This is a genomic window from Celeribacter baekdonensis (assembly GCF_900102315.1).
In the GTDB taxonomy this organism is placed as follows: Bacteria; Pseudomonadota; Alphaproteobacteria; order Rhodobacterales; family Rhodobacteraceae; genus Celeribacter; species Celeribacter baekdonensis.
Genome location: NZ_FNBL01000001.1, coordinates 1 through 225,543, shown reverse-complemented (window position 1 = coordinate 225,543; position 225,543 = coordinate 1). Strand labels below are relative to the sequence as shown.

Below are 225,543 nucleotides of genomic sequence, written 5' to 3'. Positions count from 1 at the left end.
ATCATCCCCCCCCAAGCCCGTTGCGCGGCATCAGCACCTTTGGCATGGTTGGCTGGTCGATTGCCGTGCCGACGGTGGGCGGGGCGTTTTTGGGCTTGTGGTTGGACCGGGCCGCGCCGCAGGCGTTTTCATGGACCATCGCTTTGATCCTGGGCGGTGTGGTGCTTGGGGCGTTCATCGCCGGGGCATGGATCAGCAAAGAAGGAGGCGAGCGATGATGACTGTGGACGCGATGAGCGTGGACGTGATGAGCGTGGATTGGATGGCTCTGCTGATCGGGCTTGCCAGTGGCGCGGTGATGAGTGCGATATTTTTTGCGGGTCTGGCCTATGGCATGCAACGCGCGTTGCAGGCCGCGCATCCGGTCTTTGTCCTGATCCTGAGTGCGGTGTTGCGCATGGTGCTTTTGCTTGGCGTCGGCTGGGTCGTGGTGACCTTGGCCGGGGGGTGGGCCTTTGCGGGCTTTGCCCTGGCCTTTGTGATCCTGCGGTTTCTGGTCCTGCGTTTGGACCTGTTTCCCCCCCGATCAGGAGCCACATCATGACCCTGTCCCCCGACCAAACCATTCTGTTCGACCTATGGGGTCTCTCGCTGAATGCCACGGTGTTTTTCACTTGGATCGTCATGCTGGTGCTGACGTTGGGCTCTATTTTGGTCACCCGAAATCTGCGCCCCGATGTGCCGCCAAATCGCTGGCGTACCACGTTGGAGGTGATCGTTCAGGGCATCGAAAGCCAGATCAAAGAGATCGCCGGGCGCTCGGATCGCCCGCTGCTCTACTATGCCGGCACATTGTTTTTATTCGTCGCCGTCTCCAACCTGTTGCTGGTCATTCCGGGGTTTCAACCGCCCACCGCATCGCTGTCCACCACCACAGCGCTGGCGCTCTCCGTCCTGATTGCCGTGCCGCTGTTTGGCATCACCAGCCGGGGTTTGGGCGGTTATCTCAAGACCTATCTCCAACCCTCTTTCATCATGCTGCCCTTCAACATCATCTCTGAATTTTCGCGTGGGGTCTCTTTGGCCGTACGCCTTTACGGCAACATCATGAGCGGGGCAGTGATCGCCACGATCCTGCTCGGGGTTGCGCCGTTTTTCTTTCCGGTGATCATGGATGTTCTGGGTCTGCTGACCGGCATGATCCAAGCCTATATTTTTGCCATTCTGGCCACGGTCTATATCTCAAGCGCCACCAAAACGGCCCCTGCACCTTCCCCCGCCTCCCCGACTGAAAAGGAAACATCATGACTGATCTCGGTCTCATTGCCGCCATCTCGATCTTTACCGCGGGCATGACCGTGGCTTTCGGTGCCATCGGTCCGGCGCTTGGCGAAGGGCGCGCGGCGTCAACGGCGCTCAGCGCCATCGCCCAACAGCCCGACGCCGCCTCAACCCTGTCGCGCACCCTGTTTGTCAGCCTTGCGATGATCGAATCCACGGCAATTTATTGTTTCGTCGTGGCGATGATCCTGCTCTTCGCCAATCCGTTCTGGAACGCGGCCGTTGCGGCGGCGCAGACGGCCGCGCCGGGTGTGGGCGGATAAATCATGTCGATCGACTGGATCACAGTTGCGGCCCAGATCGCCAATTTTCTGGTGCTGATCTGGCTTTTGAAACGGTTTTTATACCGGCCGATTTTAGATGGCATCGACGCGCGTGAGGCCGAGATCAAAGCCCGGATGCAAGAGGCCGCTGAGGCCGAAGCCGTCGCCAAAACGACGGAGGCCTCCTATCGCGCCCAGATCGAGGCGATGCATGCGGCGCAATCGGATGTTTCTGAGCGCCTGCGCCAAGAGGCCGAGGCAGAGCGTGACACGCTTTTGGCCGAGGCCCACGCCCGCATGGACCAAGAGCGCAAAAGCTGGCAGGCGCATTTGACGGAAGAGGGGCAAAAATACAGCATCAAATTGCACCGCGCAGGGGCGGGGGCTTTGTTGTCCTTGACCCGTAAGGCTTTGATGGATTTGGCAGATGACACATTGGAAGGGCGCATGGCCCATCACCTGATTGCCCAAATCAAACCGATGATCTCCGACATCGAACGGGCGTCAGGCCCTGCGACAGAGGCGGTTTTCACCAGTCACGCGGCCCTGCCAGAGGCGGCGCAAACGGCCCTCGGTGCGGAGTTTCAGGCCGCTTTCCCCAATGTCACACTGGCGTTTCTCACCGATCCAGACCAGGCACCGGGGCTGGTCCTGCGTATGGGCGGGGCACAGGTGGCCTGGACCGTGGACAGCTATTTGGACGGGTTGGACGCGGTGATGCAGGATCACCTGTCCACGGGGGCCGACCTCAAGGCGCATCCCAATGAAGCATAAGAGTGATGTGACTGTCTCTGAGTTGGACCCTGGTCCACTCGTCAACACATTGTTGACCCTCAAAGCCCCCAAACCGCATCTCAGCGAGATCGGCAAGGTCGCGGAGATCGCCGATGGTATTGTGATCGTCACCGGGTTGGAGCGCGCCCTCTCGGATGAGGTGTTGCTGTTTGAGGGTGGGGTGCAGGGCATCGTGTTGGACCTTGAACCGGACCGTTTGGGGGTGGTGTTGCTGGGCCCGTCTGCGCGCATTGCCGTGGGCGACACGGTGCTGCGCTCGCACCGGGTGGTCAGCACGGCGGTGGGGTTTGCGCTGTTGGGACGGGTTGTCAATGCGCTTGGCGCGCCCTTGGATGGCTTGGGCCCGATCAAGGCCCAGGCCCAGCACCCGGTCGAAGCGGAAGCACCGAAAATCCTCAACAGACAAGCCATCAAACGGCCCTTGGCCACGGGGATCAAAACGATTGATGCTGCCGTGCCCGTAGGGCTGGGCCAGCGCGAATTGATCATTGGAGATCGGCAAACCGGCAAGACCTCTTTGGCTGTGGATGCCATTCTCAACCAAAAAGACAGCGATCTGATCTGTATTTACTGCGCCATCGGTCAGCGCGGTGACGCGGTGGCCAAGGTCATCGGCGCGCTGCGCGAGGGGGCCATGTTGGCGCGCACGATTGTGATGGCGGCAGGGGACGAAGACGCCGCCGGGCTGGCCTATGTCGCGCCTTATGCGGCGATGAGCATGGCCGAGTTTTTTGCCGCTCAGGGCCGGGACGTTTTGGTGGTGATGGACGATCTGACCCACCACGCGCGCTCCTATCGCGAACTCTCGCTTTTGCTGCGCCGCCCACCGGGGCGCGAGGCCTTTCCGGGCGATATTTTCTACATCCACGCCCGGCTTTTGGAACGTGCCGGACAATTCACCGATGACGCGGGCGGCGGTTCGATCACCGTGCTGCCCGTGGTCGAAACTCAGGCCGAAAACCTGTCCGCCTATATTCCCACCAACCTGATTTCCATCACCGATGGCCAGATTTACCTGTCACCGCGTCTGGTGCGCAAAAATCAATTTCCGGCGGTGGATTTGGGCGTTTCGGTGTCGCGGGTCGGTGGCAAGGCGCAAAGCCAGGCGTTCAGGTCTGTGGCGGGCAACCTGCGGGTGATGCTGTCGCAATTCGAGGAGTTGGAAGAATTTGCCCGCTTTGGCACAAGGCTCGATGAGGCGACACGGGCGCGGTTGACGCGCGGGGCTGCGGTGCGCGGGGCCTTGCGACAGGCCGAGCGCGATCCGATGTCGGCGGTCGAACAGCTCACAGTTTTGGTCGCGGCGATGGAGGGGCAGTTTGACGGGCTGAGCGAGGCGGAGACCATGGCGGTGATGGGGCGGCTGCGCGCCCGTGCCCGCACCGATCTGCGCGATCTGGCCCAACGCATTTCAGAGAATGCCCCGCTCAGTGACGCGGATCGCGCCCGGATGGTCGAATTGGGTCAGCAGGTGCGGCAGGCGGGCGAGGGGCCAGACAAAGGCACAGGCAAGAAGACAGGCGAGGGGGCACAGGATGACCCAGTCGCTTGAACGCCTGACCCGGCGCACCGAGAGCATGAAAAGCATTCGTGGCATCGTGCATACGATGAAAACCCTCTCGGTCATCAACGCCGCGCCTTATGATCACGCTGCCCGCGCCATTGAGGCCTATCACGACACGGTTCTGACCGGGTTTCAGGCGTTTTTGCATCACTTTGGGCCATGGGACGCGCGGGAGGTTGCGATTGTGCGGCGGGTGTTGATTGTCTTTGGCTCAGATCACGGATTATGCGGCAATTACAACGAGGCACTGGCCGCCCATGTCGCCCAAGCCGTGCAAAATTGGCCGGAGGGGCCGGTCACGCTGCTATGCGTTGGTGCGCAGATGGAGGATGCGCTGACCGATCAGGGCATGACCCCGAAAGAGACGTTGTTTCCGCCCGCCTCGGTGGACGGGATCGGACGGTTGTCCAATCTCTTGACCCAGCGCCTTGATGACATCCGCCATGCGGCCCATCCGGGCGACATCTCTGTGTCTTTGGCCTATTTCACCCGCGACGGCGGGGCGGGGCAAGTGCCAGACATCACATCGCTTTTGCCGCTCGACACCGATCTGTTGCGGGATTTGTCGACCAAGCCCTGGGCCTCGCGCAGCTTGCCGTCTTTCACCTTGGCACCCGATGAGATGTTCAGCGCGCTGATCCGTGAACACCTGTTCGCCAGCATGTTCCGCGCCGCCGCCGAAGCCCTTGTCACCGAAAACGCCGCACGGATGTCACTGATGCAGCAGGCGGAACAGTCGATCGACGACCGTCTGGAGGGGCTGACCGGGCAAATACGCACGGTGCGCCAAGATGACATCACCACGGAATTGCTGGACGTGATTGTCGGCTTTGAAGCGCTCAAAAAGGGCAAAAAGCGCAAAAAACCAAGGCTGATTGACGTGAACAGGCCGTGATGTCCGACCCGCGGCGGTTTTTTATCCGTCATGTGGTTCGGGTCACCGAAGGGCAAAGCTTACCCCAAGCGGCTGTTTCTGCGGGCGCTGACCCTGAGGCGCCCCTTGTGGGCATCCCCGTGGCCGCGTTCTAACGATCTTCTCAAGGCCACTACGAAAGCCGCCTGACCCCGGTTCGCAGAAATGCGCCTAGTTTTTCTTTATTGCAGCGCGATCTTTATTTCTTCGCCGAGTTGAATGGCTTCAATCGCATTTGCTTGCGGGATCGCTTGTCCATGTATTGCGGCATTGCATATGTCTGTGACGTAACGCATTGCATCATCAAAATTCTTATGCTGAGAGTTTTCCTCTAAGAACAGACGCCAAAGTCGAGTTAACGACAAATATTTTACGTCGGGCTTTCCACCTAGGTTTACGCTTTTCCCAACCTTCGACCTAAGGGTTTGTTCTAATTCCATTCTCGTTCGAGCAAGTTCGACGTTGAGTTCACTGCCGCCAATGGCAAGGGCACGATCAATCCGCTCAGATATCTCTGGGGTTATTTTATGCACGCCGTTTTGCGAAATTTTTCTTTCCGCGTTTGCTGCGTCTGTTAGTGACGGAATATTGAAAACATTATGTGTTGTTTGCGTAGCCGTTACGCTCGATATGAGCGAATTTTGTATCCGAAGAAGATCGCGAGTTTCAGCTTTGAATTCGATAACTTCCTTTTTGACTTCTTCGACCTTGGCTTCGAAGCTGAACAGTCCTGTAATGGATATGCTCTTCGCAAAGGGAAATAAGAAAAATACGATTGCAACGATTAGCGCAATCCCTGCTGTTCCTGACCAATCAGGGGGGAAACCATACGACAGGTTGGCTAGTGTAAAAAAATATATCGAGACAGCCCAACAGATGATGTTAAATGCAATTTTCAAGGTTTAGCCTGCGTCAGGGAATAAGGTTTCGATTGATACAGGGAAACGATACCTACTAGAGGTGCGCAATGGCAAGAAGGATCATGGCGGGCCAGAAAGCATGTGTGCCTCCCAAAACCATCGCGTGAAATCTGTCACTAGATCGGCAATAGAAATCCCTGATAGGGAATTTTATCAATAATTTCAATGATGTATGGCGGAGAGACAGGGATTCGAACCCTGGGTCCCCGTAAAGGGACAACGGTTTTCGAGACCGCCCCGTTCGACCACTCCGGCACCTCTCCGCGGGGGTCTGGTGGCGGGTGATTTAGCGGGGCTGTGCGGGCGGCGCAAGCCCTTTCGTGACATTCTTTTTGGCAAAGCTGCGCCAAAGTCCGCCTTTGTGGTCAAAAACGCTTTGGTGACTTGGCAAAAACCTTTGTCTCTGCTTACCATTCGGTAACTGAATTGGCTGTATAGCAATGGGGCAAGACGGGTATGTCGCGCCTGAAAGGCGTGGCCATAGACCGTTTTGGAAAGGGTTTTGATGATCGAACATGCGCGCAGCTTTCGTGGGGCTTGGCTGACACGAGCGATGTCTGTTGTCGTGGTGACGGTGATGGCGGTCACAATGGCGCTGTCTGTGCCTTACGCGGCCAAGGCGGGGACTGGCGCGGTGCAGGGCGAGGAACTTGATGTGCTGTTGCAGGCGCTGTTGTTTCGCGATGTCACGGAAGTCTTGTCCGACGAAGGCCGCGCGATGGCCGATGATTTTGTGGAGGCGGGCTATGGTGTGCCAAAACCCGCGTGGCAAAACATGCTTGACCGTCTCTATGATCCGGAGGCGATGGCACATGCGTTTCGGTCGGAAATGGGGAAGGCGCTTGAGGATGCGGATGTTGCACCGATGGTGGCCTTTTTCACCACCGATTTGGGGCGACGCATCGCCCGGCTTGAACTCGACACGCGCAAAGCGATGACGGGCGAGGCGGCGCAGGCGGCAGCGGGCGAGGCTTGGGCAGCGCTCGATCCCGACACCCGGCGTGCCAAGTTGATCGAAGACTATGTGCAGGCCAATGACTTGGTTGAAATGAACGTGGTGGGCGCGATGAACAGCGACATTGCCTATTACCGCGGGCTTTGGACGGTTGCGGGCTCCGACGCGATGAGCGAAAGCGACCTGATGCGCGAGATTTGGTCCACGGAACCCGAGGTGCGCGCCGATGTGTCCGAATGGGTCTATGGGTTTTCGACGCTGGCCTATGAAACATTGAGCGACGAAGAATTCGCGCGGTATGTGGCGTTTTCGCGCAGCGAGGCCGGACGGCAGTTGAATTTTGCCCTGTTCGCCGCCTTTGATGCGGTCTATGCGGACCTGTCGCGCGGGCTTGGGGCAGGGACCTCGATGCTGATGCAAATGTATGATGGCGAACAACTTTAAGGTTCGGCGCGGGATATCCCCGTTTCGGCGGGGTGTCCCATAATCTGGCCTTGACTTTTCAGCCATGATTCCCGATACACGCGCCACCCGGCGGACCCCAAGGTGCGACCGGGTGATGTCTTTTGGGCCTCACGTCTTTTTCAAATGGTGTGAGACAGGTTCAAATTGGCAAAATGACAATCTCGACCCCAATAAGGGGCGCGCTGTTTGACGGCATGAACATCGGGGGTTTGCTCCGGGGCCACAAAACGCGGGTATATCGAAAGGATAACTGCATGTTTGCGGTTCTGAAGACTGGTGGCAAGCAATACAAAGTGCAAAGCGGTGACGTTTTGCGCGTTGAGAAACTTGCGGCCGCAGCTGGTGAAAAAATCCAGTTCAACGAGATTTTGATGGTCGGCTCCACCATCGGCGCGCCTCTCGTGGCCGGCGCCGGCGTGCAAGCCGAAGTCATCGACCAAATCAAGGGTGAGAAACTCATCCACTACGTCAAGCGTCGTCGTAAGCACTCGTCGCAGCGTAAAAAAGGCCACCGTCAGCAACTGACCCTGCTGCGCATCACCGACATTTTGGAAGCGGGTGCGGATGCAACCGGCGTCAAAGCTGCGATCGGCGCGGGCTCCGCTCCGAAGGCCGCTGTCGAAGATGCTGCACCGAAGAAAGCCGCAAAAGCTGCGGCTCCGGTTGCCGCCGCTGGCGCTGACGATCTGACCACCATCACCGGTGTCGGCCCCGCTGCTGCCAAGAAATTGGTCGAAGCAGGCATCACCACCTTCGCTCAGTTGGCTTCTGTTGACGTCGAAACCTTCGACGCCGTCAAAGTCAAACCCGAGTGGGTTGAACAAGCCAAAGAACTGGCGAAGTAAGCGTAGTTAAGGAGAGAACACCATGGCACATAAAAAAGCAGGCGGTTCGTCCCGTAACGGTCGCGACTCAGCTGGCCGCCGTCTCGGCGTCAAACTTTACGGTGGCCAAGAGGCCATTTCTGGTAACATCATCGTGCGTCAGCGCGGCACCAAATTCTGGCCGGGCGCTGGCGTGGGTCTTGGCAAAGATCACACCATCTTTGCAACCACCGATGGCAAAGTGACCTTTCACAAAGGCCTGAAAAAACGCACCTTTGTATCGGTTCTTCCAGTGGCAGAGGCCGCTGAATAAGCCGTCCGATACGGGTTTGAAAAAATCAAGGGGATCGGCGCAGCCGGTCCCCTTTTGCATGATGCCGCGCGATTTGGCGGAATTCAGTGCAAAAAGCGATGCAGGGACGGTTTGGCTAAGTCAGCGTTAACATTGCTGTCGTATGTGCTGTGTATCTTGTCGCTTCCCTGAGACGGGGTTTTTCAAAGGGGCCTTTTCGGGGAGGAAAAGGTGCTTATATCGGATTCAATAAGAATCCAGCTCTTTCAGGAGGAAGAGAGATGAATATGGAGATCGTGAAAAACGCGGTTGAGACGAACACACAGGCAGTGATCGAAACGGAACGGTTTGTATTGCGCCCACCGCGCCGCTCGGATGCGGGGCTGTTGTCGATGTATGCGGGCGATGTGCGCGTGGCGCGCAATTCCCGCTCATTGCCGCATCCCTTGCCACCCGGTGCGACCGAGGCTTTCGTGGCCCGCGCGCTCAAACCCGGCACTGAGGAAAAAGTGTGGGTGCTCGATGGCTCCAACCATGAGCTGTCCGAGGTTTTGGGGGTGATTTCCCTGAAACCGCTCGACCGCGATCAATCCGAAGTGGCCTTTTGGGTCGCGCCCTCGTTTTGGGGCACCGGATTGGCCCGCATGGCCTTGGGCGCAATGGTGGCGGCCAATCCGTTGGGTTCTAAAACCATGTTTGCAGAGATTTTTCAGGACAACCCAGCCTCGGCTCGGGTCGTGACCGCCGCAGGCTTTGAATATATCGGCGATGCGGAAACCTTTTCCGTCGCGCGCAACACCTTGGTCCCGACCTGGACCTACTTGCGCAAACTCGACTGACCCCACCGATCGGGGTCGCCCAAACCAGGACAGACCCCGATGACCATACACTCCCAAAGCCTCTCACTTGAAACAGACCGTTTGATCCTGCGTCCGCTGAGCCAAGCGGACGCGGCCCCTTTGACGCGGTTGTTGAATGATTTTGACGTGTCGAAATGGCTCAGCCGGATCAGATACCCCTATGGCGTCATTGAGATGCATTGGTTTATCGCGACGCTTAACAGCCCCTATCGCTTTGGTATTGTTCACAAAGACACGGGCCAAATCATGGGGGTGATCGGTATTGCCGAACATCTCGGCTACTGGCTTGGCCAGCCCTATTGGGGTCATGGCTATATGTTGGAGGCGGCGCAGGCGGTGGTGGATCATTGGTTTGCCGATGATGGTCTGAGCATCGCCTCCTACCATTTTGTTGAGAATGCCAGATCGCGCGCCATTCTCAAGCGGCTGGGATTTGAGGACACGGGGATGATGCAACAGGTCTGTTTGGCTCGTGGTGAAACGCTTGAGGCGCAGTCTGTGGTCTTGACGCGCGAGCTGTGGCAGGCGCGTAGGCGTGACACAGCCCCGCATAGCCCCGCATAACAACGCACATTGAGTTTGACCGCGAGCCGCGATACATCTGCCCAAAGCCTCACGATCATGGGGCACAGAAGGACAAAGACATGAAATTTCTCGATCTGACCAAAGTTTACATTCGATCGGGCTCCGGCGGGAACGGCTGTGTGTCGTTCCGGCGCGAAAAGTTTATCGAATACGGCGGCCCCAATGGCGGCGACGGTGGGCGCGGCGGCTCTGTGATCATCGAGACGGTGGACGGGCTCAACACGTTGATTGATTTCCGCTATCAACAGCACTTTTTTGCCCAAAACGGCCAGGGCGGCATGGGCAACAATCGCACCGGCAAGGATGGCGAGGACATCGTGTTGCGTGTGCCTGCCGGCACCGAGATTTTGGACGAAGACGAAGAGACGGTGATCGCCGATCTGACCGAGGTCGGGCAGCGTTTCGTTTTGGCCAAGGGCGGCAATGGCGGCTGGGGCAACCTGCGGTTCAAAAGTGCGACCAACCAAGCCCCGCGTTCGGCCAATCCGGGTCAACCGGGGATTGATCGCACGATTTGGCTGCGACTGAAACTGATCGCCGATGCCGGGCTTTTGGGCCTGCCCAATGCCGGGAAATCGACGTTTTTAAGCGTGACCTCGAATGCCCGGCCTAAGATTGCCGATTACCCGTTTACCACGCTTCATCCGAACCTTGGGGTGGTTGGCATTGATGGCTCTGAGTTTGTGGTCGCCGATATTCCCGGCCTGATCGAAGGCGCCTCCGAAGGTCGTGGTTTGGGCGATTTGTTCTTGGGCCATGTCGAACGTTGCGCTGTGTTGTTGCATCTGGTCGATGGCACCTCAGAGGACGTGGTGACGGATTATCAGACCATCATCACCGAGATCGAAAACTATTCCGATGTTCTGGGCGACAAGCCGCGGATCACCGTCCTCAACAAGGTCGACAGCCTGATGGACGAAGAGATCGAAGAGAAACTGGCGGCGCTGCAAGAGGCCTCAGGCGGGCGGGTTTACACCATGTCCGGCGCGACGAAAGCCGGGGTTGAGACCGTGCTGCGCGCGCTCAAGGCCGAGATTTCGATGGACCGTCTGCGGAGCAAACAGGCCGAGGCGTCGGACGAAGAGGAAGACCAGAATTGGCAACCCTAAGCGGCGCAAAACGTGTTGTGATCAAAATCGGCTCGGCGCTTTTGGTCGAGCGCGGGGAATTGCGCGCGGGCTGGCTCAAGGGGTTGGCCGAAGACGTGGCGATGCTCAAAGCGCGCGGGACGGCGGTGATTTTGGTCTCGTCGGGGTCTATCGCGCTGGGGCGGGGGATTTTGCACCTGCCCGCCGGTGAATTGCCGCTTGAACACTCGCAGGCGGCGGCCTCGGTCGGCCAAATTCGTCTGGCGCGCGCCTATCAAGAGGTGTTGGAACCGCTTGGCATCACCACGGCGCAAATCCTGTTGACGCTGGAAGACAGCGCCGATCGCCGCCGTTACCTCAATTCGCGCGCCACGTTGGATGCGCTGTTGAGCCTTGGCGCTGTGCCCATCGTCAATGAAAACGACACGGTGGCCACCGATGAGATCCGCTATGGCGACAACGACCGGCTGGCGGCGCAAATCGCGGTCACGGTGGGGGCGGATCGCTTGGTGTTGCTCTCCGATATTGACGGGCTGTACACGGCAAACCCCAATATCGACGCGTCCGCCAGCCATATCGCCACGGTCGGCCATATCACACCCGAGATCGAAGCCATGGCTGGTGATCCCGTGTCTGGCCTGTCCAAAGGCGGGATGAAAACCAAAATCATGGCCGCCAAAACCGCGATTGCGGGCGGATGCACGATGGCAATCACCGAAGGCTTTAAAGATCGCCCCATTCAGGCGTTGGAAGGTGGCGCACGCGCCACATGGTTTATCGCGCATGAAGACCCGGAACGCGCCCGCAAGCGCTGGATCGGGGCGATGAAGCCGAAAGGCGAGATCATCATTGATGCAGGCGCTGTGCGCGCGCTCTCAAACGGAAATTCCCTGTTGCCCGTCGGCGTCTCGGAGGTTGTTGGCCATTTTGGCCGCGGCGAACCAGTGGTGGTCCTTGGACCCAATGGTGCGCGCATTGGGTTGGGCCTGTCCCGCTATACCTCAGAGGAATCCGAGGCGATCAAAGGCGCGCATTCCGAAGACATACAGGCGATCCTCGGCTATTCCGGTCGGGCCGCTTTGATCCACAGAGATGATTTGGTGCTATGACAGAGTTAGACGTAAAAACGATGATGCAGGATTTGGGCGCACGCGCGAAAGCCGCGAGTGCCAAGCTGGCCGTGGCCACATCCGCGCAAAAACAGGCCGCATTGAACGCTGCCGCCGAGGCCATTTGGGCCCGGCGGGCGGAGATCATTGCGGCAAACGCGCAAGACATGGCCTTTGGCCGCGAAAAGGGTCTGACCGATGCGATGATGGACCGGCTGATGCTGGACGAGGCGCGCATTCAGGGCATGGTTGAGGGCTTGCGCGCGGTTGCCGCGCAAAAAGACCCGGTTGGCGATGTCATGGCCGAATGGGACCAACCTACCGGCCTGCATATCAAACGGGTGCGCACGCCTTTGGGCGTCATTGGCGTGATCTATGAGAGCCGCCCGAATGTGACCGCCGATGCCGGGGCTTTGTGCCTCAAGGCGGGCAATGCGGTGATCCTGCGCGGTGGTTCGGAGAGCTTTCACAGCTCCGGTGCGATCCATGCCTGTTTGGTCGATGGGCTCAAGGCCGCTGGCCTGCCCGAAGACGCGATCCAGCGTGTGCCGACGCGCGACCGGGCGGCGGTCTCTGAGATGTTGACCATGACCGATTATATCGACGTGATCGTGCCGCGCGGTGGCAAAGGTTTGGTCGGGCTGGTGCAACGCGAAGCGCGGGTGCCGGTCTTTGCTCATCTTGAAGGCATCGTACACATTTTCATCGACGCCTCCGCCGATCCGGTCAAAACCATGAATGTGGTGATCAACGCCAAAACCCGGCGCACCGGGATTTGTGGCTCGGTCGAATGCCTGTTGATTGAACGTCAGGTGGCCGACAGCTTGGGCGCGGAGGTGATTGCGGCGCTGATCGGCAAAGGTGTTGAGGTGCGTGGAGACGCGGCGGTTCAGGCGATGAACAGCGCGGTGATCCCGGCGACCGAAGACGATTGGGGCCATGAATATCTCGACAGCATCGTCGCCGCCAAGGTGGTGGACGGGATCGACGGTGCGATTGCGCATATTCATCAGTATTCATCGAACCACACCGATTGCATCCTCTCGGAGACGCCCGAACATGTGGCGCGGTTCTTTGCCGAGATCGACAGCGCGATTCTGATGCACAACAGTTCGACCCAGTTTGCCGATGGCGGCGAATTTGGCATGGGGGCCGAGATTGGCATCGCCACGGGCAAAATGCACGCGCGTGGGCCGGTGGGGGCGGAGCAACTGACCTCGTTCAAATATCTGGTGACGTCCGAGGGCGCTGTGCGCGCGTAACCGCGCGGATATTTGAGTATTTTGTCACGGTAAAGACGCGCGAAGGGCCGCCTTTCGCGCGTTTTGCGTTGAGGGGCTGGGAAGACAAAAGGAAGGCGCGGGTCAGAGGGGGCCCGCGCCTTCAAGGTGCCACCCCGAGGATCACATGGGGCGGCTGGGAGTGTGGTTAAGCGTTTAGGGTGATCACCCCATCGCCAGAGGAATGGGTGATGCGGCGGCCAAGAGCGGCGGCCTGCATCGGCGCCAAAAGGAATTGAACATCGGAGGGTTTAAGCCCCTCGGCCTTGGACAGCGCGCCCAGGCGGGCCCAAAGGTCGGGCGCGGGTTCAAGCCGATCGGCGCGGGCGCGCACGCTCCATTGCCCGCCGGAACAGGACAGGTGGATTTCGCCACCACGGGGCAGGGCGGTTTCCAGGCACATCATCATCAGGCAGGCGAGTTTGACCTCCTCGCGCGGCATGTCCTCTGTCGCGTCCCAATGATAGGTGAGGCGTGCGGTTGAAATGCCTTTGAGGATCGCGACCATTTCGGCGCGCGAGGACATTTGGCCGGCCGAGGCCACGCCAAAGGCCACGCGAAAAAACTTCACCCGCGCATTTGCATTTTCCACGCTTTCAGAGATAAGGCTGAGTTCAGGGCCTGCGCTCACGCCCGACATGTTCAAAAGTTCCACCCCGTTTGAGATCGCGCCTACCGGGCTGATCATATCGTGACAAATGCGGGAACCGATCATGGCGGCAATGTCGCGGGCGAGGTCTTGGGTCATGTTTTATCCTTTAGGGGCAGTCTGTGTGAGGAGCGCGTCAACGATGGAAGATCTCAATGCGATGTTGGAACCGGGTCAAATGGTGCGCCACCCGGGGCAAGCGGACTGGGGCATCGGTCAGGTGCAATCGAACATTGGTGGTAAGGTCACCGTGATGTTTCAACATGCGGGTAAGGTTGTGATCGACAGCCGACATGTGGCGCTTTTCCCTGTCTACGGGTGATAAGATGCGATTTGACCGTCTTTATTTGACGGCTTGTTCCCGCTATGGTCGCTGAGACTTGAGGTTTAATCAACCTTAGAGAGAGTGATTTTTAACCTGTTTCGCTCGTCTGTTGCATTGAAACCAACAAAACCCTAAAACCCGTCCACCGATGAGAGCAGGATCACCCCCCCGTATGAGCGCCCAAGAGCCGCGATTTCAATTGAGATTTGCCCAAGATGAGGCGGATCTACGCGCGGCGCAACGCCTGCGCTATCGCGTATTTATCGAAGAGCTTGGTTCAAACGGGCCGATGGTGGACCATGTGGCCATGCTTGAGGCCGACCGGTTTGATCCCGATTACGACCACTTGATGCTGATCGACGTGACCCGTTCTGATGACCCGTTGGAGCAATGCGTGGCGGTGTATCGACTGTTATCCGGGGAAAAGGCGGCTGTTTTGGGTCGGTTTTACTCCGAAGACGAATATGATCTGACCCCGCTGAAAGCCACGGGAAAGCGGCTTTTGGAACTGGGGCGCTCCTGTGTGGCCAAGGAATACCGCGGCGGCACGGCGCTGTTTCACATGTGGGCCGGCTTGGCGAAATATGTGATCGAAGAGGGATTTGATGTGCTGTTTGGCACGGCCTCTTTCTTTGATGCCGATGTGGCGCGCCATGCCGAATCTCTGTCTCTGTTGCATCACCGCCATCTGGCCCCGTCTGAGTTGCGCGCGCGTACGGTGGACGCCCATTTTCAGACGATGGATTTGGTACCCGAAGATCAGATTGAGCGCAAACGCGCGATGTTGGCGATCCCGCCGCTGATCAAAGCCTATCTGCGTATGGGCGGTAAAGTCGGCGAGGGCGCCTATGTCGATCTGGCCTTTGACACGGTGGATGTGTTGTTGATCCTGGATGTCGCCGAAATTTCACCACGCCAACGCGAGATGTACACCAAGGGCCTAAGCGGGTGAGCGCGCCGCTTTGGGAAAGCCGCATTCCGCCTGCGGAGCCGGCACCTGTGAAGGGGGGGGCTTTGGGCGGAACATGGCGGATGGTGCGCCGTGGCGCGCCGGTGATTGGCCTGATCACGATCTGTATGGTCCTGATGCTGGCCACACGCGGCGTGGAGCGCCTGATCAAGGGCAAACGCCGCCCGTGGTCCTCGCAATTCCCCCGTTTCGTGTCACGCACGGCGCTGCGCCTGATGGGCCTCTCCTTGACGGTGCGCGGCACGCCGATGCGCCACCATGGTGCTGTGGTTGCCAATCATTCCACTTGGCTTGATATTTTCGTGCTCAACGCGGTGCAGCGGATTTTCTTTGTCTCCAAGGCAGAAGTGGCCAATTGGCCGGGCATCGGCACCATGGCCAAGGCCACGGGCACGGTGTTTATCAACCGCGACCGCACAGAGGCGGCGCTGCAAAAGCAGATCTTCGAAGAGCGGCTGCATATGGGGCATAAGCTTTTGTTTTTCCCCGAGGGCACGTCGAGCGACAGCCTGCGGGTCTTGCCGTTCAAACCGACGCTGTTTGCGGCGTTTTTTACGCCTGAACTGCGTGATGAGGTTTGGATTCAGCCCGTCACCGCCCGCTATATTGCGCCCGAGGGCCAGGATGTGCGGTTTTATGGCTGGTGGGGCGATATGGAATTTGGCCCCTCGCTGGTGCAGGTGCTCAAAGCCTCGCCACAAGGCCGGGTCGAGGTCATTTTCCACGCGCCGATTGCGGTCAAAGACGTGAAAGACCGCAAAGAGATGGCGCGCCTGTGCGAAGAGGCGGTGCGTTCGGGGCTACCGCCTGTTCCTGCGGCCTATTTAGGCGCTTAGGCCCGCGTCCATTGCTGCAATGAAGCCACCCAAAGTTTGCGCCGGGTCTTCGGTGTTCCAAATCTCTTCGCCAATGGCAAAGAAATCGGTAATTTTGGCAAACTCCTTGACGATCTCAACCGTCAGCGCCCCTTCGGCCACCACCGGCACTTCGACCACTTCGGACCACCACTGGAACGTGTCTTTTTCGGCCTGTGTCCCGTCGCCCAGATCGGTGTCACCGACCGGACCAAAGGCGATGTAATCCGCGCCGCTTTCGCCCGCCGTCAAACCGTCATGGCGCGAGGCACCACAGAAGGCCCCGACAATGGCATCATCGCCCAAGAGCTTGCGCACCTTGCGCACGGAACGCGATCCGTCGGTCAAATGCACACCGTCCAAACCGTGACGTTCGGCCAAGGCGACATGCGCCTCGATCACAATCGCCACATCGCGGGCATGACACACTTCGCGGCAGGCATCCGCAGCCCGGCCCAACACGTCCTCGTCCTTAGACGCCAAAGCCAAGCGCACACAGGCCACCGCATGGGCATCCAACACTGCGGCCAAACGCGCCGGGAAAGTGTCGAGATCAAAGGCTGGCGGGGTCAACAGGTAGATTTGCGGGCGCTCTTGGACGGGGTCGGACATATTGGTCTCCGAAAATGGGTTTCGCCTCCTATAGCGCAAGCTTTGCGCGGGCGGAAGCCTTGCGAGCGGGGGCAAATGCGCTTATCACGCGCCAAACCCAAGATTTAGAGGTCTTCCATGCCAGACGCGCCCATGTCAGACGCGCCCATGTCCAACGCGCCCCAAGCCCCACACCGCGGGCCAACCCCCGCCTTTGTCCTTGTGCGCCCGCAGATGGGTGAAAACATTGGGGCGGCGGCGCGGGCGATGTGGAATTTCGGGTTGGACCGGATGCGCATCGTCGCCCCGCGCGATGGCTGGCCCAACCCCAATGCCGTCGCCATGGCTTCGGGCGCGGGGCGGCTTTTGGATGAGGCGGAGCTGTTTGGCACGGTGCGCGAGGCGCTGGCCGATTGCGATTATGTCTTTGCCACCACGGCGCGGATGCGCGGGATCACCAAACCCGTCATGACGCCCGAACGCGCCATGGAACATGCCCGCGCCATCACTGCATCGGGCGGCAAGGTTGGCGTGATGTTTGGGCCGGAGCGCGCGGGTTTGGAGAATGAGGATGTGGTGGAGGCCAATGCCATCATCACCGTGCCGGTGAACCCGGACTTCCCCTCGATCAACCTCGCACAGGCGGTGTTGCTCAACGCCTATGAATGGGGTCGCCAAACCACCGACGTCGCCCCCGAAGTGGTCGATTTGGCCAAAACCGTGTGGGCTGGCCATCTTGAGGTCGAAAAACTCGGGGATCACTATGAGGAAATTCTTGAGACCTCCGGGTTCTTTTTCCCCGAAGACAAGGCCCATAGCATGAAACTCAACCTGCGCAACCTCTGGTCGCGGATGCCGATGACGCGCGCCGATGTACAGATGTTGCACGGGGTGATGCGGCAAATGAAACGCTGGAAAGAGCGCGGCTGAACACCAAGGCATACCTAGCGAAGAGGCCCCCAAATTGGGGGCCTTTGCGGGTTTAGGGCGTGTGAGGCGGGGTTAACGGTTGGCACCCGGACCCATACCTGTTTGTGGACCTGTTTGTGGACCTGTTTGCATCCCAAGGTGCAACCCACATGTGCCATCACACATCAAATACCGGCTCGAGACCCAAGCCTTTTGACCTTGCGGCGTTTGGACCTCGGCCCAGCCGCCTTGTTGATTGAGCAGTTGAAGCTGTGTGCCAGACTTCAACGCCAGCAGTTTGTGATACTGTGTGCCCGGTCCGGCGCGCCCGTTCAGAGTCACGCCTTTGCGGACATAAACCTGATCTTGGATTTGAACCTTCAACTGTTGCTGTTGCTGCATCGGGCGCGGCGCACTTTGGGCCGCTGCGGCAAAGGGTGCTGCGGCCATGGCGGCGATCAGAAGCGTTGTGGAAAAAATATGGCGACCGTGTTTCATCGGAACCTCCTATGATGCCCGTCGGTCTGTCTCACCTCTTGGACATCTGATCATCATACGGGGCTCCTCGGTTTTTCCGTCGCGATCTCAGTAAAAAATCCCCAAACCGCGATGATTTTCCTCGCCAAGACCGCTTGCCCTTCGCCGCCCACGCTCCTAGGTTTCGTGCACGCAAAGATAAGGGAAAACCATGGCGCAAAAACGCAGCATTTTCGAAGAGGTGGCCTCTGATGACACATCCAGGGCCGCGCCGAAAACCGGGTTGATCGAAAAGCGGGGCCGGGGCGCGCGCAAGGGCATCCGGGCGTGGCTCATGGTGATTTTCGCGCTGGTGATGATGATGATCGCGGTCGGCGGTCTGACCCGGTTGACCGATTCCGGTCTCTCGATCACCGAATGGAAACCCGTCACTGGGGCCGTGCCGCCGATGGGGGATGCCGCGTGGACCGCCGAGTTCGAAAAATACCAACAAATCCCGGAGTATCAGTTGCAAAATGAGGGCATGAGCCTGTCCGAGTTCAAGAGCATCTATTGGTGGGAATGGGGCCACCGTCAACTTGGCCGGGTGATCGGCATGGTCTGGTTTCTGGGCTACGCGGGCTTTGCCTTGGCGCGCAAAGTGCCAACCGGTTGGCACAAACGCCTGATTTTCATCGGCGCTTTGGGCGGGCTTCAGGGCGCGATTGGCTGGTGGATGGTCTCCTCTGGCCTTGAGGGCACGCGGCTTGATGTTGCCTCTTATCGCCTCGCCACCCATCTGGGGCTGGCGTTCATCATCTTGGGCTTTATCGCATGGTATGTCTTTTTGTTGGGTCGGTCTGAGCCCGAATTGATGCAGGCCCGGCGCGCCACGGATAAAAAGCTTTATGGCATGTCCACCGGGATGCTGCATTTCGCCTTTCTTCAGATCATTCTGGGCGCTTTGGTGGCCGGGATTGACGCGGGGCGGGGCTATACCGATTGGCCGCTGATGGGCGGGCAGATCTTGCCGCCGGACCCGTTTTACATCACGCCGATCTGGCGCAATCTCTTTGAAAACCCGGCGCTGGTGCAGTTTATCCACCGCGTCATGGGCTATCTTTTGGTGATCTACGGCATCGTGTTGTGGTCCAAGGGCCGCAAATCCGCCAATCGCACCACGGCAGGGGCGTTTGACCTGATGGCGGCGGTGCTGTTTTTGCAATTGGTCCTGGGCATCGTGACGGTTCTCAACGGCGCGCCTTTGATCCTTGGCATCGCCCATCAGATCGGTGCGGTGGCGCTTTTCGTCGCCATTTCGCGCGCCCGGTTCCTGAGCTTTTATCCCAAACCTCAATCGGTCCGGGAGGGCCTGTAATCATGTCCGCATTTGATGATCTGATGGGTTTTACCCGTGAAACCCGTGCGCTTGGTGCCATCATGGGCCGGCTGAACTGGGATCAGGAAACCATGATGCCGCGTGGGGCCGCCGAGCAGCGCGGCGAAGAATTCGAAGCGTTGGAGAACGTGCTCCATACCCGCAAATCCGACCCCCGTTTGGGGGATTGGCTGTCCTCGATTGATCCAAGCTCTTTGGACGCGGAGTCTCAGGCGCAGTTGCGTCACATCCGCCGCTCCTATGAGCGCACGGTCAAAATTCCGGCGCGTTTGGCGGCGGAATTGGCCAAGGTCACCTCCATGGCCCAAGGGGTCTGGGCCGAGGCCCGCGCCCGCGATGATTTCGCCCATTTCGCCCCGATGTTTGAACAGGTCGTGGCGCTGCGCCGCGAAGAGGCCGCCGCTCTGCAACAGGGCACCGATCATGACCTGTGGGACGCGTTGCACCAAGATTACGAACCCGGCTCGTCGGGTGCGGAATTGGACGCCATGTTCGGCGCGCTGCGACCCCGATTGGTGGCGCTGCGCGATAAAATCATGGGGGCGGATCAGCCCAAAGGCCTCACCGGCACCTTTGATGAGGCCAAACAAATGGCGCTGACCACGGCGCTGGCCTCCGGCTTTGGCTATGACTTCGCGCGCGGGCGGATCGACAAGGCGGTGCATCCGTTCTCGTCTGGTTCGGGCCAAGACGTGCGCATCACCACCCGCACCAACCCTGAAGACCCGTTCAATTCGATCTATTCGACCATCCATGAGGTCGGCCACGCCTGCTATGAGCAAAACATCAATGGCGACTACCTTTTGACGCCTTTGGGCGAGGGCGTCTCTATGGGCGTGCACGAAAGCCAGTCGCGGATTTACGAGAACCAACTTGGCCGTTCGCGTGCCTTTACCGAATATCTTTATGGCCAGATGCGCGACAGCTTTGGCGACATCGGCATTGACAGCGCCGAAGGGTTCTATGCCGCCGTCAACCGTGTCATGCCGGGCTATATCCGCACGGAATCCGACGAGGTGCAATACAACCTGCATGTGCTTTTGCGCTTTGATCTTGAGCGTCAGATCATTGGCGGCGATTTGGAGATTGCCGATTTGCCAGAGGCCTGGGATGCGCGGTTTGAGGCAGATTTTGGCGTCAAAGTCGATAAAATATCAAACGGCTGTCTTCAGGACGTGCATTGGCCGGTGGGTCTTTTTGGCTATTTCCCGACCTATTCGCTGGGCAATGTCTACGCCGGGTGTTTGCATCAAGCCCTGCGCGCCGACGTGCCGGATTTGGACAGCGCTCTGGTCAAAGGCGACACCGCGCCCGCGACTGCGTGGTTGGCCGAGCATCTGCAACAGTTCGGCGGTCTGCGCGAGCCGCGCGACACCATCGTTCATGCCTGTGGCTTTGAACCTTCGGAAGCGCCGCTTTTGGAGTATCTTGAGGCAAAGTTTGCCGGGATTTACGGGTTCTGATGGCGAACGTGTTGGACAAACCCGCGCTGGAGGCCTTTCTGGCGCGGGATTTCACCGAAGTGGGCGATGTGTTGAGCGTCGAGACCGTCACGGACGACGCCGTGACCCTGCGCCTCACCCCCGACGCGCGCCATGTCCGGCCCGGCGGCACACTGTCCGGGCCGACGATGTTCCTCTTGGCTGATGTGGCGCTCTACTTTGCGATCCTCGCCAAAATCGGTCCGCTCGCCTTGGCCGTGACCACCAATGCCCACATCGACTTCATGCGCAAACCCGCCGCCGATCTGCCGCTTTTGGGCGAAGCGCGGCTGTTGAAACTCGGCAAAACCTTGGCCGTGGGACAGGTCGCGATCCGCAACCCCGGCTCGGACGCGGTCTTGGCGCAGGCCTCGCTGACCTATGCCATTCCGCCGAAGAGGGGGTGAGGTGTATTTGGCTGCGAGGGATTGGTTTCTGGAGGGCCTAACGTCCGGTTTGAGGCCAGAGTGACTGTCCCGTGTTTTGCACTTACGTTCTCTGTGCTAAGAACTTGAAGTAGTGTGGGAGACAGCGGGCTATGAAGACATTTGACGCGAACATTTTAGAAACGCTCAATAAAGAGTGTAATGGAGACGGCGTACATTATATCGGACTGGGTGCGTATGACTTTCAAATGTCCTTTGGTAATTTGGACCGTATCAGGACCATGGAAAAGGCCGTCTTTTCAATGAGTGGAAGACGTTATTCATGGATGAAAAGCCCGTCAAACATTCCCTTTGGTTTGCTCATTGAGCAAGTGCCTAACCATTTCGAACTTCCAAACTTGCTAGTTCTACGGATGTGCTTCAAGTCAGGGGATTTCGTGGAATTTCACACAGCAGAAAGTGCTTATGAATCTGTCGTAATCGACCTCGGCGTAAGGGACGGTGTCCATGTGATTGAAGTTTTTTGATAGTCACTTTATCCTAGGCATCCGCCAAGTCCCCCGCAGCACGAAATCCCCCAGTTATGCCCCTCAAAGCGCTCCCCGCGCCACGAACCAGGGTTCGCATTGGCTGCGGATGTAGGGCCAGAGTTTGGGGCAGCCTTTGGCGATTTTTACGCCGACGCGGGCATCGAGTTGGTGCAGTTTCACATCATAGGTGCGCCATGAGCCGCCGTCATCGGCCAGATTGTGCAGCACGGGCTGGACCCGGTCGATGGATTTGGCAAAGATCGCGGTGGCGGTTTGGGCGGCTTCGAAGTCTTCCCAAATGGCGCGAAACTCTGCGCCTTGCTCAGGTGGCAACAGGCCAAACAGGCGGTCTGCGGCTTTGATCTCGGCCTCTTCTTGTGCCTTTTGGGCCTCGGGTGTCACCGCGCCATGGATCGGCGTGTCACCGGCATCGACCTCGACAATATCGTGCAGCAACAACATCTTGAGCGCCAAAGCAATGTCCACGCCGTCCTGCGCCTGATCCGCAAGCGTCAGGGCGTAGAGCATGATATGCCATGAGTGTTCGCCGGTGTTTTCCTTGCGCGAGCCATCGGCAATGGGGGTGGCGCGATAGACCGATTTCAGCCGATCCGCCTCACACCAAAAGGCAAAGCGGGCGGCGAGCGCGGGGTCCACCGGCTCGTTATAAAACCCGGCGCGGGTGAATTCGAACACCTCCGGCAGGATGTCTTTGGTCTTGGTGGCGCGGCCTTGGGTCAGGTTGGTCGCGACGATGTGACGTTCGTCGTCTTGCTGTTCCGGCGCACCAATGCATTGCAGCGCGGGGGCGAGGAAATCAATCGCCTTGGCATAGCGCGCGGTCGGGCTTTGCATTACCTCGAACTCTTCCCAGGTGGCGCGAAAGCGGCGGCACAGATCGTCAGGCAGAAGGCCATAAATGCGATCCGCTGCGGCCTCTTCCAACGCGGCGACAGAGGCGGGGTTGTGGCTGATGTGGATCGGATGATCGCCCGCATCGACCTCAACAATGTCATGCAACATCAGCATTTCGATGACGCGGGAGATGTCCACGTCCGGCCCGGCCAAAGGCGCACACAGGAGCGCCAAAAGGGCGGCATGCCAGGAATGTTCGGCAGAGTTTTCAAACCGCGAACGATCCATCAATTGATTGGCGCGCAGCACGGTTTTAAGCCGATCCGCCTCCCGCAAAAACGCATATTGGGCATTCAGTCGGGCGGACTCTTGCCCCGTCAGATTGGGCAAAGCGGGCAGGGTGGCGTCAATATTCAATGTCATCCTCGGCACTGGGCGGGGGGGCTGAGGCGGACAGCCCTTTTTTCGCCTCTTCGATGCGCTTTTCAAGATAGGCGCGCGCCCGTTTTTCCGACAGGCGCACGCGGGCAGAGGTCAAAAACGCCTCCTGTGTGGTGACAGAGGAGGCGCCGATGACGCGGGCCACATCCTGAATAAGTTCATCCGTGCCAACAATGTCCAAGGCGTCGATCGTGTCCTTGGCCAAGGCGTCGGCCAGATCTTCCATGATGCTCATCGTGTGGCCCTCCCAACGCCTGTCGTTAGCGGCTGGTTTCGGTCAGACGGCGGCGGACATAGGTGTCGACCGAGCTGATCATATGTTCCATATGCGGATCTTCAAAGAAGTGACCCGCACCTTCGACCTCTTCATGGGTGATGGTGATGCCCTTTTGCTCATGCAACTTGGCGACCAAGGACTGGGTGTCTTTCGGCGGGGCGACGCGGTCGGCCGTGCCGTTGATCACCAGACCCGAGGCCGGGCAGGGTGCCAGGAAGGAGAAATCATACATATTGGCGGGCGGGGCGACCGAGATAAAGCCGGAGATTTCCGGGCGACGCATCAAAAGCTGCATCCCGATCCAGGCCCCAAAGCTAAAGCCCGCGACCCAGCAATGTTTGGCATTGGGGTTCATGGATTGCAGATAATCGAGCGCGGAGGCGGCATCTGACAACTCACCCACACCTTGATCATATTCGCCCTGCGAGCGACCCACACCACGGAAGTTGAACCGCAAAACGGTAAAGCCCATCTGGTGGAAGGCATAATGCAGGTTGTACACCACGCGATTGTTCATCGTGCCGCCGAATTGCGGATGGGGATGAAGAATGATGGCGATGGGGGCGTCTTTAGCGCGTTGCGGATGGTAGCGGCCTTCAAGCCGACCTTCTGGGCCGGGAAAAATCACTTCGGGCATTGGGTCCCTGTCTCCTGTTTCGTTCCGCGGGCCAGCTTACGTTGCACACACCGAATTATGTGGCGCGCAAGGAGGGCCCGAGCGGAACGAGCCCTGTCGGGCTGTCGCTTTTGCTCTCGTTTTTCCACCGCGCTGCCTTTATAGTTGACGAAATCTCTCGGGCAATTTAGAAACATTCTAAATCTGCGTGAGCGACCGCGCGGGAGTGGTATGGAGGTAAGGCTCCACGCCGCATACGTCAATGTATTTGCGCCGTTTTTCGCCTCATTACGAAGGGGAAACGCGCGGAAATGCGCCAAAACGGCCCCTGTGACCGCTCGTGTCGTCATTGATGCGGTGTTTGGAGCGTTTAAGAAGCGGATTACGCCGCGATGATCGGGCCAAAATGGTCTCGGATCGCATCAAGAGGGACTGTGACATGAAGCTGTCGACCAAAGGACGTTATGCAATGGTGGCGCTCGCGGATTTGGCGTTGCAGCCGGACAATGCGCTGTTGTCTCTGGCAGAGATTTCCAAACGCCAAGACATCTCGTTGCCGTATCTGGAGCAACTGTTCGTCAAACTGCGCCGGGCCAATTTGGTGATTTCAGTGCGCGGTCCGGGCGGCGGCTATAAATTGGCGCGACCGGCCTCTGAAATCCGTGTCTCTGACATCATGGGGGCGGTCGATGAAACCGTATCGGCGATGCACACCGGGGCCGGGGCCTCGGGCGGCGTGTCCGGGTCACGGGCGCAAAGCATGACCAATCGGTTGTGGGAGGGCCTGTCGGCGCATGTCTATGTGTTCTTGCACCAAACCCGGCTTTCGGACGTGATCCGCAACGAATTGCGCCCCTGTCCGGCGGTGCCGACCCTGTTTGCCGTTGTAGATGAGGACTAAGGCAATGCCACGTATCGCCATTCTTGATGCGCATCCGGGGGCGGGGCGGTTTTGTACTGCGCTGGCGGACAGCTATGCCACCGCGGCACAAGAGGCCGGGGCCGACATCAAACGGATTGTGCTGCGTGACATGGCATTCGACCCGATCTTGCACAATGGGTACGCTCAGGTGCAACCCCTTGAACCGGATCTTGAAACCGCGTTTGAGACGGTTGAATGGTGCGATCATTTTGCCCTGTTCTATCCCACATGGTGGGGCGGGCATCCCGCCCTTTTGCAAGGCTTTTTTGAACGCACATTCTTGCCCGGAAAGGCGTTTAAGTATCACGAAAACGATCCGTTTTGGGACAAGCTCCTCAAAGGCCGTACCGCTGAGGCGATCACCACGATGGACACGCCCGCGCTGTATTACCGCATTATGAACCGCAATGCCGGACCCAACCGGATGAAGCGCACGATCCTTGAATTTACCGGTATGAAGGCCAAGGTGCGCCTTGTTGGATCGCTGCGCAACACATCCGAAGATCAGCGCAAGGCGCTTCTCACGTGGGCGGGCAAACTTGGCGCGGCCAAGGGGGCGTCATGAGCCGCACATATCTTGATCACAACGCAACGGCACCGCTTGGCGTGGCGGCGCGAAAGGCGATGTTGGCGGCGATGGATGTGGTGGGCAATCCCTCCTCGGTGCATGCCGAGGGCCGGGCCGCCAAAGGTCTGATGGAGCGGGCGCGGGCGCAGGTGGCGGCGGCTTTCGGGGCCGATGGCGCGGATATTGTGTTCACCTCGGGGGCGACAGAGGCGGCGGCTCTGGCGATGTCTGGACGGGGTTTGCACTGTGCCGATGTGGAACATGAGGCGGTGTCCTCCTGGTCGGGTGGCGCGCTTCCGGTGACCTCAGACGGTGCGGTCATTTGTCTGAACCCTGCGATGTCGGCGCTGCAATTGGCGAATTCCGAGACGGGCATCGTACAGGAACTGCCGGACGGATTGGCGCTTTGCGATGCGACGCAGGGCTTTGGCAAACGGCCTGTGGCGTTCAACTGGATCGGCTGTGACATGGCGCTGATCTCAGGCCATAAGATTGGCGGGCCGAAAGGCGTTGGCGCTTTGGTGCTGCGTCAGGGATTGGACGTTGAGGCGCAGATTCGCGGTGGCGGCCAAGAGATGGGGCGGCGTTCGGGCACGGAAAACCTGATCGGTATCGCAGGCTTTGGCGCGGCGGCACAAGCGGCGGCCAAGGCTTTGGCAGATGGGGTCTGGGACGAGGTGGCGCAAAAGCGCGATCTGTTGGAAGACCTGTTGGCACAAGAGATCGACACGCCGATGTTTGTCGGCAAACCCCACGCGCGGCTGCCCAATACAATGTGCCTGATCACGCCCGGTTGGAAGGGCGAAACACAGGTGATGCAAATGGATTTGGCGGGCTTTGCGGTGAGTGCCGGATCGGCTTGTTCCAGTGGCAAGGTCAAGGCCTCAAAGGTGTTGCGCGCCATGGGCTATGATGAAAACGAGGCGATGAGCGCGCTGCGCGTGTCCATTGGGCCGCAGACGACAACACAAGAGATTGAGCGGTTTGCCACAGCTTGGTGTGCCGCCTATGGCCGTTGGAAAAAACGAGCGGCCTAAACCGATATAAGAGGGGCCGACACGAGAGCCCCATAAGACGCACACGCCATTACGGCGCAGACGAAGGAGTGATCCGATGACGGATGACGTTCAGGTTAAAGACGCGGTTCAAGTCAAGGACGGGGTGGAACAGGACACTGTTGATGCCGTTCAGGCGCTGGCTGGCACCTATAAATATGGCTGGGACACCGATATCGAAATGGACTATGCCCCCAAAGGCCTGTCCGAGGATATCGTGCGTTTGATTTCGGCCAAAAACGAAGAACCGAAGTGGATGTTGGACTGGCGGCTTGAGGCCTATCGCCGTTGGCTGACCATGGAAGAGCCGAATTGGGCCATGGTCGAGTATCCCGAAATCGACTTTCAGGATCAGTATTACTATGCTCGTCCGAAAAGCATGGAAGAGAAGCCGAAATCTTTGGACGACGTCGATCCGAAACTTTTGGCGACCTATGAAAAGCTCGGCATCTCTTTGAAAGAACAGATGATTTTGGCCGGCGTCGAAGGCGCGGGCGAGGTCCCTGCCGATGGGGCCAATTCCGAGCGTAAAGTGGCGGTGGACGCGGTGTTTGACTCGGTCTCTGTCGGCACGACCTTTAAAAAGGAGCTTGAAAAAGCCGGGGTGATTTTCTGTTCGATCTCGGAAGCGATCAAGGAACACCCGGAGTTGGTTCAGAAATATCTGGCCTCCGTTGTGCCGGTCTCGGACAACTATTACGCCACCTTGAACTCTGCGGTCTTCTCGGACGGGTCCTTTGTGTACATCCCGCCAAACACCCGTTGCCCGATGGAGCTCTCGACCTATTTCCGCATCAACGCCGAAAACACCGGCCAGTTTGAGCGCACGCTGATCATCGCGGACAAGGGATCTTATGTGTCCTATCTCGAAGGCTGCACAGCACCACAACGCGACGTGGCCCAACTTCACGCCGCCGTGGTCGAGATCGTGATCATGGACGATGCGGAGGTGAAATATTCCACCGTGCAAAACTGGTTTCCGGGCGATGAGAACGGCAAGGGCGGGATCTATAACTTTGTGACCAAACGCGCTGATTGCCGCGGCGATCGGGCGAAAGTGATGTGGACACAGGTCGAAACCGGCTCGGCGGTGACGTGGAAATACCCGTCCTGCATTCTGCGCGGGGACGACTCTCAGGGCGAGTTCTATTCCATCGCCATCACCAACAACATGCAGCAGGCCGACACCGGCACGAAAATGATCCACCTTGGCAAAAACACCAAGAGCCGGATCGTGTCGAAAGGCATTTCGGCGGGCAAGGCGCAAAACACCTATCGCGGTCAGGTCTCGATGCACCCGAAAGCGAAGAATTCGCGCAATTACACCCAATGCGACAGCTTGCTGATCGGCTCACAATGTGGGGCACACACCGTGCCTTACATCGAGGTCAAAAACAACTCGTCGCGGGTGGAACATGAGGCCACCACTTCGAAAGTCGATGATGATCAACTGTTCTACTGCCGTCAGCGCGGCATGGACGAAGAGGAGGCCGTGGCCTTGGTCGTCAACGGCTTTTGCAAAGACGTGTTGCAAGCCCTGCCGATGGAATTCGCCATGGAAGCGCAGCAATTGGTGGCGATTTCACTTGAGGGATCTGTGGGCTGATGACGACGCGCGGGCTTCTTATTCAAACGCTGATTGCCACGGTCCTTTGGGGCCTTGGCATGGTGTTGGTCTTTGATTGGCCGCGTGCCGAAATCCTTAAGCCGATGGTGTTTTTCGCCGCCGTATATTGGGGGATTGGGCGGATTATTGGCCTGATCCTTGCGAAACGGTCACAGAAATGACGCCGCGCCTCCCCGCTCACATCCTCCACGTTCTTTCGAATAGGGCCTGATATGCATCTTGAACTTCTTCCTCTCTTTGCCAAGCAAAGCCTCGGCGTGGCCGTGGGTGTCTTTATCGGCGCGATCATCGGCCTGTCCGTGCGCGCCAAACGTGCGGGCACCAAGGGGCTTTATAAAGACAGCGTCTATGCCACCGCCTTTCTCGCCTCGATGCTGGCCTTTGCCGCGATGACTCTGATCCGTTTGATCACGTTTAAGGGCTGAGATGAGCAACACGCCGACATATGTATTTGACCCGAAAGGGCCTGAACTGACCTTTCCATTGGAGGTCATGAGCTTTGTCTGTGGGCAATATGATCAGGCGGGCGTGATCCTTGAATACGGCTCAGGCGGCTCCACCGCCTATGCGGCGGCGCAGCCCGGCAAGGTGATCTATTCGGTCGAGGGGTCAAAGGACTGGCACGGCGCGATGCAAGCGCATTTTGCGGCGCACCCGCCCAAGGCCGAGGTGAATTTGATCTATGCCGACATCGGCCCCACCGGGGATTGGAGCTGGCCCAAAAACAACGCCAAATGGCACCGCTACCCGGATTATTGTTTCGGTGTGTGGCAGCGCGACGATTTGATTGCACCGGATTTGGTGCTGATCGACGGACGGTTCCGGGCCGGATGTTTCTTGGCCACGCTGAGTTCGATCCAAAAGCCGACCACCGTGCTTTTGGACGATTATGTCGGCCGCGAAGAGAAATACAGTGCCATTTTGGACTTTGCCACGATCACCGCGCTGCATGGCCGGATGGCGCAGTTTGATCTTGAGCCAATCGACACGCTGCCCGCAGACAAACTTTATACCCTGCTGAAAACCTTTCAGGTGAAACTGTGATGTATACGCGTGATCATAGCGATGTTTTTCGAAACACAGTGTTTCCGGCTTCGCAGGATATGCCCGAATTTTGCCATTTTAGCGTGGTAAACGGAACGCGTATGGGGCGTATCGAAGGGTTTGGTTATGACGTATCAGCATCAGGAGTTTCTCAATCGTTTGAACCGCGTCGCACGCGCGCCGCAAAACGGGGTGAGTATGATCGGGCCAGCGCAATCGCAAAGTATTGGCCGCAATCACCGTCTGACGCAGATGCTTCAGCGCCACAAAAGCCTCGGTGTTCATGGTCGTCCGATGGGCGAGCCACGGTTGAAGGTCACACAAATCATCTCCTATGTGATCGCCTTTGGCATGGGCGGGATGGCGGCGGTGATCGCGCGCGCGCTGCGCTATCAAATCTCCGGCCAAATCTCTGGCCAAATCTCTGGCACAATGACTCCCAACGCAGATTTCGATCTGGCGCTCGATGTGCTGTTCGCCATCGTGGTCGCCTTTGTTCTGCGCGAGGCGGTGTCTTTGTCGGCGGTCAAACGGATGGGCGCACAGTGTGCTGGGATTCTTTTGGCGATGGTGACGATGCACAATGTCGTCCATCACATGCCGGACACGTTTGCGCGTTTGTTCTCGACGCAATGGGTCGCGCATGTGATACAGACCACCGAACCCGGTACGCTCAATTTCCGTGGACAAAGTTACAAAATCTAGGCGAAGAGACCCGTCGCAGAGAAACCCGTCAAGATGACCCTGCGTCAGCCGCAAAAGGCGCAAGATTACCGCAGGATTGCCATGATCTGATCCAATTCCCGAACCAATCTGAGGCTTATAAAAAGCAGGCAGACAAAAAAGGGCAGGGATCAGATGCAGCATGCACAGCACGCGCAATTCGCCTCACGGATCAGTCGGATCGAACGGGGCGGACCCAATACGTTTTCGACGGTGTACACCGGGCTGCAAGACGCGGACACGCCCAAGGGCACAAAAGTCTCTGGCGTCACCCATATGACGCGGCAAGACCCAGATCGTCCCTCGGCGCGCATTTTGATGCGCGCGGGCCTCAAATCGGGGCTGATGCAAACCACGGCGCTCGGGCTGTGTTTGCTGCTCTATCTGCGCTATGTCGGCCTGTAAGCGCCGCCTCTCAATCCCGCCCCAAAGCATGCCCTTTTGCGCTGCGCTCGGGGGCTAAACCACAACAACGCACATATAAAACACCGATGCCTGCCGCGGATCTTCCGCGCGCGGGCCATTCCTCGTGAAAGGACAATAAAATGTTGGAAATCAAAAACCTCCACGTCAAACTTCAAGAAGAAGACAAACAAATTCTCAAAGGCGTCAACCTGACGGTTGGCGCGGGCGAAGTGCATGCCATCATGGGGCCGAACGGGTCGGGCAAATCGACCACCTCCTATGTGCTTTCGGGCCGCGATGGCTATGAGGTCACCGAAGGCGAGGCACTTTTGAACGGGCAAAACCTGTTGGACATGGAGCCGGAAGAACGCGCGGCTGCCGGTCTGTTTTTGGCCTTCCAATACCCGGTCGAAATTCCGGGCGTCGGCAACATGACCTTTCTGCGCACCGCCGTAAACGCCCAACGCAAAGCGCGCGGCGAAGACGAATTGTCTGCCACCGAGTTCCTGAAACTGGTGCGCGAAAAGGCCAAGTCGCTGAAAATCGACGCCGATATGTTGAAACGTCCGGTCAATGTCGGCTTTTCCGGCGGCGAGAAAAAGCGCAACGAAATCCTGCAAATGGCAATGCTTGAACCGCAACTCTGCATTTTGGACGAAACCGATTCCGGTCTTGATGTGGATGCGATGAAACTGGTCGCCGAGGGCGTCAATGCGCTGCGCGATAGCAAACGTTCCTTCGTCGTGATCACCCACTACCAGCGCCTTTTGGACCATATCAAACCCGATGTCGTTCACATCATGTCGAACGGCCGCATCATCAAATCCGGCGGGCCGGAGTTGGCACTTGAGGTCGAACACAATGGCTATGCCGATTTGTTGGCGGAGCAGGAGCAAGCCTGATGACACGCTTTGAGATGAAACAACGCAAACTCGACGCCACCGCCGAGCGGGTTTTGGGCATGGTGATGCCGCAGGGCGCGCCTTGGGCCAATGACCTGCGTCAGGACGCTTTGAACCGCTTGCTGTCCATGGGCTTGCCGCAAGGCCGCGATGAATATTGGCGCTGGACCAAACCCGACAGTTTGACGGCGGACAGGCCGGCCAAGGCGGCGGTGTTCCAGTCCGATGACACACCGCTTTTCACCGCGCTGGATCGGCTGAAACTGGTCTTTGTCGATGGGGTGTTTGACGCTACGGCCTCGGATGCGCTTGAGGGCGAGAATCTTGAGATCATGCGTTTGACCGATGCGCTCGGCAGCGACATCCATTGGGTCAAAGACGCTTACGGCGCGCTTGAAAAACGCGCCCAAGATCCGGTCGATCGGCCGCTGGCTACGCTCAACACTGCCTTTGCCACCGACGGTATCGTGATCCGCGCCACGGGGCCGGTGACTCGCCCGGTGTCGCTGATCTATCTGCACCGCGATGAGACCTCGGACGCGATCCTGCACCATGTGATCAAACTCGATGCGGGCGCGGAGCTGACGTTGTTGGAAAACGGCCCGGCGGCGGCGCGGTTTAACAAGGTGATGGAAATCGAGGTTGCCGATGGCGCGCGCTTCCATCATGTCCGTGCCCAAGGCCGCGATCATGAGCGTCGGGCTGTCACGCATTTGTTCGCCTCTGTCGGCTCGGATGCGGCGTTTAAATCCTTCACCATGACCGCCAACGGCGTCTTGACCCGCAACGAAGTCTTCATCGACATCGTGGGCGATGACTCAGTGGCCCATGTCGCGGGGGCTGCGATGGGGGACGGTGATTTCCTGCATGATGACACCGTGTTCATCACCCATGCGGGCCTGCGCTGTGAATCGCGTCAGGTGTTTAAAAAGGTGCTGCGCAACGGCGCCAAAGGCGTATTCCAAGGCAAGATTTTGGTCAAACAAGCGGCGCAGAAAACCGATGGCTATCAAATCTCTCAGGGGCTTTTGCTCGATGAGGACAGCCAGTTCCTTGCCAAGCCCGAGCTTGAGATTTACGCCGATGATGTGGCCTGTTCGCATGGTTCGACCGTGGGCGCGATCAATGAGGATGCGCTGTTTTACCTGCAATCGCGCGGCGTGCCTCATGCCGAGGCCACCGATCTTTTGACACTGGCGTTTTTGGCCGAAGCGATTGACGAGATCGAGGACGAGGCCATCAGCGCCGATATTCTCAACCGTCTTGAGGGCTGGCTTGCCCGGCGTCGGGGCTAACGATGGGTGTGGTCACCGATATGGTGCGCAGCTACCGCGCCCCTCGCGCGGTGCTGCGGCACAGGTTGGGCCAGGGTGAGAATGAGGGCGGGGCTTTGGTCACGCTCATGCTCGCCTGTGGCCTGATCTTTGTCGCCCAATGGCCGCGCCTGTCACGTGCGGCCTTTGAGACCGGGCAAGAGGTGCAAATGCTGATGGGGGCCACGCTGTTGGGCTGGCTCTTTATCATGCCGCTGGTGTTTTACGTTATCGCCGGTCTGATCCGCTTTGTCCTCTCGCTTTTGGGCGGCACTGCCACCGGGTATGAGATCCGTCTGGCGGTGTTTTGGGGCCTGCTCTGCGCCGCGCCTTTGTGGCTCCTTTGGGGGCTGACGGCGGGGTTCGTTGGACCGGGGGCGGCGACCAGTTTGGTCGGGGTGATTGCGCTGATGGCGTTGATGTATTTCTGGGGCATGGGCCTGTCTGAGGTCGCCTTTTCGAAAGAGACAAAAGATGTATGATGTAGAGGCGATCCGCCGCGACTTTCCGATCCTGTCCCGAACAGTCAATGGCGCGCCTTTGACCTATCTCGACAATGGCGCTTCGGCGCAGAAACCGCAGGTGGTGATCGACGCGATCACGCGCGCCTATTCTGAGGAATATTCCAACGTTCACAGAGGGTTGCACTTTTTGTCTAACCTGTCGACTGAACGCTATGAGAGCGTGCGCGGGGTTGTTCAGACCTTTTTGAACGCGGGCTCGGAGGATGAGATTGTCTTTACCTCCGGCACCACCGAGGGGATCAATCTGGTCTCCTACGCTTGGGGCGCTGAGAGGCTCAAACCCGGCGATGAAATCATCCTATCCGTACTCGAACATCACGCCAATATCGTGCCCTGGCATTTCCTGCGCGACCGTATGGGCGTGGTGATCAAATGGGTCGATTGCGCCATGGACGGCAGCCTTGATCCGCAGGCGGTGATTGACGCCATTGGCCCCAAAACCAAACTCATCGCCATCACCCAAATGTCCAATGTCACCGGCACCCGTGTCGATGTCAAAACCATCTGTCACGCCGCACGCGCGCGCGGGATCGCCACGCTGGTCGATGGCTCGCAAGGGGCCGTGCATGGTCCGGTGGATGTGCAAGACATCGGTTGTGATTTCTATCCGATCACCGGCCATAAACTTTACGGTCCCTCAGGCTCCGGCGCGATCTATATCCGTGCTGAACGTCAGGCCGAAATGCGCCCCTTCATGGGCGGCGGCGATATGATCGACACGGTGACGAAAGAGACGGTGACCTATGCCAAACCGCCGCTGAAATTCGAGGCGGGCACGCCCGGCATCGTGCAAACCATCGGCATGGGTGTGGCGTTGGAGTACCTGATGGCCATCGGCATGGACAAGATTGCCGCCCATGAGGCCAAACTGGGTGCTTATGCCGCCGAGCGGTTGCAGAATCTCAATTGGCTGACGGTGCAGGGCACGGCGCCGGGGAAGGGTGCGATCTTTTCCTTCACCATGGAAGGGGCGCATGCCCATGATCTGTCCACCGTGTTGGACAAAAAAGGCGTCGCCGTGCGCGCCGGGTCGCATTGTGCCATGCCTTTGATGGAGTATCTTGGCCAAACCGCCACCTGCCGCGCGTCTTTTGCGATGTACAACAGCTTTGAAGAGGTGGACCGACTGGTCGAGGCGCTGGAACTCTGTCACGAATTTTTCGCCTGATCTCAATTGCACAAGGCGGCGCGAAAACAGATTGCGCCGCCTTTTTTCATCGCCTATACGATCCCCCACAGGCACCCGTAGCTCAGCTGGATAGAGCGCTGCCCTCCGAAGGCAGAGGCCACAGGTTCGAATCCTGTCGGGTGCACCATTTTTGTTTGGCCTACCGCTTCGCTGCTTGAGGCCGAATTTTCCGATCTCCAAATTCAATAACAGTGCCAAGCGGCAGGTGTTTTTCTTTAAAACACCGAGAGCCACTGACCCTGTGCCAAACCTCACTTGCCAATCAACCCTCGCGGGCCGCCGGAAATCAACAAGGCGACATTCGCCATCGCGCGCATCGGCGCGTAGCCCGGCGGCACGGCGATGTAGCGCGGGCGCCAGTCGGGGCGGAATTTTTGTTTGAAACTGCGCAGACCTTCGAAATTGTAAAACGCGCCGCCATGTTCAAACATCATCCGGCCAAGGCTGTTCCACATCCGCGCGGTCGGGCGCGGTGACAGGCCGGACAAAGGCGCGACGCCGAGGCTGAATTCCTCCGCCCCCGCCTCGCGCATATGTTCAATGAGCGAGAGGAACAAAAATTCCATCATGCCGGAGGCCTCATCAGGCAGATAGCGCATCAAATCAATCGCCACGCGTTTGCCGTCGCCGGGGGCCAGGACATTGGCAAAGGCGACAATGCGCCCCTCGCGCCGGATCACGGCGAGGGGGAAATGGTCCAGATAGGCGCGATCAAACCGCCCGACAGAAAAACCCTTTTCCCGGCCAGTTTTGCCACCCAGCCACGCGGTGGAAATGGCCTCGATATCGGCAAAGACGGCGTCCGAATGCGGCGGCGCAAGCATCTCAAGCGCCAAGCCCTCGCGCTGCTTTTTGTTATAGGCGGCGCGCATGGTTTTGAATTTCGAGCCCGACAAGGAAAAGTCTTTCAACACCACCACAGCCTCTTCGCCGATTTTGTGCAAGGAGAGACCCATTTCGATCCACAAGGGCAAATAGGTCTCGCTGACCTCGTAAAACACCGGGCGGCCATTGGCGCGTTGGGCCCGTTCAAAAAATTCCCAAGCCAGATCATGCACTTCGGAGGCCGGGCCGACCGGATCGCCAAGCGCCACCCAGGCCGAGCGTTGCACACCATACATCAGATAGGCGCTGTTTTGGTCGGAAAACATCAATCGCTTGTCGCCCGAAAGCGCCAGACAGGCCTGCGGATCGGAGGTGTTGGCCAAAACAGCACTGGTGCGGGCAATGGAGCCATCGCGGTCCGCGTCCGCTTTGTGCGTATGCGCCGGGCGCAGCGCCTGGATCACCGTGAACACCAGCAACAGCGTTGAGGCCGCAACCCCCGCGCGCAGGGAGCGCGGGGTGTTGGCATTGGCGGAAAACTCTGTCCACAGGCTCAAGGAGTAGGGCGTGGCGCGGTGCAGGAAAAAGAAAAATGCCGCACTGGCCAGCAAGGAGGCCAGAACCAAAGCGATCCAGGCGGGGGTGAATACCCCATCGGTCAACTTGGCCTGACGGTAAAAGGCGCGGCGAAACGGCAGCATCGCCAAAAGGCCCACGGCCAAAATATCCATGCTCTCAAAGTCGAAATTGTTGAACATGGCGGCAAGGATGCCCATGCCCATGGCGAGGATCATCAGCCAAAACGCCGCCGACACCCGCCGCAACAGCGCATGCGACAAGATCAACAACACACCCCCCATCACGGCGGTGCCCAAAACCCCAATCTCAAGCAAAAGCGCAGCGCTCAGATCGCCTTCATGGAGCGCGCCAGCTTGAAACGAGGGCACAAAGGCCACGGCAAGCAGGAACACGCCATAGCCAAAGGCGGTGACGGCCACGAGTGACGGTACGATGCCCGAGAGCGCGTTATAGGCCGGGCGCAGATCGGCGCGGGGCGCAGAGAAGAGTTTTGACAAAGCGCCGCCCGCGATGCGCAATTCGTTGAGCGACACGATGAGAAAGGCCAGAGCGAAAGGCAAAAGGTAATAGATCGCGCGAAACAGAAGCAAGGCGGCGGCGATATGGCCAACCGGGGTGTCTCCGGGCAGGGCGGCGATGATTGCGGTTTCAAACACACCAATGCCGCCGGGCACATGGCTGATCACGCCCAACATCATTGCACCGGCAAAAATGGCGGTGAACGTGGTGAAATCGGGCCGACCTTCGGGCAGCAACAGCCACAGGCACAGGGCGGCGGCCAAAACGTCAATCAGGCTAAAGCCGAGCTGGCCAAGGATGGCCGCGGGCGGCGGCATGGTGACTTCAAACCGTCGGATTTTGAGGGTTTTGCGACCAATCGAAAGGGTCATCAGCGTCGCGAGCGCGAGACCCACCAGAGCGGTCGCCCCCCAGCGGATCACATCCGGCGACAAGACCGTGCCACCGATCACGCTGGGATGCAGCGCCAAGGCACCAAGGCCGATGAAGGTCAGCCCCATGCCAACGGAGACGGCGATATAGGTTGAGACGGTCGCCACCTCAAACGCGTCCAACCCCAAGGCGGCATAGATGCGATAGCGCACAGCACCGCCGGAGACGATACTGACGCCAACGGTGTTGCCAAAGGCCGAGCCCAAAAAGCTGCCCATGGCGACGGCGCGCAGCGGCAACCGGCGATCAATAAAACGCAAGGCCCACCAGTCATAGCCCGTCAACGCGCCGTAGCCGACAAAGGTAGACAGCACGGCCAGGAGCAAGGTGGACGGCGGGATCGAGCGGGCCTGTGCGATCACATCCTTGGGATGGACCGAATGCAACAGATGCGACAGCGCCGCGATGCCGAGGCCAAACAAGGCCAGTCCCAAAATCAGCGGCACGCTCCGGCGTAAAAGGGCGCGGGTTTTATCTGAGAGGCGGTGCATCCGGGGCCGTCCTTTTGTTTTGCGTCTTATGACGCCAGAGGGCGGGGACTGTCACGCGCTTCTCGCAAGAAATTTTGCGACGTCACAGAAAATGTGAAGAGATCGCGTCTCAAAAGGGACGGGGCTTTTCGGCAGAGGGTTCTGCGCGCCCTTACGTCAGACGTTCGCGCATGAAAAAAGCCGCCAAAGGGCGGCCTTTTCTATGACGTCACCGGATTGCGTCGCGGGTCAGATTGACCCGCCGGCATCAGGCCTGTTTAGCCGTTCCATGTGCGAACCGGGCCGCAATCCATATGGACAAAGTTGGAGCCGCGATAGGTGCCAACGCCGCCAGCCGAACAGGATTTCGCCGCCGCCGCCATTTGTTGGATCGAGCGCGATTTCAGGCGCAAATCCGCAGCTTGGGCTTGCAGATGCAGGGAATTTTTAGCCACGCCTCTGGAGCGGGAGCGCAACATGGCATTGGTTTCCGGCGAACGATAGCCGGACAAAAGCATGTAAGGTTCGTCCACATCCATCAAGCCATGCGATGCGGCGAGGATGTCAACGGTGCGGGCATCCACAGCTTTGATTTTAGAGTTGCGCCAGTCGCGGAAGAAATAGGTGATTTCTTTGAGGGCCTCAGGGATATATTCGCCTTCGATCCAATAAATCGTGTCGATGCTTTCGCCAGTCCGACCCGAATACATATTGATGCGGCGAATGTCGCCCGCGCCGCGTAGAAATCCTGCGGCATTGGCATACACCGGGGTGGCACTCAATGTGATGGCTGCGAAACCGCGCAAAAGTCCTCGGCGCGTTAATCCGCTTGATGCAGTGTTGGTCATTCTCTCAAAGCGTCCCGTCGCTGATCTGTTCCCGCCTCACGCGGCTTTCGTTGTCACGCGCCGCTTATTGCGGCATTCTTAACCATTTTTTTCGACGACACTTTGATCAAAATCAGACGAAGCCTAGCAACATTAGACTTAATCTCGCCCCTTTTCGCCATCGACCATGTGGTTGTAGTCACATTTTAGCGAGCGGAAGCACCGTTTGACCGTCTTTTCGGACGCCAAAAACACTCAAATCATCCCCTCATGAATGATCTGAAAACCTTATGGCACAATGTGATTCTTGGGCCAAGCCTTGGATTCGACCAGCCTGTCGAGAAAGGGTGAAATCGGCGGGTTTTTGCGCAAAATAGTAAGGAGAACCATACTTAATACGTCTTTTGCGGATTGAGGGAGGGGTCCATCACGCCCGCAAAGGTCTTGGACAGGGGCGCGAAACTTTTATGAAGGCGGCCGGATATCCACGTTAAAATCGGCCAAATAAGGGGAAAAATACGATCCATTCCCCTTTGGTGCCGACTGTTGTGCTTTGGGCACAGGAGGGCATTGGCGGTTCATTCCCCCCTCACACCGGTCAAAAAATACGCTATCTTCGTCCGACTGACTGCTGACAAAGTTCGAGGACAGACATGACGCGTTTCCCGTTTTCCCGGTTTTCCACCCCCATTGTGACGAGGGTGACGAGGGTCCACCTGCGCCGCAGAGCGCGGTCTTTGGCCATGGCCACCGCTTTGTCGCTGACCGCCGCGTCGGTGATCACGGTGGTGCCCGCGCCCTTGCACGCGCAACAGATCAGCGCCTTGATGCAATCCATCGCCGAGTCTGCATCCGCCTCGAAGGACCTGTCGGAATTCTACCGTTCGACCGGGTACAAACCTGTTTTTGCAGAGAATTCATCGCGCGCCAAAGCCCGACGTCAAGCGTTGTTGCGCGCTGTTCAGGCCGCTCCGAACCACGGACTTGCGCCCTATGACACCACAGTGTTGGAGGCCAATCTGCGCGCCATCACATCGGATCGCGATCTGGGCCGGGCCGAAGTGGCGATGGCGCAATTGTTCCTTGAATATGCCCGCGACATCCAAACGGGTCAGTTGGTTCCCTCGCGCATCGACAGTGGCATTGTCCGTCAGGTGCCGTATCGCGATGGCGTGTCGGTGTTGACCAATTTCGTCAAATCATCACCGCAAGGCTATTTGAAGAAACTCGAACCAACCTCGCCGGAATACGCGCGGCTTTTGAAAGAAAAAGCCAATTTGGAGCGCGTCTTGGGGCAAAGTGGCGGGCAGGGTGGTTGGGGCCAGACCGTGCCCGGATCGAAATATGAACCCGGTCAAACGGGCAATGGTGTGATCATTTTGCGCAATCGGTTGATGGCGATGGGCTATCTGCCGCGCTCGGCCGCAACCAGCTATGACGCCAGCCTGCAAAAAGCGGTTCAATTGTTTCAAATGCAACATGGGCTCAGCCCGGACGGTGTGGCCGGAGCCGCGACGATTGAAGAGATCAACGTTGCGCCCGAAAGCCGTCTGGCCTCCATCCTTGTGGCTTTGGAACGCGAACGCTGGACCAATTTTGACCGGGGCGATCGCCATATCTGGGTCAACCTGACCGATTTCACCGCCAAGATCATTGATCATGGCAAGGTGAGTTTTGAAACCCGCTCCGTGGTTGGTCAGAACACCGGCGACCGCCGTAGCCCGGAATTCTCCGACGAAATGGAGCATATGGTCATCAATCCAACGTGGAACGTGCCGCGGTCGATTGCGGTCAAAGAATACCTGCCGATGATGCAGCGCAACCCGAATGCGGCGGGCCATTTGAAACTGGTCGACAGCCGGGGCCGCACTGTAAGCCGCGCCAATGTCGATTTTAGCCAATACACGACCAAGACCTTCCCGTTTAACCTCAAACAACCGCCCTCGGATGGCAATGCGCTTGGGCTTGTGAAGTTCATGTTCCCGAACAAATACAACATCTACCTGCATGACACGCCCTCCAAGAGCCTGTTTGGCCGTGAGGTCCGCGCGTTTTCGCACGGTTGTATCCGCCTGCAACAGCCGTTTGACTTTGCCTATGCGCTTTTGTCCAAACAGACCTCCGATCCCGAAGGATTCTTCAAGGCCCGTTTGGCCACGGGGGCCGAGAACGTGGTGGAACTCGAACACCATGTTCCGGTGCATTTGGTCTACCGCACGGCTGTGACCCTGCCGAAAGGCGGGATGGAATACCGCCGCGACATCTATGGCCGTGATGCCAAAATCTGGGCCGCACTTCAGAAAAAAGGGGTGCAACTGCGCGCTGTTGGTGGCTGATCACGGCACAAGACCTTCATCGGTTTGGGGCGTCCTTGGTTTGATCTTTGGGCGCCCTTTGCTTTGCAAACCCGCGCAAAGCGCTTATGTCCATCAAAGCAATCTTTCGGAGGCCCCATGCGTAATCCCATCCCCGGCACCGCCATCACCATCGCCGATCTTGCCGCCCGCCTTGGCGCACCGTTTGAGGGGCAGGGCGATGTGATCGTGACCAAAGCCTCTGAGCCGCAGGATGCGGGTGAGGGCGATCTGGCACTGGCGATGAGCCCGAAATTTGCCCCCGCACTGGCACAGACCCGCGCCTTGGCCGCCGTATTGTGGCAGGGCGCGGATTGGCAGAGTTTCGGGCTAAAAGCCGCCATTTTGGTCACGCGTGGGCGGTTGGCCATGGCGGGGGTGACGGCAACCTTCGATCCCGGCCTTGGGCTGGCGGCGGGCATTCATCCCACGGCGGTGATTGATCCGAGTGTGCAGATCGGGATCGGCGCCGCCATCGGCCCGCTGACCGTGATCGGCGCGGGCGCACGCATCGGCAAAAACGCCCGGATCGCCGCCCAGGTGTCGATTGGCGCGGGGGTGACGATTGGCGATGATGCGTTGATCCATCCCGGCGTGAAAATCGGCGCGCGCGCGACCATTGGCGACCGCTTTATTGCCCAGCCCGGCGGCGTCATCGGCGCGGATGGGTTTTCCTTTGTGACCCAGGAAAAATCCGCCGTCGAAGAAGCCCGCGAAAGCCTGGGCGAGACGGTCGAGGCGGCGGGGCAGCCATGGATGCGCATTGCCTCGGTCGGCTCAGTGGTGATTGGCGATGACGTCGAACTTGGGGCCAATGTGACGATTGACCAAGGGACGATCCGGGCCACCCGGATCGGTGAGGGCTGTAAACTCGATAACCAGGTCCACATCGGCCATAACGTTGTGGTCGGGCGGCATTGTTTGCTTTGTGGTCAGGTTGGCATCGCCGGCTCCACCGTGATCGGCGATTTTTGCGTCATGGGCGGTCAGGCGGGCGCGGCCGACAATCTGACCATCGGTGCGGGCGCAATCATTGGCGCGGGCACGGGGGTTTTGTCCAATGTGCCCAAGGGCAAAGCGATGATGGGCTATCCGGCGGTGGCGATGCAGACCCATGTTGACATGTATAAAGCCCTGCGGCGCTTGCCACGGTTGATTGGCAAACTGCGCGGTGAAGGGTGATTTTGGCGTAACGGAACAGGGGGTTGGGGCACACACGATACGCAATTGTCACAAAAACCTGTTTCAAAGCCGGGCAATTCAGACTAAATCGGTGCGCAGACAGCCGCAGGTTTGCGGCACAGAGAAACCGATCATTTCCACGGATACGGGGCAAGGTGAGGAGAGCGACATGGCATTGGATGTGAAAGAAAAGATCATCGAAATCATCGCGGAGCAGGCGGTGCTTGACCCCTCTGATGTGTCGCTGGATCAAACTCTGGAGGCGTTGGGGATCGACAGTCTGGGATTGGTCGAAAGCATTTTCGCCATCGAAGAAGCCTTTGACATCACCGTGCCGTTCAATGCCAACGAACCCGACCAATCGGAGTTTGATATTTCGTCTGTCGCCGCCATTGTCAAAGCGGTCCAAGGGCTGATCGAAGATCAAAAAGCATGAAACGGGTTGTCATCACCGGCGCCGGGACAGTCAACGCCTTAGGTTTGGACGTGCCTTCAACCCTGGCTGCGATGGCCGAGGGGAAATGCGGCATTGGCGAGCTCAATTTCCGTGATGTGGACCGGCTGGCGATCAAAATCGGCGGTCAGATCCATGCATGGGACGCCGAAGGCCAATTCAACCGCCAACAAATGGCGCTCTATGACCGGTTCACCCAATTCACCTTGGTCGCCGCACAACAGGCGATTGGCCAATCCGGCCTTGAGTTTGTCGGGGAACTGGCACTGCGTTCCGGGGTGATTTTGGGCACCTCCGGCGGTGGTCTGACCACCCAGGACGACAATTACCGCATGGTCTATGAAGAGGGCAAAAACCGGGTGCATCCCTTTGTTGTGCCCAAGCTGATGAACAACGCCGCCTGTAGCCATGTGTCGATGGAATATAACATCAAAGGCCCATGTTATACGGTCGCCACCGCATGCGCTTCGTCCAATCACGCCATGGGGCAGGCGTTCAACATGATCCGCTGTGGCATGTCCACGGCGATGATCACCGGCGGCTCCGAGTCGATGCTGTGTTTTGGCGGGGTGAAGGCCTGGGAGGGGCTGCGGGTGATGTCGAAAGACGCCTGTCGTCCGTTCTCGCTCAATCGCAACGGCATGGTGCAGGGCGAAGGGGCTGCGGTGTTTGTGTTCGAAGAGATGGAACATGCGCAAAAACGCGGGGCAGAGATTTTGGCCGAAGTGATCGGCTTTGCCATGACCTCGGACGCCTCCGACATCGTGATGCCCTCGAAACAGGGCGCGGCGCGGGCCATATCGGGCGCCATCACCGACGCGCGGATCAACAAAGATGAGATCGGCTATATCAACGCTCATGGCACCGGCACGGCGGCCAATGACAAAACCGAATGCGCTGCCGTGGCCGACGCGCTTGGGGCCCATGCCGACAATATCATGATCTCCTCGACCAAATCCATGCACGGCCACCTGATCGGCGGCACGGGGGCTGTGGAGCTTTTGGCCTGTATCATGGCGCTCAAAGACGGGATCATCGCACCGACGATCAACTATGAGGAACCTGATCCCGAATGTGCCCTCGATGTCGTGCCCAATGAGGCGCGCGATGCACAGGTCGATGTGGCGCTGTCCAATGCCTTTGCCTTTGGCGGGTTGAACGCGGTGCTGGCGCTGCGAAAAGCGCCTTAATCCCTGTTATCACACACAAAAACGCCGCGCAGACCCTCATCTGTGCGGCGTTTTTATTGTGACTTGGGTTTGACCTTACTCGGCGGGGGCCTCTGGCCCTTTGCCATCCTTCGCCGCGACGTTCAATTCGGTCACTTTGGTGTAGGCGGCGGTGAAGCCTTTGAGCGAAAGTTTCAATTTCACCGGCTCATCGGGGCGCCCGACCGGCACGATGCCAACCAGACCCTCAACGCCTTTTTTCAACTGCTCAATTTCAGCGGCACTCATGCCCGCGCGCACGAAACACCCGACTTTGGTGCAAAACGAATACGGGTAGCGCCGGCCGTTTTCGCCATCGACGAAAAACGCCAATTGCGCGCTCAAAAGCGTCTCAAGCGGGGTGGTAAAGGTGGCGGCGGCTTCGACCGTGTCAGAGCCAACATGGAACATGGTGACTTCCGCGACTTCGTTGCCCTCGTCGTCTTTCAACAACTGGTACATGGAGCAGGGATCAATCGACCCTTCGGGCGCTTTGACGCACCGGATTTCCCAATCGCCCTGTGTTTCAAGCGTGTAGGGCCGCCCGATGTTGCTTTCGGGATCAATCGGCGTGCCGGCAGAGAGGGAGGGGGCTGCGTCTTGCGCCAGGACGGGAAGAGCAACGCCGCAGGCAATCAGGACGGCGGTGGCGAAGGTGGCGGTCTTGCGGGCGATGGAAGGCATTATCTGTCCATATGTTGTTTGCAAATTCGCCCCTGCTTTAACACGTCGCTGAGGGGCTGTCAGGCGGGATTGGCAAAAATTCGCGTGAAGCCGGGGAGGGATGCGCAGGGCGGCGGAATTCCGCAGATACATCTGGCAGACACCCGGGGCAGACAACCGGGCAGACTGGTCAAAACAAAAGCCTCGGCAAAACCGAGGCTTTTGTGATCTTTTGATCCAGAGATCTCGCGATCTTATCACTCCCTGTCGGACTTGGCCGACTTATTGCGACAACGGTATGACAGAGAATCGGCCTCGTCAACGAGAATTTTCACAGGGATGTGATCCGCCCATTCCGGCCGATTTCGGGGAGAGGGCTCTGATTTTGCGACCTGACAGAGCGACCTGACAGAGCGGCCTGACAGAAAAGAGGCCGCACCGGGGCAAAAGCGCACCCCGGGCGGCCAGTCTGACAGGGAGGAAGTCAATTCGAACCGAAGAGGACAGGGTTCGAATACAGGAGAGACTGGCAGCAAGAGGTTAAAATTGTATTGTTCTAAAGCGCGTTTCCTTAAACCTGAGACCGGTTTGAGTGAAAACTCTGCGTGACAGAGTGTGTGTCAGATAAAGGCGTGGTGGCTCAACGAGACCCTGTCTTGGGTTTGCCTTGGGTTTGTCTTGGGTTTTTACTGTGCCGCTTTATCATACGGCTTTGAAACGTCAGGTGTTTCTCCTAAACCTTGAGAGAATCACGCATCTAAGGGGAACATTGGGTATGAGCGAAGGTATTGTGGACCGCATTTTCACCGGCGGCGGCGGCGAGGCCTATGGCGAGGCGCAGGATTTGCTGTTGAAATACGGCAACCGCCATGGGTTGATTGCCGGGGCCACGGGGACGGGCAAAACCGTCACGCTGCAAATCCTCGCCGAAGGCTTTTCCAACGCAGGCGTGCCGGTGTTTCTCTCCGATGTCAAAGGCGACTTGTCCGGGCTGGCCAAATCCGGCAACGCCGAAGGCAAATTGCACGGGGCCTTCACATCGCGGGCCGAAACCATCGGGCTTGATCTGGTTTATGATCGGTTCCCGGTCACGTTTTGGGATCTGTTTGGTGAACAAGGCCACCCGATCCGCACCACGGTGGCGGAAATGGGGCCGTTGTTACTGTCCCGTCTGTTGGGACTGTCCGAGGCGCAGGAGGGCGTGATCAACGTCGCTTTCCGCGTCTCGGATGAACAGGGCCTGCCGCTTTTGGACCTCAAGGATCTTCAGGCGCTGTTGGTCTGGTGCGGCGAACATGCCGACGAGTTGACCCTGCGCTACGGCAATATGTCCAAATCCTCGATCGGGGCGATTCAACGTGATCTGTTGGTGTTGGAAAACCAAGGCGGGGCGAACCTGTTTGGCGAACCGGCACTGGAGCTGTCCGACATGATGCGCACCGATGTGGACGGGCGCGGGCGGATCAATATCTTGGCCGCCGACACGTTGATGTCTGCGCCGGGGCTTTATGCCACGTTCCTGTTGTGGCTGTTGTCCGAACTGTTTGAGGAACTGCCGGAGATCGGCAACCCGGACAAGCCGAAATTGGTGTTCTTTTTCGATGAGGCGCATCTGTTGTTTGACGATGCGCCGAAAGCACTGGTCGATAAGGTCGAACAGGTCGCGCGCCTCATTCGCTCCAAAGGCGTGGGCGTCTATTTCGTCACCCAAAATCCCGATGACATCCCCGAAGACATCCTCGGCCAGTTGGGCAACCGTGTCCAACACGCCCTGCGCGCCTTTACCGCACGCGATCAAAAGGCCTTGGTGCGGGCGGCGGAAACCTATCGCCCGAACCCGCGCTTTGACATCGAAGAAGCGATCAAACAGGTCGGCACCGGCGAGGCGGTGACCTCGTTCTTGCAGGCCAAAGGCGTGCCGGGGATGTCCGAGCGCACGCTCATTCGCCCACCCAGTTCACAACTTGGGCCGATCACGCCTGAGGAACGCACAGAGGTCATCACCACCTCGCCGATCGCCGGGAAATACGAGACGATTCTGGACCGCGAAAGCGCCTATGAAATCCTGTTGAAACGCGCCAATGCGGCGACAGAAGAAGCCGAGGCGGCAGAGCGCGCCGAAGAGGAAGCCGAGCGCGCATTGGAGGCCGAGAAGGCCGCTCAAAAAGCGCAAAAGGCCGAAGAGACCCAACGCGCCAAATTGGAGCGCGAATTTGCCAAAGCCCGGCGTTATGATGGCAAGAACTATGAGCGCAGCACATCCTCGCGCCGGTCCTCAAAGTCCAACAGCATTGGCGAGACGGTGACGAAAATGGTGATCCAGGAGCTCAAAGGTACCACTGGAAAACGCATCGTGCGCGGCATTTTGGGCGGGATTTTCAAAGCGCGCTGAGGCCAAACGTCACGCGCGGATTTGGGCACAATGACGATTGGGCGGGAAGGGGGCCATCCCTCCCGCCCGATCATGGGCTCACAGCGCGTTGAACAACCGTGTCAGTCGCGCCGCTTCCTCATTGAGGCCAAAGGGCGCGTTGATCACGAACAGGCCAGAGCCGATCATGCCATGGTTCTTTTGCGCCGGGCGAAAGCGGACTTCGTGATGCAGGCATCCGGGGAAATTGGCGTAGAGCATGCCGTTGACCAGCGGCATATGCTGCCCGGTTTTCAACACCGGATACCACAACGCGATGATGCCGACGTTCCATTTGCGGTGCAGCTTGTAGATCGCGCTTGGCAGGGTCTCAAATTCGGTTTTGATCTCGTAGGACGGATCAATCAACATCAGACCACGTTTGGGATCGGGCGGACAGATGGATTGAGCAAATTGCATCCCGTCGATCTGTTTGACGTTGAGCACGGATTGGCCGGGGCTGGCCTTGGTGTTCTCATCGAGAGCGGCAAATTCGGCCGGGTGCAATTCGGCCAGATGGATTGCATCGCTGGCACGCAACAAAGCCTGAGCAATCGCCGGAGAGCCAGGGTAGGTGGTCGCGCCATGCGCCTCGGCAATGATTTTGCGCGCACGGGCATAGGGGTGATCGAGTTTGAACCAACTCGCCACTTTTTCAATGCCTTGCGCCGCCTCTTTGGTCTTTTGCGATTGCGCGCTGGTCAGATCGTACAGCCCACGCCCGGCATGGGTTTCGATGTAAGAGATCGGTTTGTCCTTACGCGTCATATAGTCAAGCATAACGGCGAGGAGCGCATGTTTTTGAACATCCGCGAGATTTCCGGCGTGAAAGCCGTGTTGATAAGAGAGCATTCAGCTGTCTCCCAAAGGGCGGATTTTAAGTTTGGTGATGCGGTTGTCTTTGCGACTGGCGACCTCGAATCGGTAGCCATGAAAGGAAAACACCTGACCCGGATTGGGGATCATCTGTGCCTCATGGATCACCAGACCGGCGATGGTGTTGGCCTCTTCATCGGGGAGGTTACATTCGGTTGAGCGGTTGAAATCGCGGATCGTCATCCCGCCGTCAACCACCCAATCGCCAGTGTCTTTCGAGCGCACGGGACTGGCCTCTGAGCGGTCAAACTCATCGGTGATCTCGCCAACGATCTCTTCGAGAATATCCTCAAGCGTGATCAGGCCCTGAAGCGCGCCATATTCATCGACCACGAGGGCAAAATGGGTATGACGGTGCAGAAACTGCCGCATCTGGTCGTCAAGTGTGGTGGTTTCGGGTACGAAATAGGGTTTCATCGCCACGGCCAGCACGTCGAAACCGCTGAAATCCATCAACACAAGCGGCGTGTCACCGTCGAGAGATTGGCTCTCGCGGCCCAGACGTTCGTGCACTTCGCGTTCGGCATGCATGGCGCGCAACAGATCTTTGGCATGGATCACACCGATGATGTTTTCGGGGTCGCCGCGGTAGATCGGCAAACGGGTGTGGGGGCTTTTGAGGCTGCGCGCGAGCACTTCGGCGGGGGGCAGATCGGCGTCGATCATCTCGATCTGTGAGCGATGCAACATGATCTCCTCGACCGTGCGTTCGCCCAGATCGAGCGCACCCAAAATCCGGTCGCGGTCTTCCTTTTGCACCACGCCCTCAACATGGCCCAGCGCTATGGCCCCGGCGATCTCATCCTTGACCGCCAAAACATCGGCCTCCGGGTCGGTCTGAACCCCAAACATCCGCAACAGGCCGCGCACCAAAAGCCGGACAAACCCGACCACAGGCGCAAAGATCGTCACGATCAAAGCAATCGGGGCGGCAACGCGCGCGGCGGCAGATTCCGGGTTGGTGATGGCATAGGTCTTGGGCAGCACCTCGGCAAAAATCAGCACCAAAAACGTCATGATCAACGTTGCCAAGGCCACGCCGTTTTGGCCAAACACTTTGGTGAACAAGGCGGTGGCCAAAGAGGTGGCAAGGATGTTCACAAGGTTGTTGCCAAGCAACACCGAGCCAATCAGCCGCTCGCTGTCCTCGGTCACTTTCAACGCGCGCTCGGCACCTTTTTCGCCCTTATCGGCCTGTGAGCGCAATTTGCCGCGCGACGCGGCGGTCAGCGCAGTTTCGGAGCCGGAGAAAAACGCCGACATCACCAAAAGCGCCGCAATCGCGGCGGCGGTGATCCAAAAGGCGGCATCAAGAAGCGGGGTGGGGTCAGTCATATCGGTCATGAGATGGTTATGGGGAGCGACCGGGGGCCGCGCAAGGGGGGCTGAGGTGGAATTTGGCGTGGTTTGTGCGATTGGACGGTCACAGCGCATCTTTGTCAAACGCCACGCTCGCTATTGCGCGCCGATAGGCGTATGGTTGGCGCAATAAGGCCTGAAATGGGCCTGTCTTGGCGCACCTCACCTTTGCGCTTTTCCGCCCCGTTTGCTCGTTTTGTGCCGTGTGCATCCCTTGTCATAGACAGGCGATGCACCGCCTTTCTCTTTTTCAAGACCCGTCTGTTTCTCTGTTTCGATTCCGCCCCCCCTTTCCCTTTTAGGACATCCGTCACATGACCACGTTGAAATCCGAACCCGAAACGCCCAAACGCGCAGCAAAACCCAAAGCGGCTCCTGCGGCCACTGCAACGCCAGAAAAACCGGCACAAACGCCGGTGCGCCATTCGATTTTCGATGAATCTTATGCCCCGGTCGGCGCGGAGCTGCGCAAGGCATGGACACGGTTCCATCCAAAGCGAAAATAGGATCAGGCGATCGGGTTTGTAAAAGTCTGATGGCCCGCATGGTGACGATCAAAGTGACGATCAAAATTTTAAAAATGGGCCCGAAAGCGCCTGTTCCAATCACTCTGGCCGTCGCGTTGACGCCATTGCCCCTTTTAGGACATTGATCATGCGCATTCAGTTGGGTTCCCGGTTCGATTTGTTTCTCACCCAACCCACCCCGATGATCGCGCTTTTGAACGTGCATTATTCGCGCTCAAGCGACATGGAATATCCCGACCATATCGTCACCACCCCCGCCGTACCGCTGACCGCTTATCGCGACGGCTTTGGCAATTGGTGTACAAGACTGGTCGCGCCCGCAGGCATTTTCACCATTGGCACTCAGACGATCATCCATGACAGCGGCGTGCCCGATGTGGCTGCGCCCTTGGATGGGCAAATCCCGGTCGAATTGCTGCCCGAAGAGGCCATTCCGTTCCTTTTGGGATCGCGCTATTGCGACACGGATATTTTGTCCGATGAGGCGTGGCGCTTGTTTCAAAACACCGCCCCCGGCGGGGCGCGGGTTCAGGCGATTTGCGACTTTGTCCACACCCACATCCGCTTTGACTACCTGCAAGCCCGCGCCACCCGATCAGCCTCAGAGGCCTATCGTGAGGGCGTCGGCGTCTGTCGCGATTACACCCATCTGGCGATCGCCTTTTGCCGCTGCATGAACATCCCGGCGCGCTATTGCACCGGGTATCTGGGCGATTTCGGCATGCCGCCGCCCTATGCGCCGGGGGATTTCGCCGCCTATATGGAGGTCTATCTTGATGGGGCATGGTGGGTGTTTGACCCGCGCAACAACATGGCGCGCATTGGCCGTGTCCTGATCGCCCGTGGCCGTGACGCCGCCGACGTGCCGATGTTGCACTCCTTTGGCCAAAATCGGCTGGACGGGTTTGAGGTGATCACCGAAGAGGCCGCATGAGCGGATGGGATGTGACGTACGCGCCGTTATTTCTCCGCCAAAGGATGCTTTGTGAGCACCAAGTCCTTGAGGCGTTCGTCCAAGACATGGGTGTAAATTTCGGTGGTGGACAGATCGGCGTGGCCCAAAAGCGTTTGGATCGCCCGCAGATCGGCCCCATGCGCCAAAAGATGGGTGGCAAAGGCATGGCGCAGGGTGTGGGGCGTGACCTTGTCCGGGCTGATCCCGGCCTGAATCGCGATGTCTTTGATCAACTGATAAAAGCCGATGCGGGTCAAATGGCCAAGTTTGCCGCGCGAGGGAAAGACAAACCCCGAGGATTTTTTGCCCTTCTCGATCCTGGCAATGTCTTCGGCCTGATCGCGCGCCACAAGCCACGCTGTCAGCGCCGCGCGGGCCGGGGCTGACAGGGGCACCATCCGCTCTTTGCCACCTTTGCCACGGATCAACAGCATCCGCGGATCACCGCGCGCCGCCGAGACGGGCAGGGACACCAGTTCGGACACCCGCATCCCGGTGGCATATAAAAGCTCCATCAAACAGGTGTTGCGCAGCCGATCTGCAGGCGCGCGGCCGATCTCGCGCGCCGCCGTCAAAAGCGCGCCAACCTCGTCCTCAGAGAGGGTTTTCGGCAAGCGTTTGCTGCGTCCGGGGCCTTTGATCTGGATCGCCGGATTGTCCGCGCGCCAGCCTTCCTCATAGGCAAATCGGTAGAGTTGCTTGATCGAGGACAGCCGTCGCGCACGGGTCGATTGCGCCAGACCTTCGGCCTCGCAAGCGATCAAATAGGCCTCAATATCGGCGCGCTCGGCCGTTTCAAACGATTGTCCGCACCCGCTCAACCAGTCAGAAAACCCAATCAAATCGCGACCATAAGAGAGCTGTGTGTTCTCCGCCGCGCCCAGTTCCGCCATCTGCGCCTCGGCAAATCCTGAAATCCACCGCGCATCATGGGCCGCAACACTCATCCGCGGCGCTCCAACAGCATCAGTTCCAAAGCCGCGCGCCGTGCCGTGGCCTCAAGCCCGACCGCGCGGAAAAACTGGATCGCATCAGAGAGTTCATCAAGATCCCCCGCAGCCCCGCCTTCCAACACCTCAATGGCGCGTAAAATGGCCTCACCCAGCCGCTTTTCACTGACCAAACTGGTCAAACGGACCGGGACTCCCGTGCCACGAAAGCCGGAGGCAATGGCACGGGCCATGTCGGAACTCGGGCGCAGCGTTGGCAGATCGCCCAACGCGATGCCTTTCAAAAACGCCTGATCGCGAGTCAGCGCCGGGGCCCATTTTTGCGCGATCTCTTCATAGGCGGGCGACAAAAGTGCGACCTCAAAGGCGATGTTGGCGGCCTCGCCATTGAGCGGCAAAAGCGCCAAGCGCGCCGCGAACAATTCGGCAAAGACCGGTTCCAGCCCGGACACCTGCATCGCCGACCACGCAGGCGGCAGGGCGCGAGACACAGCCCCCGGATCATTGGTGCTCAGCGCGGTTTCAAACCGTTGCAACGCTTCGATCCGGTCCCAAATCCCACCAGAGGCGGCGGGCAGATGTTCGGACCAAATCCCCAGCCAGCGGTTGGGAGACAACGCACCGACACGGGCCAGCCGTTCAGCGGCAGTGGCGCGGGCTTTCCATCCGGTGGTGGCGCGCAGGTCGGATTGGGCAAAGGCCAGAGGCAAAGAAGAGGTCACCAGCGGCTCACCAATCGCTTCCATCAGGCGAAAGGTCAAAGGCGTCGGGTGATCGGGGATCGCCAGGGTCGGCTCGCCCTCAAACAATTCGGGATCAAGAAACCGCGCCAAAAGCGCGCCTTGATCTTTGCGGATGAGGCCCAAAGCCTCACCGCTTTCAAGCGTCAACGCCGCCGCCCCCCAATCGCCGCCACGGGCCAAACAGAAAATCCGCGCCTGAAGGGTGGGCGAGAGGCCGGGTGTATGGGTGAGCCGCGCACAGGCTTCGTCTTCGGTGCCAAGCAGTAGCTTTGTATCAAAAGCCCGTCGGAAAATGGCCGGAGATGAGAGCCCCGCAAGCTCCATCAACGCGTCAGACTCGTCCAACAGACCCTGACTCAACAACGCATCAATGCGCGCCAGAAACAGCCGACCGTCCGCTTGCGATTGCAGCGGCGGGTTCAATTCGGCCAAAACCAGCGTGTTGAGCAATCGGCGCGAAGCGGGCAAAAGATCGGGACGGGCCGAAATGGTGGTGATCCTGCGCGCCAGATCGGTGGCGGTCGAGGCCCCCCAAAGATCGCGCGGCAGTCCGGTCACGGCACTTGGCAAAAGCCCCGCCGCATCGGGGCCGGGGGTGTCAAGTGGGGCGACGCTGACGTTCTCGGGCAGGGCATTTTCTGCGATGTCGCTGGGCTGTGGCGCGGTTGCCACAGGCGCGCGCGGGGCGTCCAACGTGTCCGAGAGCCAGTCGATGGCGGAGATCGGCTTGTCGGCGGCGAGCACAGTTGGCGTTTGTGCCTGTGCGGCACCCGCAAGCGCAATCAACAGACAGAGGCCACATCCAAAAGAGGCACTGAAACGGGCATTGAGGGACGAGGCGATCACGGAGAAACCACCCTCACTTGTCATCAATCGGCACGGGGACCGAATGTTCAACCCGCTCCGGCGAGAGATCGCCAACATAGGCGAAGCCGATGAAGCCCAAAATCCCAAGTAAGATGATGACGGCCAAAAGACGAAAAAGGAATTTGCGCACTGCGGTCTGCCTCCGTTCAGGGGGTGGTGGGCGATGACAGGACGATCAGTCCCATTTATATGCCCGAGTTGATATGGCCTGTATTTTTGTTTGCATTTTTCAGGGTTTCGCGGCTGATTACCAACCCAGGCTGGTTTTGTCCGTTTTATATATGGTATTTCCGGCAAGATCACGCCATTGAAGGGGCTAAATTTTTGTCGGCAAGATGTTGCCATGAGGATCAGGGGGGACGCCATGGTGACGACGCCAAGACGCACAAGGGCCTTCATGCTCTGCCTGACACCACTGTACACGCTCTTGTGGGAGAGACGATGGCAAAAGGGCTAAAAAAAACGGTCGCCTTGGTCGGCATGATGGGGGCGGGCAAAACCGCGGTCGGCAAAGCCATGGCCGCGCGCCTGTCTGTGCCGTTTCTCGATTCGGATGCGGAGATCGAAAAAGCGGCGGCGATGAGCGTGGCGGAAATTTTCAGCCGCGATGGCGAGGCGTTTTTCCGCCAACGCGAGGCGGAAGTGATCGCGCGCCTGCTTGAGACGCAACAGGCGGTCTTGTCGACCGGCGGCGGGGCGTTTTTGGCCGAGATCAACCGCAACATCATCGCGCAAAACGGCGTGGCGGTTTGGCTCAAGGCCGATTTGAACATCCTGTGGAACCGGGTGCGACATAAAGCGACACGGCCTTTGCTGCGCACGGAAAACCCTTACGAGACACTCAAATCCTTGGTCAAAGCGCGCGAGCCGTTTTATGCCAAAGCCGGGATCATCGTGGACGCCGAACCGAACTTGAGCATCGAAGCCATGGCCGATAAAGTGATTGACGCGCTGGCGCGGCATGGTGGAATTTTGAAGGAAGACCAATGACATACGGATCTGTACCCTTTCAAACCGTGCATGTGCCCTTGGGCGATCGCGCCTATGATGTGCGCATCGGGGCGGGGCTTGTGGCGCAGGCGGGCGCGCATATTGCGCCGCTGTTGGGCACAAAGAAAAAGGTCTTTGTCATCACGGATGAAACCGTCGCCGGGCTGCATTTGGCCTCCCTTGAGGCCGGATTGGCGGCCTCTGGCATCGAGATGGAAGCGCTGGCGCTGCCCGCCGGGGAAAGCACCAAGGCCTGGCCACATTTCACCCGCGCGGTTGAATGGCTTTTGGCGCAAAAATGCGAACGCCGCGATATTGTCGTGGCCTTTGGCGGCGGTGTGATCGGCGATTTGGCCGGGTTTGCCGCCTCCGTGTTGCGCCGGGGCGTGCGCTTCGTGCAAATCCCAACCACGCTTTTGGCGCAGGTCGACAGTTCGGTCGGCGGCAAGACCGGGATCAATTCCAGCCACGGCAAAAACCTGATCGGTGCGTTTCATCAACCGTCTCTGGTTTTGGCTGATATTGCGCTTTTGGGCACGCTCACGGCGCGCGATTTTTTGGCGGGTTACGGTGAGGTCCAGAAATACGGGCTTTTGGGTGATGAGACGTTTTTTGACTGGCTCGAAGTCAACGGGCCGGATTTGGCGGCGGGCGATATGGTCAAACGCGCCGAGGCGGTGCGTTGGTCGGTGCAGATGAAAGCCGACATCGTGGTGCGCGATGAAACGGAGCAGGGGGATCGGGCGTTGCTCAACCTTGGGCACACGTTCTGTCATGCGCTGGAATCGGCGACCGGATATTCGGATCGGCTGTTGCATGGTGAAGGCGTGGCCATTGGTTGCGCTTTGGCCTTTGAATTGTCGGCGCGTCTGGGGCTGTGTTCGCAAGAAGCGCCCAGCCGGGTGCGCGCGCATCTTAAGGCCATGGGCACCAAATGCGATCTGAGCGATATCGAAGGCGAATTGCCTTCGGCCGAGGCTTTGGTTGACCTGATGGGACAGGATAAAAAGGTCGTGGACGGCCAATTGCGGTTCATCTTGGCGCGCGGGATTGGCGACAGTTTCGTGACCGCCGATGTGCCGCGCGACGCGGTGGTCAAGGTCGTGGCGGATGGATTGGCGGCACGCTAAAGCGGACGAAAATGGCGCGGTGGTCCCGCGCCATTTGCTTTGGATCAGCCGCGCACGACCAAGACATCCATCACAGGATTACGCAGGTGTTCTTCGGTGAACCCACCCAAAAGCGATGGCGACAGCGGTGTTCTGCCATGTGCCCCCAGCGCGAAAAGATCGGCGTGAGACCTGTCCAGCGCCGCTTGGAACACGGTGTGAAGACTGCCGACGCTCAGCACAGGTTTTTGCATCCCTTCGGGGATCTCAGACTCGTTCCACCAGTCCTCCAATCGGCTGGAGGCATCCTTGACAAACGGGGCAAGCTGTTTCTCGCTCGCATCGCGCGCGATCATACCGCGATAGGGCACATGGATGGCATGGAAACTTGTGATCTGGGCGTCAGGCGCAAGGGTGCGCGCGGTCTGCGCCGCAGCCAGGCAGGACGGTGACAGGTCGATCCCGCACAGAACCGAGGCGTAAGGCCCAGCGACCGGAGAGGTCACAAGCAACGCCGGACGGGTGAGGGCGCGCACGATCCGTTCCATCGTCGTCCCCGAGAACATGTCCCAGAACGGGCGCGGTTTATGCACCCCCAACACCACAAGATCGGCATCAATGACATCGGCTTTTTCGGTGATGGTTTGAACCGGATCACCCGTTTCAATCATGATCTCGGCACTGTCGGGCACATGTTGCGACGCGAGGACCGCTGCGAGTGTCTCTTTTGCTGCGTCGCGCATTCTTGTCGCCACGGTGACGGGAAGGTCCTCGTCAATCACATGGAGCACGATGAGTTTCGCCCCATGTTGTTCAGCCAACTGTGCTGCGCGCTCGATGGCGCGGTCCGAACGGATCGAGAGATCGGTGGTCACCAGAATACGCTTCATTAAATCCTCCTCAAATGTCTGCGAGGGCGGCACTTTTTGCGCACCCTTCGATCTTTATGTAGGGAGCGCCTGTCTGGTTTTTGAGGGCTGGCTATTTTGTTTCGATGGTTTTGTCCGTTTTTGACTGCGACAAATCCGCTCCCTCCTGTGCCGCCTTGATCGGTCTTTTTGACTGGTCAGAGTGCCATTTGGACAAAAGGGTTTGGGCCTCTCTGTGCAGGAGAGGAGGGCATTCCCATTAACATATCAGACAAAGGGGGGAGAGGACTGAAAAGACGCAATTTGACGTATATTTACGCACAATCCTGTAAAATTTTTGATAGTATCAAACCCTACCACAGAGTTTACCTAGCGTAAATGTGAGTGCGCACCAATGGTGGTTAAATGGCGGTTAAATCGGGATTTATCGACGGGTTCAAAGCGCCGGGTGCTCTTGGAGCGCCTTTGATTGCAAAATATATCACGACGATCACATTGTTCATCCTGCCGGTCGCGATTGTGAAATATGCGATCAAAGGCAATTACGGGCTGTCCGCCTATTTCGTGGCTTTGAGCGCGATTATCGCTCTTGATCTTTGGGCCCATATGAAATCCAGATCCCTGCCGATCAACGCAGTCATGGTCTTGAGCGCGGTCCATTTCGGTGACTTGATCTTGATCGCAGGCCACGGGGTTTCCGCGGCTTTTTGGGCCTTTCCCATCACCATCGCGGGGTTCTTTTTCTGTGCCCATGGGACGGCGCTGGTGTTGGGGGCTGTGGTTGTGGTGCTGGACGTCGCGGTGTCCTATTGGGCGGCACAGGATTTTTGGTTCTCGTTTCGTCTTGGCATGGCGTTGATCACCACGATCCTGTTCATGCGCTACGCATTGGTGACCATCGGTCGTCTACAGGCGCAATTAAAAGACACGCTGAATTATGACGCCTTGACCGGATGCCGCAATCGGCGCGCCTTTATGGCCCTGGAGCAAAAAGGCGGATTTGGTTCGGGCGGGGTGTTGTTGTTTGTCGATATTGATCATTTCAAAGAGATCAATGACCGCTACGGCCATTTTGCGGGCGATGACATATTGCGCAGCGTCGCGGCGCAGATGCGCGACGTTTTACATGAGGGCAGCATGTTGTTTCGCATCGGTGGCGAAGAATTTGCCATCGTGTTGCTGAACCTGCCCGAAGACATGGGGATGCGGGTGGCCGAACGCATCCGCCGGGTGATCAGCGAGGCCGCAATGCCCGCTCAGGCACGGGTCACGGTGTCGATTGGGGTCGAGCGCTACAGCGCCCATGCCGATTTGGGCGCTGCGCTGCGCCGGGCCGACGATCATCTTTACATGGCCAAACAGGCTGGACGCAATCGGGTGATGAACCCGCGCCACGTCTCGTCCACGCCGTAATCCAGCCCGCACAGCCCGGATGTTGTTGTTATTTTTTGCCTGTCTTGGTCTTGGGCGGCTCCGGCAACGCGCCATCTCTGGCGGCTTTTTCTTCTTTGGTGAGTTTCGCTCCCCAGACGTTTTTGCTCAACCCGATGTCATGCGGCATGGGTTTGGTTTTGCCAACGCTGACCTTGCCGCCCTTGGCCAAGAACTCTTGGATCAGGGCATCATCCGTGGTGGGTTTCGGGACTTTTTTCATCTTTTAAACCTTTGGTCGTGGTACGAAAAACCCCGCCACGGGGGCGGGGTTTGAAAGGGGATCAGAACGGGATTTCGTCGTCGTCCATCGCCGGACGGCCACCGCCGCCACCCGAGGACGGGCCTTGGTCATAGCCGCCAGAGGGGCCTTGATCGTAACCGCCACCTTGATCGTAACCACCAGAGCCACCGCCGTAACCACCGCCTTGGCCGCCACCGCCTTGACCGCCGCCTTCGCCACGGCCATCGAGCATGGTCAACACGCCGTCAAAGCCCTGAAGCACGATCTCGGTGGAGTATTTGTCTTGGCCGGATTGGTCCTGCCATTTGCGGGTCTGGAGTTTGCCCTCGATGTAGACTTTCGAGCCCTTGCGCAAATACTGCTCGGCAATGCGTACAAGGCCCTCTTGGAAAATTGCCACGGAATGCCATTCGGTGCGCTCTTTGCGTTCGCCCGTGGTGCGGTCTTTCCAGGTCTCGGAGGTGGCAATGCGCAGGTTGCACACTTTGCCGCCGTTTTGGAATGTCCGCACTTCGGGGTCGCGTCCAAGGTTGCCTATGAGGATGACTTTGTTCACCGAACCGGCCATGCGATCTACTCCCAGAGATGTTTTACAGAATCTTACGTTGGAGGCACCTTACACCAAACCCGGGCCGGCAAGGAAAGAGCCAAAATCCGCCTGCGGCACCGAGGCGCTTGGAAAGGCGGGGTTTTGTGCCTATATTGCGCGAGAGTGATCACAGGAATTGGAACGAGCGTGATGGGTGTGACGGGGTGTGGTCGCGGTGCGGCTCTTCGGGTTGGCCTCTTTGGGTTCCTTTGCGCGACGGGTTATGTCGGCGCAGCCGGGGCCGAAGATATTTTTTCGACCAAAAACCGTTTGGCGATTTTCGGTTCGCAACTGGACGTTTTGGATGGCCGTGCGGCGGATCAATATTCCAATTCCGTCACCTTACAGCCCGAACGGTTCGGCGGCGCCACTGTTGGCCTGCCGTTTATGGGAACCTATAAGGGCGAATGGTTGCCCGTGGCGACAAATGCCGCGCGCAAACATGGGGTGCCGACCGATTTGTTCCTGCGCCTCGTGCAACAGGAAAGTGGCTGGAACCCGCGCGCCAAAAGCCCTGTGGGCGCAACCGGATTGGCGCAATTGATGCCGGAAACGGCACGTCGGTTGGGGGTCAATATCAACGATCCGGCGCAAAATCTCGAAGGTGGCGCGCGTTACCTGCGTCAGATGTACAACCGCTTTGGCAATTGGCGCCTTGCCCTTGCGGCCTATAACGCGGGGCCTGAGGCGGTGACCAAATACAACGGCGTGCCGCCCTATAAAGAAACGATGAATTACGTTCGGGTGATTTGGGGGTCCTGACGCCAAAACGCTCCGGGGGATTTGGCATTTGACGGATGCCGCCCTGATGTCTTTTGTCGCTCCCAAAACCCGCCGCTGGGGCGTTTTCTGCGCTATGCTGAAGAAGCCACCTCATGAGCTGGCCGAGGAGTCCCACGTTGTGCCAGCGCAATTGCGGCTTTGTTCCTGTATCTTTCTACTGATCTCTATCTACTCTTTCTACGGCTCGGGGGATGTCTTTCGAGCATGAAAATGATAGGAAAAACAATGTCTTTTCATAAAAAACAGTCTGCTATTCTTGCGCTTTTTACCGCCACCTCTCTTATGGCTGCGCCGATCTGCGCAGCACCGCTCGATATTGCGGATGTGACGGTTGTGACCAATCTTGAAGCGGTTGAGGCCAATGCGCTGGACCGTTGGCCGGAAATTGCGGGTGATTTGACCATAGCGATCACCTCAGGATTGGCTGATCACCTTCAGGAGGGCGGCGACTACCATATCACCGTCGATGTGACCGAAATCTCCAATGCCGGCACCACGCTTTTGGGCAATGACGGGGCCTTCAACCAACTCAACGGCTGGGTCTATATCGACGGCCCGGACAGTGAAGAGCCGTTGAAAAAAATGTGGATTGAATTGTCCGCCGAAGAGGGGGCGACGCTCGCTCCAAGCGACATTACAATTGTGGCCCCCAAGCGCATCGCCTTTTACGACGCGCTGGTGACGGCCTTTACATATAAGGTGGTGAGCGAGGTGTCAGAGCTGCAAACCGAGTGGTTGGTGCCAGAACAGGCGGAAGAGAACACTTAACACAGTCACGACAACTCAGTTTCACCGGCGTGTTCTGCAAGCCGGTGAACTTTGGGACCTCACTTTGGCACCCCCTTGGGACTATCCGTTTTGGCGGAAGTTTCGGGGGGAATGCCCGGTGTGTTTGTGAAATGCCCGGCTGAAATAGGCCGCCGAATGAAACCCCAGTTTCTGCGCAATCGTTTTGATCGGCAGATCGGTTTCGGCCAACATCCGCCGCGCTTCGAAATGCACCCGATCGGCCAAAATCGCAGAGGCAGACCGACCGCAGGCGATGTTGCACGCCCGCGACAGATGGCCGGGTGTGACACCCAGTTCAGCGGCAAAATGCGTCACCGTGCGACCGTCATAGAGCTCGTTTTCAACCAAGGATGTATAGGCCGCCGCCAATCGGCGCGAGGCATCAGGCGTGAGGTCATATTCGGGCATGATGCTCATTTGCCGCTCCAGCCAGACGGAAATCATCCCGGCCTGAAGCGCCATGGCGCGTTCGCGACCCGGCTGAGATTGATCAATCTCGCGTTGAAGCGTCTCGATCATCCCGGTGATCTCATTTTGTTGGATCACCTCACGAAATCGCATGTGCAGCGGCTCTTGCGGCAGAACCAAAGCGGGGTCTTCGGGCAGATGCACGGCATGGCCCATCACCTGTCCGATCGGTTCAAACCCGTACATGGTGCGGGTTGGCAAAAAGATCAGATTGTGCGGACCAAAGCCGCGGGTCACGCCCGAAACGGTGATCCGGCCCTGACCGCGTGTGAACCACAACAGCGTCGGGCTGCGATGGCTGCGCATGGCTTCGGTGCGCCATTTCGCACTGGCAGACAAAGAGGCGCTGCCCCGGCCCAACGGGTGAACCCGGTAGGCGGGCGGGGTGGGAATTTCGGGGATTTTGGTCCCGGCAGATGTGCCCCTGCGGGAGGTGGAAATCGGTTTTGAATCCGTTTTCAGGGGCGCGCGCTCGGAGGGCGCAGAGGCGGTCATTTCACCCAACGGAAGGGTTTTGAAGATTTTGCGTGTCTCAGAAACGGCCATGGTGATCCGATGTGTTCGATTTGTATAACTTTTGCCACACTAAGCGCCACAATGGTGAAGTCAAAGGAAATATTAAGCTATTTCAATGAGATGTAGGTGTGTCTTGATGTTATCCTAGGGCTGGTTATGGCAGCGATATCTTGTGGAATGCGCTCATGCGCGCCCTAAACCAAGTGCGTTGACGCTTGGCATATTGCCGGGTTGCGATGGTTGCGGCCTGTTTTGCCGTCGCAAGTGTCATCTCGCCGCGCAGATATGCGATCAATTCCGGCGCGCCGATGGCCTTGGACGAAGGGGCGGCGGGGTCCCATGTGGCCAAATTGGCCCGCGCTTCCTCCAAAGCCCCCTGATCAAGCATCAATGCGAATCGCCGCGCAATCCGCTCCGCCAACCAATCGCGATCCGCGTCCAAAACGAGGGGGCAACAGGCCGAGAGCGGCAACAGCGGTGGTGGTGTGTCGGCCTGCCAATCGGCCAGCCCCCGCCCGGTGGCGCGCAACACTTCCCACGCCCGCTGTACCCGCATCGGGTTCAGCCGGTCGATTTTGGCCGCGGTGCGCGGATCTTCGGCGTCCAATTCGGCCAAAAGCCCGGCATGTCCGCCCTCATCCGCCCGCCTTTTATCAGCCTCGTCACGCAGGTCGGTGGGCGTTGCGGGGATTTCGACCAAGCCTTCTGTCAGTGCTGAAAAATAAAGCCCTGTGCCGCCAACAATGATGGGCCGCGCCGGACCGTTCAGATAGGGGGTGACATCGCGCAGCCAATGACCGACCGAATAGGCCCGATCACCGGGCACATGACCATAGAGCGCATGGGGTGCCTGTGCCATGTCCTCAGGCCCCGGTCTGGCGGTCAAAACCCGCCAGTTGTCAAACACTTGCAGCGCATCGGCATTGACGATCACGCCGCCTTGGGTGGTCGCAATCTCAAGGGCGAGCGCGGATTTCCCGGCGGCGGTCGGACCGGCGATGAGCACCGGCTGATCCGGCGATATGTCAAAGGGCAGGGTCATGAGGTTTCGGGTGACATTCTGTGCGCGGCTTGTCCAGAGGGGGAGCGGGAAAAATATCTCAGATGCTGCATTGAACCTTTGCCGGTTTTGGCTCATTTTGGCACCGATTTCAGACATGATCACAGACATAACGCCGGGGACATCAGATGAGCAACGCGGAACAGGGTCATCCTGCCACGAAATACAAACGTGTGCTGTTGAAAATTTCAGGCGAGGCGCTGATGGGCACGCAGGGCTTTGGTCTGCACCCGCCGACGGTCGAACGGATCGCCAACGAGGTGAAAACGGTGCATGATCTGGGTGTCGAGATTTGCATGGTCATCGGCGGCGGCAACATCTTTCGCGGGCTACAAGGCTCGGCGCAGGGGATGGAACGCACCACGGCCGATTACATGGGCATGCTCGCCACTGTGATGAACGCGCTCGGGATGCAGGCCGCCCTTGAGGGACTCGGCATCAACACGCGGGTGATTTCAGCCATCACCATGAACGAAGTGGCAGAGCCTTACATTCGCCGCCGCGCCGTGCGACACCTTGAGAAAGGCCGGATTTGCATTTTCGCCGCCGGCACCGGCAACCCCTATTTCACCACCGACACGGCGGCAACGCTGCGGGCCAATGAAATGAGCTGCGAGGCGATTTTCATGGGCAAGAACGGCGTCGATGGCGTTTATGACAAAGACCCCAAAACCAACCCGGATGCGAAACGCTATGATCACGTCAGCTATGACGAGGTGCTGCGCAAGAACCTTAAGGTCATGGACGCCTCCGCGATTGCCTTGGCGCGCGACAATGACCTGCCGCTGATCGTGTTCCCGCTGGATGCGCCGGGGGGCTTTCGCTCGATTTTGGCGGGCGAGGGGATTTACACCACCGTCAGCTGATGTGCACTGGCACGCAGGTCGATCAGGCGCGGCCAACCGCAGGTTTCGCCCCGCTGATGACATTTGCGTGCGGCGAGACCTATACAGCCGTCAAGTGATCCGGCTATAAGCGCTGCGACCCGCCCCGTCTCTTGGGGTGGAAGATGCGAGAAATAAGGGGAAACACCCAATGTCCGAAGATTTTATGCTCGATACAGACGATCTGTCCAAACGTATGGATGGCGCTTTGGCCAATCTGCGTACGGAATTTGCCTCTCTGCGTACAGGCCGTGCCTCTGGCTCGATGCTGGAACCGATCATGGTTGACGCCTATGGGTCGATGACCCCGATCAACCAAGTGGGGACGGTCAACGTGCCCGAACCCCGGATGGTGACGATCAACGTCTGGGACAAAGGTTTGGTCAATAAGGTCGAAAAAGCCATCCGCGAAAGCGGTCTTGGCATCAACCCGCAATTGAACGGCACGATCATCATGTTGCCGATCCCGGAATTGAACGAAGAGCGCCGCCGCGAATTGACCAAAGTGGCGGGCGGGTATGCCGAACACGCCCGCGTCGCCGTGCGCAACGTGCGCCGCGACGGCATGGAACAGATCAAACGCGCCAAAGGCGACGGCATGTCCGAGGATGACCAGAAGATTTGGGAATCCGAAGTGCAAGACCTCACCAACGCCCATATCAAACGCATCGACGAAATGCTTGAGCACAAGCAAGAAGAGATCATGCAGGTCTAAGGCGTCTTTTCTAAGACGTCTTAGCGCGCGGGGGGGATGGCGTCAGACTTTCGGCAAAACCCTGCCGCTGCGCTCAAAAATGGGCAGACTTCAAGGAGAAGCGCTCCCCTCGGGGGCGCTTTGAGTGTAAAGACGAGAGTGTGGTCGTATAGAGGACCGCCATTCAGACAGAGAGGCGCGATGCCCGAAATAAGGCCAGACCAGACGCCGGAAGGCACAGCCGAGAGCACAGAGACCTGTGCCCCTGGCGCTCAATCTGAGCCGAATGCAGAACGCGTCACCCATGTGGCCGTGATCATGGATGGCAATGGCCGTTGGGCACAGTCGCGCGGCAAACCGCGTCTTTTTGGTCATCATGCGGGTGCCAAACGGGTCAAAGAGATCGTGCGCGCCTGTCCCGATCTGGGGGTCAAATACCTGACCATCTTTGCCTTCTCGACCGAGAATTGGAAACGCACCCAGACCGAAGTTTCGGGTCTGATGTCGCTGTTTCGCCGCTATATTCAAAGCGAACTCAAAGGTTTGGTCGCCGAAGGAGTGCGTGTGCGCTTTATTGGTGATCGGCCAAGGTTGGACAACAAACTGATTGCGCTGATGGACGAACTTGAATCGGTGACCTGCGAGAACAGCAAGGTGCATCTGACCATTGCGATCAATTATGGCGGTCGTGACGAGGTGTCCCGCGCGATCAAAGAGATGGCGCGCGATGTCAAAACCGGCGTGTTGGACCCGGAAACGGTCGATGAAACCACGCTGACGCGCTATCTCGACACGCGGGTTTTGCCCGACCCTGATCTGGTGATCCGCACCTCGGGCGAGGCGCGCATTTCCAACTTTCTTTTGTGGCAATCGGCCTATTCGGAATATGAGTTTATCGACACGCTCTGGCCGGATTTCACCGCAGAGGTCTTTGCCGATTGCATGGCGCGGTTTGCGCATCGGGATCGTCGCTTTGGCGGGGTCAAATCGTGACGGACCGCCCAACAAAGTCAAAATCCCCCTTAAAATCCGGTCCTCGTTTTCTGACCAAAGGCAACTGGCGCGATTTTCGACCGCGGATCTTGTCGGCGATCGTGATGGTCGCGCTCGGTTTGGGCGCGGTGTTCTCCGGGCATGACGCGTTTCGCGCGCTGGTGGTGGTGGCGGGAGTGATCGGGGCGTGGGAATTGCTGCGCATGGCGCGCCACAAAGGCGGGCAGGGTGGCTTTGCCCCCGGCGATGTCGCAGCGCTTGCCGGCTATTTCGTCATACTGGTCTTTGGCTGTCTGGGTCTGTTGCAACTGTCCTCCCAAGGTGGGCGCACGGTGTTGCTTTACATCATCGGCTTGGTGATCGTCGCTGACAGCATGGGCTATTTGGTTGGCAAAACCTTGGGCGGGCCGAAATTCTGGCCCCGCGTCAGCCCGAAAAAAACCTGGTCCGGCATTTTAGGCGGCTGGATCGGTGTGGGTATTTTGGCGGCCTATGCGCATCAATTCATGCCCGAAGGTTTCGTGCGCTATTGGTTTTTCATCACCTCCTCGGTGATCCTGGCCTTCGCCTCACAGCTTGGCGATATTTTGGAAAGCGGGTTGAAACGCCGGATGGGGGTCAAGGACAGCTCCAACATCATCCCCGGCCATGGCGGGGTTTTGGACCGGTTTGACGCGCTTTTGGCCCTCGGTGCGCTGGCCTTCCTGCTCAACCTGCTGTTTGGATAGGTCATGCGACGTATTTCCATTTTCGGCGCAACCGGCTCCATCGGCCAGTCCACGATTGACCTGATTCGACGTGACCGCGAGGCTTATTGCGTGGTGGCCCTGACCGGCGGGCGCAATGTCGCTCTTTTGGCGCATGACGCGCGGGCGCTTGGGGCCGAGGTCGCGGTGACGGCCTATGAGGACTGTTTGCCTGCGCTGCGCGAGGCTCTGTCTGGCACTGGCATTCAGGCCACCGCGGGCGCACATGCGCTGCTTGAGGCCGCCGAGCGTGAGGTCGATTGGACCATGTCGGCAATTGTCGGTGCTGCGGGTTTGGCCCCCGGTCTTCATGCGCTGCGCCACGGCACGACCTTGGCGCTCGCCAACAAAGAAAGTCTTGTGACCGCAGGGCCTTTGTTGATGCGCTCAGCCCAAAGCCACGGCGCGCGGATTTTGCCGGTGGATTCGGAACACTCGGCGGTGTTTCAGGCGCTGGTGGGCGAGGATCAATCCGAGGTCGAGCGGGTGATCATCACCGCCTCGGGCGGGCCGTTTCGCGACTGGTCTTTGGAGCGACTGAAAACCGCGCGCTTGGCCGAGGCCTGCACACACCCGTCGTGGGATATGGGGCAAAGAATTACGATTGATTCCGCCTCGATGTTCAACAAGGCGCTGGAACTGATTGAAACGCGGGAATATTTCGGCTTTGAGCCAGAGCAAATCGAAGTGTTGGTGCATCCCGGTTCTTATGTGCACGCGCTTGTCGGGTTTCGTGACGGGGCACTGATGGCGCATCTGGGCGCGCCGGATATGCGCCACGCCATCGGTTATGCGCTGCATTGGCCCGAGCGGCGCGATTTGCCGGTGGCGCGGCTGGATTTGGCCAAAGTCGGCACACTCCATTTCGAAGCACCTGATGAGAATCGCTTTCCGGCGCTGCGCCTGGCGCGTGAGGTGATGGCGATTGGTGGACTGGCGGGGGCCGTGTTCAATGCCGCAAAAGAGGCGGCTTTGGACCTTTTTATCGCCGAAAAAATTGGATTTTTGGACATGGCACGGATTGTGGAAACGGTCCTCAACGACATGTCATCGGGTGTGAGCCTGCGGGTCAACGCCTTGAGCTTGGATAATGTGCTGGAAGCAGATAAAGAGGCGAGAGCCCGCGCTTTCTCGGTGCAAAAAACACTCTAAGGCGGAAACCGCCACAGAAATAAAGTGATCAGAGGATCGACAGCCCATGGATTTCACCGCGCTCCTGATGAGCTTTGGCAGCACCATTTATACAGTCATCGTGTTCATCATTGCCTTGTCGATCATCGTCACCGTGCATGAATACGGCCATTACATCGTCGGGCGCTGGTCGGGGATCAAGGCCGATGTGTTTTCGCTGGGCTTTGGCAAAGTGATCTGGTCGCGCACGGACAAACGCGGCACGCAATGGCAACTCGCGGCGCTGCCCTTTGGCGGTTATGTGAAATTCGCAGGTGACGCCAATGCCGCCTCCGCCCCCGACGCCCATGCGGTTGAGGGCCTGAGCCCGGATGAGGCCCGCCACACCATGCCGGGTGCGCCGCTTTGGGCGCGCACGCTGACGGTTGCGGCGGGGCCGGTGTTCAACTTTATCTTTTCGGCGCTGGTGTTTGTCGCTGTGCTGTTCACCATGGGCAAATCCGGCGATGTGTTGATCGTTGACGAGATTTCCAAAATGCCGATTGAGGTTGGCATCGAACCGGGTGATGAAATCGTGGCGATTGCCGGGACCCCCGTGCCCGAAGGCCTTGAGGGCTATAGCGACTTTATCGCCAGCCTGCCGCATGAGATGAGCTTGCCCTATACCGTGCTGCGCGATGGTGTTGAGCAAACGGTCGAGGCACCGCATCCGTTTCCGGCGCGGATTGACGAATTTAGCATGAAATCCGCCGCCAAAGATGCGGGGCTAGAAAAGGGCGATATGATCACCGCGATTGACGGGGTGGAGATCGCGACCTTTGGCGATCTTTTGGCCTATTTCAGCGGTTTTAAAGGCGGTGAAGCGACATTGACCGTGTTGCGCGATGGTCAAAGCGTCGAGGCCAAAATGACGCCGCGCGAACGCGATCTGCCGCTGCCCGAGGGCGGATTTGAGACCCGCTACATGATTGGCATCGCGGGCGGCACCTATTTCACCATCGGCTCTGTGCCAGTCTCCTTTGGCGAGGCGATCAGCGCCGGGGTGGGCCAAGTGTGGGCGGTGATTTCGCTGTCCTTGTCGGCGATTTACAATATGTCGATTGGCATGATTTCGGCCTGTAACCTGTCGGGCCCGGTGGGGATCGCACAGGTCGTGTCCTCGGCGGCCTCGGTGAGTGTGTCCTCGTTCTTTTTGACCATTGCGACCCTGTCGACGGCCATTGGCCTGATGAACCTGTTCCCGATCCCGGTGCTCGATGGCGGGCATCTGGTGTTTTACGCCTATGAGGCGGTGCGCGGCAAACCTTTGCCGGATCGGGCCGTGGGGGTGATGATGACCGTGGGTCTTGTGGTGATCCTCGGCTTTATGGTGCTTGGGCTGTCTGCGGATTTGTTCTGCGTGTGATCAAACGCCCTTTCGAGGCGTGCTTTGGCGACCGTTTTTTCACCGCCCTTGTTTTTCAAAGCATTGAGAAAACGGTCCAACTCTTGCCATATTCGAAATGTATCCCTCTGTCAGGGCGCCGATGTGGCGCGTGAAACACCCAAAAGGCCCGGCATTTGGGCCTGAGACAGAGAGGATGGGACTGAGATGACCGCAATCCGTGCAAGCTATCGCAGCCTTTCGCAATTGGCCGATCTCAATTGGGATCGTCTTTTGTACGCGGCAACGATCTCCGTGGCGCTGGTCGCCGGCGCGTTTTTTGGCCAGTTTTTCCTGTAAAACGGGCCAAAAGCGTTTGGGGCAGCCCCCGGCGCGCGTCGATATTTTTAAGGTTTGAAAGCATGGGCTGCCGCATCGCGGGGGCCCTTTTGTTTTGCGTCTTGTTGTGTGCCGTATTTGGCACCGTGTTTGGTACCGTATTTGGCGCATCGGTGCCCCGTGCAAATGCCACAGCAGGACAACGCGGCCACATGAGGCTAGGCTTTTGACAAGGGGCCGTAATCCCGGTACTCAGCTACAACGTTTTGTGGAATTTCGAGAAAGCTGTCATGGTGTCCATTATTCAAAAGTCGACCCGTCGCAAACAGCGCATTGCCGCGCGTGCCTTTGCCCTCTCTTTTGCAGCTTTTGCAGCAACATCAGTGTCTTATGCCGTATTTCCCGCAGCGGCACAGGCGCAGAGCTATCGCTTTTCCAACGTTTCGATCGAGGGCGCACAGCGGGTCTCGGCGGACACCATCCTGTCTTACGCGGGAATCGCTCGTGGTCAGAGCGTCTCAGCCGCTGAGCTGAATGACGCCTATCAAAAGGTTTTGGGCTCCGGACTGTTTGAAACCGTCGAATTTGTCCCAAGCGGATCGACTTTGGTGATCAAAGTCCGCGAATACCCGGTGGTGTCGCGCATCTCGATTGAGGGCAACCGTAAACTCTCTGATGACGCGTTGATGCCGATGTTGTCGACGCAAGTGCGCCGGGTCTATTCGCCCGCCACCGCCGAAGCCGATGCCGCCGCTTTGACCCAGGCCTATGAGGTCAAAGGTCAACTTGTCGCCACCGTGACCCCGAAAATCATTCGCCGCAATGACAACCGCGTGGATGTGGTGTTTGAGGTGACCGAGGGCAAAGGCGTTGAGATTGAACGGCTGAGCTTTATCGGCAACCGTGAATTTTCAGACTCGCGCCTGCGCCGCGTGCTGGAAACCAAACAGGCGGGGATTTTCCGCTTTATCATCGGCAAAGACACCTATGCCGAAGACCGCATTGAATTCGACAAACGGGTGTTGATGGATTTCTACACCTCGCGCGGCTATGTCGATTTTCAGGTGTTGAACGTTGCCGCCGAGTTTTCGCGCGAACGCAACGCCTATTTTCTGACCTTCAACGTGCGCGAAGGCCAGAAATACGAATTTGGCACGATCTCCACCGTATCCGGTCTTGATGAGGCGGATGCGGAAGAGTTCCAAAAAGTTGCCAATATCCGCAGCGGCCAGACCTATTCGCCCTTGGCGATTGATAATGTGATTGCCCGGATGGAAACGCTGGCGACGAAGAAAGGGATTGATTTCCTGCGAGTCGAGCCGCGCGTGACCCGCAATGATCGCGCTCAGACACTGGACATCGAATTTGCCCTTGTGCGTGGCCCGCGCGTCTTTGTCGAACGCATCGACATCGAAGGCAATGCCACCACATTGGACCGCGTTGTCCGCCATCAGTTCAAAGTGGTCGAAGGCGACCCGTTCAACCCGCGCGAAATTCGCGAAGCGGCGGACCGGATTCGTGCCCTTGGCTTTTTCTCCAATGCCGATGTGAACACCCGCGAAGGCTCCTCTGGTGAGCAGGTTGTGGTCGATGTCAATGTCACCGAAAAACCGACCGGCTCTTTCACCTTTGGGGCCAACTTCTCGGTCTCGGACGGGGCCAATCTTGTGGCCTCTTTCAGCGAGGCAAATTTCTTGGGTCGGGGGCAAAGCCTGTCCTTCAACCTGACCACGAAACTTGACGATGGTAATCTGTCCTTCAACTTTTTCGAACCTGCATTCCTCGGGCGTGATGTCGGTTTTGGGTTTGGTGCCGGGATCAGCAGCTCGCAACCGGGCTATGCCGATCATGACGTGCGCCGGGCGTATCTTTCGCCGCGCCTGTCCTTCCCGATCTCGCAAAACGGTGTTTTGACGCTGAATTACCGTAGCGAATGGAGCGAAGTCCGCGAAGTTGACAGCAATTACGCCGATCTGCCGTCTCAGATCCAAGCCGACATTGACGCAGGCGGGCTGATAACCCATTCGCTGGGCTACAGCTATAGCTATGACACCCGCCGCACCGGGCTTAACCCGAATGCGGGCTTGTTGTTTAAATTTGGTCAGGATTATGCCGGTGTGATCGGTGGTGACGTTGATTTCACCCGCACCTCGGCGGAACTGACCGGCGAAATGAAAGTCCTGAACGAAGAGGTGACCCTGCGCGCCACCGTTGAGGGCGGGATCATTGAAAGCGACGATGGCACGCGCGTGTCCAACCGCTATTTCAACAGCCCGTCGATCATTCGTGGCTTTGAGACGGGCGGCATCGGCCCGCGTTCAACCACAAATGATCTGGCTTTGGGCGGCAATTATTACGCTGTGGCGCGCCTTGAGGCGGATTTCCCGTTGGGCTTGCCAGAAGAATACGGCCTCTCAGGTGGCGTATTCTTTGACTATGGCTCCGTCTGGGGGCTTGACGACACAACGGCCATCATTGCGGGGAGTGATGATCCGAACTGGCGCTCAGTGATTGGTGCGTCGATCTTCTGGACCACACCTTTGGGGCCGCTGCGGTTCAACTTTACCAAGGCGTTGGATAAGGAAGACTATGACAAAGAGCAGAGCTTCGACCTGACCATCTCCACGAGCTTCTGATGTCGGGTTTGCGGCTGTGGTCTTTGGCAATGCTGGGGGCAGGGCTGTCCGCCCTGACGGGCGCGCCTGCGGCTTTGGCCCAAGAGGCCCCGAACCGTGCAACACCACAGGCTCAGTCTGAGCAGACCCGGGCCGAGCAGACTCAGTCCCAGCAGTCTCAGGCCGAGCAGAGCTTTCCGATTTTGGCCTTTGATCGGGCCCGGATCATAGCGCAGAGTGAGATGGGCGTGGCGCTTGAAGCCGAAATCGAGGCGGAACGCGCTGCTCTTTTGGCGGAGAACGATCAAATCTACGCCGATCTGGAAGCCGAAGAGCAGGAAATCTCCGACCAACGCAAGATGATGAGCGAAGAGGCCTTTCGCACCCGCGCTGCCGAGTTTGACGCCAAAGTCACCGAGGTGCGCGCGCAACAGGACGAAAAGGCGCAAGCGGTGCAACGCCTCTATGACAGCGCGTTGGAAGAGATGGAGACCGAGATGAACACGGTCTTGACCCGTGTCGCGCGCGATCTTGGGGCGGTGGTGGTGTTTGAACGGCAACAGGTGTATCTGATGTCCGGTTCGATTGATGTCACAAAAGTTGTCATTGATCGGCTGGATGCGATTCAAGCCCAGCGTGACGCCGCCACTGCCGCAGAGTCCAAAGAGCCGACCGCCGCGCCCGCCGAAGACGCTGAAACGCAAGACACCCAACCCAAAACTGCAGACTAAGCCGGGGGCGTCCACACCGCTTGTCACCACGGGGCGCTGTTGGTAGAAAACGGGACGAATTTTATGCCAGACTGGCACATGGGACCGATCTGGCCCGTATGCTTGGACCCGGCGTCGCGTGACACAGATAAAGATAAGATCAAAGGCCGAGGGAAGAGATATGACGGACCACCTGAAAACCGCCGATATTGATTTGATTCAACGGATTTTGCCGCATCGCTATCCGTTTTTGTTGGTGGATCGGGTGATTGACATCGACACCAGCACCGGCTGCACCGGCATCAAAAACGTCACCTTCAATGAGCCGCATTTTACCGGGCATTTTCCGGGGATGCCGGTGATGCCCGGCGTGATGATCGTCGAGGCGATGGCGCAAACGGCGGCTGTTTTGGTCGGGGTGCATATGGATTTGGCCGATAAGGTGTTTAACGTGTTTTTCATGAACATCGACGGCTGCAAATTCCGCCGCAAAGTGGTGCCGGGTGATCAGCTCAAGATGCATGTCACGGTCAAACGCGGTGGTGGCAAAGTGTGGAAATTCGATGGCCGCGCCGAAGTCGACGGCGAGGTGGCCTGTGAGGCCTCATTTACCGCGATGATGGATCTGTCTGCGTCCAACACCTGATCAGGAGCGATCTATGAGCCTCATCGACCCAAGCGCCAAAATTCATCCCTCTTCTGTGATTGAAGAGGGGGCCGTGATTGGTGCGGGCTGTGACATTGGCCCGTTCTGTATGATCGGGCCTAAGGTGCGGCTGGGCGCAGGGGTTGTGATCAAATCCCATGTGGTGATCGAGGGCATGACCGAGATCGGCGACGAGACCACGGTGTTTCAATTCGCCTCGATCGGGGCGATTCCACAAGATTTGAAATTCAAAGGCGAAGAGACCCGCCTTGTGATCGGCAAACGCAACCGCATCCGCGAATATGTGACGATGAACCTTGGCACCGAGGGCGGTGGCGGGGTGACGCGCGTGGGCGACGATGGCCTGTTCATGGCCTGCGCCCATGTCGCCCATGACGTCCAGATCGGGGATCGGGTGATTTTGGTCAATTCGGTCGCCGTGGCCGGGCATTGTGTGATCGAAGACGATGTGATCGTCGGCGGCCTGTCGGGCATTCACCAATGGGTGCGGATCGGGCAGGGGGCCATCATTGGCGCGCTGTCCATGGTCACCGCCGACGTTTTGCCCCACGCTTTGGTCCAAGGTCCGCGCGCGGAACTTGACGGGCTCAACCTTGTGGGTCTCAAACGCAAAGGCGTGTCCCGCGATGACATCAACCAGTTGCGCGCCGCGTTTCAGATGCTCAAACAGGGCGAAGGCGCGTTCAAAGACCGTGCCCAGCGACTGTCCGAAGATTTCGACAGCGATTATGTTGCCCGCATGGTGGCCTTTGTCATGGGTGACAGCGACCGCGGATTTTTGACGCCGAAATGAGGGTGTGCCGATGACCCCGCCGGAAAGGCACACAGATAGGCGTCCGGTCAAACGCACCGCCATCATCGCCGGATCGGGCAGCTTGCCCGCCACGCTGGCGAATGCGTTGGTCCATCCGGTCTATGTCACCTTCTCCGATATTCCAGTGCCCGAAGGTGCGGAACATGTGACGGCGCGGGTCGAAAAACTCGGCAAACTGTTCAAGGAACTGAAAGCGCGCGATGTTGTGGCGGTGAGTTTTGCCGGTGCGATGGCGCGGCCCAAAATCAATCCGGTGCTGATGGATCGCCACGCGGTCAAACTCGCCATGTCTTTGGGCAAGGGCGATGACGGGCTGTTGCGCGAGGTGATCGCTGTGTTTGAATCCCAAGGCTTCATGATCCGCTCCGCCACCGAGATTTGCCCGGATTTGGTGTTGGAAAAAGGCACGCTTTGGGGGCGGAAACCGACCGCGCAGGACGAGGCGGATGCGGCACGGGCAAAGGCGGTTTTGGACGCGTTGTCACCCTTGGATGTCGGCCAAGGCGCGGTCTGCGCCGGGGGCCAGATGTTGGGCATCGAGACGGTGCAGGGCACGGATGCGATGTTGGCCTATGTCGCTCAAACCCCCAATCCCCTACGCCGCGCGCCGGGGGTGTTTGTCAAAGGCCCGAAACGCGGCCAGGACCTGCGCATTGACATGCCCACCATCGGCCCCGACACGATCACGGCGGCGCGTACTGCGGGCATCGGCGGGATTGTCATTCCGGCCGGGCAGGTGATTGTTTTGGAGGCCGATGCGGTCAAAGCACGGATTGCGGAGGCGGGCATGTTCTTGAAAGCGTTATGAGCCTGAAAGTCTTTGTCATCGCCGGCGAGGCCTCGGGCGACAAATTGGGCGCGTCTTGTATGGATGCGCTGAAAACGCTCTGTGATGTGGAATTTCGCGGTGTCGGTGGCGCGATGATGGTGGAGGCGGGGCTGGTCAGCCAATTCCCGATGTCCGAGCTTTCCTTGATGGGGATCATGGAAATTCTGCCGAAATATTTCCACCTCAAACGCCGCATTCGCGAGGTGGCCGAGGCCATTTTAGACTGGCAACCCGATGTGGTTTTGACCATTGATAGCCCGGATTTTTGTCTGCGTGTGGCCGATATCGTCAAAGCCCGCTCTGACATTCGCATCTGTCATTACGTTGCGCCCACTGTCTGGGCGTGGCGGCCCGAACGGGCGGCGAAAATGGCGGCACGGGTGGATCAGGTCCTGGCGCTGTTCCCGTTTGAACCGCCGTATTTCACCCGCGTTGGCTTGCGCTGTGATTTCGTTGGCCACCCGGTTGTGACCGATGAAATCGCCACCGAGGCGGAGGTGACGGCCTTTCGTGAGACCAACCAGATCGACGATGCGCCCTTGATCCTGGTCCTGCCGGGATCGCGCAAAGGCGAGGTCACACGGTTGGCGCAAATTTTTGGCGCGGCTTTGGATGTGTTCGCCCAAACCCATCCCACCGCGCGGGTCGTTTTGCCAATGGCGCAGGGCGTCGAGGATCTGGTGCGCGAGATGACATCGCACTGGGCGGTGGCTCCGATCCTGATCGAGGCCTCCGACCGCGCCGGAAAACGCGCCGCCTTCAAAGCCGCCGATATGGCGCTGGCGGCCTCTGGCACGGTGTCCTTGGAGTTGGCGGCAAACGACACCCCAATGGTTATCGCCTATAAGATGAATTGGCTGACGCAAAAGATCGTCGAGCGCAAATTGTTGATCGACACGGTGACTTTGGTCAATCTTGTGTCTGAAACCCGTGTCGTGCCGGAGTTTTTGGCGCAGAACTGTGTGCCTGAAAAAATCGCCCCGGCTCTAAGTGTGATCCTTCTGCACCCAGAGGCGCAAAGTGATGCGCTTTCAGTGACGATGGACCGGCTTGGTCGCGGCGGCGACGCCCCCGGCCTGCGTGCGGCACGGGCGATTTTGGACGGCATCGCAGGTTAGCTCTAGATCAACGACAGATCCCCCTCCCTGCGCTACACTCTGTTCACAGGAGGTCCAATATGATCCGTTTTCTTGCTCTTATGATGCTGATGGCCCAGCCGCTTTACGCCGATTCGGTGGGCGATGCCGATCAAGGTGCCATGGTCTACGCCCAATCCTGTGCGCGCTGTCATCGCGATGTGGCCCTGCTTGATCTGACGCAGGTGACGCCAGAGGATTTGACGCTGTTCTTGACCAGTCACCGCACAAGGTCCGACCAGGATCGCGCCGATTTGGTGGCCTACCTTTTGCCTACGCCGATCATGCCGGACCTCACTGAATAGTGCGGCGCAGCTCAGCCTCACGCGCGCGGGTCAGCTCAATCCGGCACGACCGGATTGCGATCCCCGTACCTGATCCGCCGCCATAGGTGCTGCCGACAAAGTCACACTGCGCGGCACGGTAGGATTCCCACGCCGCTTGTGCCGCATTTAAAGCGGGCAGGGCAACAGGCCGCTCTGTGGCGCGCCCGGTGATCTCGTCCAACTCTGTCGCTGAGGCGCGGGCAAAGCCGAGGATGGTCTGCATCGACTGCTCCGCCGCCTGATCTTGCCGCGCCACACACTCCGCGATCTCAACCTGAGAGCCGCCGCCACATTCGCCCGCCGGGTCCGCCAGCGCCGCCGTGGGCAGAGCCGCCATCACGGCCAGCACCAGCCCTCTCATCTCAATAGCCCCGCCAAATCCAGCCGCCGCCAAAGATGCGCGCACTGTCCGTGTCGTAGAACACACAGGCCTGACCGGGGGACACGCCTTCTTCGGCGACAAACAATTCGACCTCGGCTTCGGTGTCGGAAATCGGTCGGATGATCGCGTCACGCGGCGGTCGGGTCGAGCGCACGCGCACCGCGACATGCCACTCCGGGCGCGAGGTAAACGGTTCATCGCCCAGCCAATTGATCTCGCGCACGGGAATTTTGCGCGTGGCGAGCATGTCTTTTGGTCCGACGACGACCTGTTTTTTATCGACATCGAGTTTGACCACATAAAGCGGATCGGCCAAACCGCCGATGCCCAGCCCGCGCCGTTGCCCGATGGTATAATGAATCACCCCATTATGGCTGCCCAAAACATTGCCCTCGGGATCGACGATGTCGCCGGGATCGGCGGCACCTGGGCGCAGCTTTTCGATCACCTGCGCGTAATTGCCGTTTGGCACGAAACAAATATCTTGGCTGTCGGGCTTGTCCGCCACGCTCAACCCGTATTTCGCCGCCAATGCGCGGGTCGCGTCCTTTGAGGGCAAATGACCCAGCGGGAAGCGCAGGTAGTCGAGTTGCTCGGGCTTGGTCGAGAACAGAAAATAGCTCTGATCGCGATTGGCATCCGCCGCCGAATGCAGTTCCGGGCCGTTTGCGCCCATCACACGTTGGATATAATGACCCGTTGCCATGCAATCCGCATCCAAATCCTTGGCGGTTTCCAACAGGTCTTTGAACTTCACCCGCTCGTTGCACCGGATGCAGGGCACAGGCGTTGCCCCCGCCAGATAGCTGTCGGCAAATTCATCAATCACCGCGTCTTTGAACACGTTCTCATAATCGAGCACATAATGGGGAAATCCCATCTCTTCGGCCACACGCCGCGCGTCATGAATGTCACGCCCCGCGCAACACGCGCCTTTCTTGGCCAAAGCGGCACCATGATCATAAAGCTGAAGCGTGACACCGATGACATCATAGCCCTCTTCGGCCAGTTGTGCGGCCACCACAGAGCTATCGACACCGCCCGACATCGCCACAACGACGCGGGTGTCACGGGGGGCTTTGGCAAAGCCTAAAGAGTTCAGCGGGAGAGCGCCGTCATGAGACATGAACAAATCCTTTCGGGAATAGGAACATAATATAGGAAAATACGACCTATTCTCAAGGGGCGGTTTCACCCCCCATTAAGGGAGTTGTTGCAAAAGAGGGGTGCAATTTAACGAAGGGTGAGCCCATGTATCTGAAAAAAGTCGATGGACCGCGCGCGGTGACCCTGCCGGATGGGTCGATTATGACCCGTGCTGACCTGCCTCCGGCGGAAACGCGTCGCTGGGTGGCTTCACGCAAAGCCTCTGTTGTCAAAGGGGTTGTCTTTGGATTGATTCCTCAAACCGAGGCGCTGAAACTCTATGGATTGTCCGAAGAAGAGTTCAATTCCTGGAAAAATGCCATTTCTGAGTATGGGGAAGCGGCGTTAAAGGCCACTGCGGTGCAAAAATATAGACAACCTTGAGTTGAAAATGCGAAAAGGTTAAAACTGGTAACGTGTAGTTAACCATTTTTGACCATCTTCCTTAGGAGCGAACGCAACAAGAACGCTTATTAGAAGATAGCAACGGAGATTTAGGGTATGCGGATTTTGCTGGTTGAAGACGACCCCACCACCTCGAAAAGCATCGAACTGATGTTGTCGCATGCGAATCTAAACGTCTACACGACTGATTTGGGTGAAGAGGGCATCGATCTGGCCAAACTTTATGATTACGATTTGATCCTTCTGGATCTCGGCCTGCCGGATATGAACGGCCATGACGTGCTGCGTCAATTGCGCTTGGCCCGTGTTGATACGCCGATCTTGATCCTCTCTGGCGCCGATGACACCGAAAACAAGATCAAAGGATTCGGATTTGGGGCTGACGATTACCTCACCAAACCGTTCCATCGCGAAGAATTGGTCGCCCGAATTCACGCGATCATCCGCCGCTCCAAAGGCCATTCCCAATCCATCATTCGCACCGGCAAGATCGAGGTCAATCTTGATGCCAAAACCGTGTCTGTCGGCGGTAAACCCGTGCATCTGACCGGCAAAGAGTATCAAATGCTCGAATTGCTGTCGCTGCGCAAAGGCACCACGCTCACCAAGGAAATGTTCCTCAACCACCTTTACGGCGGTATGGATGAGCCTGAACTCAAAATCATTGACGTCTTTATCTGTAAATTGCGCAAGAAATTGGCCAATGCCACCGATGGCGACAATTACATCGAAACCGTGTGGGGCCGTGGCTATGTGTTGCGCGATCCGGAACCCTCTGCGGGTGGTATGGATGAACAAATGGCCATGGGCGCCTAGCCCCCGACCTGTTCTCAGCTCAGGCCTCTCTTTGATGACGGGTCCTGTCTGAATGTAATGAGTGGCTTTGGTGTTTTCTCTCTCTTCGTGGATCTATCAGACTGGACCTCCCCGCGCACCTCTCCTAAACCATAGGGCAGGCGCAGTTTCGGGGAGGTTTTTATGTCGGCAGACATCGCCATAGATCAGCTTGATGAGGCGCAGGCGCGCGCCGAATTGGCGCGTTTGGCCGATCTCTTGGCCCAGGCCAACGTCGCCTATCATCGCGAAGACGCTCCGGTCTTTGACGACGCAGAATATGATGCGCTCAAACGCCGAAACGCCGAAATCGAGACGCGTTTTCCACATCTCAAACGCACAGACAGCCCCAGCGAACAGGTTGGCGCAGCCCCCTCTGAGGGCTTTGGCAAAATCACTCATGCTCTGCGGATGATGTCGCTGTCCAATGCGTTTGACGATGAGGATGTGGTGGAATTCGACCAATCCGTACGCAAATATCTTGGTGCGCCGGGCGAAATTGCCTATACGGCAGAGCCCAAAATCGACGGATTGTCGCTGTCCATTCGCTACGAGATGGGCCAGCTCATCCATGCCGCAACCCGTGGCGATGGCGAGATTGGCGAAAACGTGACCGCCAACGCCCTGACCATTGCGGATATTCCCCAAACACTGGACGGTGCTCCCGATATTTTAGAGGTGCGTGGCGAAGTCTATATGAGCCACGCCGATTTTGAGGCGCTCAATACCCGCAACGCCGAGCGTGGTGGCAAAACATTTGCCAATCCGCGCAACGCTGCCGCGGGCTCCTTGCGCCAACTCGATCCTGAAATCACCCGTTCGAGGCCGCTCAAATTTTTCGCCTACGCCTGGGGCGAGTTGTCCGCGCCTTTGGCCGAAACCCAAATGGCCGCGATCCGGCACCTGCAGACCCTTGGCTTTCAAATCAATCCTCTGACCCGGCGCTTCACAGCGATCACTGACCTCATTGCCCATTATCACAACATCGAATCCCAACGGGCGACACTGGGCTATGACATTGATGGCGTCGTCTATAAGGTTGATGACCTCGCGCTGCAACGCCGCCTTGGCTTTCGCTCCACCACGCCGCGATGGGCCATCGCTCATAAATTCCCCGCCGAACTGGCCTGGACCCGGTTGGAAGCCATCGACATTCAGGTCGGCCGCACCGGCGCCTTGTCCCCCGTTGCCCGCCTGACACCGGTCACCGTGGGCGGGGTCGTTGTCTCCAACGCGACCCTGCACAATGAAGATTACATTGCGGGGCGCGACAGCAAAGGCGGCGAAATTCGCGGCGGCAAAGACATCCGTGTTGGCGACTGGGTTGAGGTCTATCGCGCCGGAGATGTGATCCCCAAGATTGCCGATGTTGATCTGAGCAAACGCCCCGAGGATGCCGCGCCGTTCCTCTATCCGACAGTCTGTCCCGAATGCGGCTCCGAGGCGATCCGCGAAGAGGGCGACGCGGTGCGCCGTTGCTCCGGCGGTCTCATTTGCCCGGCGCAAGCCGTTGAGAAATTGAAACATTTTGTCTCTCGGGGCGCGTTTGACATAGACGGGCTCGGGGCGAAACAGGTCGAACAATTCTATAAAGACGGCTGGATCAAAGAGCCGGCTGACATTTTCACCCTGCGTGACCGCTACGGCTCGGGGATGCAACAGCTCAAAAACCGCGAAGGCTGGGGGGAAAAATCCGCCAACAGCCTGTTTGACGCGATTGATGCACGCAAAACCATCCCCTTGGCCAAGCTCATCTTTGCCCTCGGCATCCGCCATGTCGGCGACAGTTCCGCCAGTCTTTTGGCCACAACTTACGGCACATGGGCCGCGTTTGAGACGGCGATGAGCGAGGCTCAGGTCGGTGTCGGCGCGCAATGGGACGATCTTTTGGCTGTCGATGGCGTCGGTGCGGTCATGGCCACCTCGGTGATCACCGCCTTCCACCAAGCGGCAGAGCGTGCCTCGATCGACCGTTTGGTCGCGCATTTGACCGTCGTTGAGGCGGCAAAGCCCAAAAATGACAGTCCGGTCAGCGGCAAAACCGTGGTTTTCACCGGTACGCTCGAAAAAATGACCCGGGCCGAGGCCAAGGCCCGCGCCGAATCTTTGGGCGCGAAAGTTTCAGGGTCAGTTTCCGCCAAAACCGACCTGTTGGTCGCGGGGCCGGGTGCCGGGTCAAAAGAGAAAAAAGCCCGCGAATTGGGCATTGAAACGCTTGACGAAGACGGCTGGCTGGCCCTGATCGGCAACGCATGAGCATGGGGCGGCCGGATATCCTGTTTCCGCTGTTTGCCGGGCTTGAAACCCTCGCGGGGGTTGGGCCGAAGACGGCAAAAGCGCTGCCCGCGATAGGCATCGAGCGACCGCGCGATCTGTTGTTCACGCTGCCCCATACGGTGGTGGATCGGCGGCGGCGTGACAGCCTGCGTGAGGTTGCGCCCGGTGAGGTCGCCACCGTCGAGGTCACGGTGCTGCGCCATCAACCGCCCATCCGCAAGGGCCTGCCGTATCGCGTGATCGTCGAGGATGCCGAACTCGCCTTTCAAGTGGTGTTTTTTCGCGGCGCGCCGAAATGGATCGAGGCGCAATTGCCGATTGGCGAACGCAGGCTTTTGTCTGGCAAGGTCGAACTTTACGACAATCAATATCAAATGCCGCATCCCGATCACATTTTGGAGCCGGATGAGGCGGGGGAGTTGGGGCAGTTTGAACCCGTCTATCCGCTGACCGCCGGGGTGACGCAAAAAACCATGGCCAAGGCCAGTGCAAGCGCTTTGGAGCGCGTGCCGGAGATGGCGGAGTGGATTGATCCGGCGTTGCGGGCGCGCGAAGGCTGGCCGGAGTTTCAGACAGCATTGGCCCAGGCGCATCGTCCCTTGTCGCTGCATGAGGTGGCGGCGACGGCTCCCGCGCGACAACGATTGGCCTATGACGAACTTTTTGCCCATCAAATGACCTTGGCTTTGGCCCGTGCCCGGGTGCGTCGAGGCAAGGGCCGGGTCAATGTGGGAGAGGGTCATTTGCGCGCAAAAGTGTTGGCCGCTTTGCCGTTTCGACCCACCGGTGCACAGGCGCGCGCCATGGCGGAAATCGCCGAAGACATGGCGCAACCCGCGCGGATGAACCGGCTTTTGATGGGCGATGTCGGCTCAGGGAAAACGCTTGTGGCCTTGGACGCGCTTTTGGTCGCGGTTGAGGCGGGCGGGCAGGGCGTGATGATGGCACCGACAGAAATCCTTGCGCGTCAACATCTTGAGGGGCTCAAACCCATGGCCGAAGCGGCGGGTGTTGTGCTTGAGATTTTGACCGGGCGCGACAAGGGGAGAGAGCGCAAAGCCAAGCTCGATGCGCTTGCCCGTGGTGACATTCACATCCTTGTCGGCACCCATGCGGTGTTCCAAGACGAGGTGGTGTTTCACGATTTACGCCTCTCGATCATTGACGAACAGCACCGGTTTGGGGTCACGCAACGTCTGGCTTTGGCGCAAAAGGGGCAGGCGGTGGATGTTTTGGTGATGACGGCGACGCCGATCCCTCGCTCGCTCTCCCTGGCGCATTACGGCGATATGGACCTGTCGATTTTGGACGAAAAGCCACCCGGACGCACGCCGATCAAAACGGCCTTGAGTGCGACGGATCGGATTGACGAGGTTGTGGCACATTTACGGGGTGCGATTGAGAAAGGACGGCAGGCCTATTGGGTTTGTCCGCTGGTCGAGGAAAGCGAGCTGGTCGATATGATGGCCGCCGAGGAACGGTTCAAACATCTGCGCGCGGTTTTGGGCGAGGAGCATGTTGGGCTTGTGCATGGACAAATGCCGCCCGAGGACAAAGACCGGACCATGGCACAGTTTGCAGCCGGAGAGATCGCCGTTTTGGTGGCCACCACGGTGATTGAGGTTGGGGTCAACGTGCCCAATGCGTCGATCATGGTGATTGAGCGGGCGGAGCATTTTGGTCTGGCACAGTTGCACCAATTGCGCGGACGGGTCGGGCGCGGCGATGTCGCTTCGACCTGTTTGCTGCTCTATCAACCGCCCTTGACTGAGACCGGGCGGCGCAGGTTGGAAATTCTGCGCGAAACCGAAGATGGGTTTCGCATCGCCGAGGAAGATTTGGCAATGCGCGGCGCAGGTGATGTTTTGGGCACCGCGCAATCAGGTCTGCCGCGGTTTCGGGTGGCGGATTTGGAACGACAATCGGCGCTGATGGCCTTGGCGCAAAGCGATGCGCGCAAGGTGATGCATGATGATCCGACGCTTTCAAGCGACCGCGGGCAGGCGGTGCGTGTTCTTCTTTGGTTGATGGGAAAAGATGAGGCAATCCGTTTGATTTCAGTGGGTTGACAGATTTTAGCACAGATAATTTTCATTTTGTTCGCGAATGTTCTTAAAAAGTTCTTTACACAGACCCATAAAAATGAGAACAAAGTGGCAACAAGTCATTAACCAACCTGTCTCAAAGGATGCTCACATGATCAAGGACCTCAAATCCGTTGCCACCCGGTCGCAAGGAACACTGGTACAAGACATGATCGGTGCGATCGCCCTTTTGGTCATCCTCTTGGGTGGGTTGAGCTTGCCGGCCTTGGTGTAAGGCCATCTTCGTTTGCCTCAGATCTGATCCCCAACCCGCAGCCCAATCTTGGGTCTGACATTTACCTGTTCCCGTCAGTGATGGTTCCTCATCCCATCAACCCCGCGGGTCTCAGATCGTACTTCCCGCCGCCTTCTTTTGAAGTGCGGCGGATTTTTTTGGCTATCGAAAGTGGGATCACGTCAGAACGTATATCCCAAACGCAACCCGCCCCAGTGATTGCCATCCACGAAAATCGGGGCAGAGAGATCTTTCATCATCATGAATTTGCCCGCTCCCATATCGCGACGATAGACCTGGAGCAGGAAGGGTTCGGTGTTACGCCCAGCCTTTAAGCCCACCCGATCACTAAAAATGCGCCGATTGCGGGAATTGGCGGCGTTCCAGGCCGGATCATGACCTTGCGGTGCGGAGAATTTAACATTGTGGGTTGGCAGATAGCCGTTTGGATCAAGCGCCGCGCAAAAGACCACCTTGGGGTTAAACTCAAGCATAGGCTCTTGAACCGCAGGCAAGACCTCATCCGTAAAGGCCGTGAACCGCGCCATGTATTGTTGTGGATTGGTGTTGGCAAGTTCAACGTAGCTTTGGTCAAAAAGGTCTGAGCGGCTGATGCGCCCCGAATTGATGCCATCAGCAAAAAGTGCTGAAATCCGAGAGGCGGCCTCTTGCACCTTGTTGATAAAGACCAAATCTTCGCTCGCGCCGCCAAGAGCAACGGTGGTTTGAAAAATGGTTTCAGAGGTGTTGATCAACTTGTCGACCCGTTCATGCGCGACATGGATGCCCTCGGCGGTGGCATTGGCGGCTTTGCCGATTTGGTCAAAGGCGGGTTGGAATCGCGCGACAGCGTCCCGAACCTTGTCGGCCTCAGTGACCATGATCCGGGTGGCGTCATGGGTTTTACGCACACCTTGGGCGATTTCTGTGAGCGCCAGATCCGTTTCCGACGCAGAGGAAATCACATGACTCGCGTCAGTGGAGACACCTGTCGCCTCTTCGCGCAGCCGTCCGACCCATTCGGACAGGGTGGCAATGTTCTCTTCGATCCCGGCGGCGGCGCGGGCGGTTTTGCGCGACAATTCGTTGATCGCCTCCGCCACCACGCCAAAGCCACGCCCGCTGTCACCGGCGCGCGCAGCCTCAATTTTGGCATTGATGGCAAGAATATTCACCTGACGGGCAATGTCGGCGATATTGGTGTTGTCTGCCTCAACAGCACTCAGCGAACTTGCGACCCGTTCCATACGCTCCGAAAGGTCTTTCACCCATGAGGCCACGTGTTGAGATTTTTGGCCGCTTTCGCGCACAAATCCCACTGACCCCTCAACGCGATTGAGGGTTTGATCGGTGATACTGGTGACCGTCGTCAAGGCGTCGCGCACCGCGCCATTGGCGGTCATCACGTCGGTGGCGGAGGATTGCACATCCGCCAGAACCGCAATCTGACTTTTGGATTGTTCATCGACGCTGTCAAGAAATCCCGCGATATCCACAACTTCAAAGCCAAGTCGACCGGCATATTTGGCCAACAAGCTCATTCTGTGATCCGCAGATGTCGCGTTTTCAAAGTCAGGATTCGGAATCATTGAGGCCTCCAATTGCAAGAGGACAATGGACCACGCCTCTTACGAGTTCGTTAAATCCTGAGCCTTTTCGGCCAATTCAAAGGCATTTTTGGCCGCGGTGAGCGCCAAAAGGATCGACGCGTGGCGATTTTTATAGTCGCGCGCGGGCAAAAGTGCCTCAAACCCATCAAACGGCGCAGAAGGCACCGGGCCGTTCTGTTTCAAAAACGCCTCAAGTTCGTCGCGCGCTTGCGACAGTTCGGCTCCGGTCCGCCCGATGACCTGCGCGCCCAGCACGGATGCTGCCGCCTGACCCAGCGCACAGGCTTTCACGTCTTGGGCAAAGCGCAGGACTTTTCCGTCCGCCACATCCAAATCCACGGTCACGGTCGAGCCACAGAGCGGCGCGCGCTCGCGTACGCTGGCCTGTGGCGTCTCAAGGCGCCCGGTCAGCGGAATATCGGCGGCCAGAGCCAAGAGTTTGCCAGAGTAGAGCTTGGCCAGTTCGACGGTGCTTTGAGCGGACATGGTTTGCCTTTCATCAACTGCTCTCTTAGATAGGTCACAGACCCGCCTATGGAAAGGACCTGCCATGCGCTTTGACCCGGCTTCGCTCAAATATGATGACAAAGGGCTGATCCCGGCCATCGCCCAAGACGCCGCGAGCGGTGACGTTTTGATGATGGCATGGATGAATGAGGCGGCGGTGCAAAAAACCTTGGAGACGGGGCGGGTGACCTATTGGTCGCGCTCGCGTCAGGCGTTTTGGATCAAGGGCGAGACCTCGGGTCATGTGCAGGAGCTGGTCGATTTTCGCTATGATTGCGACAGCGATTGCATCCTTGTGACGGTGGCCCAGACCGGGCCTGCCTGCCACACCAATCGCCGGTCGTGTTTTTACCGCGCGGTGCGCGATGGCGATGTGGTTGAGTTGATGCCACCCATGACGTGAGGTTTGCCTCATAAACCTATGAAATAACTCACCTTAACCCGATCATTGCCTTGACATCGCTAGGCGATAACCCCTCTTCGCGAAACTTCGAAATCGCCTTGGCATCGGTGCGTTTGGCAAGCCGTATGCCTTGGGAATCGCGGATCAACGCGTGGTGGTGATAGGCGATTTCCGGCAGATCCAACAGCGCCTGCAACAGGCGGTGGATCTGGGTTGCCTCCCTCAAATCCGCGCCGCGCACGGCCTCGGTCACGCCCTGATGCGCGTCATCCAAGACCACGGACAGGTGATAGGCGGCGGTGCCGATCTCCTTGCGCGCCAGCACGATGTCACCGACGCCATGGATCAACTCTCTGGCATCTAAATGATGGGTGCCGGGGGCGTCGGGACCGGTTTCCACCCATGAGAACCGCGTCACATCCCTCAGATATTCCACGGCTTTTTGCATATTGAGCCGCACCGCCTCGCCATGGCGAAACGATGCCATCGCACGGTGACGGCAGGTGCCGGGATAGATCACGCCATCCGGCCCCATCGGCGCGCCTTCTTGCGGGGCGGAAAGCGCGTTCATCACGTCGCGGCGGGTGCAGGAACAGGGGTAGATCAGGCCCAATTCCTCAAAGCGACTCAAAGCACTTGCGTAGATGTCTTCGCGTGCCGTGACATGCAAAACCGGTTCAGGCCAGGACAGGCCGAGCCAGCGCAAATCGGCATAGATCAAGGCCTCCCATTCCGGGCGACAGCGGGTGATGTCTCCGTCTTCGATGCGCAACAGGAACAGCCCGCCCTGCGCCCGCGCGCGCTCATAGGCGGTCAGCGCCGAATAGGCATGCCCCAGATGCAAAGGCCCGGTGGGGCTTGGGGCAAACCGGGTGACGTAGCGCGTCGCAGGGGGCATTACGGGCGATGCCTGCGATCACGCCGATCCTCGCGCGTTTGAAAAATCAAAATCCATGCCAGAAGGATGAACATCGGATGGGTCAATCCGCCCGAAAAGATCAGCGCAGGCACCCAGATCAAAAAGGTCAAAATGGCCACAAAGGGCCGCCCCGTCAGCAGGATCGACAGGGGCGGCAAGAAAATCGCGAGGATGTAATTCAAGGCAAGCCTCCTAAACCTCCGCCGCGCCCAACCAAGCTGTGAACGCGTCTTTGGCGCGGTCTGTATAGCCTTTATAGCGCTCTTTGCGGCCTTTTCGACCTCCGCGCATCCCGTCCAACGGCGGGAACAGGCCAAAGTTCACATTCATCGGTTGAAAGCTCTTGGCCTCAGCCCCGCCCGTGATGTGATGAATGAGCGCGCCCATGGCGGTGGTGCCGGGCGGCGGGGTCATCTTTTGGCCCAAAAGTTCGGCTGCGGCCAAGCGACCGGCGAGCAATCCCATGGCGGCGGATTCCACATAGCCCTCAACGCCCGTGACCTGTCCGGCAAAGCGGATATTGGGCCGGGATTTGAGGCGCATTTGATCATCCAAAAGCGTCGGAGAATTCAAAAACGTGTTGCGGTGAATGCCGCCCAAACGGGCGAAACTGGCATTTTCCAAACCCGGAATCATTTTTAAAACAGCGGTTTGCGCGCCATATTTCATCTTGGTCTGAAAGCCGACGATGTTCAAAAGCGTGCCGAGTTTGTTGTCGCGGCGCAGTTGCACCACAGCGTAAGGTTTGACATCCGGCTGATGCGCATTGGTCAGGCCAATCGGCTTCATCGGACCGAACCGAAGCGTCTCGCGACCGCGTTCGGCCATGACCTCGATCGGCAGGCAGCCGTCGAAATACCCGGCTGTTTCGCCGTCGTGGAACTCGGTCTTTTCCGCCGCCAAAAGCGCGTCGATAAAGGCCTCATATTGGTCTTTGGTCATAGGGCAGTTGAGATAGGCTTTTTGCTCTTCCTCGGTCTCCCCCTTGTCATAACGCGACTGCATCCAGGCCACATCCATGTTGATGCTCTCGGCATAGACGATGGGGGCGATGGCGTCGAAAAATGCCAAACGGTCGGTTCCGGTCTCGCGCGCAATCGCTTCGCCAAGCGCGGGCGAGGTCAGCGGACCCGTGGCAAAAATCCAAGTGCCCTCGCTGGGCAATTCGGTGATCTCGCCATATTCGACAGAGACATTGGGTAGGGCTTTGAGCGCCGCCGTGACGCTCTCGGCAAAGGGATCGCGGTCCACGGCCAAGGCGCCACCCGCGGGCAATCGGTGTTTATGCGCCATCGCCATGATCAAGCCATTGGCCGCGCGCATTTCCCAATGCAACAGGCCCACGGCGTTTTGTTCGTCATCATCCGAGCGGAACGAGTTGGAACAGACCATCTCGCCGAAATTCCCGGTGTGATGGGCGAATGTGCCCACTTCGGGACGCATTTCATGAAGCACGACTTTGAGGCCCATATGGGCCGCCTGCCATGCCGCTTCGGACCCGGCCATGCCGCCGCCGACGATGTGAAGTGTTTTATCTGTCATGCTTCGGGATGTAGATCAAAGCGGGGAGAAAGGAAAGATGGCGCAGGGGCCATTTCATTGATCCTTTGAGGCCAAGGAGCGCGGCCCGCGCCCCCTAAAACCGATAAAAAACCCCACACATCAGACTGACGTGTGGGCAGGTTTGATCGTCTTGATCCTGGGCAGGATGGACCCGTCAATGCCTTCGCCGTTCAGGCAGGTGACATCCAACTCTTTGATATTGCCGTAGATCGCCTCACCCTCTCATCAGACGCGTTTTAGAGGGGGCGTTAACTTTTATAAACTGTGTGGAAATATGTGGTGATTTGCATGCATGTGCTGCAAAAACGCACACATCACTCAGCAAAAATCACATAGAAAAAGCCGCCAGAACCGTAAGTTCGAGCGGCTTTTTGCCTATCCTATGAGGGAGATAGGGCGATGTCCTCACATTGCCGTGAGGGGCTTTTGCGCCTTATACCTCCGCCGCACCGTCCTCTTCCTCATCGCTTTCGGCGATCCAGGCCACCGATACGACTTCTTCGCCTTTGCCGGTGTTGAACACTTTCACACCACCTGCCGAGCGCGAGCGGAAGGAGATGCCTTGGACCGGGCAGCGGATGGATTGGCCTTTTGAGGTGGCCAGCATGATCTGGTCCTCGATGCCGACCGGGAAGGAGGCCACAAGCGCGCCACCGCGCATCGCTTTGTCCATCGCCGTGACCCCCATGCCGCCGCGTCCGCGCACCGGGTAGCCATGCGAAGAACTGAGTTTTCCGGAGCCATTTTGTGTAATGGTCACAAGCAGTTCCTCGGCGGCCTTCATCTCTTCGAACCGCTCCATGGTGATCGTGCCTTCTTCGGCTTCCTCATCCTCATCAGTGGCCTCAACCTCATCGGCACCGGCCATTTGACGACGCATTTTGAGGTAAGCGACCCGTTCAGAGGACTCGGCATCAAAGTGTTTGATCACCGACATTGACACGACCTCATCGTCGGCGCCCAGTTTGATCCCGCGCACACCGGTCGAGGCGCGCGAGTTGAACACACGCACGTCGGTGACCGGGAAACGAATGGCGCGGCCAGATGAGGTCACCAGCATAACATCATCATTTTCATCACAAATCCGGGCGTTGATCAGGCGGGTGCCGATCTCTTCGCCTTCGAATTTCATCGCGATCTTGCCGTTGGATTTCACATTGGTGAAATCAGACAGGCGGTTGCGACGCACCGAGCCTTTCGAGGTGGCAAAGACGATCTGAAGCCCATCCCAATCCAACTCGTCGCGATCTACCGGCATGATCGCCGCAATGCCCACGCCGGTCGGGATCGGCAGGATATTGACGATCGGTTTGCCTTTGGCGGTCCGGCCACCGAGCGGCAAGCGCCAGGTTTTCAACTTATAGGCCATGCCATCATCGGTGAAGAACAAAAGCTGCGTGTGGGTGTTGGCGACAAACAGCGTGGTGATCACGTCTTCGTCCTTGGTGGCCATGCCCGACAGGCCCTTGCCGCCGCGTTTTTGCGCGCGGTAATCGGCCAGAGGCGTGCGTTTGGCCCAACCGGAGGCGGTGATGGTGACCACCATATCCTCTTTTTCGATCAGATCTTCGTCTTCCATATCGCCCGACCAATCGACAATCTCGGTGCGGCGCGGCACGGCGAACAGGGTTTTCACCTCAATCAGCTCGTTGGAAATGATCTCCATGATCCGTTCGCGCGAAGCGAGGATGGCAAGGAAATCTTTGATCTTGCCGGCGAGCTCTTGCAACTCGTCGGTGACCTCTTTGACGCCGATCTGGGTCAGGCGTTGCAGACGCAGATCAAGGATCGCGCGGGCCTGGGTCTCGGACAGGTTATAGGTGCCATCGTCGTTCATCTTATGGCTCGGATCGTCGATCAACCGGATGTAATCGGCGATGTCCATCGCGGGCCAGCGACGTTCCATCAATTTCGCCCGCGCTTCCGCCGCATCGGCAGAAGAACGAATGGTGGCGACGACTTCGTCGACATTGGTCACGGCCACAGCCAAGCCGCAGAGGATATGGGCGCGGTCGCGAGCTTTGCGCAGCTCAAACGCGGTGCGCCGCGCCACGACTTCTTCGCGGAAGGTGATGAAATGCTCCAAGAACTGGCGCAGGGTCATCTGTTCCGGGCGACCGCCGTTGAGCGCCAACATGTTGCACCCAAACGAGGTTTGCAGCGGGGTGAAGCGGAACAATTGGTTCAGCACCACCTCCGGCGTTGCATCGCGTTTCAGCTCGACCACAACCCGCACACCGACACGGTCGGATTCGTCTTGGACATGGGCGATGCCTTCGACGCGCTTGTCACGCACCAGCTCGGCGATTTTTTCGATCATCGTCGCCTTGTTGACCTGATAGGGGATCTCATCCACGACGATGGCGTAGCGGTCTTTGCGGATCTCTTCGACGCGGGTCTTGGCGCGGATCACCACGGAGCCACGGCCCTCAAGATAGGCTTTGCGCGCGCCAGAACGGCCCAGGATCATTGCGCCTGTCGGGAAATCGGGCGCGGGCACAATTTCCATCAACCGTTCGGAGGACACGTCCGGGTTTTCGATCAGCGCCAAAGTGGCGTCGATCACTTCGCCCAGATTGTGCGGCGGGATATTGGTGGCCATGCCGACGGCGATCCCGCCCGCGCCATTGACCAACATGTTCGGGAACCGCGCCGGAAGCACGGTCGGCTCGCGGTCTTTGCCGTCATAGTTCAGGGTGAAATCGACGGTGTCTTTGTCAATATCGGCCAAAAGATAGGCGGCCGGTTTGTCCATCCGCACTTCGGTGTAGCGCATCGCCGCGGCGGCATCGCCATCCATCGAACCAAAGTTGCCCTGACCATCGAGCAAGGGCAGGGACATCGAAAACGGCTGCGCCATACGCACAAGGGCGTCATAGATCGCGCTATCACCATGCGGGTGGTATTTCCCCATGGTATCGCCGACGGACCGCGCCGATTTGCGGTAAGATTTGTCATGGGTGTTGCCCGCCTCATGCATCGCAAACAGGATGCGGCGGTGAACCGGTTTCAACCCGTCGCGCAAATCCGGGATCGCGCGGCTGACGATCACGCTCATGGCGTAATCGAGGTAGGAGCTTTTCATCTCCTGGGTGATGGAAATCTTCGGCCCGTCCCATGCCATCGGCACAATCGGAGTTTCGTCTTCGTTTTCAGGGGTTTCTGGAGTGTCGCTCACGGTGTCCGCCTGTTGTTTGGTGCGATCTATATAATGTTATGCGGCATCTTACATCATACGGGATGTGGGGTGCAATGGGGGAACCGGGGATGATTTTGTCCGAACGACCCCATCGGATGAGATGCCTTTGGCAGCCAAGTCAGAAGAGTGACAACATATTGTTTTTATAGACAATTAACCAATTTCAGGCAGACTGAGTCTCAGGGAGGCAAACGTACAGGAAACACCCAAGCAACAGGAGAGACCTTGATGGCAACAGCGCAGCAAAACCAGATGAGTGACACCGAGATGATGCTCACGGGATATGGCCTGACTTTGGCGGAATTCACTTACCGAATGCCGGATCACCAAAGCGTGCTGAATACGTTTTCATGGCAGCTCTACGATCTTGCGCCGGATTATCCGAAATTGTTCAAATTCATCGCGTTTTGGCACGAGACCATCGAAGGCCCGTTGCACCATGTGCGTTTCACCCATCGCAAATTGATCTCACCGGGCGAATGGCGCAATTGCGTCGGCGAATTTACCATTCATTGAAGGCCATGCCTGAAAGCAAAGCGCGCGGCGGGGCACGATCCGCCGTGGCTCAAAACCGTTTCAACAGCTTTTTAAGCGGTGTGGTCGCGTCGCCGGTGTAGGAGGCCTCCGACACCTGACGAAACCGATCCCGCAGCGCCTCGGCGCGCAGATCGGCCAAAGGCCCACCCACCCGCTTGCGACTGCGGCGCGCGGTGGGAAAGGGGACCACAATGGGTGCGGTGGGTTTCTTTTGTTTCATATCCTGAAGATTCGCACAAAGCCCGGCGATTTCAATCCTGAAAACACATTTGTGAGCGCGGTTTCGACAAAAAATGGCGGGATGGTTAAAACTGCATCCGCGTGAAAGCCGGGTTTAACGTGCCGCCGCGCAAGATCTCCGCTCAGCGCGACCTTGTCCACGCCATGATCCAAAGTGCCACAAACACCAGCGAGAACAAGAAATTCCAGCCCGCCATGGTGATGCCAAGGCCCCATGTGTCCCAAACGATCTCGTCACACAGAACAAGTTTCGCCGCCCCCGCAGAGGGCAAAAGATCCATGCCGGAGAGGCCAGACAGGCCTGGGCCAGAGGAGGTGCAGGAGCTTGGGCCGGGCCACCAGCCCTGTTCGACACCGGCGTGAAACAGACCAAGGCCAGAGGAGACCACCATCACCAGCGCGCCCAAAACCAGCAAAAGCCGCAGGCGGGTCGCCAGAAACAGCGCGCCGATGACAATGACGATGGCATGGGGCCAGCGTTGCCACAGGCACATCGCGCAGGGCGCATAGCCCATGGCCTGAAATACAAACGCCCCCAAAAGGATCGACAGCGATCCCAGCGTGGCCAAAAGGGCCAAATGCAGGCGGGTGAGACGAGAAATCAAAGCTGTCATAGAAATTTCACGGCGTAAAAGCCGCCCACAAGCAAGAGGATGAGCACGGTGAACACCAGTCCCAACCGGCGTTCGATAAAGTCGCGGATCGGATCGCCAAATTTCCACAACAGGGCGGCGACGACGAAAAACCGGATCGAACGCGCGGCAATCGAGGCGACGATGAACACCGGCAAGGACAGTTGCGTGGTGCCCGACAAGATGGTGATCACCTTATAGGGGAAGGGCGTGACCCCCGCGATCAACACGGCCCAGGCGCCCCATTCATTATATTTGACGGCGAATTCGTCGAAATAGGCGTCTTTGCCATAGAATTCCAACACCGGGCGACCAATGGTTTCAAACGCGCCAAAGCCGATCCAATAGCCCAACATCCCGCCCAAAACAGAGGCCAAAGTGGCGATTCCGGCGATTTTGAACGCATCCTTCGGGCGCGCCACGATCAGCGGAATCATCAAAATGTCTGGCGGGATCGGAAAGACCGAGCTTTCCACAAAGGCGACAACCGCCAAGGCCCAAAGCGCATGCGGACTTTCCGCCAAGGACATCGTCCAATTGTACAACCGCTTTAGCATGCGCCGAAAATCCCCGCTTGTTCTCGGTCTATAGGCCCCATTCTTCTCCAAGGGTCAAGCATATGCCGGGTGCTTTCGGCTTGTCGGCGTGATGGGTGACGTTATTGTGAGCACAGTTTTGATTTTGGCCGAGGGTGAGTGATGAAATGGCAAGGTCGGCGCGGGTCGCGCAACATTGAGGATCGGCGGTCCATGAGCGGCGGCAAGGCCGTGGGCGGGATCGGCGGCTTGGGCCTGATCGCGGTTGTGGTGATCGGCTATTTCCTCGGCATCGACGTCACGCCGCTGCTCGAAGGGGCAGGGGGCATCAGCACCCAAACCCAGACCACCCAAATCACCGCCGCCGATGAAGAGGCGGCGCAATTCGTCTCCGTCACCCTGGCCGACACCGAAGAGATTTGGACCGGAGTCTTTGCCGATCAATTGAACGCGCGCTATCAACCGCCGATTCTGGTGCTCTATAAGGGCGTGACCCAAAGCCCCTGCGGCTCGGCTTCGGGGGCGACCGGGCCGTTTTATTGCCCTTCGGATCAAAAAGTCTACCTCGACACCGATTTCTTCACCACGATGAGCCGCACACTGGGCGCGAAGGGCGATTTTGCCGCCGCTTACGTGGTCGCGCATGAAGTGGCGCATCATGTCCAAAACGAATTGGGCATTTTGGGCCAGGCCAATGCCTACCGCGCGCAGGTCAAGGAGGACAAAAGCAACGCCGTCTCGGTGATGATCGAACTTCAGGCCGATTGTTATTCAGGGATTTGGGCGAAAAAGGCCGATGAGGCCTTTGGGTCGATTGAGCATGGCGACATTCGCGAGGCGTTGAATGCGGCCAAACAAATCGGCGATGACACGTTGCAAAAGAACGCCGGACGCGTGCCGCAGCCGCACACCTTTACTCATGGCACCTCCGAGCAGCGCCAAACCTGGTTTGCGACCGGTTATAAAACCGGGGATTTGGCCTCTTGTGACACTTTTTCTGCGGATCGGTTATAAATCTGACAAATCCCTCTTGTCGTCGCCCGCGAGCTTCGATAAATGCCCTTTACCGCGCCGATGTGCGCGGGACTTTTGCCCGTGTGGTGGAATTGGTAGACACAGGGGATTCAAAATCCCCCGCTGTAACAGGCTTGGCGGTTCGAGTCCGCCCACGGGTACCATTATTAAAAGAGGTGACTACCAAGTCCTCTTTTAGCCGCCAGTTGGTCACCAGTTGGTCACCAGAGAATTGCTCTGGATTACTCCCAAAACAAAGCTTTACTATTGAGTGCTCACTTGGTGCTGTTGTAACTTATGTGCAACAAGGCGGGTCGCATCCTATTGAAACTCAAACCCGAGCAGATCTTCCTTGGTATGAATAGTCTCGCATAAATCGCGACGGTAGGCTCGTATACCATAACATGCATCAATGATCGTTTCTTTCAACACAAGCTCTTCGGACCAATCAGCGTTATCAAACCGCTCAAATGCAACTTTTTTCAAATACTCCAATCTCTCTTGCGACTTAGTCTCAAAGGTTAATCCTGAGAAATAGCTCATCGCCCGGATGCAGACGTTATCTTCTTCCTCCCAAGGCCATTCCTGCAGAATGGCTCTGAGCTCCAGTTCAAGATAACTTGCCGAATGCCAGTAATTACAGACAGCCGTGATCACGGCAGCCGCTCTCTCATCGAAAAAGTCATTCTCGCGAAAATATGCGAATGCCGTTCGGTAGCGTTGCAGCCCCTTATCGTCACAATCAAACAGCAAGGCATAAGCGTATACGCCAGCGTCAAATTGGTGCTCGAAGTCTCCCCAGAACATGTCATGGACCAAAGCCCTGTCTTCCTTGGGAATGTCCCGATCAGATTTGCGGGCCTGCCAAATGTAGTTCAAACGCGTTTCGGTATCCATCAGTCTATAATGTCCGTCGATTTTTGGGCCGCCTCAGGGGCTATTGAAATGATACCAGCAACGCGCAGGGGTTGGATAGGCGACCTCTTTAAGCAGAACCAAAAAGAATTTTAGATGGATGTTCTTGATCCAAAGAATATTGAGAGGAAAGAGGTGAGTGTTGTGTTTTTTAAGGGAGTAGGGCGTTTTATCGCGATTTGGGGAATTCAAAGCGTAGCGTTGGTGGTGACAACGTTTGTCTACACGGGGCTGTTTCACAGCAATATCTATTGGCCCTTTGCGCCCCTCAGCCAAAGTGCGGGCGGGACCTTGGACTATGTCTTTGTCGCGCTGTTTACCCTTGTTACGCTGTTTCTATCGCTGCGAGCAAGGTCGGTCTCTCGCACCACGATGACATGAATCGCCTATATTTTCTTTGGTGCGGCTTTGCTTGTGAGCAATGTCGTTGTGTTTTTCCTGTCGGGAGTCTTTTTCATCGGGGAAAGCCTTTGATGTTGCGACACAGAACGTGTTCGACAACCATAGTGTTGACCAAACAGGATGAACCTCTTCGCCATAAAAGGCCAAAGGTTCCCAAACCGAGCCACGGGCGTTAGGCTGAGTTCAGTGAGCTGCGAATCGAGACTTTGGGGGTTGGGGTGATACTATTGCCCAGATTTGACCTTCAATTCAGTCATATTGACCACAAGGTCGCGCCTTTAGGGTAATATGACTGCAATCACTCCTGTATTCTGGCTTTATAACCAAACAAAACTTCAGGGATCTCTCATGAAAAACACCACAGTTCTCGGCGCATTTGGCGCTTTGGCCCTTTTGGGCGCCACTTTGGCCACGCCAGCCGCCGCCGATAAACTCGATGACGTTTTGGGCTCGGGCAAGCTGCGCTGCGCCGTTGTACTCGACTTCCCGCCCATGGGCTACCGTGACGCCAACAACGAACCGGCCGGCATGGATGTCGACATCTGTAAAGATCTCGCAAGCCGCATGGGCGTTGATGCCGAAGTCGTGGGCGTTACCTGGGCCGAACGTATTCCGTCGCTGATCTCTGGCCGCACCGATGTGGCGATTGCCTCCTCTTCGGACTCGCTTGAACGCGCCCAGACCGTGGGTTTCTCCATCCCCTATATGGTGTTCCAGTTCCAATCCCTGCTGCCCGCGGATTCCGAGATCACCGAATGGGACCAGTTGAAAGACGCCAATGTCGGTGTCGCGGTTGGTACGACCTATGAATCCGAACTGACCGATTACAGCGCCGCCAATTGGCCGGACGGCAAAGGCAAGATCACCACCTTCCAAGCCGAAAACGACACCTACCTCGCCGTGTCCCAAGGCCGCGTCGAAGCCGGGATCGCCACAGACACCGCCATCGCCAACATTCTGCAATCGGATAGCTTTTCCAACCTCAAAGCCGGTCCCGTGGCCCCCTTTGGTGCGGATATCGTCGGCTTTATGACCCAGCGAAACGAATTTGGCTGGATCAACTACCTCAACCTCTACATCAATCACGCCTATCGCGACGGCACGCTCGGTGATCTCTATGAGACACATATCGGTGGCGAAATGCCTGACCTGACGACCGTTGGCGTTTATTATTAAACCCTGAGTACGTTTAACCTTGGCGGCGGCAGGCACCCCCTGTCGCCGTCCAACTTATGGGTCATTTGGATGGATTATCAATTCCACTGGCGACCAGTTATTCAGGCTCTTCCCGATCTTCTGAAAGCCTCTCTGGTCACACTTCAGGTCTCTCTTATCGCGATGGCACTTGGCCTGATGATCGGCCTTGTGCTCTATTTCTTTCGGGCCAGCCAACTGCGCGTTCTGCGCGGGTTTGGCTCCACCTGGGTCGAAATTGCGCGCAACACGCCTTCGCTGTTCCAAATTTTCGTGTTCTATTGGGGACTTGGCGAGTTCGGGATTTTTCTCAGCTCCTATACGGCGGTCGTTGCCGCGCTGACCTTCAATTGCGCGGGGTATATGGCCGAGACCTATCGCGGTGGCTTTAATGCCGTGAACGCCGGTCAGGACAAGGCCGCGCGCACGCTGGGCATGACCCGGTTTCAATCCATGCGCTATGTGGTGTTGCCGCAAGTGTTGCGCGCCATTTACGGGCCGATGACGAACCAGTTCACCTGGGTCATTCTGGCCTCCTCTCTGGGGATGTTGGCGGGTCTGCGTGAATTGTCGGGCGAGACGCAATATTTCAACTCGCGCACCTTCCGCACTTTTGAATTCTTCGCCGCCACAGCCGTGATCTACTATCTGATCGCGAAAATGGCGCTTCTGTTGATGGCCCTTCTTGGACGGCCCTTGTTCAAAGCGGAAAGGGCAAAGTCATGACGGATGTCTTTACCACGCTTCAATGGAGCGATCTGATCTTCCTGCTGGAAGGGGCTTGGAAAACCGTTCAAATCTCTGTCGTCTCCATCCTTTTGGGCACATTGTTGGGCATGGTCTTCGGCTGGCTGATGTCGCTGAACAACAAGCTGATCACCTTTGCGGTCATGGCCGTGCTGGATGTGTTCCGCTCGGTGCCTTTGCTGATCCAATTGATCCTGTTTGACAGTTTCGTGGCAATTGCGGGCTTTCCATTGCCGGCATTTTGGTCGGGCACGATCGTGTTGATCATCTACACCGCCTCGCTTGTGGCTGTGGTTGTACACTCGGGCATCGACTCTGTGCCTGCGGGTCTACGTGCCGCCGCGCGGTGTTTGGGGATGAGTTATTGGCAGGAAATGCGCCATGTGACCACGCCCGTGGGCCTGCGCACGGCGTTTCCGTCCTGGCTTGGTGTCGCACTGGCGACCATCAAAGACTCCGCTCTGGTCTCGGCCATCGGCTATGTCGAATTGCTGCGCGCCTCGCAAATCCTCAACACCCGCACCCAAGAGTCGGTCAAAATCATGCTGCTGGTCGGCCTGATCTACTTTATCATCTCCTACCCGCTGTCGCGATTGGGCGCACGTTACGAACAGAGGCAAAAATCATGATCGTACTGGAAAACCTGCACAAATCCTTTGGCCCTCTGGAAGTTCTCAAAGGCATCAACCTGACCGTGGACAACGGCGAGGTCGTCTCGCTGATCGGCGCGTCTGGCTCGGGCAAATCGACGCTGCTCTATTGTATCAACGCGCTCGAAACCATTGATGGCGGCAAGGTCACCGTCGATGGGGTGGAGGTGCATGCCAAGGGCACCGACATCAACAAGCTGCGCCAGAAATTGGGCACGGTGTTTCAGCAATGGAACTCGTTCCCGCATCTGACCGCGCTGGAAAATGTTGCCCTCGCGCCGCGTGTGGTGTCGAAATTCAGCCGCAAAGACGCGCAAGAGATCGCCGCCAAGCAACTCAAACACGTTGGTCTGGGCGACAAGCTCAACCACTATCCGTCGCAGCTTTCGGGCGGTCAGCAACAGCGTCTGGCGATTGCCCGCGCGCTGGCGATGGAACCGACCTATATGTTGTTTGACGAGGCCACCTCGGCGCTTGACCCGGAGCTTGTTGGCGAAGTGCTCGACATCATGCGGCTTCTGGCCTCTGAGGGCATGACGATGATCGTCGTCACTCATGAGATGAGCTTTGCCCGTGATGTCTCTGATCGCGTTGCCTTTTTCAAAAAAGGCGTTCTGGCCGAAATCGGTGCGCCGGAAGATGTGATGAACAATCCGCAAGACCCCGATCTGCAACGGTTCCTCTCGACCATCGGCTAATTCTATCAGATCACACAGCCAAAGAACCGCCGTTCCTCACATTGGAGCGGCGGTTTTTTCGTGTGTGACATTGCGGTCCAAACGAAAACCCCCGCGCCATGTTTCGGGCGCGGGGGGAAACGTGTTTGGTGCGGCGGCGGAATGCTGCGGCTCTTATCCCGCCAAAAGCGCCGCGTTGCCGCCCGCCGCCGTGGTGTCGACGCACATGTGCCGCTCATGGGCGACATGGGCCGCATCGGGCAGGGCGGTGATCAGTGGCAGGATCGCGCCCTCACGCAGCGACAGCGCCTCGGCATAGGCGCGCGGCTCACCTCCCCAATAGATCACGCCATCAAACCCGGTGAGGGTGGTCAAAACGGCGGGGTCCATCGTGCCTGTGCATGGGACCGCAACCCCGCCCAAGGCCTCAACGGCGGCGATTTGTGCATCAACGGCGGCCTGTCCCGGCCCCATGCACAGGATCGGTGCGCGCGCGTAGGTGCGCAGGGTGTTGGCCTCGCCAGTCGGCCCCGGCATCTCGGTGGCCGCCAAAAGCCCGCCGCTTTGGGTCTTGGCAAGTGACGTCTTGGCCAGCGCCGCTTTGAGCGCCTCCAGATCACAGGGCGTGTCCCAAACCCCCGCCTCGGTCGCGGCCTGCGGTTTGATAAATCGGGTCAGGTAGCTCGGCCCCCCAGCTTTTGGCCCGGTGCCCGAAAGCCCTTCGCCGCCAAAGGGTTGGCTGCCAACGATGGCACCGATTTGGTTGCGGTTCACATAGAGGTTGCCGACATGAATGCCATCCGCGATCTCTTGCACCCGCGTATCGATCCGCGTGTGCAACCCAAAAGTCAGGCCAAAACCGCGCGCGTTCACATCCGCAATCACCTTGTCCAACTCATGCGCCTTGAAGGTGGCGACATGCAGCACAGGCCCAAAAATCTCGCGTTCCAGATCGGCAATGCCGCCGACTTTCAACAGGGTCGGGGCAACGAACAACCCGGATTCTGGCGCATCACCGCGATGCAGCAGCGCGCCCTTGGCCGCGTTTGCGGCGATATAGGCGTTGATGCTGTCATAGGCCGCCTGGTTGATCACCGGACCGACATCGGTGGCCAACACCCAGGGGTCGCCAACGCAAAGCTCATCCATCGCGCCTTTGAGCATTTCGATAAAATGCGGGGCAATGTCGTCTTGGACATAAAGGCAACGCAGTGCAGAACAGCGTTGGCCCGCCGATTGGAACGCCGAGGCCACGATGTCGCGCACGGCTTGCTCGGGTAGGGCGGTCGAGTCGACCAACATGGCATTCAACCCGCCGGTTTCCGCGATCAAGGGCGCACCCGCGTCCATATGGGTCGCCATGGCGCGGCGGATGGATTGGGCGGTGGCGGTCGAGCCGGTGAACACCACGCCCCCCACGCGCGCGTCCGAGGTCAGGGTGCGCCCCACGGTGGAGCCAAGCCCGGTGATCAGTTGCAGAGCGGATTGTGGCACGCCCGCCTCATGCAGCAGCGACACGGAGATGCTGGCAATCACCGGCGTGGCTTCGGCGGGTTTGGCGATGATGCCATTGCCTGCCGCCAGAGCCGCGCCGATTTGGCCAGAGAAAATCGCCAGAGGGAAATTCCACGGACTGATTGCGGTGAAAATCCCGCGCGCATCCATCATGTCGCCGCGCATCTCGGCCTGACCGGCGTAATAGCGCAGGAAATCAACGGCTTCGCGCAGCTCGCCGACGCAATCGGCCAAGGTCTTGCCCGCCTCACGCGCCAAAGTGGCAAAGATCAGACCGGTGTTGGCCTCGTAAAGATCGGCGGCGCGGCGCAGCACCTGCGCACGCTCAGATACGGGCGCATCCCACGTGGCCGCATCCTCGATAGCGCGCAGGGCGGTGGCCTCATCCGCCTCCAAAACCGCGCTCACGACCTCGCCTGTGGCCGGGTTCACAACATCGCAGGTCACGCCTGTGGCCGGGCGCAGGGTGATCGGCCCGGCCTCGGGCAGGGGCACATCGCGAGCCGCGTAAATCTTAGTCAAACAGGCCTCATCCGAGAGATCAAAGCCCTTGGAATTGGTCCGACCTTCGGTGGCAAACATATCTTTCGGGGTGCGCAACCCAGAGGGAGGGGTGGCGGCGGCCAGCGCGGTGAACGGATCGGCGGCGATCTCTTCCGGGCTGACGTCTTCGTCCACCAATTGGTTCACAAAGGACGAGTTCGCGCCATTTTCAAGCAGGCGGCGGACCAGATAGGCCAACAAATCGCGATGCGCGCCAACCGGGGCGTAAATCCGACAGCGGGTTTTTTCGTCTTTGATCACAACATCATGCAGTTGCGCCCCCATGCCATGCAGGCGCTGGAATTCAAACGGACGGCCCTCGGCCATGTCCAAAATCGCAGCGACGGAATGGGCGTTATGGGTGGCAAATTGCGGATAGATGCGATCCGAATAGCCAAACAATTTGCGTGCATTGGCGATGTAGCTGACATCGGTCGCGGTCTTGTTGGTGAACAGCGGGAAATCGTCGAGACCTTCGACCTGCGCCCGTTTCATTTCGGTGTCCCAATAGGCGCCTTTGACCAGACGGACCATGATTTTGCGATCCAGATGCGTGGCCAGCGCGTTGAGCCAGTCAATCGTCTGACCGGCGCGTTTGCCATAGGCCTGCACCACCACGCCAAAGCCATTCCAGCCCGCGAGATCGGCACTCGTCAGCACCGCTTCGATCACTTTGAGCGAGAGGACCAGACGGTCCTGTTCTTCGGCGTCGATATTCAGGCCGATCCCGGCCTGTTTCGCCATCACCGAGAGATCATGCACGACCGGCACCAGTTCCGCCATCACGCGCGCCTCTTGGGCGACCTGATAGCGCGGGTGCAGGGCGGAGAGTTTGATCGAGATGCCGGGGTTGGTTTCGACCGAGCCATGGATAGCGGCCTTGGCGATGCTTTTGATCGCATCGCTGTAAGATTTGGCATAGCGCGTGGCGTCGGCTTTCGTCATCGCGGCCTCGCCCAACATGTCGTAGCTATAGGTGTAGCCCTGTTTTTCGCGCTCGCGGGCGCGCTCCAGCGCCTTGTCGATGGTCTGACCCAAAACGAACTGGCGGCCCATCTGTTTCATCGCCTGGCCCACGGCCACGCGGATCACCGGTTCGCCCACACGTTTGATCGCCGCGCGCAGCACACGCGCCACGCCCGGATCGCGTTCGTCCAACACCCGGCCCGTGAGCATCAAAGCCCATGTCGAGGCATTGACCAGCGGAGAGGAGGCTTCGCCAATGTGTTTCGACCAATCGGAGGGGGCAATTTTATCCTCGATCAGCGCGTCGATGGTTGTGGCATCCGGCACGCGCAACATCGCTTCGGCCAAACACATCAGCGCCACGCCCTCTTGGGTTGAGAGGCCATATTCCGCGAGGAATTTTTCCATCAAACCGGGGTTGGCCTCGGCCCGAATGCGGCGGATATAGCCGGCTGCCCGGTTCGAAATCGCCACGCGTTCCGGCTCCGTCAGGGCACCCTGTTGCATGAGGTCTTTCAAAACATCCTGTTCAGGTGCAATTTTGGCGCGCCCTGAAAACGTGTCGAACTTATGATCGAACATGGTCCACTCCGGAATTTGTTTCACCCTGAATATCTGCGTTCCTCTGGTCGTTGCGTCCAAAATCGCGTATTGATGCAGACAAATCGTACAAAAATATCCCGCAAAAAGGACGAATAATGATTATTGACGAGGCTGACCGCAAAATCCTGCGCGAATTGCAACACAACGCCCGGATTCCAGTGACAGAATTGGCCAAACGGGTTGGACTTTCGAAAACACCCGTGGCCGCGCGGATCAAGAATATGGAAGAGGCGGGGCTGATCTCGGCCTACCGCGCCGTGGTCTCACCGCTCAAACTCGGGTTGAGCCATGTCACCTTTGTCGAAGTGCGCATGTCCGACACGCGCGAATCTGCGCTCAAGAAATTCAATGAGGCGGTCAAACTCGTGCCCGAGATCGAGGAATGCTACATGATCGCGGGAGGGTTTGATTATCTCGTCAAAGTGCGTGCCCATGATATAAACCATTATCGTCAAGTGATGGGCGATAAAATTTCAGCGCTGCCCTTTGTCAATTCGACCTCAACCCATGTGGCGATGGAGGCCATCATCGAACCGTCCGAAATCGTGGTTTGACAGACCGTTGGGTAGGTCGTTTCTCAGATTTGTGGCATTTACCAAGATGTTAAGCCGCCGTTGTGGCCAAGTTTTCGCCACAGTGATTCGAAGAGGGCCAATGTCATTGTTTTCGCTTTGGCCCCATTTCAAAGCAATTGCGGCCATTGGTTCCATTCCGACAAATGCAATCTGTGAATGGGTTAAAATTGAGGCAGGATAAGGGCGGCGTCCGCCAGGGTATGTGACGTTAGGTTAATCACCGCTGGAGCGCGCAGGTTCCGGTTTGAAAAATGACCTATAATACCATGAAGTAAAAAGATAAAAACAGAAAACCTGCGCAATATCTGTCCCGGACGTCTCAGGTTGGACGACGGGTTTGCGCTCGATTTCACCGCGTGATTTGCGACGCATTTCGACGACAGGACAATTTTTAGCCCATTTTCCCCGTATGCACGGACACCTTTTTGACATATCCATAAGTGGCCCAACTGGGGGGCAACATAAGGCCACGGGGGCGGCTGCGTTAAGTTTCGAAGTCCGAGAAGGGCGTCGGCTTGCGTGTCCGATGTGGTACATGGATCGTTCATTCGATCTGCTGCTGCGTGTGACGATTGCGAGTTTTGCCATCGATGTGATGGCTATGTCTTCTCGAACTTTACAATTTCAATGCAGACGCTTTGGTCTTGTGTTTATGGGACTCATCCGGGCAACCGGTCGCGTTATTTTTCCGTTCTTGTCGAGCGGTGGTGAAGGAATGAGAAGATGACATATACGCATACGCATGATGATGATTGCGATCCAAAAGATCCAACCCCGACCACACCGACCCCGTTGACAGGGACTGTTGATGGGACCGCTGGTGACGATTACATCGACGTTGCATATACCGGTGATCCTGAAGGCGATGTCATTGATGGGGCGGACGGCCTTGATGATGTCGTCTATGCGGGCGGCGGTGACGACACCGTGCTTGGTGGCGAAGGCAATGACACCATCTATGGTGACACCGGCGTAGCAACCACCACATCCACCGAAACATTCTCTTGGGCGGACATCACAGATCAGGATTGGTGTGGCCTTGGCACCGTGGACAACGGCGATGACCTCGAAGGTCTGACGCTGACCCAAGACACCGGCAATGTCACAGTGACGGTCACCACCCCGGACACTTATGACACATGGCACGCCAGCAACATTGGCGTGGATTCGAATTTCTCCACCAATACGGTCAACGTCGATGGGGTCGATGGCGCAGATTCCCACTCCTCCCTCGCGTCCAACGCGGCAGCGGGCGAAGTTGGCACCTATGCCATGTCTTTCTCTGACGATGTCCAAAACGTCACCTTCAACATCTCTGACATCGACGCCAATCTCGGTCAGGTGACCGTGATCGCCTATGACGCGGACGGCAATGAAATTCCGGTCACGTTTGACATCGGCTCTGACCTGATCCTCTCTGGCAATACGGTCACGGCCGAGGACACCGACAACGTGTCACCCTCCGCCGACAGCAACACCGTTACCGTGAGCATCGCGGGCCCGGTGGCCTCGCTTCAGATCATCCACACCAATCCGGGCACGGGCGTGTCAGGCATTCACATTTCTGACGTGACCTTTGATGCCGTTTCCGGCACCGAGCTGACCGAAGGCGAAGGCGACGACACCTTGATTGGCGGCGCAGGCGATGACGTGATCTTTGGCCAAGGTGGCAATGACACGTTGCAAGGCGACGAAGGCACCAACACGCTGGACGGCGGCGCAGGCGACGACACCTTTATCGGTGGCGCAGGTGCGGACACGTTCACCGGCGGTGCAGGTCAGGACAACATTGATTACTCCGGCTCAGACGCTGCGGTCAATGTCGACCTGTCGACCTCGACACTCTCCGGTGGCGACGCCGAAAACGACAGTATCTCCAGCGGTATCGACGGTGTGATCGGCTCTGACTATGACGACACCCTGACCGGTTTTGATCATCAGGGCACCGATCCGGCCGACACATATACCAATGAATTCTGGGGCATGGGTGGCGATGACACCATCACCGGCGGTGGCGGCGACGACTATCTCGACGGTGGCGACGGCAATGATTACATCGAAGGCGGCGATGGCGATGACGTCATCATCGGCGGCGACATCGGCAGCCCGGATCGCGGCTACCCCGGCGTGTTTCCGGGCGATGCGGACACCACCAATGACATGGACACGCTGCTGGGCGGCGCGGGCAATGACACGATTTCAGGTGGCGACGACAATGATTACATCGACGGCGGTGCCGACAATGACACCATCGACGGCGGCTTTGACGATGACACCATTTTGGGCGGCTCTGGCGATGACTTTATCGTCGGTGGCGAAGGCTCCGACACAATCGACGGCGGTGAAGGCAATGACATCATCTATGGTGGTCTTGCACCGGGCTTCCCGGACAGTCTGAACATCCCCGATGATGCGGGCGATCTTGTCACCGACAACGGCCAGGACGTGATCCACGGCGGTGCGGGCAACGATACGATCTATGGTCAAGACGATGACGACCTGATCTATGGTGGCGATGGCGACGACACCATCTATGGCGGCATCGACAACGACACGATCTATGCCGGTGCGGGCCATGACATTGTTGATGGCGGAGAAGACAACGATACGATCTACGGCGGCGGCGACAATGACGTTCTGTCCGGTGGCGATGACCAAGATACGATTTTTGTCTCCTTGGACGATGTGACGTCTGGTGTGAACAACACCACCGTGGACGGTGGCGCCGGCGGCGTGGATTGGGATACGCTTGATCTGTCCGGTCTGTTGTCCAATGGCTGGGTGATCACCCACGAAGTGCAAAACCCGGACTCCGATGGCAACGGCTTTGACGGTCAGATCCAACTCTACAACGCCGGTTTGGACCAATACGCCAACATCAATTATACCAATATCGAGGAAATCATCCCTTGCTTCACGCCGGGGACGCTGATTGCGACACCCAAAGGCGAAGTCGCGGTGGAAACCCTCAAACTGGGCGACAAAGTCATCACCCGCGACAACGGTCTTCAGGCGATCCAGTGGATCGGCAAGAAATCCCTGTCCTCTGCCGATCTGGCGGCCCGTCGTGCATTGATGCCGGTGATGATCCGTCAGGGCGCACTTGGTGCCGGTCTGCCGGAGCGGGACATGATGGTCTCTCCAAACCACCGCATGTTGGTCTCCAACGAAAAAGCCGCGCTTTTGTTTGACGAGCACGAAGTTCTTGTGGCCGCCAAACACCTGACCCGCTTGGACGGTGTCGAGGTGATGGATGCGGCTGAGGTGACCTATATCCACGTCATGTTCGAGCGCCACGAAGTGGTCCTCTCGGACGGGACATGGTCGGAAAGCTTCCAGCCGGGCGATTACACCCTCGCCGGAATTGGTGAAGACGCCCGTCAGGAAATCTTTACACTCTTCCCGGAATTGCAAGACGTGTCAGCCCGCGGTGGCTTCACCGCCGCCCGTCGCATCCTTCGCAAACACGAAGCCGAGCTTTTGGTCTCCTGATCCAAGCTAAAAACGTCACGCCTTTCACCTGAGACAGGGGAAAGGCGCAACGCTTTAAAGAACGCTCTCCCGGCGTTGGTGACACGTTCACCTGCGCCGGGAACCTCGGTGGCCACAGGGGGCTGGGCCACCAGAGGATTATCTATAGCCTTGGCTGATCTGCATTGTCTTGCGTATCACATCACCGCTTTTCCGGCTTCGCGGCCTCAGTCTGCGCCAAAACCGCGCCCGAGCGCTTTCCATCCGATAAAAGCAAGAATAAACGCGCCCAGAGCGGCGACCAAAATCGGCATCAGAATAGCCATGTCACGGGCCACAACGCCCTGTGCGCCACGCGCAATCAGTCCCGACAATACAAGACCAATCGGCATCATGCCCCAGGCGAAAAGCCGATAGAGGCTGTTGACCCGACCCAAAAGGGCGTCGGGGATGGCGCGCTGTCGATAGGACACGGAAACCGTGTTCCAAATCAGCCCCAAAAATTCAAACACCGCCAATGTCAGTCCCAAACTCACCGGACCGGGCGCGAATGCGATGGCGAGAAAGATCGGAGCAGAGGCCAGCAACGCCAGTTGAGCCGACCGGCTTGGCCCAAGCACGCGGATAATGCCGCCGCCGAGCCATCCGCCCAAAATGCCGCCCACCGCCCCCGAGGCCAAAATCAGCCCATAAACCTGTGCGTTTAGGCCCAGGTTTTCCTGAACATGCAGGACAAGTGCGATCATCATCATATGAAATAGCAGATTCCAAAACCCGGTGATCCACGCAAGGCTACGCAGCACGGGGGCGGCACGCAAAAAGGCCGCGCCTTCTTTGAGTTCCGCGCGCCAATCGCGGGCGCGCGTGCCCGCCGCGCGAAACACGCCCTTGATCCGCAGCACAAGGAAAATGGCGGCAAAATAGCTGATCGCATTCAAAAGAAACGGCGCGGGCAGGGCAAAACCGATCAACATCGCGCCGAAAGCCGGCCCAATCAAAGCGTTGCCAATCAGTTCCACACTCCAAAGTCGCCCGTTTGCGGTTTCAAGTTCGGCATGTGGGACGAGCGTCGGCAACATGGTTTGGGCCGCATTGTCGCGAAACACTTCGGCGACACCGACCACGCTGGCCCCGCACAGAAGCGCCCAGAACAGCCAAAGGTTGGAGATGCCGCTGGCGGGGGCGGGCGCGAGGGGCAGGGCGGAGACAATCGCCACGCCCACCGCCAAAAACGCCACCGCGCGCAGGGCGTCCATCCGCAAAATCAACACCCGCCGATCGGCGCGATCGGTGATGATCCCCGCAGGAATGGCACAGAGCGCCCAAGGCAAGCGCAGGGCCACAGGCACCAAAGCGATCCAGACCGGATCGCGGGTCAACAGTGACGCGAGCCAAGCCCAAGCCACCGTGGCAATGCCATCGGCCAAATTGGTCAGGCCACTGGCCAGTATGAAACGGTGGAGCGGGCGAAGGGTCATTTTAAGGGCCAAATTGATTTAAAGAAACAGCGGGTCAGAGGTCACATCTGACGCCAATCCTCCAGCGTATCCATGTCCCAAGTCGCCGCCTCGGACGGCATTTCCACCCGTTTGGCACCGTATTTTGCCATCAATTCCTGCGCGCCATGATCGCCGGTGAGCCTGTCAAATTCGGGCAAAAGGGAGGCGGGAAAGATCACCGGATGACCATCGCGCCCGCTTTGGCTCATCGCGCGCACACTCTGCGTGCCCTCAAAGGTTTCAAACAGCGCAACCAAAGTGTCAAGATGCGCGGCGGTGATGAAAGGCAGATCGGCCAGCATCACGATCAACCCGTCATAGCCGCCTGAAATCGCCGCTTTGGCCAAGCATTTCAACGTCGCGGACAGGCCGTCATTGGCTTGTTCGACACAGACAAAGGCATCGCGCCGCCGCAATATGGCCCGACGGCTGGCGAAATACGGATGGGTGTCCGGCGGCAAAGCGACCAAAATATCATGGCCCTTCGCCGCCGTAATGGCCCGACGCAAAAGCGTGTCGGGGGAGTGCAGGGATGGCGGGGTCGACAATTTGTCAAACCCCATCCGGCTTGAATTCCCCGCCGCACATATTCCCGCAAGCAAACGCATTTTGAGCCCCTGTGTTTGGCCGACCATCAGCGCTTTATTTTTCTGGCAACAACCCGCGCGGTGAAAACCGCAGCACGACCAAAAGGATCACGCCCATGGTCAAATAGCGCATATAGGCCACGCGTTCGATCAATCCAGCCTTAAACGACGAGCCATCGTCCATGCCCGAAGTGATCACATTGACGATCCATGCGCCAATCGGTTCGACCTCGATCCACAGGAACCAAATCAACATGCCGCCCAAAACCGCGCCCCAATTGTTGCCCGATCCGCCGACGATCACCATGACCCAGACGAGGAAGGTGTAGCGCAGCGGTTGGTAGGTGGTGGGGGTGAGCTGACCGTCAAGCGTGGTCATCATCGCGCCCGCAACGCCGATGATCGCCGCCCCCAACACGAAGATTTGCAAATGCCGCCCGGTGACATTTTTGCCCATGGCTTCGGCGGCGGTTTCATTGTCGCGGATCGCGCGCATCATCCGGCCCCAAGGGCTTTTGAGCGCCAATTCCATCGCCGTGACGATCAGAATGATCACCGCCAGAAACAGCAAGGCATAAAGAAGTTTGACAAAAATCGACGACCCCGTGGTCGGGTCCATGCCGAACCGGACCATCATGTCCAAAAACCATTGCGCGTTTTGCAAGTCGATTTCATTCGGCACGGGACGGGGCAGCCCGTTGACGTTTTTGACGCCGCGCGACAGCCAATCTTCGTTTTTCATCACCGCAAGGATGATCTCGGCGATGCCCAGTGTGGCAATGGCCAGATAATCAGAGCGCAACCCGAGCGCGGTTTTGGCCACAAGCCAAGCTGCGCCCGCCGCCAAGATCCCGCCCACAGGCCAAGCCAAAATCACCGGCAAGCCAAGCCCGCCAAGATAGCCGGAGACCGCCGGATCGACCGCTTCAATCGCCGCAACCGCCGGGTCCAACAGGAATCGGAACAGGAAGAACCCAAGGATCAGAACGGCAGTCAAAACCAAGCCGCGCGTCCGGCCTTTTGGCATCCGTTTCCACAACACGGCAGCGCCCGCGATGATCATGACACCGACCACAAGCGCGGCGATGATGCGCCCGCCGCCCGCCGACCACGCGGCCGGGACCGGCGGCATCGAGGTCAGCACAACGGCCAAGCCACCCAATGCGACAAAGCCCATGACGCCAACGTTAAACAGCCCCGCATAGCCCCATTGCAGGTTCACCCCCAAGGCCATGATCGCCGAGATCAGCCCCATGTTGAGGATGGACAGCGCGGAGTTCCACGATTGCAACAGGCCAACCGCCGAGATCAGCAGTGCCATCGCCAAGAAATACAGCGGAGCCCTCGATTTTTTCATGTCGGATTGTGTCATATCGATTGCCCCTTAAAGAGACCCGTGGGTTTGAACAACAACACGATGATCAGGATGGCGAAAGAGACGGCAAATTTGTAATCCGTCGACAAAAGCTGGACCAAACCGTCGGGGCTCCAACTGTCTGGGCTGAGATAGGTGATCACCTTTTTGAAGGCGTAGGTCAGGGTCACCTCGGAAAAGGCAATGACAAACCCGCCCGCAATCGCGCCCAACGGATTGCCGATACCGCCAACGATGGCGGCCGCGAAGACCGGCAAGAGAAGTTGTTGATAAATAAAGGGTTTGAACGATTTGTCCAAACCATAAAGCGCGCCCGCGATGGTGGCGAGAGCGGCGACCAAAAGCCATGTGATCGTGACCACACGCTCCGGGTTGATGCCGGACAAGAGCGCCAAATCTTCGTTATCAGAAAAGGCGCGCATGGATTTGCCGGTGCGGGTTTTGTTCAAAAACCAAAACAGCGCTGCCACGGTGATCAGGGCGACGACGACGGTGATCACTTGGGTGGTTTTGATCGCAAGCCCTTCGTCCAGGCCCGACCAGGCTTTGAAATCGCGGGCATTGACGAGGAAGCGCGCGCCATCGGCAAAGCGGCGGTCTTCTGTGCCCACGACCATGCGCACGACGCCGTTCATGACAAACATCACCCCGGTGGAGACGATCACCAACATGACGGGGGCGGCTTTGACTTTACGGTAGAACTTATAGACCACGCGGTCGGTGGTCAAAAGCAACAGCGCCGTGACCAAGATGCCAAAGGGTAGGGCGAGAAGGGCGGTCGGCAGCGGCCCAAGCGAGAGGCCCCAGCTTTGAAACAGCGCCGTGACCAGCACAACCACCATCGCGCCAAAGGACATGGTTTCGCCATGGGCAAAGTTTGAGAACCGCAGCACGCCGTAAATCAACGTGACGCCCAAAGCCCCCAGCGCAAGCTGCGCGCCGTAGGCGGTGGCAGGGATAAGGACAAAATTGGCGAAGGCCACGAAGGCGTTGAGGATATCCATCACTTAGCCCCCCAAGAATGTGCGGCGAACTTCGGGGTTGGCCAAAAGGGCCGCCCCCGTGTCGGTGTAAGCATTGGCGCCTTGGACAAGCACATAGCCTTTGTCCGCGATTTCAAGCGCTTGGCGGGCGTTTTGTTCGACCATGAGGATGGAAATCCCGGTGCGGGCGACCTCGATGATCCGGTCAAACAGCTCGTCCATCACGATGGGCGAGACACCTGCGGTCGGTTCATCCAGCATCAACAATTTCGGTTGGGTCATCAGCGCGCGACCGACAGCGACCTGTTGGCGTTGCCCCCCGGACAACTCGCCCGCGTTTTGGTTGCGCTTGTCTTTGACTGCCGGAAACAGCTCATAGACCTGTTCAATCGTCTCTTCGACGTCATCATTGCGAATGAACGCGCCCATTTCCAAATTCTCGCGCACCGTCATGGTCGGGAAAATATTGTGGGTCTGGGGCACAAAGCCCATGCCTTTGTAGACGCGCTCTTGGGGGGACAATTGGGTGATGTCTTCGCCGCCCAGATGCACATGGCCCTCGCGCAGGTTCAACATCCCAAACACCGCCTTCATCGCGGTGGATTTGCCCGCGCCATTGGGGCCGACGATGACGGCAATCTCGCCTTTTTGCACGGTCAGGGTACAGCCGTGCAGAATATCCGCGCCAGAGCCATAACCGCCGCGCATCTCGCTTGCGTGGAGGAACGTCATTCGGCACCCTCCGGTTTTTTGTTTTTCACGCCCGTGCCCAAATAGGCCTCGATCACCGCGTCATTGCTCATGATCTCGCTCGACGTGCCCGTCGCCATCACCTTGCCCTCGGCCATCACAATGACCGGATCGCACAGCTGTTTGATGAACTCCATGTCATGCTCAATCATGCAAAACGTATAGCCGCGCTCCACGTTGAGCCGTTTGATCGCATCGCCAATCGTGTACAACAGCGTGCGGTTGACGCCCGCGCCAACCTCATCGAGAAACACCATTTTGGCATCGACCATCATCGTGCGGCCCAGCTCCAAAAGCTTTTTCTGACCGCCGGAAATCTCGCCCGCTTTCAAATCCGCGATATGGGAAATGGTCAGAAACTCAAGGACTTCATCGGCCTTTTCGCGCAAAGCGCGTTCCTCGGCGGCGATCTGTTTGCGTTTGAACCACGCATTGACCAGCGTCTCGCCGGTTTGCCCCGCAGGCACCATCATCAGGTTCTCGCGCACCGTCATGCTTGAGAACTCATGCGCGATCTGGAACGTGCGCAAAATGCCCTTGGCAAAAAGATGGTGCGGTTTGAGCCCGGTGATGTCCTCACCGTCAAACAACACCTGTCCAGAGGTCGGGGTCAAAACCCCGGCGATGCAATTGAAAAGCGACGTTTTTCCCGCGCCATTGGGCCCAATGAGCCCCGTGATCGTGCCTTGCTCAAGCGTAAGCGAAGCCCCGTCCACTGCACGAAAACCGCCGAAATGCATGTGCAGATCACGCACTTCGATCATATGGTGTATCCCCGTTTTTGATCCGGCTGTTAAGCGAATGGGACCGGATAAGAAATATGGCCCGGAGCGTCAAGTGACAGATCTCCGGGCCATCTCATCCTATGCGGCTCTTAGCGGATCGAAACGGTTTCAAACGCGCCGTCTTTGATCGTGTAATAGCGGTAGGAGCCAGCGGCCTCGCCCGGTCCGATCAATTCCACATTGGTTGCACCGACATAGTTGACATCCCCCCCCTCGGAGAGGATTTTAAGCGCCTTGTCCAACTCGCCCGGCAAGATCGGCTCGCCCGGTGCGTTGGCCACATCCAAAACGTTGGCCGCCACGGCGTCCTTGGTCGCCGCACCGCCTTTGGCCATGGCCAAAGCGATCAAAGCGCCCGCGTCATAGGATTCGCGGGTGTAAGCGGAGGAGACGTTGATGCCCGCCGCTTCGCCCAAAGCGTTGAACGCGTCGGTGCCCGCACCTTCGGCCCATGGCACGATACCGAGGGACCCTTCGACCACGTCACCCAGATCGGCGATCAAGCTGTCGCCATACATGCCGTCGCCCAAGAGGAACATGTCAAACGCGCCGGTGTCAGCGGAGGCTTGAATGATGCCTTTGCCGCCTTGGTCGACATAGCCCAACACGACAAGCATTTCGCCACCAGCCGAGGCCAGTGCGGCGATTTCGGCGGAATAGTCGGCTTTGCCGTCTTCATGCGAGGTGTTGATGGTGATTTCGCCATCATAGGAGGCCGCGAACGCATCGGATAGGCCTTTGCCGTAATCGGAATTGGTGTAGGTCACAGCCACCGATGTGATGCCTTTTTCTTTCAAAACATCAGCCAAAACAGCGCCTTGGCGCGCGTCAGACGGCGAGGTGCGGAAGAACAGGTCATTGTCTTCGACCGTGGTCAGACCCGGCGAGGTGGCCGACGGAGAGATCATCACCACACCATTTGGCACGGCCACATTGGACAGGATCGCGCCAGTCACGCCGGAACAATCCGCGCCCATGATGGCAACGATACCGTCAGAGGTGATCAAACGCTCGGCAGCCGCAGAAGCCGCGGCGGCGTCCACACAGGTGCTGTCGGCGCGCACGGGGGTGATGGTCGAACCGTCCAGAAACATGCCGCTGTCATTGATTTCTTTAAAGGCCAATTCCGCACTTGCGGCCATGTCGGGGGTCAGAGATTCAATCGGGCCCGTGTAGCCAAGGATCACGCCGACCTTGACCTCTTCTGCGAAGGCCGCAGCGGAGAAAAGGGTTGCGGCGGTGGACGCCAAAAGCAGTTTCTTCATATGGTATACTCCCTGTTTTTTCGTAGTCTGGGGCGAAGACTAGAACGGCTTTTACCAATTGGAAAGATATGCCGTTGGGTTTGAGGATCAGAAATCAGGCCAATGCCCAAAAAGATGTGATGTCGCGAAAAAATCATCCGCTTTTGGCAAGACTTTAGGGGAAAAGGCAGGAGATAGGACGACTCATGGCCAGGTTTCCTCCGATTTCCCCCGAAAAGTTGCGGGCTGCGGGGTTACGTTGCATGTTTTTTGACCAACAGCCGCGGAATGACGCATAAAATCCTGTCGTTTTTGGTTTCCATCCACAGGCCAGAAAGTTTATAAAGCTCAAACGCTGTGGGCGCTAACAGGGCCCGCACGCGTTGGAGGATGAAATTGCCCCTGCGCCAAGTCGCGCAGGCACCACCTGGAGTAAAAACGATGACGGATTGGGTGAAAACCGCATGGCGCAACAAACCGCGTGTGCAAATGCCCGACTATACGGACGAGGCCGCGCTGACTGCTGTTGAGGCTCAGCTTGCCAAATATCCGCCGCTCGTTTTTGCAGGGGAAGCACGCACACTCAAACGCGATCTGGCGAAAGCCTCTCGCGGCGAGGCGTTTTTGTTGCAAGGCGGCGATTGCGCCGAAAGCTTTGCCGAATTTGGCGGCGACCAGATCCGCGACACGTTCAAAGTCATGTTGCAAATGGCGATGGTGCTGACCTTTGGCGCAAAAGTGCCAGTGATCAAGGTCGGGCGCATGGCCGGGCAATTTGCCAAACCGCGCTCGGCGGCGACCGAAACCGCCAACGGCGTCGAATTGCCGAGCTACCGCGGTGACATCATCAACGGCTTTGACTTCACGCCAGAAGCACGCATCCCCGATCCAAACCGGATGTTGCAGGCCTACACCCAAGCCGCCGCCTCTCTGAACCTGCTGCGCGCCTTTTCCAAGGGCGGGTTTGCCGATATTCACCGGGTGCATGCTTGGACTCTGGGCTTCACGGAGGCCGACGAAGCCGAGAAATACCGCGATATGGCCAATCGCATCCAAGATTCCCTGGATTTCATGAAAGCGGCGGGGATCACATCCGAGAACAATCACGACCTGCATACGGTGGATTTCTACACCTCGCATGAGGCGCTTTTGTTGGAATATGAAGAGGCGCTGACCCGTGTGGACAGCACCACGGGGGCGACGATTGCCGGCTCCGGTCACATGATCTGGATCGGCGACCGCACCCGTCAGCCGGACGGCGCACATGTGGAATTCTGCCGTGGCGTGCAAAACCCGATCGGGTTGAAATGCGGGCCAAGCACCACCGCCGAAGACCTTAAGGTCTTGATGTCTAAACTGAACCCGGAAAATGAGGCGGGCCGTTTGACCCTGATCGCGCGGTTTGGCGCGGGCAAAGTCGCGGACCATCTGCCGCGTCTCATCGAGACGGTCAAGGCCGAGGGGGCCAAAGTCGTTTGGTCCTGTGACCCGATGCATGGCAACACGATCAAATCGGACAGCGGTTATAAAACCCGCCCGTTTGAAATGGTTCTGGCCGAGGTGCAGGAGTTCTTTGCCGTACACCGCGATCATGGCACCATCCCCGGTGGTGTGCATTTCGAGATGACCGGTAAGGACGTAACTGAATGCACTGGCGGTTTGCGCGCCGTGACCGACGAGAACCTCGCCGATCGTTACCACACCGCCTGTGACCCGCGTCTGAACGCCTCGCAAGCGCTGGAATTGGCGTTCCTTGTGGCCGAAGAACTGCAAAAAAGCCAAACGCCGGAAGAGATCGCGGTTTCCGCGTAACTCTTTTGAGATCAAGATGTTGAAAGCCGGGCTTCATGTCCGGCTTTTGCATGTCTGACGGGGCTCAGTCGCGATGAGACACAAACCCGGTTTCAATCGCCTCATAGCCCGTCGCCTAACGAAAGCTCATTGCGCTCACCCCGAAACGCCCACAACCTCCGTTAGGTTTTGTGCGTTTCGGCCTTGATCAGGCGCAAAACCGGTTTGCCTTTCGGGCGCTGCGGCATCGGGGCGTGAGGTTTGACCTCGTTTTTACCCGCGTCTTTTGCGGCATGATCGTCATAGGCCTTTTTCGCCTCGGCAAAACCAGCGGGCACGGGGGTGCCAGCCGGGGTGGTGGCAAAGCTTTGCTCCGTCGGGTTATCCGAGAGCAACGGGCGGCTTTGCACATCGACCACTTCAAAGCGGCGCGGTTGACGGCCAATCTCGCCTTTGGATTGGAGGCAGCCCAAGACGCGGTTCACATCGCCCAGATCGGATTTGAGCGGGCAGAGCAAAAGCTGCGCATCCATCACGCCGCGGCCAATGCCGCGTTCGGCTTTCAGCGTGATGACGGTGATTTGCGGCGTTTCAAACACGGCTTCCAAAGCCTCGGAAATCTTGGCCCGGCTTTCCGGTACGAACATCGCCGTCAACGGCATCCCACGTACTTCCATGCCCATCAGATCGGTCAGATGCATCCCGGCCAAGCGAAACCGCGCCACGCCCAAAGCAATCCGTTCCAGGATAAAGGCATATTCGAGCGCCGATTGCATGCCGCGCGGATCAATTTCGGAACGGGCCGGGACGGGGCGGCCATTGCGCAAACCGTCCCAATAGGCTTCGATCGTTTTGAGGGCCGGGAAATGCATGTCGTTGCGGCGCGGCATAAGGGACACAACATTGGAGCCGCTGACATATTCGATTTTCATCTCATCACCTATTCTCACGAGCGCTTTGATCACGCCACCGATTGTACGTTGACTGCGGGCGCTGCCTTGCCGTTTGGTCTCTGCTGGCACCGTCCCGCCTGATTTCATTGCCCGCTGTGTCTCACCGCTGGCGTGACCTGAATATGCCACGAGTTTGCCCGATTTGGTGTAAAAAGCTAACCAATGGTTAACATCTGCAGAAATGCCTGACGCGATGGTGACCAAAAGTTTAACGTCCGGCCATGGATCGTACCGCTCAAAACGGAAAAAGATACGCAAAAACAAATCATTGCAAAGCATAACTTTGGCACGTCCAGAGTTCGATCCGCGCGCCAATCACTTCTGTAAAATTGTATGTATCGCCAATTTAGAACAGTAACCCTGCCACAGTTCATCGCTGAAACTGACGGATCACGGGGCGAAAGATCGGGAATATGGGCAAGATTATGACGTGCAGATGCAGCATTTGAGACTCAGTTTGGCGCGTTCCGACATGATTGCGTCACAATCGCCAAGCAGTAGCCAAGCCGTCCTCAGCCGGATATAGGAAGAGCGACGACAAAAGGAGCATTTCATGGAAGCGGAGCGGCGCGGTCTTCTCATCATTTTATCCTCTCCCTCAGGGGCGGGGAAATCCACGCTCGCGCGGGCCTTGATGGAGTGGGACAACTCGTTGCGATTTTCCATCTCCGCCACAACGCGTGCGCCGCGTCCGGGTGAGGTGGACGGGGTCGATTACCATTTCGTCAATGAGGCCACGTTCAAAGACATGGTCAACGAGGGCGAGATGTTGGAACACGCCCATGTGTTCGGCAATTTCTATGGTTCTCCGTCCGCCCCCGTACGCACCGCGATTGAGACGGGCCGCGATGTGTTGTTTGATGTCGATTGGCAAGGCGCGCAACAGATCGCCAATTCCGTTTTGCGCGATCATGTGCTGTCGATCTTCGTGCTGCCGCCCTCCATCCGCGAATTGCGCCGCCGCCTCGAAACCCGAGGCCAGGACAGCGATGAGGTGATTGCCAAACGGATGGAAAAGAGTTGGGATGAGATCAGCCATTGGGATGGTTACGATTATGTTTTGGTCAATGACGATCTGGCGACCTCGTTTGAGCGGCTCAAAACCATCATCACCGCCGAACGGTTACGTCGGGCGCAACAACCGGGGCTGATGAATTTTGTCCGTCAGCTTCAGTCCGAATTTCAGGAGGTCGAAGGATGACACTCTATACGCTTGAGGATCACGCACCGGTGTTGCCGGAAAATGGCGACTACTGGGTCGCGCCCGACGCCAATGTCATCGGTAAAGTGATTTTGGGAGAAGGCGCCAATATTTGGTTCGGCGCCACGTTGCGCGGCGACAATGAGGCGATTGAGGTCGGTGCGGGCAGCAACATTCAGGAAAATTGCGTGTTGCACACCGACATGGGCTATCCACTGGTCATCGGCGCGGGCTGTACCATCGGCCATAAGGCGATGTTGCATGGCTGTGTGATCGGCGAAAATTCCCTGATCGGCATGGGGGCGACGGTGTTGAACGGGGCTCGGATTGGCAAAAACTGTTTGATCGGGGCAGGGGCCTTGATCACCGAGGGCAAAGAAATTCCGGATGGATCGCTGGTCATGGGTGCGCCGGGCAAGGTTGTGCGGATGCTGACAGAGGCACAGATCGCCGGTCTGCGCGCCTCTGCGCTGCATTATCAACAAAATGCCCGCCGGTTTCGGGACGGATTGGTCGCGATTGGCTGAACTCGTGAGCCAGCTTCGTCTGGGCGGCTTGGATTTTTGCCCTTTCACAGGGCCATGTGATGCATCACCCTGTTAGTGCATCACCTTATTATTAGTGCATAACCTTGGCATTACGCGGCACGGGGCGCGCCGGGATGATGATGTCAAAATCCAAATGCGGGTAATGTTGCCGCACTTCGGTGCGCACAATCTCTGGCCTTGGCAGGTCTTTGGCAATGACGCGAAACAGGCCTTTGTAATCAGCGGAACTGAGAAACGCCGCCAATTCCAGACAATCAAAATGCGCCGAAATGGCCGGGGCCACAACGCTGTCCGGGCTGATCGCAGTTAAGATTTCACGAGACAGATCCGCAAATTCGATAAAGAACACGCCGGACCGTTCAGGGAAATGCTTTTTGAGGGTTTGCATCAGCTGTGGCTCGCCCACCATCAAGATCATGCCTGAAGATCTCAGGTGTGTGTCCCGGTTCAGAGCGATGATGTCGCCAAATATGTTCTGTCGAACGGTACCCATATGGCAGGGGTCCTGTATGTTTACGCTCTCATGTCCTCTTCGAGCAAACGGGTAAAGTATCGAAATTGCAACAATCTTTTTATCAAAACCGAAATAATTCGCAAAATGGGAATTTGAGAGACGGAATTTGAGCACGCACCCGTTTGACAGCCCCCGTTGTCACAGACAGGTTACATGATGTGGGTAGGCCCACGCAGACAATGAAAGTGATCCCATGCGCAGCGTGACAAAAGAAATGGCCTTTGGCGAGGACGTGGTGACCGAAATGGCACGCGCGATGCCCCTGCCTGTGGTGGTGATCGGGCGCGACGAACGGGTTTTGGCCGCCAATACCCTCGCCGCCACCTTGTTTTCCGACGCCATGGTCGGGCGACATTACATCACGGTGCTGCGCCAACCCATGTTGTTGGACGCGATTGAAAACGTGTTGCGCCTCTCAGAACCCGCCGAGGCGGTGTACCGCGTGACCGAAAGTCAGCGCGATTTGGTCTATGACGTGTTTGTGCGCCCGGTGATTGTCGGCGATTTTGCCTGTGTGACGGTCGCCTTTGAGGACAAGACCGAGGTCCAGGAGGCCGGACACATGCGCCGCGATTTTGTGGCCAATGTCAGCCATGAGCTGCGCACGCCGTTGACAGCGGTGCTCGGGTTTATCGAAACCCTGCTGGGCCCGGCCGCCGATGACACCGCCGCGCGCACCCGGTTTTTGGAGATCATGGACCGCGAGGCCAAGCGGATGAACCGGATCGTCGGCGATCTGTTGTCCCTGAGCCGGGTTGAGGCCGAACGCCGTGTGCGTCCGACGGATCGGGTGGACATTTCGGCGCTGCTGCGCTCTGTGGCCCTGACCTTGCACCCTGTGGCGCAGGCACGCGATGTGACCTTGACGCTTGAGGGTACGCAGGGGGTCGAAGAGGTGCCCGGAGATTTCGACCAATTGACGCAAGTGTTCACCAACCTGATCGAGAACGCGATCAAATATGGCGGCGCGGGCAAAGAGGTGCACATCTGTCTGACCTCACATGCGGTCGAACCGACGATGCGTTCGCAAGCGGTGCGGGTGGATGTGTCGGACCAAGGCGATGGCATCGCCTCGCAACATATCCCGCGCCTGACCGAACGGTTCTACCGGGTAGATTCGCATCGCTCGCGTGAAATGGGTGGGACCGGGTTGGGTCTGGCGATTGTAAAACATATTCTGAACCGCCACCGCGGGCGGCTGAGGATCGAAAGCCACACTGGGCGCGGCAGCTGTTTTTCGGTCATTTTGCCCTATCAATAAGCCAAATCTTTGGATTTTTCCCGAAAATCAGGGGTTAACAGGCTGTCACAATCCCTAACGCACTGTCACATTGGCGGTGTTTTGGCGGTTTTACCTAGGCTAATTGCCAAGATGTCTAGGAATTTCCCGCCATCTGTCATGAAATTGTTACATTAGTTTCACAAAACCATTGCGAGACCCCCCTAAACCCCCCGTTGAGGGAGCAATGTTGCTCTCGGACATAAAGCAAATTCAGGAGCAAATGATGTCCTTTGTGAAACTGACCGCCTCTGCGATCGCAATCGCAGCCGTTTCGGCCACTGCCGCCACCGCTCGTGACCAGGTGCAAGTCGCCGGTTCCTCCACCGTTCTTCCCTACGCCTCGATCGTAGCTGAAGCTTTCGGCGAGAACTTTGATTTCCCGACCCCGGTCATTGAATCCGGCGGTTCTTCCGCTGGCCTCAAGCGCTTCTGTGAAGGCGTTGGCGAAAACACCATCGACATTGCCAACGCATCGCGCAAAATCCGCGAAAAAGAAATTGTTGCCTGTGCTGAAGCTGGCGTGACCGACATCATGGAAGTCCGCATCGGTTATGATGGCATCGTGTTCGCTTCCCAGTTGAACGGCCCGGCCTTCACCGCCTTCACCCAGTCTGATTGGTTCAACGCTTTGGCTCCGAAAGTGGTCGTTGACGGTGCTCTGGTCGACAACCCTTACAAAATGTGGAACGAATTCAACGCCGATCTCCCGGCCATTGAAATTGCAACCTTCATCCCGGGCACCAAACACGGCACCCGTGAAGTGTTCGAAGAGAAAGTTCTTGCCGAGGGTTGTGAAGCCACTGGTGCCGCCGCTTTGCTCGAAGCTGCTGGCATGGACGCAGGCGATGAGTGCCTCAAAGTGCGCACCGATGGCGTGTCCACCGACATCGACGGTGACTACACCGAAACGCTCGCTCGTATCGACGCCAACACCAATGGCATCGGCGTGTTCGGCCTCGCATTCTACGAAAACAACACCGACAAACTCAAAGTTGCGACCATGTCCGGTGTGGTTCCGTCCACCGAATCCATCGCGACCGGTGAATACCCTGTGTCCCGCCCGCTGTACTTCTACGTGAAGAAAGCCCACATCGGCGTGATCCCGGGCGTGAAAGAATATGCTGAGTTCTTCGTCTCCGACGATATGGCTGGCCCGTCTGGCCCGCTCGCCGAATACGGTCTCGTGTCTGACCCGGAATTGGCTGCGGTTCAAGCGGCTGTGTCCGACGAAGCAACCATGAACTAAGCCTTGTGGCTCTGATCTGACATTGGAGCGGCGCGGGGACCCCTCGCGCCGCTTTTCATCCGAACGGGCGTTCCATTCCGTCCGTTTGCCCGCTCTGACCTGTTCTGCAAAATCTGCAAGGAAGCGCCTTATGCCCATTCTGTGGCTTTTCGTTCTGGTTCTGGCCCTTGGCCTTATCGGATTTGTACTGGGGCGCATGCGTGCGCTCAAAGATGCACATGGCGATATCCGTCAGTTGCATTCTTTGCCCAATTATTATGGTGCCAACGTGTTGTTCGCGACTTTGATCCCCGGCTTTGCCGTCATGGTGATCTGGTTGATCGCGCAACCGATGGTTATTCAAAGCCAAGTGACCTCCTTGATCCCTGAGCGCGCCTATACGGACGCAGGCTCTTTGAATCTTGTGATGTCGGATGTGCGCCGGGTGGCCGAGGGGCTTGATGTGGCGGTCGCCGAAGGGGCGATGACCCATGAGCAAGCCCGCGATATTCGCTCCGAGTTCACCGATGTGCGTGCGCGTCTGGGCGCGGTCGGCGTGGCGCTTGGGTCGAATGTGGAACCCTATGTTTTGCAAGCCGCACAGAAATATCGCACCCTGTCCAATGGCGGTCTCTGGTTGATGACTGTGCTGGCCCTGGGCGCGGCTGTGCTGGGCTTTGTGCTGTCCTATCTGCGCACCAACAAAGAGCAACGTTCGCGCAATTCGGTCGAAAGAGTGATTCTGGTGCTGTTGATCGGCGCGGCCTCCATCGCCATTCTCACCACGCTTGGCATCGTGCTGTCGCTGTTTTCCAATACCATCGAGTTTTTCAAACTCTATCCGGCCAAGGATTTCTTTTTCGGCACCACATGGTCGCCCTCCTTTGGCGGCGGTTCCGAGCTTGGCATTATCCCGCTGTTTTGGGGCACGTTCTACATTTCCTTCATCGCGCTGGCGGTGGCGGTTCCGATCGGGCTTTTCGCCGCGGTGTACCTGTCTGAATATGCCGGGCCGAAAGTGCGCGCGATTGCCAAACCGTTGCTCGAAGTGCTCGCCGGTATCCCGACCATCGTTTACGGTCTCTTCGCTTTGCTGACGGTCGGGCCGCTTTTGGTCGATCTGTTCGGTGACGGTGGCGCGCTTGGCGTTGGTTGGATGAAGGGCGGCACCGCCGTGATGACCGCAGGTCTGGTGATGGGGGTGATGTTGATCCCCTTCGTCTCCTCGCTGTCTGATGACATCATCAACGCCGTGCCTCAGGCGATGCGCGATGGCTCCCTGGGCCTTGGTGCGACCAAATCCGAAACGGTGAAACAGGTGATCCTGCCGGCCGCTTTGCCGGGCATCGTCGGCGCGATCCTTTTGGCCGCCTCGCGTGCCATCGGGGAGACCATGATCGTGGTGCTTGGGGCAGGGGCCGCCGCGCGCCTGTCCGTCAACCCGTTTGAAGCGATGACCACCGTGACCGCAAAAATCGTGTCACAGCTTACGGGGGATGCTGATTTTTCCTCGCCCGAAGCCCTCGTGGCCTTTGCCTTGGGGATGACGTTGTTCGTGATCACCCTCGCGCTTAACATCTTCGCGCTCTACATCGTGCGCAAATACCGGGAGCAGTATGACTAATGTCCGATATGACCGCAAATACGCAACCGACCCCAAAGAGCACCTCATCGCTCTATGACGAAACCAAACGCACAAAACGGCGCAACCAATCCGAGGTCCGGTTCAAAGCCTATGGCGTGGCCGCGATTGCGATTGGCTTGTTCTTCCTTATCGCTTTGCTTGTGGCGATTTTCTCCAACGGCACTCCGGCGTTCAAACAGACCTTCATCACCATTCCGGTGGAATTGACCGAGTCTGCTTTGGACAAAACCGGCAACCGCAATGTGGATGAGATGTCGAAAGTCTCCACCTTTGGCTATAAGCCGGTGGTGACCAACGCGTTGATCACGGCACTGAAAGACGCAGGCATTGCCATCCCGTTCAAAAAGGAAAAGGACGTTGAAAAACTCCTGTCCTCCTCTGTGGCTGCCCAAGTGCGCGACACGGTTTTGGCCGATCCCTCGCGCGTTGGCACATCGGTCGAGTTCCGCCTCTTGGCGTCCTCGCGGGTTGACGGCTATTTCAAAGGCCGTGTGACACGCGAGGATTTGATCCGCGACAAAAACCTCGACGCCGAGCATCTCGACATCGCCGATGCGATGGCAAAGGCCGGGTTGATGGCAACCACATTCAACGCCGATTTCATCTTTGGCTCCGACGCGTCCGAAAGCCGTCCGGAACAGGCCGGGATCGGGGTCTCCATGATGGGCTCGCTGTTCATGATGATCGTGGTGCTTTTTCTGTCGCTGCCGATTGGCGTGGCCACCTCGATCTACCTCGAAGAGTTCGCGCCGCAAAACCGCTTTACCGATCTCATCGAGGTCAATATTTCAAACCTCGCGGCGGTGCCTTCGATCGTCTTCGGCATCCTTGGTCTGGCCGTGTTCATCCAGTTCGTGCACCTGCCGCAATCGGCGCCTTTGGTCGGTGGTTTGGTGTTGACGTTGATGACCCTGCCGACGATCATCATTTCGACCCGCGCCTCGCTGAAAGCGGTGCCGCCGTCGATCCGCGATGCCGCTTTGGGTGTCGGGGCCTCGAAAATGCAATCGGTGTTCCACCATGTGCTGCCCTTGGCGATGCCGGGGATCTTGACCGGGACCATCATCGGTCTGGCGCAGGCTTTGGGCGAAACCGCACCTTTGCTGTTGATCGGGATGGTGGGCTTTATCGCCTCCAACATGCCCGACGGGATCGCCTCCGGCTTTCTTGATCCGAACTCCGCCATGCCGGCCCAGATTTACGAATGGGCCAAACGTGCCGATCCTGCCTATTATGAACGGGCATGGGGCGGCATCATCATCCTTCTTTTGTTCCTGATGACGATGAACATCATCGCCGTCATTCTGCGCCGCCGCTTTGAGCGTCGCTGGTAATGAGGTCTGAGCCATGAACGATATGCGAATTGTGAAAAGAGACGTGGACATGAATGACACCAAAATCTCAGCCAAAGGCGTACAGGTTTTTTACGGCGACACCCACGCGATCAAAGACGTGGATGTCGAGATCAAAGACAAAACCGTCACCGCCTTTATCGGCCCGTCGGGCTGTGGCAAGTCCACCTTCCTGCGCTGTTTGAACCGGATGAACGACACGATTGATGTCTGTCGGGTGGAGGGCAAGATTTTGCTCGACCAAGAGGACATTTACGACAAACGCGTCGATCCGGTGCAATTGCGCGCGAAAGTGGGTATGGTGTTCCAAAAACCGAACCCGTTCCCGAAATCCATCTATGACAACGTCGCCTACGGGCCGCGCATTCACGGGCTGGCCGGATCGAAAGCGGATTTGGACGTGATCGTTGAAAAATCCCTGCGCCGTGCCGCAATTTGGGACGAGGTCAAAGACCGTCTTCAGGCCCCCGGAACGGGTCTTTCGGGCGGGCAACAACAGCGTCTGTGCATCGCGCGCGCTGTGGCGACCGAGCCCGAAGTGCTGTTGATGGACGAACCTTGTTCCGCCCTTGACCCGATTGCCACACTGCAAGTCGAGGAATTGATTGACGAGCTGCGCGAAAACTTCTCTGTGGTGATCGTGACCCACTCGATGCAACAGGCCGCGCGCGTCAGCCAAAAGACCGCGTTTTTCCACCTTGGGAACCTGGTTGAATACGGTGACACACAGCAGATTTTCACCAACCCGAAAGATGAGCGCACTGAAAGCTACATCACCGGCCGGATCGGCTAAGGGAGATAGAAATGCATAACGATAACAAACATATTGCCTCTGCTTTTGATCGTGATCTGGAGGCCATTCAGGCCCTGATCATGAAAATGGGCGGGTTGGTTGAAGCCAATATCAAAGACGCCGCTCAAGCGCTTGAAGAGCGCGATGTGGAGCTGGCCGAAAAGGTTCGCAAATCCGACAAAATCATCGACAAGCTGGAAGAGGAAGTGAACGAGGAGGCCGCGCGCCTCATCGCTTTGCGCTCTCCGACAGCGGGCGATTTGCGCACGGTGTTAACGGTGATGAAAATCTCCACCAACCTTGAGCGCTGTGGCGATTACGCCAAAAACCTCGCCAAACGCACCGGGGTTTTGGTCAATATGAACCCGATCACGGGGGCCGCCACCTCGATCCGTCGCATGGCGCGCGAAGTCGAAGAAATGCTCAAACTGGCGCTTGATGCCTATATCCAGCGCGATGTCGGCATGGCCAACGAAGTCCGTCACCGTGACCTCGATGTCGATCAGATGTACAACGCGCTGTTCCGCGAATTCCTCACCTATATGATGGAAGATCCGCGCAACATCACCGCCTGTATGCACCTGCATTTCATCGCCAAAAACATCGAACGCATGGGGGATCATGCCACCTCGATCGCGGAACAGGTGATCTACCTCACCACCGGCGAGTTGCCCGAGGATGCGCGCCCGAAAGGCGACATCACGTCACAGAGAATGATGGATGTGGAGGACGAATAATGGCCGCTGATCAACCCCGCGTTCTGGTGGTCGAAGACGAACCTGCCCAGCGAGAGGTTTTGGCCTATAACCTCGAAGCCGAAGGATTTGTCGTCTCGAAAGCCGAGAATGGCGATGATGCCCTGTTGTTTGTGGACGAAGATCAGCCCGATATCATCGTGCTCGATTGGATGCTCCCTGGCGTGTCCGGCATCGAGATTTGCCGCCGTTTGAAAACCCGTGCGGACACGCGCGACATTCCGGTCATCATGCTGTCGGCCCGTTCTGAAGAAGTGGACCGGGTGCGGGGGTTAGAGACCGGAGCGGATGACTATGTGGTCAAACCCTATTCGGTGATCGAACTTATGGCACGGGTGCGCACGCAATTGCGGCGCGTGCGTCCGGCGGCGGCGGGGCAGGTGTTGGAATTCGAAGACATCCGCCTTGATTCCGAAACCCATCGGGTGACACGTGGCGAAAGCTCTTTGAAACTTGGGCCGACCGAATTCCGCCTGTTGTCCACCTTCATGGAAAAACCGGGCCGGGTCTGGTCGCGCGAACAGCTTTTGGATCGGGTCTGGGGCCGCGACATCTATGTCGACACCCGCACCGTCGATGTCCATATCGGCCGTTTGCGCAAGGCGTTGTGCCAATATGGCGGCATCGACCCGGTGCGCACCGTGCGTGGGGCAGGGTACGCGCTCGGCTAAGCGCCCCGTTCTTGCAAAATAAAACACACACCGCCCTTCACAAAAGGGGCGGTGTTTTTGTCTTGAGCGGGCGTGTGCTCGGGCAACGTGCCACGCCATGGCATCACTTGATGCAAAGACTGGCAACACCCTTCCGTTCTTCGCCAGCAACAGCAAAGTTTTGATTCACGTTTTTCGCGAAACCCTTTAAGGGATCAAATAAGAGACAGATGCACCGCGAAGGATCAAGACGATGATGACGGCCATCCAAGTAAAGGAACCTGCCCACCTGCGCACCTATCGCGGGATTCGTGATCTGATCCTCTCTGGCGATCTGGTGCCCGGCCAACCTGTCACCATCCAAGGGCTGATTGACCAACTCGGCTCCGGCATGACACCCGTGCGCGAGGCCATTCGTCGGCTGACCTCAGAGGGCGCTTTGATTTTCCATGGCAACCGCCGGGTGACGGTGCCCGTACTGACGCTGGCGCAAGTGGACGAGTTGATCCTCGCCCGTTGTAGCCTGGAGCCCGAATTGGCGCGACGTGCGGCGATGTGCATTTCCGCGGAGGACATAACAGCCTTAGAAGAGATAGATGAGGCGATTGACGAGTCGATGCGCGCGGGCGACACCCGTGGATATATGATCCACAATCACCGGTTTCACATGGCGCTGTACGCCCCGGCACAGGCCGAGGTGATTGGACCCATCGTCGATGCGCTGTGGCTGCGTTCGGCCCCGGCGCTGCGGGTGATGTGTACGCGGTTTGGCACACAAAACCTGCCGGATATGCATATGGCCGCCATCGCCGCGCTGCGCGTCAGGGACGCAGATGCAGCGGCGGAGGCAATCCGGGCTGATGTGTTGCAGGGGATGGAAAACGTCCGCGCCATCCTTTCAGACGGCGCGTCATTGGTGTAACTGCGGTTTAGGCATAACCTGAACTTAAACGGATATCGCCTTGATTTCACAGAAATCTTCGATGCCGTAGACACCGCCTTCGCGACCATTGCCTGACAGTTTATAGCCCCCAAAAGGTGAGCCATAAGAAATGTCCGAACCATTGAGATGCACCATGCCCGCGCGAATGTCGCGCGCCATGGCCAGCCCGCGGGCCTCATCGCCGGTCTGGATATAGGCGGCCAACCCGTATGGCGTGTCATTGGCGATGCGCACGGCGTCCGCGTCGTCCTGATAGGCGATCATCACCAAAACCGGGCCAAACACCTCTTCTTGTGCGATGCGCATGTCATTGGTCACGTCGCCGAACACGGTGGGACGGCAGAAATAGCCACGATTAAATCCCTCTGGACGGCCAAGACCGCCCGCAACCACGCGCGCACCGTCCTCAATCCCGACCTGAATCAGGCTTTGCACCCGGTCATATTGCATCTGTGACACCAGCGGACCAATGTGGGAGCCGGGCAGCGACGGCAGCCCCACCGTGGTGGCCTCTGCGGCCTCTTTGGCAATCTCCATCGCCGCCTCATATTGGCTTGCGGGCACCAACATCCGCGTTGGCGCATTGCAGCTTTGGCCAGTGTTTTGGAAACAATGGCGCACGCCGCGTTTGACCGCCGCGTCCAAATCGCAATCGTCCAACAGGATGTTGGGGGATTTGCCGCCCAATTCCAACGTCACACGTTTGACCGTGGCAGCGGCGGCTTTGGAAATTTCCACGCCTGCACGGGTCGAGCCGGTAAAGGAGATCATCGCCACATCCGGGTGGCTCGAAATCGCCGCACCGACGGTCGGCCCATCGCCGTTCACAAGGTTGAACACGCCTGCGGGCACACCGGCGTCTGCCAAAATCTCTGCGTATAAAAGCGCGCTCATCGGCGTCAACTCGGAGGGTTTGAGCACCATCGTACAGCCTGCGGCAATCGCCGGAATGACCTTGAGCGCGATCTGGTTGATCGGCCAGTTCCATGGCGTGATAAAACCACAAACACCAATCGGCTCATGCAGGATCACATCGCCCACAGCGTTTTTGTGTTCAAATTCAAAGGTTTCAAGCGCCTTGACCACACCGTCCAAATGGCCAATGCCAACCGCAGCCTGCGCCCGGTCCGAGAGCGAAATCGGCGCGCCCATTTCCTCGGAAATCGCTTGGGCCATCTCGTCATACCGCGCTTGGTAGGCGCTTCGGATCGCGGCCAAAAGCTCCAGACGCTCCGCTTTCGTGGTGCGTGAAAAGGCCGGGAAGGCGGCTTTGGCCGCGGCCACGGCGGCGTCCACATCGGCAGTGGTGCCCATGGCGACAGAGGCAAAGATTTCCTCCGTCGCCGGGTTGATCACATCAAGCGTCTCCCCCCCCTGAGGTGCGACCCATTGCCCGCCGATATAGAAGCGATCCGTTTTCAATTCCGTCATGTGAGCCTCATATCTGTTTGAATTTCTTAGAACTTGTCACGCAAAGCATACCACGTCATCGCCGCAACCAAAAGCGGTGTGCGCAGCTTTGGCCCGCCCGGAAACCCCGGCGTCGGCAGGTGGTTGATGACATCGAACCGCGCGGCCTGACCGGCGATGGCCTCGGCGGCGATTTTACCCGCGAGGGTTGCCAGCGCCACGCCCTGACCGGAAAACCCGGCAATGGAGAGGGCAGAGGGGCCAAGCCGGTCAAAATGCGGCAGGCGCGACATGGTGATGCCCAAAGTGCCGCCCCATGCGTAGTCGATTTTGGCCGATTCGAGTTGTGGAAACACCTCCAACATTGGCCCGCGCACCTTGGCACGCAAGTCAGTTGGGAATTTGTAACCATAGCTTTCGCCACCGCCGAAAATCATCCGATTGTCCTCGGAGAGGCGGAAATAATTGATCACAAAGCGCGAGTCAGCCACGGCATAGCGGTTTGGGATCAAGCTGTTGGCGAGATCTTGGGGCAGGGGTTCCGTCACCGCGATAAAATTATTGATCGGCATCACGCGACGGCTGACCGTGGGCAACAGGTTGTTGTGATAACCGTTGAGCGCCAGGATCAAATGATCCGCCTCGATCAGGGCAGACACGGTGTGAACCCGTGGTTTCGCCGCTGTGTCCACCTTGGTGACGCGCGAGGTTTCAAACATCCGCACACCTGCCGCCTCGGCCAAACGCGCCAGAGCAAAGGCGTAGCGCAGCGGATGAAGGTGCCCCGATCCCATGTCCAGAGACCCGGAATGATAGCCCGGGCTGCCGACCTCATGATGGATTTCGTCGCGCGAGAGAAAGCGGATTTTATCATAGCCATAGGTGGTATTGAGATGCTCCACATGGGCCTTGGAATGGGCACCATAGCGGGCGCGGTGATTGGCGTGAATGACGCCATCGGTCCAGCCACAGCCATCGCCATCCTCATGGATCAACGCCTTGACCAGATCGACCGCCTCAGATCCCATGTCCCAAAGCACACGCGCGGTGTCGAGACCGACGAGCGTCTCAAGATCGCCCTGTTCCAACCGCTGCCCGGTGGAGACCTGACCGCCATTGCGACCAGAGGCGCCGGAGCCGACCCGCGAGGCCTCCAAAAGCACCACATCCAAGCCCTGACGCGCCAAATGCAGCGCCGCAGACAGCCCACCGTAGCCGCCGCCAACGACGCAGACATCGGCCTTGATCGCGCCTTCGGCCGCAGGGTAAGGACCGGGCACTTCGGCTGTGGCGGCGTAAAAGGAGCGGGGGTGTTGGCCGGGCGTGTCGTTGATGGTGAGAATGTCCATGAGATTACGCTGAAACGTTCAGCCCCTCCGCGTTGAGATAGGCCAGAGTTTCATCCAGCGAGAGCCGCGCACGATCGATCAGGATGTCAATTTCCGCCTTGGTGATGATCAAGGGCGGTGAGATGATCATCCGGTCGCCAACATGGCGCATCACCAGATTATTGGCAAAACAACGCTCGCGACAGTAATAGCCGACAGTGCCTGTGGGGCTTGCGAATTTGGCGCGGGTGGCTTTGTTTGGCGTCAGGGCGATGGAGCCCATGAGACCGACGATTTTCGCCTCTCCGACCAGCGGGTGATCGGTCAGGCTTTCCCATTTTTCCTTGAGATAAGGCGCGATGTCAGACCCGGCGCGCTCAATGATGCCGTCTTCGTCCAGCAAGCGCAGGTTTTCGAGCGCCACGGCACAAGCCACCGGATGCCCGGCATAGGTATAGCCATGGGCGAATTCGTCGGCGGCATCGAGCGTGTTGAAAATCTCGTCCGAGACAATGGACGCGCCCAAGGGGATATAGCCCGAGGTGATGCCCTTGGCGCAGGTCATGATGTCGGGGGTGAAGCCCATGGTTTGACAGCCGAACCAGTTGCCGGTGCGGCCAAAGCCAGTGATCACTTCGTCGGCGATCAACAGGATGCCATATTGCTTACAAATACGTTGAATTTCAGGCCAGTAGGTGACGGGGGGCACGATCACGCCGCCTGCGCCTTGGACTGGTTCCGCGATAAAGGCCGCGACCTTATCGGCGCCAAGCTCAAGGATTTTCGCCTCCAGTTGACGGGCCCGTTCAAGCCCGAAATCTTCGGGTGTCCTATCGCCGCCTTCGGACCACCAATCAGGCTGATCAATATGCACGATGCCGGGGATCGGCAGACCGCCTTGGGCATGCATGCCCTTCATCCCGCCCAAAGAGGCCGCCCCCATGGTCGAGCCATGATAGCCATTCCAGCGCGAGATTACGATGGAACGCTCCGGCTGGCCCTTGGCGGCCCAATAATGGCGCACCATGCGCAGGTTTGTGTCGTTGGAATCCGAGCCAGAGCCGTTGAAAAACACATGGTTCAAATCACCCGGCGCAAGCTCGGCCAGACGTTTGGCCAGCATGATCGCGGGCACGGTCGATGTTTGGAAAAAGGTGTTGTAGAACGGCAATTGCAACATCTGGCGGGCGGCGACGTCGACCAATTCCTGACGCCCGTACCCGATATTGACACACCAAAGCCCCGCCATCGCATCAAGGATCACGCAGCCGTCGCTGTCGGTCAGCCACACGCCCTTGGCGGAGGTGATGATCCGCGCACCTTTCTTGGCCAGTTCCGCGCTGTCTGTGAACGGGTGCATATGGTGGGCGGCGTCAAGCGCCTGAAGCTCTGCGGTGGGCAAATGATTGTCACTCATGCGATCAATGTCCTTTGATGATCACGCCTGAACACTCAGGCCGGGTCGGAATGCGGTGGTGGCACACGGCCACGGTATCGCCACACATAAAAGGAGCTGGCACGACGCATTGCGCGCAAGTCCGAGCGTGGAAGAGAACTTGCGCGAAAATATGATCAAATTTTTAGAGAGGTCAAGTCCTGACCACTCTCGGCAGCGGCAAACAGGCTTTCGAGCTGTTCACGAGTGCTCACCACACCTTTGGCGCGACTGACCCCGATCTCGTCAATCAGGATCGCAAAAGGCCATTTGGTCACTTTGAATGTTTGCCCCAATTCCGTAGGTTTTTCTTTACGTAAGATGACAAAAGAAAAGACGTTTAAAAGACCCAAAAACATAGACCGTGAAAATCTTGCAAAACCGGATTTACGGAAAACCCGATCCCCGCGCCCTGACAATCAATTTTGGCAGTGGCGCCCATATGCAGTGGTGCCCATAGAGAGTAACGGAGTGTCGTTGGGGGTTGAGGGATTATGCTGAATAGCCTATTGCTGATAGCCGATGTAACCACCTACCTAGACCATTTTCACATGAGCAGCGCCACAGATGATGCGCCGCTTCACGCTGGCCTCGGCGCGGTCGCCCATGCTTCGAGAGGTGTTCAACCGACTTTACAGGTTCAAAAATAGATCTGAATCTGACCATTGAAGGATAAAATTAGACATTGGACCCACGTCGCGCGATCTCTTGGAGGGATTTAAAAATATCGAAGCGTGTCGAATGAATTTCGGATGTTGAACCGGACTGTGGAATGTAATGATCGGAAAATTGTGTCATTTGTAGCATGGCTGCCGGAATGCTTGGAAAAGCCTCACCCGCAACTGCCCCAAGGATCGCCGCCCCCAACAGCACCGGTTCTTCTGTTCTTGGCGCTGCAACTTCGACACCGGTCGCATCAGCCAACAACTGACGGATCATTGGGCTTCGTCCAGCGCCACCACTTATAACGATACGCCGAATTGATGCGCCGGCGCGGCTCTGCGCTTCAATGATTTGGCGAAGCCCGTACCCGATACCGCAAAGCCCAGCGACGTAGAGTGCAATGAGGCTCTCTAAATCTTGATCCATTCCCAAGCCTGCGATGACAGCTCGGGTGTGCGGGTCAGCAAAGGGTGCGCGATTGCCCAAAAATTCCGGCACCACCTGAACGCCTTTGGCAAGGGAGACAACATTTGTTCCGTCATTCAAACGGCTCTCTGCCTCAGTTGCCAACCATTCAGGTAAGGCCATCGAGGCTTGGGCAGCCATCTCCGTGGCCGTCCCAGAATACGGATGCAGGGTAAGCAGGGTATCAATTGCTGCACCTGCTGCGGATTGTCCGCCTTCGTTTAACCAAAGGCCCGGCACCATGGCCGAATAGTAAGGACCCCAAACACCTGGAACGAACACTGGCTCTTGGGTCGATGTCATCGTGCAGGACGAGGTGCCGAAAACATAGGCGAGGTTTGCCTCTGCCCCACCCCCGCCATTGGCACCGACCGATCCAACGCCACCTGCATGAGCATCAATCAGACCAGCTGCAACGGGAATACCGGCTGTCAAACCGAGCTCTGCCGCGGCGACGTCTGTCAAACCTGCTCCAAGCGATGTTCCAGCGGGGACAACGTTTGTTCCGATCCTTGCAAAATCATCAGCGATCAGATCACCCAACCCAACCTGTTCGAAATAGGATGCGTCCCATGCGTTTTCGTGGGCGAGGAAGGTCCACTTGCAGGTCACAGTGCAAACCGACCGCGACAGATCGCCAGTGGCGCGCCATGTAAGAAAATCGGTGAGATCCATAAACTGCCACGAAGCGTCATAGACCTCTGACCGGTTTTCCTTGAGCCAAAGCAGTTTGGGCGTTTCCATTTCCGGCGAGATCCGACCACCGACATAGTCGAGAACGCGGTGGCCCGTCGCATTGATCCGGTTCGCCTGATCAATAGCGCGATGGTCCATCCAGACGATAATGTTGCGTTCGGGGTCGTTGGTATGCCCAATGGGAAGCGGATCACCACCTTGTCCAAGCACAACAAGCGAACAGGTTGCATCGAAGCCTATGCCTCCGATTTGATCACCAGACAGATCTGCCGCAGCCAAGGCACCCTTTGTTGCCGATGCAACGGCCGCCCAAATCTCTGAACTTGACTGTTCTACAATATTGGCAGCATCACGATAAAGCTGGATCACACATTTGTCGGTTCCGACAAGCATGCCGTTCACGTCAAAAATACCAGCTCGCGCGCTCCCTGTGCCAACATCAATCCCCAAAAAGTAAGCGGCCTTATCCGGTGATCCGATCATGGTTCAAACCCTTCTCTCAGAACTTATAAATCGACACTATTCGGCAGGATCACCATGTCGCGAATGACAACTCCGCGCGGACGCGTCAGCATAAAGAGAACGGCTTCGGCGACCTCACGCGGTTGCATCAGCGACCCATTGGCAAGCGCGTCTTCCATTTTCTCTTTGGGCCAATCGTCCAGCAATGCTGTGACAACTGGCCCTGGGAGAACCGCGCCCATCCGAATTCCATATTGGGAAACCTGACGACGGGTCGAATGGAGGAATGCTTGAACTGCAAATTTTGATGCGGTGTAGATCGGCTCCCAAACCACAGGGACAACACCGGCGACAGAACTGGTAAAGATGACATCACCAGATTTGCGGTCGATCATCGCGGGCAACACAGCCTGCACACTACGGAATGCGGCGTTGATGTTCAGGTTCAACATACGGTCCCAGACGTCGGGATCACCTTCCGCAGCAGGACCACCAACATAGGCCCCCGCATTTGCGTGGAAGATGTCCAGCGGGCCGACCAAGGCTTCGATCTTTGGCAACATCGAAGAGACTTGCGGTCCGTCCAGGAGGTCGATGACCAATGGGTGAGCGTTCTCTCCCAACTCTTCGCAGAGCAGGTTCAGGCGGTCCTCTGCGCGGTCGATCAAGACGACTTTTGCACCTTCTTCGAGTAGGATGCGGGCACATTCTAGGCCAATACCTGACGCTGCGCCTGTGATCGCGGCGGTTTTTCCGATCAATTTTTGCGACATTTCAAATCCTTTCCAGATCAGGCGCGGCCGTGGCTTGCGCGAGAGCGACGAGCGAGGGAGTCAACGATCACAGCGATTGCGAGAACAGCGCCAGTGATCATGTAGCGGAGCGAAGAACTCAGGTTTAGCAAAGTGAGGCCGTTGGAAATCGCCATGATCACAATGACGCCAAGCAGTGCCGACCATGCCGAACCGCGCCCACCAAAGAGGGATGTCCCACCGATAACCGCAGCCGCAATCGCATTGAGGTTAACATCGCCTGTGCCTGCCTGTTGGCTGGCCGATGCAAGACGCGCAGCAGCGAAGACACCCCCCAACGAGGCCAAAACCGAACAGACGACGAATGCAGACATACGGATGCGGAACACGTTGATGCCAGAACGACGGGCTGCCTCAGCGTTTCCACCGACGGCAAACATGGACCGCCCCCATTTCGTGCGTGTCAGTCCATAATTCAGAATAACAACCAACAGAACAAAGCCGCCAAACATCCACGGCACACCACGACCGAGTTCGAGGTAATAGACCGCAAAGACGAGGCCGATGGTCAGAAGTGCTGCCTTTACAATCGCAACACTCAGGCTTTCTGCACTGAGGTTTGCCGCCGTTCGTTTCGCATTGGTCTTTACCGCGCCGATCATGATCAGAACACCGGGTAGGATCGCGACCAGATAGGAGAGATAAGCCGGCATGATCAAAATCTGACCGAAACGCACGAGCGGCGAAGTGAATGGCAAGTTGATCGAGCCAGTCGGCCCAAGGATGTAAAGCTGCATGCCCAAAAGCGCGAGCAAACCGGCCAGAGTGGCAACAAAGCTCGGCATTTCAAACTTATTGCGCAGAAAGCCATAGAGGAAACCGATCAGCGCACCATTCGCCAGTACCGCGAGGATCGCGACCGCGAGAGGAACACCACTTTTGACCCAAAGGACGCCGATAATTGCAGAGGACAGCCCGCTCATCGAACCGATGGAGAGGTCAATCTCGCCCAAGAGAAGAACGCAGACCACGCCGAGTGCGATAAGGCCGACTGCCGCCGCATCGAACAACAAGTTCACAAGGTTATTCGGCGCTAAGAATACAGGGTTCAAGGTCGTGAACACCGCAGAAATCAGCAGCAGCCCGACGATAACTGGCAACATACCGAGGTCTCCAGATCGTACCTTATCCGTGAATTTCTTAAACGCACCGGCGAGGCCAGCATCATGACGCACTCGCGCGTCAGCACGATCAAGTCTTGGGGTCATTTGATTTGCTTCGTTTGTCATTGGACCGCCTCCGCGTCCTGTTGTTTGCGGGCTGCACGTCGTGAAACAGAGTTTTCGCTCGCTCCGGTGATCGCGGCGACCAAATCCTGATGCGAGGTGTCGGACGTAAAGACGCCGTTATTTTTACCCAGACGCAACACGACGATGCGGTCTGCGACCGCTCGAACATCTTCCATATTATGTGAAATCAGGATGACGCCGTGCCCACGATCACGCACGCGCTCAATGAGATTTAGCACTTCGGCCGATTGCGCAACGCCAAGCGCGGCCGTCGGCTCATCAAGCATAATAATATGCGGATCCAAAAGAAGCGAACGGGCAATCGCAACCGTTTGGCGCTGACCGCCAGAAAGGGAGGCAATGGGTTCGCGCACAGACGGAATGCGCGCGGCAAGTTCTTGAAGAAGCGTCCAGGCGCGAACCTCCATCTGAACTTCATCCATGCGCCACGGATTCACTTCGTGACCCAAAAATAGATTAGCGACAACGTCTAGGTTTTCACAAAGAGCAAGGTCTTGGAAAACCGTCGCGATCCCCATTTCAAGCGCTTTCTTGGGGGTGTCGAGCGAAACGGGTTTGCCTAAATACTCAATAGACCCAGAGGTCGGTTGGTGAACACCCGCCAGAACTTTGACGAGGGTCGATTTACCGGCGCCGTTGTCCCCGACCAGTGCAACCACTTCACCGGCGTGGACGTCCAGTTCGATGTCTTCCAGCGCGGTCACTGCCCCGAATTGTTTACCAATACCGTGCAAACGCAGGATCAGTTCCCCTTTTGACGGGGTATTTGATTGGGTTGTCACTTCGGTGCCCTCCATCCCTAAAGCGTTCCGCCATAAACCTGTTTCATGGGTTTATGGCGGAACGCCCACACCCTTGATATGTCTGGCAGCGTCACGTCCCTGCGCAAGCTATCCTGCGCAGGGACGGTATTATTTACTGAATACCAAGCTCTGCACAGGCAGCTGCATATTCTGCGGTGCAAACCTCAGCTGCGGACTGGATGCCCGCATCAAAGATCAGGTCTTTGATGTTCTCTTGGGTGACAACCGCGGGAACAAACAGCTGAGACGGGGTGTTGTAGAGGCTGCTGGTTGCTTCCGGTGTTTCACCGTTCAGCAATTGAACAGCCACTTCAGCCGCAGCGGCCGCAACGATCTCAGACGGTTTCGAAATCGTGTTATATTGATCGCCTGCAATGATCAGCTGGAGCGCCGCGATGGTTGCGTCGTTGCCAGTGACCGGCGGAAGAGGGTCGACACCTGCAGCCTTGAGAGCCGCAATTGCACCACCACCGGTGCCATCGTTTGCTGCCACGATACCAGTGATTTCAGCACCAAAACGGGTGATTTGACCAGCAGCCCACTCCTGTGCTTTCGGAGGAGCCCAATCCGGAGTGTCAAATTCAGACAGTGTCACATAGGGTGATGCGTCGAGTGCGCGATCGATGCCGTCGCGGATCAGGCCCGCTGCAGCGTCAGTCGGCGAACCGTTGATCTGCAAAACACCGGCACCTTCAGGAACGCCATTTACTTGCAAATGTTCGACCAGCGATTGAGCGATTGCGTAGCCGATGCCTTCGTTGTCGAAGGAAACGTAGAAATCAGCAGGCGAGTCCGGGATTGGGCGATCATATGCGATGACCTTGACGCCTTGCGAATGCGCAATTTCGACCATTGCCGCAGCCGCAGCCGAGTCGACAGGGTCAAGAACGATTACGCGCGCACCTTGTGCGATCACAGAGTTGAACTGTTGCTGCTGAAGAGCGACGTCTGCGTTGCCGTTCTGGTAAATAAGCGTGCAGTCGGCACACAGGCCTGCCATAGCTGCCTCAAAGCCCGGCCAATCGTGCTCTTCGTAGCGGGTAGACGCCTGGTCCGGCATCAGAAATGCAACAGTTTCCGCTGTTGCAGTGGTAGCAAACATGGCAGCGACAAGCGCAGAAGCCATGGAAAGCGAAGTCGTTTTGGTCATCTTTATCTCCTCCAAATCAGACTGGCGCGTTCAGTCAGAAGGGCAGCCCCCTTGCTGATGACCGTAACCGCTCTCTCCAGCCAGTACGATCAGATGATCAAGTAGTCCTCCCTGACTGACCTGACCTACTTGCGCAACCGATGCAGCACCTTGCTCAATCGATTGTGCAAACATTGCTCAATCGATTGAGCTTGTCAATTACAAAGAAATCTGCTTAGCTTTGGCACGCACTCTGAACGGATTATCGCATGGATAAAGATAAGAAAAAGAAGACCATCTATGATCTTGCTGTCCTGGCTGAAGCGTCGCCTAGCGCGGTGAGTTCAGTACTAAACGGAACTTGGGAGAAACGTCGAATCAGCAAAAAGCTTGCCGAAAAGGTGATGAAAATTGCCGAAAATCAGGGGTATAACCTGAATGCTCAAGCAAGCCTTTTAAGACGCGATAAATCGAACATCGTCGGAATGATCGTTCCAAAATACGACAACCGGTATTTTGGTGAAATTGCCGAACAGTTCGAAGCCATGGCGCGCTCTAAAGGGATGTTTCCTGTCGTAACCTGTACGCAACGTGACCCAGAATTAGAATTCGAAGCTGCGAAGGAGTTGGTCGGCTATCAGGTCGAATGCCTAATTTCGACTGGTGCAACTGACCCAGATCGTATCGCTGCGTTCTGTAAAGCTGCTGGCGTTCAAGCGTTGAACCTCGACCTTCCAGGTAAAGACGCACCATCGGTGATTTCGGACAACTACGCAGGCGCGCGTGATCTAACGAGCCTCATTTTACGCAGATGTCGGTCTGATTTGGGCTGGGAGGGGCCGCTTCGGTTTATTGGCGGGCGCCTTTCTGACCACAACACAGCCGCACGCCTAGATGGCTTTATGGACGCTCATAAAGAGCTGGGCCTAAAAGTTCCAAATGAAAACATCCAAGCATCCGGCTATTCGGCGAAAGCCGCGTGGGACAGTCTAAAGGACTTTCGTCCGTTTGGCCCAACGGGAATTTTCGTGAACTCAACTATCTCGCTTGAGGGGGTGGTGCGCTGGCATAGCCAACTGTCCGAGGGAACAGAAAATATCCGCTTCGGTTGCTTTGACCGCGATCCGTTCGGAAAATTCCTTCCCGGAAACGTCGGCATGGTAGAGCAGGACGTTTTACAAATGCTGGAAGTGCTATTTGAGTTGATTGGCCAACCGAATCTCGAAAACAAAGTTACACTTATACCCTGTAATCTAGAAGAGTTTTGAGACTGTAAGCTTTCGATGCCAAGGCGTAGGCTAGGTTTTGGGCAAGCAGCCTGAAGCAGCCATTAGGCGTGAATGCAGCGAACGCCAGCCGCCTGTCCATCTGAAAGCCGATGTCGAGCGCCTCGGCCAGCCGCCAAATCTGATGACCCTGAGGCGCTGCACGTTCTGGCCTGCAAGATCAAGCGGATGATCTCGCTGATCGGCATTCAGAGGCTGATGGCGGCGTGAGCGAGGTTGCCAGGGTCATCGTGTTCACAAGAAGGGCCCGTTAACGCCGCCGCGCGCACCAACCGTTGCCAAGCGGTCGGGCGGCGGAGTGTCCACACACAGGCCTCCGGCCCTTAGCCGTCGTAATCGACTTCCTCGGTCAATTTCAAAGCCTCACCGCGTGCGTTGGCGATGTCAATCAGGCTGAGGTTGTCGGGCGTCAATTCCCCCCAGCTTGCGACCAGGGCCGAGGGTTCTGTGCCGGGCACAACCGGGTATTCAGAATTGGCCTCCGCATAGATTTCCTGCGCGTGTTTGGAGGTCAAAAACTCAATGAATTGAGTGGCCTCGGCGATGTTCTTCGACGCTTTGGTGAGCGCCACGCCGGAGATATTCACATGGGTGCCGCCGCCTTCGACGTCAAACACCGGGAAATCAAGGCGCACCGAGTCAGCCCAGACCTTTTGCTCAGGGTCAGCCAACATTGCGCCCATGTAATAGGTGTTGCCCAAGGAAATGTCGCATTCCCCGGCCCAAATCGCCTTGACCTGTGCGCGGTCATTGCCTTGGGGTTTGCGGGCCAGGTTGTCTTTAACGCCTTGAAGCCATTGCTTTGTTTCCTCTTCGCCATGGTGGGCAAGATAGGCGGAGGTGAGGCCGATCATATAGGTGTGCATGCCCGAACGGGTGCAAATCCGGCCCTTCCATTTCGGGTCCGCGAGGTCTTCGTAGGTGATGACTTCGCCGGGGGCGACGCGGTCTTTCGAGGCATAGACAATCCGCGCCCGCGTGGTGACGCCCCACCAATTTCCCTCGGGGTCATGGTATGTGGCGGGGATATTTTGCGCCAGTGTCTCGGTCATCAAAGGTTGAGTGACGCCCGCATCTACAGCTTCGGAAATCCGTGCAATATCAACGGTTAGGATCACATCGGCGGGGGAGCGGTCGCCCTCGGCCTTGAGCCGTTCAACCAAGCCTTTTTCGAGGAAGGCGACATTGACCTTGATGCCTGTCTCCTCGGTGAAGGCCTCGGTCAGCGGCGCGATCAATTCGGGCTGACGGTAGGAATAGACGTTCACATCGGCGCTTGCGGCCGTGGCGGTGAGTGTCAGGGCGGCGGTCAGGGCGAGGTTGGGTTTGAAAGGCATCAGAATCTCCAAGGCTTCATTTGCGGCTTTTAAACCCGACAAAAACTCTCTGGTCAATAGGTGATAAATTTACTCGGGAAATGTGGCGGGGTGATTTCGGCCTATCTGGCGGTTTTCTCTGCCGCTTTCACCGCGTCCCAAAGCGCATCCATTTCCGCCAGATCACTGTCTTGGGGCGTCTTGCCTTTTGATACAAGATGATCCTCTATAGCATTGAACCGACGGGTGAATTTAGCGTTGCAACCGCGCAGGGCTTCCTCGGCATCGACGCCCAAATGCCGGCCCAGATTGACCACAACGAACAATAAATCCCCGAATTCCTCGAACACATCCGCTTGGGTTTTGCTCTCACGCGCCTCAACCAATTCTGCCGCTTCCTCACGGATTTTGTCGATCACATGCGACACATCCGGCCAGTCAAACCCAACGCGGGCCGCGCGTTTTTGCAATTTTTGCGCCCGCATCAAGGCGGGCAATCCCATGGCCACCCCGTCCAGGACCCGCGTTTCGCCGCGCCGCTTACGCTCGGCGGCTTTTTCGCGTTCCCAATCAAGGGTTTGCTGTTCCGGGCTTTTTTGGTTGCTTTCATCGCCAAAGACATGCGGATGGCGTGAAATCATCTTGTCCGAGATCGCTTTGGCGACATCGTGAAAGTCAAAAAGCCCTTTGTCCGCCGCGATTTGCGCCTGAAACACCGATTGAAACAGCAAATCCCCCAGCTCGGATTTCAAATCCGCCATATCGCCGCGGGTGATCGCATCATCGACCTCATAGGCTTCTTCGATTGTGTAGGGCGAAATCGTCGCGAAATCCTGCTCGATATCCCAAGGGCAACCGCCCTTTGGATCGCGCAGGCGCTTCATGATTTCCAAAAGCTGCTCAATGCCCTCGGGCACGCTGTGGATCGGGTCGGGAATGGGATGCTGTGTCATGGTGCCAAGGTGACGCGGCAAAAGGGGCTTTGCAAGGCCAAAGCCGCTGGCTATAAGGTCTCCATGACCCACATCTGCACCATCATTATCTGCTGCATTATCTGCTAACGAAAGTTACGCGGGGTCGGTCTCTTTTCTCTCAAAAAGTAAGCTGATAAGCCCGCGGGGATTGCCCTGAGGAGCGCTTATGACCGTGATCAAGCTGACCAACACGAAAACCCGCAAAAAAGAGGTTTTCGAGCCGATCGACCGCAATAATGTGCGCATGTATGTCTGTGGGCCAACGGTCTATGATCGCGCCCATATCGGCAATGCGCGCCCTGTGATCGTGTTCGACGTGCTCTATCGGCTGTTGCGTCATGTTTATGGCCCCGATCATGTCACCTATGTGCGCAATTTCACCGACGTGGACGATAAAATCAACGCGCGCGCCGCCGAAAGTGGGCGCAGCATTCGCGAGATCACCGATGAAACAACACAGTGGTATCTTGATGATATGCGCGCTGTTGGCGCACTGGACCCGAACGAGATGCCGCGCGCGACCGAGTATATTGGCGCGATGATCGAGATGATCGAGGGGCTGATTGACAAGGGTCACGCCTATGCCGCCGAGGGGCATGTGTTGTTCGCGGTCGAAAGCTATGAGAAATACGGCGCGCTTTCAGGGCGTTCGATTGACGATATGATCGCCGGGGCGCGGGTTGAGGTTGCGCCTTATAAACGCAATCCGATGGATTTTGTCCTGTGGAAACCCTCCTCAGAGGATCAACCGGGATGGGACAGCCCTTGGGGGTATGGTCGCCCCGGCTGGCACATCGAATGCTCTGCCATGTCCTATGAGCTTTTGGGCGAGAGTTTCGACATCCACGGCGGCGGCAACGATCTGATGTTCCCGCACCACGAAAACGAGATCGCCCAAAGCTGCTGTGCCCATGGCCACGAGCATGACGGCGGCGGCTTTGCCAACTTTTGGCTGCACAACGAAATGTTGCAGGTCGAGGGCAAGAAAATGTCCAAGAGTTTGGGCAATTTCTTTACCGTTCGGGACCTGTTGGATGGCCATGACGGGATGGCGGGCGTTCCAGGCGAGGTGATCCGGTTTGTGTTTTTAAGCACGCATTACCGCAAGCCGATGGACTGGACGGCTGAGAAGGCGGAGCAGGCGAAGGCAACGTTGACGAAGTGGTGGGACCTTACTGCTCCTTTAGATACTCATGAATTTGCTCCCTCAGAAAAATTTTTGGCGGCGCTTTGTGATGATTTGAATACGCCTGCTGCTATCGCTGAGCTTCATCGACTTGCTAAGGAGAAAGACCTTGTCGCTTTGCAATCTGGTCTGGAATTGATCGGACTTGCTGAACCGATCACTTTTGGACAAGGAAGCTTGGGCGTTGGGGTCAGTATCGAAACTTTAGGATTGGCGAACCGCATTGCTGCGAAATGGATGGCATACAGAACTGCGAAAGATTTCTCTCAAGCTGATGCGTTGAAAAAAGAAGCTTCTAATCTGGGCGTAGAACTCACGGTTACAAAGGAAAATAATGTTCAATCTGCGACTGCCACGATCAATGGAGCCCCATCGGTACAAGACCTAGAGGGGCTTCTGTGATGCGCAGTTCTGTAAACGGAGGGCGGAGCCTGCCTTGGCGGGCGCATATGCGCCTGCCGGGGGGAAGGCAGGCGCAGCCCGGCGTGCCGCCGGGCAAAACACTTGAGTGGAGGACCAACCAATGACCCGCGATCGCCTCTACCTCTTCGACACAACGCTCAGAGACGGCCAGCAAACCCAAGGTGTGCAATTTTCCACGCCCGAAAAGCACATGATCGCCGAGGCGCTCGATCATCTGGGCGTCGATTATATCGAAGGCGGCTGGCCCGGCGCAAACCCGACCGACAGCGAATTTTTCGCCGAACCGCCCAAGACCCGCGCCACCTTCACCGCTTTTGGCATGACCAAACGGGCAGGGCGCTCGGCCGAAAATGACGAGGTGCTGGCGGGGGTGTTGAACGCGGGGACGAAAGCCGTCTGTCTGGTCGGCAAAACCCATGATTTTCACGTCACCACCGCTCTTGGCATCACGCTTGAGGAGAATCTCGACAACATCGCCAAATCCATCGCGCATCTGGTCGCCCAAGGACGCGAGGCGCTGTTTGATGCCGAACATTTCTTTGACGGCTACAAGGCCAATCCCGACTATGCGCTGGCCTGTCTCACCGCCGCCTATGACAATGGCGCGCGCTGGATCGTACTCTGCGACACCAATGGCGGCACGCTTCCGGGTGAGGTTTATCAGATCACGTTAAAGGTCATTGAATCCGGCATTCCCGGCACCCATTTGGGCATTCACACCCATGATGACACCGGCAATGCGGTGGCCAATTCACTGGCGGCGATCAATGCCGGGGCGCGGCAGGTGCAGGGCACGTTGAATGGTCTGGGCGAACGCTGTGGCAATGCCAATTTGACCACCTTGATCCCGACATTTCTACTAAAAGAACCGTATAAATCGACGCTCGACACCGGTGTCACCGAGGCCGCTTTGGCCGATCTGGTCAAGGTGTCGCGGATGCTTGACGACATCCTCAACCGTGTGCCTTTGCGCAGCTCGCCCTATGTCGGTGCCTCCGCATTCGCCCATAAAGCCGGCCTTCACGCCTCGGCCATTCTCAAAGACCCAACCACCTATGAACACATCCCGCCGGAGATCGTCGGCAACGCCCGGATCGTGCCAATGTCCAATCAGGCGGGGCAATCAAACCTGCGCTCGCGCCTGTCCGATATGGGATTGGATGTGTCGACAAAGGCCGATCTGGGGCGGATTTTGGACCGGATCAAAGAGCGCGAGGCAGAGGGATATTCCTATGACACCGCGCAGGCCTCGTTTGAATTGGAAGCGCGGCGCGAATTGGGCCTGATGCCGGCGTTTTTCGAGGTCGAACGCTACCGCGCCACGGTCGAACGCCGCAAGGACGTCAAGGGCCGGGTGATCCACCTGTCCGAGGTCACGGTGGTGGTCAATATCGCGGGCGAGCGGCATTTGTCGGTGTCTGAGGGCATCATGGCGGATGGCTCGGACGGCGGGCCGGTCAACGCGCTCTCGAAAGCGTTGGTCAAGGATTTGGGACCCTATTCCGATCTGATTTCCGATATGGAACTGGTTGATTTTAAAGTCAGAATCACCAATGGCGGCACAGAGGCGCGCACCCGCGTGATCATTGATCACGAAGACAGCTTGGGGCGGCGTTGGTCGACGGTCGGTGTGTCATCAAACATCATAGACGCGTCTTTTGAGGCGCTTTTGGATGCGGTGCTTTGGAAATTGACGCGCGATGGCGCGCAGGCATTAGGTGCTGAATGAGGGAGACCGTGTGATGTCCGTGCAAGCCTGCGCCGAGATTGTCCAAAAGGGCGACGAAGACCGATTTCGCGCCACCATGGCCGCGCCTGTTTCGGCACGCGATGTGTTGTTTCCGATCCATGCCTTTTGTCTGGAGGTCGCAAAAGCGCCTTGGGTGACGAAAGAAAGCATGATTGCGGAGATGCGCCTGCAATTTTGGCGCGATGTGTTGACCGAGAAAACCGAAGGCAAAGCCCCGCGCGCCCATGAGGTGGCCGCGCCTTTGGCGGCGGTGTTGGATATTGCATCGGCTGAGGCGCTGGACGCCACGGTGACGGCGCGTCAATGGGATATTTACCGCGATCCGCATGAAGATGCGGCGGCGCTGTACCGCTATCTCCACGCGACATACACCATTCCGCTGCATGTCGCGGCGCGGCTTTTGGGCGCGCCGGACACGGCGTCAAAACCGCTCAACAGTCTGGGGCAGGCTGGGGCTTTGGCGCGCTATTTCATGGCGATCCCGGCACTTGTCGACGCGGGACGGGTGCCTTTGCTTGATGGGCGCCCGGACGCGGTGGCAACATTGGCGAAAGCCACGTTGGAACAGGCCCGTTGGGGCGCGCAGCAGCTTTCAAAACTTGGCAAATCCGCGCGCGCGCCGATGATCGACGCGGTGATGATGTTGCCGATCCTGCAACAAGCGGCGAAAGACCCAAGCGCGGTTTTGGACGGACGTCTGAAACAGGGGCCTGCGCGCAAATCCCTGCGCTTGGCACTGGCGTCTCAGTCACCGACATGGGGCTTTTTCTAAGGCAGCTTTTTCTGTGTGTATTCCAAGACATAGACCCGGATCGCGGAGGCCAGACCACTGTCCACGCCGCGGGTTTCATCAATCTCTGCGGCCAGCACATTGATCGGCAGATCGCGCTCTTTGGCGATGGCACGAAAGGCGCGCCAAAACGCATCCTCAAGGGACACAGAGGTGCGGTGACCGTGCAGGGTCAGTGAACGTTTGACTGGTCGCGTGAGTGGACGCGCACTCATCTGTCGTCTTTCTTATGGGCGTCCAATATGGCCTTGGCTTTGGCCGTTTGGGCCTGTTCGAGCGCCTTTTGTGCCTTGCTGCGCCCGAATTTCACCGCATTCTCATCGGCCAATGCGCGTTTGTCCGCGCGGGCTTTGGCCTTGCGGATCTGATTGAGATTGATGACGTTTTTATCGGCGCTCATGGCGGCAATCTACCCCATGCGCAGGTCATCGCCAAGATCAGATAGAAAGCCCCGTTCAACGCGGCGGAGGAACGGGGCTGGGCGTGTTTCGATGGCTGATGACTTACATGCGCTGAAGCGGCACACGCACACCAATGCTCACGACTTGATTGTCCACGTCGAATGTCAGCGGGCTGACCGGAGGCTGTCCACTATCAATCGGGGTGCTGCCGCCTTGGGCTGTGCCGAAATTATAGTAGCGATAGCTGGCTTCCAAAATGACGGGCCATTGGCCGGGTTTGGTGACCTGCCAACTGGCGCCAAAGCCCAAAGAATAGGCCAGGCTGGTGGAACTGTCGCCCTCAAAACTGCGATCAACCCCGGTCACCAAGCTGTCATTGGTCCGGGTCCAATCTCCAACTTTGTTGTTGGCAAGACCAAGACCGACCACGACAAACGGGTTGAAGGTGGTGTTTTTGCCAGCGGCCTCAAGTGGCGAATAATAGAGGCTGCCCATCAGAGCGTTGGTTTTCAAAGAGGCCGAAGTGATATCGGCATGGATCGCGCAACTGGACCCGTCAGAGGCGGAGGCGCAGGGACCGGTGACGCTCATGGATTCGGAAAATGTCATCCCCAGATCGAAGCGATAGCCATTCATCCAGTCAAAGCCCATCGCCACAGTGCCAAAACTGCCATCTTCGCCGCTCAGGTCAAAATTGACTTGCGGGTCGGAGGGATAGCCGTGGGGTTGCCACGATCCGTCATTGATATCGGTGGTGGCCATGCCAAATTCGGCACGCAGATAGGGGCCGTAGGTGACACTGGCAAGACCCGCGCCGGGCAGGTTGTCGGGCGCGGCGGTCAGAGGGGTCGTCATGGCGGCGGTCAACGCGACACTCAAAGCGAGCGGTGCGAGGCAGGATATGTGCGTGATCGGTTTCATAGGTGCTCCATAGACTCTTATCTGTTCATTAAGGGCAAAATCTGTCTGTGAATCTGTCTGTGGGAGAGGCCCCCAATGGGGGCCTCTGTTCTGTTGTTTGTGATCAGATCGACGGGGCTCAACCGTGACCTGCAAGAACTGCGATGCGAATGGCTTCGGCATCGGCCGCAAGGTCGGCGGCATCGGCAGCGCTCATCGGAACGCCGAGAATCGTCGTGACGGCGATCACAGTGTCGGTCGAAATCGGGACGGTCTTGTCAGAGGCGACCCCCAAAAGGGCGGCCAAAATCGTATCGACATTGTTTGTGACGCCGCTGGCGGCCAATGGGGTTTCCCCTTCAAGATAGGCCTGGAACAAGGCCAGACTTTGCAGCGGGCTGTCGATGATCACGGTGTCATCCCAATTGAGCGACAACTCGGTAATCATGTCGGAGAGGCTGAGATTATAGAACTCAACCGCATCGCCCGACAGTTCCGCAAGCGCCTCTGTCAGGGCACGATCCAACACATGCGCGGGTGAACGGGCCACGTTGAGGCGACCAATTTCAACTTCCGGGATGCCTTCGTTGGCCCAAACCGGCCCACCAGTCCCTGAGTTGGAACTGTCTTGATTGGCGCGCGGACCTGCACCCTCAGAGTCTTCGCCCGGCCCACCTTGGCCAGAACCCTCTGCGCCGGTGGATTGGCCACCATGGCCTTCTTCCCCGCCGCTGCCGGAATCGCTATTGCCAGAGCCAGCGTGTGGGCCTTTTTGCCCACCGTCTTCACCGTCTTCGGCGGCATAGGCGGGTGTCACAACATCTACACTCATTACATAGGCCGTGGTACCGACCAAAGCCGCACTCAATGCCAAAATGGACAAGGCACTCATAAGTTTCGATTTTTTGGATGTGGCAAAGTTTGTCATGATATCCTCCCCGGAGTCATATGATGTCCAATACAGATGTGGAGCGCTGTCCGCTCTTTCTTGCCTTGGACGATGTCATCATAGTACATCACTGGCGCAAAATTACCTTGATGCCGATCAATACAAAACAATATTGTCTGATGGATATTTGAATTTTTGCATGTCATGTCTTTTATGTATCAACTCTGCGCAAAGAGCATAACTGCGGGATAGAGTGTCGGCCTCCTGTGTAATATTGCACAGAATGTTGATTTTGTCAGGGTAAAAGTTCGAAAAATTCGGTCGCTCGCCTGTTCGGGGCGCACAGGGGGAGGGCGATGAGACGTGGGTGGCTAGAGGCCTCTCCTGTTTTGCTGAGGCCTTGTTTTCGATAAGGACTGCGCGTTTTGCCGCAAAAAAGGAAAGGCGACCCGAAGGCCGCCTTCACGTTCATATGCCGTGTTCAGTGCGTCAGAGGCGGCCACTTTCGACGGTGCGCCGGTCCCTGACTTAGCCTTTCGGGCCGATCATCTGTTCCGGGCGGACCACGGCGTCAAATGTGGCTTCATCGACAAAGCCCAAAGCGATGGCTTCTTCTTTCAACGTGGTGCCGTTTTTATGCGCGGTTTTGGCAACTTTCGTGGCGTTGTCATAGCCGATGGTCGGGGCCAGAGCGGTGACCAGCATCAGGGACTCGTGCAAAAGTTTCTCGATACGCGGTTCGTTGGCCTCGATGCCCACAACCATGTTGTCGGTAAAGGCGGAGGCGCTGTCACCCAAAAGCTGCATGGATTGCAAGACGTTATAGGACATCATCGGATTGTAGACGTTCAATTCGAAATGACCTTGGCTGCCGGCAAAGCCCACGGCGGCGTCATTCCCCATGACATGGGCGCAGACCATGGTCAGCGCTTCGGCTTGGGTCGGGTTGACCTTGCCCGGCATAATGGACGAGCCCGGTTCGTTTTCCGGCAGGATCAATTCGCCCAAACCACAGCGCGGGCCGGAGCCCAACAGGCGGATGTCATTGGCAATTTTGAACAGCGAGGCGGCGACGGTTTTGAGCGCGCCGGAGAACATCACCATGGCGTCATGGGCGGCGAGCGCTTCGAATTTGTTCGGCGCGGTCACAAACGGCAGGCCAGTGATCTCGGCCATGTTTTTCGCCACGGCTTCGGCCCAGCCTTTTTGAGTGTTCAGCCCGGTGCCCACGGCGGTGCCGCCCTGTGCCAGCTCATAAATCGCGGGCAGGCACATCTCAACGCGTTTGATGCCCATGCGGACTTGGTGAGCGTAGCCGGAGAATTCCTGGCCCAAGGTCAGCGGGGTCGCGTCCTGAGTATGGGTGCGGCCGATTTTAATGATGTCTTTGAAAGCCTCGGCTTTGACTTCAAGCGCCTCGGCCAATTTGGTCAACCCCGGCAGCAACACATCACGCGCCTGCATGCCGATGCCAACATGCATCGCGGTCGGGAAAGTGTCGTTCGAGGACTGGCCCATGTTGCAATGATCGTTCGGGTGAACCGGCTTTTTCGACCCCATTTCGCCGCCGAGCATTTCAATCGCGCGGTTCGAGATCACTTCATTGGCGTTCATGTTGGACTGGGTGCCGGAGCCGGTTTGCCACACCACGAGCGGGAAGTTGTCGTCGAACTTGCCGTCGATCACCTCGGTCGCGGCGGCGACAATCGCATCGCCCAACTCTTTGGACAGGTTGCCCTGCGCCATGTTTTCCAGCGCACAGGCCTTTTTGACCACACCCAGCGCGCGGATGATCGGCACGGGCTGACGTTCCCAACCGATCGGGAAGTTCAGGATTGAGCGCTGGGTTTGCGCGCCCCAATACTTGTCGCTTGGGACTTCGAGCGGGCCAAAGCTATCGGTTTCGGTACGTGTGGTGGACATGGGGGTGGACATGGGGGGATCTCCCTTGGTGCGATGCCAAATATTGCCTCGGCTATACGCGCTCGGGGGGGCTCATGCAATGTATACGGACGCATACATCCCCCTGATAGCGCTAAAAGATCGCCGGGTTTGGCCGCCTGCAGGTCTAAATCGGCTGACGCGTGTATTCAAACACCCGCGCGGGCGGCAGATTGGCCCAGATCGTGCCCTTTTTGCGCGCCATGATGCCGTGCTGACGCTGCATGTCCGGTTCAATCGGCGAACTGAACGCATAGGTGAATTGGGTAAAGATGCCGCCCGGACGCAGGGAGGCGAAGACCGAGGCGAGGATGCCGTCTTGCAACGTGGGGCGGTTGAGCAACGGCACGCCGGACAAAACCGCGCCGACATGGGGGGGCAGGACGTGATGGATTTCGGTGGCGGAGCGGTTGAGCACCTGAACGCCGGGGAATTTGCTGCGCAGATCGTCACAAAACCGGGCGTTCAGTTCAAACAGGGTGAGCCGCTCGGGCGCCACGCCGCGTTCCAAAATCGCGCGGGTGAACACGCCGGTGCCCGGTCCAATTTCCACGATAGGCCCGTCAATGTCTTCAAGCCCCGCCGCCATGACCCGCGCCATCGCCGAGGAGGAGGGCGCAATCGCGCGCACATCGTCGGGGTTGCGGATCATCTCTCCAAGGAAAACAGCAAAATCGCGTGGCATGTGGCTCTCCTCTGGCGTGATGCTGAGACAGAAGTGCCCATCGCCGCGTAATCTGACAAGGGGGGAGCGGATCGCGTTACGTAAAATTCACGAAGCTGTTTCGCGGCTGTTAAAAAGGGGCCACGCAGCCCCTCCCTCATTTGCGAAACTTGTCGAGCGAGACGATTTCCGCCTCTTTCGGCCCGTCCGTTGCGGTGCCGGATGTGTCGGTCTCATCCTTGCGCTCGAAACTTTTGACTTCGGCGTCATGGGGAATCTCGTCGCCGTCCATCTCTTCGACGTCGTAATCCTGGGTCTCAAAGCGCAGACCGAATTCCACCGACGGGTCGACAAAGGTGCGGATCGCGTCATAGGGGATGTACAAAGGCTCCGGGCTGTCGCCGAAATTCAGCGTGATCGCCACGCCATCATCAGTGACTTCGAGATTGTCGAACCAATGCTGAATGACGATGGTCATTTCCTCGGGATAGCGATCCGAGAGCCAATCGGCCAGTTCCACATCCGGGTGCATGGTGTCGAAGGTGATAAAGAAATGATGATCCCCCGGCAGGCCGTCTTTCGCCACGCCGTCCAGCACCTTACGGATCAGACCACGCATCGCGTCATGCATGAGGTTCCCGTAGTCGATGGTTTTGGCCATCTGTGCATCCTTTCTGTGTCTCCTGTGGTGCAGCATACGAGATTCTGCGGCTAAGGAAAGAGGTCATCAAAGGACAATATGAAACGCGAGGCCCGCAAGCGCCACGAGAGCCAGCACGGTCATCAATCCGCGTTTAAGCCCAAAGAGCAACCCGCCCGCCAGCATCATGAGGGCAAGGGCCCTGAGATCAAGGCTCTGGAGCATCGGCAAATCAAGGCGCAAAGGCCCCAGAGTCAGCCGCGCGGTTTGGGCAAAGAGCACATGCAGGGTGAACCACCAAGACAGCGAGGCGATGACGCCCACCACGGCGGCGGTGATCGCCTTGAGCGCATTTGAGAGCCGCGGGCGGGTGCTGATCCAGTCGATGTAAGGGGCTCCGGCGAAAATCCAGAGAAAACAAGGCACAAAGGTGACCCATAGCGTCAAAGCCGCACCGATCACGCCGCCCCAAAGGCCCAAAGGTGTCGCCGCCATATAGCCGACGAACTCCGTGACCAAAATCAGCGGCCCCGGCGTGGTTTCAGCCAGACCCAAGCCGTCGAGCATGGCCTCGGGCGTAAGCCAGCCTTGGTTGTTGACCACCTCTTGGCTCATATAGGCCAAAACCGCGTAAGCCCCGCCAAAGGTCACCACCGCGAGGCGGGAGAAAAACAGCCCGATCGCCAAAAGCCGCTCTTGGCCCGTGGCCCAAAGGACCAACAAAGGCGCGGCCCACAGCGCGCCCCAAATCGCGAGCGTGCGGGGCAGGTGGTGGGCTTTGGGAACGGCCCGTTTTTGAGCCAGTTTTTGGGCCTGTGTCGGGGTTGCGGTGATGCCACCGTAAAGCGCGGCGGCCACAACGATCACCGGGAACGGGACGGCAAACCCGGTGATGAGCACGAAAGAGATCACCGCCAAAGCCCAGCGATCCCCCCGCCCCAAGGCCTTTTTACCCAAGCGGAACAGGGCTTGCAGCACGATCAGGGTCACTGTGGCTTTGACGCCTAAAAACAGCGCCTCAGAAAGGGGCAGGTGGCCGAAATGGGCGTAAAGCGCGGCCAAAACCAACATGACCAATGCGCCGGGGAGGACGAAAAACAGCCCCGCGATGACGCCGCCGGGCACACCGCGCAAGCGCCAGCCACAATAGGTGGCAAGCTGCATCGCTTCGGGGCCGGGCAACATCATGCAAAAGGACAGCGCGGAGAGAAACCCGTCCTCGTCCATCCAGCCGCGGCTCTCGACCACTTCGCGGTGCATCACCGCAATCTGCGCCGCCGGGCCGCCAAAGGACAAAAGCCCGATGCGGGCAAAGGCTTTGAGAAAGTCGGGCAGGGGTGTTGTGGGACTGGCAATCTGTGGCAGGGGCGTCATTTGGGCGCTCGCGTTAGTCCGGGCGTCATGTCCGGCACGCCTTTGGTAAACGCCCCTGCGTTTGGGTCAAGGGTTAGAGGCTCAATTTGCCAGTGCCAGACGCACCAAACCGCCGGTTTCGCCCTCAAGCACGCCATGCTCCGCCGAAGTCGGTTTCAACATCGCCTCAACCAAGACCGGCACCGAGGTCCAATAGGGGATGTACCATTCCTGATCGACCTCTAAGATCAACACCGCGTCCTTGGCGGCATCATAGGCGCCGATCACGGAAACATGCGGGCCGTCCCAATCGCCGGTGACGACGCCTTGGTTGAAATAGATCATCATCGCGTCTTCGGCGCTTTGTTCGTTGAGCGTCAACCACTCACGCACGGTGGCGCGCGTGGCCTCTGAGGCATCGGTGGGTTTAAAGGAACTGACCGCGTAGCTGTCGAGACCCGCCGCGACAAGCGCCTTTCCGGCATAGGTTTCAAGCTCGGCAAAGGTCACGCCATCGCCGCCCTCGGCGGAAATCTCCGACCAATGGGCATCGCCGACGCGGTCCAACAGGTCAGGTTGGGTCATCACCGTGTCTTCGGCATTGGCGGGCAGGCCGGACAAGCCGTTGACAGCCCCGGTGACGGCGGCGACCGAGCAGGCGGAGGTGGTGAATTGCATTTTTACATAGGGCGCGAAGGCCCAGTAATCAGGCGCGGGCGTTTGGCGCAGATAGTCCGTGGCCTGCGTGACGGGGGTCGCGTTTGGCCCGAGTTTCGGCAGTGGCGCGTCTTGTGCGCTCAGGGGCAGGGACGCGAGCGTTGCGAGAGCCAGAGGAAGAGCAAGGAATTTGGTCATGGATCACCTATGGAAAGACGCCGGACAGGCGATGATCTACCCCGGATGCGCCTGATACAGAGGGCGCGTTTGGCATTGCTTTTGGGGCAGGCAAAGGGCCCGGCCTCGTCACTTTTGATCAAATTTTGCGCAAAGCAAGAAAAATCGTATTTTGCTCATTGTGCAGTCCAAGCTCAGCCTAAAGTTTCACCCGCAAGACAGAGCGCGACTGTGTTGGGCGGAAGGTGACCCATTTGTTCAAAATAGCTGACAAAATCAAAGTTGTTATAGGCTTCGCAGATTTTGCCATCCTTGGTGCGGATCATCACCTGACCCGCAATGGAGACCGGTGTCATATCCATGGCGCGTTTTGCGTTCAGGCGCATTCGGACCCAGGCCTGATCGCCCTGTTCCATCGAATCGAGAATCTCACAGGACAGATCGCGCAACGCCTGTCGTACGGCGGGGACGAGAACGCGAAAATCCTCAAGCTCGGTGGCGAGATCGCTCATCAAACCGGAGGCGGCACCTGAGATGTCGAAATAGTCATCAATCGCGGATAAATCGCCCTGAACCCAAACCCGTTCATACCATGCTTTCAGCAGCTCAACACCATTCATTCCCTCATCCGCCTCTGTCCATGACCTATGCAGAGTATGGGTGAAAACCCGTGAAGGATTGGTTTAAATCCAGACGGATTTGTCGCTTGACCTTACCCTCGCAGCTTCGCACCGACCTTGGGCACCTGACTGCCGCCGCTGTTGCCGCCATCGACCGGCAGATGCGTGACATTCTGGCGAAACTGGGGACCTCCGATGTCGACGATTGAGCAAGTCCAGCGCCGCGCGGTGCGCGGTCCCGGCCTCCTTCGGGGCGTGGCGGGCTATATGCCCCGGCGACGATTGCCGGGGCACGTCAATTGATCAGGCTGGGTGTACCATTAATCTTCAAAAGACTCCCGGAAGCTTTCGAGAAGCCGCGCCGTTTCGTTCGAAAGGGCATTGGCAAGCTCAAGCGGATGAAGTTTCGAAACTTCGTTAAGGGAATCGCCATCACGTTCCGCTATGTAGCGATGTGCCGCACTCGCGCCTGAAATATCCGAGTAACCTTGTATCTCGGCGAGATAGGTACCCAATGCGCTCACCTTCTCTTTTTCCGCTTGGATATATGCGCGCCACGCGGCCTTCATCTTCTTTGGATCATTATTGGACATATCGTTCTCCTTTGTACCTTCCGCAGGGTACCACGCCGCTGCGTGCCCCGGAGCTTGTCACGCACCTTCCTTCGGCAGGTAGGCGGCCACGGGCATTGACGGCAAAAGCAGGTCGCCACATGGGCACGAAAAATGACGGAAACGCATGCGAAATCACGCAAACGTGCGTGGAGAAACGACATGTAACACATTGAACATAAAGACGCGTTTTCTTTTGATTCGATTTATTTCGGCTTATCCAGTTGAAACTGGAAACAGGTAAATCTGATGCAGGTGGAGGCCACTCGTTATCCGTTGGAGCTCAAAGCTCAACAGGCGGCGGAGTTGCTCAGGGTGCGGGCAAATGCCGTGATCCGCCTTCGGCAGTGCGGGTAAAAAGCCAACAGATTGCCAGCATGGCAGGAATGTCGGTGGAGATTATCGAACACTACAGCCCTATGTAGACCGGAAAGCGGGCGGTCAGGCGGTCTTGCGTGACTTAAGAGAACGTAAGCAGGATAAAACTGTAAAACACTGAAAAACTGTAAAGAGAAAGATGGGATAAAACATATGCTTAGCGTTAAAAAAGTAAAGTGCAGGTTTCTGTTGCCAGGTACCTGCGAACCCCGCCTTAAGTCGCTAAACCTAAGGGCTTAGGTTTCGATATTTCGCACAGCTTACGCTGCGAGAGCCATCGGAGCTTTGTTGTCATTTGCAACTAGCTTTAGTGTACCGATAACGGTGGTAACTCACCGAAACAAAGCAAACCCCTTTAGACGTCCGTCGATCCTATTTCGTCCCCATGATCCAAATCGCTGAGGCCTCAAATGAAGGTCCAAACCGATGGGTATATGGTGGAGACGCCGGGTACCGCCCCCGGGTCCGATCCGCGTATTACGAGCGCGTTTATGTCCATAGTCCGGTTGCCCGAACACCTCATACCTAAGCGGTTCCGGGGCTGGGTTCAAGAGGGGCAGAAGAGGGATGGTCTCGATCAAACGCAAAACGCCGCCCCGAAAGGAGCGGCGTTTCTTTTGGGGACGCTGAGACTGGCTTAGAACCCGGCTTTGATTTTCTCAAAGGCCTCGGATTGCTTTTCGCGCAACTCAATGGACATCGGCAATTGGGCCAGAATCGGGGCGTCAATCGGCTCAAGGCCAGCATCGACCAAGGTTTGATCACCCAAAGTGGCAAGACCTTTGAGGTTCGGCGTGCCGTAACCCGCCTCCATCAAAGGGGCGGCATTGGCGACATCCAAGAAGCCGTTGATAAAGTCATAGGCTTTGTCTTCCGCGCCGGGAGCGTCTTTGAGGTTCACATAGCCACAAAGCCACAGCGAGGAGCCTTCCGTGGCTTGGCGCTGAAAGCCGATCGGGAACTCTTCTCCGACCATGGTCGGGTAGGTTTCGTTCCATGCCCATGCCACCAACACTTCGCCCGTGGCCAAAAGCTGAGCCAATTCGCCCGGATCGGTCCAATAGGTGCGCAGGTTCGGGTGGACTTCGCGCAGCCAGTCAGAGGCGGCTTCGAATTGCTCATCCGTGGCGTTTTGCCAATTGGTCGTGCCGGTCGCCAGATAGGCGAGTGCATAGGCGTCATCGACGTTGTCCGGCAGGGTCATGCGGCCTTCGTATTTCGGGTTTTTGAACACCTGAAGCGAGGCGACATCTTCGGCGGGCACCTCATCCATGTTATAGGCGATGGCGGTGGAGCCGAAATCGGACGGGATAAAATAGGACGTCGCCGCCGCCGTATCTGCGCCCAACAGGTTGCTGTCGAGGTTGGCGTAATCGGTGATTTTGGAGGTGTCCCAAGCTTCCAGAATGCCGCTTTCGACCCATTTCATCACCGAGCCGGCGCAGACATGGCTGACGTCGGCTTTAAAGCCGGAGACGAGTTTTTGCAGCGCTTCGTCTTCCTCGCCAAAGAAGGCAAACGACGGCACGTCGCCATTTTTCTCGATATATTTGGTGTGGAAGTCGGCGTTTTCAAAACCGGAGTAATCAAACACAAGCAGATCTGAGTCTTCCGCAAAACCCGCGCCCGCAAGCGTGGCAAGGGCCGTTGAGGCGCACAGACGTTTAAAGCTGTTCATTGGGTCGTCTCCCTAAAGTGGACCAATTTCAGTGATCGACGCTATCACGGGTTTTGACTTGTGCAAGGGGGAGAGAGGGCCGGTTTGGGCTTTTTCTATCGCTTTGCTGATAATTTGATCAAATTAGATGGGCGCGCCGGAGTTTTTCTGCGCGTGCAGCGCTTCGGAGGCTTCCGCTTGACGTAGCGTTACCGTGCAAAGCGCGTTCAAAAACTGGTCGATCAGCGCCGCATCGCGGGCCTCAAGGGCATCCGTGATCCGAATGTGCAGCGCCACAATTTCGGCCCTGTCGCGATTGCGAAAGGTGATCATATTCATCAATGGCTGCATTCCCTCCACAGCTCCCGCCAAATGCCAGGACAGAACCGGGTTGCTGGCGCCATCGACCAAAGCCCGGTGAAAGGCCACATCAGAGGCACAAAACGCTTCGTCTGAGAGGCCGGGTTGCGATTGGCGGGTGATTTCGGCCCGCATCGCGGCCAAATGATCGACGCTGCGGTTTTGCGCCGAAAGCGGCGCGCAGCCGCGTTCAAGCGCAAACCGGGCGCGGCAGGCGGTCGCAAAATCCACCTCATTGAGGCTGAGCAACAGCGTCGCTGTCGTGGCCAATTGGCTGTAGGCCTCGGGATAGGACAGCCGATGGACAAAGGCCCCGCCCGACGCGCCGCGTTTGGTGCGGATCAGGCTTTGCGCCGCCAGCCGTTTAAGCGCTTCGCGTACGGTCGGGCGCGACACGCCGTAGGTGTCCGACAGCTCTGCCTCAGACGGCAACCGATCATCCGCCACCAAATCCCCGGACAGGATCGCATCGCGAATGGCCTGCGCGATCTGGGCAGAAAGGTCTTTTTCAGCCGTTTTTTGCTGCGATTTTGAATTGTCAGGCATTTGACTTGCGCTCACGATTTAATTGTCTGACATTTATGGGGAGACTCAGCGCCGCTTGCAAGACCATCTGGCAAGACCATCTGGCACGCCCTGCGGGGCACAGCGGCCATTTCGACAAAACGGGAGAGACATATGTTCAAAGCATTGGTGATGGAACAAGGCGAGGACGGGCTTGCAACGGCGCAGATCAAACAGATCGACACGAATGCGCTGCCCGAGGGCGATGTGGTGGTCAAGGTCGACTATTCCACCCTCAATTACAAAGACGGGCTGTGCCTGTCGCCCAAAGGCGGCGGTTTGGTGCGCACCTATCCGCATGTGCCGGGCATTGATTTCGCCGGCACGGTCGCAAGCTCTGACAGCCCCGATTTCAACCCCGGCGATCCGGTGGTTTTGACAGGTTGGCGCGTGGGCGAGGTGCATTGGGGCGGCTATGCACAACAGGCGCGGGTCAAATCCGACTGGCTGGTGCCGCTGCCGAAAGGTCTGAACACGCGTCAAGCCATGGCGGTTGGCACGGCGGGCTTGACCGCGATGTTGGCGGTGATGGCCTTGGAAGATCACGGGTTGAAACCGGGGCAGGGCCCGGTTTTGATCACGGGGGCCTCGGGCGGTGTCGGGTCGGTCGCCACCGCGATCCTCGCGCATCTGGGCTATGAGGTCGCCGCCGTCACCGGACGCCCCGAGAGCGCGGACTACCTGCGCGATCTGGGCGCGACCCAAATCGTGGCGCGCGAAGAGATCAACGAGGTGGTCAAACGCCCGCTCGAAACCGAGACATGGGCGGGCTGCGTCGATGCGGTCGGCGGCGAGATGTTGGCGCGCGTCTTGGGCCAGATGAAATACGGTGGCTCTGTGGCTGCTGTGGGGTTGGCGGGCGGCGCGGCTTTGCCGACGTCAGTGATTCCATTTCTGTTGCGCGGTGTGAACCTCTTGGGCATCGACAGTGTGATGCAGCCGAAAGAGGCGCGCCTGCGAGCCTGGGCGCGCATTGCGACAGATCTGCCAATGGAAAAGCTCGAAGAGATGATCCATCCCGCCCGGCTCGAAGACCTGCCGGAGCTTGGGGCGTTGATCCTCAAAGGCGGGATCAAAGGCCGGGTTGTGGTCGATCTGAACGGCTGACCTGAGGAGGCCTCAAAACGGTGTCATCCGCATCCGCGCCCGCGGTGTGACCACCAGCAAAAGGATCAGCGCAATCAGGGAACAGGTCATCATCGCCGCCACCATCGGCAGGGGCGTTCCGTCAAAGAACGGCCCTGCGGCGGCGGTCATGATCCCACCCGCAACCATCTGTAACGTGCCGCCCAATGAGGAGGCCAGCCCGGCAATCTCGCCATGATCGTCCAGAGACGCAACCATGGCGGTTGGGATGACCAGGCCGACAAAGGCAAAGGTGGCGACAAGCCCGGCCACCATGACCCAAAACGTGCCAAAGCCCGCAAGCACCAGTGCAAACAGCGCCAGCATCGAGGCGGCATAGCCAAACACGCCGAGGCTGATGATCTTCAACGCCCCATGTTTGCGCATCAGCCCCGGTGCGATCTGTGACGCGCCGATAAATCCCATGGCATTGACCGTAAAGGCCAGGGAGAACTGCGCCGGTGTCAGGCCGAAGCTCTGGGTGTAGACAAAAGACGCCGAGGCGATAAAGACGAAAAATGCCGACATCGAAAACGCGCCAATAAAGGTCAGCCCCAAAAACACCGGATCGTGAAACAGCGTCCGGGCTCCGCGCGCCATCGCGCTCAGACTGACCTTGACGCGCTTGTCTTTCGGCAAGGTTTCCGGTTGCAACAGGGCTGTGATGACAAAGGCCACGACCCCGGCCACCGCCATCGCCGCAAAGACGCCGCGCCACCCGGTCAACAGGATCAAGCCAGAACCCGCGAGGGGCGCAAACATTGGTGAGACCGAAAACACTAGCATCACCAAGGACATCAGCCGTGTCGCTTCATAGCCGCGATATTGATCGCGAATGATCGCGCGGGTCACCACCATAAGCGAGGCCGCGCCCGCCCCCTGAATCATCCGCGCGGTGATCAGCGCCGCAATCGTCGGCGCAAGCGTGGCCGCAACAGACCCCGCAATGAACAAAGTCAGCCCGATATAGATCGGCACTTTGCGCCCGGCTTGGTCGGCCAAGGGGCCATAGATCAACTGCGACAGACCAAAGGCCATGAAATAAAACGAAATCGTGCCCTGCGTCGTACCGACACTGGCACGAAGATCCGCCGCAATCGTCGGAAGCGCGGGCAGGAACATGTCGATGGCAAAAGGCCCAACGGCAGAAAGAAGGCCCAAAACAAGGGCGCTTTTGAACAGCGGAGACATGGGGAAACCTTCATTCGGGAGGGTGTGGGCGCTGTGTGAGAGCGGCTGCGGGTCAAAATGGGAGAAACTGGCCTGAGCCACCGGTGAGTTTCGGGCGCTTTGCCCCTCTGGTCAATCTGCGAAACTGTCGGTAAGCCTGTTGAAAAATGTAGAATAAGGGACCCAAACATGATGGACTTTGCAACCTTGATGCCCTTCGCCCTGTTGATCGCGGCCATTGGCGCGTTTGCCGGTATCTTGGCCGGGCTTTTGGGCGTCGGCGGCGGCATCGTCTTGGTCCCGGCGTTTTATTACGCTTTTGCGGGCCTCGGCTATGGCTCGCCACAGTTGATGCAAATCTGTCTGGCGACCTCATTGGCCACCATCATTGTCACCTCGATCCGCTCGGTGCTGTCGCATCACAAAAAGGGCGCGGTGGACTGGTCGATCCTCAAAAGTTTCGCCCCCGGCATCGTCATCGGCGCCGTGGTGGGCGTTTTGGTCGCCTCAAGCCTGCGCACTGTCACGCTTCAGATGATTTTTGGCGGCGTCGCCGTGTTCATCGGCCTCTATATGGCCTTTGGCAATGCCGCATGGCGGTTGGGCTCTGAGATGCCCAAAGGCCTCATGCGGGGGGTCATTTCGCCGCTGATCGGGTTCTTGTCGGTGCTGATGGGCATTGGCGGCGGGTCTTTTGGCGTGCCAACGATGACGCTTTACGGCGTGTCGATCCATCGCGCCGTTGCCACCGCCGCAGGCTTTGGTGCGATCATCGCCATCCCCTCGGTCATCGGCTTTCTCTTTGTCGATATCCCGGCTGAGGTGACACCGCCTTTCACCATCGGTGCCGTGAACATCGCGGCCTTTCTGGTGGTGATCTCAATGACGCTCATCACAGCACCTTTGGGGGCGAAAATCGCCCATGCGATGGACCCGAAACCGCTTAAACGGGTGTTTGGTGGTTTCCTGATCCTCGTTGCACTCAATATGCTGCGCAAGGCGATGATGGGTTGAGTATTTGGACTGCCATGAAGACGGGTTTCATTGCAGTCCAAATACTCTCTAAAATCAGGTAATCTGAAAAATCAGGTAATCTGACGTTTCAGCCGCGCGGCCCGGCCACCACGGCGCGTGGTCGGGGCAGGGGTGCGGTTCGGCAAATCCGCCATGATCTCCTGCCGCACCTCAGGCGTCATCCGCGACCAAGCGCCGATTTCCTCGATCGAGCGCGCGCAGCCAAGGCACAGCCGCGTGTCTGGGTGGATTTGACAGACCTTGGTGCAAGGGCTCTCGATCTCGTCACGGTGCCAAATCTCGTCGGTCATCGCAGCCTCACAAATGCCCAAGCCGGTCCAACGCACCCTGAAGGATCACGCCAGCGGCGACTTGGTCGATTTTTTCGGCCCGTTTGGCGCGCGACATATCGGCCTCCAACATGGCGCGGTCTGCGGCCACGGACGAGAGGCGTTCGTCCCAAAAGGTGATCGGATATTCGGTCAGCTGCGCCAGATTGCGGGCAAAGGCGCGGGTCTTTTGACAGCGCGGGCCTTCGGAGCCATCCATATTGCGCGGCAGGCCCAAAACGATGCCGCCGACCTCGCGTTCTTTGAACAGGATCAAAAGCGCTTCGGCATCCAGAGTGAATTTTTTGCGCCGGATCGTGGTGGTCGGTGAGGCGACCGAGCGCAACCGATCCGAGATCGCCACGCCGATGGTTTTGTCGCCAAAATCCAACCCCGCCAAAGGGGCCATCACGGGCAGGGTGGCGGCGAATTCGGCCATGTCATCAGTGATCAGCGCGCTCATTCGACGAAACCCGCGCGTTCAGCCCCGCCGCGCACCACGGCCAGTTTGTCCGGGTCGGCGCCAAAGATCACCTGCGCCTCGCCCCAGATCGCTTTGGCCCGTTCGGTGTCGCCCAGCATCGCCAGCGAGGAAATCAGCCGCGCCCATTCTTCCGGCGTACCACCCTCATTGGCCAGACGTGCAGACAGGCCTTCGACCATGCCGCGGATCATCTCCTGGCGCTCGTCCGGCGTCATGTCGGCGGCGTTTTCCATGTCTTCTGCCGAGGGGCCTTTCAACCCATCGTTGGCGGGCGGCAGGGTGTAGCGGATGCCCGCAGCCTGGGCCACGGCTTCGATTTGCTCGCGAATGAGCGGCTGCCAAGGATCGGTCGGCTCAGAGCGTGTCAAAAGCGGTTGCCAGAGACGAAAAGTCATATCCGGACGGTCATTTTGGGCAAACATCAGACCGGAGAAAAACACGGCGATGCCATTGTTTGGATCGCGTTTGAGTGCGCTGGACAGGGCCGTTTCGGCCTCTGGCGACACAAACCCGCCCGCGGCCAAGATCATCATGTTGGCCATTTGCGCATAGTCTTCGGCGGTGGCGTCCTCACCCTTGATGCGGATCACCTCGTTTTGCGCCCGATAGGCGTTGCGGAAATTGCCGATATTGGCTTCGTTGCGGGCCAAAAGAATATGCCCATCAAGCTCGTCCGGGCGCGATTGCAACGCCGCGCGCAATTTGATCACAAGATCAACCAACTGCTGGTCCGCTTGTTGGGCCATCGGCGTGGCCGGAACTTTGGCTTCGGCTTCGTCCTGGCTCATCCGTGTGGCGCGGATCTCGTCGGCCAAGGCGATGCGATGTGTGAGTGGCAGATCTTCATAGTTCGGTGCACCGAGGTCATTGTAAAGCCAGACCCCGCCGCCCAAAAGGGCAACGGCCAAAACGATGGCGCCCCAAAGCGTGCCTTTGGGCGCACCGGCTTTGCCGCCTTGATGTTCTTTGTCGGCCTCAAGCATCCGGCGCGACACTTCGGTGCGGGCGCGTTTGGCGTCCTCCTTTGAGAGCACCCCACGTGCCAGATCGCGCTCCACCTCTTTGAGTTGGTCACGGTAGACTTTCATTTCGATCTCGGCGGTCGAGGTGCTTTGCGCCCCCATTCCACGCCCACGGCGCAGCACAAGAGCGATGGGGGCGATAGACAAAAGGGCTATGGCGAAGGCAATGATCCAAAAGGTCATGTCAGGGTCCATGTAAGGCAGATGTGATGCACAGCTTTACCCGTCTGCTGCCTGTCGTGAAACCCCCAATGACGCAGGTGTGACCGGATGGCTCAGGAGACGTCCTGATCCTGCGGCGGCTGCGACGTAAGATACTGAATAGGTCGCGTCATCACGGGGACATAACAGAAAACCCACATCACCAAAATCCGACATTCGATGTGCCTCTGATCATTGCTCCACAGCGGGTGTTCGCCGTTTTTGCAAATGAGTCTAAACATTCGCCCTTGACCCCGGACCGCTCCCGGCTCAGGTATATGTCCGACAGAAACGCACAACTTCTGAAATGGAGGCCCTACAATGGCATTCGAACTTCCCGATCTTCCTTACGCCCATGACGCTCTGGCCGATCTCGGCATGTCCAAAGAGACGCTTGAGTATCACCATGACATGCACCACAACGCCTATGTGACCACTGGCAACACGCTGGTTGCGGGCACCGAATGGGAAGGCAAATCTGTCGAAGAGATCATCAAAGGCACTTACGATGCCTCTGCTGTGGCCCAATCCGGCATCTTCAACAACGCCTCCCAGCACTGGAACCACAGCCAATTTTGGGACATGATGGGTCCGGGCGAGAAAAAAATGCCGGGCGAGCTTGAAAAAGCGCTGGTTGAGGCATTTGGCTCGGTTGACGAGTTCAAAAAACAATTCTCTGCCGCGGGCGCAGGTCAGTTCGGCTCCGGCTGGGCCTGGCTGGTCAAAGACACCGACGGTGCCCTCAAAGTCACCAAGACCGAAAACGGCGTGAACCCGCTTTGTTTCGGTCAAACCGCTTTGCTCGGCTGTGACGTGTGGGAGCATTCCTACTACATCGACTTCCGCAACAAACGCCCGGTCTACCTGTCGAACTTCCTCGACAAACTGGTCAACTGGGAAAACGTTGCCTCCCGGATGTGATCGGCGCATGTGATCTTTGCGATCATCATGGATTTGAAAGGGCGTCCCTCGGGGCGTCCTTTTGCGTTTGGCGGGATTGCCTTTGGGGCGGTGGACAGGCACGGCGCAGTTTGTCACATAGGCTCAATATGACGAAGGAGCGCATGACATGACCCCATTGCCAAACGCATGGACCCTTGATCCCGACACGCTGGCCGAGGCCGTGGCGCTGCGCCATGAGTTGCATCGCTGTCCCGAGGTCTCCGGGGCCGAGCATGAGACCGCCAAACGGATCGCGTCACGGATGCGCACATTCGGGGCGGAGGTGGCCACCGGGCTTGGCGGCACAGGCGTGGCGGCGGTGTTTGGCGCGGGCGACAGAACGCTGATGATCCGGGCTGAACTGGACGCTTTGCCAATCTTGGAGGCCGAAGGGCCGGAGCATCGCTCAGAGGTCGACGGCGTCGGGCATCTGTGTGGTCATGACGGCCATATGGCGATCTTGTTTGCGGTCGCATCCGCGCTGTCGCGTCACGCTCCGGCCACACGCGTGGTGCTGTTGTTCCAACCCGCCGAGGAAACCGGAGCGGGCGCGCGGGCGGTTTTGGACGATCCCAAATTTGCCGCTTTGAGGCCGGATATGGCGATTGCGTTGCACAATCTGCCAAAGCTGCCTTTGGGCGCTGTGGCGTTGCAAGAGGGTCCGGTGGCCTGTGCCTCCAAAGGGCTGCATGTCGCGTTCACTGGCCAAACCTCCCATGCCGCACGACCCGAAAATGGCCGCTCTCCGGGGCTGGCTTTGGCGCGGCTGATCCCGGCGCTTGCGGCCCTGTCACGCGATGTGCCGACAGAAGACCCGCGCTTTCGTCTTGCCACCGTGACCCATGCCCGGCTTGGCGTGCCGTCTTTTGGCATCAGCCCCGGCGAGGCGGAATTACAGGTCACGCTGCGCACATTGCTCAATGCGGAGATGGAGGCCTTGGAAGCCGAGGCGCGCGGCTTGATTGCGACGATGGGTGCTGAGTTCGCCCCGGTGATCACCGTGCATGACCCGTTCAGCCACTCGGTCAACGCGCCCGCCGCCACCGCGCTTTTAGAGAGTGCCACGCAGGGCTTGCCACGTGTCAAAGGCGCAATCCCGATGCGCCCGTCTGAGGATTTCGGCCTGTTCGGGACAGAAATCCCCGCCGCCATGTTGTTTCTGGGCTCGGGCACCGATCACCCCGAATTGCACAACCCGGATTTCGATTTCCCCGATGCTCTGATCCCGATCGGGGCAGAGATTTTCTTGCGGGGGATTGCGGTTTTTTCTGCCTCAAAAACAGACAAAATGTCCTGAATTCTGGAAATCCCCGTCTTTTTCCACTGAAAGCGTCGCCAGCGCCGTGAAAAAATCACGCGTTCGTGATAGTGGTTTTCTATTGAAAACGGATCAGGTTTAGAAGGGGTTTATTATGAAGGGGCTTGGACTGCTGCCTGTCGCAGGGCTGATGTTTGCGTTTTTGAGCGGATGTGAAACCATAAAGGATGAGTTTGGCGTCTCCGAAGGCTTTGTCTCGCGCCAAGCGGATCGGTTCTTTGTCGCCAAGGATCAGTACCAACGTGCGGACAGGTATCTTTTGGCGACACTTTTGATTGCGCCACTCGCATTGGACACGGTGCAGGATGAAACCGATGCGGATACGACATTGTTGCGGTTGAACGCGCTCTATGGGACGCTCGCAGATCTTTATGCGGCGATTGGTGAGTGTCAGACCAGTACCGCCGATTCATCGACACGCTGTGCGCGTAAGGAGCTGGAGGCAGGTCAGGAATTCCACAAAAAGGCAATCCCAAAAGATGGCTATTCTTTTGAAACACTAAGCTACGAGGTCCAAAGCGATCTGTATTTCCTCGGAAAATCGGCACTGATCAATTTGGATCTCGACGATAAGGTCAAGGATATTGCCGATCTTAATCCGACGGCGCTTGTGTCCTTGTACAAAGAACTCGATAGCTATGTGCCTGTGTTGCGTCGGGGGGCTGCCACCTATCGAGACGGGATCGTGATCTACACCGATGCTGTTTTTTACGAGACGTGTCAAACGTCGCCAAATGGCGTGGGCTGCAAAGCCTATGATGACCGCTATGCCACTCAGAAGCAGCTTGATGTCCTTGAGGAGGAGGACAGCACAAGAGGGCTGACGCGGGCTTTGAAACAGGCGCAAGATCAATCCAAAACTGTCGGCTGGAGCCTGAACAAAAGACAGGCCCTCGCCGTGATTGCGCATGTCGATGTGGCTTGTGAGCGTGCAGCAAAAATTTCGAGTGACGCGAATGAGGATGCTAAAACGTGTTTTAAAACAGACAACGGGCGAGATCGGTTTCTTACCGCGCTAGATGGCCGATGGCCTCCCGCAGCGCAATAAGCCCTGTGCTGGACGTAAACCTGACGCAGGTTGCGGAGAATTCGCTGCCCCCTGTGCGGATTTAGAGCGTTGCCATCGCGCCAAATCCACGCTCTTTGAGGCCCATGACCGACACCCAAAAAGGCCTCGTTGCCCTGATCCTCGCACAGACCCTTTGGGGCCTGTCACCCCTCTATTACAAAGCGGTGGCGGATGTGCCCGCCTTTGAAGTGCTGGCGCATCGCACGCTTTGGACCTGTGTGTTGTTTGGCGGCTATTTGGCCTATCAGGGCCGTTTGCACGAACTGTTGACCCTGATGCGGGGGCCAAAGCTGCGCTACGTGATCCCGGCCTCGCTTTTGGTGTCGGTGAACTGGGGTCTGTTCATCTATGCGATCCAATCCGGGCAGGCGCTTGAGGCCTCGTTTGGCTATTACGTCTTTCCGCTGGTCGCCACATTGATCGGCATGCTGGCCTTTCGCGAGAGGCTGCGCGGGTTACAAGTCCCGGCGATCCTTTTGGCGGCGCTGGCCGTGCTCGTCTTGGGGATCGGGCTTGGGGCTTTGCCGTGGTTGGCGCTGTCCTTGGCGATCACCTTTGCCAGCTATGGCGCGATCAAGAAATCCCTTGATGCCGGGCCGATCCTGTCGGTGACGGGCGAGGTGGTGCTTTTGGTGCCCATCGCCTTGGCCTATTTGATCGGCGCGGAACTGTTCGGCTGGGGCGGCAGTGTGGCGCAACCGGCGGGGGCGTTTGGCCAGTCCCTGTCCGACAGTCTGCTGTTGATCGCGGCCGGATTGGCCACCGGCGTGCCTTTGATCTTTTTCGCCACAGCCGCGCGGCGTTTGCCGATGACGGTGGTCGGCATGGGGCAATATTGGAACTCCACGATCCAATTCGGACTGGCCGTTTTGATCTTTGGCGAACCCTTCACCCATTGGCACGCCATCGCCATGCCGCTGATCTGGACCGCTCTGGCACTGTATTCGGTGCAAGCGATCCGGGCGGAGTCGGCGGCGCGCAAGCTGCGGCGGGCGGGGTGAGGGGGACGCATTGGCTTTGGCCGATGCGCGGTTTGTTCACTGAACGATGATCTCGGACAGAAGCGCCCGTTCCATGCGCTGGAAAAAGGCGGACAGCTCTTGGTCCATCCCCGCCCAATCCATCTGAGCCGCGTCAAGAGCCGGGGCAGGGTGACCCGCCGCCACCACCACATCCAGACGATAGCGCGTGGGCGGGTGGGTGCTGTCGATCCGGCGTAGCGACATCATGGCCTCCGCATTGAGGGCATTGGCTTTTTCAGGGATGGGGTCCGCTATGGCGCGGGCCATTTTGTCAAAGACCGCGATGTGTTTTGAGCCATCAAAATAGGTCTGTGTGAGCGCATCTTCGGCCAAGGGCGAGAGAATGAGCTTTCGCAACAATTCGGTTTTGGCAGCAGTCCCTGCCACCGATGCGGCCGCAAGATCGGCCAAATATTCGGCCCTTTGACTGTCGGCAAACATCAGGGTTTCAAACCCGCGCGACAGGGCCGCAATCGCAGTGCCACACAGAAAGCCAAACACCTGATCGATCAGACCACGGTCTTCAAAATAGAAGCGGCTGTTGGTTGCCCCATCTATGAGCATGGGCGGGTGAGAGAGATCCTGCCAGCGCGCCAACGTGCCAAGGGCGGCATAGCTCAGCCGCCCCCGCGCCGGATCATGGTTGATCAAATGCCCGATTTCATGGGCAAGCAGAGCCACGCGTTCCGCGTGCTCAAGCGCCAGCCAAAGCGGCGCGCCGATGCCTAATATCCGCTCCGTCTTGCTATATTCGGCCATATAGGCGTTCACTTCAGCAAGGACATGAACGCCGTCGATCCTGGGTGCATTCATCTGTGCACAGATGTCATCAAGCACACCGAACACCTTTGGCGCATCGGGGCGTCGCAGTGTGGCTTTCGTGTTTTTATGCTTTGGCGTGCGTAAATAGTAACCGACAGCCACAAGCAGAACGCCCGCGCCAATCGCCACGACAGTCTCGTGGTGAACCGCGATAAGCGCGAGACCCAAAGCGGCCACGCAAAAGGGGGTGCTGACAATCAACAGCGACAGAAGCATCACACTGCGCCGAAGTTTGCCGGGGCCCATGGTGCAGCCTATGCTGCGGTCCATTCTGCGGCCCGTGCTGCGATCCTGTGAGACGTCTTTTAAAACGGCGTCCCGAATGGCTTGGCCAAAGCGATGGTTCAATTGGTCACGATAGGTCACGGAAATGCTCAGGTTGCCCCGCCTCACTTGGAAATGCGCTCTGCTACGGTATCTATTTGATTTGAATTGGGTTTGTCATTGGAAAATTCTGCGCGCAAAAGGTCAAGCACACTCTGAGAGTCTGTCACTCCGGCCTAAAGCGTTGCGCCTTTAACCCGCGATTCAGGTTTATGGCGTGACGCTTTAGCCAAGTGCCTGCACCGCCTCACCCCACGCGTGTCGGCGCGGGCGAAGGCCTCCGGCAGCCGGAGGACGCGGATGATGACCCACCTCCGTTTCATCGCGCTCTTGCAGCCCCGTACCAGAGAAAAGCAAACCGGCGGGACAGGGCGAGTTGAGAGGGTGATCTGGCTGCGGATCGGGTCTATGCTGACGGCACAATGTCGCGTGTCACGAGCGAAAAAACCGCAGCAGACTGATGCCCGCATCCGTGAGATCAGCGAGGCGCGCCAGAATGTGTTCCGGTGCGAGGCCGGATGTTTGCCCCTCCGCCATAGAAATTCTTTCAACAAGTCGCATCAGGCGGCGTCGGTGAATGCCAAGCCGCGCTTGGATTGGGTCGGCGATGCACCCGGCGAAGGTGGTCACAAGGGAGGCGGTCATGGCCAAGGCCACCCCCGTCAGGACGACGAACCAGATCGGCAAGCTCAGGGGAAAGACCCCGTACCAAAGGCTTCCCAATCCTGATCCAAGTGGGAAATGCGCGACGGCTGAGGCATGCGCGACATATTCCGACACTTTCGGGGTCAGCGAGGTCACACCCGGCGTGGCCGTCCCAAAGAGCAGCAGCCCGGCCAAGAGGACAAACAACGACGTTGTGATCTCGGCAACGGCAGAGCGGACGCCGGTATACTCGGTGATCAACCTGCGGCTGTGTGGCGTCAGAGTGGCGCCCTCAAGCAGGTCGGTGGCGATGTCCGCCTCAATCGCGCGCGCCACGGAGGTTTTGAGGAAAATCTGCCGCGCCTTCAGCCAAGCCTCCAAACGGCTAAACCCCGCAAGACGTGAGGCGACCGCCGCCAATCCGACCAACAAGAACACCGGAGCAAGGGCCACGTTGATGGGCGCACGCAACAGATCCCACCCGAATGCGACGCGGTGTAGCCGGAGGGTCGCGGCCAAGTGGAAATGGCTGCGCACAAAGGCATCGACCCTCTCCTGTATGACCTGCGCGGTGTTTTCTAAAGGCTGTTGCATGGAGGCCATTCGTTGCGGGTGTTCCACTGTTCATCACAGTATCTCCCAGATTGCGCGGGACTGGAAGGGTGGGCGAACGGAAATGCCCGCACCTTTACGTGTGCGCCTCATTTACGTGTGCGCCCCACAATACGCGTGTGCCTCATGAGGCACTGAGAGGCATTAAGAGGCATTGAAAATGCCGATAAACGCGTTTGAACTGGACAGGGATTCTGAACAGGTTTCGGCCCGCAGGATATGGACCCGGCCATCAGCGGGGTCTTTTGCGCGTCGCCACCGACGTACACGAGTCTTTCGCACACGGGTCTTTCACGCACGGGTCTTTGGACGTCGCGAACCGAACGATTTTTTGGATGTCGCGTTGCTCACGTCCTGCAACCTCTTTGATCTGAACGCTGCATCCAGAGCCACAGACGCCAAACCAGTCTCTTCATCGCTGTGAGCCCCGAGCTGCGCAACCCGCCAGGGATGGGCTCTACCCCTCGTAGACAGCCTTATCCCCGAACTGCCCTCAATGCCGCAACCAACTCTTCCACCGTCTCGACCGTTTCAAAATAGCTTGATGTCGATATCGGTGCGAAGCCTTCTTCGATGATGTGTTCGATCAGGCCTTCAAGCGGCTTCCAATAGCCATCCGTGGACAGAAGAAAGATCGGTTTGTCATGCAGGCCGATTTGTTTCCAGGTCAGCACTTCGAAAAATTCGTCCAAAGATCCCGCGCCGCCGGGCAGGACGACGATGGCGTCCGAGTTCATGAACATGACCTTTTTGCGCTCATGCATGTTTTCGGTGATCACGAAAGTGGTCAAATCACGTTTGCCAACCTCTTTGGGCAAAAGATGCGTCGGGATCACGCCAAAGGTTGACGCCCCGGCACTCTGCGCCGCGCGCGCCACCGCGCCCATCAATCCGACATCGCCCGCACCATAGACCAAACGCCAGCCTTCATCGGCCAAAGCGCGGCCAAAGGCGGTGGCGGCGGCTTCATAGTTGGGCGCGCCGCCCGCGCGAGAGCCGCAATAGACACAGACGGAAAAGAGCGAGGTTGTTGAGGAGGCGGCGGTTGTCATGACGCGTGCTTTCTAAAGCGTTTCCAGAAACATCTGAGGCCGGTTTGATAGGAAACGCTGTGGGACATGTCAGCCTCGTGAGGGGTGCGCCGAAAGCCCGTGAGGAAGGGCATTCCTTGAAACGCTTAAAAAGGAAGTCTTTGACCCTTGTTAGCCCCCTTGCTAGGCTGTCTCAACCCTTGTCAAAAGCAATGTGGTGGTGCTTTGGTCGCGCGGTCATACTGACCGGGCCAAACTCTGCTTGGCGTGTTGGGCGTGGGAGATGGGGATGAAGGACACAATGGGCAAAACGCAGGGATGGATGACGCCCGTCGCCACAGTGGTGGCGATCGGGTTGGTGGCGGGGATCGGGTACACATTATATGTGGCCTATCCCGGCGGCGATGCGCCGAGCGCGCCGGCCGCGTTGACCTCTGAGATCGGGGTCTCTGAGGGTGGAACAGGGATGGAGGCGGCGAACACGGTCGCGCCTGCAAACCCCGCAAACCAGGCGCCAACGGGCCAAGAGACCGCGCCCGCAGGCGTGGTACAGAGCTATCCGGCCTTTGATCTTGTGCGCATTCCCCCCGATGGCTTGGCCACGGTGGCCGGACGCGCCGAGGCGGGGGCTGAGGTGGCGATCTTGGTCGATGGTCAAGAAGTGGCACGCACATCGGCCAATGGGCGCGGCGAATTTGTCGCCTTGTTCGATCTGGCCGGGAGCGATAGCCCGCGCGAAATGCGCCTGCGCAGCGCGGCGAATGCGGACACACCAGACAGCAGCGAAAGCGTGTTGGACAGCGCCGAAAGTGTGATCATCGCACCCTTTGCCGCCGTGCCGGACCTTGATGTCAGCACCGAGAGCGCCGCTGTGGCGGTGGATGGCGTCACGGCGGAAACGGGCGTGGCGCAAAACGAACCGGGGGATGTGGCCGCAGCCTCCGCCACGGGGGGTGCCGTGGCGACGTCGATTTTGCGGACCGCCGAGTCTGGGGCGGCTGTTGAGACCGCTGAACCGGGGGAACAGTCACAGACCGATCCCACACCAGAAACCACTGCAGAAAGCACAGAAGAAAACACAGCAGAAAACGCAAGTACCCCACCAGTTGCGCCCCCGGTTGCGCCCACAGTGATGATCGCGACCGATGAGGGCGTCAAAGTGTTGCAACAGCCGGGCACCGAGGCGGGAGCCTTGCGCATTGATGCGGTGACTTACGATCCCGAGGGGCGGGTGTTTGTGTCTGGGCGTGGCGCGCCGGGGCAGAGTGTGCGGCTCTATCTCATGGAGGCGCTCAAGGCCGAATCTTTGATTGGCGCGGATGGGCAATGGCGGCAGGAACTGAGCGATGTGGCACCGGGGCGCTACACGTTGCGCGCCGATCAGGTGGACGCAACGGGCCGGGTCAGTCAACGCGCCGAAATCCCGTTCCATCGTGAAGATGTGGCGGTTTTGGCGGGGACGTCCGCAGGGGATGCGGCGGCACCGATTGGGCAGACGAGCGCGCCCCTTGAAGCCCCACACCCCAAACCGACCCAAGCCGCAACTCCAACCCCGGCCCCAACCCCGACCCCGGTCAAACGCATCATGTCTGTGACCGTTCAGCCCGGCAATACGCTTTGGGGGATTGCCTCGGCAACCTATGGCAATGGGGTGATGTATGTGCGGGTGTTTGATGCCAACAAAAGCCAAATTCGTGATGCTGATTTGATCTATCCGGGGCAGATTTTCGTTTTACCTGAGTGATCCGATCTCTTGCGATACCTAAGGCACAGCAGGCTGTGCGGCATCGGGGCTTGTGCCCGGTGGAGGTCTGCGCGATTGTGTTGCTCGCTTTGAAACACGCCACCGAAAGGCAGCCCATATGCGCGGCAATCGTCCGATGACCACCACCGAAGGCCCGAAAAATGGATGGGCGGTGATCCACGCCGTGATTCCGTATTTTTGGCCCAACGAGGGTCCAAAAGCCGAGGTGCGTGCCACCAAAATCCGGGTGATCATTGCCTTGGTGTTTTTGATGGCGGCGAAAATCGTCACCGTCGGCACGCCCGTGTTGTACAAAGCCGCCGTCGATGCTTTGGCCGGGGATGCCAAATCGGCGGCCTGGATGTTGGGCATGGGGGCGGTTGGACTGACCGTCGCCTATGGCATGGCGCGGCTGATGTCGAACGGGTTCAACCAGTTGCGCGATGTGGTCTTTGCCCCCGTGGCGCAATCGGCGCTGCGCAAATTGGCGCTTGAGACCTTCAATCACATTCACGCCCTCTCCATGCGCTATCACATTGCCCGCAAAACCGGGGGGCTTAGCCGGATCATCGAACGCGGCACCAAGGGCGTGGCGTTTTTGCTGCGCTTTCTGGTGTTCAGTATCGGGCCTTTGGCGATTGAACTTGCGATGATTTTGGTGGTCGTCTCCTTTGCCTTTGGTGCATCCTATATGGCCGTTTTGGCCGGGACGATCCTCGCCTATGTGGTCTTTACCTTTAAGGTCACGGAATGGCGGGTGAAGCTGCGCAAAGAGATGAACGACCAGGACACCGACGCCAATCAAAAGGCGATCGACAGTCTTTTGAACTTTGAAACGGTGAAATATTTCGGCGCCGAACAACGCGAAGCCGCGCGCTATGACAAAGCCATGGAAGCCTATGAAACGGCAGCCGTCAAAACCGCCTATTCGTTGGGATTCCTCAACTTTGGCCAAAGCTTTTTGATCACCGCGGGGCTTGTGATCGTGATGGTCATGGCCGCGCTTGGGGTTGAAAACGGCACGATGACCGTGGGCGATTTCGTCATGGTCAACGCCTATATGGTGCAGATCACCATGCCGCTGAATTTCCTTGGTACGGTGTATCGTGAAATCCGTCAGGGGCTTGTCGATATGGAGGCGATGTTTGATCTGTTGCATCAACCCGCTGAAATCCTTGACGCGCCCAATGCGCCCGCTCTTCAGGTGGCGGGTGGGGCTGTGCTGCTCAAAGAGGTTGAATTTCATTATGACCCGGCCCGTCCGATCCTCAAAGGCGTGGATATTGTCGTGCCCGCCGGGCGCTCTTTGGCCATCGTTGGCCCGTCCGGGTCGGGCAAATCCACCATCGGGCGGTTGCTGTTTCGGTTTTACGAGGTCACCGGCGGATCGCTTCAGATCGACGGTCAGGACATCCGCGATGTGACCCAAAACAGCCTGCATGCCGCCATCGGCGTGGTGCCGCAGGACACCGTGCTGTTCAACGACACGATCCGCTATAACATCGGCTATGGCCGCGATGGCGCAAACTATGACGAGATCGTCAAAGCTGCGCAAAAGGCCCGGATACATGATTTCATCATCGGCCTGCCGGACGGGTACGAGACCCAGGTGGGCGAACGCGGGCTGAAACTGTCGGGCGGGGAAAAACAGCGGGTGGGGATTGCCCGCACGCTGCTCAAAGACCCGCCGATCCTGTTGCTCGATGAAGCGACCTCGGCGCTCGACACCCAGACCGAGCGCGATATTTTGGACGCGCTCAAAGCGGCGGGCGAAGGCCGCACCGTGATCACCATCGCGCACCGGCTCTCAACCGTGGCCGATGCCGATGAAATCGTGGTCCTGGAACAGGGGCAGGTGGTCGAGCGCGGCACCCATGAGGGGCTGTTGAACGCCCATGGCAAATACGCGGCGATGTGGGCCGCACAGGCCGAAGACCGCGACGAGGCGGCGGCGTGATCTGAGTATTTGGACCACGGTAAAGGCCCAGGAAAGGCCCTGGTCAAAATATTTCCTGCCAGAGTGATCCACGGCCAAGGCGCACGCGTAACCATTTGGAACGCGGAGAGAAAATGACCTCAATTTGGTGGATCAGGCGAGATTTTCGCCTCTATGACAACCCGGGCTTGGTGGCGGCTGCGGCCTCGGGCGCGGTTGTGCCTGTGTTTGTCTTTGATGACACGGTGGCGGATTTGGGTGCGGCACCAAAATGGCGGATGGGGCTTGGGTTGGCGCATCTGATTGCCCGGATTGAGGCCTTGGGCGGGCGGGTGATCCTGCGCTCTGGCCCGGCCTCTGAGGTGCTTTTGGGGCTGGCCAAAGAGGTCGGGGCCGAGGGCGTCTATTGGAACCGTTTGTATGACAAAGCGGCGATTGCGCGCGACACGGCTGTCAAATCGGCATTGAAAACCGCGGGGATCAAGGCGCAATCCTCAAACAGTCATCTGTGTTTTGAGCCTTGGACGGTGGAGACCAAAACCGGCGGCTATTACAAGGTCTACACGCCGTTCTGGAAGACGGTGCGCGAGCGCGCTGTGGCCGATCTTTTGCCTGCACCGGATGTGGCATGGCCTCAGGAGTGGCCCGCGAGTGAGGCGCTGGTCGATTGGCAAATGGGGGCCGGGATGCAGCGCGGGGCCGAGGTGGTTTTGCCCCATTGTCAGATTGGCGAAGCGGCGGCTTTGGCACGGCTTGATGCGTTTATCGAGCACCATGTCGAGGCCTATAAGGCCAAACGCGATTTTCCGGCGGAGCCGGTGTGTTCGGGCCTGTCCGAGAACCTGACCTATGGCGAAATATCACCGCGACGCATTTGGCATGCGGGCTGGCGCGCGATGGAGGCGGGGGCGGCAGGTGCAGAGCATTTCCTGAAAGAACTGGTCTGGCGCGAGTTTGCATATCATCTGTTGTATCACGAACCGGATTTGGCCCATCGCAATCACCGAGAGGGCTGGGATGGGTTTGACTGGCGCGGCGAGAGCGACGATGCCGAGGCGTGGCGGCGCGGGCGCACCGGGGTGCGGTTTGTCGATGCCGCGATGCGCGAAATGTATGTCACGGGGGTGATGCACAACCGGGCACGGATGATTGTGGCGTCGTTTTTGACCAAACATTTGCTGACCGATTGGCGGATTGGACGGGCTTGGTTTGAGGACTGTCTGATGGATTGGGACCCGGCGGCCAATGCGATGGGATGGCAATGGGTGGCCGGATGTGGCCCGGATGCTGCGCCCTATTTTCGGGTGTTTAACCCGGACGGTCAGGCGGAGAAATTTGATACCGATGGGGCCTATCTGCGGGCGTGGATTGCCGAGGGAGAGGTGCGTCCGAGTGCGACCGCTGTGTCTTATTTCGCGGCGGTGCCCAAGAGCTGGCGCCTCTCGCCCAAAGACACATACCCCGACCCAATCATTGGGTTGAAAGAGGGGCGCGAGCGGGCCCTTGCCGCGTATCAGCGGCTCAAAACGTGACGAAACGTGAATTTATGCTATATTCAAGGATCGAAACCGGGCGAAATATCCCGTCAGATCCGCAATCCAAGACCACCAATAGACGACCCAGATAGACGACCCAGAGGGATAAACGGAGGCCAAGATGCTTGATCAAACCACCCGGCCAGCACTGGCCAAAGAGGTGTTGACCTCGACTGAGGGGCAGGGCAACCTGCCGCGATATTTCACTCAAGTGTTTGATGTTGCGGCAAATATGTCGCGCGGACGGTTGGATTTTGTTATGCCGGACGGGCGGGTGTTTCGCGCCGAAGGCCGCAGGACGGGACCCGTGGCCGAGATTCATGTCCACTCGGACGATGTCTTTGCCCGGCTCATCCGCGAAGGCGATCTTGGGTTTTGCGAGGATTACCTTGATCAGGGCTGGAGCACGCCGGATTTGATGGCGTTCATGGACCTGATCCATGCCGACAATGATGATCTTTACGACGGGTTTCCGGGCATGGCCTTTGTGCGGGCCTATGAGCGGATGCGCCATTGGCTGAACACCAATTCCAAACGTCAGGCCAGGAAAAATATCTCTTATCACTATGATCTGGGCAATGAATTTTACGGGCTTTGGCTTGATGACACGATGACCTATTCCTCGGCCCTGTTTGAGGAGGGGCAACAAAGCCTTGAGGCCGCGCAAATCGCCAAATACGCCTCGATGGTGGATGAAATGGGCGTGAAGCCGGGCGATCATGTTTTGGAGATTGGCTGTGGCTGGGGCGGGTTTGCCGAATATGCGGCGGGGCAACGGGGGCTCAAAGTCACCGGGCTGACGATTTCCGAGGAACAATTTAAATTTGCCGCCGCGAGACTCCAAAAGGCCGGTCTGTCGGATCGGGTGCAGCTCAAACTTCAGGACTACCGTGACGAGCGCGCGCAATATGATGGCATTGCTTCGATTGAGATGTTCGAGGCGGTGGGCGAAAAATATTGGCCAACCTATTTCGACACGCTGCGCAACTGTTTGAAACCGGCGGGCAATGCCACGCTGCAAATCATCACGCTGCAAGATCGTCGGTTTGAGGTTTACCGATCTTCCGTTGATTTCATTCAAAAATACATCTTTCCGGGGGGCATGTTGCCCAGCCCCACGGTGCTGCGCGACCACATCGCCAAATCCGGGCTTGAGTTTGTGAAATCCAAGGAATTTGGCGAAAGCTACAGCATCACATTGCGGCGCTGGCATGAGGTGTTTAACGCCAAATGGGATCAGATCGAAGCGCTGGGGTTTGATGATCGGTTCCGCCGGATGTGGAATTTTTATCTCGCCTCTTGCGCTGCGACCTTTCACAGTGGAAATTGCGACGTAACGCAGATTACGATGACCAAGCCATCGTGACCTCCTTGCGCTCACAATTCCAAAGCAGGTGCCTATGCCCACAGCCGCAAAACTTGTTTCTTCGATCTGGTTTGCCCTTTTGGCATGGTTCGCGGCGGAATTGGTCAAAAACCATCTGCCCGATGGCACGCAGGTGGGATTCATGTCCTATATCAGTGGCGGATTTGGGCTTTTGACCGGCTGGATGTTTATGGGCCGTCGCGCGGGCGACACGATGCGCGCGGCCTATGGCTATGGCCTGTCCTCGTCAATCATCCTGTCGTTTTGGAGCGTGTTCTATTTCGCCTTTGAAACCATGATACACCGCTCCATGTCGCATCGCTATCACGGTCCGGGGGATGCGCTGGTGTCAATGGTCGGCTTGATGGGCGACTACGGTCTCTATCTGATCAAACCGGATGTGTTGATCATTCTCATTGTTGGCGGGCTTTTTGGCGGTTGGATCACGGAAAAGGCGGTGCGAAAATGGGCGTGACTTATCCCCTCATGGACCCGATGCCGCCGCAGTATAACGCCCTTTCAGACCGCTACAGCCCAGAGCAAATCACCTATCTGTATGAGGTGATCCACGGTGAGGAGCCCTATCTCACCGAGGCATTTTTGCGCGCAGCCGCCGAGGAGGTGGTGCTGTATATCGGGCAAAAACCGGCGGGTGAGCTGCGCGCGCTGCGCATGATGATCCTGATCCGGGCTTGGGCGCGCTTAAGGGCCCGCCGTGGCACACGCCCCCGCGCCGGGGATCGCCGCGACATGACGCGCCATGATGTCACCGAAACCAACCGCCAGATCCCTTACAGTTTCTTTTTTGCCGTGGATGAGACCCATCTGACCCACACACGGTTTGACGGGGCCACCTCCGGCGAAATGCGTCGTGCGGCGTTTTTGATGGCGGATGCGGTGACGGTTTTGCCCTATGATCCGCTGCGAGACCGGGTCTTGGTGATCGAACAATTCCGTTTTGGTCCCTATGCGCGCGGCGATGCGCGGCCATGGATGTTGGAACCCATTGCAGGGCGGGTGGATGCGGGCGAGACGGCGGAAAACACCGCACGGCGCGAGGCGGAGGAAGAGGCCCGCGTCACCCTCAAGGCGCTGCATAAAATCGCCGAATATTACCCCTCAAGCGGCGGGATCACCGAATATGTGTTGTCCTATATCGGCATTGCCGATCTGCCCGAGGATGTGACGGGGGTCGGCGGTCTTGAGAGCGAACATGAAGACATCGCCTCCACCCTGATCAGCTTTGATCGGTTGATGCAGATGTGTGACGCGGGTCAATTGGACGTCGGGCCGCTCTATATGTCGGCGCTGTGGCTGGCCCGGCACCGCGATCGTCTGCGCGCCGAGGCCGGGGTTTAAAGTCCAAGCGTCACTTGGATTTCGGCTGCATCCAGAGCCAGATCAACGCCCCACCCGCCAAGGTCAAAAGCGGGATCATCGCAAGGTTGACGGCGGTCCAGCCGTCCTGCGCCGAGCCGCCGGAACAGTTCATCAACCCGCCTGAGGCCAAGGAGGCCACGGTCACGCCGCCAAAGACCAAAAGGTCGTTGAGGCCCTGAATCCGGCCACGTTCAGAGGGCTCATGCGAAGAGGACAACATCGCCGTGGCACCGATGAAGCCAAAGTTCCAACCGACCCCCAAAAGCACCAAAGCGACAAAGAAATTCTCGATATCGACGCCCATCATGCCGACGATCCCGGCGGTGCCAAGGATCACAAGCCCGGTGGCCATGATCCGTTCGACACCAAATTTCGAGATCAGAAACCCGGTGAAAAACGACGGCAAGAACATCGCCACAACATGGGCCGAGACCACATCGGCGGCGGTGTTTTGTTCAAAGCCACAGCCGACCACGGCCAGCGGCGTGGAGGTCATCACCAAATTCATCAAAGCATAGGACACCATGGCGACGATGATCGCCACCAAGACCCGAGGTTCACGCAACAGCTCGCGCCGGGAGCGCCCGACAACATGGCCATGCACGGAGACGGGCGGTTTCGGGATGCGCAGGAACAGGAACAGGACAGAGCCGATGACGTTGATCGCGATCACCGCCAGATAGGTGCCAAGGAAGGGCACCACCATCGCCTGAGAGGTGAGTTTGACCAATTGCGGGCCGATGAGGGCCGAGGCCAATCCGCCCGCGAGCACATAGGAGATGGCTTTGGGTTTGAACGCATCATCGGCGGTGTCGGTGGCGGCAAAGCGGAAAAACCCTTGGGACGATTGATAAATCCCGGTGAACAGGCCGCCGACCACAAAGAGCCAAAAGTTTTGCTGCAACAGCGCCATAGCGCCAATGGAGGCGCCAATCGCGCCGGAACCGGTGCCAATCCAAAACCCCGCACGGCGGCCATAGCGCTGCATTGCCGCTGACAAAGGCGTCGCCGCCAACATCGAGCCCAAGACAATCGCGGAGATCGGCAGGGTGGCAAAACACAGGTTTTTGGCCAAAGATTGCCCGGCCAGCCCGCCAATGATGAAGATCATCGACATCTGCGCGCCCAAAAACGCCTGTGCCATCACAAGGATGTACACGTTGCGACGAGCGCGGGCGGGATCGGAGGTCATGACGTGTTCTGGCATGGCGTGCTCGGGCATGGGGGACTCTTGCGGATCTGTGAATATGTCGGACCGGGTGTAACGGGCGCGGGCCCGGTTGGAAAGCCGCGAGTTTCAAGGGGTCGCTTTGCGATTTTGACCTAAGCTCTGCGTGGGCTTGGGTCAGGCGTCCTCAATCAGCGCGATCAATCAGATGCAGGAAGGACCCGGACACCGCATCGTTGATCAGGCCTTGCGATCCAAGATCGGCGTTTTCGGCGTCGCGAACTGTAAAAAGCGGCTGGCCCGTGGCCTTGATCGTGCTGGCGTAATGAAATTCATGCGCCATCCATGGCCCTGGGAACGGCCCGGACGCGGCCACCGCGTGACGATAGCCCAGATGCAATTTGCGTGTGGCAAAGGAGGTCTCAAGCGCCAAAAGCCCGGCCATTTTGTGCCGCACCCCGTCCGCGTCGATCAAGCCGTCGCCCAAGACCATATAGCCACCGCATTCGCCGTACACCTTACGCCGCGCCGCCGCTTCGCGCAGGCCTTGCAGGAACACATGCGAGGCGGCGAGGCGTCCGGCGTGGAGTTCCGGGTAGCCGCCGGGCAAATACACCAGATCGCAGGGCGGCGGGGCCTCATTGGCCAGCGGCGAAAAGAAACGGATCTCTGCGCCCTGATCGCGCCAATCGGTCAACAGATGCGGATAGGCAAAGGCAAAGGCTTGATCGCGGGCCACGGCGATGCTTTGCGCCGGGGGCGGTGTGCGTGGGCTGTGCTCCGTGCGTGTGATCGGAGCTGCCAATGCCAGGATCGCGTCCACGTCCAAAGCCGCCTCAACCGCATCGGCGGCGGCATTTAAAAAGGCCTCCAAATCCGGGTGCTCCCCGGCCTGAACCAGACCAAGGTGACGATCCGGGTGGGTCAATGCCGCTGACCGGGGCAGGGCGCCGAACACCGGAATGCCAGACGGGGCCAAGGCGCGCAGCAGCATGGTTTTATGGCGCTCGGACCCGACCTTGTTGAGGATCACCCCCGCCACATGCACGCTTGGATCATGGGCGACAAACCCGGCCACGAGAGGCGCAACAGATCCGGCCATGCGCGACGCATCGACCACGAGGATCACAGGGATATTGAACAGGCGGGCGAGATCGGCGCATGCGCCTTTGCCCTCGGGCGGCGCACCATCGAACAGGCCCATTGCGCCTTCGATGATCAGGGTGTCATCGTCTTTGTCACCACCCGCCAAGGCGCGCAACCGATCCGGCCCCATCGCCCAGGCATCCAAATTCGGACAGGGCGCACCACAAGCGGCCGCGTGAAAGCGCGGATCAATGTAATCGGGACCGGATTTCGCGCCGCGCACAGTGACACCGCGCCGCGAAAGCGCGCGCAAAAGGCCAAGGGTCAGCGTGGTTTTGCCAGAACCGGAACTGGGCGCGGCGATCAAAAGCCCGCGCGTCATCACCGTTCCTCGGCGGGTTTGCCACGGCCCAGCGGATCAAGATTGCGTGGGGCTTCGCCACGGGCCAAAGCCTGCCAATCAAGCACCTGTCGCATCAACACCGAGCGCCCGATACAGATGATCGCGGGCGGTTCCATGTGGTTGGCGGCAATGTCATCGACCATCGCGCCCAAAGTGGTTTCCAACACCTGTTGATTGGGCGTTGTGGCTTGGGACACCACAGCGACAGGTTCATCCCTTGGGCGGCCCGCGTCCAACAGACCCTTTTGGATCGTGGGCGCATGTTTCATCCCCATATAGATCACCAACACGCCGGAGGCACGGTTTAGCGCGTCCCAATCCAGAGTGTCCGGCGTTTCACCGCGCTGATCATGGCCAGTCACAAAGGTCACCGATTGGTTGACGTCGCGGTGCGTCACCGGGATGCCGGCATAGGCAAGGCCCCCGATCCCCGCCGAAATCCCCGGCACGATGCGCACATTGACGCCATGTTGGATGAGGGTCTGCGCCTCTTCGCCGCCGCGGCCAAAGACAAAAGGATCGCCCCCTTTCAGGCGCAACACCCGTTTGCCCGCACGGGCCAAATCGACCAGTTGCAGCGAAATATCGGCCTGTTTTGCCGAAGGTTTGCCGCCACGCTTTCCGGCGTAAATCTGTTCGGCATCGGGACGCGCCCACTCAAGGATCAAGGGCGACACCAGCGCGTCATAGACGATCGCATCCGCCTGTCTGAGCGCGTTGATCGCATGTAACGTCATCAGCCCCGGATCACCGGGACCGGCACCACAAAGCCAAACCCATCCGGGTTCAAGGGTGGGCCATGTGCCACCGGGAAGCGTCAGCGCGGAGTCGGTCAAGATGGATTCGGTCATGTCGGATTTATGACGGGTGAGACGGGGTTTGACAAAGCGTTTCAACCCGTGGCCTGCGCGAAAAACACCGTGGTCAATCTCACGCGCCTCGCTTTATAGTCGCGGCAATGACGGATGTGACCAAACCTTTGCGCCGTGGCTGGACCACGGGGGCCTGTGCGACGGCGGCAACGCGCGCGGCGTTGATGGCGCTATGGGGGGAGGGATTCCCTGAGAAACTGCGGATCACCTTGCCCAAAGGCGAGCGACCGGAGTTTGCGCTCTCATACCGCGCTGAAGGGCCGGGCTGGGCCGAGGTGGGCATCATTAAGGACGCGGGCGATGACCCCGATGTCACCCACGGCGCGGAAATTCGCGCGCGTGTCACGCGGTCCATGGGCGGCGCGAGCGGTGTAGTGTTCAAAGCGGGCGAGGGCGTTGGCATGGTGACCAAACCCGGCCTGCCAATCCCGCCCGGTGAGCCCGCAATCAACCCGGTGCCGCGTCAGATGATGACGGATCAGGTCACGGAGATGGCCGCACGGCTGGGCCAATCCCCCGATATTGAAATCACGATTTCGATCCCGGGTGGGGCCGAGATTGCGCAAAAAACATGGAACCCGCGGCTTGGCATCAAAGGCGGTTTGTCGGTCTTGGGCACCACGGGCATTGTGCGGCCGTTTTCTTGCGCGGCGTGGATTGCCTCGATCCATCGCGGCATTGATGTGGCGCGCGCCGAAGGGTTGACCCATGTGGCGGGTTGCACGGGCGCGACGTCCGAGCGGGTGGTGCGCGGGCTGTATGATTTGCCCGAAGGCGCGATGTTGGACATGGGCGATTTCGCCGGCGGGATGTTGAAATATCTGGCCAAACATCCGGTGCCGCGTGTCACCATTGGCGGCGGCATTGGCAAAATCGCCAAGCTGGCGCAGGGCGAGATGGATTTGCATTCCAAACGCGCGCAAGTCGATTTTGCCTTTTGGGCCAAAGAGATGAATGACCCGGAACTTGCGCAATCGAACACGACGCTGGAGATGTATGAGCGTAAAGGGGCTGACTTTGCCCGCGTGGTCGCGCAGAAAGCCTTGGCGGCGGTTGAGGCACGGTTTGGCGGGCGTGGAACCACGTTTGACATCGTGGTGATTGACCGCACAGGCGAGATCATAGGACGGGCAGAATGATCCTTTTATTGGCAGGCACAACCGAGGCGCGCATCCTCGCGGGCTATATGGCCGAGGCGGGGATCAAAACCGTGGCTTCTTTGGCCGGGGCCACGCGCACGCCTGTGGCGATGGCGGTGGAGACGCGGGTCGGCGGCTTTGGCGGGGACGCCGGGTTTGAGGCCTATTTGGACGCCTCAGGCATCACCGCCGTGATTGACGCCACCCATCCGTTCGCGGCCAAGATCACCACCCGCACCGCGCGGATTTGTGCCGCGCGCGGCCTGCCGTATTTGCGCTATGAGCGCCCGGGCTGGCGCTCGCGTCCGGGGGATGCCTGGCATGAGGTGGCGGATTACGCGGGTTTGTCCGCGATCATCCCGGTGGGCGCGCGGGTGTTTTTGGCAACAGGCCGACAAAGCCTGTCTCAGATGGCGCATTTGGCGGATCGGCATTTGATCTGTCGGGTGATTGACCCGCCTGAGGTGCCCTTTCCCTATCCCAATGGGGCGTTTGTCGTCGGGCGTCCGCCGTTTTCCGAAGGCAAGGAATTGGAGACATTGCACGCGCTCAATCCCGATTGGATGGTGGTGAAAAATGCAGGCGGGGCCTCTGGACGGGCCAAATTGGACGCGGCGCGCCGCCTTGGGATTTCGGTGGCGATGATTGCGCGACCTGCGGTGCCTGCCGGGATCGAGCGGCGCGAACAGATGCTTGATGCGTTGGAATGGGCGGAGGCACATGGGCGCATATAGGATCATCACCTGCGAGGCAGATGTCACCGAAGGCGCGGCGTGGCTGGCGGATCATGATCCACGCTTTGCCCATGCCCTGAGCCTGACCGGGCCTTTGCCGCTCAGACGCAACAAGGACGGGTTTGAACAACTCTTCGCCGCGATTGTCAGCCAACAAATCTCTGTCGCCGCCGCCAATGGCATCTGGACGCGGCTCAAAACCGCCAGACTAACCGGGCCGCGTAAGATTATATGGGCCAGCGAGGACGAGCTGCGCGCCTGTGGCCTGTCGCGGCAAAAGGTGCGTTATGCCAAGGCGCTGGCCGAGGCGCGGATTGATTTTCGCGCGCTCCGGGAGGCGCCGACGGATCAGGTGATTGCCACGCTGGTCGATGTGCCCGGCATTGGCGTGTGGACCGCCGAAATTTACGCGATGTTCTCTTTGGGCCATGCCGATGTCTTTGCGCCGGGCGATTTGGCGCTGCAAGAGGCGGCGAAGATCCTGTTTGATCTGCCGGAGCGGCCGAAAGAGCGGGTCATGCGGCAGATGGCCGAAGACTGGACCCCATGGCGCGCGGTTGCAGCGCGGCTGCTTTGGGCCTACTACCGGGTGCAGAAACAGCGCGAAGGCGTGCGATGAGACGAGATTTGAGACAGGGGATGATGTGACGTGACCAATCTGACCAACCATATGAAAGACAGCCTGTCGGGCCGGGTGAATTCCGTTGTCGTGTTCGTGCATGGCTATGGCGCGGATGGCAAAGACCTTTTGGGGCTGGCTGATCCTTTGGGCGAACATATGCCCGATACGGTGTTTTTCTCGCCCGACGCACCCGAGCGCTGCACCGGAAATCCGATGGGATTTCAATGGTTTCCAATCCCGTGGATTGATGGGTCGTCCGAAGAGGAATCGCGCGACGGGATGCTGCGCGCGGTCGATGAGTTGAACGATTACCTCGACAATATCATCGTCGATTACGGCATTGAGACCGATCAATTGGCGCTCGTCGGCTTTTCCCAGGGCACAATGATGTCGCTGCATATCGCGCCGCGCCGCGAGGATGCTTTGGCCTGTGTTGTCGGCTTCTCTGGCCGCCTTTTGGAGCCGGAAATGTTGGGGGACGAGATGCGGGTGAAAATGCCGGTTTTGTTGCTGCATGGCGATGAGGACGATGTGGTGCCGCCGCAAGCCTTGCCCGAGGCGGGGCAGGCGTTGCAGGACGCGGGCTTTGAAACCTACGCCCATATCATGCGCGGCACGGGGCATGGGATTTCGCCGGATGGCCTGTCCGTGGCCTTGGCATTTTTGCGTGAAAAACTGGGCTATGACGTGCCGACCAAGGGATAATTGCGGGATAAATCCGGCATTTACTTGTTTTGTCGGCGGAAATTAGCGCTCTTTTCATCTTTTCGCTCAAAGCTGGACCTGCATATAGGTCCAGCCCCTTGACCCCGGGCCTTTGAGTGTTACATTTCTATCATTAGCTAGGAGGGCTGAAAAATGGACCTGATCATGACCACCGCAATCGCCTTTGGTGCAACTGCTGTCATGGTGGCCTATGCCCTCATCTCGAAGTCTCAGCATCCGACTGAGCAACGTCTCCCTATCCGCATCCGCGTTGAGGACCGTCGCAAGCGCTAAGGCGTCCGCGACCGCTCGCCCGACTGTCCGGCAGACCTTTGATCTGACGCTTGGCCCCGGTGTCACCGGGCTTGTTGGGCGCAATGGATCGGGAAAATCCACGCTTTTAAACTTCATCGCGGGCCGCATTGGTGCGCCTTTGGTGACGGGTTTATGCACCTGTTCGCATCCTGCGCGGCTGTTGGATCAACAGGCCAATCCTCTGCGGCGTCTGATGGATCTCTTCGGGGTCACCGAACCGCTTTTGGACCTGTGGCGCGCGTTGCGCGGCGAGGCGACCAAGGCGGCGTTCGAAACGATAGACTGGACACTCGAAGAGCGGCTTTTGGCGCAGCTTGACCGGTTCGGCCTGTCCGATGTGGACCTCAGCCGCAGGCTCGGCACGCTGTCCGGCGGGCAACAGCTTCGCGCCCGTTTGGCCGCGCTGTTTTTCGATGCGCCGGAAATTGTCCTTCTCGATGAGCCGACCAATGCGTTGGACCGCGACGGGCAGGCGATGGTGGCGCAGGCGCTGCGAGATCACAGTCGTATTCATGGCGGTATTGCGCTTGTCGCCAGCCATGATCGCCACCTGTTGGATCAGATGGATCGAATCGTGTCGCTGGACCCGGACGGCGGGGTGACGGTGTTTGGTGGCGGCTGGACGGCGTTTGCGGCGGCGCGGGATGCGGATTTGACGCGGTTGCAACAGGCATCCGCGCGCATGGTGCGGCAGGTGAAACACACTGAGGCGCAACGGCGGGAGTCTGCCGCGCGCCAAGACCGCCGTGCCCGCCAAGGGCGAAAGCTCAGAGATGGGTCACAGTCGAAACTGCTTTTGGATATGGCAAAAGAGAGCGCGCAAAGCAGTGCCTCGGCGCGGATCACGGCGGAGGCGCGCAAAAAGGCGGCTCTTGAGGCCGAGCAGGCCGAGATTGCCCAAAAGATCGAGGTGCGAACTCCGGTCCATATGGATTTCCCCGCGGTTCATGTGCCGCCCACGAAGCAGATTTTTCAGCTTGATGAGGCTGTTTTTACTGTTGGAGATCAAAAGATTGGACCAATTAGTTTAAGTTTGGTCGGCCCCGCACGGCTGCGCCTTTCCGGGCCGAACGGGGTGGGGAAATCGACGCTTTTACGCGCGATTTCCGGGGAGATTGCGCCGATCTCGGGGCAGGTGAATCGCTTGGTGTCCTGTGCGATGCTGGACCAAAATGGCGGATTTGCCCAAGATGCCGGGTCATTGATCGCGGCGGCGGAGCAGGCCTTTCCATCGATTGCCGGGGCGCAATTGCGCGCATGTCTGGCCCGCGCCGGGTTTCGCGGCGATGCGGCCCATGCGCCTGTGCAAGACCTGTCGGGCGGGGAAAAAATGCGGGCGAGGATCGCGCTTTTGGCCGCGAGGCCGGAGGTGCCGCCGCTTTTGCTGCTTGATGAGCCGACAAATCACCTTGATCTCGCCGCCCTTGAGGCGCTTGAACTGGGGCTGTCACAATGGCGCGGTGCGATGATTGTGGTGACCCATGATGACGTATTTGCCCAAAAAATGGCGTTCACGGGAGAGGTCGCCTGGCCCTTTGCTTAATCTATGGGCCGCATGAGACCGCGCCTCGTCACAGAGGCGTCACGAAAGCGCGATAAAACGCCAAGGAGCGGATCACATATATACAGGGGCTTGTCAGGTTTAAGCCGCGATATATAGTGGAGACATATGAGGGACGGGGTGTCCCGTCCTTGAACCCAGATGGTCGCAAGGCAGGATTGGTGCGTGAGGATGGACGGAGATTTCAGAACACATTTTGTGCGCGAACCGAATGCGGTAAAGGCCCATTCGGCCTTGGTGCTCAACGCGGATTATCGGCCCTTGTCCTATTACCCGCTGTCGCTTTGGCCATGGCAAGAGGCGGTGAAGGCGGTGTTTTTGGACCGGGTGGATATTGTCGCCGAGTATGACGACTATGTGCACAGCCCGAGTTGCAGGATCAAAATCCCGTCGGTCGTCGTCCTCAAAGATTATGTCAAACCTCAAAAGCGCGTGGCTTTCACGCGCTTTAATTTGTTTTTGCGCGATGAATTTTGTTGCCAATATTGCGGCTCGCGCGGGGATTTGACCTTTGACCATGTGATCCCGCGGGCGCGTGGTGGGATCACATCGTGGGAAAACGTGGTGGCGGCCTGTTCGCCGTGCAACCTGAAGAAAGGGTCGAAATCCCTGCGTCAGGTGGGCATGTCTTTGCGCAAACCGCCGCGCCCGCCGGTGTCTGAGGAGCTGCGCAATATGGGGCGGAAATTCCCGCCGAACCATTTGCATGAAAGCTGGATTGACTATCTCTACTGGGACAGCGAATTGGACGCCTGAGACTTTGGCGGCGACATTAAGCCGAACAGGACGCCCCACCCAGAACACAGAATTTCGCACAATGTGGATGATTGAGCGCCACCTCGCCAGAGGCCTCGCGCAAGGTCGCGCCCAGTTCAAATTCCGCCGCGTAGGGCAAGAGCGTACAGGCCACGACCGAAGGTGCGGACCCTTTGCGTTTGATCACCATCCGGCTTGAGGCACACATCACATCGCGCGGCGATTTGTTGAGAATGCCCCAACAGGCGGTGGTGATTTCAGGCACTTCGACGGAGATGTCCATTTCTGGAAAAATCACTGTCTTTCCGGGGTGGTACGCGTCGATTTTATAGTCGTTTTCCGCAAAGATCCGGGCAAATCCGGCCCGCGCGTCCTGATCCGTTTCATGCCAAAGCGAGCGTGCCGCCACGGCCAGCATCAGCCCCGCATCACGCGCCCAATCCATGCCCGCCAAGGTCTTTTGAAAACTGCCCGCGCCGCGCATCTCATCGTGATTGGCCTCAGACCAATGATCGAGTGACACCCGCAGCGTCATCTTGCCGGGAAACGCGTCATTGAGCGCCACAAGCCCGGTTTTGACATGCGGGCGCTGCATCGGCTGCATGGCATTGGTCAGGATCAACACCTCATAGCCCCGGACAAGCGCCGCCCGCGCCATCGCAATCATATCCGGGTTCATAAACGGCTCGCCACCGGTGAATGCAATCTCGCGTAGATCCCACTTCAAATTGTCGAGCTCGTCCAAATAGCTTTCGACCTCCGCAACCGTCAGATAGGCCAACGCGTCATTGGTCGGCGAGCTGTCGATATAGCAATTGACGCAGGTGATGTTGCATAATGTGCCCGTATTGAACCATAGGGTTTGCGGATCAGTCAGGGCGACGGTGGCCCGCGCGTCACCTTTGGCGGTTCGTTTTGGGTCTTGGAATTTGCCAAGATTGGTGGCGGGCTGGGGCGTGTCCAAGTCTTTCATTATGTCTTTCATCACGTCTTTCATAAAAGTCTCTACGGGCTTTCTGATGTTGGGCTCTGTTTTTTGAGATCAGAGTTTAATCAGGCTAAAGGCTCTGCGCCGTTGTGAAAAGAGCGCACAATCGGATGCACAGGGATGTGAATTGCCGCTTTGGCAAAACTCAGGCTTGAGAGAGGGCAAAGCGGTGCTAGACTCTGAAGTGCCGTCGCGGTAAATGATCCGCGTTAGCGCTAACGCCTCATAAGCCCCAATGCTGCGGGCCGAAAGGAACAGACATATGGCTTCTCGCGTCATTCCGGTCGAGGATTTCGACCTCGTGATTTTTGGTGGTACGGGTGATTTGGCCCGGCGAAAAATTCTGCCGGGGTTGTATCGCCGGTTTTGTTCTGGCCAAATGCCGGAAACCGCGCGGATCATTGGCGCCGCACGGTCCGAACATGACACCGCAGAGTTTCGCCAGATCGTGCGTGACGCGATCCGCGAGTTTTCCAAAAAGAACGCGTGCGATGATGCGTTGATCGGCACGTTTTTAGAGCAACTACATTACGTTCAGGTCGACGCCAAAGGCGAGGATGGCTGGGATGATCTGCGCGATTTGATGCGCAAGGATGTGGTGAAAGCCTATTATTTCTCGGTCGCGCCGAGCCTGTTTGGCGATTTGGCCGAGCGGCTGCAAGCTCATGGCATTGCCGACGAAGACGCCCGCATCGTGGTTGAAAAACCCTTTGGGCGTGATCTGGCCAGTGCCAAAAAGCTGAACCAGGACCTCGCCAAACATTTCGACGAAACACAGATTTACCGCATCGACCACTATCTTGGCAAAGAGACGGTGCAAAACCTGATGGCGGTGCGGTTCGGCAACATCCTGTTTGAGCCGCTGTGGAATTCGCAATATGTCGATCACATCCAAATCACCGTGGCCGAGACGGTCGGGGTTGGCGGGCGTGGTGAATATTACGATAAATCGGGCGCGATGCGCGACATGGTGCAAAACCACCTGATGCAGCTTTTGTGCCTGATCGCGATGGAGCCGCCGTCACGGTTCAACCCGGATGCGGTGCGTGACGAAAAGCTCAAAGTCATTCGTGCGTTGGAGCCGATTGATCATCACCACATTGTGCGCGGTCAATATGATGCGACAGAGACAGAACCGTCTTACCGCGAAGATGCCGGCGATCCGCGGTCGCGCACCGAAAGTTTCATCGCGCTGCGCTGTATGATTTCCAACTGGCGGTGGGCGGGCACGCCGTTCTATCTGCGCACCGGCAAAAAGCTAAAAGCCCGCGCGTCGGAAATTGCCGTGGTGTTCAAAGATGCACCACATTCGATTTTTGGCGAAGAGGCCGGGCGTCACGCCAATGTGCTGTCCATTCGGTTGCAGCCCAATGAGGGCATGACGTTGAAAGTGACGATCAAAGAACCGGGTCCGGGCGGGATGCGTCTGATTGATGTGCCGCTGGATATGAGTTTTGCCGATGCCTTGGGCGAGGAGGCGGATGACATTCCAGACGCCTATGAGCGGCTGATCATGGATGTCATTCGCGGCAACCAAACCCTGTTTATGCGCGGCGATGAGGTCCAAGCCGCCTGGGCCTGGACCGATCCTTTGATCGAAAGCTGGGAAGCGCGCTCTGACGTTCCGAAACATTATGATGCCTATTCCTCTGGTCCCGAAGACGCGGCGATGATGCTTCACCGCGAAGGGCGGCGCTGGCGGGAGATTAAGGAATGAGCTTTATCGAATACCCCGACCGCGAGGTGATGCAACTTGATCTGGCCAATAAGATTGCCGGAGAATTGCGCAACGCCTTGGATCATCAGGAGCGGGTGAGTTTTTGCGTCCCTGGCGGCTCCACGCCGGGCCCGGTGTTTGACACGCTCTCGGATGTGGGGCTGGACTGGGACCGGGTGGATGTGTTGCTCAATGACGAACGTTGGGTGTCTGAGAGCTCTGATCGCTCCAACACCGCCATGCTCAAACGCCGCCTTTTGGTGAACAAAGCGGCACGCGCGCACCTTATCCCGCTCTATACGGATGTGCCCACGCCCGAGGATGGTTTGGCCGGGTTGATGCCCGCGATCGAGGCGATTTTGCCGATCAATGTGCTGCTTTTGGGGATGGGCAACGATATGCACACCGCAAGCCTGTTTCCCGGTGCCGATCAATTGGAATTGGCGCTCTCGGATGAGGCCCCGACGCTTTTGGCCATGCGCGCGCCCGGTGCGCCCGAACCCCGGATCACCCTGTCCGCGAAAGCGCTCAAAACCGCGATTTCGATCCATATTCTGATCACCGGCGATGACAAGCGCAAAGCCTATAAGGCCGCGCATGATCTACCCGTGCAGGACGCACCCGTGACGGTGTTTTTGCCGCAAGCGCATGTTCATTGGGCGCCTTGATCATTCCCGGGGCTTCGGATGCAAAAGAGACGCCAGAAAGCGCCGATTTCAAGACGCCCTTAGCAAGATTGAAACAAATCCAGTATAAGCGAGGTGACGCAAGGGTTTGACGATCCGGTCAAATCGGTGCCCACCCAAAGGAGACCAAATGTCCGTTGATTTTGCAGCACTCAAAGCGCTCCATGCCGCCGCGGGAGACCGTCACATCCTTGAGCTTTTTCAACAGGATGAGGACAGGGCCTCTCGTTTCTCGGCCATAGCGGATGGTCTTTTGTTTGATTATTCCAAAACCAATATGGATGACGCTGCGCTTGCGGCTTTGATGGCGCTTTTGGAGGTTGCAGGCGTCGCGGAGAAACGCGAAGCGATGTTCTCTGGCGAAAAGATCAACGACACCGAAGGCCGCGCCGTCTTGCACACAGCCTTGCGCAATCTCGATGGTGGCGAGGTCTTGGTAGACGGCAAGGATGTGATCGCGGGCGTGCGTCACACGCTGGCGCGGATGGATGATTTTGCCGACCGGGTGCGGCGCGGGTCGATCTCCGCCTATTCCGGTGCGCCGTTTGAGGATGTGGTCAATATCGGCATCGGCGGCTCGGATTTGGGTCCGGTGATGGCCTATGAGGCGCTCAAACCCTATGAGGACGGCCCGCGCTGTCATTTCGTCTCCAATGTCGACGGCGCGCATATCAACGACGTGCTCAAGGGGCTGAACCCGCAAACCACGCTGGTGATTGTCGCCTCGAAAACCTTCACCACGATCGAGACCATGACCAATGCCAAAACGGCGCGCGACTGGTTGGTCAAAGCGGTCGGCGAAGAGGGGATTTCCAAACATTTCGCCGCGCTTTCAACCGCCAAAGACAAAACCGCCGCATTCGGCATCGACCCCGATCTGGTCTTTGGCTTTGAGGATTGGGTTGGCGGGCGCTATTCGGTCTGGGGGCCGATTGGCCTGTCCTTGATGTTGGCGATTGGGCCGCAAAAATTCGCCGAATTCCTGCGCGGTGCGCAAGCGATGGACACGCATTTCCGCACGGCTGAGTGGCAAGACAACCTTCCGGTGCTTTTGGCGCTGGTCGGCCTTTGGCACAATCAGGTCTGTGGTTACGCCACCCGCGCGGTTTTGCCCTATGAACAGCGCTTGGTGCGGCTTCCGGCCTATCTGCAACAGCTTGAAATGGAATCAAACGGCAAACGCGTGGCGATGGACGGCACGGATTTGCCCTTTAACAGCGGACCCGTTGTGTGGGGCGAACCCGGCACCAATGGCCAACATGCGTTTTATCAATTGATCCACCAAGGCACGCGGGTTGTGCCCTGTGAATTCTTGGTCGGTCGTTTTGGTTATGAGAAAGGGCTTGAGCACCAGCATGAGCTTTTGGTGTCAAACTGTCTGGCGCAATCGGAGGCCTTGTTGCGCGGGCGGTCGCTTGACGAGGCGCGCGCAATCATGGCCGCCAAAGGGCTTGAGGGCGCGGAACTTGACCGCCAAGCCCGCCACCGTGTCTTCCCCGGCAATCGCCCATCAACCACGCTGGCCTATGAAAAACTCACGCCGTTCGTTTTGGGACAAATCGTGGCGCTTTATGAGCATCGGGTGTTTGTTGAGGGCGTGATCCTTGGCATCAACTCCTTTGATCAATGGGGGGTTGAGCTTGGCAAGGAGCTGGCGCTGGTGCTGCAGCCGGTTTTGGCGGGCGAGGCGGATGGCGCGGGAAAAGATGGCTCGACGTTACAATTGGTGCAATATTTGCAAACCAAGACGGCCTGAACTCTCTAAAAGTGAATGTAAAAAGGCGCCCAATCTGGCGCCTTTTCTATGGGTTATGAGGCTGTTTTAATGTGACGCCTCAACCAAACATCGCACCAAATTTCATTGCCGTTTTCGCATCCCCCGCGATCTTCAGCTTACCAAACAGCGCCGCTTTCATCGGGTTCAATGTTCCGGCGAGAATTTTCTCAAAACTCTCCTGATCGGCCATGATCGCGCAATCGGCGCGTGCGTCAGAGATCTCGACCCCTTGGCCAAAAATCACCAAATTGCCCACGTCTTTGATCCGCAACGAGACGGATTTTTCAAAATTCTCGGTCTCAAGCCGCTGCAACAACGCGGCCTTGGCGGTTTCTAAAAATGGATGTGTCATGCGGTTCTCCCCTTTGGATCAAGCCGTAGCGCGCAGAGGCACCATCGCCCAGAGAAACGCTGCGTCGAAACGCTGTGTCTCGTGCAAAAATCCGGGATCAAATGGGGGACGTTTGGAGCGGGTAACGAGAATCGAACTCGTAACTAAAGCTTGGGAAGCTGCCGTGATACCTTTTCACCATACCCGCGCGCCGTGTGGGCCTAGGTAGTCAAACCGCGCGCGGCGGTCAAGTGGATTTGCACCAAACCGCGCGCAAGTTTTATCCTTTTACCGCCGCTTAGCGCCGCCGACGTCGCCCCGTGCCACCGCTTGAGCCGCTGTTAAACGACGGTTCGGGCAGGGGCACCACGGCGCGCAACCCGGCAAACGGGTCGGTGGCGTGGGGGATGGCATTGGCGGCGACGAAATGTTCCTGAAACCGCGGTTCAATCGCGGTTTCGATCTTGGTGATCTCATGCACCAAAGCCTCGACCTCGCGCCGGGCTGCCACGTTCAAAAGCGCGATCTGTGCGCCCGTGCCCGCCGCATTGCCGGCACTTGTGACATGCTCCAACGGGCAATCCGGGATCATCCCCAAAACCATCGCGTGTTTTGGCGAAATATGTGCGCCAAAGGCCCCGGCCAAAACCACGCGCTCCACTTTGTCTGAACCAAACTCGTCCATCAACAGCCGCGCTCCGGCATAAAGCGCGGATTTGGCCAATTGGATGGCGCGGATGTCGCCTTGGGTGACCGAAATCACCGGACCGCCGTCTTCTGACCCGTCATGGATCAGATAGCTGTGGGTGCGTCCTTCGGGGCGCGCGCGCGCGGTGCCCGTGGCCTCGGCCGATCCGATCAAGCCATTGGCATCGACGATCCCGGCCATGCGCATTTCCGCCACCGCCTCGATGATCCCCGATCCGCAAATGCCCGACACGCCAGTGACCGCCGTTTGTGCAGCAAAATCCGGATCATCAGACCAAAGATCACAGCCGATCACCTTAAAGCGCGGTTCTTTCGTGGTGGGGTCAATTTCCAACCGCTCAATCGCGCCGGGCGCGGCGCGTTGACCGCTTGAGATTTGTGCCCCTTCAAAGGCCGGTCCCGTCGGAGAAGAACAGGCCAAGACGCGGGTTTTATTGCCCAAAATGATCTCCGCATTGGTGCCGACATCGACGATCAGCGTCAGCGGATCACGTTTTTGCGGCGCTTCCGAGAGTGCCACGGCTGCCGCATCGGCACCAACATGGCCCGCGATCAATGGCAGGATATAGACCTGTGCGGCGGGGGCGAAGCTCAGGCCCAACTCAGCGGCAGACAGGTCCATCGCGGCGTTCGTGGCCAGCGCAAAGGGCGATTGCCCCAAAGGCGTCGGGTCCAATCCCAAAAGCAGGTGGTGCATCACCGGGTTCATCACGAACACTGTCTCATAAATATCCGTGACTTTGACCTCAGCCTCGATCGCCAACTCCTGCGCCAGCGTGTTCATCGCCTCGCGCACCGCAGTCGTCATGTCAGCCGCACCCGTGTCATTCATCATCGCATAGGAGACGCGCGACATCAGATCTTCGCCAAAGCGGATTTGCGGGTTCATCACCCCGCCAGAGGCCTTGACCTCGCCGGTTGTCAGATCGGTCAAATGCGCCGCGATGGTGGTGGAGCCTAAATCCACCGCCAACCCGTAAAGGGGCGGCTCAGTAAAGCCGGGCCAGACGCCGACCAGTTTGATCACACCCGTGCGCGCCATGTTGAGCGCCACCGTGATCTTATAGTCTCCTTTGATCAGCGCGGCCTGAATCGCGATCAGCATCGGCAGCGGCAAGGTCTGGGGCAGGGTGGCGGGATCGACCTGCCATTGCGTCAACAGCGCGGTTTTCAACCGTTCCCAATCGCCGGTGGGCGCGTGCATATCGGCCTCTTCGACCTCGACATAGACGGCGCGGGTGGCCGGGTCCATTTCTATCACGCGGGTGGTCGCGGCCTTGCGCACCACCTGTTTGTGAACCTGACTTTCCGGCGGCACATCCAGCACCACATCACCTTGGATACAGGCCTGACAGCCCAAACGCCGCCCCGGTTTCAATCCGCGCACCCGGTCATAGCGCTCTTCGACGGTGTTCACATCGCTGAGCGCGTCCGGGTCGGCATGGATGCCATGTTTCGCGTGTTCACCAAAAGACGGCTGCACCTGACATTTCGAACAAATTCCGCGCCCGCCACAGACCGAATCCAGATCGACGCCCAATTGCCGTGCGGCCTGCAATACGGTTGTGCCCGGTGCCACATGGCCGCGTTTGCCCGAGGGGGTGAAAATCACCAGTGGATCAGAGTTGCTCATTTCGAACCTTTCAAAGGATCATCGTCGCGCCAGGCACCGCTCTCTAAACCATCCAAGGCCCAAGGGCCGATGGAAAGGCGAATGAGCCGCAGAGTGGGAAAGCCGACATGGGCCGTCATCCGCCGGACTTGGCGATTGCGGCCCTCGGATATGGTCAGTTCGAGCCAGGACTCTGGCACCGATTTGCGGTAGCGCACCGGCGGCGTGCGCGGCCAAAGCCAGTCGGGCGCATCGACGCGGCGGGCGCGGGCAGGGCGGGTCATGCCGTCTTTGAGCATCACACCTTGGCGCAGCTCTTTCAAAGCGGCCTCGTCCAAATCGCCCTCGACCTGCGCCAGATAGGTCTTTTCCATCTTGTGACGCGGGTTGGAAATCCGCGCCTGTAGCGCCCCGTCATCGGTCAGGAGCAAAAGCCCCTCGCTGTCGCGATCGAGCCGCCCGGCGGGGTAGACTTTGGGCACAGAGACAAAATCCGACAGGGTGCGACGGGTCGTCCCCTCGGTGCCTTTATCGGTGAACTGAGAGAGCACATCAAAAGGCTTGTTCAGGCAAATCAGCCGGGCCATGCGCGCGCTCCTGTCTTTACTGTGATCCAAATACTCAATGGTTAACAGCGATATGGTTAACAGCGATTTACCGGCGACGACGCCCACCGCCACGACGCCCACCACCAGAGCCCGCAGAGGCAGAGGCGGTTGCGGCCTCGGCAAACGACATGCCCTCGGCCACGGCGTCCATGATCCGGGCAAAGCTGATCCATTTGGTGCCGTCGGGGTCGTGGTTCATCAACAGGTTGGCGGCGCGGATCGCCTCCATTTCCTGAATGCGGACCGGGTTCATGATCGCGGAGGTCATGCCCGCGCCAATCGCCATTGGCAAAAACGCGGCGTTGATGCCGTGACGATGTGGCAGACCGAAAGAGACGTTTGAGGCGCCGCAAGTGGTGTTGACGCCCAATTCGTCGCGCAGACGACGCACCAAAGTGAACACCTGTTGCCCTGCGGTGCGCATCGCGCCGATTGGCATCACCAGCGGGTCGACCACGATGTCATGGGCGGGAATGCCATAGTCGGCCGCGCGTTGGACGATGCGTTTGGCAACCTCAAAGCGCACATCGGGATCTTCGGAAATCCCGGTGTCGTCATTGGCAATCGCCACGACCGGCACGTTGTATTTTTTCACCAAGGGCAGCACGCGCTCCATCCGTTCTTCTTCGCCCGTCACCGAGTTCAACAGCGGGCGGCCCTCAGCGGCTTCAAGCCCCGCTTCCAAGGCATCCGGCACAGAGCTGTCGATGCACAGGGGCACATCGACGATGGCCTGAATCCGCGCCACAAGTTCGCGCATAAGAGGTGGTTCGACAAAATTATTGTCGGCATAGCGCGGGTCTTCGGCCATTTTGTTGGAAAACACGGCGCCGGAATTGATGTCCAAAATACTGGCACCACAGGCGACCTGTTCCAAAGCATCGCGTTCAACGGTGGAAAAATCGCCCAGCTCCAATTCCGCCGCAAGCTTTTTGCGGCCAGTGGGGTTGATGCGTTCGCCGATCACGCAAAACGGTTCGTCAAAGCCGATCACAACGGTTTTGGTTTTGCTCTCAATCACGGTGCGGGTCATGGTCTATCCTTTAGCGGCAGGCTCGCGCCCGTCATTGTCAATGAGGGCTTTGAGCCGCTCTTTATCATAGGCCGCATCCAATGCGGCGGCTTTTTCATCGGCGGCCTGTTGTGGCGCGCCCTCGCAACTCACGGTCTCGTCGCGCCATTCGGCCATGTAAGCATCGCCATCGATCGCGCCGATGCGCATCGCCACCCGGTCGATCGCCTGTTCGAACCGCTCGGGCAAAACCGCGCGTGCCGCACGACGCCCCCGGCCCACACGGACCTGTGCGGGGATGTCACGCCAATAGATGATGGTCATATCCGACATGAGAGACCCTTTGCGCCTTATAAACTCAGCATAAACTCTGCCAAACGCATAAAAGAAAGGGCCGGGACACGAAAGGGTTGGTTGGCGCAGGGGGGCTGAAAAATTCTCATCAAGATCATGAGCCGCGCGCGGGCTGCGGCTTGGCTATCACGATTTTCACAGGGGCCGGTGGCGCGGGCACCGAAATCGTGAAGGCCTCGGATCAGAAGGTGTCTTGCCCGATGTGCAAAAATCCGCTTATGGTAGGGTTAACTTGATATGGAGGGCGTGTGATATGACGCCCAAGCGTCCCACTGGTGCGGGCGCGTTCCCGAAAGCGGTCGAGACCCCCGCGCCTCTACTTGCCGACCCGGCGGAGCTTTATGCTGCGTTAGACCTCGGTACAAATTCGTGTCGCATGTTGATTGCCCAACCCAAGGGCAGTCAGTTTCATGTGATCGACAGTTTCTCGAAATCGGTTCAGCTCGGCTCCGGGCTTGAATCGTCTGGATTTCTGTGTCGATCGTCGATTTCGCGCACGATTCAGGCCCTGCGGGTCTGTCGCAAGAAACTTGAGAAACATGATGTCAAACGGATGCGATTGGTCGCAACCGAAGCCTGTCGCCGGGCGAAAAACTCGCGCGATTTTCTGCGCCGGGTACAGCGCGAAACCGGCCTGCGGCTCGAGATCATCAAACCCGAAGAAGAGGCGCGGCTGGCGGTGATTTCCTGCGCGCCTCTGGTGTCGACCAGGACCGAACAGCTTTTGGTGGTGGATATTGGCGGCGGCTCGACCGAATTGGTCTGGATTGACCTCTCGACCGTGCCCCGCGCCGAACGTCCGCGCGCGATCATGCGGTTGCACACCGGGTTCAAAAACGCCGACAGCCCTTTCCCCCATGCCAAAGTCGTCGATTGGATTTCGGTGCCTTTGGGGGTTGCAACGTTGATGGAACAATTCTCCGATGTCGAGGATGACGCGGCGCGGTTTGCGTTGATGTCGTGGTATTTCGAAGAGAAACTTGCGGATTTCACCCCCTATGCCAATGACCCGGCCCGCGAAGGCTTTCAGATCATCGGCACGTCGGGAACGGTGACGACGGTTGCCGCGTCGCATCTGGGCCTCAAGCGCTATGACCGCAATAAGGTCGATGGCTTGCGGATGACCTCGGAACAGATTGACCGGGTGATCCGGGATTATTTGTCCATGGGCCCCGTGGGGCGCAAACGTGATCCGCGCATTGGTCGGGATCGGCAGGAATTGATCATGTCGGGCGCGGCGATTTTGCAGGCACTGCTGCGGATTTGGCCGACGGATCGGCTGTCCGTGGCGGATCGGGGCCTGCGCGAAGGGCTTCTTTACGCCCAAATGTCCGCCGATGGGGTGCTGGAAGAGGCGGTGCCGTAAAGCGGCTGAGATCGGATTGTCTTTACCGTGATATAAATACTCACAAAAAACGCGGGTCCAATCAGGCCCGCGTTTTGTATGTCTTCGATATTGAAAAGGCTTACGGGATGATCCGCGTGTATTTTGTGCCTTCAACAGTGGCACCCGCGATCAGACCCGCCTGACCAAAGACCACGGCGATCACCGGCGACAGCGAGGTCAGCGTTTCAGCGGTGATGTTTTCGCCGCGGTTGGAGATGGCATATTCCATATCCGCGCCCGCAGACCAGCCCGCAGAATTGCGGAAGGAACTGAGCGCCTCATTGGTCATGAAGAACAAGACATGGGCGTATTGCTGTGCACCGATTTGCAGGCCAAAGGTCGCCTGTGTCGAGGAATAGTAATCCACCGACACGCCGCCAACCCGCAACGCACCACGGCCATAAGACCCGCCCACACCAAAGCCCGCCTTGGTGATCAAGGGCATGACCAACATGCCGACGGATTTGTCCCGCAGCGCCGTGGTGCCGGGGTAGTTGGAATACAGATGGTTCAGCGTGGCATCGACCCGCGCGTCAATGGTGGCGGAGCCGTTCGAGCGCATCGAATTGTCACACGCGGCCAAAAGACCCGCGCTGCCCAATCCGATCATAAAGCTCCGGCGTTGAAGTCTGTTCATTGTGAATGCCCTTATACTGCTCTTTACGGTGCTACAGGCCTTTGGCCCATTGATTTTGCGCGAGTATATGACGAAAACCCTTGTCCTGTCATCCCGCGAAAACCCAAAGGCCCGCGTTTTGGCGGGTTTCGCCCATGCTTTGCCTCTTGAGCGCCCCTCAGCCGCGCAAAAGCCGCGCCGCTGCCGGGGCGAAATAGGTCAGGATCCCGTTGCAACCGGCGCGTTTGAAACACATCAGGCTTTCCAAAACCACCTTGTCATGATCGAGCCAGCCGTTTTGAATGGCTGCCATTGCCATCGCGTATTCACCCGACACTTGATAGGCAAAGGTCGGCACGCCAAAGCGGTCTTTCACCCGGCGACAAATGTCGAGATAGGGCATCCCCGGTTTGACCATGACCATATCCGCGCCCTCTGACAGGTCGCGTTCGATCAGGCGCAGCGCCTCGTCCGAATTGGCCGGGTCCATTTGATAGGTCTTTTTGTCGCCCTTGAGCGCGCCAGACGCCCCGACCGCATCGCGAAAAGGCCCGTAATAGGCGGAGGCATATTTGGCCGCATAGGACATGATCGTGACGTTCGAATGCCCGTCGGCTTCCAATGCGCGGCGGATCGCACCGATGCGCCCGTCCATCATATCGGAGGGGCCGATGATGTCCGCGCCCGCCTCGGCCTGTGCCACCGACATTTTGACCAGTGCTTCGACCGTCATGTCATTGACGATCTCGCCATCCACGACATAGCCATCATGGCCGTTGATGTTATAGGGATCGAGCGCCACGTCGGTCATGATCGCCATGTCCGGCACCGCCGCTTTGAGCGCGCGAATGGCACGGTTGACCAGATTGTCCGGGTCCCACGCGCAAGCGCAATCTTCGGTTTTCAGCTCGGGTTCGATATAGGGAAACAGGCAAATCGCCGGAATGCCCAACTCATGGGCCTCACGCGCCGCCGTGACCAAACGGTCAATCGTCAGTCGCTCAACGCCGGGCATCGACACGATCGGCGTGGCTTCATCCACCCCTTCGCGCACAAACACCGGCCAGATCAGATCCTCAACCGAAAGGCTGTTTTCACGCACAAGACCGCGCAGCGCGTTCATTTTACGAGGGCGGCGCAGGCGGGTCAGCGGGTAAGGGGCGATGGTGCGGGTCATGGGGATAGCCTTGGTTTTACGATGGGTGTCTTTGGGTGACATGGTTTTTGGGACGCTTCAAGGGTAGGAATTGCCGCGTGGGGGCACTAATCTGTGCACAGGCTGACGTTGCATCCCGGCACAGAGGCGTTAGAAGACGGATAGGTCGTCTCTTTTGGGGCGGCACCATGCCCCCAAAAGACCAAACCATAAGAAAAGAGCAGAGCCTTGGATATTTACGCAACCCTTTTCGAAGTGCTCGACACGCGGTCCTTCTCGAATATGTGGTATTGGATCGGCTTGGCGATCCTGTGGTCCACCGCCTCGCATTTTGTCTTGGGCGTGCCATTTGATTTGGCGCTCAAGGCCAAGCGGCAGGGCGGTGATCGGATGCAGGATCTTGAAGACATGGTGCGGATCAACACCGGACGACTTTTGAACATTGCCGAAGTCTCCGGTCTGTTGCTCACCGCGCTGGCGGCCACGGTGATCACGCTTTTGGGCGTGACCGGGTTTTTCTATGGGGTTGAGTTTTCTCAGGCGGTGTTTCTGATGCTGTTTCCGATGACGTTTGTCGGCGCGCTCAATATCCGCACCGCGCATAATATCACAACCCATGCACCGAAAGGCGAGGCGCTGATCTCTGTGCTGCGCCGTCATCGGTTTTTGGTTCAACTCATCGGCATGGTGTCGATCTTTGTCACGGCGATGTGGGGCATGTACCAAAACATCGTCACGGGTCCGCTGGGAGGCTGATTGGCGATGAAACCATCCACCCATCTCACCCTTGGGGGCGCTCCTGAGGGGTTTGACGCCTTTCTCCTCGCCCGCGAGGTCAGCCGTTCAAACGGTCCGGTGATCCATGTCGCGCGCGATGACAAACGCCTCGCCGCCCTGCGCGCCGCTTTGCGGTTTTTCGCGCCCGATCTGCCGGTGATCGACTTTCCGGCCTGGGATTGTTTGCCCTATGATCGGATGTCGCCCAATTCCGATGTCGCCGCCGCGCGCATGGCGACGTTGGCCGCGCTGGCGCATGATGCGATGCCGAAACGGTTCGTGCTTTTGACCACGCTCTCCGCCGCCACCCAGCGCGTGCCAACCCGCGACACGCTGGCGCAAGCGGCGTTTGTCATGCGCAAAGGCCAGCGCGTCAACGAGGCGGAACTGCGCGGCTTTTTCGTGCGCATGGGCTTTACCCAGGCGCCGACCGTGGTCGAACATGGCGATTATGCGATCCGGGGCGGCATCATTGATGTCTTTCCTCCGGGCCAAGGGCTGCCGGTGCGGCTTGATTTCTTTGGCGATGAATTGGACGGGCTGCGCCGTTTTGATCCGGCCAGCCAAAAGACCATCGACAGCTTGGAAGAGATCACCTTTACCCCGGTCTCCGAGGTCATCTTGGACGAGGCGTCCATCACCCGGTTCCGGCAAAATTACCGCGTTGAATTTGGCGCGGCGGGCACCGATGATCCGCTCTACGAGGCGGTCTCGGCGGGTAAGAAACACGCGGGTCTTGAGCATTGGTTGCCGTATTTCCACGCCCGGCTTGACACTCTGTTCGACTATATGCCGGATGCGTCCATTTCCCTGGATGATCAATCGACTGCGGCGCGTCTTTCGCGTTGGGCCTCGATTGCCGATCAATATGATGCCCGGCGCGAGGCGCTCACGGCCAAGGGTCGGATGGACAGCGTCTATAAACCTTGTCCGCCAGCACTTTTGTATCTGGACGATGCGGCTTGGGAAGCGGCGATTGCAGGCCGGCGGGTGATCCATTTTCACCCGCTGCCGCAGGCGTCGGGTCCCGGTGTGTTGGACGCGGGCGGGCGTGTTGGGCGCAATTTTTCGCCCGAACGCCAAATGGAAAACGTCAATCTTTTCGAAGAGTTGGCGGATCATGTTGAGAAACGACGCAAACAGGGGGCGGTGGTGCTTGCCTCTTGGTCGGAGGGCGCACGGGATCGGTTGAAAACCCTGCTTGAAGACCAGGACATGACCGGGCTCATCGAGATCGACGATTGGCGCGATGTGCCCGACGGTCAGGGCCAGAGTCTGGGTCGGGTGTTCTTGTCGGTCTGGGCGCTCGAAGAAGGGTTCGAGGCCCCGACCGGCGAGGGCCAGTCGGTCACGGTGATCTCCGAGCAAGACGTGTTGGGCGACCGTTTGGTGCGCCGTCCGGGGCGTAAAAAGCGGGCTGAAAATTTTCTCACCGAACATTCGTCGCTCAGTGCGGGCGATTTGATCGTCCATGTCGATCATGGCGTCGGGATTTTCCGTGGGCTTGAGGTGGTCACCGCCTTAGGCGCGGCGCATGAATGTCTTTTGCTCGAATATGCAGGCGGGGATCGGCTTTACCTCCCCGTTGAAAACATTGAACTTTTAAGCCGATATGGCCATGACGAAGGCCTGTTGGACAAGCTTGGCGGCGGCGCGTGGCAGGCGAAAAAGGCGCGGATGAAAGACCGCATTCGCGAGATCGCCGAAAAGCTGATCCGCATTGCCGCCGAACGTCATATCCGCAAAGCCCCGATCATGATCCCGCCGCAAGACATGTGGGAGGCGTTTTGCGCCCGCTTCCCCTATTCGGAAACCGAGGATCAGCTCAAAGCCATCGAAGACGTGTTGGAGGATTTCGAAGCCGGACGGCCGATGGACCGTCTGGTTTGCGGCGATGTGGGGTTTGGCAAAACCGAAGTGGCGATGCGCGCGGCCTTTGTCGCGGCCCTGTCTGGCGCGCAGGTGGCGGTGATCGCACCGACCACGCTTTTGGCGCGGCAACATTTCCGCTCCTTCGCCGAACGGTTCCGGGGCTTGCCGGTCAATGTGCGCCCCATGTCGCGCTTTGTCAGCCAAAAAGACATGGCCGCGACGCGCGACGGGTTGGCCTCAGGCGAGATCGACATTGTCGTTGGCACCCATGCGCTTTTGGCGAAAAACGTGCGGTTTCAAAACCTTGGACTGTTGATTGTTGACGAAGAACAGCGCTTTGGCGTGACCCATAAAGAGCGGTTGAAATCGCTCAAATCCGACATTCACGTACTGACACTTTCGGCCACGCCGATCCCGCGCACGCTGCAAATGTCGATGACCGGGGTGCGTGATTTGTCGATCATCGGCACGCCGCCGGTCGATCGCCTTTCAATCCGCACCTATGTCTCAGAATTCGATACGGTGACGGTGCGCGAGGCCTTGCTGCGCGAACATTATCGTGGCGGGCAAAGCTTTTTCGTTGTGCCGCGCGTGAAAGACATTCCTGAGATCGAGGCGTTTTTGAAAGACCAAGTGCCCGAGGTCACCCATGTCGTCGCCCATGGCCAGATGGCCGCAGGCGAGTTGGATGATCGGATGAACGCGTTTTATGACGGCAAATATGATGTGCTTTTGGCGACGACCATTGTCGAAAGCGGCATCGACATTCCGACCGCCAACACGATGATCATTCACCGTGCCGATATGTTTGGGCTGGCGCAGCTTTACCAAATTCGGGGCCGGGTCGGTCGCGCCAAAACCCGCGCTTACGCCTATCTGACCACCAAACCGCGCGCGCCTTTGACGCCGCAGGCGCAAAAACGGCTGCGGGTGCTCGGGTCTCTTGATATGCTGGGGGCCGGATTTACCCTTGCATCTCAAGACCTTGACATCCGAGGCGCAGGTAATCTTGTGGGTGAGGAACAGTCCGGCCATGTCAAAGAGGTCGGCTTTGAACTCTACCAATCCATGTTGGAAGAGGCGATTGCCAAGATCAAATCCGGGCAAGAGGCGATCACTTTGGATGATGACGGGCAATGGGCCCCGCAGATCAACTTGGGCGTTCCTGTTTTGATTCCAGAGACTTACGTGCCCGATCTTGATGTGCGTTTGGGGCTGTATCGCCGCCTGTCCGGTCTGCACACCAAGGTGGAGCTTGAAGGTTTTGCCGCCGAACTGATCGACCGGTTTGGCAAATTGCCGAAAGAGGTCAACACCTTATTACTCGTTGTTCGGATCAAAGAGAAATGCCGCGCCGCCGGGATTGCGCGACTGGACGGCGGACCAAAAGGTGCCACGATCCAGTTCCACAATGACAAATTCGCCAATCCGGTCGGGCTTGTCGATTTCATTCAGGCGCAAAAGGGCCACGCCAAGGTCAAGGACAACAAGATCATCGTGCGGCGCGATTGGACGCGGGAGTCAGACAAGATCAAGGGCGCGTTTTCCATCGCCCAAGACCTTGCCAATCACGCGAAGTCTGCCACGCAAACCCCTAAAAAATAAAAAGGTTAGGCCTCTTTTCGCTCCAGACGGAACAGCGCCAGGGCCAGTCCAGAACAAAGCAATCCCGCGACCATCACCGGCAGCGGGGTGCCATTGAACATCAGGCCAACCGGCACAGCAATCACCACGGAGCCCATGGTGAACAGCGCGCCGATCACCGAATTGCCCATGCCCGCCATGCGGCCCAAAGGCACCATGGCCAGAGCATTCAAATTGCCAAAGGTAAAGGCGTTGATAAAGAACATCGCCACGGTCCAGACAAAGAACACGGCAAAGCCAAAGGAGGACGCATCCGCAACGCCCGTCAGGTTCAAGATCAGAGCGATGAGCGAGGCGGTGACGGCAATGCGGTAGCCCAGTCGGATCATGACATGCATGCCCAAACGGGTGACCAAATTGCCGTTGATGACGGCCCCGGCGGCGCTGAGGATGGCGGTGCCCCCGAACCAATAGGGGAAGCTGGCACCAAGATCGAAACTCTGGTCATAAATCTGTTGGACCGAGGAGAGGATGGAAAACATCTGAGCAAATCCAAGGGTCAGGATCAGGATGTAAAGCCGGACATTGTAGATGCCAAGCACATGACGGACGCCCTGTATCAGATCGCGCGGATTGAGTTTGCGATGATTTTCCGGGGCAAGGGTTTCGCTTTGGCGCAGACCAAACCACAGGGCGCTGATCACGGCCAAAAGCACGAAAGACGCGAAAATCCCGTGCCAGCCAAAGCTGCCAATGATCAAAGCGCCGACAGAGGGGGCGACGGCTGGGGCCAGCATGAAAATCGTCATCACGAAGGAGATGATTTTGGCCATATCACGCCCTTCATAGAGATCGCGCACCATGGCCACACCGACGGTGCGCGGGAAGGCGGCGCCAAAGCCCTGAAGGACGCGCCCAACAAGCATCATCTCCATGGAATGCGACAGCCCGGCAAAGATCGCGCCCAGAGCGTAGAGCAAAAGGCCAAACAGGATCAAAGGCTTGCGTCCGAAATGATCGGAGATCGGCCCGCTGACCAAAGTGCCAAACCCCATGCCAAAGACAAAGGCCGCAAGCACCAGCTGCGCCCGGTTTGGGTCGCTGGGGGACAGGTCAGCAGCGATTTCGGGCAGGCCCGGCAGCATGGCATCAATGGAGAAGGCAACAATGGCAAACAGCAGAGCCAAAAGAGCCGTGAATTCGAGTTGCGGCAAACGGCGAGGCATGGAGGCATCCTGTCAATAAAGGTCGCGGCACCTTATGAGGTGGGCCTTGATTTGACCAGTCAGCCGACTGCTTGAGGGGCTGTGCGTAGATGCGCAGACTCTCGGTTTGCAGCGAAGAGGAGCGCCAAACAGCCCAAGCAGGCGACGATCCAGACGCGATCTCCGCCAGAGATCAGCGCCAGTCCAAGAAAGGACAGGCCTTGGCCAAGGTATTGCGGATGGCGGATGTGGCGATATGGGCCTGTGTCGCAGGGTGCGGCGTCCGGGCAAAAGCCGCAGGTGGCTTTGAGGCCCAACGCCGCCGTGCCCCAACTGTGCAACGCTGAGCCGATCAGCGCCAAGGCGCCGCCGCCGATCCAGCGTAGCGGGTTTGGCAGGTCCAACACATTGCCGTCCTCTGCGCCCAATCGCACCAGTCCGACATAAATGCAGATGGTCAGCCCCCAAGACCAAATCATGGTGACCGCTTCGGCCACGGATCCGGCGCGGTGCTTTGGTGGCCAAATTCGAGCCGCAGGAAATATCACGGCATGGGTCAGGATCGTGATCCAGCCGAGGGCACCAAACAGTCCGATCCAAAGCCCGGATGGGATCATACCAAGGCCTGTGACGGGTCATCATCCTGATCGTCTGCATTCTGATCGTCTGCGGCGATCTGGGCAGTCAATTCGTCGTTCACCCGCATCCAAAGCTCGGGCGGTTGCGCGCCTTCGACGGCATGTTGATTGGCGACGATATAAAGCGGCACGGCGTTGACGCCACGCTCACGCGCGTGGGTGTCGCGGGTTTGGATGTCTTCGACATCGGCGTCCGAGAGCAAAAGGCGACGCACGGCCGCGCCATCCATTTCAACGCGTTCGGCCAGCGCGACCAGCGTCTCCACATCACCAATGTCGCGACCTTCCTGAAAATAGGCGCGATAGAGGGCGGAGACCATCGGCGTTTGACGGCCCTCGATCCCGGCCCAATGGATCAGCCGATGCGCGTCCAAGGTGTTGGGTGTGGTCTTGATCGCCAAAAGATCGACCTTTGGCATTTCCTTTAGCATCACCTCGATGATCGGCAGGTAGGCTTTGCGCGCCCGCTCCGCGCCGCCGAATTTCGCATTCAAATAGGCCTGCCGCTCCATGCCGCCCTTTGGCATCGTCGGGTTCAATTGAAACGGATGCCATTGCAGCGCGAAAGGGTGATCGGGGCGGGCCTCTAAGGCGCGGTCAAGCCGGGCTTTGCCGATGGCGCACCAAGGGCAGATCGGGTCGTGGAAAATATCAAGCGGGATCACAGGCGAGATCATGGGCGGACTCCGAAGGGCTGAGGCGTCAATTTGGTCTGGCGTACATAGCCCATGACGCTCCGAGGCGGGAGGGGTGAGAAAAGGAAAATATTCCGATGGCTCACATTTTCCAGTCCGGTGGATGTTCTCATTGACCTATATCTTGTGTTCAGGGCGGGTTTGCAACTTTGCAAACTGCGCGAATTCCTGATTTGTTCTTGATGCGTTCTGATGAAAATTATGGCTGTCAGGGGTGGAGATGTTACCGATTGGCGCGCGTGACGCGGCGCGCGACTCATGGTTAACTCACTGCAACGACTGATTTTTTAGTGTTCAACAAGGTTCATCATCATGGCGTATATCTCCGGCAAGCAGTTCAGCACCTTTCAGGGACGCGGCCCCAATGGGTCTTTTGAAACACTGTCTTTTCGTCGTCGCATGAGGATGCCTGTTGCGACGCTTGCGTTGGGTCTTTTGGCGGCTTTGGCGATTGCCGCTGGGGCGCTGGACACATTGGTGGCGCAGGTTCAATCGGACGGGTTGAGCCAGATCGAATTCTTGACCGGCGAATTGCCGATTGGCGACTAACGCCGAAGGTCATCACGTTTAGGGTCGGCGGAAACCTCACGAGCAGTTCCCCCAAGCTACCGCCCGTCCCAAGAACCCCCGAAGATGCGTGCAACAGCATCCGGGGGTTTTCTTTTTTGTCTCACAGGCGCTACAAGACGGCATGAGCGACACACCGACACCAGACACCAACCCGAACACCGCCCCGGACTCAGACCCGGACACACGCACCCCAAGCCTGATCCGATTGGCCCGCGAAAGTGGCGAAGGCGCACCCGATGAGGCGCGGCCTTTGGATTTGGGCCTGCGCGTGCGCGATCTGCGCAAGGCGCGGGGCTGGACGTTGGAACAGGCGGCGGGGCAGGCCGGTCTGGCGCGGTCCACCCTGTCCAAGATCGAAAACGGTCAGATGTCACCCACCTATGATGCGCTCAAAAAACTCGCAGTGGGGCTTGAGATTTCGGTGCCGCAACTGTTCACCCCGCCACAAAAGGCGCAGATTTCCGGCCGCATGGCGGTGACGAAATCGGGCGAAGGGGTGGCGCATCCGACGGCGACCTATGAGCATGAAATGTTGGCGACGGCGCTGACCAAAAAATCCATGCTGCCCTATCGCGCCACGATCCGGGCGCGGGATTTCGAAGAGTTCGATGGCTGGGTGCGCCATGATGGCGAAGAGTTTCTTTACGTGCTCACCGGGGTGATCAAATTGATCACTGAATTCTATGAGCCGGTCGAAATGCGCCGGGGCGACAGCGCCTATTATGACGCGTCGATGGGGCATAATGTGATCTCGGTCAGCCCGGAAGATGCGACGATCCTGTGGGTCACATCACTGGCGTAAGCGGCTCAGAACACGACCTTAGAGGTGGTTTTGACCACGCCTTTGGTGGCTTTCGCCCCCACGCGCGCCACGGTACAGCCGGACAGAGCCAAACTCAGACACAGGATAAGCACGGTGCCTTTCAAAAGCACCGCTTAGAACCACCCCTGAACCGTGCGCGAGGCGCCGGTGATGTCTTCGCCCACGCCGGCAACAGTGCCACAGGAGGCGAGCGCGAGGGTGAGGAGGATGAGGGCTGCTTTTCTCATGGTTTTCTTCCCAAAAGGCAAAGGTTGAGCGATCAGGTTTGGCGGATAAACGTGGCGGATCACTCCTGCCAATACCACGTCATTTCCCGCCACATAATCCAGTCGCCATAGAGCGGCAAGGTGTCATGATATTTTAGCTCTTTCACATGTGCGTCAAAACTTTCGTTCCAGGCATAGAGCGGAATGGCATAGCGGCCCGCCGTCAGCACCCGGTCAAGCGCGCGGGTGGCCGCCAAGCTGTCTTCGCGGTTCCCGGCATCCAACATTTTGTCAATCATCGCATCGACCACCGGATCATTGATCCCGGCAATGTTGCGCGAGCCGGGCGTGTCGGCGGCGGCTTGGCCGAAATAAGCGTATTGTTCGTTGCCGGGGCTGAGCGAGAGACCATAGCGCACCGGGGTCATGCCAAAATCAAACGTCTCCATCCGCTGCGTGTATTGCGCGGAATCGACGACGGAGATTTTCGGCGTGATGCCGAGGTGCAGCAGCATTTGCGTGTAGGTGTCGATGATCGACTGGTTTTCATCATCACCGACCTTGAGCACGATCTCAAAGGCAAAGGGCTGTCCCGCAGCGTTTTTCATCTGGCCGTTTTGGATCGTCCATCCGGCCTGTTCCATCAACCCAAGGGCCCGGCGCATCGCGCCCCGGTCCAATTCACGCCCGGAGGTCTCGGGCAGCTCATAGCCCTCAAGCGTGCCGGGCAAAAGCTGGTCTTTATAAGGGGCCAAAAGCTCGGCCACGCGGCCCTCGGCGGGACCGGGGCGCATACCAAGCGGCGAGTTGGAAAAATAAGAGGTGATCCGGGTCTGTTGGCTCTCGGTCTGGGCCTCGTTGATATAATCGAAATTGAACGCTTCGATCATCGCCTGACGCACGCGCCAATCGGCAAATTGCGGCTGGCGGGTGTTCATCGCAAAGCCGGTCATCCCGGTGGGGCGTTGATGCGGGATCACCGATTTGATCACGTCGCCACGCGCAACGGCGGGGAAATCATATTGGTCTTGCCAGGTCTGAATGTTGAATTCGCGGTGCGCATTCAGCGTTCCGGCCTTAAATGCTTCGATCACCAAAGAGGCGTCGGCGAAATATTCCAACCGGATGGTGTCCAAATTGGCCTGACCGCGCATGAACGGCACGTCCTTGCCCCAATAGTCCGGGTTGCGGGTCAGTTCGACAAACATGCCCGGCTGCACATCGGTGATCACATAGGGGGCGGACGAGACGGGGATCGTGTCAAAGCCGGATTGAGTGAAATCCTTGTCGTCCCAATAGGCTTTTTTCAGGATGGGCCGGATCGCGGTCAACAGCGGCAATTCGCGATTGGGGGTGTTGAAGGTGAATTTGACCGAGCGCTCGCCGGTCTGTTCCATGCGCGCAATCTGACCCCAAAGCGTGGCATAACGGCCATGGCCTTGGGTGCCAAGCGTTTCATAGGACCACATCACGTCTTCGACGGTGACCGGGGTGCCATCAGAAAACCGGGCCGTGTCACGCAGGGTGAATTCGACCCAAGTGCGATCGGTGTCGGTCTCGACGGTTTCGCAAAGCAAGCAATAAAGCGTGAAAGGTTCGGAAAACGCCTGTCCCATGAGGCTTTCGGCCATGAGATAACGCAATTGCCAAGGCGCTTTGCCTTTTTGAATAAAGGGATTGAGACTGTCGAAACTGCCGCCTTCGCCGGTGATGATCGCACCGCCTTTGGGGGCATCGGCATTGACATAGGGCAGGGCACTGAAATCGGCGGGCAATTCAGGATCGCCATACATCGCCAACCCGGTTTGCGGCGCGGCCGAAAGCGAGCTGGCCAAAACGCAAAGGGTGACCACCGCTGATGTTGTGCGAAGGGTTTGGAAAAACTGCTGTGCCATATCGCGAACAATGCCTTCGTTTTGCGTTATTATTGAAAGTGAAACTACGACGGCTTGGACATGAATTCAAACTTTTAGCTTGGAGTGCGGCGGAGAAACGCGTATAAAGACCTCACTGCTCGATAGGTTTCTTGCCTGTATGAAACCTGCCTCAATAACTCAGCGCCCGCCTTGTGCGGGCGTTTTTTTTGCCCTGACTTTGGGTAAACCCCAAGCAGGCTTGGCTGATCCGAGGATGTGCATCGGTCCAAACGCCGCCGCTTCACGCACAATCACGGTTTGCCTCGCCACAGTGTGACCCCGATTCTTTGCCGTAAATGTGATTCTCCCCTTTGTTTTGCACCCGCAGCACGTAAGTTATGAGGGAACAGATAAAGGAGACCTGCTATGAGCACGCAAACACCGCTTTCAGGCAAAACCGCCATCATCACCGGATCGAATTCCGGCATCGGGCTTGGCGTCGCCCATGAATTGGCCAAAGCAGGGGCGAACATCGTCCTCAATTCTTTCACAGACCGCGATGAGGATCATCAATTGGCCAAAGACATGGCCAAAGAGCACGGCGTTGAGGTCCGCTATATCAAGGCCGATATGTCCAAATCCGACGACTGCCGCGCCTTGATCGAGACTGCGGGGGCGTGCGATATTCTTGTGAACAACGCCGGTATTCAACATGTTGCCCCGATTGATGAGTTCCCGGTCGAAAAATGGAACGCGATCATCGCGATCAATCTCAGTTCCGCCTTTCACACCACCGCAGCCGCCCTGCCGATGATGCGCAAAGCCGGGTGGGGCCGGGTGATCAACATCGCCTCGGCGCATGGCCTGACCGCATCGCCCTATAAATCCGCCTATGTTGCCGCCAAGCACGGCATCGTCGGCCTGACCAAAGTCACCGCCTTGGAGACTGCCGAAGAGCCGATCACCTGTAATGCGGTCTGTCCGGGCTATGTGTTGACGCCGCTGGTGGAGGCGCAAATCCCCGACACGATGAAACAGTATAACATGGACCGCGACACCGTGATCCGTGAGGTGTTGTTGGATCGTCAGCCGTCGAAACAATTTGCCACCGTCGAAGAATTGGGCGGCACTTGTGTGTTCCTGGCCTCTGATTATGCCAAGCAAATCACCGGCACGACGATTTCTGTCGATGGTGGCTGGACCGCCCTGTAAGCGCAACGTGATGCGACCAACGTGATGCGACGTTGATCCCGCTGTGAGGCCGCGCTTTGGCCCGCTATGACATCCAAAGGCGCCCCCAACGCGGCGCGCCTTTGCCAATAACAGTCCCGGAAAGGGCTTCAGATGACGCGCAAACCCAAAATCAAACCAAAACAGATCAACCTCGCCTTGCAAGGCGGGGGGGCGCATGGGGCCTTTACCTGGGGGGTTCTGGACCGGCTGTTGGAGCATGACGAGATCGAAATCGCCGCCATTTCGGGCACTTCGGCGGGGGCACTCAACGGGGTGGCGCTGAAAGCCGGGATGGTGCGCAATGGTCGCGCGGGCGCTAAAGCGGCGCTTGATGATCTTTGGGGCGAGATGGGGGCGATCACCGATGTGCGCCTGTCCGCATGGTTGCGGCAATTCGGGCCAACCACGGAAATCATGACCAAGATGATGGAAGCGGCAATGCCGTTTAACTTCTTTGAATCCGTGACGACGATGATCAGCCCCTATGCCTATGGCATGTTTTATCAAAACCCGCTCAGACCCATCGTCGATGCGATGGACTGCGGCATTTTGCATACCGGCGCGGGACCCGCGCTGTTTATCTCCACCACCAATGTGCGCACCGGAAAAATCCGGGTGTTTTCGCATGATGAGGTGACAACGGATGTGGTTTTGGCCTCGGCCTGTTTGCCGGAATTGTTTCAGGCGGTCGATCTGACCGACCCGATCACGGGCATCACGGACCCCTATTGGGACGGTGGCTACACCGGCAATCCGGCGCTGTTTCCACTGTTTGAACCAGAATTTCCGCAAGATGTGGTGATCGTCAATATCAACCCGCTGGAGCGTCCGGGCACGCCGACCACGCCGGAAGAGATTCAAAACCGCATCAACGAGATTTCGTTCAACACGTCTTTGTTGCGCGAATTGCGCGCGGTGCAGTTTGTCCGCGAATTGATCGCCGAAAATCGGTTGCCTGAGGGCAGTATGAAAGACGTGTTGATCCATATGATCGCCGATGACGATCTGATGCAGGATTTGTCCTCACGCACCAAAATGTCACCGTCCCCGATGCTTTTGATGCGGATGAAAGAGGCGGGACGCGTGGCCTGTGATCGGTTTTTGGACGCGCATTTTGATGATTTGGGCAAACGCGCCAGTGTCGATCTCAAACAGATGTTTGGATGACGCTGCCAGACATATCACTGTTGTGGGCGTTCCGGCATAACCCTGAATCACGGGTTTATGCCGGAACGCTTTATGCCGGAACGCTTTAGGTCAACGCAGGTTCGGTTGGATCTTTGGAGTTTGGATACACAAGCCCGGCAGAAATCACCAGTTTGGCGGCATCTTCGACCGACATATCCAAAATCACCACGTCATGTTCCGGGAAAAACAGCAAAAATCCCGAGGTCGGGTTGGGTGTCGTGGGCACAAACACCGACAACATCACTTCATCGCTTGGCGTGCGTGTGGCGATTTCGCCTTTGGCGTTGGTCGAGACGAATCCGATCGCCCAGATGCCCCGGCGCGGGTATTCGACCAGACAGGCTTTATCAAAGGACGTGTCGGATTGTGAAAACACCGTTTCGGCGATCTGTTTGAGGCCGTTGTAAATCGACCGCACAATCGGAGTGCGATCAACAAGCCGTTCGGCCCAGCGGATCAGCGAGCGACCGACAAGACCCTTGGCAATCCAGCCGACGACGACGGTGAACAGCAGGAAAATGATCACGCCCACGCCGCGCAGGTTGATGTGAATTTGGTCCAAAGGATCGGAATAGCCCAACAAACGGTTGATCAACGCGTCGGGATGATAGGCCTGCGGCACAAAGGTCAGCACCCAGCCATCGACCCAGCCGATCACCGTCCAGATCACATAGGCGGTCAGGCCGATAGGGGCGACAACGACGAGGCCGGTCAAAAAGGCCGCGCGCAACCGTGCCCCAAGGCTTGGTTTGCGTGGAGGGAGGTGAGGGCCATCTTCAAATGGATTGGTCATCGCGATTTGTCACTGCATTAGGGGCGAAACCGCCAGTTTCCCAGAACTTAGGGTGGCATGGGCCCCGACACAACATGGCAGGCCCCTGAAAAGCGCGCGCCCCGCCATAATTCTCATGATTTTTACAAGCCGTCGCCGATCTGCTTACTTTGCGCACAGCGCGGCGGCGATCCTGGCCGCCAATCGCGCATTGTTGCGCACCAAGGCAATGTTGGAGGTGAGCGAACGGCCCTCGGTCAGCTCAAAAATCCGCTGCAACAAGAATGGCGTAACCTCTTTGGCGGAAATGCCTTGGGCCTCGGCTTCTTTCAATGCGGTTTCCACGAAGGGCATGATCACCTCTTGCGGGATTTCGTCCGCCTCCGGGATCGGGTTGGCCACCAACTGCCCGCCCTTTAGGCCCATCGCCGCGCGCACCTGCATGGCGCGCGCAATGTCTTCGGGACTGTCCAGTCGCAAAGGCGCTTTGAGACCAGAGGCGCGCGACCAAAAGGCCGGAATCTCATCTTGGCCATAGGCAATCACCGGCACGCCATGGGTTTCCAACACTTCGAGCGTTTTCGGAATGTCGAGAATGGCTTTGGGCCCGGCCGCGACCACGGTCACGGCGGTTTCACCCAGTTCCAACAGATCGGCGGAGATGTCAAAGGTCTCTTCGGCACCGCGATGCACGCCGCCAATGCCGCCTGTCGCAAAGACTTTGATCCCGGCAATCTCGGCGGCGATCATCGTGGCGGCCACGGTGGTGGCACCTGTGGCCCCAAGCGCGATACAGACAGGCATATCGGCGCGCGAGACTTTCATCACATTGCTGGCCTGTGCCAGAGCTTCCAGTTGAGTGTCGGTCAAGCCGATGTGCAACACGCCATCAAGCACGGCGATGGTGGCGGGCACAGCCCCGGCGGTGCGCACATCTGCCTCAACCATCCGCGCGGTCTCGACGTTTTGCGGGTAGGGCATACCATGGGTGATGATCGTCGATTCAAGCGCCACAATCGGCGCGCCTGTGTCCAAGGCGGCCACAACTTCGGGGGCGTACATCATCGGCAGGCCAGAGTTCAGATCAGTCATAGCGGGGTATCTCCAGAAACATATTGGGCTGCGGCGTTCAAGGCCTCGGTGAGGGCGTTTGCCTCATCCGCGCCTTGCATTTCGGCCGCAACATGGGCGGCCATAAACGTATCGCCCGCGCCAGTGACCCGCGCGACCAGCACGGGCGGCGGGGTTTGGGTGAGGACCATATCGTGACGGGCCATCGAGGCATCCTGGCCGCCATGGGTGACCAAAACGCGATGCGCGCCTTTGGCGACCAGCGCCTGCGCGGCCTGCGCCGAGCTGTCAAAGGTGGCGTGGGCCAAAAGCCCGGCCTCCTCAATGTTGACATATAAGGTGGCGCGTGGGTGATCGAGCAGCGGCAAAAGCCGTTCGGCCTTGCCGGGGCTGGCGGGCGCGATGCGCAGATCGGCACGGGCAAAGAGCGGTGAAATGGCGATCTCGCGCAAAAGCTGCGTGGTGAGATTGCCGTCAAGTGCGATTGGACCGTTATAAGGCGCCTCAAGGCTGCCCAGGCGCCCATCGGCAAGCGGTCGCAGAATTTTGTCGCCTGCCGCTTCCAGGGAATGCGCATCGGCAATGGCGGCGATCAACCCGTTGGCACCTTCGACCGCCATATAGGTGTCGGTCGGCAGGTCATCGGAGCGGTAGACATGATCGGTGCCAATGCCGCGCACGGTGGCCGCCTGAATCAATTCATCGCCCGCCGGGTCGCGACCGATGGCGGTCAACAAGTCCGGCGACAGGCCAAACCGCGCCAAGGCCATGGCAATATTCATCGCCACGCCGCCGGGAATGCGAATGATCCGTCCGGGCACATCCGAGCCCAACCGCATGGCGCGATCCGAGCGACCGATGACGTCCCACAACACGGACCCGATACAAAGGATATTATATGGTGTACTCATGGCCTTATCCATGACCGCAATTTTGACCGAATGGCAAGGATTGCCGACGATCCACCCTGTAAATTTGCGGTCCAAATGCCGCCTCAAGCACGCCTGCGGGCAAAACACCGGTGTTTGGACGGGCAGGGGCTTGCACTTTGGAAAATTCACATCTATATGCGCGATCACTTCACAGGCGGAGGCGGGCCTTCGGGGGAGACATCCTCGACAGGTCCACCGGTTGAGACATCAGTCTCGGAACCTCTGCTCAGGCGTTAAACCGGAAAAGGATTATGGACATGACGCTTCCTGATTTCTCGATGCGTCAGCTTTTGGAAGCTGGCGTACACTTTGGTCACCAAACCCAGCGTTGGAATCCGCGTATGCAGGAATTCATCTATGGGGAACGCAATGGCATCCACATTTTCGACCTGACACAGACCTTGCCCATGTTGGAGCAGGCGTTGCAGGTTGTGCGTGATACCGCTGCGAAAGGGGGCCGCATTCTCTTCGTCGGCACCAAACGTCAGGCCGCGGGCCCCGTTGCCGAAGCCGCTGAAAAATGCGCACAGTATTACATGAACCACCGCTGGCTCGGTGGCACGTTGACCAACTGGAAAACCGTGTCCCAGTCCATTCAGCGTTTGAACATGATTGATGAGTCGTTGGCAAACGGCGCAGAAGGCCTCACCAAGAAAGAGCGCCTGAACATGGAACGCGACCAAGCCAAACTTCAGGCCTCCCTCGGCGGGATTCGTGAAATGGGCGGCGTGCCGGATCTTCTTTTCGTCATCGACGTGAAAAAAGAAGACCTGGCCATTCTCGAAGCCAAAAAACTCGGCATCCCGGTTGTGGCCGTGGTTGACTCCAACTGTTCCCCGAACGGTGTGGATTACATCATCCCGGGCAACGATGACGCATCGCGCGCTATTTCGCTTTATTGCGATCTCGTCGCGCGTGCCGCTTTGGCTGGTATGACCGCTCAGATGGGTGCCGCCGGCGTTGACATCGGTGCCTTCGAAGAAGCGATGGCTGAAGAAGCCGTGGCCGAAGCCGAAGCCTCCGAGGCCTAATTTGACGACCCGCTGCGCGATTTGCGCGCGGGCGTTACAAAATTGATACGGGGGCAGGGTAAGCCCGCCCCCGAGACTGATCAAAGACATTCGAGGAGAGCCGATATGGCAATCACTGCTGCAATGGTGAAAGAACTGCGCGAAGCAACGGCTGCGGGCATGATGGACGCGAAAAAAGCGCTCACCGAAACCGATGGCGATTTCGAAGCCGCTGTGGATTGGCTGCGCACCAAAGGTTTGGCGAAAGCCGCGAAAAAAGCTGGCCGTACGGCGGCTGAAGGTCTTGTGGGTGTGGCTGTTGACGGTGGCGTTGGTGTCGCTGTTGAAGTCAACTCTGAAACCGACTTCGTTGGTAAAAACGCCGAATTCCAAGCCATGGTCAAAGACATCGCGTCTGCGGCTTTGGCGGCTGACGATCTTGAGGCGCTCAATGCGGCTGAAGTGAACGGCAAAGCGGTGTCCGAGATCATCACTGACAAGATCGCGACCATTGGCGAAAACATGGGTCTGCGTCGCATGGCCAAAATCGAAGCCGCATCCGTTGTGACCTATGTCCACAACGCAGCGGCTGACGGCATGGGCAAAATCGGCGTTCTCGTCGGCCTCAATGGCGCAAACGATGCGTTCGGCAAACAGGTTGCCATGCACATCGCGGCGGCCAACCCGGCGGCTCTGGGCGAAGCGGATCTTGATCCGGCCATCGTCGAGAAAGAAAAGCAAGTTCAGATCGACATCGCGCGCGAATCTGGCAAGCCGGAAAACATCATCGAGAACATGATCAAAGGCCGGATGGCGAAATTCATCGCTGAATCCACACTTTTGGGTCAGGCTTTCGTGGTGAACCCCGATTTGACCGTTGAAGCGGCTGCAAAAGAAGCTGGCGTGGAAATCACCGGTTTCGTGCGTCTCGAAGTCGGCGAAGGCATTGAAAAAGTGGCAGAAGATTTTGCCGCTGAAGTTGCCAAAGCGGCTCAAGGCTAAAGCGTTCCGCCATAAACCTGTCTCACGGGTTTATGGCGGAACGCCCACACCATTGATATGTCTGGTGGCGTCACGCCTTTCCCCTGTCTCAGGTCAAAGGCGTGACGCTTTAAGTCACAGTCGCGCAGATTGTGAGATGAATGGGGTCGGCCTGCGGGTCGGCCCTTTTTTATGGCGCGTGGCTATGAGCAAATTTTCGGGCATTGGAGCAGGGGTGGTTCCGATGTAAAAAGGGAGCGCAAAGCCGATCAATAGGCCCGCACCCCCTGTAGGACGTCGGTAAGCGAAATGACGTGTGCGATCCCAACCCCCCCGTTCCAAAGGCCAAGCCTCGAAAGCAGGAACACATTCAGTTTCCCATAAGATCGGCCAAGGCGAAACTACGGCAATCCTTACCTTTTGATCAAACCGTGAACATTTGGTTGTGAAAGGATGCCTTGAGCACCGCCTGCGCGGTGGTATCAACGCCCAGAGATTCACGCGCCAGGCGCAGGTGCTTTTCCACGGTGGCCTTGTTGAGTCCTAAAATTTGCGCCGTATCCGCCACGGTTTTCCCATCTCCGATCCACTCAAGCACCTCGCGTTGGCGTGACGTCAAAATCCGTTGTGGCATCGGCATGGTGATGATTTTCAAATGGGCCACACCGCAGACCAATTCAATGTCGCGCCCTTTTTCGGCCCAAATCGCATCGGCATCGGCTTGGGTCCCCACAAAGGGCTGTACCGATATGCCAACCGCGCCCTTGGCCCGTTTGAGCGCATTTTGAAACGCGATTGTATATCCGGACGTGACGCCAAGTGACCGATTATAAAGGGAAACCTCACGTTCTTGCGCAGTGAGATTATCAAAGTTTTCATTGATCCAACTCCAGGAACAGGTGCCAACATTGGTCAGCGCCCAATGCACCATTGGCCCGTTGCGATAGCGCCCTTCAAGGAAATATCCCTTCATGTAGTCGGCGCCGAAATTGGTCAAAAACAAGTGGTCGTTGTCGTCACCAAAGCCCGAGTCACTGTGGAATCGGGTAAAGCCGTACAAGATATGGGTGAATCCAGCCTCTAGCACAAAGTCCAGCATCCGCTCCCACACGTCTTGCACTGTGGTCGCGTCAAGAATGCTGTGTAGTTTTTCTTCGGTCGTTCCATCACCCATGCCTGAAGTTTAATGATCAACATAGAGCACAGACAAGGGGCGTCTTGCGTCAGCTTTGACATCTGTACAAAACGCGGCATGTTTGCCGCATATGCACCGCCGGTTACGACGTCACATGCGCAAGCAAGAGGCAACTTTCCGAGTTGAGTACGCCGGGCACCTCGCGGATTTCGCGCAGAACCCGGTCGAAATTCACCAAACTGTCGGTTTTGATCTCGACCACCAAATCCCATGATCCGTTGGTGGCATAGACGGTTGAGACCTCTGGAATGCGAGTCAGGGTGCGGATCACGGTGCGGGACATTTTGCCCTGAAGTTCGACCAATGTGATGGCTTTCACCTCGCCTTCGACATCGACGTCGGTTTCGATGGTAAAGCGCCGAATGCGGCCCTCCGCCACCAACGCGTCCAAGCGCGTGCGCGTGGTGGTGCGGGACAATCCGGCCACCTGCGCCAGTTCTGTGATCGACATGCGCGCATTCATCCGCAAAGCTGCAATCAGGGCTTGGTCGGAGGCGGAAAGGGGCGTCATGTTCATTTTGTCCAAACATCTGATCACTTTGACCAATAATATAGTTCATATGATCAATAAGTCAGTACATTTTGTCACCTCCCTCGTGCATCTTTATCAAAACCAAAGGAAAAGCCATGACACGCACCTGCATGACACGCACCTGTTCGATTCTCGGCGCTCCGGTTGAAACCGGGGCCTCTCAGCCCGGTTGCTTGATGGGTCCGGCCAGCCTGCGCACCGCCGGATTGGCCCGCACAATCCGCTCTTTGGGCTGGGAGGTCTTTGACCTTGGCGACGTACACGTCGCGCCACAGCCACCTGTGCCCCATGCCAATCCAGCCGTACACAACCTGTCTGACACGATCGCATGGATCGAGGCATTGGAACCCGCCGCCTATGCGGCCGCCAAGGCCTATGATCTGCCGATTTTCATGGGCGGCGATCATTCGATGGCGGCGGGCACCGTGCCGGGAATCGCGCGCTATGCGGCGGAGCAGGGCCGGCCTTTGTTTGTGCTCTGGCTCGACGCGCACCCGGATTTGCACACGCTTGCGAGCACCGAGAGCGGCAATTTGCACGGCACGCCGATGGCCTATTACACTGGACAGGCGGGGTTTGACGCCTACCCAAATCTGGCCGCCTCTGTGCCGGTTGAAAACCTGTGCCTGATGGGCATTCGCTCGGTAGATGAGGCAGAACGCAATACAATCAGCGCCTTAGGAATCGAAGTTCATGATATGCGTGCGATTGACGAAACCGGGGTTTTGACGCCTTTGCGCGGATTTTTGGACCGTGTGGCGGCGGCCAACGGTCTGTTGCACCTCAGCTTTGATGTCGATTTCCTCGATCCGGCGATTGCGCCCGCTGTCGGCACCACCGTGCCGGGCGGCGCGACCTTTCGCGAGGCGCATCTGATCATGGAAACGCTCTGTGACAGTGGGCTCGTGACCTCGCTCGACCTTGTGGAATTGAACCCGTTTTTGGACGAACGCGGACGCACGGCAAAGCTGCTGTGTGATCTGACGGCCAGCCTGTTTGGCCGTCGCGTTTTGGACCGTATGACCCGGAGTTTTGGATGATGAATACGCCGCAACCCTCTGAATTGGCTTATGTTCCCTTTGTCTCCGTCGCCAATATGATGCGCCTTGTGCACAGTCTTGGCGTTGATCGGTTCTTGTCGGACTTGGCCGCCTATATCGAAGAGGATTTCAAACGCTGGCCGGAGTTCGACAAAACCCCGCGCGTCGCCTCGCATTCGCTTGAAGGCGTGATCGAATTGATGCCGACGGCGGATGCGGAGCTTTATGGTTTTAAATACGTCAATGGCCACCCGAAGAACATGAAAGAAGGATTCCAGACCGTCACGGCCTTTGGGGTTTTGTCTTCAGTTTCAAATGGCTATCCGGTGCTGCTTACGGAAATGACGCTGCTCACGGCGCTGCGCACGGCGGCGACCTCTGCGCTGGTCGGGCGGTATTTGGCGCCAAAAGGCGCGTCGGTGATGGCGATGATCGGCAATGGCGCGCAATGCGAATTTCAGGCGCTGGCCTTTCGCGCGCTTTGTGGCATCACCCGCTTGCGGCTTTATGACATCGACCCGGCGGCCACGGCCAAGGCCAAACGCAATCTGGAGGGGCAGGGGTTTGACATCATGGCCTGTTCTTCCGCCCAGGAGGCGGTTGAGGGCGCGGATGTGATCACCACCTGCACCGCTGACAAACAATGCGCCACGATCCTGACCGACAATATGGTCGGGCGCGGCCAGCATATCAACGCGATTGGCGGCGATTGTCCGGGCAAAACCGAGCTTCACAAAGACATTTTGACGCGGGCGCAGATTTTCGTCGAATACCCGGAACAAACCCGGATTGAGGGCGAAATTCAACAGCTTGCGGCGGATCATCCGGTCACAGAGCTGTGGCAAGTGATGCGCGGCGAGGTGCCGGGGCGCACAGGTGCCAACCAATTGACACTGTTTGACAGTGTCGGCTTTGCGATTGAGGATTTTTCCGCCCTGCGGTTCGTGCGCGATAAAGTGGCGGGGACCGCGTTTTCCGAACCGCTTGATCTTTTGGCCGACCCGGACGATCCGCGCGATCTGTTCGGGATGCTCACCCGCGCCGGATAAAGAAAAGCCTCCCGCATCATTTGTGGGAGGCTTTATCTTTCAGAGACTTAGGAGGCGTTTAGGACAGCCCGCCAAAGCACATGTTCTTGATCTCAAGATAATCGTCACAGCCGTATTTCGACCCTTCGCGGCCCATGCCGGATTGTTTGACGCCGCCAAACGGTGCCATTTCAGTTGAAATCACCCCGGTGTTGATGCCGACCATGCCGGTTTCAATCGCTTCGCCCACGCGCCAGGCGCGGTTCAGGTCGCGGGTGTAGAAATACCCGGCCAAACCGAATTCGGAGGCATTGGCAAAGCTGACCGCTTCGTCTTCGGTGTCGAATTTCACCAAGGGTGCCAGCGGGCCAAAGGTCTCTTCGGTGGCGACTTTCATCTGTTGCGTCACGCCCTTGAGCAGGGTCGGTTCAAAGAAGGTCCGACCCAAATTGGAGCGCGTGCCGCCCATGACAACTTCCGCACCTTTGGCGATCGCATCGGCAATATGATCTTCGACCTTCGCGACGGCTGCGGCGTTGATCAGCGGCCCGGTGTTGACGCCTTCAGCAAAGCCATCGCCCAGCGACAGGGCACCCAGAGCCACACCGAGTTTTTCGGCGAAAGCATCATAGACGCCGGCCTGAACATAGATGCGGTTGGCGCAGACGCAGGTCTGGCCGTTGTTGCGGAATTTCGCCAACATCGCGCCTTCGACGGCGGCATCCAGATCGGCGTCGTCAAAGACGATGAACGGTGCGTTGCCGCCAAGTTCCATCGACAGTTTCTTGATCGTCTCGGCCCCTTGACGCATCAGGATTTTGCCAACGCGGGTCGACCCCGTGAAGGTGATCTTGGCGACTTTGGTGTTGGCGCAAAGCTCCGCCCCCATGCCCGACGCGTCCAGCCCCGGCAACACGTTGAACACCCCCGCAGGCACGCCCGCGCGTTCGGCCAAAACGGCCAAAGCGATGGCGGAGAGCGGGGTGAATTCGGACGGGCGCGCCACCATGGTACAGCCCACAGCGAGGGCCGGGGCCATCTTGCGCGCCAGCATCGCGTTGGGGAAATTCCACGGCGTGATCGCGCCGACAACGCCCACCGGTTGCTTGATGATCACCATGCGTTTGTCGGCTTGCGCGCCGGGGATAAGATCGCCGTAGACGCGTTTGGCCTCTTCCGCGAACCATTCGATATAGGACGCACCATAAAGGATTTCGCCCCGCGCCTCGGCCCAGGGTTTGCCCATTTCCATGGTCAGGATCGTGGCCAGATCGTCGGCGTTTTCCACCATGAGATCAAAGAGTTTGCGCAGGATCGCGGAGCGGTCTTTGCCGGTTTTGGCCGCCCAGGCGCGTTTGGCCGCATACGCGGCATCAATGGCCATGCTGACATCTTCGGCGGACATATCGGTGACATGGGCGATGATCTCGCCGGTGGAGGGGTTCTCCACCGGGAATGTCGCTTTGCCTTCGATCCAGACGCCATTCACATAGGCACGGGTTTCAAACAGACTTGGATCTTTCAGTTCGCGCATCTTAGGCCTTTCTGGCGGCAGCGACCGCCTCAGTCAAAAGGGTCATGGCTTCATCAAACACGGTCTCTTCGATGGTGAGCGGAGCGAGGAAGCGGATGACGTTTCCATAGACGCCACAGGTGAGCAAAAGCAACCCGCGCTTCAAGGCTTCAATACGGATTTTGCCGGTCAGCTCCGGGTTTGGTTTGCCATCGGCGGTGAGGAATTCGGCGGCGATCATAAAGCCCGGACCGCGGATATCCGCCAGTTCCGGCGTGGTTTTTTGGATCTCGGCCAAGATGGATTTGAGTTTGCCACCGAGCATTTCGGCACGATCACACAGGCCTTCGCTCTCGATCACATCCAAAACCGCATTGCCTGCCGCGATCCCCAACGGGTTGCCGCCATAGGTGCCGCCCAAACCGCCCGGATTGGGCGCATCCATGATCTCAGCGCGGCCAGTGACCGCAGAGATCGGGAAGCCACCGCCAAGGCCTTTGGCCATGGTCGTGATATCGGCCGCCACACCATACTGCTCCATCGCGAACAGTTTGCCGGTGCGGGCAAAGCCGGTTTGCACTTCGTCGGCGATCATCACGATGCCATGGGCGTCGCAGAGCGCGCGCAGGCGGGTGACGAACTCGGCCGGGGCCGGATAAAAGCCACCTTCGCCTTGAACCGGTTCAAAAATGGCGGCGGCGACGCGGGCCGGATCGAGATCGGCTTTGAACAGAGCCTCAAGGGCGGCAAACGTGTCATCGACAGAGACGCCATGCAGGGCACAGGGGTAGGGGACGTGGAACACGTCGGACATCATCGCGCCAAAACCGACCTTATAAGGAACAACTTTGCCGGTCAGCGACATGCCCATAAAGGTGCGGCCATGAAAGCCACCGCCAAAGGCGATCACGGCGTCGCGTTTGGTATAGGCACGGGCCACTTTGATTGCGTTTTCAACGGCTTCTGCGCCGGTTGTGACAAAAATGGACTTCTTGGCGAAGTCACCCGGCACTTTTTCATTCAGCCGTTCGGCCAGGCGCACATAGGGCGCATAGGGCAACACTTGGTGACAGGTGTGGGTGAAGGCGCCGAGCTGTGCGGTGACCGCTTCGATCACTTTCGGATGGCGGTGACCGGTGTTGACCACGGCGATGCCTGCGGCAAAGTCGATCAAACGATTGCCGTCTTCGTCCCAGACTTCGGCATTGAGCGCACGGGTCACGAAATGATCGGTCATAACGCCAACGCCACGGGCAAGAGCGTCAGCGCGGCGGGTGGCAAGCTCGGAATTGGTCATGGGAACAGCCTTTCACATCTGTGTTTGAATCTACGCTATGCGGGATTTGAATATCGCAATAGTCTGTTTCTTTCTGTTTTTAAGTCCTTATAATCATAGGGTATTGAATCGAAAGTTTGGATATAATGAACACCTCCAACACCGAAACATCCGCGACTCACCATCAACCGCAGTCCGGTGTTCAGGACGATCTGGCACTTGGGCATCGGCTGCGTGTGTTGCGTGATCGTGCCGGGCTGTCACAGCGGGCCTTGGCCAAAAAGGTCGGCGTGCCCAATTCGACGATCTCCTTGATTGAGTCCGGCAAGATGAATCCCTCGGTCGGTGCGCTGCGCAAAATCTTGGATGGCATTCCGGTGCGGATGTCAGAATTTTTTGCCTTTGAGCCTGATCCTGAACGGCAGATTTTCTATGCGGCGGAGGATCTTGTGGAGATCGGCAAAGGCAAGCTGTCGCTCAAACAAGTGGGATCAACATTGTTCGGGCGTGCGATGATGTTGTTGAAGGAAACCTATCAACCGGGCGCGGATACAGGGCGTGTGATGTATGGGCATGAGGCGGAGGAAGGTGGCATTGTGATCTCTGGCCGCATCGAGATCACCGTGGGCGAAGAGCGAAAAATTCTGGGCGCAGGCGATGCGTATTATTTTGACAGCCGCACACCGCATCGGTTTCGTCAGGTTGGGCCGGAGCCCTGTGTGATGTTCAGCGCCTGCACGCCACCGACGTTTTAGCGGATGTGGTGATCTGTGGAGATTGGAGTATAATGTCTATATTACAAAGCCTTATTACACGAAGTTCCGGTATCATATTATCCAACTAATATACATAATACCAATTATAGGACTTTTTGATTTAGACCGGTGGATTCACAAACGAAGTGCAAATTCTTTACTAAAACAGAGAGTTGCACGGAGGATGAAGAATGGAACCCCACTACTGTCACCTGAAGCTGGACGAACGTCGCAAGCTTGCAAAGTGGCTTGAAGCCAAAATGCCGATTTCAGAGATCGCGGATCGACTGGGTCGCGACCCGTCCACGATCTACCGAGACATTAAGCGTAATCGGTACACGGACGACGAACTGCCTGAGCTAAATGGGTATCACGCGCTCGTCGCTCAGGACAAATATGAGCAGCGCCGCGCGATCCATCGCAAGATGATCATTCACCCTGATTTGAAAGCCGCCATCGAAGACCGCCTGAAGGCTGGCTGGTCGCCCGAACAGATAGCCGGCCGGATGCGGATCGAACGGCACCCGATCCGCGTGAGCCACGAGACGATCTATCGCTTTGCCTATTCCAAAGACGGTCGCAAGGAACAGTTCTACCGCCATCTCCCTGAGCATCGCCGCCGCCGCCGGCCGCGTGGTTACCGCAGGCACAACAGAACCCACATATTCGACGTTCAAAGCCTGTCACACAGGCCTGAGCGCGTCTCAGAACGCTTAGAATTCGGTCATTGGGAGTGCGACTTGGTGATGTTCCGCAAGGAGCATGGGAAGGTAAACGTGACGTCACTGGTTGAGCGCGTCAGCCGCTATGCCGTCGTGATGCGTAATGAAGATCGCCAATCCAAACCGATCATGGAGTCCCTGATCAACGGGTTGGCTCCCCTGCCCGCCGACGCGCGCCAGTCGATCACCTTCGACCGCGGCACCGAGTTCTCGGCCTGGAAACTTCTCAAGGCCGGGATCGGTGCGGATGCCTGGTTCTGTGACCCGCAAGCGCCCTATCAGAAAGGCACTGTTGAGAATACGAACAACAGGCTGCGCCGATACCTGCCAAGATCAACCGCACCGACGGCGCTGACAAATCGATATTTGAGGTCGATTTGCCACCGCCTCAACGCAACGCCGCGCAAGTGCCTTGGCTACCGGACGCCCGCTGAGGTCTTTGAAAGCAACCTGATGGAAATACAGAACCGGTTGGAGTAAAACGAGATATCAAGAACTGCACTTCACTGTGAGTTCACA

The 225,543-nt window shown here is 58.1% G+C and carries 225 protein-coding genes, 4 tRNA genes and 1 other RNA gene (1 of these 230 only partly in view); 131 read left to right on the top strand and 99 right to left on the bottom strand.

Going from position 1 to position 225,543, the window contains the following annotated elements; genetic code table 11:
• The 7 genes in view from BLT54_RS01125 to BLT54_RS01095 are tightly spaced (at most 3 nt apart) and all read left to right on the top strand, a layout consistent with a single transcriptional unit that may run on beyond the window.
• Positions 1 to 218, top strand: the 3' portion of a protein-coding gene (locus BLT54_RS01125) for an AtpZ/AtpI family protein (protein ID WP_074640245.1). The gene continues 112 nt to the left of window position 1, outside the view; only the last 218 of its 330 coding nucleotides appear in the window; its start codon lies beyond the left edge, outside the window; it ends in the stop codon at positions 216 to 218.
• Positions 215 to 544: an ATP synthase subunit I gene (locus BLT54_RS01120; RefSeq protein ID WP_245707924.1), complete on the top strand. Its 330-nt coding sequence runs from the start codon at positions 215 to 217 to the stop codon at positions 542 to 544. The genes BLT54_RS01125 and BLT54_RS01120 overlap by 4 nt, the downstream gene beginning before the upstream one ends.
• Positions 541 to 1,248, top strand: a complete 708-nt coding sequence (locus BLT54_RS01115) for a F0F1 ATP synthase subunit A (RefSeq protein ID WP_074640243.1) — start codon at positions 541 to 543, stop codon at positions 1,246 to 1,248. The genes BLT54_RS01120 and BLT54_RS01115 overlap by 4 nt, the downstream gene beginning before the upstream one ends.
• The gene (locus BLT54_RS01110; RefSeq protein ID WP_074640240.1) at positions 1,245 to 1,544 is read left to right on the top strand and encodes a F0F1 ATP synthase subunit C; all 300 of its coding nucleotides are present in this window, start codon (positions 1,245 to 1,247) and stop codon (positions 1,542 to 1,544) included. Before BLT54_RS01115 ends, BLT54_RS01110 begins: the two co-directional genes overlap by 4 nt.
• A gap of 3 nt (positions 1,545 to 1,547) precedes the next feature.
• Positions 1,548 to 2,318, top strand: coding sequence for a F0F1 ATP synthase subunit B family protein (locus BLT54_RS01105; protein WP_074640238.1), 771 nt, complete (start codon positions 1,548 to 1,550; stop codon positions 2,316 to 2,318).
• Entirely contained in the window at positions 2,308 to 3,891 is a 1,584-nt protein-coding gene (locus BLT54_RS01100; RefSeq protein WP_074640236.1) for a F0F1 ATP synthase subunit alpha, read from the top strand. The genes BLT54_RS01105 and BLT54_RS01100 overlap by 11 nt, the downstream gene beginning before the upstream one ends.
• On the top strand, positions 3,875 to 4,798 hold the full coding sequence (locus BLT54_RS01095) for a F0F1 ATP synthase subunit gamma (protein ID WP_074640233.1): 924 nt from the start codon (positions 3,875 to 3,877) through the stop codon (positions 4,796 to 4,798). The genes BLT54_RS01100 and BLT54_RS01095 overlap by 17 nt, the downstream gene beginning before the upstream one ends.
• A 200-nt stretch (positions 4,799 to 4,998) precedes the next feature.
• On the opposite strand, the gene BLT54_RS01090 is transcribed toward BLT54_RS01095, so the two are convergent.
• Positions 4,999 to 5,715: a hypothetical protein gene (locus BLT54_RS01090; RefSeq protein ID WP_074640231.1), complete on the bottom strand. Its 717-nt coding sequence runs from the start codon at positions 5,713 to 5,715 to the stop codon at positions 4,999 to 5,001.
• A 194-nt stretch (positions 5,716 to 5,909) separates the two neighbouring features.
• Positions 5,910 to 5,999, bottom strand: a tRNA-Ser gene (locus BLT54_RS01085).
• 242 nt (positions 6,000 to 6,241) lie between these two features.
• Between BLT54_RS01085 and BLT54_RS01080 the strand changes: the two genes are divergently transcribed.
• The 8 genes from BLT54_RS01080 (at position 6,242) to BLT54_RS01045 (ending at position 13,176) form a co-directional block, all read left to right on the top strand.
• On the top strand, positions 6,242 to 7,135 hold the full coding sequence (locus BLT54_RS01080; protein WP_083351631.1) for a DUF2059 domain-containing protein: 894 nt from the start codon (positions 6,242 to 6,244) through the stop codon (positions 7,133 to 7,135).
• Between the two features lie 275 nt (positions 7,136 to 7,410).
• Positions 7,411 to 8,001 carry a 50S ribosomal protein L21 gene (locus tag BLT54_RS01075; RefSeq protein ID WP_074640228.1) on the top strand — a complete coding sequence of 197 codons (591 nt, stop codon included), beginning with the start codon at positions 7,411 to 7,413 and terminating at the stop codon, positions 7,999 to 8,001.
• A gap of 22 nt (positions 8,002 to 8,023) precedes the next feature.
• Positions 8,024 to 8,293, top strand: coding sequence for a 50S ribosomal protein L27 (gene rpmA, locus BLT54_RS01070; protein ID WP_074640226.1), 270 nt, complete (start codon positions 8,024 to 8,026; stop codon positions 8,291 to 8,293).
• A gap of 266 nt (positions 8,294 to 8,559) precedes the next feature.
• Positions 8,560 to 9,111: a GNAT family N-acetyltransferase gene (locus tag BLT54_RS01065; RefSeq protein ID WP_425429324.1), complete on the top strand. Its 552-nt coding sequence runs from the start codon at positions 8,560 to 8,562 to the stop codon at positions 9,109 to 9,111.
• Positions 9,112 to 9,150: 39 nt separating this feature from the next.
• Positions 9,151 to 9,696, top strand: coding sequence for a GNAT family N-acetyltransferase (locus BLT54_RS01060; RefSeq protein ID WP_074640222.1), 546 nt, complete (start codon positions 9,151 to 9,153; stop codon positions 9,694 to 9,696).
• Positions 9,697 to 9,776: 80 nt separating this feature from the next.
• Positions 9,777 to 10,826: a GTPase ObgE gene (gene obgE / locus BLT54_RS01055; protein ID WP_074640219.1), complete on the top strand. Its 1,050-nt coding sequence runs from the start codon at positions 9,777 to 9,779 to the stop codon at positions 10,824 to 10,826.
• Complete coding sequence (gene proB / locus BLT54_RS01050; protein WP_074640216.1) at positions 10,814 to 11,914, top strand: glutamate 5-kinase; 1,101 nt, start codon at positions 10,814 to 10,816, stop codon at positions 11,912 to 11,914. Before obgE ends, proB begins: the two co-directional genes overlap by 13 nt.
• On the top strand, positions 11,911 to 13,176 hold the full coding sequence (locus tag BLT54_RS01045; protein ID WP_074640213.1) for a glutamate-5-semialdehyde dehydrogenase: 1,266 nt from the start codon (positions 11,911 to 11,913) through the stop codon (positions 13,174 to 13,176). The genes proB and BLT54_RS01045 overlap by 4 nt, the downstream gene beginning before the upstream one ends.
• A 166-nt stretch (positions 13,177 to 13,342) precedes the next feature.
• On the opposite strand, the gene BLT54_RS01040 is transcribed toward BLT54_RS01045, so the two are convergent.
• Positions 13,343 to 13,942: a histidine phosphotransferase family protein gene (locus BLT54_RS01040; protein WP_074640211.1), complete on the bottom strand. Its 600-nt coding sequence runs from the start codon at positions 13,940 to 13,942 to the stop codon at positions 13,343 to 13,345.
• A 43-nt stretch (positions 13,943 to 13,985) separates the two neighbouring features.
• On the opposite strand from BLT54_RS01040, the gene BLT54_RS01035 reads away from it, so the two are divergent.
• From BLT54_RS01035 to olsA, 3 genes are all read left to right on the top strand, one after another.
• Positions 13,986 to 14,165 carry a DUF3553 domain-containing protein gene (locus tag BLT54_RS01035; RefSeq protein WP_074640209.1) on the top strand — a complete coding sequence of 60 codons (180 nt, stop codon included), beginning with the start codon at positions 13,986 to 13,988 and terminating at the stop codon, positions 14,163 to 14,165.
• A 175-nt stretch (positions 14,166 to 14,340) separates the two neighbouring features.
• A complete protein-coding gene (gene olsB / locus BLT54_RS01030) occupies positions 14,341 to 15,120 on the top strand; it encodes an L-ornithine N(alpha)-acyltransferase (RefSeq protein WP_074640206.1) in 780 nt (259 codons plus the stop codon).
• Complete coding sequence (olsA, locus tag BLT54_RS01025; RefSeq protein ID WP_483862385.1) at positions 15,117 to 15,974, top strand: lyso-ornithine lipid O-acyltransferase; 858 nt, start codon at positions 15,117 to 15,119, stop codon at positions 15,972 to 15,974. Before olsB ends, olsA begins: the two co-directional genes overlap by 4 nt.
• On the opposite strand, the gene BLT54_RS01020 is transcribed toward olsA, so the two are convergent.
• Entirely contained in the window at positions 15,963 to 16,604 is a 642-nt protein-coding gene (locus BLT54_RS01020) for a thiamine phosphate synthase (RefSeq protein ID WP_074640204.1), read from the bottom strand. The genes olsA and BLT54_RS01020 overlap by 12 nt on opposite strands.
• A gap of 132 nt (positions 16,605 to 16,736) precedes the next feature.
• On the opposite strand from BLT54_RS01020, the gene BLT54_RS01015 reads away from it, so the two are divergent.
• Positions 16,737 to 17,513 carry an RNA methyltransferase gene (locus BLT54_RS01015; protein ID WP_083351681.1) on the top strand — a complete coding sequence of 259 codons (777 nt, stop codon included), beginning with the start codon at positions 16,737 to 16,739 and terminating at the stop codon, positions 17,511 to 17,513.
• 72 nt (positions 17,514 to 17,585) lie between these two features.
• On the opposite strand, the gene BLT54_RS01010 is transcribed toward BLT54_RS01015, so the two are convergent.
• Positions 17,586 to 17,990, bottom strand: a complete 405-nt coding sequence (locus BLT54_RS01010; RefSeq protein WP_074640202.1) for an SH3 domain-containing protein — start codon at positions 17,988 to 17,990, stop codon at positions 17,586 to 17,588.
• A 190-nt stretch (positions 17,991 to 18,180) separates the two neighbouring features.
• On the opposite strand from BLT54_RS01010, the gene ctaA reads away from it, so the two are divergent.
• The 4 genes from ctaA to BLT54_RS00990 all read left to right on the top strand — a co-directional run bounded on the left by ctaA (position 18,181) and on the right by BLT54_RS00990 (position 21,741).
• The gene (gene ctaA / locus BLT54_RS01005; RefSeq protein WP_074640200.1) at positions 18,181 to 19,326 is read left to right on the top strand and encodes a heme A synthase; all 1,146 of its coding nucleotides are present in this window, start codon (positions 18,181 to 18,183) and stop codon (positions 19,324 to 19,326) included.
• 2 nt (positions 19,327 to 19,328) lie between these two features.
• A complete protein-coding gene (locus BLT54_RS01000; protein ID WP_074640198.1) occupies positions 19,329 to 20,810 on the top strand; it encodes a carboxypeptidase M32 in 1,482 nt (493 codons plus the stop codon).
• Entirely contained in the window at positions 20,810 to 21,235 is a 426-nt protein-coding gene (locus BLT54_RS00995) for a PaaI family thioesterase (RefSeq protein ID WP_074640196.1), read from the top strand. The genes BLT54_RS01000 and BLT54_RS00995 overlap by 1 nt, the downstream gene beginning before the upstream one ends.
• 131 nt (positions 21,236 to 21,366) lie before the next feature.
• A complete protein-coding gene (locus tag BLT54_RS00990; RefSeq protein ID WP_074640194.1) occupies positions 21,367 to 21,741 on the top strand; it encodes a hypothetical protein in 375 nt (124 codons plus the stop codon).
• A gap of 63 nt (positions 21,742 to 21,804) precedes the next feature.
• On the opposite strand, the gene BLT54_RS00985 is transcribed toward BLT54_RS00990, so the two are convergent.
• Genes BLT54_RS00985 through BLT54_RS00975 form a run of 3 tightly spaced genes read right to left on the bottom strand, consistent with a single transcriptional unit; the run spans position 21,805 to position 23,954 of the window.
• Positions 21,805 to 23,022, bottom strand: a complete 1,218-nt coding sequence (locus BLT54_RS00985; protein ID WP_074640192.1) for an HD domain-containing protein — start codon at positions 23,020 to 23,022, stop codon at positions 21,805 to 21,807.
• Positions 23,006 to 23,275, bottom strand: coding sequence for a hypothetical protein (locus BLT54_RS00980; RefSeq protein WP_074640190.1), 270 nt, complete (start codon positions 23,273 to 23,275; stop codon positions 23,006 to 23,008). Before BLT54_RS00980 ends, BLT54_RS00985 begins: the two co-directional genes overlap by 17 nt.
• Before the next feature lie 25 nt (positions 23,276 to 23,300).
• Positions 23,301 to 23,954, bottom strand: a complete 654-nt coding sequence (locus BLT54_RS00975) for an alpha/beta hydrolase (protein ID WP_074640188.1) — start codon at positions 23,952 to 23,954, stop codon at positions 23,301 to 23,303.
• Positions 23,955 to 24,372: 418 nt separating this feature from the next.
• Here BLT54_RS00975 and iscR point away from each other — a divergent pair, with 418 nt between their 5' ends.
• From iscR to BLT54_RS00905, 14 genes are all read left to right on the top strand, one after another.
• Entirely contained in the window at positions 24,373 to 24,834 is a 462-nt protein-coding gene (gene iscR / locus BLT54_RS00970) for a Fe-S cluster assembly transcriptional regulator IscR (protein WP_074640186.1), read from the top strand.
• Between the two features lie 4 nt (positions 24,835 to 24,838).
• The gene (locus tag BLT54_RS00965) at positions 24,839 to 25,420 is read left to right on the top strand and encodes an NAD(P)H-dependent oxidoreductase (RefSeq protein WP_074640184.1); all 582 of its coding nucleotides are present in this window, start codon (positions 24,839 to 24,841) and stop codon (positions 25,418 to 25,420) included.
• Entirely contained in the window at positions 25,417 to 26,460 is a 1,044-nt protein-coding gene (locus BLT54_RS00960; protein WP_074640182.1) for a cysteine desulfurase family protein, read from the top strand. The genes BLT54_RS00965 and BLT54_RS00960 overlap by 4 nt, the downstream gene beginning before the upstream one ends.
• A gap of 76 nt (positions 26,461 to 26,536) precedes the next feature.
• Complete coding sequence (sufB, locus tag BLT54_RS00955) at positions 26,537 to 28,084, top strand: Fe-S cluster assembly protein SufB (RefSeq protein ID WP_074640180.1); 1,548 nt, start codon at positions 26,537 to 26,539, stop codon at positions 28,082 to 28,084.
• Positions 28,084 to 28,266 carry a hypothetical protein gene (locus BLT54_RS00950; RefSeq protein ID WP_074640178.1) on the top strand — a complete coding sequence of 61 codons (183 nt, stop codon included), beginning with the start codon at positions 28,084 to 28,086 and terminating at the stop codon, positions 28,264 to 28,266. Before sufB ends, BLT54_RS00950 begins: the two co-directional genes overlap by 1 nt.
• 51 nt (positions 28,267 to 28,317) lie before the next feature.
• Positions 28,318 to 28,530 carry a hypothetical protein gene (locus tag BLT54_RS00945; protein ID WP_009571844.1) on the top strand — a complete coding sequence of 71 codons (213 nt, stop codon included), beginning with the start codon at positions 28,318 to 28,320 and terminating at the stop codon, positions 28,528 to 28,530.
• A 1-nt stretch (position 28,531) separates the two neighbouring features.
• The gene (locus BLT54_RS00940) at positions 28,532 to 29,149 is read left to right on the top strand and encodes a hypothetical protein (protein ID WP_074640176.1); all 618 of its coding nucleotides are present in this window, start codon (positions 28,532 to 28,534) and stop codon (positions 29,147 to 29,149) included.
• 126 nt (positions 29,150 to 29,275) lie between these two features.
• Positions 29,276 to 29,854 (top strand): hypothetical protein, encoded by a 579-nt coding sequence (locus BLT54_RS00935; protein ID WP_074640174.1) that lies wholly within the window; start codon positions 29,276 to 29,278, stop codon positions 29,852 to 29,854.
• A 153-nt stretch (positions 29,855 to 30,007) separates the two neighbouring features.
• On the top strand, positions 30,008 to 30,277 hold the full coding sequence (locus BLT54_RS00930; RefSeq protein ID WP_074640172.1) for a hypothetical protein: 270 nt from the start codon (positions 30,008 to 30,010) through the stop codon (positions 30,275 to 30,277).
• 140 nt (positions 30,278 to 30,417) lie between these two features.
• On the top strand, positions 30,418 to 31,179 hold the full coding sequence (gene sufC / locus BLT54_RS00925) for a Fe-S cluster assembly ATPase SufC (protein WP_074640170.1): 762 nt from the start codon (positions 30,418 to 30,420) through the stop codon (positions 31,177 to 31,179).
• Positions 31,179 to 32,474: a SufB/SufD family protein gene (locus tag BLT54_RS00920; protein ID WP_176832801.1), complete on the top strand. Its 1,296-nt coding sequence runs from the start codon at positions 31,179 to 31,181 to the stop codon at positions 32,472 to 32,474. The genes sufC and BLT54_RS00920 overlap by 1 nt, the downstream gene beginning before the upstream one ends.
• Before the next feature lie 2 nt (positions 32,475 to 32,476).
• Positions 32,477 to 32,974 carry a YIP1 family protein gene (locus tag BLT54_RS00915; RefSeq protein WP_074640168.1) on the top strand — a complete coding sequence of 166 codons (498 nt, stop codon included), beginning with the start codon at positions 32,477 to 32,479 and terminating at the stop codon, positions 32,972 to 32,974.
• On the top strand, positions 32,967 to 34,184 hold the full coding sequence (locus BLT54_RS00910) for a cysteine desulfurase (RefSeq protein ID WP_074640166.1): 1,218 nt from the start codon (positions 32,967 to 32,969) through the stop codon (positions 34,182 to 34,184). Before BLT54_RS00915 ends, BLT54_RS00910 begins: the two co-directional genes overlap by 8 nt.
• A 71-nt stretch (positions 34,185 to 34,255) precedes the next feature.
• Positions 34,256 to 34,332, top strand: a tRNA-Arg gene (locus tag BLT54_RS00905).
• A 124-nt stretch (positions 34,333 to 34,456) separates the two neighbouring features.
• Here the strand turns inward: BLT54_RS00905 and mprF are convergent.
• Both mprF and mepK read right to left on the bottom strand, forming a co-directional pair.
• On the bottom strand, positions 34,457 to 37,051 hold the full coding sequence (gene mprF / locus BLT54_RS00900) for a bifunctional lysylphosphatidylglycerol flippase/synthetase MprF (RefSeq protein WP_074640164.1): 2,595 nt from the start codon (positions 37,049 to 37,051) through the stop codon (positions 34,457 to 34,459).
• 257 nt (positions 37,052 to 37,308) lie between these two features.
• Complete coding sequence (mepK, locus tag BLT54_RS00895) at positions 37,309 to 37,878, bottom strand: peptidoglycan L,D-endopeptidase MepK (RefSeq protein ID WP_040402111.1); 570 nt, start codon at positions 37,876 to 37,878, stop codon at positions 37,309 to 37,311.
• Between the two features lie 632 nt (positions 37,879 to 38,510).
• Here mepK and BLT54_RS00890 point away from each other — a divergent pair.
• The 4 genes from BLT54_RS00890 (at position 38,511) to BLT54_RS00875 (ending at position 43,037) form a co-directional block, all read left to right on the top strand.
• Complete coding sequence (locus tag BLT54_RS00890; RefSeq protein WP_176832800.1) at positions 38,511 to 40,193, top strand: L,D-transpeptidase family protein; 1,683 nt, start codon at positions 38,511 to 38,513, stop codon at positions 40,191 to 40,193.
• Between the two features lie 117 nt (positions 40,194 to 40,310).
• Positions 40,311 to 41,393, top strand: coding sequence for a UDP-3-O-(3-hydroxymyristoyl)glucosamine N-acyltransferase (gene lpxD / locus BLT54_RS00885; protein ID WP_074640160.1), 1,083 nt, complete (start codon positions 40,311 to 40,313; stop codon positions 41,391 to 41,393).
• Between the two features lie 169 nt (positions 41,394 to 41,562).
• On the top strand, positions 41,563 to 41,829 hold the full coding sequence (locus BLT54_RS00880; RefSeq protein ID WP_074640158.1) for an acyl carrier protein: 267 nt from the start codon (positions 41,563 to 41,565) through the stop codon (positions 41,827 to 41,829).
• Entirely contained in the window at positions 41,826 to 43,037 is a 1,212-nt protein-coding gene (locus BLT54_RS00875; RefSeq protein ID WP_074640156.1) for a beta-ketoacyl-[acyl-carrier-protein] synthase family protein, read from the top strand. Before BLT54_RS00880 ends, BLT54_RS00875 begins: the two co-directional genes overlap by 4 nt.
• A 75-nt stretch (positions 43,038 to 43,112) precedes the next feature.
• Here the strand turns inward: BLT54_RS00875 and BLT54_RS00870 are convergent, their stop codons facing one another.
• Positions 43,113 to 43,739 carry an invasion associated locus B family protein gene (locus BLT54_RS00870; protein WP_074640154.1) on the bottom strand — a complete coding sequence of 209 codons (627 nt, stop codon included), beginning with the start codon at positions 43,737 to 43,739 and terminating at the stop codon, positions 43,113 to 43,115.
• 754 nt (positions 43,740 to 44,493) lie between these two features.
• On the opposite strand from BLT54_RS00870, the gene BLT54_RS00865 reads away from it, so the two are divergent.
• A complete protein-coding gene (locus BLT54_RS00865) occupies positions 44,494 to 46,110 on the top strand; it encodes a helicase HerA-like domain-containing protein (protein ID WP_074640152.1) in 1,617 nt (538 codons plus the stop codon).
• 78 nt (positions 46,111 to 46,188) lie between these two features.
• On the opposite strand, the gene rlmJ is transcribed toward BLT54_RS00865, so the two are convergent.
• Both rlmJ and BLT54_RS00855 read right to left on the bottom strand, forming a co-directional pair.
• Positions 46,189 to 46,980, bottom strand: coding sequence for a 23S rRNA (adenine(2030)-N(6))-methyltransferase RlmJ (gene rlmJ, locus BLT54_RS00860; protein WP_074640150.1), 792 nt, complete (start codon positions 46,978 to 46,980; stop codon positions 46,189 to 46,191).
• The gene (locus tag BLT54_RS00855) at positions 46,981 to 48,348 is read right to left on the bottom strand and encodes an HlyC/CorC family transporter (RefSeq protein WP_176832799.1); all 1,368 of its coding nucleotides are present in this window, start codon (positions 48,346 to 48,348) and stop codon (positions 46,981 to 46,983) included.
• A gap of 329 nt (positions 48,349 to 48,677) precedes the next feature.
• Here BLT54_RS00855 and BLT54_RS00850 point away from each other — a divergent pair, with 329 nt between their 5' ends.
• Together BLT54_RS00850 and BLT54_RS00845 are read left to right on the top strand one after the other, a co-directional pair.
• On the top strand, positions 48,678 to 48,869 hold the full coding sequence (locus tag BLT54_RS00850; RefSeq protein WP_074640148.1) for a hypothetical protein: 192 nt from the start codon (positions 48,678 to 48,680) through the stop codon (positions 48,867 to 48,869).
• 148 nt (positions 48,870 to 49,017) lie between these two features.
• On the top strand, positions 49,018 to 49,824 hold the full coding sequence (locus tag BLT54_RS00845; protein WP_074640146.1) for a transglutaminase-like domain-containing protein: 807 nt from the start codon (positions 49,018 to 49,020) through the stop codon (positions 49,822 to 49,824).
• A 26-nt stretch (positions 49,825 to 49,850) separates the two neighbouring features.
• Here BLT54_RS00845 and BLT54_RS00840 read toward each other — a convergent pair whose 3' ends face one another.
• From BLT54_RS00840 to BLT54_RS22455, 3 genes are read right to left on the bottom strand one after another with little or no spacing between them, the layout of a single operon-like run.
• Positions 49,851 to 50,792 carry a site-specific tyrosine recombinase XerD gene (locus BLT54_RS00840; protein WP_074640144.1) on the bottom strand — a complete coding sequence of 314 codons (942 nt, stop codon included), beginning with the start codon at positions 50,790 to 50,792 and terminating at the stop codon, positions 49,851 to 49,853.
• Complete coding sequence (locus BLT54_RS00835) at positions 50,789 to 52,384, bottom strand: hypothetical protein (RefSeq protein ID WP_245707923.1); 1,596 nt, start codon at positions 52,382 to 52,384, stop codon at positions 50,789 to 50,791. The genes BLT54_RS00840 and BLT54_RS00835 overlap by 4 nt, the downstream gene beginning before the upstream one ends.
• 13 nt (positions 52,385 to 52,397) lie before the next feature.
• Complete coding sequence (locus BLT54_RS22455; protein ID WP_176832798.1) at positions 52,398 to 52,535, bottom strand: hypothetical protein; 138 nt, start codon at positions 52,533 to 52,535, stop codon at positions 52,398 to 52,400.
• A 59-nt stretch (positions 52,536 to 52,594) separates the two neighbouring features.
• Here BLT54_RS22455 and BLT54_RS00830 point away from each other — a divergent pair, with 59 nt between their 5' ends.
• Both BLT54_RS00830 and aroB read left to right on the top strand, forming a co-directional pair.
• A complete protein-coding gene (locus tag BLT54_RS00830; protein ID WP_281241849.1) occupies positions 52,595 to 53,395 on the top strand; it encodes a shikimate kinase in 801 nt (266 codons plus the stop codon).
• Positions 53,392 to 54,525, top strand: coding sequence for a 3-dehydroquinate synthase (aroB, locus tag BLT54_RS00825; protein ID WP_074640140.1), 1,134 nt, complete (start codon positions 53,392 to 53,394; stop codon positions 54,523 to 54,525). Before BLT54_RS00830 ends, aroB begins: the two co-directional genes overlap by 4 nt.
• Positions 54,526 to 54,569: 44 nt before the next feature.
• On the opposite strand, the gene BLT54_RS00820 is transcribed toward aroB, so the two are convergent.
• The gene (locus tag BLT54_RS00820; RefSeq protein ID WP_074640138.1) at positions 54,570 to 55,394 is read right to left on the bottom strand and encodes a universal stress protein; all 825 of its coding nucleotides are present in this window, start codon (positions 55,392 to 55,394) and stop codon (positions 54,570 to 54,572) included.
• A 384-nt stretch (positions 55,395 to 55,778) separates the two neighbouring features.
• Here BLT54_RS00820 and BLT54_RS00815 point away from each other — a divergent pair, with 384 nt between their 5' ends.
• Positions 55,779 to 56,786, top strand: coding sequence for a GGDEF domain-containing protein (locus BLT54_RS00815; RefSeq protein ID WP_074640135.1), 1,008 nt, complete (start codon positions 55,779 to 55,781; stop codon positions 56,784 to 56,786).
• 28 nt (positions 56,787 to 56,814) lie between these two features.
• Here BLT54_RS00815 and BLT54_RS00810 read toward each other — a convergent pair whose 3' ends face one another.
• Together BLT54_RS00810 and ssb are read right to left on the bottom strand one after the other, a co-directional pair.
• The gene (locus BLT54_RS00810) at positions 56,815 to 57,027 is read right to left on the bottom strand and encodes a hypothetical protein (protein WP_074640133.1); all 213 of its coding nucleotides are present in this window, start codon (positions 57,025 to 57,027) and stop codon (positions 56,815 to 56,817) included.
• 61 nt (positions 57,028 to 57,088) lie between these two features.
• A complete protein-coding gene (gene ssb, locus BLT54_RS00805) occupies positions 57,089 to 57,616 on the bottom strand; it encodes a single-stranded DNA-binding protein (RefSeq protein WP_074640130.1) in 528 nt (175 codons plus the stop codon).
• Positions 57,617 to 57,787: 171 nt separating this feature from the next.
• Between ssb and BLT54_RS00800 the strand changes: the two genes are divergently transcribed.
• Together BLT54_RS00800 and BLT54_RS00795 are read left to right on the top strand one after the other, a co-directional pair.
• Positions 57,788 to 58,399 carry a lytic transglycosylase domain-containing protein gene (locus tag BLT54_RS00800; protein ID WP_074640128.1) on the top strand — a complete coding sequence of 204 codons (612 nt, stop codon included), beginning with the start codon at positions 57,788 to 57,790 and terminating at the stop codon, positions 58,397 to 58,399.
• 246 nt (positions 58,400 to 58,645) lie between these two features.
• On the top strand, positions 58,646 to 59,188 hold the full coding sequence (locus BLT54_RS00795) for a hypothetical protein (RefSeq protein WP_074640126.1): 543 nt from the start codon (positions 58,646 to 58,648) through the stop codon (positions 59,186 to 59,188).
• Between the two features lie 81 nt (positions 59,189 to 59,269).
• On the opposite strand, the gene BLT54_RS00790 is transcribed toward BLT54_RS00795, so the two are convergent.
• Complete coding sequence (locus BLT54_RS00790) at positions 59,270 to 60,223, bottom strand: AraC family transcriptional regulator (RefSeq protein WP_083351628.1); 954 nt, start codon at positions 60,221 to 60,223, stop codon at positions 59,270 to 59,272.
• Between the two features lie 124 nt (positions 60,224 to 60,347).
• Complete coding sequence (gene miaA / locus BLT54_RS00785) at positions 60,348 to 61,235, bottom strand: tRNA (adenosine(37)-N6)-dimethylallyltransferase MiaA (RefSeq protein ID WP_074641352.1); 888 nt, start codon at positions 61,233 to 61,235, stop codon at positions 60,348 to 60,350.
• Between the two features lie 146 nt (positions 61,236 to 61,381).
• Between miaA and pyrH the strand changes: the two genes are divergently transcribed.
• The 14 genes from pyrH (at position 61,382) to BLT54_RS00720 (ending at position 74,479) form a co-directional block, all read left to right on the top strand.
• A complete protein-coding gene (gene pyrH, locus BLT54_RS00780) occupies positions 61,382 to 62,119 on the top strand; it encodes a UMP kinase (RefSeq protein ID WP_009571875.1) in 738 nt (245 codons plus the stop codon).
• Between the two features lie 169 nt (positions 62,120 to 62,288).
• Positions 62,289 to 62,852: a ribosome recycling factor gene (gene frr, locus BLT54_RS00775; RefSeq protein WP_009571876.1), complete on the top strand. Its 564-nt coding sequence runs from the start codon at positions 62,289 to 62,291 to the stop codon at positions 62,850 to 62,852.
• A 180-nt stretch (positions 62,853 to 63,032) separates the two neighbouring features.
• The gene (locus BLT54_RS00770) at positions 63,033 to 63,824 is read left to right on the top strand and encodes an undecaprenyl pyrophosphate synthase (RefSeq protein ID WP_176832797.1); all 792 of its coding nucleotides are present in this window, start codon (positions 63,033 to 63,035) and stop codon (positions 63,822 to 63,824) included.
• A gap of 104 nt (positions 63,825 to 63,928) precedes the next feature.
• A complete protein-coding gene (locus tag BLT54_RS00765) occupies positions 63,929 to 64,552 on the top strand; it encodes a phosphatidate cytidylyltransferase (protein WP_143026703.1) in 624 nt (207 codons plus the stop codon).
• Between the two features lie 3 nt (positions 64,553 to 64,555).
• Complete coding sequence (gene dxr, locus BLT54_RS00760; protein WP_074640124.1) at positions 64,556 to 65,722, top strand: 1-deoxy-D-xylulose-5-phosphate reductoisomerase; 1,167 nt, start codon at positions 64,556 to 64,558, stop codon at positions 65,720 to 65,722.
• Positions 65,723 to 65,768: 46 nt separating this feature from the next.
• Positions 65,769 to 67,106 (top strand): RIP metalloprotease RseP, encoded by a 1,338-nt coding sequence (gene rseP, locus BLT54_RS00755; protein ID WP_074640122.1) that lies wholly within the window; start codon positions 65,769 to 65,771, stop codon positions 67,104 to 67,106.
• A 186-nt stretch (positions 67,107 to 67,292) separates the two neighbouring features.
• The gene (locus BLT54_RS23005; RefSeq protein WP_281241848.1) at positions 67,293 to 67,424 is read left to right on the top strand and encodes a hypothetical protein; all 132 of its coding nucleotides are present in this window, start codon (positions 67,293 to 67,295) and stop codon (positions 67,422 to 67,424) included.
• A gap of 269 nt (positions 67,425 to 67,693) precedes the next feature.
• Positions 67,694 to 70,039: an outer membrane protein assembly factor BamA gene (bamA, locus tag BLT54_RS00750; RefSeq protein WP_074640119.1), complete on the top strand. Its 2,346-nt coding sequence runs from the start codon at positions 67,694 to 67,696 to the stop codon at positions 70,037 to 70,039.
• Entirely contained in the window at positions 70,039 to 70,749 is a 711-nt protein-coding gene (locus BLT54_RS00745) for an OmpH/Skp family outer membrane protein (protein WP_074640117.1), read from the top strand. The genes bamA and BLT54_RS00745 overlap by 1 nt, the downstream gene beginning before the upstream one ends.
• 160 nt (positions 70,750 to 70,909) lie before the next feature.
• Positions 70,910 to 71,374: a 3-hydroxyacyl-ACP dehydratase FabZ gene (gene fabZ / locus BLT54_RS00740; protein ID WP_009571883.1), complete on the top strand. Its 465-nt coding sequence runs from the start codon at positions 70,910 to 70,912 to the stop codon at positions 71,372 to 71,374.
• Positions 71,375 to 71,387: 13 nt separating this feature from the next.
• Entirely contained in the window at positions 71,388 to 72,188 is an 801-nt protein-coding gene (gene lpxA / locus BLT54_RS00735; protein ID WP_074640114.1) for an acyl-ACP--UDP-N-acetylglucosamine O-acyltransferase, read from the top strand.
• Positions 72,189 to 72,198: 10 nt separating this feature from the next.
• Complete coding sequence (locus BLT54_RS00730; RefSeq protein WP_074640111.1) at positions 72,199 to 73,017, top strand: LpxI family protein; 819 nt, start codon at positions 72,199 to 72,201, stop codon at positions 73,015 to 73,017.
• Positions 73,014 to 74,156, top strand: coding sequence for a lipid-A-disaccharide synthase (gene lpxB, locus BLT54_RS00725; protein ID WP_074640108.1), 1,143 nt, complete (start codon positions 73,014 to 73,016; stop codon positions 74,154 to 74,156). Before BLT54_RS00730 ends, lpxB begins: the two co-directional genes overlap by 4 nt.
• A gap of 59 nt (positions 74,157 to 74,215) precedes the next feature.
• Positions 74,216 to 74,479 (top strand): c-type cytochrome, encoded by a 264-nt coding sequence (locus BLT54_RS00720; protein WP_074640106.1) that lies wholly within the window; start codon positions 74,216 to 74,218, stop codon positions 74,477 to 74,479.
• Here BLT54_RS00720 and BLT54_RS00715 read toward each other — a convergent pair.
• Positions 74,469 to 74,861, bottom strand: a complete 393-nt coding sequence (locus BLT54_RS00715; protein WP_074640103.1) for a lysozyme inhibitor LprI family protein — start codon at positions 74,859 to 74,861, stop codon at positions 74,469 to 74,471. The two genes, BLT54_RS00720 and BLT54_RS00715, sit on opposite strands and share 11 nt — an antisense overlap.
• 1 nt (position 74,862) lies before the next feature.
• Entirely contained in the window at positions 74,863 to 76,008 is a 1,146-nt protein-coding gene (gene mnmA / locus BLT54_RS00710; RefSeq protein ID WP_074640101.1) for a tRNA 2-thiouridine(34) synthase MnmA, read from the bottom strand.
• A gap of 125 nt (positions 76,009 to 76,133) precedes the next feature.
• On the opposite strand from mnmA, the gene sciP reads away from it, so the two are divergent.
• The 5 genes from sciP (at position 76,134) to BLT54_RS23000 (ending at position 81,863) form a co-directional block, all read left to right on the top strand.
• Positions 76,134 to 76,412 carry a CtrA inhibitor SciP gene (sciP, locus tag BLT54_RS00705; protein WP_009571890.1) on the top strand — a complete coding sequence of 93 codons (279 nt, stop codon included), beginning with the start codon at positions 76,134 to 76,136 and terminating at the stop codon, positions 76,410 to 76,412.
• Between the two features lie 117 nt (positions 76,413 to 76,529).
• A complete protein-coding gene (ctrA, locus tag BLT54_RS00700; RefSeq protein ID WP_074640099.1) occupies positions 76,530 to 77,249 on the top strand; it encodes a response regulator transcription factor CtrA in 720 nt (239 codons plus the stop codon).
• A 162-nt stretch (positions 77,250 to 77,411) separates the two neighbouring features.
• Positions 77,412 to 79,523 (top strand): NAD-dependent DNA ligase LigA, encoded by a 2,112-nt coding sequence (gene ligA, locus BLT54_RS00695; protein ID WP_074640096.1) that lies wholly within the window; start codon positions 77,412 to 77,414, stop codon positions 79,521 to 79,523.
• A 2-nt stretch (positions 79,524 to 79,525) separates the two neighbouring features.
• A complete protein-coding gene (recG, locus tag BLT54_RS00690) occupies positions 79,526 to 81,613 on the top strand; it encodes an ATP-dependent DNA helicase RecG (RefSeq protein WP_074640094.1) in 2,088 nt (695 codons plus the stop codon).
• A 127-nt stretch (positions 81,614 to 81,740) separates the two neighbouring features.
• Positions 81,741 to 81,863 (top strand): hypothetical protein, encoded by a 123-nt coding sequence (locus BLT54_RS23000; RefSeq protein WP_269771043.1) that lies wholly within the window; start codon positions 81,741 to 81,743, stop codon positions 81,861 to 81,863.
• A gap of 182 nt (positions 81,864 to 82,045) precedes the next feature.
• Here BLT54_RS23000 and BLT54_RS00685 read toward each other — a convergent pair whose 3' ends face one another.
• The gene (locus tag BLT54_RS00685; protein ID WP_245707922.1) at positions 82,046 to 83,404 is read right to left on the bottom strand and encodes a methyl-accepting chemotaxis protein; all 1,359 of its coding nucleotides are present in this window, start codon (positions 83,402 to 83,404) and stop codon (positions 82,046 to 82,048) included.
• Positions 83,405 to 83,491: 87 nt separating this feature from the next.
• Complete coding sequence (locus BLT54_RS00680) at positions 83,492 to 83,959, bottom strand: iron-sulfur cluster assembly scaffold protein (RefSeq protein WP_074640088.1); 468 nt, start codon at positions 83,957 to 83,959, stop codon at positions 83,492 to 83,494.
• Positions 83,960 to 84,023: 64 nt separating this feature from the next.
• Between BLT54_RS00680 and hisI the strand changes: the two genes are divergently transcribed.
• Entirely contained in the window at positions 84,024 to 84,383 is a 360-nt protein-coding gene (hisI, locus tag BLT54_RS00675) for a phosphoribosyl-AMP cyclohydrolase (protein ID WP_074640086.1), read from the top strand.
• Between the two features lie 28 nt (positions 84,384 to 84,411).
• Here the strand turns inward: hisI and gluQRS are convergent, their stop codons facing one another.
• From gluQRS to gyrA, 4 genes are all read right to left on the bottom strand, one after another.
• A complete protein-coding gene (gene gluQRS, locus BLT54_RS00670) occupies positions 84,412 to 85,281 on the bottom strand; it encodes a tRNA glutamyl-Q(34) synthetase GluQRS (RefSeq protein WP_074640084.1) in 870 nt (289 codons plus the stop codon).
• On the bottom strand, positions 85,281 to 85,484 hold the full coding sequence (locus tag BLT54_RS00665; protein ID WP_074640082.1) for a hypothetical protein: 204 nt from the start codon (positions 85,482 to 85,484) through the stop codon (positions 85,281 to 85,283). The genes gluQRS and BLT54_RS00665 overlap by 1 nt, the downstream gene beginning before the upstream one ends.
• A gap of 10 nt (positions 85,485 to 85,494) precedes the next feature.
• Positions 85,495 to 86,844 (bottom strand): methylenetetrahydrofolate--tRNA-(uracil(54)-C(5))-methyltransferase (FADH(2)-oxidizing) TrmFO, encoded by a 1,350-nt coding sequence (gene trmFO, locus BLT54_RS00660; protein WP_074640080.1) that lies wholly within the window; start codon positions 86,842 to 86,844, stop codon positions 85,495 to 85,497.
• A gap of 454 nt (positions 86,845 to 87,298) precedes the next feature.
• Positions 87,299 to 90,043 carry a DNA gyrase subunit A gene (gene gyrA / locus BLT54_RS00655; protein ID WP_176832796.1) on the bottom strand — a complete coding sequence of 915 codons (2,745 nt, stop codon included), beginning with the start codon at positions 90,041 to 90,043 and terminating at the stop codon, positions 87,299 to 87,301.
• 249 nt (positions 90,044 to 90,292) lie between these two features.
• On the opposite strand from gyrA, the gene BLT54_RS00650 reads away from it, so the two are divergent.
• Entirely contained in the window at positions 90,293 to 90,580 is a 288-nt protein-coding gene (locus tag BLT54_RS00650; RefSeq protein ID WP_009571902.1) for an usg protein, read from the top strand.
• A 49-nt stretch (positions 90,581 to 90,629) separates the two neighbouring features.
• On the opposite strand, the gene BLT54_RS00645 is transcribed toward BLT54_RS00650, so the two are convergent.
• The 3 genes from BLT54_RS00645 to BLT54_RS00635 form a co-directional block, all read right to left on the bottom strand.
• Positions 90,630 to 90,821, bottom strand: a complete 192-nt coding sequence (locus BLT54_RS00645) for a hypothetical protein (protein WP_074640078.1) — start codon at positions 90,819 to 90,821, stop codon at positions 90,630 to 90,632.
• Positions 90,822 to 90,963: 142 nt separating this feature from the next.
• Positions 90,964 to 91,455, bottom strand: coding sequence for a disulfide bond formation protein B (locus BLT54_RS00640; protein WP_074640076.1), 492 nt, complete (start codon positions 91,453 to 91,455; stop codon positions 90,964 to 90,966).
• Positions 91,452 to 92,030: a YqaA family protein gene (locus BLT54_RS00635; RefSeq protein ID WP_074640074.1), complete on the bottom strand. Its 579-nt coding sequence runs from the start codon at positions 92,028 to 92,030 to the stop codon at positions 91,452 to 91,454. The genes BLT54_RS00640 and BLT54_RS00635 overlap by 4 nt, the downstream gene beginning before the upstream one ends.
• A gap of 141 nt (positions 92,031 to 92,171) precedes the next feature.
• Here BLT54_RS00635 and ypfJ point away from each other — a divergent pair, with 141 nt between their 5' ends.
• Both ypfJ and BLT54_RS00625 read left to right on the top strand, forming a co-directional pair.
• Entirely contained in the window at positions 92,172 to 93,023 is an 852-nt protein-coding gene (gene ypfJ / locus BLT54_RS00630) for a KPN_02809 family neutral zinc metallopeptidase (protein ID WP_074640071.1), read from the top strand.
• A gap of 77 nt (positions 93,024 to 93,100) precedes the next feature.
• Positions 93,101 to 93,187: transfer RNA gene (locus BLT54_RS00625), tRNA-Leu, on the top strand.
• A 157-nt stretch (positions 93,188 to 93,344) separates the two neighbouring features.
• Here the strand turns inward: BLT54_RS00625 and BLT54_RS00620 are convergent.
• On the bottom strand, positions 93,345 to 93,920 hold the full coding sequence (locus BLT54_RS00620) for a hypothetical protein (protein ID WP_074640069.1): 576 nt from the start codon (positions 93,918 to 93,920) through the stop codon (positions 93,345 to 93,347).
• Between the two features lie 114 nt (positions 93,921 to 94,034).
• On the opposite strand from BLT54_RS00620, the gene BLT54_RS00615 reads away from it, so the two are divergent.
• The 5 genes from BLT54_RS00615 to BLT54_RS00595 all read left to right on the top strand — a co-directional run bounded on the left by BLT54_RS00615 (position 94,035) and on the right by BLT54_RS00595 (position 97,629).
• A complete protein-coding gene (locus BLT54_RS00615) occupies positions 94,035 to 94,319 on the top strand; it encodes a hypothetical protein (RefSeq protein ID WP_074640067.1) in 285 nt (94 codons plus the stop codon).
• Positions 94,320 to 94,688: 369 nt separating this feature from the next.
• Complete coding sequence (locus BLT54_RS00610; RefSeq protein WP_074640065.1) at positions 94,689 to 95,516, top strand: transporter substrate-binding domain-containing protein; 828 nt, start codon at positions 94,689 to 94,691, stop codon at positions 95,514 to 95,516.
• Positions 95,517 to 95,585: 69 nt separating this feature from the next.
• Positions 95,586 to 96,260, top strand: a complete 675-nt coding sequence (locus tag BLT54_RS00605; protein WP_074640064.1) for an amino acid ABC transporter permease — start codon at positions 95,586 to 95,588, stop codon at positions 96,258 to 96,260.
• Positions 96,257 to 96,910, top strand: a complete 654-nt coding sequence (locus tag BLT54_RS00600) for an amino acid ABC transporter permease (RefSeq protein WP_074640062.1) — start codon at positions 96,257 to 96,259, stop codon at positions 96,908 to 96,910. Before BLT54_RS00605 ends, BLT54_RS00600 begins: the two co-directional genes overlap by 4 nt.
• Positions 96,907 to 97,629, top strand: a complete 723-nt coding sequence (locus BLT54_RS00595) for an amino acid ABC transporter ATP-binding protein (protein ID WP_074640060.1) — start codon at positions 96,907 to 96,909, stop codon at positions 97,627 to 97,629. Before BLT54_RS00600 ends, BLT54_RS00595 begins: the two co-directional genes overlap by 4 nt.
• A 153-nt stretch (positions 97,630 to 97,782) precedes the next feature.
• Here BLT54_RS00595 and putA read toward each other — a convergent pair whose 3' ends face one another.
• Positions 97,783 to 101,214 (bottom strand): bifunctional proline dehydrogenase/L-glutamate gamma-semialdehyde dehydrogenase PutA, encoded by a 3,432-nt coding sequence (gene putA, locus BLT54_RS00590; RefSeq protein WP_074641342.1) that lies wholly within the window; start codon positions 101,212 to 101,214, stop codon positions 97,783 to 97,785.
• Between the two features lie 116 nt (positions 101,215 to 101,330).
• On the opposite strand from putA, the gene BLT54_RS00585 reads away from it, so the two are divergent.
• The 3 genes from BLT54_RS00585 (at position 101,331) to BLT54_RS00580 (ending at position 105,302) form a co-directional block, all read left to right on the top strand.
• Positions 101,331 to 101,789, top strand: coding sequence for an Lrp/AsnC family transcriptional regulator (locus tag BLT54_RS00585; RefSeq protein ID WP_074640058.1), 459 nt, complete (start codon positions 101,331 to 101,333; stop codon positions 101,787 to 101,789).
• A gap of 556 nt (positions 101,790 to 102,345) precedes the next feature.
• The gene (locus BLT54_RS22085) at positions 102,346 to 102,537 is read left to right on the top strand and encodes a hypothetical protein (RefSeq protein ID WP_143026701.1); all 192 of its coding nucleotides are present in this window, start codon (positions 102,346 to 102,348) and stop codon (positions 102,535 to 102,537) included.
• Positions 102,534 to 105,302, top strand: a complete 2,769-nt coding sequence (locus BLT54_RS00580) for a Hint domain-containing protein (RefSeq protein WP_245707921.1) — start codon at positions 102,534 to 102,536, stop codon at positions 105,300 to 105,302. The genes BLT54_RS22085 and BLT54_RS00580 overlap by 4 nt, the downstream gene beginning before the upstream one ends.
• 206 nt (positions 105,303 to 105,508) lie before the next feature.
• On the opposite strand, the gene BLT54_RS00575 is transcribed toward BLT54_RS00580, so the two are convergent.
• The 7 genes from BLT54_RS00575 to BLT54_RS00545 all read right to left on the bottom strand — a co-directional run bounded on the left by BLT54_RS00575 (position 105,509) and on the right by BLT54_RS00545 (position 112,525).
• Positions 105,509 to 106,759 (bottom strand): MFS transporter, encoded by a 1,251-nt coding sequence (locus BLT54_RS00575; RefSeq protein ID WP_074640056.1) that lies wholly within the window; start codon positions 106,757 to 106,759, stop codon positions 105,509 to 105,511.
• Positions 106,760 to 106,800: 41 nt separating this feature from the next.
• Positions 106,801 to 107,388 carry a nucleotidyltransferase family protein gene (locus BLT54_RS00570; protein ID WP_176832795.1) on the bottom strand — a complete coding sequence of 196 codons (588 nt, stop codon included), beginning with the start codon at positions 107,386 to 107,388 and terminating at the stop codon, positions 106,801 to 106,803.
• Positions 107,389 to 107,422: 34 nt separating this feature from the next.
• Positions 107,423 to 108,739 carry a branched-chain amino acid ABC transporter permease gene (locus BLT54_RS00565; RefSeq protein WP_176832794.1) on the bottom strand — a complete coding sequence of 439 codons (1,317 nt, stop codon included), beginning with the start codon at positions 108,737 to 108,739 and terminating at the stop codon, positions 107,423 to 107,425.
• A complete protein-coding gene (locus BLT54_RS00560) occupies positions 108,736 to 109,746 on the bottom strand; it encodes a branched-chain amino acid ABC transporter permease (protein WP_074640052.1) in 1,011 nt (336 codons plus the stop codon). The genes BLT54_RS00565 and BLT54_RS00560 overlap by 4 nt, the downstream gene beginning before the upstream one ends.
• A 3-nt stretch (positions 109,747 to 109,749) precedes the next feature.
• Positions 109,750 to 110,457, bottom strand: coding sequence for an ABC transporter ATP-binding protein (locus tag BLT54_RS00555; RefSeq protein WP_074640049.1), 708 nt, complete (start codon positions 110,455 to 110,457; stop codon positions 109,750 to 109,752).
• Positions 110,454 to 111,239 (bottom strand): ABC transporter ATP-binding protein, encoded by a 786-nt coding sequence (locus tag BLT54_RS00550; RefSeq protein WP_074640046.1) that lies wholly within the window; start codon positions 111,237 to 111,239, stop codon positions 110,454 to 110,456. The genes BLT54_RS00555 and BLT54_RS00550 overlap by 4 nt, the downstream gene beginning before the upstream one ends.
• 110 nt (positions 111,240 to 111,349) lie before the next feature.
• Complete coding sequence (locus BLT54_RS00545; RefSeq protein WP_074640044.1) at positions 111,350 to 112,525, bottom strand: ABC transporter substrate-binding protein; 1,176 nt, start codon at positions 112,523 to 112,525, stop codon at positions 111,350 to 111,352.
• Positions 112,526 to 112,945: 420 nt separating this feature from the next.
• On the opposite strand from BLT54_RS00545, the gene BLT54_RS00540 reads away from it, so the two are divergent.
• Positions 112,946 to 114,316, top strand: a complete 1,371-nt coding sequence (locus BLT54_RS00540) for a class II 3-deoxy-7-phosphoheptulonate synthase (RefSeq protein WP_074641334.1) — start codon at positions 112,946 to 112,948, stop codon at positions 114,314 to 114,316.
• 161 nt (positions 114,317 to 114,477) lie between these two features.
• Here the strand turns inward: BLT54_RS00540 and BLT54_RS00535 are convergent, their stop codons facing one another.
• Positions 114,478 to 115,227, bottom strand: a complete 750-nt coding sequence (locus BLT54_RS00535; protein ID WP_074641331.1) for a PAS domain-containing protein — start codon at positions 115,225 to 115,227, stop codon at positions 114,478 to 114,480.
• 574 nt (positions 115,228 to 115,801) lie between these two features.
• Here BLT54_RS00535 and gmk point away from each other — a divergent pair.
• Positions 115,802 to 116,449 carry a guanylate kinase gene (gene gmk, locus BLT54_RS00530; RefSeq protein WP_074640042.1) on the top strand — a complete coding sequence of 216 codons (648 nt, stop codon included), beginning with the start codon at positions 115,802 to 115,804 and terminating at the stop codon, positions 116,447 to 116,449.
• Positions 116,446 to 116,976 carry a gamma carbonic anhydrase family protein gene (locus BLT54_RS00525; RefSeq protein WP_074640039.1) on the top strand — a complete coding sequence of 177 codons (531 nt, stop codon included), beginning with the start codon at positions 116,446 to 116,448 and terminating at the stop codon, positions 116,974 to 116,976. The genes gmk and BLT54_RS00525 overlap by 4 nt, the downstream gene beginning before the upstream one ends.
• 91 nt (positions 116,977 to 117,067) lie before the next feature.
• Here BLT54_RS00525 and BLT54_RS00520 read toward each other — a convergent pair whose 3' ends face one another.
• A complete protein-coding gene (locus BLT54_RS00520) occupies positions 117,068 to 117,415 on the bottom strand; it encodes a hypothetical protein (protein ID WP_143026700.1) in 348 nt (115 codons plus the stop codon).
• A gap of 289 nt (positions 117,416 to 117,704) precedes the next feature.
• On the opposite strand from BLT54_RS00520, the gene BLT54_RS00515 reads away from it, so the two are divergent.
• The 8 genes from BLT54_RS00515 to BLT54_RS00480 all read left to right on the top strand — a co-directional run bounded on the left by BLT54_RS00515 (position 117,705) and on the right by BLT54_RS00480 (position 126,135).
• Entirely contained in the window at positions 117,705 to 118,772 is a 1,068-nt protein-coding gene (locus BLT54_RS00515; protein ID WP_083351625.1) for an ATP-binding protein, read from the top strand.
• A 244-nt stretch (positions 118,773 to 119,016) separates the two neighbouring features.
• Positions 119,017 to 120,039 carry a substrate-binding domain-containing protein gene (locus tag BLT54_RS00510; RefSeq protein ID WP_074640035.1) on the top strand — a complete coding sequence of 341 codons (1,023 nt, stop codon included), beginning with the start codon at positions 119,017 to 119,019 and terminating at the stop codon, positions 120,037 to 120,039.
• Between the two features lie 130 nt (positions 120,040 to 120,169).
• Positions 120,170 to 121,642, top strand: coding sequence for a phosphate ABC transporter permease subunit PstC (pstC, locus tag BLT54_RS00505; protein ID WP_074640032.1), 1,473 nt, complete (start codon positions 120,170 to 120,172; stop codon positions 121,640 to 121,642).
• Positions 121,642 to 122,997 (top strand): phosphate ABC transporter permease PstA, encoded by a 1,356-nt coding sequence (pstA, locus tag BLT54_RS00500; protein WP_074640030.1) that lies wholly within the window; start codon positions 121,642 to 121,644, stop codon positions 122,995 to 122,997. The genes pstC and pstA overlap by 1 nt, the downstream gene beginning before the upstream one ends.
• A gap of 13 nt (positions 122,998 to 123,010) precedes the next feature.
• Positions 123,011 to 123,808, top strand: a complete 798-nt coding sequence (gene pstB / locus BLT54_RS00495; RefSeq protein WP_040402121.1) for a phosphate ABC transporter ATP-binding protein PstB — start codon at positions 123,011 to 123,013, stop codon at positions 123,806 to 123,808.
• A gap of 11 nt (positions 123,809 to 123,819) precedes the next feature.
• Positions 123,820 to 124,545, top strand: coding sequence for a phosphate signaling complex protein PhoU (gene phoU / locus BLT54_RS00490; RefSeq protein WP_074640028.1), 726 nt, complete (start codon positions 123,820 to 123,822; stop codon positions 124,543 to 124,545).
• Complete coding sequence (gene phoB, locus BLT54_RS00485; RefSeq protein WP_009571933.1) at positions 124,545 to 125,234, top strand: phosphate regulon transcriptional regulator PhoB; 690 nt, start codon at positions 124,545 to 124,547, stop codon at positions 125,232 to 125,234. The genes phoU and phoB overlap by 1 nt, the downstream gene beginning before the upstream one ends.
• Positions 125,235 to 125,466: 232 nt before the next feature.
• Positions 125,467 to 126,135, top strand: coding sequence for a GntR family transcriptional regulator (locus BLT54_RS00480; RefSeq protein WP_083351624.1), 669 nt, complete (start codon positions 125,467 to 125,469; stop codon positions 126,133 to 126,135).
• Positions 126,136 to 126,159: 24 nt separating this feature from the next.
• Here the strand turns inward: BLT54_RS00480 and BLT54_RS00475 are convergent, their stop codons facing one another.
• The 9 genes from BLT54_RS00475 to BLT54_RS00435 form a co-directional block, all read right to left on the bottom strand.
• On the bottom strand, positions 126,160 to 127,587 hold the full coding sequence (locus BLT54_RS00475; RefSeq protein ID WP_074640026.1) for an aldehyde dehydrogenase family protein: 1,428 nt from the start codon (positions 127,585 to 127,587) through the stop codon (positions 126,160 to 126,162).
• Positions 127,588 to 127,613: 26 nt separating this feature from the next.
• Positions 127,614 to 128,915 (bottom strand): NAD(P)/FAD-dependent oxidoreductase, encoded by a 1,302-nt coding sequence (locus tag BLT54_RS00470; protein ID WP_074640024.1) that lies wholly within the window; start codon positions 128,913 to 128,915, stop codon positions 127,614 to 127,616.
• A gap of 4 nt (positions 128,916 to 128,919) precedes the next feature.
• On the bottom strand, positions 128,920 to 130,311 hold the full coding sequence (locus tag BLT54_RS00465; protein WP_074640022.1) for an aspartate aminotransferase family protein: 1,392 nt from the start codon (positions 130,309 to 130,311) through the stop codon (positions 128,920 to 128,922).
• Between the two features lie 155 nt (positions 130,312 to 130,466).
• Positions 130,467 to 130,688 (bottom strand): thioredoxin domain-containing protein, encoded by a 222-nt coding sequence (locus BLT54_RS00460; protein ID WP_074640019.1) that lies wholly within the window; start codon positions 130,686 to 130,688, stop codon positions 130,467 to 130,469.
• Positions 130,689 to 131,007: 319 nt separating this feature from the next.
• A complete protein-coding gene (locus BLT54_RS00455) occupies positions 131,008 to 132,636 on the bottom strand; it encodes an FGGY-family carbohydrate kinase (RefSeq protein WP_074640017.1) in 1,629 nt (542 codons plus the stop codon).
• Positions 132,637 to 132,659: 23 nt separating this feature from the next.
• Positions 132,660 to 133,388, bottom strand: a complete 729-nt coding sequence (locus BLT54_RS00450) for an SDR family oxidoreductase (RefSeq protein WP_074640015.1) — start codon at positions 133,386 to 133,388, stop codon at positions 132,660 to 132,662.
• A gap of 17 nt (positions 133,389 to 133,405) precedes the next feature.
• On the bottom strand, positions 133,406 to 134,656 hold the full coding sequence (locus BLT54_RS00445; protein WP_074640013.1) for a sugar ABC transporter permease: 1,251 nt from the start codon (positions 134,654 to 134,656) through the stop codon (positions 133,406 to 133,408).
• Positions 134,653 to 135,474, bottom strand: a complete 822-nt coding sequence (locus BLT54_RS00440; protein ID WP_074640009.1) for an ATP-binding cassette domain-containing protein — start codon at positions 135,472 to 135,474, stop codon at positions 134,653 to 134,655. The genes BLT54_RS00445 and BLT54_RS00440 overlap by 4 nt, the downstream gene beginning before the upstream one ends.
• Before the next feature lie 118 nt (positions 135,475 to 135,592).
• Positions 135,593 to 136,630, bottom strand: a complete 1,038-nt coding sequence (locus tag BLT54_RS00435; RefSeq protein ID WP_074640006.1) for an ABC transporter substrate-binding protein — start codon at positions 136,628 to 136,630, stop codon at positions 135,593 to 135,595.
• 248 nt (positions 136,631 to 136,878) lie between these two features.
• Here BLT54_RS00435 and BLT54_RS00430 point away from each other — a divergent pair, with 248 nt between their 5' ends.
• The gene (locus BLT54_RS00430; protein ID WP_074640004.1) at positions 136,879 to 137,877 is read left to right on the top strand and encodes a substrate-binding domain-containing protein; all 999 of its coding nucleotides are present in this window, start codon (positions 136,879 to 136,881) and stop codon (positions 137,875 to 137,877) included.
• A gap of 341 nt (positions 137,878 to 138,218) precedes the next feature.
• Here the strand turns inward: BLT54_RS00430 and BLT54_RS00425 are convergent, their stop codons facing one another.
• Both BLT54_RS00425 and mazG read right to left on the bottom strand, forming a co-directional pair.
• Positions 138,219 to 139,232, bottom strand: coding sequence for a Fe(3+) ABC transporter substrate-binding protein (locus tag BLT54_RS00425; RefSeq protein WP_074641324.1), 1,014 nt, complete (start codon positions 139,230 to 139,232; stop codon positions 138,219 to 138,221).
• 101 nt (positions 139,233 to 139,333) lie between these two features.
• A complete protein-coding gene (mazG, locus tag BLT54_RS00420) occupies positions 139,334 to 140,164 on the bottom strand; it encodes a nucleoside triphosphate pyrophosphohydrolase (RefSeq protein WP_074641321.1) in 831 nt (276 codons plus the stop codon).
• Between the two features lie 187 nt (positions 140,165 to 140,351).
• On the opposite strand from mazG, the gene cysS reads away from it, so the two are divergent.
• From cysS to BLT54_RS00405, 3 genes are all read left to right on the top strand, one after another.
• A complete protein-coding gene (cysS, locus tag BLT54_RS00415) occupies positions 140,352 to 141,773 on the top strand; it encodes a cysteine--tRNA ligase (RefSeq protein ID WP_074640001.1) in 1,422 nt (473 codons plus the stop codon).
• A gap of 121 nt (positions 141,774 to 141,894) precedes the next feature.
• On the top strand, positions 141,895 to 143,523 hold the full coding sequence (cimA, locus tag BLT54_RS00410) for a citramalate synthase (protein ID WP_074639999.1): 1,629 nt from the start codon (positions 141,895 to 141,897) through the stop codon (positions 143,521 to 143,523).
• Positions 143,524 to 143,536: 13 nt separating this feature from the next.
• Positions 143,537 to 144,316 (top strand): squalene/phytoene synthase family protein, encoded by a 780-nt coding sequence (locus BLT54_RS00405; RefSeq protein ID WP_074639996.1) that lies wholly within the window; start codon positions 143,537 to 143,539, stop codon positions 144,314 to 144,316.
• Here the strand turns inward: BLT54_RS00405 and BLT54_RS00400 are convergent.
• The 10 genes from BLT54_RS00400 to BLT54_RS00355 form a co-directional block, all read right to left on the bottom strand.
• Positions 144,313 to 144,549, bottom strand: coding sequence for a ribbon-helix-helix domain-containing protein (locus BLT54_RS00400; protein ID WP_074639994.1), 237 nt, complete (start codon positions 144,547 to 144,549; stop codon positions 144,313 to 144,315). The two genes, BLT54_RS00405 and BLT54_RS00400, sit on opposite strands and share 4 nt — an antisense overlap.
• Entirely contained in the window at positions 144,546 to 144,734 is a 189-nt protein-coding gene (locus BLT54_RS00395; protein ID WP_074639992.1) for a DUF4169 family protein, read from the bottom strand. Before BLT54_RS00395 ends, BLT54_RS00400 begins: the two co-directional genes overlap by 4 nt.
• A gap of 103 nt (positions 144,735 to 144,837) precedes the next feature.
• A complete protein-coding gene (locus tag BLT54_RS00390; RefSeq protein ID WP_074639989.1) occupies positions 144,838 to 145,656 on the bottom strand; it encodes an outer membrane protein in 819 nt (272 codons plus the stop codon).
• 118 nt (positions 145,657 to 145,774) lie between these two features.
• Entirely contained in the window at positions 145,775 to 146,563 is a 789-nt protein-coding gene (locus tag BLT54_RS00385) for a hypothetical protein (protein ID WP_074639987.1), read from the bottom strand.
• 489 nt (positions 146,564 to 147,052) lie between these two features.
• Positions 147,053 to 148,447 carry a class II fumarate hydratase gene (fumC, locus tag BLT54_RS00380; protein WP_074641319.1) on the bottom strand — a complete coding sequence of 465 codons (1,395 nt, stop codon included), beginning with the start codon at positions 148,445 to 148,447 and terminating at the stop codon, positions 147,053 to 147,055.
• A 145-nt stretch (positions 148,448 to 148,592) separates the two neighbouring features.
• Positions 148,593 to 149,150 carry a class I SAM-dependent methyltransferase gene (locus BLT54_RS00375; RefSeq protein WP_074639985.1) on the bottom strand — a complete coding sequence of 186 codons (558 nt, stop codon included), beginning with the start codon at positions 149,148 to 149,150 and terminating at the stop codon, positions 148,593 to 148,595.
• A gap of 136 nt (positions 149,151 to 149,286) precedes the next feature.
• Entirely contained in the window at positions 149,287 to 149,790 is a 504-nt protein-coding gene (locus tag BLT54_RS00370) for an SspB family protein (RefSeq protein WP_074639982.1), read from the bottom strand.
• A gap of 66 nt (positions 149,791 to 149,856) precedes the next feature.
• Positions 149,857 to 151,143 (bottom strand): chromate efflux transporter, encoded by a 1,287-nt coding sequence (gene chrA / locus BLT54_RS00365; RefSeq protein WP_074639980.1) that lies wholly within the window; start codon positions 151,141 to 151,143, stop codon positions 149,857 to 149,859.
• Between the two features lie 81 nt (positions 151,144 to 151,224).
• Positions 151,225 to 151,977, bottom strand: a complete 753-nt coding sequence (locus tag BLT54_RS00360; RefSeq protein ID WP_074639977.1) for a phytochelatin synthase family protein — start codon at positions 151,975 to 151,977, stop codon at positions 151,225 to 151,227.
• Between the two features lie 173 nt (positions 151,978 to 152,150).
• Complete coding sequence (locus BLT54_RS00355; protein ID WP_074639975.1) at positions 152,151 to 152,576, bottom strand: ester cyclase; 426 nt, start codon at positions 152,574 to 152,576, stop codon at positions 152,151 to 152,153.
• 86 nt (positions 152,577 to 152,662) lie between these two features.
• On the opposite strand from BLT54_RS00355, the gene BLT54_RS22995 reads away from it, so the two are divergent.
• A complete protein-coding gene (locus BLT54_RS22995) occupies positions 152,663 to 152,785 on the top strand; it encodes a hypothetical protein (protein ID WP_281241845.1) in 123 nt (40 codons plus the stop codon).
• A gap of 111 nt (positions 152,786 to 152,896) precedes the next feature.
• On the opposite strand, the gene BLT54_RS00350 is transcribed toward BLT54_RS22995, so the two are convergent.
• The 4 genes from BLT54_RS00350 to BLT54_RS00335 all read right to left on the bottom strand — a co-directional run bounded on the left by BLT54_RS00350 (position 152,897) and on the right by BLT54_RS00335 (position 156,128).
• Positions 152,897 to 153,169, bottom strand: coding sequence for a hypothetical protein (locus BLT54_RS00350; RefSeq protein ID WP_074639973.1), 273 nt, complete (start codon positions 153,167 to 153,169; stop codon positions 152,897 to 152,899).
• A 571-nt stretch (positions 153,170 to 153,740) separates the two neighbouring features.
• Positions 153,741 to 154,120, bottom strand: a transfer-messenger RNA (tmRNA) gene (gene ssrA, locus BLT54_RS00345).
• An 82-nt stretch (positions 154,121 to 154,202) separates the two neighbouring features.
• Positions 154,203 to 155,243, bottom strand: coding sequence for an ABC transporter substrate-binding protein (locus BLT54_RS00340; RefSeq protein WP_143026699.1), 1,041 nt, complete (start codon positions 155,241 to 155,243; stop codon positions 154,203 to 154,205).
• A gap of 123 nt (positions 155,244 to 155,366) precedes the next feature.
• Positions 155,367 to 156,128 (bottom strand): FadR/GntR family transcriptional regulator, encoded by a 762-nt coding sequence (locus tag BLT54_RS00335; protein WP_074639970.1) that lies wholly within the window; start codon positions 156,126 to 156,128, stop codon positions 155,367 to 155,369.
• A gap of 132 nt (positions 156,129 to 156,260) precedes the next feature.
• Here BLT54_RS00335 and BLT54_RS00330 point away from each other — a divergent pair, with 132 nt between their 5' ends.
• Positions 156,261 to 157,253 (top strand): MDR family oxidoreductase, encoded by a 993-nt coding sequence (locus tag BLT54_RS00330; RefSeq protein ID WP_074639968.1) that lies wholly within the window; start codon positions 156,261 to 156,263, stop codon positions 157,251 to 157,253.
• 12 nt (positions 157,254 to 157,265) lie between these two features.
• Here the strand turns inward: BLT54_RS00330 and BLT54_RS00325 are convergent, their stop codons facing one another.
• The gene (locus tag BLT54_RS00325; protein WP_074639966.1) at positions 157,266 to 158,462 is read right to left on the bottom strand and encodes a multidrug effflux MFS transporter; all 1,197 of its coding nucleotides are present in this window, start codon (positions 158,460 to 158,462) and stop codon (positions 157,266 to 157,268) included.
• A 168-nt stretch (positions 158,463 to 158,630) separates the two neighbouring features.
• Here BLT54_RS00325 and BLT54_RS00320 point away from each other — a divergent pair, with 168 nt between their 5' ends.
• A complete protein-coding gene (locus tag BLT54_RS00320; protein WP_074639964.1) occupies positions 158,631 to 159,455 on the top strand; it encodes a sulfite exporter TauE/SafE family protein in 825 nt (274 codons plus the stop codon).
• A 71-nt stretch (positions 159,456 to 159,526) separates the two neighbouring features.
• Here the strand turns inward: BLT54_RS00320 and BLT54_RS00315 are convergent, their stop codons facing one another.
• From BLT54_RS00315 to ccmI, 3 genes are read right to left on the bottom strand one after another with little or no spacing between them, the layout of a single operon-like run.
• Complete coding sequence (locus BLT54_RS00315) at positions 159,527 to 159,766, bottom strand: DUF1289 domain-containing protein (RefSeq protein WP_074639962.1); 240 nt, start codon at positions 159,764 to 159,766, stop codon at positions 159,527 to 159,529.
• Between the two features lie 7 nt (positions 159,767 to 159,773).
• Positions 159,774 to 160,247 (bottom strand): Holliday junction resolvase RuvX, encoded by a 474-nt coding sequence (ruvX, locus tag BLT54_RS00310; RefSeq protein ID WP_425429320.1) that lies wholly within the window; start codon positions 160,245 to 160,247, stop codon positions 159,774 to 159,776.
• Positions 160,244 to 161,473 carry a c-type cytochrome biogenesis protein CcmI gene (gene ccmI / locus BLT54_RS00305; protein ID WP_074639960.1) on the bottom strand — a complete coding sequence of 410 codons (1,230 nt, stop codon included), beginning with the start codon at positions 161,471 to 161,473 and terminating at the stop codon, positions 160,244 to 160,246. The genes ruvX and ccmI overlap by 4 nt, the downstream gene beginning before the upstream one ends.
• A gap of 339 nt (positions 161,474 to 161,812) precedes the next feature.
• On the opposite strand from ccmI, the gene BLT54_RS00300 reads away from it, so the two are divergent.
• The 4 genes from BLT54_RS00300 (at position 161,813) to rarD (ending at position 165,821) form a co-directional block, all read left to right on the top strand.
• Positions 161,813 to 162,412 carry a superoxide dismutase gene (locus tag BLT54_RS00300; protein WP_074639958.1) on the top strand — a complete coding sequence of 200 codons (600 nt, stop codon included), beginning with the start codon at positions 161,813 to 161,815 and terminating at the stop codon, positions 162,410 to 162,412.
• Between the two features lie 148 nt (positions 162,413 to 162,560).
• Positions 162,561 to 163,730, top strand: a complete 1,170-nt coding sequence (locus BLT54_RS00295) for an amidohydrolase (protein WP_074639955.1) — start codon at positions 162,561 to 162,563, stop codon at positions 163,728 to 163,730.
• Between the two features lie 115 nt (positions 163,731 to 163,845).
• On the top strand, positions 163,846 to 164,799 hold the full coding sequence (locus BLT54_RS00290) for a hypothetical protein (RefSeq protein WP_074639953.1): 954 nt from the start codon (positions 163,846 to 163,848) through the stop codon (positions 164,797 to 164,799).
• A gap of 104 nt (positions 164,800 to 164,903) precedes the next feature.
• Positions 164,904 to 165,821, top strand: a complete 918-nt coding sequence (rarD, locus tag BLT54_RS00285) for an EamA family transporter RarD (RefSeq protein WP_074639951.1) — start codon at positions 164,904 to 164,906, stop codon at positions 165,819 to 165,821.
• Positions 165,822 to 165,857: 36 nt separating this feature from the next.
• On the opposite strand, the gene BLT54_RS00280 is transcribed toward rarD, so the two are convergent.
• The 3 genes from BLT54_RS00280 to BLT54_RS00270 all read right to left on the bottom strand — a co-directional run bounded on the left by BLT54_RS00280 (position 165,858) and on the right by BLT54_RS00270 (position 169,297).
• Entirely contained in the window at positions 165,858 to 167,030 is a 1,173-nt protein-coding gene (locus tag BLT54_RS00280) for a M48 family metallopeptidase (protein ID WP_143026698.1), read from the bottom strand.
• A gap of 390 nt (positions 167,031 to 167,420) precedes the next feature.
• Positions 167,421 to 168,227 carry a DUF6635 family protein gene (locus BLT54_RS00275; RefSeq protein ID WP_074641312.1) on the bottom strand — a complete coding sequence of 269 codons (807 nt, stop codon included), beginning with the start codon at positions 168,225 to 168,227 and terminating at the stop codon, positions 167,421 to 167,423.
• A 494-nt stretch (positions 168,228 to 168,721) separates the two neighbouring features.
• Positions 168,722 to 169,297: an LOG family protein gene (locus BLT54_RS00270; protein ID WP_074639947.1), complete on the bottom strand. Its 576-nt coding sequence runs from the start codon at positions 169,295 to 169,297 to the stop codon at positions 168,722 to 168,724.
• Positions 169,298 to 169,565: 268 nt separating this feature from the next.
• Here BLT54_RS00270 and BLT54_RS00265 point away from each other — a divergent pair, with 268 nt between their 5' ends.
• The 6 genes from BLT54_RS00265 (at position 169,566) to BLT54_RS00240 (ending at position 177,216) form a co-directional block, all read left to right on the top strand.
• Positions 169,566 to 171,020 carry a LysM peptidoglycan-binding domain-containing protein gene (locus tag BLT54_RS00265; RefSeq protein ID WP_176832793.1) on the top strand — a complete coding sequence of 485 codons (1,455 nt, stop codon included), beginning with the start codon at positions 169,566 to 169,568 and terminating at the stop codon, positions 171,018 to 171,020.
• A gap of 118 nt (positions 171,021 to 171,138) precedes the next feature.
• Positions 171,139 to 172,977, top strand: a complete 1,839-nt coding sequence (locus tag BLT54_RS00260; protein ID WP_074639943.1) for an ABCB family ABC transporter ATP-binding protein/permease — start codon at positions 171,139 to 171,141, stop codon at positions 172,975 to 172,977.
• A gap of 113 nt (positions 172,978 to 173,090) precedes the next feature.
• Positions 173,091 to 174,488 (top strand): cryptochrome/photolyase family protein, encoded by a 1,398-nt coding sequence (locus BLT54_RS00255; protein WP_074639941.1) that lies wholly within the window; start codon positions 173,091 to 173,093, stop codon positions 174,486 to 174,488.
• Positions 174,489 to 174,612: 124 nt separating this feature from the next.
• Entirely contained in the window at positions 174,613 to 175,857 is a 1,245-nt protein-coding gene (locus BLT54_RS00250) for an SAM-dependent methyltransferase (protein WP_074639939.1), read from the top strand.
• 34 nt (positions 175,858 to 175,891) lie between these two features.
• The gene (locus tag BLT54_RS00245; RefSeq protein ID WP_074639937.1) at positions 175,892 to 176,332 is read left to right on the top strand and encodes a TrgA family protein; all 441 of its coding nucleotides are present in this window, start codon (positions 175,892 to 175,894) and stop codon (positions 176,330 to 176,332) included.
• Positions 176,329 to 177,216, top strand: coding sequence for an NUDIX domain-containing protein (locus tag BLT54_RS00240; protein ID WP_218129359.1), 888 nt, complete (start codon positions 176,329 to 176,331; stop codon positions 177,214 to 177,216). Before BLT54_RS00245 ends, BLT54_RS00240 begins: the two co-directional genes overlap by 4 nt.
• 10 nt (positions 177,217 to 177,226) lie before the next feature.
• Here the strand turns inward: BLT54_RS00240 and BLT54_RS00235 are convergent, their stop codons facing one another.
• From BLT54_RS00235 to cobA, 3 genes are all read right to left on the bottom strand, one after another.
• The gene (locus BLT54_RS00235) at positions 177,227 to 178,459 is read right to left on the bottom strand and encodes an MFS transporter (protein ID WP_176832792.1); all 1,233 of its coding nucleotides are present in this window, start codon (positions 178,457 to 178,459) and stop codon (positions 177,227 to 177,229) included.
• A gap of 133 nt (positions 178,460 to 178,592) precedes the next feature.
• Complete coding sequence (locus tag BLT54_RS00230; RefSeq protein ID WP_074639933.1) at positions 178,593 to 179,873, bottom strand: cobyrinic acid a,c-diamide synthase CobB; 1,281 nt, start codon at positions 179,871 to 179,873, stop codon at positions 178,593 to 178,595.
• Positions 179,873 to 180,745: a uroporphyrinogen-III C-methyltransferase gene (gene cobA, locus BLT54_RS00225; protein WP_074641307.1), complete on the bottom strand. Its 873-nt coding sequence runs from the start codon at positions 180,743 to 180,745 to the stop codon at positions 179,873 to 179,875. The genes BLT54_RS00230 and cobA overlap by 1 nt, the downstream gene beginning before the upstream one ends.
• A 107-nt stretch (positions 180,746 to 180,852) precedes the next feature.
• Between cobA and BLT54_RS00220 the strand changes: the two genes are divergently transcribed.
• The 7 genes from BLT54_RS00220 to BLT54_RS00195 all read left to right on the top strand — a co-directional run bounded on the left by BLT54_RS00220 (position 180,853) and on the right by BLT54_RS00195 (position 186,598).
• Positions 180,853 to 181,905, top strand: a complete 1,053-nt coding sequence (locus BLT54_RS00220; RefSeq protein ID WP_074639931.1) for a cobalt-precorrin-5B (C(1))-methyltransferase — start codon at positions 180,853 to 180,855, stop codon at positions 181,903 to 181,905.
• Positions 181,902 to 182,639, top strand: coding sequence for a cobalt-precorrin-6A reductase (locus BLT54_RS00215; RefSeq protein WP_074639929.1), 738 nt, complete (start codon positions 181,902 to 181,904; stop codon positions 182,637 to 182,639). Before BLT54_RS00220 ends, BLT54_RS00215 begins: the two co-directional genes overlap by 4 nt.
• Positions 182,626 to 183,258: a DNA-3-methyladenine glycosylase family protein gene (locus BLT54_RS00210; RefSeq protein ID WP_074639927.1), complete on the top strand. Its 633-nt coding sequence runs from the start codon at positions 182,626 to 182,628 to the stop codon at positions 183,256 to 183,258. Before BLT54_RS00215 ends, BLT54_RS00210 begins: the two co-directional genes overlap by 14 nt.
• A gap of 51 nt (positions 183,259 to 183,309) precedes the next feature.
• Positions 183,310 to 183,966 (top strand): alpha/beta hydrolase, encoded by a 657-nt coding sequence (locus BLT54_RS00205; RefSeq protein WP_143026731.1) that lies wholly within the window; start codon positions 183,310 to 183,312, stop codon positions 183,964 to 183,966.
• 165 nt (positions 183,967 to 184,131) lie between these two features.
• Complete coding sequence (locus tag BLT54_RS22990) at positions 184,132 to 184,260, top strand: hypothetical protein (protein ID WP_281241843.1); 129 nt, start codon at positions 184,132 to 184,134, stop codon at positions 184,258 to 184,260.
• Complete coding sequence (locus tag BLT54_RS00200) at positions 184,238 to 185,824, top strand: ATP-binding cassette domain-containing protein (protein WP_176832791.1); 1,587 nt, start codon at positions 184,238 to 184,240, stop codon at positions 185,822 to 185,824. Before BLT54_RS22990 ends, BLT54_RS00200 begins: the two co-directional genes overlap by 23 nt.
• Before the next feature lie 189 nt (positions 185,825 to 186,013).
• Positions 186,014 to 186,598 carry an HNH endonuclease gene (locus tag BLT54_RS00195; RefSeq protein WP_009571153.1) on the top strand — a complete coding sequence of 195 codons (585 nt, stop codon included), beginning with the start codon at positions 186,014 to 186,016 and terminating at the stop codon, positions 186,596 to 186,598.
• A gap of 16 nt (positions 186,599 to 186,614) precedes the next feature.
• On the opposite strand, the gene BLT54_RS00190 is transcribed toward BLT54_RS00195, so the two are convergent.
• Positions 186,615 to 187,595, bottom strand: a complete 981-nt coding sequence (locus tag BLT54_RS00190) for a radical SAM protein (protein WP_425429319.1) — start codon at positions 187,593 to 187,595, stop codon at positions 186,615 to 186,617.
• A gap of 253 nt (positions 187,596 to 187,848) precedes the next feature.
• On the opposite strand from BLT54_RS00190, the gene zwf reads away from it, so the two are divergent.
• The 3 genes from zwf (at position 187,849) to pgi (ending at position 191,745) form a co-directional block, all read left to right on the top strand.
• Entirely contained in the window at positions 187,849 to 189,303 is a 1,455-nt protein-coding gene (gene zwf / locus BLT54_RS00185; RefSeq protein WP_074639921.1) for a glucose-6-phosphate dehydrogenase, read from the top strand.
• Positions 189,300 to 189,971: a 6-phosphogluconolactonase gene (gene pgl / locus BLT54_RS00180; RefSeq protein ID WP_074639919.1), complete on the top strand. Its 672-nt coding sequence runs from the start codon at positions 189,300 to 189,302 to the stop codon at positions 189,969 to 189,971. Before zwf ends, pgl begins: the two co-directional genes overlap by 4 nt.
• Positions 189,972 to 190,119: 148 nt before the next feature.
• Positions 190,120 to 191,745, top strand: a complete 1,626-nt coding sequence (pgi, locus tag BLT54_RS00175; RefSeq protein WP_074639917.1) for a glucose-6-phosphate isomerase — start codon at positions 190,120 to 190,122, stop codon at positions 191,743 to 191,745.
• A gap of 79 nt (positions 191,746 to 191,824) precedes the next feature.
• Here the strand turns inward: pgi and BLT54_RS00170 are convergent, their stop codons facing one another.
• The 6 genes from BLT54_RS00170 to BLT54_RS00145 form a co-directional block, all read right to left on the bottom strand.
• The gene (locus BLT54_RS00170; protein WP_074639915.1) at positions 191,825 to 192,118 is read right to left on the bottom strand and encodes an SCP2 sterol-binding domain-containing protein; all 294 of its coding nucleotides are present in this window, start codon (positions 192,116 to 192,118) and stop codon (positions 191,825 to 191,827) included.
• Positions 192,119 to 192,231: 113 nt separating this feature from the next.
• Positions 192,232 to 192,305 (bottom strand) — tRNA-Gly (locus BLT54_RS00165).
• Between the two features lie 90 nt (positions 192,306 to 192,395).
• Positions 192,396 to 194,438: an ASKHA domain-containing protein gene (locus BLT54_RS00160; protein WP_074639913.1), complete on the bottom strand. Its 2,043-nt coding sequence runs from the start codon at positions 194,436 to 194,438 to the stop codon at positions 192,396 to 192,398.
• Positions 194,435 to 195,004, bottom strand: a complete 570-nt coding sequence (locus BLT54_RS00155; protein WP_074639911.1) for a pseudouridine synthase — start codon at positions 195,002 to 195,004, stop codon at positions 194,435 to 194,437. The genes BLT54_RS00160 and BLT54_RS00155 overlap by 4 nt, the downstream gene beginning before the upstream one ends.
• A 67-nt stretch (positions 195,005 to 195,071) precedes the next feature.
• Positions 195,072 to 196,058 carry a methyltetrahydrofolate cobalamin methyltransferase gene (locus BLT54_RS00150; protein WP_074639909.1) on the bottom strand — a complete coding sequence of 329 codons (987 nt, stop codon included), beginning with the start codon at positions 196,056 to 196,058 and terminating at the stop codon, positions 195,072 to 195,074.
• A 3-nt stretch (positions 196,059 to 196,061) separates the two neighbouring features.
• Positions 196,062 to 196,370, bottom strand: a complete 309-nt coding sequence (locus tag BLT54_RS00145) for a virulence factor (RefSeq protein WP_074639907.1) — start codon at positions 196,368 to 196,370, stop codon at positions 196,062 to 196,064.
• Positions 196,371 to 196,644: 274 nt separating this feature from the next.
• Between BLT54_RS00145 and BLT54_RS00135 the strand changes: the two genes are divergently transcribed.
• Complete coding sequence (locus BLT54_RS00135; protein ID WP_074639903.1) at positions 196,645 to 197,757, top strand: Ppx/GppA phosphatase family protein; 1,113 nt, start codon at positions 196,645 to 196,647, stop codon at positions 197,755 to 197,757.
• 100 nt (positions 197,758 to 197,857) lie between these two features.
• Here BLT54_RS00135 and BLT54_RS00130 read toward each other — a convergent pair whose 3' ends face one another.
• Positions 197,858 to 198,415 carry a lipid-binding SYLF domain-containing protein gene (locus BLT54_RS00130; RefSeq protein WP_074639901.1) on the bottom strand — a complete coding sequence of 186 codons (558 nt, stop codon included), beginning with the start codon at positions 198,413 to 198,415 and terminating at the stop codon, positions 197,858 to 197,860.
• A gap of 157 nt (positions 198,416 to 198,572) precedes the next feature.
• The gene (hemB, locus tag BLT54_RS00125; protein ID WP_074639900.1) at positions 198,573 to 199,571 is read right to left on the bottom strand and encodes a porphobilinogen synthase; all 999 of its coding nucleotides are present in this window, start codon (positions 199,569 to 199,571) and stop codon (positions 198,573 to 198,575) included.
• A gap of 207 nt (positions 199,572 to 199,778) precedes the next feature.
• Between hemB and BLT54_RS00120 the strand changes: the two genes are divergently transcribed.
• Both BLT54_RS00120 and mfd read left to right on the top strand, forming a co-directional pair.
• Positions 199,779 to 200,306 carry a component of SufBCD complex gene (locus tag BLT54_RS00120; RefSeq protein WP_074639898.1) on the top strand — a complete coding sequence of 176 codons (528 nt, stop codon included), beginning with the start codon at positions 199,779 to 199,781 and terminating at the stop codon, positions 200,304 to 200,306.
• A 6-nt stretch (positions 200,307 to 200,312) separates the two neighbouring features.
• The gene (mfd, locus tag BLT54_RS00115) at positions 200,313 to 203,804 is read left to right on the top strand and encodes a transcription-repair coupling factor (protein WP_074639895.1); all 3,492 of its coding nucleotides are present in this window, start codon (positions 200,313 to 200,315) and stop codon (positions 203,802 to 203,804) included.
• Between the two features lie 5 nt (positions 203,805 to 203,809).
• Here mfd and BLT54_RS00110 read toward each other — a convergent pair whose 3' ends face one another.
• From BLT54_RS00110 to BLT54_RS00100, 3 genes are read right to left on the bottom strand one after another with little or no spacing between them, the layout of a single operon-like run.
• Positions 203,810 to 205,009, bottom strand: coding sequence for a multidrug effflux MFS transporter (locus BLT54_RS00110; RefSeq protein ID WP_074639893.1), 1,200 nt, complete (start codon positions 205,007 to 205,009; stop codon positions 203,810 to 203,812).
• Between the two features lie 59 nt (positions 205,010 to 205,068).
• Positions 205,069 to 205,605 carry a methyltransferase family protein gene (locus BLT54_RS00105; protein WP_074639891.1) on the bottom strand — a complete coding sequence of 179 codons (537 nt, stop codon included), beginning with the start codon at positions 205,603 to 205,605 and terminating at the stop codon, positions 205,069 to 205,071.
• Entirely contained in the window at positions 205,602 to 206,303 is a 702-nt protein-coding gene (locus BLT54_RS00100; protein ID WP_176832790.1) for a DsbA family oxidoreductase, read from the bottom strand. The genes BLT54_RS00105 and BLT54_RS00100 overlap by 4 nt, the downstream gene beginning before the upstream one ends.
• Positions 206,304 to 206,633: 330 nt before the next feature.
• On the opposite strand from BLT54_RS00100, the gene BLT54_RS00095 reads away from it, so the two are divergent.
• Positions 206,634 to 206,870 carry a hypothetical protein gene (locus BLT54_RS00095; protein ID WP_074639889.1) on the top strand — a complete coding sequence of 79 codons (237 nt, stop codon included), beginning with the start codon at positions 206,634 to 206,636 and terminating at the stop codon, positions 206,868 to 206,870.
• Between the two features lie 142 nt (positions 206,871 to 207,012).
• A complete protein-coding gene (locus BLT54_RS00090) occupies positions 207,013 to 207,693 on the top strand; it encodes a helix-turn-helix domain-containing protein (RefSeq protein WP_074641300.1) in 681 nt (226 codons plus the stop codon).
• A 134-nt stretch (positions 207,694 to 207,827) separates the two neighbouring features.
• Here the strand turns inward: BLT54_RS00090 and BLT54_RS00085 are convergent, their stop codons facing one another.
• A complete protein-coding gene (locus tag BLT54_RS00085) occupies positions 207,828 to 207,941 on the bottom strand; it encodes an entericidin EcnA/B family protein (protein ID WP_074641297.1) in 114 nt (37 codons plus the stop codon).
• Between the two features lie 59 nt (positions 207,942 to 208,000).
• A complete protein-coding gene (locus tag BLT54_RS00080; RefSeq protein ID WP_074639887.1) occupies positions 208,001 to 209,815 on the bottom strand; it encodes an extracellular solute-binding protein in 1,815 nt (604 codons plus the stop codon).
• 387 nt (positions 209,816 to 210,202) lie between these two features.
• Here BLT54_RS00080 and BLT54_RS00075 point away from each other — a divergent pair, with 387 nt between their 5' ends.
• Both BLT54_RS00075 and BLT54_RS00070 read left to right on the top strand, forming a co-directional pair.
• A complete protein-coding gene (locus tag BLT54_RS00075; RefSeq protein WP_074639884.1) occupies positions 210,203 to 210,988 on the top strand; it encodes a 3-hydroxybutyrate dehydrogenase in 786 nt (261 codons plus the stop codon).
• Between the two features lie 132 nt (positions 210,989 to 211,120).
• Positions 211,121 to 212,176: a patatin-like phospholipase family protein gene (locus BLT54_RS00070; RefSeq protein WP_074639882.1), complete on the top strand. Its 1,056-nt coding sequence runs from the start codon at positions 211,121 to 211,123 to the stop codon at positions 212,174 to 212,176.
• Positions 212,177 to 212,261: 85 nt separating this feature from the next.
• Here the strand turns inward: BLT54_RS00070 and BLT54_RS00065 are convergent, their stop codons facing one another.
• The 3 genes from BLT54_RS00065 to BLT54_RS00055 all read right to left on the bottom strand — a co-directional run bounded on the left by BLT54_RS00065 (position 212,262) and on the right by BLT54_RS00055 (position 214,951).
• Positions 212,262 to 212,990 (bottom strand): DUF502 domain-containing protein, encoded by a 729-nt coding sequence (locus BLT54_RS00065; RefSeq protein WP_074639880.1) that lies wholly within the window; start codon positions 212,988 to 212,990, stop codon positions 212,262 to 212,264.
• Between the two features lie 144 nt (positions 212,991 to 213,134).
• On the bottom strand, positions 213,135 to 214,061 hold the full coding sequence (locus BLT54_RS00060; RefSeq protein ID WP_143026696.1) for a pseudouridine-5'-phosphate glycosidase: 927 nt from the start codon (positions 214,059 to 214,061) through the stop codon (positions 213,135 to 213,137).
• Positions 214,058 to 214,951: a PfkB family carbohydrate kinase gene (locus tag BLT54_RS00055; RefSeq protein ID WP_074641294.1), complete on the bottom strand. Its 894-nt coding sequence runs from the start codon at positions 214,949 to 214,951 to the stop codon at positions 214,058 to 214,060. The genes BLT54_RS00060 and BLT54_RS00055 overlap by 4 nt, the downstream gene beginning before the upstream one ends.
• A gap of 278 nt (positions 214,952 to 215,229) precedes the next feature.
• Here BLT54_RS00055 and rpsB point away from each other — a divergent pair, with 278 nt between their 5' ends.
• Both rpsB and tsf read left to right on the top strand, forming a co-directional pair.
• Positions 215,230 to 216,003, top strand: coding sequence for a 30S ribosomal protein S2 (gene rpsB / locus BLT54_RS00050; protein ID WP_074639877.1), 774 nt, complete (start codon positions 215,230 to 215,232; stop codon positions 216,001 to 216,003).
• Positions 216,004 to 216,108: 105 nt separating this feature from the next.
• Positions 216,109 to 216,984, top strand: coding sequence for a translation elongation factor Ts (tsf, locus tag BLT54_RS00045; protein WP_009571125.1), 876 nt, complete (start codon positions 216,109 to 216,111; stop codon positions 216,982 to 216,984).
• 403 nt (positions 216,985 to 217,387) lie between these two features.
• Here the strand turns inward: tsf and BLT54_RS00040 are convergent, their stop codons facing one another.
• Together BLT54_RS00040 and BLT54_RS00035 are read right to left on the bottom strand one after the other, a co-directional pair.
• Entirely contained in the window at positions 217,388 to 218,137 is a 750-nt protein-coding gene (locus BLT54_RS00040; protein ID WP_074639874.1) for a helix-turn-helix transcriptional regulator, read from the bottom strand.
• Between the two features lie 103 nt (positions 218,138 to 218,240).
• Positions 218,241 to 218,669, bottom strand: a complete 429-nt coding sequence (locus BLT54_RS00035; RefSeq protein ID WP_009571123.1) for an Lrp/AsnC family transcriptional regulator — start codon at positions 218,667 to 218,669, stop codon at positions 218,241 to 218,243.
• A 131-nt stretch (positions 218,670 to 218,800) separates the two neighbouring features.
• Here BLT54_RS00035 and rocF point away from each other — a divergent pair, with 131 nt between their 5' ends.
• Both rocF and BLT54_RS00025 read left to right on the top strand, forming a co-directional pair.
• Entirely contained in the window at positions 218,801 to 219,730 is a 930-nt protein-coding gene (rocF, locus tag BLT54_RS00030; protein ID WP_074641290.1) for an arginase, read from the top strand.
• A complete protein-coding gene (locus BLT54_RS00025) occupies positions 219,730 to 220,779 on the top strand; it encodes an ornithine cyclodeaminase (protein ID WP_074641288.1) in 1,050 nt (349 codons plus the stop codon). The genes rocF and BLT54_RS00025 overlap by 1 nt, the downstream gene beginning before the upstream one ends.
• A 58-nt stretch (positions 220,780 to 220,837) precedes the next feature.
• Here the strand turns inward: BLT54_RS00025 and BLT54_RS00020 are convergent, their stop codons facing one another.
• Entirely contained in the window at positions 220,838 to 222,292 is a 1,455-nt protein-coding gene (locus tag BLT54_RS00020; RefSeq protein ID WP_074639872.1) for an NAD-dependent succinate-semialdehyde dehydrogenase, read from the bottom strand.
• Between the two features lies 1 nt (position 222,293).
• Positions 222,294 to 223,568, bottom strand: coding sequence for a 4-aminobutyrate--2-oxoglutarate transaminase (locus BLT54_RS00015; protein ID WP_074639869.1), 1,275 nt, complete (start codon positions 223,566 to 223,568; stop codon positions 222,294 to 222,296).
• A 125-nt stretch (positions 223,569 to 223,693) separates the two neighbouring features.
• Here BLT54_RS00015 and BLT54_RS00010 point away from each other — a divergent pair, with 125 nt between their 5' ends.
• Positions 223,694 to 224,302, top strand: coding sequence for a cupin domain-containing protein (locus BLT54_RS00010; protein ID WP_218129358.1), 609 nt, complete (start codon positions 223,694 to 223,696; stop codon positions 224,300 to 224,302).
• A 191-nt stretch (positions 224,303 to 224,493) separates the two neighbouring features.
• Complete coding sequence (locus tag BLT54_RS00005) at positions 224,494 to 225,504, top strand: IS30 family transposase (RefSeq protein WP_074639867.1); 1,011 nt, start codon at positions 224,494 to 224,496, stop codon at positions 225,502 to 225,504.
• The last annotated feature ends 39 nt before the right edge of the window (positions 225,505 to 225,543 follow it).

Coding starts and splice junctions, on each gene's coding strand:
- BLT54_RS00445 (WP_074640013.1), bottom strand. CDS start 134,656: ATGACAAACGAAGCAAATCAAATGACCCCAAGACTTGATCGTGCTGAC.
- BLT54_RS00815 (WP_074640135.1), top strand. CDS start 55,779: ATGGCGGTTAAATCGGGATTTATCGACGGGTTCAAAGCGCCGGGTGCT.
- BLT54_RS00845 (WP_074640146.1), top strand. CDS start 49,018: ATGCGCATTCAGTTGGGTTCCCGGTTCGATTTGTTTCTCACCCAACCC.
- BLT54_RS00685 (WP_245707922.1), bottom strand. CDS start 83,404: ATGAGCTTGTTGGCCAAATATGCCGGTCGACTTGGCTTTGAAGTTGTG.
- BLT54_RS00555 (WP_074640049.1), bottom strand. CDS start 110,457: ATGACGTTCCTCCACGCAAGCGAGATGCGCGGCGGTTATGGCTCTGGC.
- BLT54_RS00680 (WP_074640088.1), bottom strand. CDS start 83,959: ATGTCCGCTCAAAGCACCGTCGAACTGGCCAAGCTCTACTCTGGCAAA.
- ypfJ (WP_074640071.1), top strand. CDS start 92,172: ATGAAATGGCAAGGTCGGCGCGGGTCGCGCAACATTGAGGATCGGCGG.
- dxr (WP_074640124.1), top strand. CDS start 64,556: ATGCGACGTATTTCCATTTTCGGCGCAACCGGCTCCATCGGCCAGTCC.
- ctrA (WP_074640099.1), top strand. CDS start 76,530: ATGCGGATTTTGCTGGTTGAAGACGACCCCACCACCTCGAAAAGCATC.
- rarD (WP_074639951.1), top strand. CDS start 164,904: ATGACCGACACCCAAAAAGGCCTCGTTGCCCTGATCCTCGCACAGACC.
- BLT54_RS00645 (WP_074640078.1), bottom strand. CDS start 90,821: ATGAAACAAAAGAAACCCACCGCACCCATTGTGGTCCCCTTTCCCACC.
- BLT54_RS00035 (WP_009571123.1), bottom strand. CDS start 218,669: ATGACGCCCCTTTCCGCCTCCGACCAAGCCCTGATTGCAGCTTTGCGG.
- cysS (WP_074640001.1), top strand. CDS start 140,352: ATGACCGTGATCAAGCTGACCAACACGAAAACCCGCAAAAAAGAGGTT.
- BLT54_RS00875 (WP_074640156.1), top strand. CDS start 41,826: ATGAAACGGGTTGTCATCACCGGCGCCGGGACAGTCAACGCCTTAGGT.
- BLT54_RS00980 (WP_074640190.1), bottom strand. CDS start 23,275: ATGAGCATCATGGAAGATCTGGCCGACGCCTTGGCCAAGGACACGATC.
- BLT54_RS00195 (WP_009571153.1), top strand. CDS start 186,014: ATGGACGGAGATTTCAGAACACATTTTGTGCGCGAACCGAATGCGGTA.
- hisI (WP_074640086.1), top strand. CDS start 84,024: ATGCGCTTTGACCCGGCTTCGCTCAAATATGATGACAAAGGGCTGATC.
- chrA (WP_074639980.1), bottom strand. CDS start 151,143: ATGACGCCCCTGCCACAGATTGCCAGTCCCACAACACCCCTGCCCGAC.
- BLT54_RS00520 (WP_143026700.1), bottom strand. CDS start 117,415: ATGATCTTGATGGTGGGCGAGCCACAGCTGATGCAAACCCTCAAAAAG.
- cobA (WP_074641307.1), bottom strand. CDS start 180,745: ATGACCGAATCCATCTTGACCGACTCCGCGCTGACGCTTCCCGGTGGC.
- BLT54_RS00730 (WP_074640111.1), top strand. CDS start 72,199: ATGACCCCGCCGGAAAGGCACACAGATAGGCGTCCGGTCAAACGCACC.
- BLT54_RS00640 (WP_074640076.1), bottom strand. CDS start 91,455: ATGACAGCTTTGATTTCTCGTCTCACCCGCCTGCATTTGGCCCTTTTG.
- mepK (WP_040402111.1), bottom strand. CDS start 37,878: ATGACCAACACTGCATCAAGCGGATTAACGCGCCGAGGACTTTTGCGC.
- BLT54_RS00090 (WP_074641300.1), top strand. CDS start 207,013: ATGAGCGACACACCGACACCAGACACCAACCCGAACACCGCCCCGGAC.
- BLT54_RS00865 (WP_074640152.1), top strand. CDS start 44,494: ATGAGCGAAGGTATTGTGGACCGCATTTTCACCGGCGGCGGCGGCGAG.
- BLT54_RS00020 (WP_074639872.1), bottom strand. CDS start 222,292: ATGCGCGAACTGAAAGATCCAAGTCTGTTTGAAACCCGTGCCTATGTG.
- BLT54_RS00610 (WP_074640065.1), top strand. CDS start 94,689: ATGAAAAACACCACAGTTCTCGGCGCATTTGGCGCTTTGGCCCTTTTG.
- BLT54_RS23005 (WP_281241848.1), top strand. CDS start 67,293: ATGACCGCAATCCGTGCAAGCTATCGCAGCCTTTCGCAATTGGCCGAT.
- BLT54_RS00370 (WP_074639982.1), bottom strand. CDS start 149,790: ATGGCCAAAACCATCGACTACGGGAACCTCATGCATGACGCGATGCGT.
- putA (WP_074641342.1), bottom strand. CDS start 101,214: ATGTTCGATCATAAGTTCGACACGTTTTCAGGGCGCGCCAAAATTGCA.
- pstB (WP_040402121.1), top strand. CDS start 123,011: ATGAACGATATGCGAATTGTGAAAAGAGACGTGGACATGAATGACACC.
- BLT54_RS00920 (WP_176832801.1), top strand. CDS start 31,179: ATGACACGCTTTGAGATGAAACAACGCAAACTCGACGCCACCGCCGAG.
- BLT54_RS01110 (WP_074640240.1), top strand. CDS start 1,245: ATGACTGATCTCGGTCTCATTGCCGCCATCTCGATCTTTACCGCGGGC.
- BLT54_RS00325 (WP_074639966.1), bottom strand. CDS start 158,462: ATGTCTCCGCTGTTCAAAAGCGCCCTTGTTTTGGGCCTTCTTTCTGCC.
- BLT54_RS00540 (WP_074641334.1), top strand. CDS start 112,946: ATGACGGATTGGGTGAAAACCGCATGGCGCAACAAACCGCGTGTGCAA.
- fabZ (WP_009571883.1), top strand. CDS start 70,910: ATGACGGACCACCTGAAAACCGCCGATATTGATTTGATTCAACGGATT.
- BLT54_RS00265 (WP_176832793.1), top strand. CDS start 169,566: ATGAAGGACACAATGGGCAAAACGCAGGGATGGATGACGCCCGTCGCC.
- BLT54_RS01120 (WP_245707924.1), top strand. CDS start 215: ATGATGACTGTGGACGCGATGAGCGTGGACGTGATGAGCGTGGATTGG.
- mnmA (WP_074640101.1), bottom strand. CDS start 76,008: ATGTCTCATGACGGCGCTCTCCCGCTGAACTCTTTAGGCTTTGCCAAA.
- aroB (WP_074640140.1), top strand. CDS start 53,392: ATGACATACGGATCTGTACCCTTTCAAACCGTGCATGTGCCCTTGGGC.
- sufC (WP_074640170.1), top strand. CDS start 30,418: ATGTTGGAAATCAAAAACCTCCACGTCAAACTTCAAGAAGAAGACAAA.
- obgE (WP_074640219.1), top strand. CDS start 9,777: ATGAAATTTCTCGATCTGACCAAAGTTTACATTCGATCGGGCTCCGGC.
- BLT54_RS00385 (WP_074639987.1), bottom strand. CDS start 146,563: ATGACAAACTTTGCCACATCCAAAAAATCGAAACTTATGAGTGCCTTG.
- BLT54_RS00850 (WP_074640148.1), top strand. CDS start 48,678: ATGACCACGTTGAAATCCGAACCCGAAACGCCCAAACGCGCAGCAAAA.
- BLT54_RS00150 (WP_074639909.1), bottom strand. CDS start 196,058: ATGACCCGCACCGTGATTGAGAGCAAAACCAAAACCGTTGTGATCGGC.
- BLT54_RS00560 (WP_074640052.1), bottom strand. CDS start 109,746: ATGGATATCCTCAACGCCTTCGTGGCCTTCGCCAATTTTGTCCTTATC.
- BLT54_RS00510 (WP_074640035.1), top strand. CDS start 119,017: ATGTCCTTTGTGAAACTGACCGCCTCTGCGATCGCAATCGCAGCCGTT.
- BLT54_RS00810 (WP_074640133.1), bottom strand. CDS start 57,027: ATGAAAAAAGTCCCGAAACCCACCACGGATGATGCCCTGATCCAAGAG.
- BLT54_RS23000 (WP_269771043.1), top strand. CDS start 81,741: ATGATCAAGGACCTCAAATCCGTTGCCACCCGGTCGCAAGGAACACTG.
- rocF (WP_074641290.1), top strand. CDS start 218,801: ATGACACGCACCTGTTCGATTCTCGGCGCTCCGGTTGAAACCGGGGCC.
- bamA (WP_074640119.1), top strand. CDS start 67,694: ATGGTGTCCATTATTCAAAAGTCGACCCGTCGCAAACAGCGCATTGCC.
- BLT54_RS00480 (WP_083351624.1), top strand. CDS start 125,467: ATGATGACGGCCATCCAAGTAAAGGAACCTGCCCACCTGCGCACCTAT.
- ligA (WP_074640096.1), top strand. CDS start 77,412: ATGTCGGCAGACATCGCCATAGATCAGCTTGATGAGGCGCAGGCGCGC.
- mazG (WP_074641321.1), bottom strand. CDS start 140,164: ATGACACAGCATCCCATTCCCGACCCGATCCACAGCGTGCCCGAGGGC.
- mprF (WP_074640164.1), bottom strand. CDS start 37,051: ATGCACCGCCTCTCAGATAAAACCCGCGCCCTTTTACGCCGGAGCGTG.
- gmk (WP_074640042.1), top strand. CDS start 115,802: ATGGAAGCGGAGCGGCGCGGTCTTCTCATCATTTTATCCTCTCCCTCA.
- BLT54_RS00040 (WP_074639874.1), bottom strand. CDS start 218,137: ATGGGTGATGGAACGACCGAAGAAAAACTACACAGCATTCTTGACGCG.
- BLT54_RS00745 (WP_074640117.1), top strand. CDS start 70,039: ATGTCGGGTTTGCGGCTGTGGTCTTTGGCAATGCTGGGGGCAGGGCTG.
- rpsB (WP_074639877.1), top strand. CDS start 215,230: ATGACGCTTCCTGATTTCTCGATGCGTCAGCTTTTGGAAGCTGGCGTA.
- BLT54_RS00545 (WP_074640044.1), bottom strand. CDS start 112,525: ATGAAGAAACTGCTTTTGGCGTCCACCGCCGCAACCCTTTTCTCCGCT.
- BLT54_RS00205 (WP_143026731.1), top strand. CDS start 183,310: ATGAAAGACAGCCTGTCGGGCCGGGTGAATTCCGTTGTCGTGTTCGTG.
- BLT54_RS01045 (WP_074640213.1), top strand. CDS start 11,911: ATGACAGAGTTAGACGTAAAAACGATGATGCAGGATTTGGGCGCACGC.
- BLT54_RS00910 (WP_074640166.1), top strand. CDS start 32,967: ATGTATGATGTAGAGGCGATCCGCCGCGACTTTCCGATCCTGTCCCGA.
- tsf (WP_009571125.1), top strand. CDS start 216,109: ATGGCAATCACTGCTGCAATGGTGAAAGAACTGCGCGAAGCAACGGCT.
- BLT54_RS00425 (WP_074641324.1), bottom strand. CDS start 139,232: ATGCCTTTCAAACCCAACCTCGCCCTGACCGCCGCCCTGACACTCACC.
- BLT54_RS01060 (WP_074640222.1), top strand. CDS start 9,151: ATGACCATACACTCCCAAAGCCTCTCACTTGAAACAGACCGTTTGATC.
- sciP (WP_009571890.1), top strand. CDS start 76,134: ATGTATCTGAAAAAAGTCGATGGACCGCGCGCGGTGACCCTGCCGGAT.
- lpxA (WP_074640114.1), top strand. CDS start 71,388: ATGAGCCTCATCGACCCAAGCGCCAAAATTCATCCCTCTTCTGTGATT.
- BLT54_RS00455 (WP_074640017.1), bottom strand. CDS start 132,636: ATGATCGGATCACCGGATAAGGCCGCTTACTTTTTGGGGATTGATGTT.
- BLT54_RS01080 (WP_083351631.1), top strand. CDS start 6,242: ATGATCGAACATGCGCGCAGCTTTCGTGGGGCTTGGCTGACACGAGCG.
- pyrH (WP_009571875.1), top strand. CDS start 61,382: ATGAGCAACGCGGAACAGGGTCATCCTGCCACGAAATACAAACGTGTG.
- lpxB (WP_074640108.1), top strand. CDS start 73,014: ATGAGCCTGAAAGTCTTTGTCATCGCCGGCGAGGCCTCGGGCGACAAA.
- BLT54_RS00460 (WP_074640019.1), bottom strand. CDS start 130,688: ATGTTTTTGGGTCTTTTAAACGTCTTTTCTTTTGTCATCTTACGTAAA.
- BLT54_RS01115 (WP_074640243.1), top strand. CDS start 541: ATGACCCTGTCCCCCGACCAAACCATTCTGTTCGACCTATGGGGTCTC.
- BLT54_RS00975 (WP_074640188.1), bottom strand. CDS start 23,954: ATGCCCGAAGTGATTTTTCCCGGCCCAGAAGGTCGGCTTGAAGGCCGC.
- ccmI (WP_074639960.1), bottom strand. CDS start 161,473: ATGACCTTTTGGATCATTGCCTTCGCCATAGCCCTTTTGTCTATCGCC.
- BLT54_RS00470 (WP_074640024.1), bottom strand. CDS start 128,915: ATGGACATTCTCACCATCAACGACACGCCCGGCCAACACCCCCGCTCC.
- BLT54_RS00715 (WP_074640103.1), bottom strand. CDS start 74,861: ATGAGAGGGCTGGTGCTGGCCGTGATGGCGGCTCTGCCCACGGCGGCG.
- BLT54_RS00430 (WP_074640004.1), top strand. CDS start 136,879: ATGGATAAAGATAAGAAAAAGAAGACCATCTATGATCTTGCTGTCCTG.
- BLT54_RS00465 (WP_074640022.1), bottom strand. CDS start 130,311: ATGAGTGACAATCATTTGCCCACCGCAGAGCTTCAGGCGCTTGACGCC.
- BLT54_RS00065 (WP_074639880.1), bottom strand. CDS start 212,990: ATGACCAATCCATTTGAAGATGGCCCTCACCTCCCTCCACGCAAACCA.
- BLT54_RS01100 (WP_074640236.1), top strand. CDS start 2,308: ATGAAGCATAAGAGTGATGTGACTGTCTCTGAGTTGGACCCTGGTCCA.
- BLT54_RS00570 (WP_176832795.1), bottom strand. CDS start 107,388: ATGCGTTTGCTTGCGGGAATATGTGCGGCGGGGAATTCAAGCCGGATG.
- BLT54_RS00025 (WP_074641288.1), top strand. CDS start 219,730: ATGAATACGCCGCAACCCTCTGAATTGGCTTATGTTCCCTTTGTCTCC.
- miaA (WP_074641352.1), bottom strand. CDS start 61,235: ATGACCCTGCCCTTTGACATATCGCCGGATCAGCCGGTGCTCATCGCC.
- olsB (WP_074640206.1), top strand. CDS start 14,341: ATGAGCGCCCAAGAGCCGCGATTTCAATTGAGATTTGCCCAAGATGAG.
- recG (WP_074640094.1), top strand. CDS start 79,526: ATGGGGCGGCCGGATATCCTGTTTCCGCTGTTTGCCGGGCTTGAAACC.
- BLT54_RS01105 (WP_074640238.1), top strand. CDS start 1,548: ATGTCGATCGACTGGATCACAGTTGCGGCCCAGATCGCCAATTTTCTG.
- BLT54_RS00795 (WP_074640126.1), top strand. CDS start 58,646: ATGTCTTTTCATAAAAAACAGTCTGCTATTCTTGCGCTTTTTACCGCC.
- BLT54_RS00130 (WP_074639901.1), bottom strand. CDS start 198,415: ATGAACAGACTTCAACGCCGGAGCTTTATGATCGGATTGGGCAGCGCG.
- BLT54_RS00620 (WP_074640069.1), bottom strand. CDS start 93,920: ATGGATACCGAAACGCGTTTGAACTACATTTGGCAGGCCCGCAAATCT.
- BLT54_RS00820 (WP_074640138.1), bottom strand. CDS start 55,394: ATGAAGCGTATTCTGGTGACCACCGATCTCTCGATCCGTTCGGACCGC.
- frr (WP_009571876.1), top strand. CDS start 62,289: ATGTCCGAAGATTTTATGCTCGATACAGACGATCTGTCCAAACGTATG.
- BLT54_RS00105 (WP_074639891.1), bottom strand. CDS start 205,605: ATGATCCCATCCGGGCTTTGGATCGGACTGTTTGGTGCCCTCGGCTGG.
- BLT54_RS00155 (WP_074639911.1), bottom strand. CDS start 195,004: ATGGCCCGGCTGATTTGCCTGAACAAGCCTTTTGATGTGCTCTCTCAG.
- sufB (WP_074640180.1), top strand. CDS start 26,537: ATGACGGATGACGTTCAGGTTAAAGACGCGGTTCAAGTCAAGGACGGG.
- BLT54_RS00135 (WP_074639903.1), top strand. CDS start 196,645: ATGACGCCCAAGCGTCCCACTGGTGCGGGCGCGTTCCCGAAAGCGGTC.
- BLT54_RS00075 (WP_074639884.1), top strand. CDS start 210,203: ATGAGCACGCAAACACCGCTTTCAGGCAAAACCGCCATCATCACCGGA.
- gluQRS (WP_074640084.1), bottom strand. CDS start 85,281: ATGCCCCCTGCGACGCGCTACGTCACCCGGTTTGCCCCAAGCCCCACC.
- BLT54_RS00940 (WP_074640176.1), top strand. CDS start 28,532: ATGAGCAACACGCCGACATATGTATTTGACCCGAAAGGGCCTGAACTG.
- BLT54_RS00010 (WP_218129358.1), top strand. CDS start 223,694: ATGAACACCTCCAACACCGAAACATCCGCGACTCACCATCAACCGCAG.
- BLT54_RS00275 (WP_074641312.1), bottom strand. CDS start 168,227: ATGCAACAGCCTTTAGAAAACACCGCGCAGGTCATACAGGAGAGGGTC.
- BLT54_RS00765 (WP_143026703.1), top strand. CDS start 63,929: ATGGTCGCGCTCGGTTTGGGCGCGGTGTTCTCCGGGCATGACGCGTTT.
- BLT54_RS00355 (WP_074639975.1), bottom strand. CDS start 152,576: ATGAATGGTGTTGAGCTGCTGAAAGCATGGTATGAACGGGTTTGGGTT.
- BLT54_RS00600 (WP_074640062.1), top strand. CDS start 96,257: ATGACGGATGTCTTTACCACGCTTCAATGGAGCGATCTGATCTTCCTG.
- BLT54_RS22085 (WP_143026701.1), top strand. CDS start 102,346: ATGGATCGTTCATTCGATCTGCTGCTGCGTGTGACGATTGCGAGTTTT.
- lpxD (WP_074640160.1), top strand. CDS start 40,311: ATGCGTAATCCCATCCCCGGCACCGCCATCACCATCGCCGATCTTGCC.
- trmFO (WP_074640080.1), bottom strand. CDS start 86,844: ATGACAGATAAAACACTTCACATCGTCGGCGGCGGCATGGCCGGGTCC.
- BLT54_RS00790 (WP_083351628.1), bottom strand. CDS start 60,223: ATGGCCGTTTCTGAGACACGCAAAATCTTCAAAACCCTTCCGTTGGGT.
- BLT54_RS00320 (WP_074639964.1), top strand. CDS start 158,631: ATGATGGACTTTGCAACCTTGATGCCCTTCGCCCTGTTGATCGCGGCC.
- BLT54_RS00605 (WP_074640064.1), top strand. CDS start 95,586: ATGGATTATCAATTCCACTGGCGACCAGTTATTCAGGCTCTTCCCGAT.
- BLT54_RS01095 (WP_074640233.1), top strand. CDS start 3,875: ATGACCCAGTCGCTTGAACGCCTGACCCGGCGCACCGAGAGCATGAAA.
- BLT54_RS00650 (WP_009571902.1), top strand. CDS start 90,293: ATGGCAACAGCGCAGCAAAACCAGATGAGTGACACCGAGATGATGCTC.
- BLT54_RS00260 (WP_074639943.1), top strand. CDS start 171,139: ATGCGCGGCAATCGTCCGATGACCACCACCGAAGGCCCGAAAAATGGA.
- cimA (WP_074639999.1), top strand. CDS start 141,895: ATGACCCGCGATCGCCTCTACCTCTTCGACACAACGCTCAGAGACGGC.
- BLT54_RS00615 (WP_074640067.1), top strand. CDS start 94,035: ATGGATGTTCTTGATCCAAAGAATATTGAGAGGAAAGAGGTGAGTGTT.
- ctaA (WP_074640200.1), top strand. CDS start 18,181: ATGGCGCAAAAACGCAGCATTTTCGAAGAGGTGGCCTCTGATGACACA.
- BLT54_RS01040 (WP_074640211.1), bottom strand. CDS start 13,942: ATGACCCAAGACCTCGCCCGCGACATTGCCGCCATGATCGGTTCCCGC.
- BLT54_RS00055 (WP_074641294.1), bottom strand. CDS start 214,951: ATGAGTACACCATATAATATCCTTTGTATCGGGTCCGTGTTGTGGGAC.
- BLT54_RS01015 (WP_083351681.1), top strand. CDS start 16,737: ATGTCAGACGCGCCCATGTCCAACGCGCCCCAAGCCCCACACCGCGGG.
- BLT54_RS00840 (WP_074640144.1), bottom strand. CDS start 50,792: ATGAGTGTTGCGGCCCATGATGCGCGGTGGATTTCAGGATTTGCCGAG.
- BLT54_RS00535 (WP_074641331.1), bottom strand. CDS start 115,227: ATGAAAATCGAATATGTCAGCGGCTCCAATGTTGTGTCCCTTATGCCG.
- BLT54_RS00095 (WP_074639889.1), top strand. CDS start 206,634: ATGGCGTATATCTCCGGCAAGCAGTTCAGCACCTTTCAGGGACGCGGC.
- BLT54_RS00550 (WP_074640046.1), bottom strand. CDS start 111,239: ATGATCGAAGTGCGTGATCTGCACATGCATTTCGGCGGTTTTCGTGCA.
- BLT54_RS00220 (WP_074639931.1), top strand. CDS start 180,853: ATGACGGATGTGACCAAACCTTTGCGCCGTGGCTGGACCACGGGGGCC.
- BLT54_RS00575 (WP_074640056.1), bottom strand. CDS start 106,759: ATGACCCTTCGCCCGCTCCACCGTTTCATACTGGCCAGTGGCCTGACC.
- BLT54_RS00950 (WP_074640178.1), top strand. CDS start 28,084: ATGACGACGCGCGGGCTTCTTATTCAAACGCTGATTGCCACGGTCCTT.
- BLT54_RS01010 (WP_074640202.1), bottom strand. CDS start 17,990: ATGAAACACGGTCGCCATATTTTTTCCACAACGCTTCTGATCGCCGCC.
- BLT54_RS00335 (WP_074639970.1), bottom strand. CDS start 156,128: ATGCCTGACAATTCAAAATCGCAGCAAAAAACGGCTGAAAAAGACCTT.
- BLT54_RS00580 (WP_245707921.1), top strand. CDS start 102,534: ATGACATATACGCATACGCATGATGATGATTGCGATCCAAAAGATCCA.
- BLT54_RS00060 (WP_143026696.1), bottom strand. CDS start 214,061: ATGACTGATCTGAACTCTGGCCTGCCGATGATGTACGCCCCCGAAGTT.
- BLT54_RS00405 (WP_074639996.1), top strand. CDS start 143,537: ATGTCCGTGCAAGCCTGCGCCGAGATTGTCCAAAAGGGCGACGAAGAC.
- BLT54_RS00585 (WP_074640058.1), top strand. CDS start 101,331: ATGATTATTGACGAGGCTGACCGCAAAATCCTGCGCGAATTGCAACAC.
- zwf (WP_074639921.1), top strand. CDS start 187,849: ATGGCTTCTCGCGTCATTCCGGTCGAGGATTTCGACCTCGTGATTTTT.
- BLT54_RS00085 (WP_074641297.1), bottom strand. CDS start 207,941: ATGAGAAAAGCAGCCCTCATCCTCCTCACCCTCGCGCTCGCCTCCTGT.
- BLT54_RS00215 (WP_074639929.1), top strand. CDS start 181,902: ATGATCCTTTTATTGGCAGGCACAACCGAGGCGCGCATCCTCGCGGGC.
- BLT54_RS00395 (WP_074639992.1), bottom strand. CDS start 144,734: ATGAGCGCCGATAAAAACGTCATCAATCTCAATCAGATCCGCAAGGCC.
- BLT54_RS00005 (WP_074639867.1), top strand. CDS start 224,494: ATGGAACCCCACTACTGTCACCTGAAGCTGGACGAACGTCGCAAGCTT.
- BLT54_RS00515 (WP_083351625.1), top strand. CDS start 117,705: ATGCGCAGCGTGACAAAAGAAATGGCCTTTGGCGAGGACGTGGTGACC.
- BLT54_RS01035 (WP_074640209.1), top strand. CDS start 13,986: ATGGAAGATCTCAATGCGATGTTGGAACCGGGTCAAATGGTGCGCCAC.
- pstA (WP_074640030.1), top strand. CDS start 121,642: ATGTCCGATATGACCGCAAATACGCAACCGACCCCAAAGAGCACCTCA.
- BLT54_RS22990 (WP_281241843.1), top strand. CDS start 184,132: ATGACCACCGCAATCGCCTTTGGTGCAACTGCTGTCATGGTGGCCTAT.
- BLT54_RS00435 (WP_074640006.1), bottom strand. CDS start 136,630: ATGACCAAAACGACTTCGCTTTCCATGGCTTCTGCGCTTGTCGCTGCC.
- BLT54_RS00830 (WP_281241849.1), top strand. CDS start 52,595: ATGCCCGAGTTGATATGGCCTGTATTTTTGTTTGCATTTTTCAGGGTT.
- BLT54_RS00770 (WP_176832797.1), top strand. CDS start 63,033: ATGCCCGAAATAAGGCCAGACCAGACGCCGGAAGGCACAGCCGAGAGC.
- rseP (WP_074640122.1), top strand. CDS start 65,769: ATGGATTTCACCGCGCTCCTGATGAGCTTTGGCAGCACCATTTATACA.
- BLT54_RS01020 (WP_074640204.1), bottom strand. CDS start 16,604: ATGTCCGACCCCGTCCAAGAGCGCCCGCAAATCTACCTGTTGACCCCG.
- BLT54_RS00100 (WP_176832790.1), bottom strand. CDS start 206,303: ATGATCTCGCCTGTGATCCCGCTTGATATTTTCCACGACCCGATCTGC.
- BLT54_RS01000 (WP_074640198.1), top strand. CDS start 19,329: ATGTCCGCATTTGATGATCTGATGGGTTTTACCCGTGAAACCCGTGCG.
- BLT54_RS00525 (WP_074640039.1), top strand. CDS start 116,446: ATGACACTCTATACGCTTGAGGATCACGCACCGGTGTTGCCGGAAAAT.
- BLT54_RS00945 (WP_009571844.1), top strand. CDS start 28,318: ATGCATCTTGAACTTCTTCCTCTCTTTGCCAAGCAAAGCCTCGGCGTG.
- BLT54_RS00210 (WP_074639927.1), top strand. CDS start 182,626: ATGGGCGCATATAGGATCATCACCTGCGAGGCAGATGTCACCGAAGGC.
- BLT54_RS00230 (WP_074639933.1), bottom strand. CDS start 179,873: ATGACGCGCGGGCTTTTGATCGCCGCGCCCAGTTCCGGTTCTGGCAAA.
- BLT54_RS00720 (WP_074640106.1), top strand. CDS start 74,216: ATGATCCGTTTTCTTGCTCTTATGATGCTGATGGCCCAGCCGCTTTAC.
- BLT54_RS00170 (WP_074639915.1), bottom strand. CDS start 192,118: ATGACACATCCATTTTTAGAAACCGCCAAGGCCGCGTTGTTGCAGCGG.
- BLT54_RS00475 (WP_074640026.1), bottom strand. CDS start 127,587: ATGACGGAATTGAAAACGGATCGCTTCTATATCGGCGGGCAATGGGTC.
- BLT54_RS00440 (WP_074640009.1), bottom strand. CDS start 135,474: ATGGAGGGCACCGAAGTGACAACCCAATCAAATACCCCGTCAAAAGGG.
- BLT54_RS00245 (WP_074639937.1), top strand. CDS start 175,892: ATGCCCACAGCCGCAAAACTTGTTTCTTCGATCTGGTTTGCCCTTTTG.
- BLT54_RS00890 (WP_176832800.1), top strand. CDS start 38,511: ATGACGCGTTTCCCGTTTTCCCGGTTTTCCACCCCCATTGTGACGAGG.
- ruvX (WP_425429320.1), bottom strand. CDS start 160,247: ATGAGCGCGCTGATCACTGATGACATGGCCGAATTCGCCGCCACCCTG.
- BLT54_RS00565 (WP_176832794.1), bottom strand. CDS start 108,739: ATGACACAATCCGACATGAAAAAATCGAGGGCTCCGCTGTATTTCTTG.
- BLT54_RS00595 (WP_074640060.1), top strand. CDS start 96,907: ATGATCGTACTGGAAAACCTGCACAAATCCTTTGGCCCTCTGGAAGTT.
- fumC (WP_074641319.1), bottom strand. CDS start 148,447: ATGTCCACCACACGTACCGAAACCGATAGCTTTGGCCCGCTCGAAGTC.
- BLT54_RS00390 (WP_074639989.1), bottom strand. CDS start 145,656: ATGAAACCGATCACGCACATATCCTGCCTCGCACCGCTCGCTTTGAGT.
- BLT54_RS00110 (WP_074639893.1), bottom strand. CDS start 205,009: ATGCCTCGCCGTTTGCCGCAACTCGAATTCACGGCTCTTTTGGCTCTG.
- BLT54_RS00330 (WP_074639968.1), top strand. CDS start 156,261: ATGTTCAAAGCATTGGTGATGGAACAAGGCGAGGACGGGCTTGCAACG.
- BLT54_RS00935 (WP_074640174.1), top strand. CDS start 29,276: ATGACGTATCAGCATCAGGAGTTTCTCAATCGTTTGAACCGCGTCGCA.
- BLT54_RS00985 (WP_074640192.1), bottom strand. CDS start 23,022: ATGACATTGAATATTGACGCCACCCTGCCCGCTTTGCCCAATCTGACG.
- BLT54_RS00855 (WP_176832799.1), bottom strand. CDS start 48,348: ATGACCGATATGACTGACCCCACCCCGCTTCTTGATGCCGCCTTTTGG.
- BLT54_RS00300 (WP_074639958.1), top strand. CDS start 161,813: ATGGCATTCGAACTTCCCGATCTTCCTTACGCCCATGACGCTCTGGCC.
- BLT54_RS00375 (WP_074639985.1), bottom strand. CDS start 149,150: ATGCCACGCGATTTTGCTGTTTTCCTTGGAGAGATGATCCGCAACCCC.
- BLT54_RS00880 (WP_074640158.1), top strand. CDS start 41,563: ATGGCATTGGATGTGAAAGAAAAGATCATCGAAATCATCGCGGAGCAG.
- BLT54_RS00070 (WP_074639882.1), top strand. CDS start 211,121: ATGACGCGCAAACCCAAAATCAAACCAAAACAGATCAACCTCGCCTTG.
- BLT54_RS00960 (WP_074640182.1), top strand. CDS start 25,417: ATGAGCCGCACATATCTTGATCACAACGCAACGGCACCGCTTGGCGTG.
- BLT54_RS00915 (WP_074640168.1), top strand. CDS start 32,477: ATGGGTGTGGTCACCGATATGGTGCGCAGCTACCGCGCCCCTCGCGCG.
- BLT54_RS00235 (WP_176832792.1), bottom strand. CDS start 178,459: ATGCCCGAGCACGCCATGCCAGAACACGTCATGACCTCCGATCCCGCC.
- BLT54_RS01065 (WP_425429324.1), top strand. CDS start 8,560: ATGGAGATCGTGAAAAACGCGGTTGAGACGAACACACAGGCAGTGATC.
- BLT54_RS00450 (WP_074640015.1), bottom strand. CDS start 133,388: ATGTCGCAAAAATTGATCGGAAAAACCGCCGCGATCACAGGCGCAGCG.
- BLT54_RS00990 (WP_074640194.1), top strand. CDS start 21,367: ATGAAGACATTTGACGCGAACATTTTAGAAACGCTCAATAAAGAGTGT.
- BLT54_RS01075 (WP_074640228.1), top strand. CDS start 7,411: ATGTTTGCGGTTCTGAAGACTGGTGGCAAGCAATACAAAGTGCAAAGC.
- BLT54_RS00080 (WP_074639887.1), bottom strand. CDS start 209,815: ATGGCACAGCAGTTTTTCCAAACCCTTCGCACAACATCAGCGGTGGTC.
- BLT54_RS00340 (WP_143026699.1), bottom strand. CDS start 155,243: ATGAACAGCTTTAAACGTCTGTGCGCCTCAACGGCCCTTGCCACGCTT.
- BLT54_RS00145 (WP_074639907.1), bottom strand. CDS start 196,370: ATGTCGGATATGACCATCATCTATTGGCGTGACATCCCCGCACAGGTC.
- BLT54_RS00995 (WP_074640196.1), top strand. CDS start 20,810: ATGGCGAACGTGTTGGACAAACCCGCGCTGGAGGCCTTTCTGGCGCGG.
- iscR (WP_074640186.1), top strand. CDS start 24,373: ATGAAGCTGTCGACCAAAGGACGTTATGCAATGGTGGCGCTCGCGGAT.
- BLT54_RS00190 (WP_425429319.1), bottom strand. CDS start 187,595: ATGAAAGACGTGATGAAAGACATAATGAAAGACTTGGACACGCCCCAG.
- BLT54_RS00290 (WP_074639953.1), top strand. CDS start 163,846: ATGAAGGGGCTTGGACTGCTGCCTGTCGCAGGGCTGATGTTTGCGTTT.
- BLT54_RS00160 (WP_074639913.1), bottom strand. CDS start 194,438: ATGAGCAACTCTGATCCACTGGTGATTTTCACCCCCTCGGGCAAACGC.
- pgi (WP_074639917.1), top strand. CDS start 190,120: ATGTCCGTTGATTTTGCAGCACTCAAAGCGCTCCATGCCGCCGCGGGA.
- BLT54_RS00350 (WP_074639973.1), bottom strand. CDS start 153,169: ATGTCCAATAATGATCCAAAGAAGATGAAGGCCGCGTGGCGCGCATAT.
- mfd (WP_074639895.1), top strand. CDS start 200,313: ATGAAACCATCCACCCATCTCACCCTTGGGGGCGCTCCTGAGGGGTTT.
- BLT54_RS00295 (WP_074639955.1), top strand. CDS start 162,561: ATGACCCCATTGCCAAACGCATGGACCCTTGATCCCGACACGCTGGCC.
- pstC (WP_074640032.1), top strand. CDS start 120,170: ATGCCCATTCTGTGGCTTTTCGTTCTGGTTCTGGCCCTTGGCCTTATC.
- BLT54_RS00250 (WP_074639939.1), top strand. CDS start 174,613: ATGCTTGATCAAACCACCCGGCCAGCACTGGCCAAAGAGGTGTTGACC.
- BLT54_RS00930 (WP_074640172.1), top strand. CDS start 30,008: ATGCAGCATGCACAGCACGCGCAATTCGCCTCACGGATCAGTCGGATC.
- BLT54_RS00270 (WP_074639947.1), bottom strand. CDS start 169,297: ATGACAACCGCCGCCTCCTCAACAACCTCGCTCTTTTCCGTCTGTGTC.
- BLT54_RS00965 (WP_074640184.1), top strand. CDS start 24,839: ATGCCACGTATCGCCATTCTTGATGCGCATCCGGGGGCGGGGCGGTTT.
- BLT54_RS00400 (WP_074639994.1), bottom strand. CDS start 144,549: ATGAGTGCGCGTCCACTCACGCGACCAGTCAAACGTTCACTGACCCTG.
- phoU (WP_074640028.1), top strand. CDS start 123,820: ATGCATAACGATAACAAACATATTGCCTCTGCTTTTGATCGTGATCTG.
- rlmJ (WP_074640150.1), bottom strand. CDS start 46,980: ATGCTCTCTTATCAACACGGCTTTCACGCCGGAAATCTCGCGGATGTT.
- ssb (WP_074640130.1), bottom strand. CDS start 57,616: ATGGCCGGTTCGGTGAACAAAGTCATCCTCATAGGCAACCTTGGACGC.
- BLT54_RS00800 (WP_074640128.1), top strand. CDS start 57,788: ATGGGTGTGACGGGGTGTGGTCGCGGTGCGGCTCTTCGGGTTGGCCTC.
- hemB (WP_074639900.1), bottom strand. CDS start 199,571: ATGACCCGCACCATCGCCCCTTACCCGCTGACCCGCCTGCGCCGCCCT.
- BLT54_RS00360 (WP_074639977.1), bottom strand. CDS start 151,977: ATGACCAAATTCCTTGCTCTTCCTCTGGCTCTCGCAACGCTCGCGTCC.
- BLT54_RS00255 (WP_074639941.1), top strand. CDS start 173,091: ATGACCTCAATTTGGTGGATCAGGCGAGATTTTCGCCTCTATGACAAC.
- pgl (WP_074639919.1), top strand. CDS start 189,300: ATGAGCTTTATCGAATACCCCGACCGCGAGGTGATGCAACTTGATCTG.
- BLT54_RS00870 (WP_074640154.1), bottom strand. CDS start 43,739: ATGCCTTCCATCGCCCGCAAGACCGCCACCTTCGCCACCGCCGTCCTG.
- phoB (WP_009571933.1), top strand. CDS start 124,545: ATGGCCGCTGATCAACCCCGCGTTCTGGTGGTCGAAGACGAACCTGCC.
- BLT54_RS00635 (WP_074640074.1), bottom strand. CDS start 92,030: ATGCTAAAGCGGTTGTACAATTGGACGATGTCCTTGGCGGAAAGTCCG.
- rpmA (WP_074640226.1), top strand. CDS start 8,024: ATGGCACATAAAAAAGCAGGCGGTTCGTCCCGTAACGGTCGCGACTCA.
- BLT54_RS00315 (WP_074639962.1), bottom strand. CDS start 159,766: ATGACCGACGAGATTTGGCACCGTGACGAGATCGAGAGCCCTTGCACC.
- BLT54_RS00015 (WP_074639869.1), bottom strand. CDS start 223,568: ATGACCAATTCCGAGCTTGCCACCCGCCGCGCTGACGCTCTTGCCCGT.